The 228,699-nt window shown below is 70.4% G+C and carries 207 protein-coding genes (1 of these 207 only partly in view); 115 read left to right on the top strand and 92 right to left on the bottom strand.

The window, feature by feature from the left end; translation table 11 throughout:
• Positions 1-262: the 3' portion of a TrmH family RNA methyltransferase gene (locus tag LSF15_RS13595; protein ID WP_232499079.1), read on the top strand. It extends 377 nt beyond the left edge of the window; the window shows 262 of its 639 coding nt (coding positions 378-639); the start codon falls outside the window, past its left edge; the stop codon is at positions 260-262.
• A gap of 6 nt (positions 263-268) precedes the next feature.
• On the opposite strand, the gene LSF15_RS13590 is transcribed toward LSF15_RS13595, so the two are convergent.
• A complete protein-coding gene (locus LSF15_RS13590; protein ID WP_232499078.1) occupies positions 269-1,597 on the bottom strand; it encodes an MFS transporter in 1,329 nt (442 codons plus the stop codon).
• An 85-nt stretch (positions 1,598-1,682) separates the two neighbouring features.
• On the opposite strand from LSF15_RS13590, the gene LSF15_RS13585 reads away from it, so the two are divergent.
• From LSF15_RS13585 to LSF15_RS13575, 3 genes are all read left to right on the top strand, one after another.
• Complete coding sequence (locus LSF15_RS13585; RefSeq protein WP_232499077.1) at positions 1,683-2,336, top strand: TetR/AcrR family transcriptional regulator; 654 nt, start codon at positions 1,683-1,685, stop codon at positions 2,334-2,336.
• Between the two features lie 81 nt (positions 2,337-2,417).
• Entirely contained in the window at positions 2,418-3,434 is a 1,017-nt protein-coding gene (locus tag LSF15_RS13580) for a magnesium and cobalt transport protein CorA (protein ID WP_232499076.1), read from the top strand.
• A gap of 77 nt (positions 3,435-3,511) precedes the next feature.
• Entirely contained in the window at positions 3,512-3,880 is a 369-nt protein-coding gene (locus LSF15_RS13575; protein ID WP_232499075.1) for a nuclear transport factor 2 family protein, read from the top strand.
• 75 nt (positions 3,881-3,955) lie between these two features.
• Here the strand turns inward: LSF15_RS13575 and LSF15_RS13570 are convergent, their stop codons facing one another.
• The 3 genes from LSF15_RS13570 to argG all read right to left on the bottom strand — a co-directional run bounded on the left by LSF15_RS13570 (position 3,956) and on the right by argG (position 7,703).
• A complete protein-coding gene (locus LSF15_RS13570) occupies positions 3,956-4,624 on the bottom strand; it encodes a GAP family protein (protein ID WP_232499074.1) in 669 nt (222 codons plus the stop codon).
• A gap of 16 nt (positions 4,625-4,640) precedes the next feature.
• Positions 4,641-6,113, bottom strand: coding sequence for a cardiolipin synthase (gene cls, locus LSF15_RS13565; protein ID WP_232499073.1), 1,473 nt, complete (start codon positions 6,111-6,113; stop codon positions 4,641-4,643).
• A 162-nt stretch (positions 6,114-6,275) separates the two neighbouring features.
• Positions 6,276-7,703: an argininosuccinate synthase gene (gene argG, locus LSF15_RS13560; protein WP_232499072.1), complete on the bottom strand. Its 1,428-nt coding sequence runs from the start codon at positions 7,701-7,703 to the stop codon at positions 6,276-6,278.
• 232 nt (positions 7,704-7,935) lie between these two features.
• Here argG and LSF15_RS13555 point away from each other — a divergent pair, with 232 nt between their 5' ends.
• The 3 genes from LSF15_RS13555 (at position 7,936) to LSF15_RS13545 (ending at position 11,315) form a co-directional block, all read left to right on the top strand.
• The gene (locus tag LSF15_RS13555; protein WP_232499071.1) at positions 7,936-9,381 is read left to right on the top strand and encodes a S8 family peptidase; all 1,446 of its coding nucleotides are present in this window, start codon (positions 7,936-7,938) and stop codon (positions 9,379-9,381) included.
• Positions 9,382-9,481: 100 nt separating this feature from the next.
• The gene (locus LSF15_RS13550; protein WP_232499070.1) at positions 9,482-10,027 is read left to right on the top strand and encodes a DUF3151 family protein; all 546 of its coding nucleotides are present in this window, start codon (positions 9,482-9,484) and stop codon (positions 10,025-10,027) included.
• A 1-nt stretch (position 10,028) separates the two neighbouring features.
• Positions 10,029-11,315 (top strand): adenylosuccinate synthase, encoded by a 1,287-nt coding sequence (locus LSF15_RS13545; protein ID WP_232499069.1) that lies wholly within the window; start codon positions 10,029-10,031, stop codon positions 11,313-11,315.
• A gap of 61 nt (positions 11,316-11,376) precedes the next feature.
• Here the strand turns inward: LSF15_RS13545 and LSF15_RS13540 are convergent, their stop codons facing one another.
• On the bottom strand, positions 11,377-11,598 hold the full coding sequence (locus LSF15_RS13540; RefSeq protein ID WP_232499068.1) for an Rv0909 family putative TA system antitoxin: 222 nt from the start codon (positions 11,596-11,598) through the stop codon (positions 11,377-11,379).
• A 126-nt stretch (positions 11,599-11,724) separates the two neighbouring features.
• Between LSF15_RS13540 and LSF15_RS13535 the strand changes: the two genes are divergently transcribed.
• On the top strand, positions 11,725-12,369 hold the full coding sequence (locus tag LSF15_RS13535) for a GNAT family N-acetyltransferase (protein WP_232499067.1): 645 nt from the start codon (positions 11,725-11,727) through the stop codon (positions 12,367-12,369).
• 48 nt (positions 12,370-12,417) lie between these two features.
• Here LSF15_RS13535 and LSF15_RS13530 read toward each other — a convergent pair whose 3' ends face one another.
• From LSF15_RS13530 to LSF15_RS13515, 4 genes are read right to left on the bottom strand one after another with little or no spacing between them, the layout of a single operon-like run.
• Positions 12,418-13,881, bottom strand: coding sequence for a sodium/solute symporter (locus LSF15_RS13530; protein WP_232499066.1), 1,464 nt, complete (start codon positions 13,879-13,881; stop codon positions 12,418-12,420).
• The gene (locus LSF15_RS13525) at positions 13,878-14,261 is read right to left on the bottom strand and encodes a DUF485 domain-containing protein (protein WP_232499065.1); all 384 of its coding nucleotides are present in this window, start codon (positions 14,259-14,261) and stop codon (positions 13,878-13,880) included. Before LSF15_RS13525 ends, LSF15_RS13530 begins: the two co-directional genes overlap by 4 nt.
• Positions 14,258-15,001 (bottom strand): LytR/AlgR family response regulator transcription factor, encoded by a 744-nt coding sequence (locus LSF15_RS13520; RefSeq protein WP_232499064.1) that lies wholly within the window; start codon positions 14,999-15,001, stop codon positions 14,258-14,260. The genes LSF15_RS13525 and LSF15_RS13520 overlap by 4 nt, the downstream gene beginning before the upstream one ends.
• Complete coding sequence (locus LSF15_RS13515; RefSeq protein WP_232499063.1) at positions 14,998-16,188, bottom strand: sensor histidine kinase; 1,191 nt, start codon at positions 16,186-16,188, stop codon at positions 14,998-15,000. The genes LSF15_RS13520 and LSF15_RS13515 overlap by 4 nt, the downstream gene beginning before the upstream one ends.
• Positions 16,189-16,383: 195 nt before the next feature.
• On the opposite strand from LSF15_RS13515, the gene LSF15_RS13510 reads away from it, so the two are divergent.
• Positions 16,384-16,758, top strand: coding sequence for a DUF485 domain-containing protein (locus LSF15_RS13510; RefSeq protein ID WP_232499062.1), 375 nt, complete (start codon positions 16,384-16,386; stop codon positions 16,756-16,758).
• Positions 16,758-18,371, top strand: coding sequence for a monocarboxylic acid transporter (locus tag LSF15_RS13505; RefSeq protein ID WP_232499061.1), 1,614 nt, complete (start codon positions 16,758-16,760; stop codon positions 18,369-18,371). Before LSF15_RS13510 ends, LSF15_RS13505 begins: the two co-directional genes overlap by 1 nt.
• 249 nt (positions 18,372-18,620) lie before the next feature.
• Here LSF15_RS13505 and lpdA read toward each other — a convergent pair whose 3' ends face one another.
• A complete protein-coding gene (lpdA, locus tag LSF15_RS13500) occupies positions 18,621-20,021 on the bottom strand; it encodes a dihydrolipoyl dehydrogenase (RefSeq protein ID WP_232499060.1) in 1,401 nt (466 codons plus the stop codon).
• Between the two features lie 144 nt (positions 20,022-20,165).
• Here lpdA and LSF15_RS13495 point away from each other — a divergent pair, with 144 nt between their 5' ends.
• The 11 genes from LSF15_RS13495 (at position 20,166) to LSF15_RS13445 (ending at position 27,892) form a co-directional block, all read left to right on the top strand.
• Positions 20,166-21,191, top strand: coding sequence for a DMT family transporter (locus LSF15_RS13495; RefSeq protein WP_308188477.1), 1,026 nt, complete (start codon positions 20,166-20,168; stop codon positions 21,189-21,191).
• A 128-nt stretch (positions 21,192-21,319) separates the two neighbouring features.
• On the top strand, positions 21,320-21,679 hold the full coding sequence (locus tag LSF15_RS13490; RefSeq protein WP_232499059.1) for a GntR family transcriptional regulator: 360 nt from the start codon (positions 21,320-21,322) through the stop codon (positions 21,677-21,679).
• Positions 21,676-22,584, top strand: a complete 909-nt coding sequence (locus LSF15_RS13485; protein WP_232499058.1) for an ABC transporter ATP-binding protein — start codon at positions 21,676-21,678, stop codon at positions 22,582-22,584. The genes LSF15_RS13490 and LSF15_RS13485 overlap by 4 nt, the downstream gene beginning before the upstream one ends.
• Positions 22,581-23,351 (top strand): hypothetical protein, encoded by a 771-nt coding sequence (locus LSF15_RS13480; RefSeq protein WP_232499057.1) that lies wholly within the window; start codon positions 22,581-22,583, stop codon positions 23,349-23,351. The genes LSF15_RS13485 and LSF15_RS13480 overlap by 4 nt, the downstream gene beginning before the upstream one ends.
• Before the next feature lie 76 nt (positions 23,352-23,427).
• Positions 23,428-23,760, top strand: a complete 333-nt coding sequence (locus LSF15_RS13475; RefSeq protein ID WP_232499056.1) for a chorismate mutase — start codon at positions 23,428-23,430, stop codon at positions 23,758-23,760.
• Positions 23,757-24,677, top strand: coding sequence for an SDR family NAD(P)-dependent oxidoreductase (locus tag LSF15_RS13470; RefSeq protein ID WP_232499055.1), 921 nt, complete (start codon positions 23,757-23,759; stop codon positions 24,675-24,677). The genes LSF15_RS13475 and LSF15_RS13470 overlap by 4 nt, the downstream gene beginning before the upstream one ends.
• Entirely contained in the window at positions 24,674-24,868 is a 195-nt protein-coding gene (locus tag LSF15_RS13465) for a DUF4337 domain-containing protein (protein ID WP_232499054.1), read from the top strand. The genes LSF15_RS13470 and LSF15_RS13465 overlap by 4 nt, the downstream gene beginning before the upstream one ends.
• Positions 24,869-25,045: 177 nt before the next feature.
• Positions 25,046-25,711 carry an HAD family hydrolase gene (locus LSF15_RS13460; protein ID WP_232499053.1) on the top strand — a complete coding sequence of 222 codons (666 nt, stop codon included), beginning with the start codon at positions 25,046-25,048 and terminating at the stop codon, positions 25,709-25,711.
• A 5-nt stretch (positions 25,712-25,716) separates the two neighbouring features.
• Positions 25,717-26,877, top strand: coding sequence for an alcohol dehydrogenase catalytic domain-containing protein (locus tag LSF15_RS13455; RefSeq protein ID WP_232499052.1), 1,161 nt, complete (start codon positions 25,717-25,719; stop codon positions 26,875-26,877).
• A gap of 53 nt (positions 26,878-26,930) precedes the next feature.
• Entirely contained in the window at positions 26,931-27,350 is a 420-nt protein-coding gene (locus LSF15_RS13450; protein WP_232499051.1) for a pilus assembly protein CpaE, read from the top strand.
• Complete coding sequence (locus LSF15_RS13445; protein ID WP_232499050.1) at positions 27,347-27,892, top strand: hypothetical protein; 546 nt, start codon at positions 27,347-27,349, stop codon at positions 27,890-27,892. Before LSF15_RS13450 ends, LSF15_RS13445 begins: the two co-directional genes overlap by 4 nt.
• Before the next feature lie 21 nt (positions 27,893-27,913).
• On the opposite strand, the gene LSF15_RS13440 is transcribed toward LSF15_RS13445, so the two are convergent.
• The 5 genes from LSF15_RS13440 to LSF15_RS13420 all read right to left on the bottom strand — a co-directional run bounded on the left by LSF15_RS13440 (position 27,914) and on the right by LSF15_RS13420 (position 33,906).
• Positions 27,914-28,273 (bottom strand): hypothetical protein, encoded by a 360-nt coding sequence (locus tag LSF15_RS13440; RefSeq protein ID WP_232499049.1) that lies wholly within the window; start codon positions 28,271-28,273, stop codon positions 27,914-27,916.
• Between the two features lies 1 nt (position 28,274).
• A complete protein-coding gene (locus LSF15_RS13435) occupies positions 28,275-28,784 on the bottom strand; it encodes an NUDIX hydrolase (protein WP_232499048.1) in 510 nt (169 codons plus the stop codon).
• A gap of 35 nt (positions 28,785-28,819) precedes the next feature.
• Positions 28,820-31,153 carry a phosphoribosylformylglycinamidine synthase subunit PurL gene (gene purL, locus LSF15_RS13430; RefSeq protein WP_232499047.1) on the bottom strand — a complete coding sequence of 778 codons (2,334 nt, stop codon included), beginning with the start codon at positions 31,151-31,153 and terminating at the stop codon, positions 28,820-28,822.
• A gap of 200 nt (positions 31,154-31,353) precedes the next feature.
• On the bottom strand, positions 31,354-32,859 hold the full coding sequence (locus LSF15_RS13425; RefSeq protein WP_232499046.1) for an HNH endonuclease signature motif containing protein: 1,506 nt from the start codon (positions 32,857-32,859) through the stop codon (positions 31,354-31,356).
• A 210-nt stretch (positions 32,860-33,069) separates the two neighbouring features.
• The gene (locus tag LSF15_RS13420; RefSeq protein ID WP_232499045.1) at positions 33,070-33,906 is read right to left on the bottom strand and encodes a shikimate 5-dehydrogenase; all 837 of its coding nucleotides are present in this window, start codon (positions 33,904-33,906) and stop codon (positions 33,070-33,072) included.
• Positions 33,907-34,093: 187 nt separating this feature from the next.
• Here LSF15_RS13420 and LSF15_RS13415 point away from each other — a divergent pair, with 187 nt between their 5' ends.
• The 3 genes from LSF15_RS13415 to LSF15_RS13405 all read left to right on the top strand — a co-directional run bounded on the left by LSF15_RS13415 (position 34,094) and on the right by LSF15_RS13405 (position 46,505).
• Positions 34,094-43,324 carry a toxin TcdB middle/N-terminal domain-containing protein gene (locus LSF15_RS13415; RefSeq protein WP_232499044.1) on the top strand — a complete coding sequence of 3,077 codons (9,231 nt, stop codon included), beginning with the start codon at positions 34,094-34,096 and terminating at the stop codon, positions 43,322-43,324.
• A gap of 168 nt (positions 43,325-43,492) precedes the next feature.
• Complete coding sequence (locus LSF15_RS13410) at positions 43,493-45,157, top strand: AAA family ATPase (protein ID WP_232499043.1); 1,665 nt, start codon at positions 43,493-43,495, stop codon at positions 45,155-45,157.
• 127 nt (positions 45,158-45,284) lie between these two features.
• Positions 45,285-46,505 (top strand): MFS transporter, encoded by a 1,221-nt coding sequence (locus LSF15_RS13405; RefSeq protein WP_232499042.1) that lies wholly within the window; start codon positions 45,285-45,287, stop codon positions 46,503-46,505.
• Positions 46,506-46,668: 163 nt separating this feature from the next.
• Here the strand turns inward: LSF15_RS13405 and LSF15_RS13400 are convergent, their stop codons facing one another.
• A complete protein-coding gene (locus LSF15_RS13400; protein ID WP_232499041.1) occupies positions 46,669-47,154 on the bottom strand; it encodes a DUF3817 domain-containing protein in 486 nt (161 codons plus the stop codon).
• A 112-nt stretch (positions 47,155-47,266) separates the two neighbouring features.
• On the opposite strand from LSF15_RS13400, the gene LSF15_RS13395 reads away from it, so the two are divergent.
• The 3 genes from LSF15_RS13395 to LSF15_RS13385 all read left to right on the top strand — a co-directional run bounded on the left by LSF15_RS13395 (position 47,267) and on the right by LSF15_RS13385 (position 50,091).
• Positions 47,267-47,986: a flavodoxin family protein gene (locus LSF15_RS13395; RefSeq protein WP_232499040.1), complete on the top strand. Its 720-nt coding sequence runs from the start codon at positions 47,267-47,269 to the stop codon at positions 47,984-47,986.
• Between the two features lie 127 nt (positions 47,987-48,113).
• Positions 48,114-48,554: a Fur family transcriptional regulator gene (locus LSF15_RS13390; RefSeq protein ID WP_269756441.1), complete on the top strand. Its 441-nt coding sequence runs from the start codon at positions 48,114-48,116 to the stop codon at positions 48,552-48,554.
• Positions 48,555-48,630: 76 nt separating this feature from the next.
• On the top strand, positions 48,631-50,091 hold the full coding sequence (locus LSF15_RS13385; protein WP_232499039.1) for a catalase: 1,461 nt from the start codon (positions 48,631-48,633) through the stop codon (positions 50,089-50,091).
• Between the two features lie 81 nt (positions 50,092-50,172).
• On the opposite strand, the gene LSF15_RS13380 is transcribed toward LSF15_RS13385, so the two are convergent.
• The 6 genes from LSF15_RS13380 to purS all read right to left on the bottom strand — a co-directional run bounded on the left by LSF15_RS13380 (position 50,173) and on the right by purS (position 55,612).
• On the bottom strand, positions 50,173-50,484 hold the full coding sequence (locus LSF15_RS13380; protein WP_232499038.1) for a hypothetical protein: 312 nt from the start codon (positions 50,482-50,484) through the stop codon (positions 50,173-50,175).
• Between the two features lie 48 nt (positions 50,485-50,532).
• The gene (locus LSF15_RS19080; RefSeq protein ID WP_232499037.1) at positions 50,533-51,438 is read right to left on the bottom strand and encodes an ATP-grasp domain-containing protein; all 906 of its coding nucleotides are present in this window, start codon (positions 51,436-51,438) and stop codon (positions 50,533-50,535) included.
• Between the two features lie 5 nt (positions 51,439-51,443).
• On the bottom strand, positions 51,444-52,346 hold the full coding sequence (locus tag LSF15_RS13370) for a hypothetical protein (protein WP_232499036.1): 903 nt from the start codon (positions 52,344-52,346) through the stop codon (positions 51,444-51,446).
• 12 nt (positions 52,347-52,358) lie between these two features.
• Entirely contained in the window at positions 52,359-54,278 is a 1,920-nt protein-coding gene (locus tag LSF15_RS13365; RefSeq protein ID WP_232499035.1) for a M6 family metalloprotease domain-containing protein, read from the bottom strand.
• Positions 54,279-54,563: 285 nt separating this feature from the next.
• The gene (purQ, locus tag LSF15_RS13360) at positions 54,564-55,262 is read right to left on the bottom strand and encodes a phosphoribosylformylglycinamidine synthase subunit PurQ (RefSeq protein ID WP_232499034.1); all 699 of its coding nucleotides are present in this window, start codon (positions 55,260-55,262) and stop codon (positions 54,564-54,566) included.
• 17 nt (positions 55,263-55,279) lie between these two features.
• Positions 55,280-55,612 (bottom strand): phosphoribosylformylglycinamidine synthase subunit PurS, encoded by a 333-nt coding sequence (gene purS, locus LSF15_RS13355; protein ID WP_232499033.1) that lies wholly within the window; start codon positions 55,610-55,612, stop codon positions 55,280-55,282.
• A 97-nt stretch (positions 55,613-55,709) separates the two neighbouring features.
• Here purS and LSF15_RS13350 point away from each other — a divergent pair, with 97 nt between their 5' ends.
• Positions 55,710-57,014: a wax ester/triacylglycerol synthase domain-containing protein gene (locus tag LSF15_RS13350; protein ID WP_232499032.1), complete on the top strand. Its 1,305-nt coding sequence runs from the start codon at positions 55,710-55,712 to the stop codon at positions 57,012-57,014.
• 28 nt (positions 57,015-57,042) lie between these two features.
• Here LSF15_RS13350 and LSF15_RS13345 read toward each other — a convergent pair whose 3' ends face one another.
• From LSF15_RS13345 to kynA, 3 genes are read right to left on the bottom strand one after another with little or no spacing between them, the layout of a single operon-like run.
• Positions 57,043-58,266 carry a kynureninase gene (locus LSF15_RS13345; protein ID WP_232499119.1) on the bottom strand — a complete coding sequence of 408 codons (1,224 nt, stop codon included), beginning with the start codon at positions 58,264-58,266 and terminating at the stop codon, positions 57,043-57,045.
• Between the two features lie 32 nt (positions 58,267-58,298).
• Complete coding sequence (locus tag LSF15_RS13340; protein ID WP_232499031.1) at positions 58,299-59,288, bottom strand: amidohydrolase family protein; 990 nt, start codon at positions 59,286-59,288, stop codon at positions 58,299-58,301.
• Between the two features lie 4 nt (positions 59,289-59,292).
• The gene (gene kynA, locus LSF15_RS13335) at positions 59,293-60,171 is read right to left on the bottom strand and encodes a tryptophan 2,3-dioxygenase (protein ID WP_372460004.1); all 879 of its coding nucleotides are present in this window, start codon (positions 60,169-60,171) and stop codon (positions 59,293-59,295) included.
• Between the two features lie 138 nt (positions 60,172-60,309).
• Between kynA and LSF15_RS13330 the strand changes: the two genes are divergently transcribed.
• Complete coding sequence (locus LSF15_RS13330) at positions 60,310-61,275, top strand: acetylxylan esterase (RefSeq protein ID WP_232499030.1); 966 nt, start codon at positions 60,310-60,312, stop codon at positions 61,273-61,275.
• 42 nt (positions 61,276-61,317) lie between these two features.
• On the opposite strand, the gene LSF15_RS13325 is transcribed toward LSF15_RS13330, so the two are convergent.
• Entirely contained in the window at positions 61,318-62,115 is a 798-nt protein-coding gene (locus LSF15_RS13325; RefSeq protein WP_232499029.1) for a FadR/GntR family transcriptional regulator, read from the bottom strand.
• 77 nt (positions 62,116-62,192) lie between these two features.
• Between LSF15_RS13325 and LSF15_RS13320 the strand changes: the two genes are divergently transcribed.
• The 8 genes from LSF15_RS13320 (at position 62,193) to LSF15_RS13285 (ending at position 71,104) form a co-directional block, all read left to right on the top strand.
• Complete coding sequence (locus LSF15_RS13320) at positions 62,193-63,782, top strand: ABC transporter substrate-binding protein (protein ID WP_232499028.1); 1,590 nt, start codon at positions 62,193-62,195, stop codon at positions 63,780-63,782.
• A gap of 88 nt (positions 63,783-63,870) precedes the next feature.
• The gene (locus LSF15_RS13315; RefSeq protein WP_232499027.1) at positions 63,871-64,827 is read left to right on the top strand and encodes an ABC transporter permease; all 957 of its coding nucleotides are present in this window, start codon (positions 63,871-63,873) and stop codon (positions 64,825-64,827) included.
• Position 64,828: 1 nt separating this feature from the next.
• Entirely contained in the window at positions 64,829-66,928 is a 2,100-nt protein-coding gene (locus LSF15_RS13310) for a dipeptide/oligopeptide/nickel ABC transporter permease/ATP-binding protein (protein WP_232499026.1), read from the top strand.
• On the top strand, positions 66,925-67,731 hold the full coding sequence (locus LSF15_RS13305; RefSeq protein WP_232499025.1) for an ABC transporter ATP-binding protein: 807 nt from the start codon (positions 66,925-66,927) through the stop codon (positions 67,729-67,731). Before LSF15_RS13310 ends, LSF15_RS13305 begins: the two co-directional genes overlap by 4 nt.
• A gap of 48 nt (positions 67,732-67,779) precedes the next feature.
• The gene (locus tag LSF15_RS13300; RefSeq protein ID WP_232499024.1) at positions 67,780-68,736 is read left to right on the top strand and encodes a dihydrodipicolinate synthase family protein; all 957 of its coding nucleotides are present in this window, start codon (positions 67,780-67,782) and stop codon (positions 68,734-68,736) included.
• Positions 68,736-69,692 (top strand): ROK family protein, encoded by a 957-nt coding sequence (locus LSF15_RS13295; protein WP_232499023.1) that lies wholly within the window; start codon positions 68,736-68,738, stop codon positions 69,690-69,692. Before LSF15_RS13300 ends, LSF15_RS13295 begins: the two co-directional genes overlap by 1 nt.
• Entirely contained in the window at positions 69,689-70,402 is a 714-nt protein-coding gene (locus LSF15_RS13290) for an N-acetylmannosamine-6-phosphate 2-epimerase (protein ID WP_232499022.1), read from the top strand. Before LSF15_RS13295 ends, LSF15_RS13290 begins: the two co-directional genes overlap by 4 nt.
• A 57-nt stretch (positions 70,403-70,459) precedes the next feature.
• Positions 70,460-71,104, top strand: coding sequence for a TetR/AcrR family transcriptional regulator (locus tag LSF15_RS13285; protein WP_232499021.1), 645 nt, complete (start codon positions 70,460-70,462; stop codon positions 71,102-71,104).
• Positions 71,105-71,134: 30 nt separating this feature from the next.
• Here the strand turns inward: LSF15_RS13285 and LSF15_RS13280 are convergent, their stop codons facing one another.
• The 3 genes from LSF15_RS13280 to purD form a co-directional block, all read right to left on the bottom strand.
• Positions 71,135-71,977 (bottom strand): VOC family protein, encoded by an 843-nt coding sequence (locus LSF15_RS13280; RefSeq protein WP_232499117.1) that lies wholly within the window; start codon positions 71,975-71,977, stop codon positions 71,135-71,137.
• A gap of 95 nt (positions 71,978-72,072) precedes the next feature.
• Positions 72,073-73,020: a phosphoribosylaminoimidazolesuccinocarboxamide synthase gene (locus LSF15_RS13275; protein WP_232499020.1), complete on the bottom strand. Its 948-nt coding sequence runs from the start codon at positions 73,018-73,020 to the stop codon at positions 72,073-72,075.
• Positions 73,021-73,117: 97 nt separating this feature from the next.
• Complete coding sequence (gene purD, locus LSF15_RS13270) at positions 73,118-74,452, bottom strand: phosphoribosylamine--glycine ligase (RefSeq protein ID WP_232499019.1); 1,335 nt, start codon at positions 74,450-74,452, stop codon at positions 73,118-73,120.
• Positions 74,453-74,494: 42 nt separating this feature from the next.
• Here purD and LSF15_RS13265 point away from each other — a divergent pair, with 42 nt between their 5' ends.
• The 3 genes from LSF15_RS13265 (at position 74,495) to LSF15_RS13255 (ending at position 75,886) form a co-directional block, all read left to right on the top strand.
• Entirely contained in the window at positions 74,495-74,899 is a 405-nt protein-coding gene (locus LSF15_RS13265; RefSeq protein ID WP_232499018.1) for a sterol carrier family protein, read from the top strand.
• A 123-nt stretch (positions 74,900-75,022) separates the two neighbouring features.
• Positions 75,023-75,409 carry a hypothetical protein gene (locus LSF15_RS13260; RefSeq protein ID WP_232499017.1) on the top strand — a complete coding sequence of 129 codons (387 nt, stop codon included), beginning with the start codon at positions 75,023-75,025 and terminating at the stop codon, positions 75,407-75,409.
• A 90-nt stretch (positions 75,410-75,499) separates the two neighbouring features.
• Complete coding sequence (locus LSF15_RS13255) at positions 75,500-75,886, top strand: potassium transporter Trk (protein ID WP_232499016.1); 387 nt, start codon at positions 75,500-75,502, stop codon at positions 75,884-75,886.
• Between the two features lie 120 nt (positions 75,887-76,006).
• On the opposite strand, the gene purF is transcribed toward LSF15_RS13255, so the two are convergent.
• The 3 genes from purF to LSF15_RS13240 all read right to left on the bottom strand — a co-directional run bounded on the left by purF (position 76,007) and on the right by LSF15_RS13240 (position 78,771).
• Positions 76,007-77,464, bottom strand: a complete 1,458-nt coding sequence (gene purF / locus LSF15_RS13250; RefSeq protein ID WP_232499015.1) for an amidophosphoribosyltransferase — start codon at positions 77,462-77,464, stop codon at positions 76,007-76,009.
• A gap of 122 nt (positions 77,465-77,586) precedes the next feature.
• The gene (locus tag LSF15_RS13245) at positions 77,587-78,318 is read right to left on the bottom strand and encodes a glutamine amidotransferase (protein ID WP_232499014.1); all 732 of its coding nucleotides are present in this window, start codon (positions 78,316-78,318) and stop codon (positions 77,587-77,589) included.
• An 18-nt stretch (positions 78,319-78,336) separates the two neighbouring features.
• Positions 78,337-78,771, bottom strand: coding sequence for a hotdog fold thioesterase (locus LSF15_RS13240; protein WP_232499013.1), 435 nt, complete (start codon positions 78,769-78,771; stop codon positions 78,337-78,339).
• Positions 78,772-78,834: 63 nt separating this feature from the next.
• Between LSF15_RS13240 and LSF15_RS13235 the strand changes: the two genes are divergently transcribed.
• The gene (locus tag LSF15_RS13235; RefSeq protein ID WP_232499012.1) at positions 78,835-80,124 is read left to right on the top strand and encodes an acyltransferase family protein; all 1,290 of its coding nucleotides are present in this window, start codon (positions 78,835-78,837) and stop codon (positions 80,122-80,124) included.
• Here LSF15_RS13235 and LSF15_RS13230 read toward each other — a convergent pair.
• On the bottom strand, positions 80,105-80,713 hold the full coding sequence (locus LSF15_RS13230) for a zinc-binding alcohol dehydrogenase (RefSeq protein ID WP_232499011.1): 609 nt from the start codon (positions 80,711-80,713) through the stop codon (positions 80,105-80,107). The two genes, LSF15_RS13235 and LSF15_RS13230, sit on opposite strands and share 20 nt — an antisense overlap.
• A gap of 71 nt (positions 80,714-80,784) precedes the next feature.
• On the opposite strand from LSF15_RS13230, the gene purM reads away from it, so the two are divergent.
• Both purM and LSF15_RS19075 read left to right on the top strand, forming a co-directional pair.
• Entirely contained in the window at positions 80,785-81,912 is a 1,128-nt protein-coding gene (gene purM, locus LSF15_RS13225) for a phosphoribosylformylglycinamidine cyclo-ligase (protein WP_232499010.1), read from the top strand.
• A gap of 12 nt (positions 81,913-81,924) precedes the next feature.
• Positions 81,925-82,698, top strand: a complete 774-nt coding sequence (locus tag LSF15_RS19075; protein WP_232499009.1) for an LLM class flavin-dependent oxidoreductase — start codon at positions 81,925-81,927, stop codon at positions 82,696-82,698.
• Between the two features lie 150 nt (positions 82,699-82,848).
• On the opposite strand, the gene LSF15_RS13215 is transcribed toward LSF15_RS19075, so the two are convergent.
• Complete coding sequence (locus LSF15_RS13215; RefSeq protein ID WP_232499008.1) at positions 82,849-83,061, bottom strand: DUF3073 domain-containing protein; 213 nt, start codon at positions 83,059-83,061, stop codon at positions 82,849-82,851.
• A gap of 185 nt (positions 83,062-83,246) precedes the next feature.
• Here LSF15_RS13215 and LSF15_RS13210 point away from each other — a divergent pair, with 185 nt between their 5' ends.
• Complete coding sequence (locus tag LSF15_RS13210; RefSeq protein WP_232499007.1) at positions 83,247-84,422, top strand: FAD-dependent oxidoreductase; 1,176 nt, start codon at positions 83,247-83,249, stop codon at positions 84,420-84,422.
• Positions 84,423-84,569: 147 nt separating this feature from the next.
• Positions 84,570-85,244 carry a copper resistance CopC family protein gene (locus LSF15_RS13205; protein WP_232499006.1) on the top strand — a complete coding sequence of 225 codons (675 nt, stop codon included), beginning with the start codon at positions 84,570-84,572 and terminating at the stop codon, positions 85,242-85,244.
• Here the strand turns inward: LSF15_RS13205 and crcB are convergent.
• From crcB to LSF15_RS13180, 5 genes are all read right to left on the bottom strand, one after another.
• Entirely contained in the window at positions 85,230-85,610 is a 381-nt protein-coding gene (gene crcB, locus LSF15_RS13200) for a fluoride efflux transporter CrcB (protein WP_232499005.1), read from the bottom strand. The genes LSF15_RS13205 and crcB overlap by 15 nt on opposite strands.
• Positions 85,607-86,026, bottom strand: coding sequence for a fluoride efflux transporter FluC (locus tag LSF15_RS13195; protein WP_232499004.1), 420 nt, complete (start codon positions 86,024-86,026; stop codon positions 85,607-85,609). Before LSF15_RS13195 ends, crcB begins: the two co-directional genes overlap by 4 nt.
• Before the next feature lie 26 nt (positions 86,027-86,052).
• Positions 86,053-86,571 (bottom strand): GNAT family N-acetyltransferase, encoded by a 519-nt coding sequence (locus LSF15_RS13190; RefSeq protein ID WP_232499003.1) that lies wholly within the window; start codon positions 86,569-86,571, stop codon positions 86,053-86,055.
• 149 nt (positions 86,572-86,720) lie between these two features.
• Positions 86,721-87,371, bottom strand: a complete 651-nt coding sequence (locus tag LSF15_RS13185) for a PadR family transcriptional regulator (RefSeq protein WP_232499002.1) — start codon at positions 87,369-87,371, stop codon at positions 86,721-86,723.
• Positions 87,368-88,261, bottom strand: a complete 894-nt coding sequence (locus LSF15_RS13180) for a DUF4097 family beta strand repeat-containing protein (RefSeq protein WP_232499001.1) — start codon at positions 88,259-88,261, stop codon at positions 87,368-87,370. The genes LSF15_RS13185 and LSF15_RS13180 overlap by 4 nt, the downstream gene beginning before the upstream one ends.
• 288 nt (positions 88,262-88,549) lie before the next feature.
• Between LSF15_RS13180 and LSF15_RS13175 the strand changes: the two genes are divergently transcribed.
• Complete coding sequence (locus LSF15_RS13175) at positions 88,550-89,308, top strand: MerR family transcriptional regulator (RefSeq protein ID WP_232499000.1); 759 nt, start codon at positions 88,550-88,552, stop codon at positions 89,306-89,308.
• 84 nt (positions 89,309-89,392) lie between these two features.
• On the opposite strand, the gene yczE is transcribed toward LSF15_RS13175, so the two are convergent.
• Positions 89,393-90,103 (bottom strand): membrane protein YczE, encoded by a 711-nt coding sequence (gene yczE / locus LSF15_RS13170; RefSeq protein WP_232498999.1) that lies wholly within the window; start codon positions 90,101-90,103, stop codon positions 89,393-89,395.
• Positions 90,104-90,165: 62 nt separating this feature from the next.
• Between yczE and yczR the strand changes: the two genes are divergently transcribed.
• A complete protein-coding gene (yczR, locus tag LSF15_RS13165; protein ID WP_232498998.1) occupies positions 90,166-91,650 on the top strand; it encodes a MocR-like transcription factor YczR in 1,485 nt (494 codons plus the stop codon).
• A gap of 115 nt (positions 91,651-91,765) precedes the next feature.
• On the opposite strand, the gene LSF15_RS13160 is transcribed toward yczR, so the two are convergent.
• Positions 91,766-93,187 (bottom strand): aldo/keto reductase, encoded by a 1,422-nt coding sequence (locus LSF15_RS13160; protein WP_232498997.1) that lies wholly within the window; start codon positions 93,185-93,187, stop codon positions 91,766-91,768.
• Between the two features lie 115 nt (positions 93,188-93,302).
• Between LSF15_RS13160 and LSF15_RS13155 the strand changes: the two genes are divergently transcribed.
• Positions 93,303-95,627, top strand: coding sequence for an esterase-like activity of phytase family protein (locus LSF15_RS13155; RefSeq protein WP_232498996.1), 2,325 nt, complete (start codon positions 93,303-93,305; stop codon positions 95,625-95,627).
• 146 nt (positions 95,628-95,773) lie between these two features.
• Positions 95,774-99,178 (top strand): efflux RND transporter permease subunit, encoded by a 3,405-nt coding sequence (locus LSF15_RS13150; protein ID WP_232498995.1) that lies wholly within the window; start codon positions 95,774-95,776, stop codon positions 99,176-99,178.
• Positions 99,179-99,263: 85 nt separating this feature from the next.
• On the opposite strand, the gene LSF15_RS13145 is transcribed toward LSF15_RS13150, so the two are convergent.
• Positions 99,264-100,688 (bottom strand): RNA polymerase sigma factor, encoded by a 1,425-nt coding sequence (locus LSF15_RS13145; protein ID WP_232498994.1) that lies wholly within the window; start codon positions 100,686-100,688, stop codon positions 99,264-99,266.
• A 4-nt stretch (positions 100,689-100,692) separates the two neighbouring features.
• Entirely contained in the window at positions 100,693-101,127 is a 435-nt protein-coding gene (locus tag LSF15_RS13140) for a YciI family protein (RefSeq protein WP_232498993.1), read from the bottom strand.
• Positions 101,128-101,395: 268 nt separating this feature from the next.
• Between LSF15_RS13140 and LSF15_RS13135 the strand changes: the two genes are divergently transcribed.
• Positions 101,396-101,827, top strand: coding sequence for a DUF1801 domain-containing protein (locus LSF15_RS13135; RefSeq protein ID WP_232498992.1), 432 nt, complete (start codon positions 101,396-101,398; stop codon positions 101,825-101,827).
• Between the two features lie 180 nt (positions 101,828-102,007).
• On the opposite strand, the gene LSF15_RS13130 is transcribed toward LSF15_RS13135, so the two are convergent.
• Entirely contained in the window at positions 102,008-104,227 is a 2,220-nt protein-coding gene (locus LSF15_RS13130) for a heavy metal translocating P-type ATPase (protein WP_372460002.1), read from the bottom strand.
• A gap of 98 nt (positions 104,228-104,325) precedes the next feature.
• On the opposite strand from LSF15_RS13130, the gene LSF15_RS13125 reads away from it, so the two are divergent.
• The 4 genes from LSF15_RS13125 (at position 104,326) to LSF15_RS13110 (ending at position 108,847) form a co-directional block, all read left to right on the top strand.
• Positions 104,326-105,414 (top strand): HAD-IC family P-type ATPase, encoded by a 1,089-nt coding sequence (locus LSF15_RS13125; protein ID WP_232498991.1) that lies wholly within the window; start codon positions 104,326-104,328, stop codon positions 105,412-105,414.
• Entirely contained in the window at positions 105,411-107,195 is a 1,785-nt protein-coding gene (locus LSF15_RS13120; RefSeq protein ID WP_232498990.1) for a cation-translocating P-type ATPase, read from the top strand. The genes LSF15_RS13125 and LSF15_RS13120 overlap by 4 nt, the downstream gene beginning before the upstream one ends.
• 161 nt (positions 107,196-107,356) lie before the next feature.
• Positions 107,357-108,313 carry an arginase family protein gene (locus LSF15_RS13115; protein ID WP_232498989.1) on the top strand — a complete coding sequence of 319 codons (957 nt, stop codon included), beginning with the start codon at positions 107,357-107,359 and terminating at the stop codon, positions 108,311-108,313.
• Positions 108,314-108,361: 48 nt separating this feature from the next.
• Positions 108,362-108,847, top strand: coding sequence for a SixA phosphatase family protein (locus tag LSF15_RS13110; protein ID WP_232498988.1), 486 nt, complete (start codon positions 108,362-108,364; stop codon positions 108,845-108,847).
• A 10-nt stretch (positions 108,848-108,857) separates the two neighbouring features.
• Here the strand turns inward: LSF15_RS13110 and LSF15_RS13105 are convergent, their stop codons facing one another.
• The 5 genes from LSF15_RS13105 to LSF15_RS13085 form a co-directional block, all read right to left on the bottom strand.
• Entirely contained in the window at positions 108,858-110,015 is a 1,158-nt protein-coding gene (locus tag LSF15_RS13105; RefSeq protein WP_232498987.1) for an epoxide hydrolase family protein, read from the bottom strand.
• 127 nt (positions 110,016-110,142) lie between these two features.
• Positions 110,143-111,732, bottom strand: coding sequence for an FAD-dependent monooxygenase (locus LSF15_RS13100; RefSeq protein ID WP_232498986.1), 1,590 nt, complete (start codon positions 111,730-111,732; stop codon positions 110,143-110,145).
• Positions 111,729-112,232, bottom strand: a complete 504-nt coding sequence (locus tag LSF15_RS13095; protein WP_232499115.1) for a hypothetical protein — start codon at positions 112,230-112,232, stop codon at positions 111,729-111,731. The genes LSF15_RS13100 and LSF15_RS13095 overlap by 4 nt, the downstream gene beginning before the upstream one ends.
• Before the next feature lie 200 nt (positions 112,233-112,432).
• Positions 112,433-112,864: an Hsp20/alpha crystallin family protein gene (locus tag LSF15_RS13090; RefSeq protein WP_232498985.1), complete on the bottom strand. Its 432-nt coding sequence runs from the start codon at positions 112,862-112,864 to the stop codon at positions 112,433-112,435.
• 101 nt (positions 112,865-112,965) lie between these two features.
• Positions 112,966-114,378: an MBL fold metallo-hydrolase RNA specificity domain-containing protein gene (locus LSF15_RS13085; protein WP_232498984.1), complete on the bottom strand. Its 1,413-nt coding sequence runs from the start codon at positions 114,376-114,378 to the stop codon at positions 112,966-112,968.
• A gap of 254 nt (positions 114,379-114,632) precedes the next feature.
• Between LSF15_RS13085 and LSF15_RS13080 the strand changes: the two genes are divergently transcribed.
• The 5 genes from LSF15_RS13080 to LSF15_RS19070 all read left to right on the top strand — a co-directional run bounded on the left by LSF15_RS13080 (position 114,633) and on the right by LSF15_RS19070 (position 120,269).
• Positions 114,633-115,589 carry an ABC transporter ATP-binding protein gene (locus LSF15_RS13080; protein ID WP_232498983.1) on the top strand — a complete coding sequence of 319 codons (957 nt, stop codon included), beginning with the start codon at positions 114,633-114,635 and terminating at the stop codon, positions 115,587-115,589.
• On the top strand, positions 115,586-117,328 hold the full coding sequence (locus tag LSF15_RS13075) for an ABC transporter permease (protein ID WP_232498982.1): 1,743 nt from the start codon (positions 115,586-115,588) through the stop codon (positions 117,326-117,328). The genes LSF15_RS13080 and LSF15_RS13075 overlap by 4 nt, the downstream gene beginning before the upstream one ends.
• 277 nt (positions 117,329-117,605) lie before the next feature.
• The gene (locus tag LSF15_RS13070; RefSeq protein ID WP_232498981.1) at positions 117,606-118,334 is read left to right on the top strand and encodes a hypothetical protein; all 729 of its coding nucleotides are present in this window, start codon (positions 117,606-117,608) and stop codon (positions 118,332-118,334) included.
• 51 nt (positions 118,335-118,385) lie between these two features.
• Positions 118,386-119,396, top strand: coding sequence for a zinc-binding alcohol dehydrogenase family protein (locus tag LSF15_RS13065; protein ID WP_232498980.1), 1,011 nt, complete (start codon positions 118,386-118,388; stop codon positions 119,394-119,396).
• A 177-nt stretch (positions 119,397-119,573) separates the two neighbouring features.
• Positions 119,574-120,269 (top strand): DUF305 domain-containing protein, encoded by a 696-nt coding sequence (locus LSF15_RS19070; protein WP_232498979.1) that lies wholly within the window; start codon positions 119,574-119,576, stop codon positions 120,267-120,269.
• Between the two features lie 14 nt (positions 120,270-120,283).
• Here the strand turns inward: LSF15_RS19070 and LSF15_RS13055 are convergent, their stop codons facing one another.
• Entirely contained in the window at positions 120,284-120,439 is a 156-nt protein-coding gene (locus tag LSF15_RS13055) for a hypothetical protein (protein ID WP_232498978.1), read from the bottom strand.
• Positions 120,440-120,513: 74 nt separating this feature from the next.
• Between LSF15_RS13055 and LSF15_RS13050 the strand changes: the two genes are divergently transcribed.
• The 4 genes from LSF15_RS13050 to LSF15_RS13035 are packed head-to-tail and all read left to right on the top strand — an operon-like array spanning position 120,514 to position 122,450.
• Positions 120,514-121,104: a sulfite oxidase-like oxidoreductase gene (locus LSF15_RS13050; protein ID WP_232498977.1), complete on the top strand. Its 591-nt coding sequence runs from the start codon at positions 120,514-120,516 to the stop codon at positions 121,102-121,104.
• Positions 121,101-121,871 carry a ferredoxin reductase gene (locus LSF15_RS13045; RefSeq protein ID WP_232498976.1) on the top strand — a complete coding sequence of 257 codons (771 nt, stop codon included), beginning with the start codon at positions 121,101-121,103 and terminating at the stop codon, positions 121,869-121,871. The genes LSF15_RS13050 and LSF15_RS13045 overlap by 4 nt, the downstream gene beginning before the upstream one ends.
• Positions 121,871-122,140, top strand: a complete 270-nt coding sequence (locus tag LSF15_RS13040; protein WP_232498975.1) for a DUF6510 family protein — start codon at positions 121,871-121,873, stop codon at positions 122,138-122,140. Before LSF15_RS13045 ends, LSF15_RS13040 begins: the two co-directional genes overlap by 1 nt.
• 13 nt (positions 122,141-122,153) lie before the next feature.
• Positions 122,154-122,450 carry a DUF503 domain-containing protein gene (locus tag LSF15_RS13035; protein WP_232498974.1) on the top strand — a complete coding sequence of 99 codons (297 nt, stop codon included), beginning with the start codon at positions 122,154-122,156 and terminating at the stop codon, positions 122,448-122,450.
• Positions 122,451-122,472: 22 nt separating this feature from the next.
• Here LSF15_RS13035 and hutI read toward each other — a convergent pair whose 3' ends face one another.
• From hutI to LSF15_RS13020, 3 genes are all read right to left on the bottom strand, one after another.
• Positions 122,473-123,765 carry an imidazolonepropionase gene (gene hutI, locus LSF15_RS13030; protein ID WP_232498973.1) on the bottom strand — a complete coding sequence of 431 codons (1,293 nt, stop codon included), beginning with the start codon at positions 123,763-123,765 and terminating at the stop codon, positions 122,473-122,475.
• Positions 123,762-125,432, bottom strand: a complete 1,671-nt coding sequence (hutU, locus tag LSF15_RS13025) for a urocanate hydratase (RefSeq protein WP_232498972.1) — start codon at positions 125,430-125,432, stop codon at positions 123,762-123,764. The genes hutI and hutU overlap by 4 nt, the downstream gene beginning before the upstream one ends.
• An 84-nt stretch (positions 125,433-125,516) precedes the next feature.
• The gene (locus LSF15_RS13020; RefSeq protein ID WP_232498971.1) at positions 125,517-127,091 is read right to left on the bottom strand and encodes a M23 family metallopeptidase; all 1,575 of its coding nucleotides are present in this window, start codon (positions 127,089-127,091) and stop codon (positions 125,517-125,519) included.
• Positions 127,092-127,364: 273 nt separating this feature from the next.
• Here LSF15_RS13020 and LSF15_RS13015 point away from each other — a divergent pair, with 273 nt between their 5' ends.
• From LSF15_RS13015 to LSF15_RS12960, 12 genes are all read left to right on the top strand, one after another.
• Positions 127,365-127,961, top strand: a complete 597-nt coding sequence (locus LSF15_RS13015) for a hypothetical protein (protein ID WP_232498970.1) — start codon at positions 127,365-127,367, stop codon at positions 127,959-127,961.
• A 45-nt stretch (positions 127,962-128,006) separates the two neighbouring features.
• Positions 128,007-129,767, top strand: coding sequence for a protein kinase domain-containing protein (locus tag LSF15_RS13010; protein WP_232498969.1), 1,761 nt, complete (start codon positions 128,007-128,009; stop codon positions 129,765-129,767).
• A 166-nt stretch (positions 129,768-129,933) separates the two neighbouring features.
• Complete coding sequence (pstC, locus tag LSF15_RS13005; RefSeq protein ID WP_232498968.1) at positions 129,934-130,983, top strand: phosphate ABC transporter permease subunit PstC; 1,050 nt, start codon at positions 129,934-129,936, stop codon at positions 130,981-130,983.
• The gene (gene pstA, locus LSF15_RS13000; protein WP_232498967.1) at positions 130,983-132,239 is read left to right on the top strand and encodes a phosphate ABC transporter permease PstA; all 1,257 of its coding nucleotides are present in this window, start codon (positions 130,983-130,985) and stop codon (positions 132,237-132,239) included. Before pstC ends, pstA begins: the two co-directional genes overlap by 1 nt.
• Positions 132,236-133,846, top strand: coding sequence for a phosphate ABC transporter substrate-binding protein PstS (pstS, locus tag LSF15_RS12995; protein WP_232498966.1), 1,611 nt, complete (start codon positions 132,236-132,238; stop codon positions 133,844-133,846). Before pstA ends, pstS begins: the two co-directional genes overlap by 4 nt.
• The gene (locus LSF15_RS12990; protein WP_232498965.1) at positions 133,843-136,470 is read left to right on the top strand and encodes a hypothetical protein; all 2,628 of its coding nucleotides are present in this window, start codon (positions 133,843-133,845) and stop codon (positions 136,468-136,470) included. Before pstS ends, LSF15_RS12990 begins: the two co-directional genes overlap by 4 nt.
• A 206-nt stretch (positions 136,471-136,676) precedes the next feature.
• Entirely contained in the window at positions 136,677-137,783 is a 1,107-nt protein-coding gene (locus LSF15_RS12985) for a hypothetical protein (RefSeq protein WP_232498964.1), read from the top strand.
• Positions 137,784-137,888: 105 nt separating this feature from the next.
• Positions 137,889-139,280 (top strand): hypothetical protein, encoded by a 1,392-nt coding sequence (locus LSF15_RS12980; RefSeq protein WP_232498963.1) that lies wholly within the window; start codon positions 137,889-137,891, stop codon positions 139,278-139,280.
• A 129-nt stretch (positions 139,281-139,409) separates the two neighbouring features.
• Complete coding sequence (locus tag LSF15_RS12975; protein WP_232498962.1) at positions 139,410-140,546, top strand: COG1361 family protein; 1,137 nt, start codon at positions 139,410-139,412, stop codon at positions 140,544-140,546.
• Positions 140,543-141,286: a hypothetical protein gene (locus LSF15_RS12970; RefSeq protein WP_232498961.1), complete on the top strand. Its 744-nt coding sequence runs from the start codon at positions 140,543-140,545 to the stop codon at positions 141,284-141,286. The genes LSF15_RS12975 and LSF15_RS12970 overlap by 4 nt, the downstream gene beginning before the upstream one ends.
• Entirely contained in the window at positions 141,283-142,269 is a 987-nt protein-coding gene (locus LSF15_RS12965) for a sortase (RefSeq protein ID WP_232498960.1), read from the top strand. The genes LSF15_RS12970 and LSF15_RS12965 overlap by 4 nt, the downstream gene beginning before the upstream one ends.
• Positions 142,270-142,345: 76 nt before the next feature.
• Complete coding sequence (locus LSF15_RS12960; protein ID WP_232498959.1) at positions 142,346-143,263, top strand: phosphate ABC transporter ATP-binding protein; 918 nt, start codon at positions 142,346-142,348, stop codon at positions 143,261-143,263.
• Between the two features lie 64 nt (positions 143,264-143,327).
• Here LSF15_RS12960 and hutH read toward each other — a convergent pair whose 3' ends face one another.
• Positions 143,328-144,929 carry a histidine ammonia-lyase gene (hutH, locus tag LSF15_RS12955; RefSeq protein WP_232498958.1) on the bottom strand — a complete coding sequence of 534 codons (1,602 nt, stop codon included), beginning with the start codon at positions 144,927-144,929 and terminating at the stop codon, positions 143,328-143,330.
• A gap of 90 nt (positions 144,930-145,019) precedes the next feature.
• Here hutH and LSF15_RS12950 point away from each other — a divergent pair, with 90 nt between their 5' ends.
• On the top strand, positions 145,020-145,802 hold the full coding sequence (locus LSF15_RS12950; RefSeq protein WP_232498957.1) for an IclR family transcriptional regulator: 783 nt from the start codon (positions 145,020-145,022) through the stop codon (positions 145,800-145,802).
• A gap of 7 nt (positions 145,803-145,809) precedes the next feature.
• Here the strand turns inward: LSF15_RS12950 and LSF15_RS12945 are convergent, their stop codons facing one another.
• On the bottom strand, positions 145,810-146,403 hold the full coding sequence (locus LSF15_RS12945) for an antibiotic biosynthesis monooxygenase (protein ID WP_232498956.1): 594 nt from the start codon (positions 146,401-146,403) through the stop codon (positions 145,810-145,812).
• A gap of 92 nt (positions 146,404-146,495) precedes the next feature.
• On the bottom strand, positions 146,496-146,744 hold the full coding sequence (locus LSF15_RS12940) for a hypothetical protein (RefSeq protein ID WP_232498955.1): 249 nt from the start codon (positions 146,742-146,744) through the stop codon (positions 146,496-146,498).
• Between the two features lie 163 nt (positions 146,745-146,907).
• On the opposite strand from LSF15_RS12940, the gene LSF15_RS12935 reads away from it, so the two are divergent.
• From LSF15_RS12935 to LSF15_RS12925, 3 genes are read left to right on the top strand one after another with little or no spacing between them, the layout of a single operon-like run.
• Positions 146,908-147,318, top strand: coding sequence for a DUF4383 domain-containing protein (locus tag LSF15_RS12935; RefSeq protein WP_232498954.1), 411 nt, complete (start codon positions 146,908-146,910; stop codon positions 147,316-147,318).
• 9 nt (positions 147,319-147,327) lie between these two features.
• The gene (locus LSF15_RS12930) at positions 147,328-147,879 is read left to right on the top strand and encodes a hypothetical protein (protein WP_232498953.1); all 552 of its coding nucleotides are present in this window, start codon (positions 147,328-147,330) and stop codon (positions 147,877-147,879) included.
• A gap of 55 nt (positions 147,880-147,934) precedes the next feature.
• On the top strand, positions 147,935-148,684 hold the full coding sequence (locus LSF15_RS12925) for a DedA family protein (protein WP_232498952.1): 750 nt from the start codon (positions 147,935-147,937) through the stop codon (positions 148,682-148,684).
• Positions 148,685-148,714: 30 nt separating this feature from the next.
• On the opposite strand, the gene LSF15_RS12920 is transcribed toward LSF15_RS12925, so the two are convergent.
• The 3 genes from LSF15_RS12920 to LSF15_RS12910 all read right to left on the bottom strand — a co-directional run bounded on the left by LSF15_RS12920 (position 148,715) and on the right by LSF15_RS12910 (position 152,110).
• Entirely contained in the window at positions 148,715-150,052 is a 1,338-nt protein-coding gene (locus LSF15_RS12920; protein ID WP_232498951.1) for an acyltransferase family protein, read from the bottom strand.
• Positions 150,053-150,146: 94 nt separating this feature from the next.
• Entirely contained in the window at positions 150,147-150,818 is a 672-nt protein-coding gene (locus LSF15_RS12915) for a response regulator (protein ID WP_232498950.1), read from the bottom strand.
• Positions 150,815-152,110, bottom strand: a complete 1,296-nt coding sequence (locus tag LSF15_RS12910; protein WP_232498949.1) for a sensor histidine kinase — start codon at positions 152,108-152,110, stop codon at positions 150,815-150,817. The genes LSF15_RS12915 and LSF15_RS12910 overlap by 4 nt, the downstream gene beginning before the upstream one ends.
• A gap of 175 nt (positions 152,111-152,285) precedes the next feature.
• Here LSF15_RS12910 and LSF15_RS12905 point away from each other — a divergent pair, with 175 nt between their 5' ends.
• Both LSF15_RS12905 and LSF15_RS12900 read left to right on the top strand, forming a co-directional pair.
• Positions 152,286-153,881 carry a sodium-dependent transporter gene (locus tag LSF15_RS12905; RefSeq protein WP_232498948.1) on the top strand — a complete coding sequence of 532 codons (1,596 nt, stop codon included), beginning with the start codon at positions 152,286-152,288 and terminating at the stop codon, positions 153,879-153,881.
• A complete protein-coding gene (locus LSF15_RS12900) occupies positions 153,878-154,045 on the top strand; it encodes a methionine/alanine import family NSS transporter small subunit (protein ID WP_232498947.1) in 168 nt (55 codons plus the stop codon). The genes LSF15_RS12905 and LSF15_RS12900 overlap by 4 nt, the downstream gene beginning before the upstream one ends.
• Before the next feature lie 42 nt (positions 154,046-154,087).
• Here the strand turns inward: LSF15_RS12900 and LSF15_RS12895 are convergent, their stop codons facing one another.
• The 4 genes from LSF15_RS12895 to LSF15_RS12880 all read right to left on the bottom strand — a co-directional run bounded on the left by LSF15_RS12895 (position 154,088) and on the right by LSF15_RS12880 (position 158,038).
• On the bottom strand, positions 154,088-155,122 hold the full coding sequence (locus tag LSF15_RS12895; RefSeq protein ID WP_232498946.1) for a YihY/virulence factor BrkB family protein: 1,035 nt from the start codon (positions 155,120-155,122) through the stop codon (positions 154,088-154,090).
• 46 nt (positions 155,123-155,168) lie between these two features.
• Positions 155,169-156,209 carry an alpha/beta hydrolase gene (locus LSF15_RS12890; protein ID WP_232498945.1) on the bottom strand — a complete coding sequence of 347 codons (1,041 nt, stop codon included), beginning with the start codon at positions 156,207-156,209 and terminating at the stop codon, positions 155,169-155,171.
• A gap of 113 nt (positions 156,210-156,322) precedes the next feature.
• Positions 156,323-157,519 carry a hypothetical protein gene (locus LSF15_RS12885; protein WP_232498944.1) on the bottom strand — a complete coding sequence of 399 codons (1,197 nt, stop codon included), beginning with the start codon at positions 157,517-157,519 and terminating at the stop codon, positions 156,323-156,325.
• Between the two features lie 12 nt (positions 157,520-157,531).
• Positions 157,532-158,038 (bottom strand): GNAT family N-acetyltransferase, encoded by a 507-nt coding sequence (locus LSF15_RS12880; protein ID WP_232498943.1) that lies wholly within the window; start codon positions 158,036-158,038, stop codon positions 157,532-157,534.
• 305 nt (positions 158,039-158,343) lie between these two features.
• On the opposite strand from LSF15_RS12880, the gene LSF15_RS12875 reads away from it, so the two are divergent.
• The 11 genes from LSF15_RS12875 to LSF15_RS12825 all read left to right on the top strand — a co-directional run bounded on the left by LSF15_RS12875 (position 158,344) and on the right by LSF15_RS12825 (position 174,046).
• Positions 158,344-160,704, top strand: coding sequence for a DEAD/DEAH box helicase (locus LSF15_RS12875; protein WP_232498942.1), 2,361 nt, complete (start codon positions 158,344-158,346; stop codon positions 160,702-160,704).
• 196 nt (positions 160,705-160,900) lie between these two features.
• Entirely contained in the window at positions 160,901-162,442 is a 1,542-nt protein-coding gene (locus LSF15_RS12870) for an HNH endonuclease signature motif containing protein (RefSeq protein WP_232498941.1), read from the top strand.
• Positions 162,443-162,700: 258 nt separating this feature from the next.
• Complete coding sequence (locus tag LSF15_RS12865) at positions 162,701-163,528, top strand: FHA domain-containing protein (protein WP_232498940.1); 828 nt, start codon at positions 162,701-162,703, stop codon at positions 163,526-163,528.
• Positions 163,529-163,532: 4 nt separating this feature from the next.
• The gene (locus tag LSF15_RS12860; protein WP_232498939.1) at positions 163,533-163,964 is read left to right on the top strand and encodes a hypothetical protein; all 432 of its coding nucleotides are present in this window, start codon (positions 163,533-163,535) and stop codon (positions 163,962-163,964) included.
• 265 nt (positions 163,965-164,229) lie between these two features.
• Complete coding sequence (locus LSF15_RS12855) at positions 164,230-164,934, top strand: hypothetical protein (RefSeq protein WP_232498938.1); 705 nt, start codon at positions 164,230-164,232, stop codon at positions 164,932-164,934.
• A 104-nt stretch (positions 164,935-165,038) separates the two neighbouring features.
• Complete coding sequence (locus LSF15_RS19065) at positions 165,039-166,718, top strand: LuxR C-terminal-related transcriptional regulator (protein WP_308188476.1); 1,680 nt, start codon at positions 165,039-165,041, stop codon at positions 166,716-166,718.
• A 151-nt stretch (positions 166,719-166,869) separates the two neighbouring features.
• Positions 166,870-168,066 carry an acetyl-CoA C-acyltransferase gene (locus LSF15_RS12845; RefSeq protein ID WP_232498937.1) on the top strand — a complete coding sequence of 399 codons (1,197 nt, stop codon included), beginning with the start codon at positions 166,870-166,872 and terminating at the stop codon, positions 168,064-168,066.
• Positions 168,067-168,142: 76 nt separating this feature from the next.
• A complete protein-coding gene (locus LSF15_RS12840) occupies positions 168,143-168,925 on the top strand; it encodes an enoyl-CoA hydratase/isomerase family protein (RefSeq protein ID WP_232498936.1) in 783 nt (260 codons plus the stop codon).
• The gene (locus LSF15_RS12835; protein WP_308188475.1) at positions 168,922-169,794 is read left to right on the top strand and encodes a 3-hydroxyacyl-CoA dehydrogenase family protein; all 873 of its coding nucleotides are present in this window, start codon (positions 168,922-168,924) and stop codon (positions 169,792-169,794) included. The genes LSF15_RS12840 and LSF15_RS12835 overlap by 4 nt, the downstream gene beginning before the upstream one ends.
• A 124-nt stretch (positions 169,795-169,918) precedes the next feature.
• Positions 169,919-171,994: a phenylacetic acid degradation bifunctional protein PaaZ gene (gene paaZ, locus LSF15_RS12830; RefSeq protein ID WP_232498935.1), complete on the top strand. Its 2,076-nt coding sequence runs from the start codon at positions 169,919-169,921 to the stop codon at positions 171,992-171,994.
• 114 nt (positions 171,995-172,108) lie between these two features.
• On the top strand, positions 172,109-174,046 hold the full coding sequence (locus LSF15_RS12825) for a cell wall-binding repeat-containing protein (protein WP_232498934.1): 1,938 nt from the start codon (positions 172,109-172,111) through the stop codon (positions 174,044-174,046).
• A gap of 448 nt (positions 174,047-174,494) precedes the next feature.
• On the opposite strand, the gene LSF15_RS12815 is transcribed toward LSF15_RS12825, so the two are convergent.
• The 3 genes from LSF15_RS12815 to LSF15_RS12805 all read right to left on the bottom strand — a co-directional run bounded on the left by LSF15_RS12815 (position 174,495) and on the right by LSF15_RS12805 (position 178,488).
• Entirely contained in the window at positions 174,495-174,911 is a 417-nt protein-coding gene (locus LSF15_RS12815) for a hypothetical protein (RefSeq protein ID WP_232498933.1), read from the bottom strand.
• A 212-nt stretch (positions 174,912-175,123) separates the two neighbouring features.
• The gene (locus LSF15_RS12810; RefSeq protein WP_232498932.1) at positions 175,124-177,262 is read right to left on the bottom strand and encodes a RecQ family ATP-dependent DNA helicase; all 2,139 of its coding nucleotides are present in this window, start codon (positions 177,260-177,262) and stop codon (positions 175,124-175,126) included.
• A gap of 155 nt (positions 177,263-177,417) precedes the next feature.
• Positions 177,418-178,488 carry an LLM class flavin-dependent oxidoreductase gene (locus LSF15_RS12805; protein WP_232498931.1) on the bottom strand — a complete coding sequence of 357 codons (1,071 nt, stop codon included), beginning with the start codon at positions 178,486-178,488 and terminating at the stop codon, positions 177,418-177,420.
• A gap of 82 nt (positions 178,489-178,570) precedes the next feature.
• On the opposite strand from LSF15_RS12805, the gene LSF15_RS12800 reads away from it, so the two are divergent.
• Both LSF15_RS12800 and LSF15_RS12795 read left to right on the top strand, forming a co-directional pair.
• Positions 178,571-179,023 (top strand): DUF2871 domain-containing protein, encoded by a 453-nt coding sequence (locus LSF15_RS12800; RefSeq protein WP_232498930.1) that lies wholly within the window; start codon positions 178,571-178,573, stop codon positions 179,021-179,023.
• A 110-nt stretch (positions 179,024-179,133) separates the two neighbouring features.
• Complete coding sequence (locus tag LSF15_RS12795; RefSeq protein WP_232498929.1) at positions 179,134-179,337, top strand: hypothetical protein; 204 nt, start codon at positions 179,134-179,136, stop codon at positions 179,335-179,337.
• A gap of 93 nt (positions 179,338-179,430) precedes the next feature.
• Here the strand turns inward: LSF15_RS12795 and LSF15_RS12790 are convergent, their stop codons facing one another.
• The 3 genes from LSF15_RS12790 to paaI all read right to left on the bottom strand — a co-directional run bounded on the left by LSF15_RS12790 (position 179,431) and on the right by paaI (position 181,869).
• Positions 179,431-180,060 carry a TetR/AcrR family transcriptional regulator gene (locus tag LSF15_RS12790; protein ID WP_232498928.1) on the bottom strand — a complete coding sequence of 210 codons (630 nt, stop codon included), beginning with the start codon at positions 180,058-180,060 and terminating at the stop codon, positions 179,431-179,433.
• 72 nt (positions 180,061-180,132) lie between these two features.
• On the bottom strand, positions 180,133-181,485 hold the full coding sequence (paaK, locus tag LSF15_RS12785) for a phenylacetate--CoA ligase PaaK (protein ID WP_372460012.1): 1,353 nt from the start codon (positions 181,483-181,485) through the stop codon (positions 180,133-180,135).
• 6 nt (positions 181,486-181,491) lie between these two features.
• Positions 181,492-181,869, bottom strand: a complete 378-nt coding sequence (gene paaI / locus LSF15_RS12780; protein ID WP_372460010.1) for a hydroxyphenylacetyl-CoA thioesterase PaaI — start codon at positions 181,867-181,869, stop codon at positions 181,492-181,494.
• Positions 181,870-182,071: 202 nt separating this feature from the next.
• Between paaI and paaA the strand changes: the two genes are divergently transcribed.
• From paaA to LSF15_RS12750, 6 genes are all read left to right on the top strand, one after another.
• On the top strand, positions 182,072-183,046 hold the full coding sequence (gene paaA, locus LSF15_RS12775) for a 1,2-phenylacetyl-CoA epoxidase subunit PaaA (RefSeq protein WP_232498926.1): 975 nt from the start codon (positions 182,072-182,074) through the stop codon (positions 183,044-183,046).
• On the top strand, positions 183,046-183,351 hold the full coding sequence (gene paaB, locus LSF15_RS12770) for a 1,2-phenylacetyl-CoA epoxidase subunit PaaB (RefSeq protein WP_232499112.1): 306 nt from the start codon (positions 183,046-183,048) through the stop codon (positions 183,349-183,351). Before paaA ends, paaB begins: the two co-directional genes overlap by 1 nt.
• Positions 183,348-184,205, top strand: coding sequence for a 1,2-phenylacetyl-CoA epoxidase subunit PaaC (gene paaC, locus LSF15_RS12765; protein WP_232498925.1), 858 nt, complete (start codon positions 183,348-183,350; stop codon positions 184,203-184,205). Before paaB ends, paaC begins: the two co-directional genes overlap by 4 nt.
• A gap of 8 nt (positions 184,206-184,213) precedes the next feature.
• A complete protein-coding gene (gene paaD, locus LSF15_RS12760; RefSeq protein ID WP_232499111.1) occupies positions 184,214-184,741 on the top strand; it encodes a 1,2-phenylacetyl-CoA epoxidase subunit PaaD in 528 nt (175 codons plus the stop codon).
• A complete protein-coding gene (gene paaE, locus LSF15_RS12755; protein WP_232498924.1) occupies positions 184,741-185,958 on the top strand; it encodes a 1,2-phenylacetyl-CoA epoxidase subunit PaaE in 1,218 nt (405 codons plus the stop codon). The genes paaD and paaE overlap by 1 nt, the downstream gene beginning before the upstream one ends.
• Before the next feature lie 99 nt (positions 185,959-186,057).
• Positions 186,058-186,843: an enoyl-CoA hydratase/isomerase family protein gene (locus LSF15_RS12750; protein WP_232498923.1), complete on the top strand. Its 786-nt coding sequence runs from the start codon at positions 186,058-186,060 to the stop codon at positions 186,841-186,843.
• 84 nt (positions 186,844-186,927) lie between these two features.
• Here the strand turns inward: LSF15_RS12750 and mnhG are convergent, their stop codons facing one another.
• Genes mnhG through LSF15_RS12720 form a run of 6 tightly spaced genes read right to left on the bottom strand, consistent with a single transcriptional unit; the run spans position 186,928 to position 193,264 of the window.
• On the bottom strand, positions 186,928-187,299 hold the full coding sequence (gene mnhG, locus LSF15_RS12745; RefSeq protein WP_232498922.1) for a monovalent cation/H(+) antiporter subunit G: 372 nt from the start codon (positions 187,297-187,299) through the stop codon (positions 186,928-186,930).
• Entirely contained in the window at positions 187,296-187,568 is a 273-nt protein-coding gene (locus LSF15_RS12740) for an MrpF/PhaF family protein (RefSeq protein WP_232498921.1), read from the bottom strand. The genes mnhG and LSF15_RS12740 overlap by 4 nt, the downstream gene beginning before the upstream one ends.
• On the bottom strand, positions 187,565-188,233 hold the full coding sequence (locus LSF15_RS12735; RefSeq protein WP_232498920.1) for a Na+/H+ antiporter subunit E: 669 nt from the start codon (positions 188,231-188,233) through the stop codon (positions 187,565-187,567). Before LSF15_RS12735 ends, LSF15_RS12740 begins: the two co-directional genes overlap by 4 nt.
• Positions 188,230-189,816, bottom strand: coding sequence for a Na+/H+ antiporter subunit D (locus LSF15_RS12730; RefSeq protein ID WP_232498919.1), 1,587 nt, complete (start codon positions 189,814-189,816; stop codon positions 188,230-188,232). Before LSF15_RS12730 ends, LSF15_RS12735 begins: the two co-directional genes overlap by 4 nt.
• A complete protein-coding gene (locus tag LSF15_RS12725; protein ID WP_232498918.1) occupies positions 189,813-190,325 on the bottom strand; it encodes an NADH-quinone oxidoreductase subunit K in 513 nt (170 codons plus the stop codon). The genes LSF15_RS12730 and LSF15_RS12725 overlap by 4 nt, the downstream gene beginning before the upstream one ends.
• On the bottom strand, positions 190,322-193,264 hold the full coding sequence (locus tag LSF15_RS12720) for a Na+/H+ antiporter subunit A (RefSeq protein ID WP_232498917.1): 2,943 nt from the start codon (positions 193,262-193,264) through the stop codon (positions 190,322-190,324). The genes LSF15_RS12725 and LSF15_RS12720 overlap by 4 nt, the downstream gene beginning before the upstream one ends.
• A gap of 117 nt (positions 193,265-193,381) precedes the next feature.
• Here LSF15_RS12720 and LSF15_RS12715 point away from each other — a divergent pair, with 117 nt between their 5' ends.
• Positions 193,382-194,626 (top strand): ATP-binding protein, encoded by a 1,245-nt coding sequence (locus LSF15_RS12715; RefSeq protein ID WP_232498916.1) that lies wholly within the window; start codon positions 193,382-193,384, stop codon positions 194,624-194,626.
• A 48-nt stretch (positions 194,627-194,674) separates the two neighbouring features.
• On the top strand, positions 194,675-195,514 hold the full coding sequence (locus LSF15_RS12710; protein WP_232498915.1) for a sulfurtransferase: 840 nt from the start codon (positions 194,675-194,677) through the stop codon (positions 195,512-195,514).
• Between the two features lie 114 nt (positions 195,515-195,628).
• On the opposite strand, the gene LSF15_RS12705 is transcribed toward LSF15_RS12710, so the two are convergent.
• Positions 195,629-196,474: a class I SAM-dependent methyltransferase gene (locus LSF15_RS12705; RefSeq protein WP_232498914.1), complete on the bottom strand. Its 846-nt coding sequence runs from the start codon at positions 196,472-196,474 to the stop codon at positions 195,629-195,631.
• A gap of 122 nt (positions 196,475-196,596) precedes the next feature.
• Here LSF15_RS12705 and LSF15_RS12700 point away from each other — a divergent pair, with 122 nt between their 5' ends.
• The gene (locus LSF15_RS12700) at positions 196,597-197,562 is read left to right on the top strand and encodes an FKBP-type peptidyl-prolyl cis-trans isomerase (protein ID WP_232498913.1); all 966 of its coding nucleotides are present in this window, start codon (positions 196,597-196,599) and stop codon (positions 197,560-197,562) included.
• Between the two features lie 60 nt (positions 197,563-197,622).
• Here LSF15_RS12700 and LSF15_RS12695 read toward each other — a convergent pair whose 3' ends face one another.
• Together LSF15_RS12695 and LSF15_RS12690 are read right to left on the bottom strand one after the other, a co-directional pair.
• Positions 197,623-198,519, bottom strand: a complete 897-nt coding sequence (locus LSF15_RS12695; RefSeq protein ID WP_232498912.1) for an energy-coupling factor transporter transmembrane component T — start codon at positions 198,517-198,519, stop codon at positions 197,623-197,625.
• Positions 198,516-200,219, bottom strand: a complete 1,704-nt coding sequence (locus LSF15_RS12690; RefSeq protein ID WP_232498911.1) for an ABC transporter ATP-binding protein — start codon at positions 200,217-200,219, stop codon at positions 198,516-198,518. Before LSF15_RS12690 ends, LSF15_RS12695 begins: the two co-directional genes overlap by 4 nt.
• 264 nt (positions 200,220-200,483) lie before the next feature.
• Here LSF15_RS12690 and LSF15_RS12685 point away from each other — a divergent pair, with 264 nt between their 5' ends.
• A complete protein-coding gene (locus LSF15_RS12685; RefSeq protein ID WP_232498910.1) occupies positions 200,484-200,900 on the top strand; it encodes a transferase in 417 nt (138 codons plus the stop codon).
• Positions 200,901-201,010: 110 nt separating this feature from the next.
• Here LSF15_RS12685 and LSF15_RS12680 read toward each other — a convergent pair whose 3' ends face one another.
• The 4 genes from LSF15_RS12680 to LSF15_RS12665 all read right to left on the bottom strand — a co-directional run bounded on the left by LSF15_RS12680 (position 201,011) and on the right by LSF15_RS12665 (position 204,710).
• On the bottom strand, positions 201,011-201,403 hold the full coding sequence (locus tag LSF15_RS12680) for a PepSY domain-containing protein (RefSeq protein WP_232498909.1): 393 nt from the start codon (positions 201,401-201,403) through the stop codon (positions 201,011-201,013).
• A 119-nt stretch (positions 201,404-201,522) separates the two neighbouring features.
• A complete protein-coding gene (locus LSF15_RS12675; protein ID WP_232498908.1) occupies positions 201,523-202,896 on the bottom strand; it encodes an ATP-binding protein in 1,374 nt (457 codons plus the stop codon).
• Complete coding sequence (locus LSF15_RS12670) at positions 202,889-203,566, bottom strand: response regulator transcription factor (RefSeq protein ID WP_232499110.1); 678 nt, start codon at positions 203,564-203,566, stop codon at positions 202,889-202,891. Before LSF15_RS12670 ends, LSF15_RS12675 begins: the two co-directional genes overlap by 8 nt.
• A gap of 88 nt (positions 203,567-203,654) precedes the next feature.
• Positions 203,655-204,710 carry an LLM class flavin-dependent oxidoreductase gene (locus LSF15_RS12665; RefSeq protein WP_232498907.1) on the bottom strand — a complete coding sequence of 352 codons (1,056 nt, stop codon included), beginning with the start codon at positions 204,708-204,710 and terminating at the stop codon, positions 203,655-203,657.
• Between the two features lie 247 nt (positions 204,711-204,957).
• Here LSF15_RS12665 and LSF15_RS12660 point away from each other — a divergent pair, with 247 nt between their 5' ends.
• Together LSF15_RS12660 and LSF15_RS12655 are read left to right on the top strand one after the other, a co-directional pair.
• Positions 204,958-206,466: an FAD-binding oxidoreductase gene (locus tag LSF15_RS12660; RefSeq protein WP_232498906.1), complete on the top strand. Its 1,509-nt coding sequence runs from the start codon at positions 204,958-204,960 to the stop codon at positions 206,464-206,466.
• A 75-nt stretch (positions 206,467-206,541) separates the two neighbouring features.
• Entirely contained in the window at positions 206,542-207,726 is a 1,185-nt protein-coding gene (locus LSF15_RS12655; protein WP_232498905.1) for a baeRF3 domain-containing protein, read from the top strand.
• 39 nt (positions 207,727-207,765) lie between these two features.
• Here LSF15_RS12655 and LSF15_RS12650 read toward each other — a convergent pair whose 3' ends face one another.
• On the bottom strand, positions 207,766-208,200 hold the full coding sequence (locus LSF15_RS12650; protein ID WP_232498904.1) for a hypothetical protein: 435 nt from the start codon (positions 208,198-208,200) through the stop codon (positions 207,766-207,768).
• A 12-nt stretch (positions 208,201-208,212) separates the two neighbouring features.
• Here LSF15_RS12650 and LSF15_RS12645 point away from each other — a divergent pair, with 12 nt between their 5' ends.
• The gene (locus LSF15_RS12645) at positions 208,213-209,217 is read left to right on the top strand and encodes an LLM class F420-dependent oxidoreductase (protein WP_232498903.1); all 1,005 of its coding nucleotides are present in this window, start codon (positions 208,213-208,215) and stop codon (positions 209,215-209,217) included.
• Positions 209,218-209,409: 192 nt separating this feature from the next.
• Complete coding sequence (locus tag LSF15_RS12640) at positions 209,410-209,553, top strand: hypothetical protein (RefSeq protein WP_232498902.1); 144 nt, start codon at positions 209,410-209,412, stop codon at positions 209,551-209,553.
• Here LSF15_RS12640 and LSF15_RS12635 read toward each other — a convergent pair.
• Together LSF15_RS12635 and LSF15_RS12630 are read right to left on the bottom strand one after the other, a co-directional pair.
• Positions 209,524-210,087 carry a hypothetical protein gene (locus tag LSF15_RS12635; RefSeq protein WP_232498901.1) on the bottom strand — a complete coding sequence of 188 codons (564 nt, stop codon included), beginning with the start codon at positions 210,085-210,087 and terminating at the stop codon, positions 209,524-209,526. The genes LSF15_RS12640 and LSF15_RS12635 overlap by 30 nt on opposite strands.
• Before the next feature lie 151 nt (positions 210,088-210,238).
• Positions 210,239-210,520: a glutaredoxin family protein gene (locus tag LSF15_RS12630; protein ID WP_232498900.1), complete on the bottom strand. Its 282-nt coding sequence runs from the start codon at positions 210,518-210,520 to the stop codon at positions 210,239-210,241.
• Positions 210,521-210,589: 69 nt separating this feature from the next.
• Between LSF15_RS12630 and LSF15_RS12625 the strand changes: the two genes are divergently transcribed.
• Positions 210,590-211,024, top strand: coding sequence for a YdeI/OmpD-associated family protein (locus tag LSF15_RS12625; RefSeq protein WP_232498899.1), 435 nt, complete (start codon positions 210,590-210,592; stop codon positions 211,022-211,024).
• 9 nt (positions 211,025-211,033) lie between these two features.
• On the opposite strand, the gene LSF15_RS12620 is transcribed toward LSF15_RS12625, so the two are convergent.
• Both LSF15_RS12620 and LSF15_RS12615 read right to left on the bottom strand, forming a co-directional pair.
• Positions 211,034-214,582 carry a TM0106 family RecB-like putative nuclease gene (locus LSF15_RS12620; protein ID WP_232498898.1) on the bottom strand — a complete coding sequence of 1,183 codons (3,549 nt, stop codon included), beginning with the start codon at positions 214,580-214,582 and terminating at the stop codon, positions 211,034-211,036.
• A gap of 91 nt (positions 214,583-214,673) precedes the next feature.
• Complete coding sequence (locus tag LSF15_RS12615; protein WP_232498897.1) at positions 214,674-215,309, bottom strand: TetR/AcrR family transcriptional regulator; 636 nt, start codon at positions 215,307-215,309, stop codon at positions 214,674-214,676.
• Between the two features lie 94 nt (positions 215,310-215,403).
• On the opposite strand from LSF15_RS12615, the gene LSF15_RS12610 reads away from it, so the two are divergent.
• The 4 genes from LSF15_RS12610 to LSF15_RS12595 are packed head-to-tail and all read left to right on the top strand — an operon-like array spanning position 215,404 to position 220,320.
• Positions 215,404-216,990 carry a purine-cytosine permease family protein gene (locus LSF15_RS12610; protein ID WP_232498896.1) on the top strand — a complete coding sequence of 529 codons (1,587 nt, stop codon included), beginning with the start codon at positions 215,404-215,406 and terminating at the stop codon, positions 216,988-216,990.
• The gene (locus LSF15_RS12605; RefSeq protein ID WP_232498895.1) at positions 216,987-218,021 is read left to right on the top strand and encodes an agmatine deiminase family protein; all 1,035 of its coding nucleotides are present in this window, start codon (positions 216,987-216,989) and stop codon (positions 218,019-218,021) included. The genes LSF15_RS12610 and LSF15_RS12605 overlap by 4 nt, the downstream gene beginning before the upstream one ends.
• Complete coding sequence (locus tag LSF15_RS12600; RefSeq protein WP_232498894.1) at positions 218,018-219,910, top strand: amidase; 1,893 nt, start codon at positions 218,018-218,020, stop codon at positions 219,908-219,910. The genes LSF15_RS12605 and LSF15_RS12600 overlap by 4 nt, the downstream gene beginning before the upstream one ends.
• Positions 219,911-219,948: 38 nt before the next feature.
• Complete coding sequence (locus LSF15_RS12595) at positions 219,949-220,320, top strand: HNH endonuclease (RefSeq protein WP_232498893.1); 372 nt, start codon at positions 219,949-219,951, stop codon at positions 220,318-220,320.
• Positions 220,321-220,365: 45 nt separating this feature from the next.
• Here the strand turns inward: LSF15_RS12595 and LSF15_RS12590 are convergent, their stop codons facing one another.
• Positions 220,366-221,124 (bottom strand): hypothetical protein, encoded by a 759-nt coding sequence (locus LSF15_RS12590; RefSeq protein WP_232498892.1) that lies wholly within the window; start codon positions 221,122-221,124, stop codon positions 220,366-220,368.
• A gap of 462 nt (positions 221,125-221,586) precedes the next feature.
• Positions 221,587-223,320 (bottom strand): molybdopterin-dependent oxidoreductase, encoded by a 1,734-nt coding sequence (locus LSF15_RS12585; RefSeq protein WP_232498891.1) that lies wholly within the window; start codon positions 223,318-223,320, stop codon positions 221,587-221,589.
• Positions 223,321-223,415: 95 nt separating this feature from the next.
• On the opposite strand from LSF15_RS12585, the gene LSF15_RS12580 reads away from it, so the two are divergent.
• Positions 223,416-224,360, top strand: coding sequence for a quinone oxidoreductase family protein (locus tag LSF15_RS12580; RefSeq protein ID WP_232498890.1), 945 nt, complete (start codon positions 223,416-223,418; stop codon positions 224,358-224,360).
• Between the two features lie 81 nt (positions 224,361-224,441).
• On the opposite strand, the gene LSF15_RS12575 is transcribed toward LSF15_RS12580, so the two are convergent.
• Together LSF15_RS12575 and LSF15_RS12570 are read right to left on the bottom strand one after the other, a co-directional pair.
• Complete coding sequence (locus tag LSF15_RS12575) at positions 224,442-225,134, bottom strand: alpha/beta hydrolase family protein (protein WP_232498889.1); 693 nt, start codon at positions 225,132-225,134, stop codon at positions 224,442-224,444.
• 82 nt (positions 225,135-225,216) lie between these two features.
• Positions 225,217-226,365, bottom strand: coding sequence for a DUF2207 domain-containing protein (locus LSF15_RS12570; protein WP_232498888.1), 1,149 nt, complete (start codon positions 226,363-226,365; stop codon positions 225,217-225,219).
• A gap of 109 nt (positions 226,366-226,474) precedes the next feature.
• Here LSF15_RS12570 and LSF15_RS12565 point away from each other — a divergent pair, with 109 nt between their 5' ends.
• Entirely contained in the window at positions 226,475-226,696 is a 222-nt protein-coding gene (locus tag LSF15_RS12565) for a hypothetical protein (protein ID WP_232498887.1), read from the top strand.
• Positions 226,697-226,748: 52 nt separating this feature from the next.
• On the opposite strand, the gene LSF15_RS12560 is transcribed toward LSF15_RS12565, so the two are convergent.
• Positions 226,749-228,494, bottom strand: coding sequence for an aminotransferase class III-fold pyridoxal phosphate-dependent enzyme (locus tag LSF15_RS12560; RefSeq protein WP_232498886.1), 1,746 nt, complete (start codon positions 228,492-228,494; stop codon positions 226,749-226,751).
• Positions 228,495-228,699: the final 205 nt, after the last annotated feature.

Below are 228,699 nucleotides of genomic sequence, written 5' to 3'. Positions count from 1 at the left end.
CGTCGTCTGGGCGCGCACCGAGGGGCTGCCCGTGGTCGCGGTCGACAACGTCGAGGGCTCGCGCCCGGTCGACGAGGCAGGCCTTCCCGAGCGATGCGTGCTGCTGTTCGGCCAAGAGGGCCCGGGCCTCAGCGCCGAGGCGCTCGCCGCCGCCGACCTCGTGGTCGAGATCACGCAGTACGGGTCGACCCGCTCGATCAACGCCAGTGCCGCCGCGGCGGTCGTCATGTACGAGTGGGTTCGCCGCTACGCGCCTCGCTGACGCGCCTCACGAGCGCGAGGTCGTGCAGAGGGCGTCGTCGACGACCTCGCTGGCGAGGCCATCGTGCGCCGCAGATCCGGCGGATGCCGCGTGCTCGGGTTCGCCCGCCGGACGGCGCGGGCGCGCTGCGCGCACCACGAGGAGCCCGCCCGCCGCCATGAGCACGACCGCGATCGCGGTGCCGCCGAAGAGCGCAAGCGGTCCGCCCGCGTCGTACGCGATGCCCGAGAGCGCGGCCGCGATCGTCGCGGTGAGCAACCCGAACGCCCGCATGAGGCCCTGCGATGCACCGGCCCGCGCTGCGGGCACCGCCTGTGCCATCGCGGCGGCCGCACCGATGAACGCGAGCGCCTGGCCGCTCGACTCGAGCAATCCGACCCCCGTGGCCACCCACGGATTGCCGATGACGCCGTAGATGGCCACGATCGGCACGAGCACGACGGCGCCGCGCACGAACGCCGAAACGCCGCCGTGCCGGTCGGCGAGGCGACCCGCCCAGCCCGCGACGAGTGCGAACGGCACGGCGAAGAGGGCGTAGCTGAGCGCGGTGAGCCATTCGCTCGCGCCGATGTCGGTCATGAATCGCGGCCAGATGCCGTCGTAGGCGCCGGTCGGCACCATGATCGCTCCGTACAGCAGCAGCACGCCGACGACCATCGGCGAGCGCAGCAGGTCGAAGCTCACGCGCGGCGGCCGGGTCGTGATGCCCCCGGATGCCGCAGCCCCCGGCCCCGCCGGCGCCGCTGCCGTGCGCTCCCGGAACGTCAGCACAACCGGCACGATGCCGAGCGCGACCGCCAGTCCCGACCAGGCGAGGATCGCCCCCGGTGAGGCGAACGCGATCGTGAGTCCCGACGCGAGCGGGCCCAGCGCGATGCCCGCGAGCTCTGCGGCACCGAGGCGGCCGAGCGACTCACCGGCGCGTGCGGGATCGACGCGCACGAGGAGCGCGCTCGCAGCGGCCATGAACACGCCGAAGCCGAATCCGCCGACCGCGCGGGCGGAGACGAGGTGCCAGGTCTCGGTGGCGAGCGCGGAGCCGATGAGGGCGACGGCCATGAGCAGCACGCCGGCAACGCCCATCGTGCGGGCACGGCCGCGGTCGGCGTAGGGCGCGACGACGAGCTCGGCGATGAGGGAGGCGGCGAATCCTGCCGCGGCGACGAATCCGATGCCGGCGGTCGAGATGCCGAGCTCGGTCTGCAGGGTCGGAAGCAGGGGGAAGATGACCAGTGAGCCCGACGACATGAGCACGGTCGCCGTCACGACGCCGGTGGTCAATCGGCGGCGATCGGTGTCGAGGGCGTCGGCGGACGCCGTCCTTGTTGTCCGCATGGACAGTACGGTAACACCCGTTGTCCATGCGGACAAGAGGCTCTACGCCAATTGTCCATCCGGACAAGAGCGGTACGATGGTGGCATGGCAGCCCGGTTGGATCCCGCGGTGCGACGGGAGCAGATCCTCGACGCGACGCTGCGGCTCGTGGCCCGCGACGGCTTCGCGCGGGTGACCCTCCGCGACGTCGCCGCCGAGGTGGGCGTGGTGCACGGCCTCATCCGGCACTACTTCCCGACCCGAGAGGGGCTCGTCGCCGAGGCGTTCGACGCCGCGGTGCTCGCCGAGCTCGAGGGCGACGAAGAGGTCGCCGAACGCGTCGAGCCCGTCGAGGCGCTCGCAGACTGGCTCACCACGACGCCGCGCGACCACTACTTCGTGTGGATGGACGCCTGGAGCGAGGCGCAGCGCAATCCCGAGTTGCTCGCCTCGCTCAGCCGTCACCATCGCGACTGCGAACGGCGCCTCGCGCGCATCATCGAACGACTCGCCGAATCGGGTCGCGGCGCCAGCGACGACCCCGCGGCCGACGCCAAGATGCTCACCGCACTCGTCGACGGCATCGCCGTGCAGCACCATGCGATCGGGCTCATCGACCAATCCCGGGCCGATCGGATCGTGTACACGGCCGCCGAAGACCGACTCGGCATCGAACACGGCACGCTCGCACGCTCCCGCCCGAAGGCGGCCCGCGGGCAGTGGGTCGCAGGCGCGACCGCGGGCAGCACGGCCGGCTGAGGCATCGGCACGCGAATGCCGCGAATCGGCCTGCCGCGTGTCGGCAGACCGCGCACCGCACGGCACGCGAGACTTGGGCCGATGCCGGTCATCGACAACGCGATCTACCGTGGCGGCGCGCGCGTCGCCACGCCGTCGACCCTCGAAGAGACCTTCGAGGCACGTGAGGCGCACCGCGGGTTCGCGTGGATCGGCCTCTACCGCCCGACCGATGCCGAGCTCGACGCCGTCGCGACCGAGTTCGGCCTGCACCCGCTCGCCGTCGAAGACGCGCGCAAGGGGCACCAGCGGGCGAAGCTCGAACGCTACGGCGACACGCTCTTCGTCGTGCTGCGGCCGGCCAGGTACCTCGACGACGTCGAGCAGGTCGAGTTCGGCGAGCTGCACGTGTTCGTCGGACCCGGCTTCGCCATCACGATCCGCCACGCGGAGTCGCCCGACCTCGGCAAGGTGCGCCACCGACTCGAGGCGACGCCCGAGCTGCTCGCGAAGGGCCCCGAGGCGGTGCTCTATGCGGTACTCGACGAGGTCGTCGACGAGTACTCGCCCGTCGATCAGGGGCTCGAGAACGACATCGACGAGATCGAGGAGCAGCTCTTCTCGGGCGACCCCGAGGTCACCAGGCGCATCTACGACCTCGCGAGCGAGGTCATGGAGTTCCAGCGCGCGACCCGGCCGCTCGTCGACATGTTCGGCGCACTCGAGCGCGGGTTCGAGAAGTACGACGTCGACCTCGAGCTGCAGCGCTACCTTCGCGACGTGAAAGACCACGTCATCCGCATCGTCGAGCGCGGGGAGTCGTTCCGCCAATTGCTGCAGAACGCACTGCAGGTGCACGCGACCCTCGTCGGTCAACGCCAGAACGAGGAGATGAAGCGGCTCACCGAGACGAGTCTCGCGCAGAGCGAGCAGACGAAGAAGATCTCGAGCTGGGCGGCCATCATCTTCGCGCCGACCCTGATCGCTTCGGTCTACGGCATGAACTTCACGTACATGCCCGAACTCGACTGGGGCATCGGCTACCCGGGCGCCCTGGCGCTCATGGGCGGCTTCGCGCTCACGCTGTACCTGATCTTCAAGCGCCGCAACTGGCTGTGAGCAAGCGGATGTCGCAACACGGCGGGGATTCGCCATCCGCCCTTCCCGCGGCATCCGATCGCGGTTAGCGTTGGCACATGACCGAGATCACCGACGATCTGCCCGCCCGCCTGCTGCACGAGGAGCACGCCGGATGGCGTGCGATCGTCGAGGGCCGCGGCGGTGAGCACTACCAGCGGTCGATGACCCGCGACGCCCTCATGGTCGTCGACGGGGCGATGCTCGGGCGCGACGAGGTCATGGCCGCGTTCCGCAGTGTGCCGCCCTGGGAGTCGTACGAACTGCACGAGCCCGCGGTCATCCGCCTCGGCGACCGCGCCGGCATCGTCGTCTATCGCGCCGTGGCGCGGCGCGGCGACGACTCCGTGAACCTGCGCATGTCGACGACGTACCTCTACGACGACGGCGCGTGGCACGTGGCCGCGCACCAGCAGACGCCGGCCTGACGCCGATTCGACCTGTCGACGTGGTGTCGCGGGTTCGAGTCCCGCCCTCGCAACCGGCGGAACCGGTTCGAGGTGTCAGAGGTTCGCCAGACCCGCCCCGATGATGACCACGCCGATGAGCAGCAGGATGAGTGCGGTCACCGTGGCGCTGTTGTGCGCGAGCCATTCCTTCAGTTCGACGAGCCTCGGTTGCATCCCCTTGCGATCGACCAGCGACAGGATGACCGGCACGGCGACGGTCAGCGCGCCGATGATCGTGTAGATCGCGATCACGATCGCCGACTCGCCCGCCGAGAGCGTGGCGGCCCGGATCGCGATGCCCGCCGCGATGGCGAGCAGGAGGCCCTTCGGCCGGATGTTGAGGGCGAAGGCGATCCCGAAGGCACTCCACGGCCCGAGCCTGTCGACGGTGGCCAGCCACTTCGGGAGGGCGTCCGAGGGGTGGCGACGGGCACGGCGCCACTCCACGATCGCGACCACCACGATCGCGATACCGACGAGGATCTCGGCGACGGCGATCGCCGTCGCCTCGCGCCGATCCGATCGGGGCGCCGGGATCGCCTGGGCGCCGATGGTGCAGAGGGTCACGATCACGGCCATGCCGAGGACCCAACCGATCAGGAAGGGGAGACCGGTGCGTGCGCCCTTCGGGGAGAGCAGGATGACGATCGTCGCCATGATCGGCACCGAGCTGATCGCCACGGCGAGCGCGATCGGGAGGATGTGGCCGATCGCCTGGAGCATCCCTCGTTCCTTCCTGCTACTGCAGCGCCGACGTCAGCCGCGCGATGCCGTCGAGGAACGTGGCCGAGGACGGCTCCTGCTCCCACTCCTCGAGTGTCAGCTGCCGGCCGATGTCGCGGTATCCCTGCTCGACCGCTCGCATGTCGGCGACGAATGACGTGCCGCGCACGAGCATGCACACCTCGAAGTTGAGGTTGAACGAGCGGATGTCCATGTTGCTCGACCCGATCACCGCCACATCGTCGTCGATCGAGAGGTGCTTCGCGTGCAGGATGTACGGGCCCGGGTACAGCCAGATCTGCACGCCCGCCCGCAGCAGCGCCCCGTAGTACGAGCGCTGGGCGTGCCACACCGACCCCTGATCGCCGATCTCCGAGACGAACAGCTGCACGTCGAGTCCACGCAGCCGCGCTGAGGTGATCGCGTACATCATCGCCTCGTCGGGCACGAAGTACGGGCTCGTGATGATCACCCGTTGCTGCGCCGAGTTCACGAGCGAGAGGAAGAGCCGCAGGTTGTTCTCGCCGTCGAACGCCGGACCGCTCGGCACGATCTGGCAATCGAGCGCATCGGGCGACGTGTCGAAGGGGACGACCGTCGCGCGCACGTTCTCGTCGTCGGTGAGGAGTTCGTCGGTCTCGGCGTACCAGTCCGAGAGGAACACGGAGTTCAGTGCCGTCACGGTCGGACCGGTGATGCGGGCGACGAGCTCCTGCCACTGCAGCCCCCGCTTGAGGTTCTTCTTCGCGTTGTAGCTGCGGTCGATCAGGTTCTGCGAACCCGTGTACCCGACCCGGCCGTCGACGACGACGATCTTGCGATGGTTGCGCAGATCGGGGCGCTGGTACTTGCCCTTGAACGGCTGCACCGGAAGCATGAAGCTCCACTTCGCGCCGATGCGGTCGAGCTCGGCGTACGTGGCCTTGTGGGTCGCCGAGCGCCCGGTCGAGATGTGGTCGAGCAGCACGCGCACGACGACGCCGCGCTGCACGGCACGTTCCATGGCCGCGAAGAACCCGCGTGTCGTGTCGTCGAGCGACACGATGAAGAACTCGACGTGCACGAAGCGCTCGGCCGTGTCGACGTCGGCGGTCATCGCGTCGATCGACGCCTGATAGTCGCCGATGAGCGTGGCCCGGTTGCCCCCGACGGCGGGCAGGGCGCCGAGGCGCCGGTTCTGCTCGACGACGGTCGCGAACCACGTCGGCCAGGTCGACCGGTCGGGGGCGAGGTCGAGGCCGTCGCTGCGCTCGGTGATGAGTCGATTGACCTCGGCCTGGCGCACCCGCCACTTCTTCGGCAGCTTGATGTTGCCGATGAGCAGGAACAGCACGATGCCGACGAACGGGATCAGGAAGATCGCGAGCAGCCAGGCCATCGCGGCGGTCGGCTTGCGGTCGCGCGGGATGACGATGAGCGCGATGACGCGGATGACCCAGTCGAACAGCACGAGCACGAGGCCGAGGATCGCCGCGGTCTCGGTGCTCACGACGAGACATCCGTTCGTGCCATCGCGTCGCCGGCCATCGTGACCTCCCGAGGGATGCTGCCCGCCGTCCCGAGCGCCGACCGGCCAGTCGTCTGAGTATGGCACCGCCCCCGGCTCCGGGAAAGGAGCGGGGGCGGAGCGTCGATCGTGCCGCGGCGTCGGTCAGTCGGTGCCGAGGTCGAACGCCGCGGCCTCGTTCGCGGCATCCGTCGCGGCATCGAGGTCGGTCTCGGTCTCACCCGCCGAGATCTCGGCGAACCCGCCCGACGTGAGATCGCCGACGAGCTCGGCGGTCGCACCGCCGACGATGCCCTGCATCGCATACTGCTCGAGGCGGGCGCGCGAGTCGGCGATGTCGAGGTTGCGCATCGTGAGCTGGCCGATGCGGTCCTCGGGGCCGAAGGCAGCGTCGCCGACGCGCTCCATCGAGAGCTTGTCGGGGTGGTAGCTGAGCGCGGGGCCCTCGGTGTTCAGGATGGTGTAGTCGTCGCCGCGGCGCAGGCGCAGCGTGACCTCGCCCGTGATGGCCGAGCCGACCCAGCGCTGGATCGACTCGCGCAGCATGAGCGACTGCGGGTCGAGCCAGCGGCCCTCGTACATGAGGCGACCGAGGCGGCGGCCCTCGGCATGGTAGTTCGCGATCGTGTCTTCGTTGTGGATCGCGTTGAGCAGGCGCTCGTAGGCGATGTGCAGCAACGCCATGCCCGGCGCCTCGTAGATGCCGCGGCTCTTCGCCTCGATGATGCGGTTCTCGATCTGGTCGGATGCCCCGAGTCCGTGCCGCCCGCCGATCGCGTTCGCTTCGTAGACGAGCGCGACGGCATCGGCGTACTCGGTGCCGTTGATCGCGACGGGCCGACCCGCCTCGAACCGGATCGACACCTCCTCGGTGGCGATCTCGACCTCGTCGCGCCAGGCCGCGACGCCCATGATCGGCTCGACGATGTCGAGGCCGGTGTCGAGGTGCTCGAGCTTCTTCGCCTCGTGAGTGGCGCCCCAGATGTTCGCGTCGGTCGAGTACGCCTTCTCGGTGGAGTCGCGGTATGGGAAGCCGCGCGCGACGAGCCACTCGCTCATCTCTTTGCGGCCGCCGAGTTCGGTGACGAACGCGGCGTCGAGCCACGGCTTGTAGATGCGCAGGCGCGGGTTGGCCATCAGGCCGTAGCGGTAGAACCGCTCGATGTCGTTGCCCTTGTAGGTCGAGCCGTCGCCCCAGATGTCGACGCCGTCCTCTTTCATGGCGCGCACGAGCAGGGTGCCGGTGACGGCGCGGCCCAGCGGTGTGGTGTTGAAGTACGTCTTGCCGCCCGAGCGGATGTGGAACGCGCCGCACTGCAGGGCGACGAGGCCCTCTTCGACGAGGGGGGCCTTCGCATCGACGGCGCGGGCGATCTCGGCGCCGTACTCCTTGGCGCGGCCGGGCACCGCGGCGATGTCGGGTTCGTCGTACTGGCCGATGTCGGCGGTGTAGGTGCAGGGAACCGCGCCCTTCTCGCGCATCCACGCGACGGCGACGGAGGTGTCGAGACCACCGGAGAAGGCGATGCCGACGCGTTCGCCGACGGGCAGGCTGGAGAGGACTTTCGACATGCCCACCAGCCTACTTGTGGCTCGTCGGCCGAGTCGCCGCGCGGTGGGGTATCGAGACCGTGCACGACGACGTCGCGGCTGTCAACCCGCGCGCCCCCCGGAAGGGGGGCAATAGACTCGCGCCACCGGTCGTGCGGCACCATCGACGCCGCCGCTCGTCGCACCCACTGGACTGGCCGGGCCGCCGACCGACCCGGTCGGCGGAGCTCCACTCATTTCGATCGGAGACAGGATGAAATTCCACAAGGTGATCGGCGCGGCATCCGCCGCTGCCCTCGCCGTCGGGCTCATGGGGGCGGCCGTCGCACCGGCCGCCGCTGCAGGGCCCGACTCCACGTACCTCGTGCTCGCGCCGCAGGGCAAGAGCACGAAGGCGGCCGAGGCGCGAGTCGCGGCTGCGGGCGGCACCGTCGTCGCCGCGTACGACCAGATCGGCGTGCTCGTCGCACGGTCGACGAACACCGCATTCGAACGAGCCGTCGCCGGCGCCGGCGTCGAGTCGGTCGCCTCGACCGATGGACTCGGCACGACCCTCATCGACGACGAGGTCGTCGAGGCCGTCGACTCGGCTGCAGTCTCGGCCGTCGGCGACCCGACCGCCGAGCCGCTCTGGGGCGCGCAGTGGGACATGGCGCAGATCGACGTGGCCGAGGCTCACGCGGTCACGACGGGTGACCCGTCGATCGTGGTCGGCGTGCTCGACTCGGGCATCGACGCCGGCCACCCCGACCTCGCGACGCAGGTCGCGAAGGACCAGAGCGCGTCGTGCCTCGGCGGTGTCGCCGACACGAGCGAAGCCGCATGGAGCCCGACGACCTCCGACCACGGCACCCATGTCGCCGGCACGATCGCCGCGGCGCTCAACGGCGTGGGCATCGTCGGCGTCGCACCGGGCGTCAAGGTCGCCTCGGTGAAGGTCGTGAACGATGACGGCTACATCTACCCCGAGGCGGCGGTCTGCGCGTACCTCTGGGCGGCCGACCACGGCATGCCGATCACGAACAACAGCTACTTCATCGATCCGTGGGAGTTCAACTGCGTGAACGACCCGAGCCAGCGTCCGGTCTGGCAGGCGGTGCAGCGCGCGCTGCGGTACTCGAACGCGCAGGGCACGCTCACGATCGCGTCGGCGGGCAACAGCAACGTCGACCTGCAGCACAAGTTCGTGGACTCGACGAGCCCCAACGACGGCAGCGCCCCGGTCGAGGACCGCACGATCACCGGCGCCTGTCGTGACCTTCCGGCGGAGGCGCCGGGCGTCGTCACGGTCTCGGCCGTCGGCCCGACCGAGCAGAAGAGCTACTACTCGTCGTACGGGCAGGGCGTCGTCGATGTGACGGCTCCTGGCGGCGACACCCGCTTCCGCACCGGCGGGGCCGCGTCCACCATCACCGACGCCGTGCTCTCGACCGTCTATCCCGGTGGCGGTTGGGGCTACAAGCAGGGCACGTCGATGGCGGGCCCGCACGCGGCCGGCGTCGCGGCGCTCGCGCTCTCTGCGCACCCGGGCATGAACCCCGGCCAGCTCGCCTCGTTCCTCGAGCGCTCGGCGACTCCGCTGGCATGCCCGGTCGGCGTCTACGAGCCGCGTCCCGGCTACCCGGCCACGTGCACCGGTGGCCAGCGCAACGGGTTCTACGGGGCCGGAAACGTCAACGCGCTCAACGCCGTGCAGTAGTGGCCTGAGCTGACGTTCGCGCGAGGGGTCGGGCCCGACGGCTCCGGCCCCTCGTGTGTTGGTTCACGGGCGCGGGAAGGGCCCCGCGATAGGGTGAAGTGTGACTCCTGAAGAATCAGCACCCGCGTCCGGCGCCCTGCTCGCCGACGAACCGCAGGTGCGACAGGCGCTCGCCGATGCCGATCGCTCATCCGTCGTCGGGGTCGTTGCGAGTCATCCGACCTCGCCGCTCGCCTGGACCGAGCTCGCCGACCTCGCCGACTCCGAGGGGCGGCCCATCGAGGCGTTCGCGTACGCCGCCGTCGCCGTCGAGCTCGCGAGCGAGCAACTCACCCTCGGCGGATGGCAGCCGGGCACCGCGGTGCCGTGGTCTGCCGAGCCGAACCGCGCCTACCTCAGGGCCCTCGACACGCAGCGCCGCGCCGCCGAGCAGCTCGGGCTCGACGAGCGCGCGCAGCGTCTCGCCGACGAACTGGCGAGTGCCGACGCCGAGGCGCCCGCTCGCATCGCGAGCGAGTTCACCCCCACCCAGCTCATCACGATCGTGTCGTCAGACGACGCGTTCGCGCCCTCGTCGTCGACCTCGGCGCACGATGGCGAACCGCTCGCAGAACCCGCCGTGGCCGACGCGGCAGGAGAGGACTGACATGCCCGCCGCCGTACTCATCGGAGCACAGTGGGGAGACGAGGGCAAGGGCAAGGCAACCGACCTGCTCGGCTCGCGCCTCGACTACGTCGTGAAGTTCAACGGCGGCAACAACGCCGGCCACACCGTGGTCATCGGCGAAGAGAAGTACGCGTTGCACCTGCTCCCGTCCGGAATCCTCACGCCGGGCGTGACCCCCGTCATCGCGAACGGCGTCGTGGTCGACATCGAGGTGCTGTTCGAAGAACTCGAGGGGCTCGAGAGCCGTGGGGTCGACGTCTCGAAGCTGCGCATCTCGGCGAACGCGCACCTCATCACCCAGTACCACCGCACCCTCGACAAGGTCACCGAGCGCTTCCTCGGCAAGCGCCAGATCGGCACGACCGGCCGCGGCATCGGCCCGGCCTACGCCGACAAGATCAACCGCGTCGGCATCCGCATGCAAGACCTGTTCGACGAGAACATCCTGCGACAGAAGGTCGAGGGGGCGCTCGACCAGAAGAACCACCTGCTGCTGAAGGTCTACAACCGCCGGGCCATCGGCGTCGACGAGGTCGTCGACGACCTGCTCAGCTACGTCGATCGGCTGCGACCCATGGTCACCGACACATCGCTGCTGCTGCACCAGGCGCTCGAGCGCGGCGAGACCGTGCTCTTCGAGGGCGGGCAGGCGACGATGCTCGACGTCGACCACGGCACCTACCCGTTCGTCACGTCGTCGAACGCCACGAGCGGCGGAGCGGTCACCGGGTCGGGCATCGCGCCCAACCGCATCGACCGCGTCATCGCGGTCGTGAAGGCCTACACGACGCGTGTCGGCGCGGGGCCGTTCCCCACCGAGCTCTTCGACGAGTGGGGCGACTTCCTCACCGAGCAGGGGCACGAGTTCGGCACCACCACGGGCCGCAAGCGCCGCACGGGCTGGTACGACGCACCGATCGCCCGCTACGCGGCGCGCATCAACGGCGTCACCGATTTCGTGCTCACGAAGCTCGATGTGCTCACCGGCATCGAGCGCATCCCGGTCGCCGTCGCGTACGAGGTCGACGGCGAGCGCTTCGACGAGATCCCCGTCTCGCAGAGCGACTTCCACCACGCGAAGCCGATCTACGAGGAGTTCCCCGGCTGGAGCGAAGACATCTCGGGCGCCCGCGAGTTCGACGACCTGCCGCCGAACGCGAAGAGCTATGTGCGCGAGCTCGAGGCGATGAGCGGCTCGCGCATCTCGGCGATCGGCGTCGGCCCGGGCCGCGACGAGATCGTCACACTGCACGACCTGCTCGTCTGAGTTCGCGCGAACGGGGCGGCAGGGGTCATCGACCCCCGCCGCCCCGTTCGCGTCGCTGCGACTACTTCTCGGTGCCGATGGCCCCGTCGACGTTGCCGCGCACGTCGTCGATCTTCTCGTGGTGCTCCTCGGGAACGACCTTCTTGGCCGCGTCGGCGACGCCGTCGAGGATCTTGTCGCTGATGTCTTCGGCCTGCTCGCTGTTGAGCGCCTCGTTGATCTTGTCCTTGTTCTCCTCGACGAAGTCCTGTGCCTTCTTCGTGATGTCGTCAAGAGCGCCCATCGGCCCCACCTTTCGTTCGGATCTGCACTAGCTCTCGTCACGTTAGCGGGCGGATGTCGCGTCCGGAACCCTTTTCGCGATCCTCGGCCGCGCACCGCGCTCCACGCCTCGTGGCAGACTCGACGGGTGACCGCGACCCGTCCTGCCGACGCCGAACTCGTCGGCCGCCTCGTACGCCTGACACCTTTCACGCCCGACGACATCCCCGCGCTCGAGTCGGCGATCCGCACACCCGAGGTGTTCGCCGGCGGGTACGGCGGGGGCCCCGCGGGGCTGCCCGCGGACGCGGCGGCGTTCGACGTGTTCGCACGCGGCTACTACTCGGGCGGCCCGTCGGCGATGCCGTGGACCGTGCGGCTGCGCGGCGGCGCCGATGACGGCCGCATCGTCGGCGCCACGAAACTCGGCGACCTCGACTTCGACAGCGAGTCGGCGCACATCGGGTGGACCGCCTACGACCCGCGGGTGTGGGGCACCGGCGTCAACGTCGAGACCAAGCTGCTGCTGCTCGGCCTCGCGTTCGACCACGGCTTCGGCCGGGTCAAGCTGCAGGCCGACGCACGCAACGCCCGCTCGCGCGGGGCGATCCTGCGCCTCGGCGCCGCCTTCGAGGGCGTGCTGCGCCGGCACAAGCCGCGCGCCGACGGCACATGGCGCGACTCCGCCGTCTACTCGATCATCGTCGACGAGTGGCCCGCGGTGCGGGCGGGTCTCGAAGCACGGCTCGCCGCCCGCGGCGACGAGCCCGTGCGGGTCACATCGGCGAACTGACGCCGGTCGCGGCATCCGCCCGCCGCCCGACCGCAGGCGGCGCCGCGCTCACCGCTCGGGAACGTGCAGCCGGGTGAGGAACGCATCGGTGCCCGCCGGCGTTCCGCGGCGGTCGAGTCGCGAGACCGTGACGATCACGATCACGGCGAGCGGCACCGTCCACGCGGCCGGCTGCTCGAGGTACGGTGCGATGAGCGGCACGGATGTCGCGACGAACGGCCCTCCGAGGATCGCCGCACCCGACAGCACGGCGCCCGTGAGCATCCCGGCGATCGCGCCGCGCGACGTGAGCCCCCGCCACCAGATGCCGAGGATCAGCACGGGGCACAGGGTCGAGGCCGTGAACGCGAACACGAGGCCGACGCTGCCCGCGAGGCCCGACGACTCGGTGGCGAGGGCGACGAGCAGCGGTACGACCGTCGAGACGATCGCGGCGATGCGGAACCCGCGCACGCTGCCGCCGAGCAGGTCCTGGCTGATGACGCCCGCGAGCGAGATGACGAGGCCGGAGGAGGTCGAGAGGAACGCCGCGAACGCACCGGCGATGACGAGCGCCGTGAGCACGTCGCCGATTGGGCCCGGCACGAGCCGTTCGGGCAGCAGCAGGATGAGGGCATCGGCCTCGCCCGACGCGGCCAGGTCGGGAGCGAACGCCCGCCCGAGGAATCCGAAGATCGTGGGGAAGAGGTAGAACACCGAGAGCAGCACGAGCACGATGACCGTCGTGCGGCGGGCCGCGACGCCGTCGGGGTTCGTGTAGAACCGCACGAGCACGTGCGGCAGGCCGAGGGTGCCGAGCAGCAGGGCGACCATGAGCGACACCGTGCGGTACACGTCGAGGTCACCGGGCCCGGCCGACGGCGGGAACGCCTCGGCAGGGGTGAGCTGCGCGGGCGGCTCGCCGCCGCCGACGACGAGCAGCAGTGCGATGACGGGCACGGCGAGCGCGGTCAGCTTCAGCCAGAACTGGAACGCCTGCACGAACGTGATCGAGCGCATGCCGCCCGCCGCGACGACGACCGCGACGATCACGGCGACCGCGACGGAGCCGACCCACGACGGCAGCCCGGTGGTGATGCGCACCGTGAGTGCGGCGCCCTGCAGCTGCGGCACGATGTAGAACCATCCGATCACGATGACCAGCAGGCTCGTGACCCGCCGCGCCCACGGCGACTCGAGGCGCGCCTCGGTGAAGTCGGGGATCGTGTACGCACCCGAGCGGCGCAGCGGCGCCGCGACGAACAGCAGCAGCATGAGGTAGCCGGCGGTGTAGCCGATCGGGAACCACAGGGCGGCCGAGCCGGTCAGCAGGATGAGGCCCGCGACGCCGAGGAACGACGCGGCCGAGAGGTACTCGCCGCCGATCGCCGATGCGTTCCACCACGGGCGAACCGTGCGGCTCGCCACGTAGAAGTCGCTCGTGGTGCGCGAGACGCGCAGTCCGTAGAACCCGATGAGGGCCGAGACGAGCGCCACCCCGACGATCGCGGTGTACCCGATGGCGGGGTTCACTCGTCCTCCGCGAGCGACCGGTAGCGCGCCTCGTTGCGCGCGGCGGCTCGCAGGTAGAGGCCGCCCACCGTGATCACGAGCGGGTAGATGCCCGCCCCGAGCAGCACCCACGACACCGGCACGCCGGCCAGGTACGCGTCGTCGAGCCCCGGCACCAGCGCGATCGCGAGCACGAAGAGCACGGTCGCGACGGCGAATCCGACCGCGACCGTGACGGCGAGCCGCAATTGCGACCGGATGAGCGATCGCACGTACACGGCCGCGATGTCGCCGGCAGGGTCATCCGCACCGCTCGATCGAACGGGCCGGGCGGATGTCCCGCCGGCGGTGCGCGGGGCCGTCACGCGCACCCGGGGTGGCGGAGTCGGTGCGTCGCTCACGGCCGTGCCCGCAGGATCGCCCGCTCGAGCCGGTCGCGCAGCGCCGGCAGGAGGCGGCGACTCACCGGCAGTTCGGCACCGCCGACCGTGACGCTCGGGTGGTCGGTACCGAGCCGCACGCGGCTCACATGCCCGAGCGCCACGAGGTACGAGCGGTGCACGCGCACGAATCCCGCATCGGCCCATTGCCGCTCGAGGTCGGCCATCGGCACCCGCACGAGATAGCTCGCCTCTTCGGTGTGCAGCCGCGCGTAGTCGCCCTGGGCCTGCACGTAGCGCACCTCGTCGCGGCGGATCATGCGGGTGGTGCCGCCGAGGGTCACGGCAATCACCTCGGGCTCGGCGGCTTCGGACGCCGCCGTGCTCGTCGACCCGGCCTTCAGTGCTTCGACGATGCGTGCGACCGAGCGGCGCAGTCGCTCGGCGCGAACCGGCTTGAGCAGGTAGTCGACGGCGGCCAGGTCGAACGCCTCGAGGGCGCCCTCCTCATCGGCCGTGACGAACACGAGCACGGGCCGGTGCTCGAAGCGCGCCAGGGCGCGGGCGAGGTCGAAGCCGGTGAGTCCCGGCATGTGGATGTCGAGGAAGGCGGCGTCGACGGGCTCGCGCGTGAGCAGCCGGATCGCCTCGGCACCCGACGAGGCCTGGTGGATGACGCCGATGCGCGGATCCTGCCCGAGCAGGAACGCCAGTTCGTCGATCGCGGGCTGCTCGTCGTCGGCGATGAGCACGGAGATCATGGGGTGGTCCTGCCGTCACGTTTCGGGCCCGCCTTCGGAACCCGCATGCGAACGAGGGTACCCGCACCGACGTTCGTCTCGACCACGAGGCCGTGCTCGTCGCCGTAGACCTGCCGGAGGCGTGCGTCGACGTTGCGCAGGCCCACGTGCTCGCCGGTCGACGGGTCGCCCGCGAGCGCGCGGGCGAGCGTCTCGGGGTCGATGCCCACCCCGTCGTCTTCGACGGTGAGTTCGGCGAACGCGCCCGAGTCGGCCGCGGTGATGGCGATGCGTCCGCCGCCCTCCTTCGACTCGAGGCCGTGCCGCACCGCGTTCTCGACGAGCGGCTGGATCGAGAGGAACGGCACCACGGTGGAGAGCACCTCGGGCGCGATCTGCAGTGTGACGGTGAGCCGGTCGCCGAAGCGGGCGCGCTCGAGCCGAAGGTAGCTGTCGATCGACCGCAGCTCTTCGGCCACGGTCGTGAAGTCGCCGTGGCGGCGGAACGAGTAGCGCGTGAAGTCGGCGAACTCGAGCACGAGCTCGCGGGCCTTCGCGGGATCGGTGTTGATGAACGACGCGATCGCGTTGAGCGAGTTGTAGATGAAGTGCGGGCTGATCTGCGCCCGGAGCGCACGCACCTCGGCCTCGGCGAGCGCCGTGCGCGAGGCATCCAGCTCGCCCAGCTCGACCTGCGCCGCGACCCAGTCGGCGACCTCGCCGGTCGCTCGCACGAGGCCAGCACGCACCGGCGTCGAGAACGCGACGATCGCCCCGAACGGGCCCGCGCTGCCGAGCACCGGCGCGACGATGGCATCGGTCTCGCTCGCACCGATCGAGAGGTGACGCTGCACCTGCGGCTTGCCGCTCGCGATCGCCGCGGCGGCGAGGTCGGCCGCCACCGCACGCACCGCGTCGTCGCCGTCGACCGTGACCCGCCCGGTGCGATCGACGATCGCGAGGCTCTCGCAGCCGAGCAGCGCTCGCAGGTGCCGGCCGGCCCGCAGCACCTCGGCTTCACCGCCGCCGCCGCGCAGGTGCTTCGCCGCGCGCGACGCGAGGTGCAGCGTCTGGTAGGTGGCCCGCTCGGCATCGGTGCCGAGCTCCTTCGACGCGAGCACGATGCGCCGCAGGAACACCACCAGGCCGACGGCGAGTGCGCCGCCCACGACGCCGAGCGCGGCGGCGAGCAGCGTCGACTCGGGCATGAACGCCAGCGTAGCTGTTCGATCCAGCGCTGCGCCGTCGCTCGTCGTCGTACGGGAACCGTTCGTCGCACGGTTCGCGCCGTTGGGCGACGACGAGCGGCGGCCGCCCCCGGCCGCCACCCCATCGCGCCAGAGTGGGCGAACGCAATGAGCGGCGCGGGTCACGGCCGCCACATCCCCCACGAAGGAGACGCAATGGGCAACGAAGCCCTGAGCGCGCAGGACGAGACGGCCCCACCCGTCCCCTACCGCGCGGTGCAAGAATCCCCCGAGTTCCAGCGACTGCGTTCCAAGCACCGGAGGTTCGTCTTCCCCGTGCTCGCCGCGTGCCTCGTCTGGTATCTCGCCTACGTGCTGCTCGCCGGCTACGCGCACGACTTCATGTCGACGCCCGTGTTCGGCAGCATCAACGTCGCCATCCTGCTCGGCCTCGCACAGGTGGTCACCACGTTCGCCGTGACGACCTGGTACGTGAGCTACGCCAACCGGCAGCTCGACCCGATCGCCGAGGAGATCCGCGACGAGATCGAGACGGGCGCCGCCTTCACCGCTGAGGAGGTGACCCGCTGATGTTCCGATTCGAAGCCGCGAGCACCTCGCCGGGCGAGCCCTGGCTCAACATCGCCATCTTCGGCGCCTTCGTCGCGATCACGATGATCATCGTGTTCCGCGCGAGCCGCAACAACAAGACCGCGGCCGACTACTACGCCGCCGGGCGCTCGTTCACCGGGGGCCAGAACGGCTCGGCGATCGCCGGCGACTACCTGTCGGCGGCGTCGTTCCTCGGCATCGTCGGGGCGATCGCGATCACGGGGTACGACGGGTTCCTCTACTCGATCGGATTCCTCGTGGCGTGGCTCGTCGCGCTGCTGCTCGTCGCCGAACTGCTGCGCAACACGGGCAAGTTCACGATGGCCGACGTGCTCTCGTTCCGCCTCAAGCAGAAGCCGGTGCGCATCGCGGCCGCGACCACGACGCTCGTCGTGTGCTTCTTCTACCTGCTGGCGCAGATGGCCGGTGCGGGCGGCCTCGTCTCACTGCTGCTCGGGGTGGGCGACCAGGTCGGCCAGGCGCTCGTCATCACCGTCGTCGGCGCGCTCATGATCCTCTACGTGCTCATCGGCGGCATGAAGGGCACGACCTGGGTGCAGATCATCAAGGCCGTCCTGCTCATCGCCGGTGCCGGCGTCATGACGGTCTGGGTGCTCGCGCTCAACGGCTTCAGCTTCTCGACCCTGCTCGACAACGCGGTGGCGGTGGCGGGCAACCCCGAGATCCTGAACCCGGGCATCAAGTACGGGGTCTCCGAGGTCGCGAAGGTCGACTTCCTCTCGCTCGGACTCGCGCTCGTGCTCGGCACGGCCGCACTGCCCCACGTGCTCATGCGCTTCTACACCGTGCCCACGGCCAAGGAGGCCCGCAAGTCGGTCGTCTGGGCGATCTGGCTCATCGGCATCTTCTACGTCTTCACGCTCGTGCTCGGTTACGGCGCGGCCGCCCTCGTGGGCGCCGATGTCATCGCCGCAGCACCCGGCGGCCCGAACTCGGCGGCTCCGCTGCTCGCGTTCGAGCTCGGCGGCCCGCTGCTGCTGGGGCTGATCTCGGCGATCGCATTCGCGACGATCCTCGCGGTCGTCGCGGGGCTCACGATCACGGCCGCGGCGTCGTTCGCGCACGACATCTACGCAAGCGTCGTGAAGAAGGGCAAGCCCGAGGCCGGCGCCGAAGTCAAGGTCGCCCGTCGCACCGTGGTGATCATCGGCGTCGTCGCGATCATCGGCGGCATCGGAGCGAACGGCCAGAACGTCGCGTTCCTAGTGGCGCTCGCGTTCGCGGTGGCGGCGTCGGCGAACCTGCCGACGATCGTCTACTCGCTGTTCTGGAAGCGGTTCACGACGAAGGGCGCGCTCTGGAGCATGTACGGCGGCCTCGCGTCGGCGATCATCCTCATCATCTTCTCGCCGGTCGTCTCGGGCTCCGTGACGTCGATGCTGAAGACCGAGGACATCGACTTCGCGATCTTCCCGCTGTCGAACCCGGGCATCGTCTCGATCCCGCTGGCCTTCTTCCTCGGCTGGCTCGGCACGGTGCTCGACAAGCGCAGGGAAGACCCGGCCAAGCAGTCCGAGATGGAGGTGCGCTCACTGACCGGCGTCGGCGCCGAGAAGGCGACCGAGCACTAAAGGTTCCGGCGGCGGTGCTCGGGAAGACCCCGCCGCCGGATCGTCTTCGACGCGGCGGGAATGCCTGCCCGTGCCGCGTCGAATGAACAGACGGGGGCGGATGCCGCGGCCACGTGCCGGGACATCCGCCCCCGTTGCTGTGCCGTCTGCGGGTTGAGGAGCGACCGACGAAGGAGGCCGCGTCTCGAAACCCGGAAGAACGCGGGCGGTTTCGAGACGGCGCTGGAGCGCCTCCTCAACCTGCAGAGGTCACATGTTGATCATGTGGCCGGCGAGCCCGTGGAACGCCTCCTGCAGCGCCTCGGAGAGCGTGGGGTGCGTGTGCACGTTGCGGGCGAGCTCGAGGGCGCCGAGGTCCCACTTCTGGGCGAGCGTGAGTTCGGGCAGGAGCTCCGCGACATCGGGGCCGATGAGGTGGCCGCCGAGCAGTTCGAGGTACTTCGCGTCGGCGATGAGCTTCACGAACCCGGTCGGCTCGCCCAGGCCGTGCGCCTTGGCGTTCGCCGTGAAGGGGAACGTCGCGACCGTGACGTCGTAGCCCTCGTCACGCGCCTGCTGCTCGGTGAGCCCGAAACTCGCCACCTGCGGCGAGCAGAAGGTCGCGCGCGGCATCATGCGGTAGTCGCCGAGCGACATGGTCGAGGCGCCGCCGATCGTCTCGGCCGCGACGACGCCCATCGCCTCGGCGACGTGCGCGAGCATGAGCTTCGCGGTGACGTCGCCGATGGCGTAGATGTGCGGCACGTTGGTGCGCATGAACTCGTCGATACCGATGGCGCCGCGATCGGTGAGCGCCACCCCGGTGGCCTCGAGCCCGAAGCCGTCGATGTTCGGCGCGAAACCGACGGCCATGAGCACCCGGTCGACCTCGAGCGAGCCCGGCTGTCCGTCGGCACCGGTGTAGGCCACGGTGACGGACGCGCCGTTGTCGGTCACCGTCTGCACCTTGGTCGACGTGAGGATCGGCACCCCGAGCTTGCGGTACTGCTTCGTGATCTCCTTCGACACGTCGACGTCTTCGTTCGGCAGCGCGCGGTCGAGGAACTCGATGATCGTCACCTCGACGCCGTAGTTGCGCACGATGTAGGCGAACTCCATGCCGATCGCGCCTGCGCCGATCACGGCGATCGAGCGCGGCAGCTCGCGGTCCATGATCTGCGTGTCGTACGTGACGACGTTCGGCGAGAGCTCGACGCCGGGCAGCACCTTGACGCGCGAGCCGGTCGCGATGATCGCGTGGCCGAAGGTCAGGGTCTCGGTCGACCCGTCGGCCTTCGCCACGTCGATGGTGTTCGCATCGCGGAACGTGCCTCGACCGTCGACCTCGGTGATGTGGTTCTTCTTCATCAGGTAGTGCACACCTTTGACGCGCCCGTCGGCAACCTGACGACTGCGCTCGTAGGCGACGCCGTAGTCGAACGTCACCTCGCCGGAGATGCCGAACGTCGAGGCCTGTGCGTTGAAGATATGCGCGACCTCGGCATTGCGCAGCAAGGCCTTCGAGGGGATGCACCCGATATTCAGGCATACCCCGCCCCAGTACTTCTCCTCGATCACGGCGGTCGTGAGCCCGAGCTGGGCGGCGCGCACCGCGGCGACGTAGCCGCCGGGACCGGCACCGAGGACGACGACATCGAAATGGCTGGTCATGTCGCCCAGCTTCGCGTGACCGGGGAGCGACGGCAAGGGCGGATGTCCCGGCCGCCGTTTCGCGACTGCCGACCTCCGGCGGATTCCGGACAAGCACCCCCGCCGACCGGTGCCGCCGTGCACGGGCGGGTTTACGCTCGACCGGTGAGCACCAGGACCGCGCAGCAGGCCGTCGTCGAGGCATCCCTTCGACAGGCTCAGGACGGCGCCGAACCGATGCGCTCGGGGCGGCTGTCGACGTGGGTGCAGTTCCTCGCCATGGGTCTGGTGTGGGGCGCGAGCTTCCTGTTCATGAAGGTCGCGCTCGACGGGGTCTCGTTCGGGCAGATCGCATGGTCGCGCACCGTGCTCGGGGCGCTCGCGCTCGGCGTCATCGTGCTCGTCACCCGACCGCGGGTGACGGCCGCCGACGGCACGCCGGGCCCGGTGCTGCCGCGCGACCGGGCCGTGTGGCTGCACTTCCTCGTCGTGTCGCTCACGACGTGCGTGATCCCCTACCTCTGCTTCGCGTGGGCCGAGCAGTACGTCTCGTCGAGCCTCGCGTCGATCTACAACGCGACGACGCCGATCATGACGGCGCTCATAGTGACGGCCGTGTTCCGGGTCGAGCGGCTCGGGCTGAGCCGCTGGGCTGGAGTCGGCGTCGGCATCGTCGGCGTGCTCGTCATCATCGGCCCGTGGCAGTACCAGGCACTCACCGGCAGCCTCGCCGGCCAGCTCGCGTGCCTCGTGGCAACCCTCTGTTACGGCTTCACGTTCGGCTACCAGCGGCGGTTCCTCAGCCAGCGGCCGATCGCCCCCGCGACATTCGCGTTCCTCTCGATCGGCGTCTCGGCGGTGGTCATGCTCGCCCTCACGCCGTGGCTCGCGCTGACCCCCGTCGACCTCGACTGGGCGATCGTCGGCTCGCTGCTGGCGCTGGGCGTGCTCGGCACCGGCCTCGCCTACATCTGGCTCATCAACGTGCTGAGGGCGTGGGGCCCGACCGGCTCGTCGACCGTCACGTACGTGACGCCGGTCGTCGGTGTCGCACTCGGGGTCGTGCTGCTCGGCGAGACCTTCTCGTGGCATGAGCCGATCGGTGCGGTGCTCGTGCTGCTCGGCATCCTGCTCACGCAGGGCCGCCTGCGCCTGTCGCGCCGCCGCCGTGCCGAGGCATCCGTCGCCTGACCTTCCTCGGCTCGGGCCGAGCGGTGAACGGGCAGACGAACAGGGGTTGACAGCGGGACCCGAGCATGGTTGGTTAGTTACACAAGTAATGAACCAACTAAGGTTCATGACGACCCAGATAGGCCCGAATGGACGAATCGCGACCGATCTTCATCCAGATCGCAGAACAGGTCGAGAACGACATCATCGAGGGTTCGCTGCCCGAGGGCAGCCAGATCCCGTCGACGAACGAGTTCGCCGCGTTCCTCCGGGTCAACCCGGCCACCGCACTGAAGGGGGTGAATCGCCTTGTCGACGACGGAATCGTGGAGAAGCGACGGGGGATCGGCATGTTCGTGACCCAGGGCGCGAGGGCACGGCTCATCGAGCGTCGCAGGGCCGACTTCGCCACCGAATACATCAGACCGCTCATCATCGAGGCCGAGAAGCTCGGCATCGACATCGACGAACTCGCAGGGCTCCTGCGCGCCGAAAGGATCAACTCATGACCCGCACCGTGGTCCGCGCCGGCGGACTCACCAAGCGATACGGCACCTTCACTGCCGTCGACGCCGTCGACTTCACGCTCGAGGAGAACCGAATCTACGGCCTGCTCGGTCGCAACGGTGCCGGCAAGACGACCGTGATGCAGATGCTCACCGGGCAGATCTTCCCCGACGGAGGAACGCTCGACGTGTTCGGTCGCGAACCCGCCGAGCATGCCGACGTCCTGCGCCGCATCTGCTTCATCGCCGAGTCGCAGCGCTACCCCGACAGCTTCAAGCCTTCGCACGTGTTCACGGCGGCCCCGTGGTTCTTCGAGCACTGGGACGCCGAGTTCGCCGAGCGACTCGTCCACGACTTCCGGCTTCCGTTGAACCGCTACGTCAAGAAGCTCTCACGCGGTCAACTCTCGGCGGTCGGGGTCATCGTCGGCCTCGCCTCGCGCGCCCCGCTGACCTTCTTCGACGAGCCGTACCTGGGTCTCGACGCCGTCGCCCGGCACATCTTCTACGATCGCCTGCTCGAGGACTACGCCGAGCACCCCCGCACGATCGTGCTCTCGACGCACCTGATCGACGAGGTGGCGAACCTCCTCGAGCACCTGCTCGTCATCGATCAGGGGCGAATCCTGCTCGACCGCGACGCCGACGAGGTGCGCGGCTCGGCCACCACGGTGGCTGGGGGCCGGGCGGCCGTCGAGTCGTTCGTCGCCGACCGCGCGGTGATCGGTCGTGAGAGCCTCGGCGGCCTCGCATCGGTCACCATCGACGAACGCCTCGGCCAGGCCGATCGCATCCGCGCCGCCGAGCTCGGCCTCGAGCTCGCCCCGGTCTCGCTCCAGCAGCTCATCGTCCACATGACCGGCACCGACCTTCGGGCCGATCCGACCGAACAGGAGGTCGCAGCATGACCGCCGTGATCGAGCAGCAGACCATGAACCGCACCGAGCCCCGCACGCGTTTCAACGAGGTCTGGCGCGTCGTGCGCCTGCATGCCGTGACGCCGTCGGTGTTCTTCGGGATCCCCTGGATCATCCTGGGCGGCGCCTGGGCGGTGTCGATGATCGTCGGGATCATCATCACGGGCGCGAGCGCAGACGTCGCAGAAATGGGCGAGGGCATGCGGTACAGCTGGGCGGTGCTGTCGCCCCAGTGGTACCTCGTCGCCGTCGGCGTGCAGGCGATCGGCATGACCCTGTCGTTCGCCCTGGGCTTCGGTGCCACGCGACGGGACTTCTGGCTCGGCACGAGCCTGATGTTCGGGATCGTCTCCCTGCTGAACGCCGTCGCCATCGCCACACTCGTACAGCTCGAGAAGGCGACCGGCGGTTGGTGGATCGGCATCTCCATGTTCGATGCCCTCTGGTACGGGCAGAACGGCTGGCTGGTCGACTTCTACACGACGCTCGCGCTGCAGCTGCTCGTGCTCTTCATCGGGGCGAGCATCACCACCGTGTACCTGCGGTGGCGCATGCGCGGCATGATGATCCTCATCTTCGGGGCCATCGCCCTCATGCTCGCCGCCGTTGCGCTCGCGACGTTCACCGAGAGCTGGCCGACGATCGTCGAGTGGCTCGGCGGCATCGGCATCGTGGGCATGTTCACCGTCGTGCTCGGGCTCGCCGCGTTCTTCGCGATCGGCGGCTACTTCGTGATCCGGCGGGCGACACCCCGCTGATCGCGAACGCAGACCGCGGCGCGGCATCCGAGGGGACGGATGCCGCGCCGCACTGTTTGCCAAGTACGCTCGAAGCATGACTGATGGGGCCTTCGACGACCGCGATGCCGCGATGAGCGCGCTGCTCGGCATCCGCTCGAGCATCGACAACATCGACGCCGCCCTCATCCACCTGCTCGCCGAGCGGTTCAAGTTCACCCAGCAGGTCGGCCGCCTGAAGGCCGTGCACGGGCTGCCCCCGAGCGACCCCGACCGCGAGAAGCGTCAGATCGCCCGGCTGCGGGCGCTCGCCGTCGATGCGCATCTCGACCCGGCGTTCGCCGAGAAGTGGTTCAATTTCGTGGTCGCCGAGGTGATCCAGCACCACGAGGAGCTGGCCGGCGGCGGCGCCGCCTCAGGCGAACTGTGAGCTGGTACCCGACCGCACTGCCGTCGCAGTCGGGCCGCCGAGTGCTGGTGACCGGCGCCAACAAGGGACTCGGGTTCTTCACGGCCGCGCGGCTCGCCGCAGCCGGCGCCCACGTGGTGCTCAGCGGGCGCAGCCACGACCGGCTCGAGGCGGCGGCAGCCGCGATCCGCGAGGCGCGGCCCGCGACATCCGTCGAGATCCTCGTCATCGACACGTCTTCGCTCGACTCGGTGCGGGCGGCGGTCGATGCCCTCGCCGCCGCCCCCGCGTTCGACGGCGTCGTCGCGAACGCCGGAATGGTGCACGCCCCGCATGAGCGACGCGAGTCGGTCGACGGCAACGAGCTCGTGCTCGCCACGAACATGCTCGGGCACTTCGCCCTGCTCGGCCGGATGCTGCCGCACCTCGCGCCCGGCGCGCGCATCGTGACGCTCGGGTCGCTGTCGACGATGCTCTCGACGTTCCGCACCGACGACCTGCAGCTCGCTCGTGACTACGACTCCTGGCGTGCCTACGCGCAGTCCAAGATCGCGTCGCAGGTGGTCGCGTTCGAGCTCGATCGCCGGTTGCGAGCGGCGGATGTCCCGGTGTCGAGCATCGTCGCCCACCCCGGCTACTCCATCGGCGGGCGAACGCCGCGAGTGCCGGGCGTGCACGCGCCGAGCACGGGCAAGCGCCTCGCCGACTCGTTGCAGGCGCTCTGGGCACAGGGCAAGCACCGCGGCGCGGAGCCGATCCTGCACGCGCTCACCGCGCCCGGTGTCGAAGGAGGCCAGTTCTGGGGGCCGAGGTTCGTGACGAAGGGCTCGCCGGTCGTGCACCGGCCGACCCGCACGACGACCGATCCCATGATCGCTGGCCGGGTGTGGAGCTTCGCCGAGCGCGCGACCGGCACTGAATTCACGGTCACCCGATGAGCGCCCCCGCCCCGGAGCCGGGATTCTTCTCACGCCGCAGGGTGCGGCTCGTGATCGCCCGCGTGCTCGTCGTGATCGGCATCGTGCTCGCCGTGATCGCCATCCTCACCGGCCGATGGGGCCTGCTCGCGGCCGCGATCATCACGGTCGGCATCGGCGCGGCGTTCGGGCCGGCGCGCATCCGTCGCTGAGCCGTCCCCACCGGCGACACGTGTCCGGTGACAGGGCGTCTCGCGCGGTTCACCTGCTCGTAACCATCCCGCCGTCGGTCGTTGACGGCCGCTGAATACGGTGAAGCATCGGAACCGCGGACGCTGCCGGAGCACCCGCGATGAGGCCCATCCGGTGAGCCCGCAGAAAGGCGCGTCATGACCACGAACTCGACGAATCCCGCATTCGCGGAGGAGCTGCTCGACACCATCGCCCCGCTGGGCGACGATGAGCTGGCCGAACTCGACGAGCTCGCGGAACTCGGAGACGACGATGCAGACGACGCCGATGAGCTCGAAGACCAGGTCGAAGACGAGGACGTCGACGAGTACGACGAAGACGACGATGACGAAGACGGCGACATCGAGCTGATCGTGCTCGACATGGCCGGCACGACCGTCACCGACGACGGCTCCGAGATCCCCGGAGCGGTCGCGGTGATCGAGGAGCTGCGCGAGGCCGGGGCATCCGTCGTCCTCATCTCCGACCTGCCGCCCGTCGAACGCGACGCCGAGCTCGACGCCCTCGGCTGGCACGGGCTCGCCGACCTCGTGCTCTCTCCTGCCGACGCGGGTCGCGCTCGCCCCTACCCCGACCTGCCGCTCACCGCGCTGCTGCGCACCGGCGCGAGCGCGGTCGATGCGATGGTCGTCGTCGGTGACACCGTCACCGACATCGAGACGGGCGTGAACTCGGGCGCGGGGTTCGTCGTGGGCGTGCTGAGCGGCGAGCACGATCGCGACGCGCTCGAGGCCGCGGGCGCCGACGCCGTGATCGAGAGCATCGCCGACCTGCCCGCACTGCTCGGCCTGCGCGGCGAGTAGTGGTGATGCACACCGTCGTGCGTGTCGCCGGACCCGACCTCATTCTGCGACCTTCCCCCGTCGCGATGGTCTGGAACGAGCCGGGCCGCCCACATGACGCCCTCGCCGCGCCGGGAGTGCGTCTCTCGCCGGGTGAAGCCCTCGTCGAGGTCGAACTCGCGACGATCTGCGGATCCGACGTGAACACCGTGCGCGGCACGCAGCCGGCGGCGACACCGCTCGTGCTCGGACACGAGCAGGTGGGCCGCGTCGTCGCGGTGGGCGAGCGAGCGGTGCGCTCCGACGGGTCGCCGCTCGAGCTCGGCGACCGTGTCGTCTGGTCGGTCACCGTGAGCTGCGGCGAGTGCGACCGATGCCGTCGCGGCCTCACCCAGAAGTGCCGGTCGCTCGCGAAGTACGGCCATGAACGCGTGCACCGCGGCTGGGAGCTGTCGGGCAGCTTCGCCACGCACGTGCAGGTGCGCTCGGGCACCGCGATCGTGCGCGTCTCCGAGCAACTGCCGGCGCTCGTCGCGGCGCCCGCGTCATGCGCCACGGCGACGGCGGTGGCTGCCCTCGACGCGGCATCGACCAGGGTCGGGCTGGACGGTGCGGGCGTGCTCGTGACCGGTGCCGGCATGATCGGGCTGAGTGCGACCGCGCTCGCGATCGAGGCCGGGGCCACGGTGATCGTGTCGGAGCCCGATCCCGCGCGACGGGCGTTCGCCGCGCGGCTCGGGGCGATCGCCGTCGACCCGGGTGCGCGCGGCAGCTCGCCCGAACGGCTCGACACGGCGATCGACGCGTTGGCGGCCCGCGGCATCCCCGAAGTGCTCATCTCGATCGAGGCATCGGGTGCGGCGTCGGCGGCGCAGACCGCCGTGCGCACGCTCGGCGTCGGCGGCATCGCCGTGCTGCTCGGCAGCGTGACGCCCGGCCCTGAGGTGCCGGTCGACCCCGAGACGATCGTGCGCCGTCTCATCACGGTCACCGGCGTGCACAACTACACCGCCGACCAACTCGTGCGCGCCGTGGCGTTCCTCGAGCGGTCGTGGCGCGGTCTTCCACTCGACGAGCTCATCGGCGCCACCCACGCCCTCGCCGATCTCGATGCGGCGCTCGCCGAGGCCGCCACGGGCCGGCACGTGCGCGTCGGGGTCGCTCCGGGCCGGCGACCGCACCCCTGAGCCGACGGTCGTCGGCGGCCTCGCGTCGTGTAGCGTGACGCGGGGGTGCATCGATGATCACACGCGAGCTCGCGCTCGCCCTACGCGACTCGGGGCTCGTCTGGCACCCCGAGTCGGGCGACCGGTTCCAGCTCGACCTGCCGTCGAACGTCGAGACCGAGGCTGAGGCCGACGTGTTCACGGTGAGCGACATGACCATCGACACGCTGTCGACGCCGACCGGCGCGATCCTCGCCTTCAACGGGACCACCGAGTGGGCGCTCGACTCCGTCGCGATCGCGGATGCCGTGTGGCTGCCGCGCGAGGATCAGTTGCGCGAGCTGCTGCGCGGCGCGTTCCGGTCGCTCGGGCGCCTCGACGACGCCTTCGAGGTCGTGATCGACGTCGGCGGCGAGAAACAGCAGTTCGAGCATCCCGATGCCGCCGAGGCATACGGACTCGCACTGCTGGCACTCATCGGGAGGTCGCGATGACGGATGCCGCGGCACCGCCCGATGGCGCAGCGGCGGCGGTCGATCGCGCCCGAGAACACCTGACCCGCGCGGCGACCGCGCTCGCCGAGGCGGGAGCCCGCAGCGAGGTGCTCGCGGAGCTCGTGCCCGAGCGGCGGGTGCTCGGCGTTCCGCGGGCCGCACGCATGACGCCCGTCGGGGCGGTGTGGCGACTCGGCGTGATCCTGCTCGACGGCGCGGGCTCGGCCTGGACGACCGGACGGGTCGTGCGCGCCGAGCGAGCCGCACGCAGGAGCGTCACCGCCGAGGCCGTCGCCGAGCAGCGCGCGCTGCGTGCCGCCGCGGTGAAGGGCGGCATCGCCGAGGGCGGGACCGTGAACTTCGATGCGAGCCCGATCGACCTCTCCGAGCTTGCGCGAGTCGGGACATCCGGCCCGCTCGTGGTTCGCGACGACCAGGTGTTCGTACGCTGGAGCGCGACGCAGGCCGATGCGCTCACGCCGCTCGAACGGTACCTCGCCGATCGCGTCGACCTGCTCGCGCACCCGCCGGCGGGTGCCTGAGGCGACCCGGCACCGCGCCGTTCAGCGTGCGCTGCCGCCCGGCTCGTCGTTGCCGGCATCGGGGGAGTTCCCCTCGCCGGCCCCGCGCTTCTCGTCGTTGCCGGCCCCGCCGGTCTCGGCGCCGCCGCCGGTCTCGCGCTTGGTGCCCTTCGTCTCGTGCTCCTGGATCGACTCGATCACCGAATCGTGCAGGCCCTTCTGGCCGGTGTTCAGCTCCTGGTGCTTCTCGCCGGCGCCCATGAGCGGGCCGAACGCGTGACGCAGCCGTGAGCCGCTCGGCGCCTTGACGAAGCGCATGACGATGCCGATCACGATGATGAGCGCGAACAGCGCCAGTGCCCCGACTGCGAGCATTCCGTAGAACGCGAGATCGCCGCCCATCTCAGAATCCGAACGGGGTGATCGGGGCGAGGCGACGCTCGCGGAGCGCCTCGATGACGGCGAGCTCGTGCGGCACGACGGGGTCGGGCAGCGCGTCGAGCGGGAACCAGCCGAGGTCGGCGGCCTTGTCTTCGACGAGGTGAGGGTCGCCCTGCCACCGCGTCACCTGGAAGAAGACGTCGATGCGCTCGTCGATGGCCGCCCCGGTCGCGCCGGTGCGGTGCATGACGGTGAGCACCTCGAGGTCGGACTCGTCGACCTCGACACCCAGTTCTTCGCTGGCCTCGCGGGCGGCGCCGGTGAGCAGCGTCTCGCCGCGCTCGACGTGTCCGGCGGCCCCGCATGCCCAGTGGCCGTCGTAGTAGCCCGTGCCCCGCCGCAGCTGCAGCAGCACCTCGTCGCCGCGGCGAAGCAGCACGTAGGCGGCGGGGATCACCGCGTAGCGCCCGTGATCGGCGGCGTAGGCCTCGGTGTACTCGGTCTGCTCGGTCTTCGCGGTGTTCTCGGTCATGACGGTCTCGATACGCTTCGCTGCTCGACCGGCGCTCAGTGCCCGAGCACGGGGCCGAACGCGTCGGCGAGCGGCGCGCGGTTCACCGAGCGCAGTTCGTCGATCGTCACGGTGAACACGTCCTGCACCTCGAGGGCGCCGGATGCCGCGTCGGTGACGCCGATGCGCCGCACCGGGTAGCCACGGCCCTCGCAGAGTCCCCTGAACTTCACGTCGTCTTCGCGCGGCACCGAGACGATGACGCGGCCGGTCGACTCGGAGAACAGCGCGGTCGCGAGATCGATGCCGGCGTCGCCGGTGACTTCGCCGAGGAACACCCGCGCTCCCACGCCGAAGCGGCCGACCGCCTCGGCCAGGGCGATCGCGAGGCCGCCGTCACTGAGGTCGTGCGCCGAGTCGATGAGCCCCTCGATCGCGGCGGCGGCCAGCAGTTCGGCGAGCGTCTTCTCACCGGCGAGGTCGACGGCCGGCGGGCGTCCGCCGAGGTGGTCGTGCACGACGCCGGCCCACGCCGAGCCGTCGAGCTCGGCCTTGGTGTCGCCGAGCAGGTAGATGTTGTGGCCGTCGTCCTGCCAGCCCGAGGGGATGCGGCGGGCGACGTCGTCGATCACGCCGAGCACGGCGATGACCGGGGTCGGGTGGATCGGCACGTCGCCGGTCTGGTTGTAGAAGCTCACGTTGCCGCCGGTGACGGGGATGCCGAGTTCGAGGCATCCGTCACTGAGGCCCTCGACCGTCTCGGAGAACTGCCACATGACCTCGGGGTTCTCGGGCGACCCGAAGTTGAGGCAATCGCTGACGCCCATGGGCTTCGCGCCGGTGACGGCGACGTTGCGGTAGGCCTCGGCGAGGGCGAGCTTCGCACCCTGGCGCGGGTCGAGCTGCGAGTATCGGCCGTTGGCGTCGGTCGCGACCGAGACGCCGAGACCAGACTGCTCGTCGACGCGCACCATACCCGCGTCGTCGGGGTAGCTGAGGGCGGTGTTGCCGAGCACATAGTTGTCATACTGGTTGGTCACCCAGGCGGCGTCGGCCTGGTTGGCCGAGCCGACGAGCTGCAGGAACTGCGCGCGCAGCGCCTTGGACTTCGTGGGGCGCTTCAGCGATGCGGCCGTGTCGGCCTGCAGCGCGTCGATCCACGACGGGTAGGCGACCGGGCGCTCGTAGACCGGGCCGTCGACGGCGACGGTGCGCGGGTCGACGTTCACGATCTCCTCGCCGTGCCACATGATGCTGAGCCGGCCGGTGCCGGTGACCTCGCCGAGCACGCTCGTCTCGACGTCCCACTTCTTCACGACCTCGAGGAAGCCGTCGAGCTTCTCGGGGCGCACGATGGCCATCATGCGCTCTTGGCTCTCGCTCATGAGGATCTCTTCGGGCGTGAGCGTGGGGTCGCGCAGCAGCACGTCGTCGAGCACGATCGACATGCCGCCGTCGCCGTTGCTCGCGAGCTCGGAGGTGGCGCACGAGATACCGGCGGCACCGAGGTCTTGGATGCCCTCGACGAGGTCGCCCGCGAACAGCTCGAGGCAGCACTCGATGAGCACCTTCTCGGCGAACGGGTCGCCGACCTGCACGGCGGGGCGCTTGGTGGGGCCGCCCTCGGCGAACGTGTCGGACGCGAGGATCGACGCGCCGCCGATGCCGTCGCCGCCCGTGCGGGCTCCGAACAGCACGACCTTGTTGCCGGCGCCCTTGGCGTTGGCGAGGTGCAGGTCTTCGTGGCGCATGACGCCCACCGCGAGGGCGTTCACGAGCGGGTTCGCCTGGTACACCGGGTCGAACCAGGTCTCGCCGCCGATGTTCGGCAGGCCGAGGCAGTTGCCGTAGAAGCTGATGCCGCTCACCACGCCGTGCACGACGCGCGCGGTGTCGGGGTGGTCGATGGCGCCGAAGCGCAGGGCGTCCATGACGGCGACCGGTCGGGCGCCCATCGAGATGATGTCGCGCACGATGCCGCCGACGCCGGTCGCGGCGCCCTGGAACGGCTCGATGTAGCTCGGGTGGTTGTGCGACTCGATCTTGAAGGTGACGGCCCAACCCTCGCCGATGTCGAGCACGCCGGCGTTCTCGCCCATGCCGACCATGAGGTGCTTCTTCATGTCGGGCGTGACCTTCTTGCCGAACTGGCGCAGGTAGATCTTCGACGACTTGTACGAGCAGTGCTCGCTCCACATGACCGAGTACATCGCGAGCTCGGCGCTCGTGGGGCGGCGGCCCAGGATGTTGCGGATGCGCTCGTACTCGTCGGGCTTCAGGCCCAGCGCCGCGTAGGGCTGCTCCTTCTCGGGCGTGGCCTGCGCGACCTCGACGGTGTCGAGCACCGGCGTCGTCGGTGCAGCGATGTTGGCGGGGGTTTCGATGGTCACGAGTGGCGAGCTCCAGAAGACGGCGGCGAGGCGGATGCCGCGGGGCGAATGCCTGACGGTGCCAGTCTACTTGTCGCGGGCTCGGCACCGACCGGCGTGGTCGGCGCCACAATGGTGCGGCCTGCCATCACGCCCACCCCACGTACCCAACTCCTTGCAACTCTGCGTGCCCAACACCCCATGACGGCCCACTGCCGCGATCAGGCGGAAATCCGCGTTGCGGAATCCACTCGTTCAGGGACGCGATCGCCGAGATGCAGCGCGACGAGATGCCGTGGCGCGACATTGCCCGGTCTTGGCCGCTGATGCGGGTCGAGATGCGGTGGCGGGATGAACCAGCTGCGTCGCTCGCGGATCACGATGCCCCACCCGTCGTCGTGGACGCGATGGTGATGATGACTGCAGAGCATGATGCCGTTGTCGAGGTTGCTCTCACCGCGGTCTCGCTTCCACCACGCGATGTGGTGAGCCTGGGTGTGCGACGGCGGGCGTCTGCACCCGGGCCACGCGCAGCCACCGTCGCGCTCGACGAGTGCGATCTTCTGGGCCCGGCTGAACAGCCGTGCGGCCCGGCCGAGGTCGAGCACCTCGCCGCAGCTCTGCATGAGCATGGGCGCGATGCCCGACGATGCGGCAATCTCGTACGCAGTGCCGACCGAGACCGGCTGATCGATGCCGTCGATCGTCGCGTGGCCACGGCCCGACCCGAACGCCTCGGCGTCGATTCGCGTGACCACGACCGCCGAGCGCAGGGCGGCGGGCGCCTCGGCGCTCGACAGCGAGAGTCGCGCGATGTCGGCGAGGGCGTCGGCGTTCATCTGGGTGATCGTTCGCTCTTCACCGAACAGCGGATCATGCACGGCGGAACCGGAACCGGAACCGGAACCGGCGCCGTCGTCGCATTCGTCGACGGGCGCGCCGAACGGTCGCTTCGCATCGCGGGCGCGGCGGAGCTCGGCGCCCACGAGCGTCTCGATGGCGAGCTTGAGTGGAGCGCCGTTCGCAGGATCGAGTGCGCCGCGCAGGTTGATCATGCCTGCCGAGTCTTCCCAGATCGCAAGTGCGCGCTTCGCACGCAGTTCGTCTTCGCGCGGCTTGACGCCGTCGGGGTCGAGGTGCGCCGCGAGCTGCTTGACGAGCGGAGGGAGCCCATCGACGCCGACGACCGGGGCGCGATCGACCAACAGCTGTTCAGCCGCCTCGAGCTCGTCGCGTGCGGCGCGTGGTGCCACGCCGTCGAGGAACCGACGGATGAGGTCGGCTGCCGCGACGCAGAGGATGCCGGACTGGAGCGCAGCCGCGATATGCGGATGCCGGGCGGGCAGCGACTCGCCGGAGAACGAGGCTCGCCGGCTCGTCGCCTCACCGACCGCCACCAGCCGCGCCGCGTCGGAGTATCGCCCACCGGTCGCCTGCGCGATGAGGCGTTCGGGAGACGAGAACCCCTGGCGCCGTGCCAGGTCGTCGCTCGGATCAGTTCGACGCGATCGTTCTGCCACCCCGACCGCGCAGCGCGCCTGCAGTGCCTCGACCCGCCGGCCCAAGCGCGCGAGCGCCTCGGTCACGCGCACGAGCCCGTCGTCGCTCATCGCCGAGACATCGCCCTCTGCGTCGGTCGACGCACGAAGCAGAGCACCCGCCCATGACTCAAAGGCCTCGACGCACGCGCCCTGCAGCTCATGGAGCGCGGCGGGTGCGGAGGACATGCCTCGATTCTAGCGAGAATCAGACACGAAGTGAAGAGAGTTTCGAGTGAAGATCTGAGATTCAGGCCAAGACTCGAAGAAAAGTACGAGAATTCGCCCAAGCGCCGCGAGTGCGCTCCCCGCAGATCCACGATGTACCAGACCCCTGACATTCGAAGGGCCGAGGTCTGGAACGCCGGCGCACGCTCGCAGCCCGGCCGGGCGCCCGCGTCATTCCGCCCGCGAGAACGCCGACGCCCGCGCCACCTGTTCTCGCGTCAGCGCCACCCCGGTGTACCGCTCGAACTGCCGCGCCGCCTGCAGCGCGATCACCTCGGCGCCCGAGATCACCCGCTTGCCGGCGGCGCGGCCGGCGACGACGAGCGGGGTCTCCGCGGGGAATGCGACGACGTCGAACACCACCGAGGCCCGCTCCACTGACGACGGCGAGAACGAGAGCACCTCGGCGTCGGTCCCGTTCATGCCGAGTGGGGTGACGTTCACGATGATGTCGAATCCGAGGGCCGGGTCATCCGTTGCTGCGGCGCCCTCGGCCGCCACCCACGCGTACCCGTACTTCGCCGCGAGCGCCGGCCCGGCGACCGCATTGCGGGCGAGCACCGTGAGGTCGTCGAATCCCGCTCCGCGGAACGCGGCGACGACGGCCTTCGCCATGCCGCCCGATCCGCGCACCAGCACCCGCGACGCCGGGTCGAGCGAATGCTCGGCGATGAGCTGCGCGATCGCTTCGTAGTCGGTGTTCGACGCCGTGAGCACGCCGTCGTCGTTGACGATCGTGTTCACCGACTCGATCGCCGCTGCCGACTCCTCCATCACGTCGACGAGCGGGATCACCGCCTCCTTGAACGGCATCGAGACGGAGCATCCGCGGATTCCGAGCGCACGGATGCCCCGCACCGCGCCCTCGACGTCGTCGGTCGTGAACGCCTTGTAGATGAAGTTCAGGCCGAGCTCGTCGTAGAGGAAGTTGTGGAAGCGCGTGCCGAGGTTCGACGGACGGCCGGCGAGCGAGATGCAGACCGACATGTCCTTGTTGAGGATGGGCATGGGTCCATGGTGCCGGATGCCGCAGGAAGGGCGGTCCGCGACGCGGTGGGTGCGACGTCTCGGCGGATTGAAGCATCTCGGCGGATTGAAGAATTCTGTAAGGACTTCGGTTCGGTCGCCCCGATATCGTCGGCGACATCGGTGTTCGCGGGCGCCCGTGACCGCCGACCGATGGGAGCGTGCGGTCATGGCTGAGCAGCGTTCGACGCGGATCATGAAGGGCGTGGCGATCGCCTCGGCCCTCGCCCTGGTGGTGGGCGCTGGAGCAGTCGCCGCCCAGCTGGCGACACCGGCGGTCGATCCCGGCGAGCCGCTCGCGCGCGAGTCGCTGCTGACTCCCGACGACCTCGGCGACGGCGGCTTCGACGGGCTCCAGTACGCCGATCCGACCGAGGGCCTCGCGCTCATCGACGCGCCCGAGGCATCCAGCGACGGCAGCGCCCAGCTGTCGTACCCGCTCATCGTGCCGCAGGGGCGGGGGATGACGCCCGAGCTGTCGCTCGACTACGTGTCGGCCACCGAGTCGAGCTGGACGGGTCTCGGCTGGGATCTCGGCGTCGGCGCCGTCGAGGTCGACACGAGCTACGGCGTGCCCTACTTCGACACCGCCAAGGAGTCGGAGTCGTACTCGCTCGACGGCGCCATGCTCGTGCCGAACGCGCTCGGCGACACGTGGGAGGACCGCATCGCCGACCGGCAGGACTTCACCCGGCAGGTCGAGACCGAGTACGAGCAGATCATCCGCCACGGTGACAGCCCGAAGAACTACTGGTGGGAGGTGCGCGACAAGATGGGCGGCATCCGCTGGTATGGCGCCGTGCCCGACGCGGGCGGCCCGATGGGCGGGCCGCAGGGTGCCGCGGAGCCAGGCCCGAACGTCGGTGCGCTCGACCCCGAGTCGATCGTGAAGGACGACGACGGCAACATCGTGAAGTGGCTGCTCTCGGCGCAGCGCGACGTGGGCGTCAACATGTTCCGGTACGACTACGACACCCTGCGATACCGATACGACGCCTCGGTCGACGGCGGGTGGGTCGCGGATGCCTCGTGCGAGGACGACGGCGACACGCTGTGCGCCCGCCACACCTACCTGCGGAGCATCTTCTACACCGAGGCCGCCGAAGTCTCCGATGAGAACCACCCCGACGACGATGCGTACCACGAGCAGCCGCCGTACGAGATCCGCTTCATTCGGCAGGCCGAGCGCACCGACCCCTCGACGGGCGTGCTGTACCGGCTGCGTTCGGACTCGACGCTCGACGGCACCGGCCGCTATCTCGACCTGCTCGCCGAGCGGCTCGCAAGTGTCGAGGTCTGGTTCGGCGAACTCCAGGCCGACGGCGGTCGCGACTACGACCAGCTCGCCACGCGCTACGACCTCGGCTACGCGATCGGGCCGTTCGGCAAGACGCTGCTGTCGACCGTGACGCAGGGCGCAGGCACGCCCGCCGCCGTCACCCACACGTTCGAGTACTTCAACGACGTCGGGTACTCGCAGGCCGGCTACACCGGGTTCGCGACCGACCCGACGTGGAGCACGGGCGAGACCGGTGCGAACGACGACCTCGGCGACCGCGCCTTCCTCGACGAGAACGTCACGGCGGGCGCCCTCGGCGGCTCCGAGTCGAACTCCGGCGAGGGCCACGTCTACATCGGCTTCAACCCGGCGATCCCGCAGAAGGTCGGCTCCTTCGGGGCGTCGATCCAGGTCGGCGGCGGCCAGACCGACGGCATCGAGGAGTTCATCGATCTCAACGGCGACGGGCTGCCCGACAAGGTGTTCAAGTCTGCTGTCAAGAAGGATGAGAACGGCGACACGCACGAGGTCTGGTACCGGTTGAATCTGGGAGGGCCCGACGGCGCGCCGGACTTCAGTGATCCGGTGCCGCTCACGACCCTCACCGACAAGGGACTCTCGCGAGACCACGAGTTCCAGCTCCAGGTTGCGGTCGAGGCGCACATCGTGGTGACGGCCTCGTTCGGGGTCGGCGGTGCGGTCGCATGGGGCGACGTGTACTTCACCGATGTCAACGCCGACGGACTGCCCGACCTCGTGCACGAGGGGTCGGTCTACTTCAACCGGCTGTCGAACGGGGTGCCGAGCTTCGAGGCCGGCAGCACGGGCACACCCGTGCCGCTGGCGACCGGCGGCCAGACGCCGCAGGTGGACAGCACCGAGCTCGATGCGCTGCAGCAGCGGCTGCAGGCGGCCTCGCCGCCCGTCGACACGGTCAGGCGCTGGATCGCGCCGTTCGACGGCACCGTCTCGATCGAGGGCGCGGCCGAGCTCGACTCCCCCGAAGCGGCGGCGAGCGACGACGGCGTACGCGTGGCGATCCAGCTCAACGAGACGACCGAGGTCCCCGACACCCTCGTCGCCGACGATCCGGCCACGCCTGACGATGAGTCGGTCGCGTTCGGCACGCCGACCGAGCTCGAGGTGCTCGCAGGCGACCGCGTGTACTTCCGCGTCGGATCGATCGACGATGGCGCGCACGACGAGGTCGCATGGGCGCCGACCGTCACGTACACCGCGATCGGGGGCGACGCCGTCGTCGACGAGGGCTCGGTCGACCCGGTGCCCGACGACACCACCGAGGTGCCGCTCGACGTCAACGGCCTCTCGCAGACGATCTACTCGATCGCCGACGACTTCACGCTCGCCGGCCGCCCGAACACGCGCGTCGTGATGCCCTACGACGGCACCGTGCGCTTCACCGCGACCGTCGTGAAGTCGAAGGCGACGAGCGACGACCTGCGGCTCGTGGTCGATCGCACCGACGCCGACCCCGAGAACGTGCTGTCCGTGGCGATCCCCGACGCGATCGGTACTCCCGACGACGGCTCGGCCGACGTCACGATCAGCGACGGCGTGATCCCCGCCGATTTCGTCGGCACCATCGCGTTCGCCGCAGAGACCGCGGTGTCTGGCCCGGTCGCGGCCGACCCTGACGTCGCCGACGACCAGCCAGAGACCGACACGCTGCACGCGCACCTCGCCGTCGACTCGTCGATCGACCTCACCGCGGTCTCGTGGAACCCGGCGATCCACTACACCGCGGCGACCGACGAGAACGGCGACCCGATCGAGGTGCAGCAGGAGATCGACGGCGTTCTCACCGACACCAAGCGCGTCGACCTCGCACCCGAGATCGAGCAGTACCCGAACCGCTCGACTGCCGAGGTGCTCGCGCCGTGGACGGCCGACGAGACGAAGGACTACGGCGCGCTGAGGATCGAGCACGCTCTGCTCTCGCCGATCGCCGACGAGTTGCCGAACCGCGACGTCGTGCTCAGCATCAAGAGCCGCGACGGCCTCGTCTGGAAGCGGCAGGTGACGCTCCTGGCCTCGGCCGACCAGACCACGGTCGATCTCATCGACCCGTTCGCGACCCCACCCGACGATTCGTTCGGCCTCGTCGACGGCGAGGAGTACTGGTTCGAGCTCAGCGTGCGCGAGCCGGCGCTCGCCGACGCCCTCTCGGCCGACGGCTTCTCGGTGACCCTCCGCACCGACGAGACCGTGCCCGAGGAGGTGACTCCCCCAGTCGTGCGCACGTGGACGGGCCGGCAGGGCATCTTCCCGCTCGCGTACCGCGGCTGGGGCGTCGCCGGCTACACGGCGAGCGGCGACACGGCGACCGCGCCCATCGACGAGGACGCGTTCGTGATCGACGAGGCGGCCGCGCAGGCCGCCGAACCTGCAGACGGCTTCGATGACTTGTGCACCGGCCCGGTCACCGAATGCGAGGCCGAGCCCGACATCGATCCGGCGTACGCGTATCTGCCGCTGCTCGACCCCGACGCGCTGGGCGCCGAGGCGAACCCGATCGACGCCCCGCAATGGCGCGGCACGCGCGACAACCTCGCCGCGTCGGCCGAGCGGATGCGCTCGTCGCGCCTGTCGAGCGACACGGTGTCGCTCGGTGTCGACGACGGCGCCGCGAAGAGCGGCGTGACCCGCATCTCGGTCACCGGCCCCAGCCTCTCCCTCGCGTTCGGCTTCGGCCCGCTCGGTGGCTCGGTCGGCGTCGGCCCGAGCTGGAGCCTCGTCGACTACGAGGACCTCAACGGCGACGGCTATCCCGACGTCATCACCCCAGGCAACGTGCAGTACACGAGCCAGCGTGGCATCTTCCACAAGACCGTCGAGGATGCGGAGCCGAGGAAGGGGCTGGTCAACCAGGACTTCACGGTGAGCGCATCGGGCGGCCTCGACGCCGGTCTCGTCGACATCGCGGCGAACAACAAGGGTAAGACGAACACGACGCAGGGCAACGCGGCCTCGAAAGGCAGCAAGGCCTCCGACAGCGACCCGGGCCTCGGCGCGGGCTTCGGCGTGAGCGTCGGCGGCGGGTTCGACGTGTCGTTCACGAACCCGAACGAGTCCGGTCCCTCCGGAGGCCCGCTCTCGGCCGACTACGGCCCGCCCGACGATCTCTCCGAGATCCCGACGAGCGGCGGCGACACGGCGCAGATGTCGCAGGAGCTCGCCGACGTCAACGGCGACGGCCTGCCCGACGTCGTGTACACGAACCCGAGCGGCGTCTTCGTGCGCTACAATCTCGGCTATTCGTTCGCCGACGCGGTGCTGCCGCTCGCGACCGGCGGCTTCAACGCGCAGGAGTCGATCGGCGCCCACGCGTCGGCCGGTTTCGCCACCCCGTGGGGCGAGTTCTCAGGCGGCCTCTCGTTCAACTGGAACTACGACATGGCCAGGTTCGCATGGGTCGACGTGAACGGCGACGGCATCCCCGACCGCCTGCACAAGCCGTCGGCCGGCGAGCAGCCCACCGTCGAATTCGGCACCGGTTCGGGCCTCGCGCCCGCCGTCGACTTCGGCGACTTCGCCCGTGCCGCCGGCGTCGGCGTCGCCGACCTCGGCGCCGCGCCGCAGGTCTCGTACGACCGGTCGCAGGGCATGGGCGGCGGCGTCGACTTCACCGTGTACGCCGGCCCGCTGTGCCTCGTCGCGTGCTATCTCGTCATCAACCCGGGCGCCTCCTACCAGAACTCGGTGAGCTTCTCCGAGGTCACGCTCGAGGACATCGACGGTGACGGCTTCGTCGACTCGCTCGCCTCGACCGACGACCACGAGGTGCGGGTGCAGCGCAACACGACGGGGCGCACCAACCTGCTCGCTTCGGTCGAGAACCCGCTCGGCGGCACCGTGAGCCTCGACTACGAGCGGTATGGCAACACGGTCGCGCATCCCGGCTCGACGTGGGCCCTCAGCCACGTCGCCGTCGACGACGGCCGACCGGGCGACGGTGCGGATGTCTCGACCTCGACGTTCTCGTACGACGACCTGCGGTTCGACCGGTTGTTCCGCCAGTCATTGGGATTCGGCAAGGTCACCGAGCAGGAGCTCGACGAGCAGGGCATCGCGAAGCGCACGACCGAGGCCGAGTACCTCAACGACGACGTGTTCGTCGCCGGACTGCAGACCTCGATGGTCGTGAGCGATGCGCTGACCGGCAAGAAGCTGCGGGCGGCGACGCTCGACTGGGGCATCCGCGACGTGCAGGGAGTGGCCGACGGCTTCGACCCGCTCGCCGAGGCCGACCTCGTCGACGTCGACACGGCGATCCCCGCCTTGACCGGCACCGAGTCGCTCACTTGGTCGTACGCGCCGCTCGTCGTCGACAGCGAGGAGCGCTACTTCGCGGCCGACGGCACGACGGTCGGCAACGAGACGAGCGTGAGTTTCACCTACGACGGCCTCGGCAACGTGCTCGAGCAGCTCGATGGGGGCGAGCTCGAGACTGCGGCCGACGACGTGCTCACGGTCACCGACTACTCCGACTGCCGTATCTCGGCGTCGGAGGTCGAGCTTGACGGCAACGGCGACTACGACACCGGTGTGGGGTGCTTCGGCGACACCCCGTACTACCCGATGCCGACCGACGAGCAGGCCTCGCCGATCTTCTCGCCGGAGGTCTGCCCGACGTGGGTGAGCGTGCCGGCCGTCATCACCGTGTACGACGCCGACGGCGATGTGCTGCGGCACCGCGACGGCCGCGATGCGGTCTGCGACAACCAGTCGGTGACCCACCTCGAAGAACGCATCAGCGATGCCGAGGTCGCCGTGACCGAGTTGCAGTACGACGCGTGGGGCAGCTACAACCGCATCGTGTACCCCGAGGGCGAGGGCGGCGTGCGTTACGCGGTCGAGTACGTCTACGACCTGGACGTCGGCCACGCGAACATCGCGAAGGTGACGGAGTACGACTTCGACAGCCAGGACGAGGTCGACGTCTTCCTCGACTACGAGGCCGACACCGACCCGGTGCCGCTGCGCACCGGCCTGACCTCGACGGCGACGTTCGACTGGGCCTCTGGCGAGGTCGCGAGCCGCACCGATGCGAACGACAACACGACGTCGTACACCTACGACGACCTCGGAAGGCTCGCGTCGATCAACAACCCGTTGCAGGCCGATGCCGTGACGTTCGAGTACCACCCGAGCGACCCGGCGTACGGCTACGCGATCGCCCGGCACGCCGACCGCTTCAACGCCGACCCGATCGAGACGGTGCAGTTCGCCGACGGCATCGCGCGCGTAACCCAGCAGAAGCGCGACGCGCGGGTCGTGAACGCCGAGGGCGTGCCGGCCGACGGCCGGGTGGTCAGCGGCGCGGTGGTCTACGACGTGTTCGGCCATGAGATCGAGACCTACCGGCCGACGTTCGACACGGTCGCGCAGACCGCCTACGAGACCGCGACCTCGGATGCCTCGACGAAGACGGTCCGCGAGTACACCCTGCTCGACCAGGAGACCCGACAGACCGAACCCGGCGCGCGCACCACGACGACCACGTACGGGTTCGGCGCGGCCGAGGTCGCCGGCCACGCGGCATCCGTCATGAAAGCCGTCAGCACCGACCCGCGTGGGCGCGTGACGACGACGTTCACCGACATCCGCGGCAACGAGGTGCGGATGGACGACCAGCCGCTGAACCCGGCGACGCCCGACCCCGCCGACCTCCTCGCCGCCAAGACGGCGGTGTACCGGTACGACCCGCTCGGCCAGCTGCTGCGGGTCGTCGACGTCGCCGGCAACGAGACCACCCACACGTACGACGGGGTCGGCAACAAGTTGAGCACCGACACCCCCGACGGCGGCCTCGTCGAGACGTGGTACGACGCCGAGGGCAAGGTGATCAGGGAGGTCTCGGGCACGCTGCGCGAGGAGGGCGTCGAGACCACCTACCACTACGAGCTGCAGAATCTCGTGAAGATCGTCTACCCCGAGGACACCCCCGACGTGACCTACACGTACGGCTCCGCGGGCGCGCCTGACAACGGCGCCGGCCGCATCGTGCAGATCGACGACGCTGCGCGCGTGGTCACGCTGGGGTACGACGCGCTCGGCAACACGACGAGCCAGCTCAGCGAGATCAAGCTGCACAACTGGAAGCCGGGCGACCCGAGGTTCCAGTGGACCACCGAGTGGATCTACGACGGGCTCAGCCGGGTCGAGACCATGACCTATCCCGACGGCGAGGTGCTCACCTACGACTACGACGCGGGCGGCCTCACGAAGTCGGTGGTGGGCGACGAGGCAGGGCTCGTGAAAGTGCCGGTGCTCGATGCCGACGGCAACCCCGTGCTCGATGCCGACGGCAACCCGACCTTCACCGACGAGCCGACGACCTGGCACTACGACTACGTGAACGATCGCCGCTACGACGAGTTCCTCGTGCCCGCGGCGATCGACTACGGCAACGGCGCGACGACGACCTGGAGTTACGACGAGCTCACCCGGTGGATGGAGAACGTGCGAACCGTCTCGGCGAACCGAGCGCTCAAGGGCAACCCGGCCCAATACGGCGAGGTGCAGGACCAGGCGTACACCTACGACAAGGTCGGCAACCCGAAGACGTACTCGAACAACGTGCCGTCGACCGTGCCGAACCTGTTCGGCAGCCCCGTCTCGATGACCTACGACTACGACCCCTACGACCGGCTCGCGCACGCCGCCGGCACGGCGCAGGTCTGGAAGGACACCCGCACCTTCGCATTCGACCTCGGCTTCGACGACGCCGGGAACGTCGCGAGCAAGGCGCAGGTCGACAAGCTCGGCAAGAAGGTGCAGTCCGCCACCTCGTACTCGTTCGACCGCACGTACCAGGCCGACGGCCCGCACCAGGTGAGCACCCAGGGGCAGGACACGTTCCACTACGACGCCGACGGCGAGCTGACGCAGATCGTCAGCGGCACCGGCAAGAAGGCGAAGATCGCGCGCGAGATCACCTGGGACTGGGCGGGTCACATGGTGCTCGTCGACGAGTACGGCGAGACGACCGAGTACGCCTACGACGACGAGGGCCGCAGGGTCATCGAACGTGGCCCGAACGGCGAGACGGCGTTCATCAACCCGTGGGTCACGGTGCGCAACGGCAACGAACTCACGAAGCAGATCTGGGTCGACGACGAGCTGATCGCCCAGCAGCGCGATCCGGGCGACGACCCCTACACTGCGGAAGGGCAGCGGTACTTCCTGCACAAGGACCTGCAGGGCAGCACCAACGTGGTCACCGACGCGACGGGCCAGACGTTCCAACACCAGGAGTACTTCCCGACCGGGGAGGTGTGGATCGACGAGCACTCGACGGTGTACCGCACGGCGTACCAGTACGCCGGTGCCTACACCGACGAGCGGCGCAGTCTGATGGACTTCGGCGAGCGCTGGTACGACGCGCGGCGCGAGCTGTTCCTGACCGTCGATCCGGCGCTGAGCGATCCGTTCAGCCTTCTCGGATCGCCCGAGTTGCAGGCTTCGTACGCCTACGCCGGATCGAACGCGATCAGGTACACCGACCCGAGCGGCGCTCTGTTCACGATCGCGAAGGCGAACGACATCGTGCGCGCGGCCTGGGACAGGAGCGACGCGGCGAAGCAGATGTCGGGCTTCGCGGCGCTCGGGGCGATGGGGCAGGCGATGGATGCAGGCAAGGCCAACCACCTGCCGCGGGCGTTCGTGAAACTCGGCGTGGGCATGGACCGGGCTGCCGCGAAGAAGTGGCAGGACACCGCCGAGATGTTCGATCCCAACCCCCTCATCGACATCGACTTGGGTGAGGGCACCGTGAAGCTCGGTGCGCCGTACGGCAAACGCGCCAAGTTCGGCGGCACAACAGCGGCGAGCACGCAGACCGGCACCGGCACCGGCACCGGCGCCGGCACCGGCAACGCGACGTCGGGCGGAACGCCGGCGGTGAACAGCAGTCAGAGTTCGAGCGCGGCAAGCAGCTCAGGCGGTGTCGGAGGAACCGCGCAGTCGTCGACCTCGCCCAAGCCGCTGCCGCCGACGCCGACCAAGGCGCAGTCGAGCGGCCAGGCCAAGAAGCCTCTGCCGACGCCCCCGTCGAAGAACGGCACCCAGTCGGCGGGAACGAATACGACCGGAAGCTGAGCCGCGGCGACCGCAAGCATCGCACCCACCACACGACGAACATTCGAGGCGAGCCGACCCCACAACTGGTGTCGTGTCTCGACGATGTCTTTCAACTAGCCTTCGAACGGACGACCTCGCGGATGCGTGGCTTTGCGAGGCTGACGCAAGCCGGCGAACGGATGGCGCATGGTCGGGCACTCGATCGAGGTCGCGCCATTCATGGCGTCGCCGGCGTACTCGTTCGGCGAGTTCCGATTCGAGCCGGCGAGTGGGGCGCTGATCCGCGACGGCGTCGAGGTGCACCTTCGGCCGAAGACCGCGGGCGTGCTCGCAGTGCTGGTCGCGCACGCCGGCGAGGTCGTGGCGAAGACCGACCTCCTCGACCGGGTATGGGGTGGGATGGCGGGCGATGAGTCCCTCACGGTGTGCGTCGCGGAACTGCGTCGGGCGCTGCACGAGCAGCCGAAGATCGCGCACTTCATCGCAACGGTGTACCGCCGCGGCTACCGCTTCATCGCGCCGGTGGCGACGATGCGCGAGTCCGCGCCCGGCGATGCACGGTCGCCGGTCGTACGACAGTCCGAGTTGGCGGAGCTCGATGGGTGGTGGCATTCGGCGAGTTCGGGCGTCCGCACGGTCGGGTTCATCGCGGGTGAGGTCGGAGCGGGCAAGACGACGCTCGTGCAGGCCTTCCTGGCACGATTCCGCGGCACCGGACTCGCCGTGCTCGGCGAAGCGCGTTGCGTCGACCTCCACAGCACGGAGCCGTACCTGCCGCTCCTCGATGCGATGGGTGCTCTGTGCCGAGGACCGAACGGAGCACGGTTCCGCGGGATCCTGTCGGAGGTCGCGCCCGATTGGCTGGCGCAGCTGCCCGGAGTCGTCGACCCGGCAGCCGTCGATCGGGTGCGTCGCCAGGCGATCGGCCGATCGGCCGGACGTCTGCAGCGTGAGGCCGCCGACGCCCTCGACGCGATGTCGGCCGTTGCTCCCGTGGTGCTGGTGCTCGAAGACCTCGATGCCGGTGATCGTTCGACCATCGAGATGATCTCCTACCTCGCCCAACGATCGACCTCAGCACGCGTGCTGGTGCTCGCAACGTACCGGCCCGATGCCGCCGGGCGCCGCCGGCATCCGCTCGGCGAGGTCCTCAGGAGTGTGTTGGCGCGGCGCGCCTGCCGACATCTCGAACTGGCGCCCCTCGGCGAGACCGGAGTCGCCGCGGTGCTGGCATCCCGCCTCGCACCGGCGGTCGCATCAGCCGGACTCGCGGCGCAGGTGTTCACGAGAACCGAGGGCAACCCGTTGTTCGCGACGACGCTCATCGAATGGCTCATCGCCGAAGATGCGTTGTACGACGACGGCGGCGGCGGCGGGCTTCGCGCTCGCGGCCCGATTGCGCGACTCGGCATACCGCCAGGTGTGCGCCGCGTGGTCTCGTACAGCATCGACCGGTTCGCCCCTGAGGACCGCGAGCTCTTGCGGGTCGCCGCGGTGGCGGGCCTCGAGTTCACAGTGACGGAGGTGCACGCAGGACTCTCGGCATCCGTGTCGGGTGAAGCGAGATGGTCCTCAGACCGGCTCGAGCGCCGCCTCCTGCGCATCGCACGGCACTCCGGCGTCATCCTCGAAGTCGAGCCGGTATGGGCCGATGGCACCATCAACGGGTGCTTCCGGTTTGCGCACTCGCTCGTGCGCGACGTACTCTCCGAACAGCTCGGCGGCGCACGTCGCGCTCGCGCAGCGAGCGACATACGGCAGGCGATCGATCAGCATATCGACGCAGCGACGCGCGTCGGACGGTCGTACCTCTTGGCCGCCCCCGGGCGCGAAGCAGGGGTCGCCCGGTAGACTTGCCCGTGGTCGCCGGTTCGCGGTGACCCTGGGCGCGCACATCGGCGCGCAGTCGACCCGCCGTCGTGCGCCACGCGAAGCCCGCGCCGCGCCCGCGGGAGACGCCTTTCCGCTCAGGTATCGCATGACGTCGTCAACTCCCGTCACCCCCATTCCCCCGCAGGGCACCACCCAGGCTCCGCCGTTCCCCTGGCTCGGCCTGGTCGTGCTCGCCGCGGCCGTGTTCCTCTCGGTCACGATCGAGATGATCCCCACCGGCCTGCTGCCCGACATGAGCCGCGAGCTCGGCGTCGGCGAGCCGCTCATCGGCCTGCTCGTGACTGTGTTCGCGGCCACGGTCGTCGTGGTGACCGTGCCCTTGTCGGCACTCACGAAGCGCGTGCCGCGCCGCACCCTCATCGTGATCACCCTGGCGGTGCTCGCCGTCAGCTGCGTGCTCACCGCGATCGCACCGAACTACCCCACGGTGGTCGCGACCCGCATCCTGGGCGGTGCCGCGCACGGGCTCTTCTGGTCGGTCGTCGGCGCCTACGCGGGCCACCTCGTGCCCAAAGAGCAGCTCGCCCGGGCCGTCTCGATCAGCGTCGCGGGAGGCTCGCTCGCGTTCGTGCTCGGCGTGCCGCTCGGCACCGCACTCGGCCAGGCCTTCGGCTGGCGCCTCGCCTTCGTCGGCATCGGCGTGCTCACGCTGCTGGGTGCGGTGCTGGTGCAGCGGTTCCTGCCGCCGGTGCGGCATCACGCCGGTGAAGCGGATGCCCCGCCGCTGCGCCTGCGCTCCGACCCGACCTTCGTCTCGGTCATCGTCGTGTGCCTCATCACGTCGGTCACGATGGTGGGCGCGTACACCTTCTACACGTACGTGGCCCCGTTCATCACCGATGTCATGGCGATGCCGGCGAGCGCGATCAGCCCCATGCTGCTGGCCTACGGCATCGCGGGCGCCCTCGGCCTCGTGCTCGCCGGCACCGTACTCGGACGCCGCCCGACGATCGGCCTGGCGGTCGCACTCGTCTCGACGGGGCTCGGCGTCGCGCTGCTCGCGCTGTTCCCGCAGGTGCCGCTCGTCGGGGTCGCGGCCTTCCTGCTCTGGGGCACCGCGTTCGGCGCGTTGCCGCCGCTGCTCAACACCCGGCTGCTGCACTCGGCGTCGGCGCGCATCCGCGATGCCGCGGCGTCGTTCTACACGACGGCGTTCAACGTCGGCATCGGCGGCGGGGCGCTGCTCGGCGCCGTGCTCTACGGCGTCATCGGACTCGGCGGGCTGCCGTGGGTGTTCGTTTCACTGCTCGCGTGCTCGACGATCGCGCTGGTATGGACGGCGCTCGTCAACCGCGTGCACCGTTGAAGCCTCGTGGGTTGAGGAGGGAGCGAAGCGACCGTCTCGAAACCCGGTGCGAGGTTTCGAGACGCTTCGCTCCTCAACCCACCTCGGGGAGACGCTTCGCTCCTCAACCCACCTCGGGGAGACGCTTCGCTCCTCAACCCACCTCGGGGAGACGCTTCGCTCGTCAACCCACCTTGGGCGGTCCGATGACGAGCAGCGCCGAGAACACGGTGGCGATGCCGACGACCGCGACCACGGTCAACAGGATCGGACGAGCGAGGAACCAACGGAGCATCCGATTCACCCAGCTGTCGTCGTCGGGGTGATCGCCGGACTCGAGGCGCCACTCGCCGTCGAGGTGCCCCTGCTTCACGAGCCACGCCTCGAACGGCACGGTCGCGTAGGGCACGATCGCCGTGAGCACCGCGAACGCGATGCGGCCGAGGTTCCAGCGCTGGTTGACGCCCACGAGTACCGCCGAGAACCCGTAGGCGAGGAACACGAACCCGTGGATCGAACCACCCACGAGCACCGCCCACTCGACGCCCGCGGCGTACTTCAGGATCATCGCGGTGATGAGGATGGTCCACGTCACGGCCTCGGCGAAGGCGAGGCCGCGATAGAGGCGCTTGGGGGTCACGGGGGTGGCGACAGGGGTCACGACGGTCACGGGTGCTCCAGAGTTCGGGATGCTTCCATGCTCTCAGGCCGCGCTGGGCGCCGGCATCGAACGAACGATGGATCGCTCGATGTCGAGGAACGTCACGAGTAGCATCGGCGTCATGGCAACGACGCCGGAGTTCGACGACCTGAGTGCCCTGTTCATCAACTGCACGCTCAAGCGAAGTCCCGAGCCCAGCAACACCCAGGGCCTCATGGACGCGAGCATCGCCCTCATGCGGGCCAACGGGGTGAGCGTCGACTCGATCAGATTCGTCGACCACGATGTCGCCACCGGGGTCTATCCCGACATGCGAGCGCACGGATGGCCCGCCGACGCGTGGCCCGATGAGATCTGGCCGCTCGTCGAGGCAGCCGACATCCTCGTCATCGGCGGGCCGATCTGGCTGGGCGACAACGGCTCGATCACCCGAAAGCTCATCGAACGGTTGTATGCCATGAGCGGCATGCTCAACGAGCAGGGCCAGTACGTGTACTACGGAAAGACCGGCGGCGCGCTCATCACCGGAAACGAAGACGGCGTGAAGCACTGCGCGATGTCGATCCTCTACAGCCTGCAGCACATCGGGTACACGATCCCGCCTGGCGCCGACGCCGGATGGATCGGCGAGGTCGGGCCGGGGCCGAGCTACCTCGACCCCGGATCGGGCGGACCCGAGAACGAGTTCACCAACCGCAACACGACGTTCATGACCTACAACCTGCTGAACGTCGCACGGCTGCTGAAGGACGCCGGCGGGTTCCCTGCGATCGGCAACTCGCGGGCCGCGTGGAACGACGGCGAGCGCTACGGGTTCGTGTCGAACCCCGAGCACCGCTGAGTACGAGCCGACGCGCTCCAGCGCCTCATCCGACAGTGGATCGCGCTCCGCGACGGAACGGATCGACCGTGCCCGAGGCATCCTCGGTGTTTTGATTTATTCAAAACAACCCGGCTAGGGTGGAGTCATGACCTCCTCGATCCCGACCGTTCGCGACGAGGCATCCGCCCGCCTGCGCGCCGCCGGGCTCAAGGTCACCGAGCCGCGGCTCGCGGTGCTCGACGCGTTCGCGCCCGGTGAGCACCTCGGCGCCGATGACGTCTTCCGGCGCGTGTCGCGCTCGCTGCCGACCACATCGCCTCAGGCGATCTACGGCGTGCTCGGTGCCCTCAGCGGCGCCGAGCTGCTGCGTCGCATCGAGCCGGCGGGCTCGCCGGCGCTCTACGAGATCCGCGTCGGCGACAACCACCACCACCTGGTGTGCTCGTCATGCGGCAAGGTGACCGATGTCGACTGCGTCGTCGGCGAGCCGCCGTGCCTGGCGCCGTCTGCCACCAACGGCTACGTGCTGCACACCGCCGAGGTCACGTTCTGGGGCCAGTGCCCCGAGTGCCAGGCAGCCGGGTAACCGGCCCGATGTACGACCGCCCGTCAGGGGCGGTGTTCGGCGTGTCCGCGCCGATTCCCACCACGAGAGGAAATCGATGACCGAGTTCACGACCACCCAGACCGGAGCACCCGTCGCAAGCGACGCGCACTCGCTGACGGCGGGCCCCGACGGCGCGACCGTGCTGCACGACCGCTACCTCGTCGAGAAGCTCGCGCAGTTCAACCGCGAGCGCATCCCCGAGCGCATCGTGCACGCCAAGGGCGGCGGCGCGTTCGGCGAGTTCGTCGTCACCGACGATGTCTCGCAGTACACGAAGGCCGCGGTGTTCCAGCCGGGCGCGAAGAGCGAGATGCTGCTGCGCTTCTCGTCGGTCGCCGGCGAGCAGGGCTCGCCCGACACGTGGCGCGACGTGCGCGGCTACTCGCTGAAGTTCTACACGACCGAGGGCAACTACGACATCGTCGGCAACAACACCCCGGTGTTCTTCATCCGCGACGCGATCAAGTTCCCCGACTTCATCCACTCGCAGAAGCGCCTGCCCGGATCGGGCCTGCGCGACGCCGACATGCAGTGGGACTTCTGGACGCTCTCGCCCGAGTCGGCGCACCAGGTGACCTACCTCATGGGCGACCGCGGTCTGCCGAAGTCGTGGCGCACGATGAACGGCTACGGCTCGCACACCTACCAGTGGATCAACGCCGCGGGCGAGCGGTTCTGGGTGCAGTACCACTTCGTCTCGCGCCAGGGCGACCTCTACCTGAGCAACGACGAGGCCGAGGCGATCGCCGGAGCCGACGCCGACTACTATCGCCGCGACCTGCATGAGGCGATCGAACGTGGCGAGTTCCCCACGTGGGACGTGTACGTGCAGGTCATGCCCTACGAGGAGGCGAAGACCTACCGCTTCAACCCGTTCGACCTCACGAAGACCTGGTCGAAGCAGGACTACCCGCGCATCAAGGTCGGCCACTACACGCTGAACCGCAACCCGCAGAACTTCTTCGCCGAGATCGAGCAGGCGGCGTTCTCACCGGCGAACACCGTGCCGGGCGTCGACATCAGCCCCGACAAGATGCTCATGGCACGGGTGTTCTCGTACCCTGACGCACAGCGCTATCGCGTCGGCACGAACTACAACCAGCTTCCGGTGAACGCCCCCCACGCCGCGCCCGTGCACAACTACTCGCAGGACGGCGCGCAGCGCCACACGTTCAACCACCCCGACGTGCCGGTCTATGCGCCGAACTCGTTCGGCGGCCCGGTGGCCGACCCCGCGCGCGCGGGCGAGGGCGGCTGGGAGTCCGACGGCGCCCTGACCCGTGCCGCCGCGACGCTGCACGCCGAGGACGACGACTTCGGCCAAGCCGGCACCCTCTACCGTGAGGTGTTCGACGACGCGGCCCGGGCGCGCTTCCTGGAGACCCTCACCGGCCAGGGCGACGCGATCACGGTCGACGCCATCCGCGAGCGCTTCTTCCAGTACTGGACGAACGTCGACAAGCAGCTCGGCGCCCGGCTTCGCGCCGAGGTCGGCGTCGAGGCATCCGCCGCGTAGCAGGCCGACGGATGTCGCGTGCGCCCGGTCTCCGCGTGAGACCGGGCGCTCGCAAGCCTCGAGTGCGCAGGCTCGCCGTGCTCATTCCTCGTCGGCAGGACCGTCTTCGAGGTCGGAGGCGAGGCCCGTGATCGCAATGCGGTGAGGGCCCACGAGTTCAGCCTCGACGTGCCAGACCGACTCGGCGGCGAGCGCCGGCGCGAGGTGCGGCGGCACGATGGCCGTGTACTCACGGCCGACCGCCTCGGCGAGGAGGTTCGCCCACCCCGACAGCTCGGTGACACGTTCGACCCGCACGGTCTGGGTCGACCAGTCAGGGGCCGGACCCGGCGCCGGGGGACCGATCGGGCGGCACTCGAGGCCTGCCCTGTTCTCGATGGGCTGAACCATCATGCCCCCTCCCTCGCACCGTCACGCCGCATCGCGTCACGCCGCATCGCGTCACGCGGCATCGCGACCAGCCAACCACGTGGCGAGCGACCGGGCAATCGGCAGGCCGGTCGGCTCCTCGAAGCAGTTGTAGGCCGGCGACGGGTTCACCTCGAAGCACCACCACAGGTCATCCTCGTCACGCAGCAGGTCGATGCCCGCGAGCGGAAGGTCGAGGTGGTGCGCGAGCATGATGCAGCGCTCGCGAACCGCGTCGGGCAGATCGGCCGGCACCATCTCGGCGCCCCGCTCGCCCTCGGAGTAGCGGTAGTCGATCGTGCGGGAGTCCACCTCGCAGGCATGCACGTCCCGCCCGACCACATGGACGCGAACGTTCACGCCGGTGAGCAGCCGCTGGAACTGGGTCGGCAGCGCGCGAACGCGCTCGAGGTCATCGGTCCTCGGCCCGGTGAGCTCGTGCACGATCGAGCGGATGCCGCTGATCGACTTGTAGACGATCCGCCCGTGTCGGCGGCGAAAGGCCAGCACCTCCGACGGGTCGCTCGTCACAATCGTCTCGGGCACGTTGAACCCGGCGGCTCGGATCACGGCGGCCTGGTAGGGCTTGGATCCGTTGCTGCTCATCGGCGTCGGCCGGTTGGCGACCCTGAGCGGCGCGATGTCGGCCCAGGAGGCGAGCAGGCCGACCGCCGAGACGTGACGGGCATCGCGGAGCGGATCCGTCGGGGCGCCGACGACCTCGGGCGACGTGAGGCGCAGGTAGAGGCCGGTGGCGGCAGACAGGTCCATCGGCCGGCCCTCGTGCATGACGTGCGCCCGGATGACCCCGTCGGCCGACTCCACCTCGAGTTGCCAGTCCGCTGCGCGCTCCTCCTCGAGCACGAGCATGTCGAGATCGAGCTCGGCCGCCGCGTTCACGAGGAGTTCGACGGGCCCCTCAGTCGGACTTCCGGCCACGACGATCATGCGACTGCCCGTTCCCGGTGCGCTGACGCCCGAAGCTCGAGATCGGTCGCCACGACGCGCAGCTGCGCGGCGCCCTGCAGTGCGGGGACCGGACTGATTCCGACGACGACCATGCCGCCCGGCCGCCCCGCCGACCGGGCGAGCCGGATCTCGGCGAGCGGGAGCCCGATCGACGTGGCCAACTGGCGAAGACGGCCGGCGAGGGCCGGCGGCGCGTCGACGAGGCGGTCACGGCAGACCAGCACCGGGAGCCGTTCGGGGAGGAGTTCCTCGATCCAGAGCGCGGGTGCCGCGAGCGGAGGCCCGCCATCGACGGGCGCCGCATCGTAGTCACCCGGTACGACCCCGACCCACGGCCGACGGGTCGGACCGGTGAGCCGCGCACGGTCGACGCGTGCAGCGTCCGTCGCGAGCAGCACCGCCGGCGTCGCCAGGCCGACCGCGGCGCATGCGCGCGCGACACCCAGCAGGTCGGGTGCGGCGCCGCTGAGGCAGGCGGGCGTGGGTGGATTGACGACGATGTCGCGCCGACTCCAGAGCCAGCTCAGCCCGAACGCGTGCATCTCGGCGGCGGCGTACTCGTCATCGGTCCGCTGCCTGAACCTCCTCGAGCGGAACGTCGTCGCCCGGCAGAGGATGACGTCGTACGGCCGCTCCGGATCCACTCCCGATCGGCGACGCGCGGAACCTTCCGGCGAGGGATGCGCAGCGGCCAGTCCGCCCGAAGCATCCTCGCCTGCGCGCCCCGACTCGGGGGCGTGGAACACCGCATCGCGGGAGAATGCGAACTCGTCGGCGAGCGTGACCTCGCAGACGGCGCGCTGACGCAGGAGCGAGGCGATGGCCCTCGCCCCCACGTCATCGCGCTGGGCCAGCACGAGCACCGAAGGGCGTGTCATCAGATCGATCCGCTACTGGGGCGGCAGCGCGTCGAACGCGCGCTTCGCCTCGGCGGCGCCGGCCTCCATCCCCTCGCGAAGCGCACTCACGTCGGCGCCTCCGACCTGGTGGCCGAGGTGCGGCCGTTCCTCGCTGCCGATGAACGGCTCAGACGGAGCTGCCTCCGACTCGGGGTCTCCCCACGGCTGCCCCTGCTGTTCGGCGCCGAACGCCGCGAGCAGCGCGTGGACCGCGGCCTCGAGCGATGCGAGCCGGGCTGCGATGTCGTCGGAGGCACCGCCGTACTCCGAGAAGGACGGCCCGGCGTACCCGGCGGGGGCGTGCATCGGCGGGGCGTTGTCGAAGGGCTTCCCGTCGATGAGCTTGTTCTCGCCGAATTCCTTGAACTCCTTGAACTCCTTGCGTTCCTTGAACTCCTTGCGGGCCTCCTTGCGGTCCTTGAAGTCCTTGAACTCCTTCGGCCGCTCCTTGAAGATCTCCTTGCGGATCTCCTTGGTGATGTCCTTCAGGTCCTTGGCCTCCTTCGGAGCCTTGGTGAGGCATCGCACCCCGAGATTGACGGACATCGTCGTCGACGACGGCGGGATGTTCGTCACCGAGACGCACGTGTTGGAACCCGCGTACGACTTGCTGTTCGGTGTGGTCGACGACGAGAACGCCGTGTTGGCTGCACTGCCCGGGTACGGGTCGCCCCCGTCGCCGCGGTTGGCGTTGTTCTCGAGGTGACGTTGTGCGTCGGCCTGCACGAGGGCGACCTTGTAGTGCGTCTCGTCCTTGTTGTTGCCGATGGCCTCGTCGATGTGCCAGATGAGCAGCCCTTCGCCGGGAAGCGAGGCGTCGTAGCCGTCCTGCTGGCGGTTCTCGACGAGGAAGTACTCGTTGCCACCCGTGCCGTCCTTCCAGAGCCGGTATGCCGTGCGGCTGGTCTTGACGTCGGTGACGGCGACCGTCGCATTCGTGGTCTGGCTCACGACACTGATCCAGCCCTGGTTCGCCTTGCACCAGGCAGACGGATGCGTCGGACGATCTCCGCCGAGTCCCCACGATCCGCCGGCCATGAGGCACCAGTTGCCGATGCCCTCGGACGTGCCATCCGTGTCGTAGAGGTCGGGCCAGCCGAAGACGAGGTGACCGATCTCGTGGGCGGAGACGCCGATCTTCGCGTCCTCCGGAATCGTCAGGTAGGCGAAGATCTTCACTCCGTCGACGTTGCGCTCGGCGGGCGTCACCCACTTGTGCGACCAGATGTCGGCCGAGCTGCCCGACTCCTCGGCGCCGCGGCCGGCATGCACGACGATGAAGGCATCGACGTACCCGTTGCCGTCGTTGTCGTAGGGCGCGAAGTCGACGTCGGCGTCAGCGGCCGAGATCGCATCGTTCGCGAGTGTGCGGGCGTTGGGCTGCGTCATCTGCAGGCCGTTGTCGGCGCCGGCGTAGGTCGCGAGCGTCTGCGGCATACGGTACGGGCCGACGACCTCCCCGGCGAGCGAGATGAGGCCGCCGGACACATCGGTGAAATACTCCTTGACGCTGCCATGCGTCAACTGACCCGAGGAGAAGAAGAGCTCCTCGAATCGAGCCTCGGCCCCCGAAGCCATCACCTTGTCGGAGAAGTCGACGAGCACGACGACGACACGAACGGTGCCGCGCAGCGGCGCGCGGTCGAGGGCCGCCCGCTGCGCGACGGCCGCGGTCGTCCCGGTCGGAAAGTACGTCCCCGGATAGATGAGGCCGTCGTTCAGTCCGACGTGCTCCGGCGGCCCGCCGCGCATCAGCTGGTGTGAGAGCAGCTGGGGTGCGCGATTGCGCAGCCGCTCGAACTGCTCCTTGAGCTGGTCGTTGAGTTCCGGTGCCGGCGCGACGACGCACAGGTCGTCGACGTGGTGCACCGGAACGGTCAACGGGCGTGCGAAATCCCTGCGAACGTCCATGATGAATCCCCCCGATTCATGCTCGGCAATCGTCGCATCGAGGCGGTGACCCCCCGATCACGGCGCTCCGTACGCTACTCCTGAGCAATCCTCGCGTCGAGAGGGTTATCCCTGATGCGCCGTCGGCCGGGAAGCAGCGACTGCGGCCTGGGCGATCGCGCAGCACGCGGGCGCCGATCGAGAACGAGACGACGGTCGACGATCGGCGCGCCCAGGCGGAGCTGCCGCCGATCGCGGAGTCCTACGCGGAACGCGAGAAGCTCTGTGCGGAGGCGATCGGAGTCGCTACGCCTCCACCAGCGATCGGCGAACCACGCTCGTGAAGAACCCGAGGCCGTCGACACCCGACCGCATCGCGGCGGCGGTGTCGGGGCCGAAGCCGGGCTCGACCGCGTGCTCGGGGTGCGGCATGAGCCCCACCACGTTGCCGCGTTCGTTCGAGATGCCGGCGATGTCGCGCAGGGATCCGTTGGGGTTCACGTCGACGTAGCGGAACACGACGCGCCCCTCTCCCTCGAGGCGATCGAGCGTCTCGTCGGAGGCGATGAAGCCGCCTTCGCCGTTCTTCAGCGGGATCGTGACCTGCTGCCCGGCCTCGAACTCGGCAGTCCACGAGGTCGACGTGTTCTCGACGGTCAGCACCTGATCGCGGCAGATGAACGAGCCGTGGTCGTTGCGGATGAGCCCGCCCTCGAGCAGCCCCGCCTCGGTCAGCATCTGGAAGCCGTTGCAGATGCCGAGCACGGGCATGCCTGCGTTCGCGGCCGAGACGACCTCGGTCATGATGGGGCTGAGCGAGGCGATCGCGCCGCAGCGCAGGTAGTCGCCGTAGCTGAAGCCACCGGGCAGGATGAGGGCGTCGACGCCCTCGAGGTCGTGCGAGCCGTGCCAGAGCGCGACGGGCTCACCGCCCGCGAGCCGCACCGCACGCTGCGCGTCGCGGTCGTCGAGCGAGCCGGGGAACGTGATGACGCCGATGCGCATGTGGTCAGCCCGCCCGCTCAGTGGGTCTCGCCCGCGGGGGCTCCGAAGCCCGCGTCGGTGACGGATGCCGCTTCGACGGCCTCTTCGGCGAGCTCGACGTTGCTCACCTCGTAGTGGATGCCCACGACGTCTTCGATGACCTGATTCGAGAGGATCTCTTCGGCGATCTGCTTCACGCTCGCGCGGAGCGCGTCGTCGACCGGCCCGTCGACCGTGAGTTCGAACCGCTTGCCGAGGCGCACGCCGGTGAACCCGGAGTGCCCGGTGCGGGCGAGGGCGCCGGCGACGGCCTTGCCCTGGGGATCGAGCAGTTCGGCCTTGGGCATCACTTCGACGACGATGGTGGGCACCGCGGTTCTCCGTCCGGTGAGGGGGTGGATTCCTCGATTCTATCGGGCGCGTGGCGGCGTGGGGGTGCGGCCCGCGAGTGCGACATAGGATGCTCCCGTGACCAGCGCAGCGGGCGTCCGGTTCGAACGGCTCTCGACCGCGGATGCGGCGAACATCGCGATCGATGCGCCCGACCAGGTCAACGCGTTCCTGATGGCCGGCGTGCTCGCGCCGGGCGGCGCGGTGGCTGCCGACGGTTCCGTCGACCTCGACGCGCTGCGGTCGGCGATCGCCGAACGGCTTCCCCGCCTGACACGGTTGCGTGAGCGGGTGCGTCATGACGGCCGGCTGCTCGTCTGGGAGCCGGTGTCGCCCGACCTCGCGCATCATGTGCGCGTTGCAGAACCGGTCGCCGGGATCGCCGGGCTCGAGTCGCTCTGTGCCCGCCTCATCGTGACGCCGCTTCCGCCGGACCGCCCGCTCTGGGAGCTGATCGTCGTCCCCGGCGTCGCGCCGGCACGTGCGGGAATCGTGCTTCGCATCCACCACGCCATCGCCGACGGGTACGGGGCAGTCCGCCTCGCCGAGGTGCTCTTCGATGCCGCGGATGCATCGAACGCGAGTGCCGTGTCGGCAGCATCCGTGAACCGGAGTACGAACACACGCGAGCAGAGCTCGTCGCGACGGTCGCCGTTCACCGCCCAGGTGCGCATGCTCGCATCAGGGCTGCGACGCACCGCGACGATGCTCGTGCGGCGTGCGCCGCGCACCATCCTGCTCGGGCGCATCTCTCCCCGACGTGGCATCGGGTTCGCCGAGGTCGACCTCGGCGCCCTCGCCGCCGGGGCCCGCACCGTCGGCGCGACGGTGAACGACGCCCTCCTCGTCGCGGTCGCGACGGCCGTGACGGCGGCGCTCGGCGCCCGCGGCGAGCCCGTTCCCGCGGCCCTCTCCACGAGCGTCCCCGTCGCACTCGCGCATCGCGACGACTCGGGCAACGCCGTGGGCGTGATGCTCGTGGATCTGCCCACGCGCGAGACGGACGTCGGCCGGCGGCTCCGGCACGTCGCCGGCCTCACGAGCGTGGCCAAGCAGGACGCACGGTCGCGCGGCACGTTCGAGCTCACGCGAACGCGGTTCGGTGCGCGGCTGTTCATGCGGCTCGCCCGTCACCAGCGCCTGATCGTCATGTTCGTCTCGAACGTGCCCGGCCCGAGGCATCCGCTCGCGCTCGCGGGTGCCCGTCTCGAGCGACTGTGGCCGGTGACCGCGATTCAGGGCAACGTGCGGCTCGGCGTGACCGCGATCTCGTACGACGGCGTTCTGCGGTGCGCCGTGCACTGCGACGCCGACGCGCTCGACGCCGCAGCGCTCGCCGCAGACCTGCACCACGAACTGGCCGGAATCGCTGCGCTCGTCTGACGCGGCCAGGGGTCAGGCAGGCCAGGGCTCACGCCAGCCCGGCGCGCTCCAGCAGCACCGTCTTCAGCACGTCGCGCGTGGCCGCGAGCCCGCGGTGCACCTCTTCGAAGCTCGTCGACAGCGGCGAGAGGCCGATGCGAAGCCCGCCGGGGTCGCGGTAGTCGGGGATGACGTCGCGCTGCCAGAGCCGTGCCGTGACCTCGCGCATCGCGGGGTGGTGCAGAGTGACGTGCCCGCCACGCTCCTCGGACTCGGCGGGGGAGGCGAGCGTGACCCCGAGGGGGCCGAGCCAGTCGTCGGCGAGCGTGATCGCGAACGACGTCAGCGCAACCGACTTGGCGCGCAGTGCCGGCATGCCGGCCTCCTCGATCATCGCGAGCGTCTCCTCCATCGGCAGCATGCCGACGATCGGCGACGTGCCCGAGAGGAACCGGCGGATGCTCGGCTCGGGCTCGTAGTCGGGCCCCATCGCGAACATGTCGCGCGTGCCGAACCATCCCTGGATGGGTTGGGTGATCACCGCCTGCAGGTCGTCGCGCACGTAGGCGAAGGCGGGCGAACCCGGTCCGCCGTTCAGGTACTTGTAGGTGCATCCGACGGCGAGGTCGAAGCCCCAGGCGTCGGCCCGCACGGGTACCGAACCCGCTGAGTGGCAGAGATCCCACAGGATGAGCGCACCCGCGTCGTGCGCGATGCGGGTGAGCTCGGGCGCGTCGGCGAGGTACGCCGAACGGTAGGCGACGTGCGACACGACGACGAGGGCGGTCTCGGGACCGACGGCCTCGGCGAGCTGCTCGGGTGAGACGCCCGTCGAGATGTCGACGTCGATCCAACGCAGCTTCATGCCGCGCTCGTTCGCGATGCCGTCGAGCACGTACCGGTCGGTGGGGAAGTTGTCGGTGTCGACGACGATCTCACGTCGTCGCGGGTCGCGTGCGACCTGCGCGTCGACCGCAGCCCGGGCGAGCTTGTAGAGCAGCACGGTCGTGGAGTCGCCGATGACCGTCTGGCCGGCCTTGGCCTCGATCACCGCGCGCCCGATGCGATCGCCGATCTCGACGGGCAGTTGCAGCCACGCCTCGTCCCACCCGCGGATGAGCCTCTCGCCCCACCCGTCGCGCATGAAATCGCCCATGCGCTCGATCGCCGACAGCGGCGGTCGGCCGAGCGAGTTGCCGTCGAAGTAGACGAGGTCGGTCTCGGCGCCAGCGAAGCGCTTGCGGTAGTGCGCGAGGCCGTCGGCGCGGTCCATGCGACGGGCGAATGCGAGGTGCGGGTCGAGGCTCACAGGGTCTCCAGGTCTTCGGCGGGCACGACGCACGCCGTCGCCAGCCAGTCGGGCAGGTCGTCGATGGCGGCCGGCGGCGGGCCGGGCACGAAGGTGGCGATGCCCTCGGCGCGCGATCGGCGCGGCCAGGGATCGGTGAGGGCCGCGATGAGATCGGATGCCCCGAGCCCCGCCTCGACGAGCAGTGCGAGTTCGGCGGGGTTGACGCCGAGCGGCTGATCGCCGTTGCCGAGGTCGGTGCCGTAGAGCACTCGGCCGCCCGCCTCGCGGAAACGGCGCAGGTTGTCGAGGGCGCGTTCGCGCTCGGGCGTCGTCGCTCCGTACCCCGCCACGAACAGCGTCGAGATCCACCGCTGCCCTGCAGCGACGGCGCGCGCGATGAGGGCGTCGTCGACCTGCTCGGTGAACGGGGTGTGTGCGAGGGCGTCGACCCCCGCCTCGACCGCGAGCGCGGTCATGCCCTCACCCTCGACATGTGCGACGACCGGCAGGTCGAGTTCGCGCGCGGCGGTCACGACGGCCGCGAGCGTGGCACGGTCGAACACCGGCCCGGCATCGGCGTTGAGTGCGACCTTGATGACGGATGCCCCGAACGCCTGCTGTTCGCGCACCGCGGTCTCGGCGGCTCCGGGCAGGGCGGCGCGACGGTCGCCGCGCTCGGCGTCGAGTTCGCGCACACTGCTGGGCGGCGCCCAGGGCCGCCCCATGGGGTAGCCGCCGCGTGCCGTGAGGAAGTTGCCGGCGTAGTCGACGCGGGGGAACCCGTCGCGGCGTCGGCCTGCCGACACGAGGTCGAGCGGCGACCCGAGGTCGACGGCACCGGCCAGGTTGCCATGATCGAGGGCATCGATGCCGACGATCATGAGGTGCACGTGATGGTCGATGAGGGGCGGCAGCATCGTGCCGGTCTCGCCGGGGTGGTCGCCGTTCAGCGACCGGCGCACGGGAGTGGCGAGCGGTCCGAGGTCGAGGGCCGGCCGGGTCATCCGATCACCCCGGGATCTCGGTGCGCACGGCGTACAGCTCGGGGAAGAACGTGAGCTCGAGTGCGCGCTTGAGGAACGGCGCACCGCTCGACCCGCCGGTGCCGGGCTTCGAGCCGATGATGCGTTCGACGGTCTTCAGGTGGCGGAAGCGCCAGAGCTGGAAGTTGTCCTCGAGGTCGACGAGCTCCTCGCACGTCTCGTAGGCCGCCCAGTGCGCGTCGGTGTCGGAGTAGATCGACGCGAACACGGGCACGAGCTCGGCCTGGAAGGTCCACGCCTGCGTGACGTCGCGCTCGAGCACCGCCTGCGGGATCGGGTAGCCGGCCCGCGCGAGCAGCCGCAGGAACTCGTCGTAGAGGCTCGGCGTCTCGAGCTCGTGCGTGAGCAGGGCGTGCGCGGCCGGGTCGGACTCGAACACCGACAGCATGCGCGCGTGCTTGTTGCCGAGCACGAACTCGACCGCGCGGTACTGGTACGACTGGAAGCCGCTCGCGTTGCCGAGCACCCCGCGGAACTGCGCGTATTCCGAGGGCGTGAGCGTCGCGAGCACCGACCACTGCTCGGTCAGGGTCTTCTGGATGTGCTTGACGCGCGCGATGCACTTCAGCGCCCGGCCGAGCTGGTCGTCGCGCAACAGGTCGCGGGCGGTCTCGAGCTCGTGCAGCACGAGCTTCAACCACAGCTCGGTGGTCTGGTGCTGCACGATGAAGAGCAGCTCGTCGTGGTGCTCGGGCCGCGAGATCGGGCGCTGCGCGCTGAGCAGCGTCGGCAGGTCGAGGTACCCGCCGTAGCTCATGCGATCGCTGAAGTCGGTGACGACCGACGCCTCGATCGTGCGCGTGTTCGCCTCGATGCCGTCGCCCACGCCCTCGTGTTCTGTCACGGGTTCAGCCTACCGACGCGCGTCACGCCCGGGTGGTCGGGTACCCGGCGAAGCCGACGTCGTCGAGAGACGTCGCGATGCGTTCTGTGACCTGCCGTCTGCTTTGATGACGGTACCGAGACGAGAGGTCCCACCCCCATGTACGTCGATCTTCCCGAGGCCGAGCTGCGCGAGTATCACGGAAGCGGCCGCGAACCCGCCGACTTCGACGACTTCTGGTCGACGACCCTCGCCGGCGCCCGCAGCCACGACCTCGCCGTGACCGTCGAGCACGTCGAGACCCAGCTCACGACCCTCGACGTGTACGACGTGTCGTTCGCGGGATTCAACGGCCAGCGCGTGCGCGCGTGGCTGCGCGTGCCGGCCGGAACGTCGGCGCCGCTTCCCACCGTCGTGCAGTTCCACGGGTACGGCCGCGGCCGTGGCGACGAGGTCGAGAACCTGCTCTGGGCCTCGGCCGGGTACGCGCACCTCGAACTCGACACCCGAGGGCAGGCGTGGAGCGGCTCGCGCGGCGCCACGCCCGACGAGGTCGGCTCGGGTCCGCAGGTCCCCGGCTTCATGACGCGCGGCATCGAGAGCGCGGCCACGTACTACTTCCGTCGCCTGATCACCGATGCGGTGCGATTGACGGATGCCGCGCGCGAGCTGCCGCTCGTCGACGCGGGGCGCATCGCGATCTTCGGCATCAGCCAGGGCGGCGGGCTGACGCTCGCGGTGGCGGGGCTGGTGCCCGACCTCGCCGGCGCGATCGCGCGAGTGCCGTTCCTCTGCGACTTCCCGCGCGCGACCGTCATCACCGACGCGAAGCCCTACCGCGAGATCGGCGAGTACCTCGCCTGGTACCGCGACCGCGCCGATCAGGTGCTCGACACGCTCTCGTACTTCGACGGCGTCAACTTCGCGCGTCGCGCGCAGGCGCCGATCTGGATCACGGCCGCGCTCATGGACGCGATCTGCCCGCCATCGACCGTGTTCGCGGCCTACAACAACTACGCGGGGCCGAAGCAGGTCACCGTGTGGCCGTACAACGGGCACGAGGGCGGCGGCGTCGACGACGACCTGCTCACGCTCGGCGCGCTCCGCGAGGTGCTCGGCCGCTGACGGTGCGGTGCCCGACCTGCTGAGGGCTCGTCGGGCATCGGATCAGTCGGCGATCGCGCGCCGTGCACCGGCCTTCTCGAGTGCCCGCCGCAGGGGCAGGTAGTGCTCGACGACCGCCCGCCGATACCGCTCGGCGTCGCCCGCGACGGCGGCGTCGAGCATCGCGCCGTGGGCGCGGGCCGTGTCGGCGAGGTCGTCGGCCGGCGCCAGTCCGAGCATGGGGTAGACGACCGTGTTGACCTCCCAGAACGCGGCGACGAGTTGGCCGACGAGCGTGTTGTCGAGGTACCCGAGCAGGCGGGTGTGGAACGCAAGGTCTTCGACGGCGAACGGTTCGCCCAGGGCGCCCTTCTCGGCCATGGCGGCGACGAGCCCGCTGAGTTCGGGGTCGTCGACGCCCTCGAGGGCCGCGGCGATCTGGTCGGCCATCGCGAGGTCGAGTGCCTCGCGCACCTCGACGACCTCGCGCAGCGCCGCAACGCTGTCGTCCTGATCGACGACCCCGCGGAAGACGAGGCCCTCGACGAGCGGCGCGAGCGAGAGCTGTCCGACATACGTGCCGTGGCCATGTCGGACTTCGACGATGTCGAGGGCGGCGAGCATGCGCATCGCCTCGCGCACGCTGGAACGGCTTACTTCGAGGCGGGCGCAGATCTCGGCCTCGGTGGGCATGAGTTCGCCGGGCCGCAGGCCCTCGGCGAGGATCAGACCCTTGATCTGGTCGGTCAGCGACTCCCGCTTACGGGGGGTTGCGGAGAAGACCTGGGTCACAGTCTGGTCTCGTGTCGTCATTCCCGGCTTGACCTTCCACTCGTTGAGTACTAGCTTCAGTGTACTCACATACGATGTCTGATGTCCGATATCTCCCCCGATGTCCTCACCAGGCGTTTCCCCAATACCATTTGGATGGAGCAATCATGATCCGAATCCCCAAGCGCGGGCGGGCGAAGTGGGCCGCCGCGCTGGCCGGCACCGTCGCCGTCACCGTCGCGTTCTCCGCGTGCACGCCGGCGTCCCAGAACGACGACGCCGCGGCGCCCTCGAGCGAGGTCGACCCGTCGGCCACGATCGAGGCCGGCATCTCCTATTCACTCGGCGGCAGCTTCGACCCGATGCTCGCGTCGGGTGCGGTCACGCTCGCGGCGAACTGGCACATCTTCGAGGGGCTGGTCGATCTCGACCCCGTCACCCGTGAGCCGTACGCCGCCCTGGCAGCCGACATGCCGAGGGAGGTCGACGCGACCACCTACGAGATCGACATTCGCGAAGGCGCGACCTTCCAGAACGGCGACCCAGTCACCTCCGAAGACGTCGTCTTCAGCTACGAGCGGGTCATGAACCCCGACACCGGCGGCTTCTTCGCCAGCTTCGTCGACTTCGTCGACACGGTCGAGGCTGTCGACGAGGACACCGTGCAGATCACGACCGAGTACCCGTTCGCGCTCTTCAACGAGCGCCTCGGTGTCGTGAAGATCGTTCCGAAGGCACTCGTCGAGGCTGACGCTGAGGCCTTCGGCGCGCAGCCGGTCGGGAGCGGTCCGTACTCGCTGATCTCGGCCACCCCCAACGAGGCCATCGTGTTCGAACGCTACGACGACTACAACGGTCCCCGTCCGGCGCTGGCCGCCGGCATGAACTGGAACCTGCTGAGCGACCCTGCGGCGCGTGTCACCGCGATGTCCTCGGGCACGATCCAGGCCATGGAAGACGTTCCCTACATCGACGTCGACGCCCTCAAGGCGACCGCAGACGTCGAGACGGTGCAGTCGTTCGGCCTCCTGTTCATGATGTTCAACACGAAGCTCGAGCCGTTCGACGACCCGCGCGTGCGCCAGGCGTTCTTCTACGCGCTCGACATGGACAAGATCATCGAGACGGGCATGCTCGGCAACGCCGAGCCGGCGACGTCGTTCCTGCCCGAGTCGCACCCGAATTACAACGAGGCGTCGACGGTGTACACGTACGACCCCGAGAAGGCCAAGAGCCTGCTCGAGGAGGCCGGCGTCGGCGACATGTCGATCACGCTGCTGACCACCGACACCGGCTGGGTCCGTGAGGTGGCGCCCCTCGTCAAGGAGTCGCTCGACGCCATCGGCATCGACACGACCCTCGACATCGGCCAGACCCCCGCGCAGTACACGAAGGTCGACGCCGGTGACTACCAGGTCATGCTCGCCCCCGGCGACCCGTCGGTGTTCGGCAACGACCCCGACATCCTGATGCGCTGGTGGTACGGCGACAACGTGTGGCCGAACACCCGGTTCAACTGGGCCGACAGCCCCGAGTTCGCCGAGCTCACCGAGATCTTCGACACCGCGATCGCCGCATCCGGTGACGAGCAGCAGGAGTCCTGGAATCAGGCGTACGACCTCATCTCAGAGCAGGTGCCGATGTACCCGCTGTTCCACCGCAAGCTGCCCACCGCGTGGAGCGCGGACCAGCTGGTCGGCTTCGCCCCTGTCCCGACGACCGGACTGTCCTTCCTGGACGTCGGCGTCGCGCAGTGACGCACGACCGGGGCGGGACGACGTCCCGCCCCGGTCCTCCCCTCCGACCGCACCGTAGCGGTCCCGTTTCGAGCCGGAAGGACGGACCGTGCCGAACACGCTCCGACTGATCGGGCGCAGACTCATCCAGTTGCCCCTCATGATCCTGGGCATCACGTTCCTCGTCTTCTTCGTGATGTCCTTCTCCCAAGTCGACCCCGCCATCACCGCGCTCGGTGAGGGTGCGTCGGTCGAAGACCGCGAAAGGTACCGCGAGGAGCACGGGCTGAACGAGCCGTTGCTCGTGCGCTACGTCATCTTCATGGCGGGACTCGTGCGATTCGACTTCGGCACGTACACCGCCAGGCAGCTGCCTGTCGGCGACGCGGTAGCGAGCGCATTCCCGGTCACGCTGCAGCTGACGTTCCTGGGCCTGTTCATCGCCGTCATCGGAGCGACGATCCTCGGCGTGGCGGCGGCGCTCTACCGCGACCGGTGGCCCGACCAGGCCATCCGCGTCCTCTCGGTCGGTTCGCTGTCCATGCCGTCGTTCTGGCTCGCCGTGCTGCTCATCCAGCTGTTCACCCTCCAGCTCGGCCTGCTCCCCGCTTCGGGCCCACTCCCGCCGTTCAGCGAAGACCCGGCAGGGTGGCTCGCACGGATGACCCTTCCCGCGATCTCGCTCGCGGTCCCGGTGATCGGGCAACTCTCGCGCGTGGTTCGCACCGCGATGGTCGAGGAGCTCGACCGCGACTACGTGCGCACGGCCGTCGGCGCCGGCGTGCCCAGGCCCGTGGTGATCGCCCGCAACGTCTTCCGCAACGCGCTGATCACACCGGTCACGGTGCTCGGCCTGCGCGTCGGATACCTGCTCGGCGGCGCGGTGGTCATCGAGATCATCTTCGCCTTGCCCGGCATGGGCACGCTGATCCTCCAGGGGATCACCAACAACGAACCCAATCTCGTGCAAGGGGTGACGCTCACGGTCGCGCTCGCGTTCGTCGTGATCAACATCATCGTCGACCTCCTGTACGTCCTCATCAACCCGCGCATCAGGTCGGTGTGACATGCGACGCAAACTGACAGAGAAACTCTCCACCCCCGGACTGCGACTGGCGGGCCTGTCGCTCAGTGCGAAGGTCGCCCTCGGCTTCCTGGTGCTCGTGACGCTGGTCGCGATCTTCGCCCCCATCGTCGCACCGTACGATCCGCTGGCCTCCGGAGCGCCCGTGCAACCGCCGAGCCCGGAACACTGGTTCGGCACCGACCGACAGGGCCGCGACATCCTCTCGCGCCTCATGTACGGCGCACGCTACTCGCTCACGATCGGTCTCGGCGCCACGTTCGTCGCCCTCCTGGCCGCGGCCGTCTTCGGCACCATCGCCGCCACCGCGCCCAAGTGGCTCTCCGAAACCGTGATGCGCGTGATGGACGTCATCATGTCGTTCCCCGGCATCGCGCTCGCGGCGGTCTTCGTCACCGTGTTCGGACAGTCGCTGCCGGTGCTCGTGATGACGATCGCCTTCCTCTACACCCCGCAGCTGACCCGCGTCGTGCGTGCCAACGTGCTCGACCAGTACGGCGAGGACTACGTGTCGGCGGTGCGCGTCATGGGCGCTTCCACCACCCGGATCATCACCAAGCACGTGGTTCGCAACTGTCTCGCGCCGGTGCTGGTCTTCGCCACGGTGCTCGTCGCCGACGCGATCGTGCTCGAGGCGTCCCTATCGTTCCTCCAGGCCGGCGTGCCCGCACCTGAGCCGTCGTGGGGCAACGTGATCGCCGACGGCCGGAACCTCGTGATGAGCGGCTACTGGTGGGCGACCTTCTTCCCCGGTCTCCTGATCCTCCTGACGGTGCTCTGCCTGAACATCCTCTCCGAGGGCATGACCGACGCGATGATCTCGCCCCGTGCGCGCAAGCTCACGGCCGACGCCGCCTCGACGGAGGAGTCCACCCACGACCTCGAGGCTGCGCAGGCGCCGCTGCACGACGGCGCGACGCCCGAGCAGGTCGCCGCGGGGATCGACGAACTCGAAGTGCTCGAGGCGTCGGTCGTCGACGAGTCGGCACTCTCAGAGGAGCGGGCGGATCAGGCATCCGCGCTGCACGTCACGACGAGCATCGTGCCGCTGAGCGTGCGGCTGGACCAGTTGAGGCACCGCGAGCAGGAGCGACACGACCGACTCGTGTATTCGTCGGACGCACCGCCCCTCCTCGAGGTGCAGGACCTCTGCATCTCGTTCCCCCGCCACGGCGACGTCGACGTCGTCGACCACGTGAACTTCACCGTTCGCCCCGGCGAGACGATGGCGCTGGTCGGCGAGTCGGGATGCGGCAAGTCGATCACGTCGCTCGCGATCATGGGCCTCCTCGACCCGCGCGCGAACATCCGCGGCCGCGTCATGTTCGACGGCAGGGACCTGCTCGCGATGATGCCGTCGGAGCGCAACGCGCTGCGCGGCAACGACATCGCGATGATCTACCAGGACGCCCTCAGCTCGCTCAACCCGGCGATGCTCATCCGCTCGCAGCTGAAGCAGCTCACCTCGCGCGGCGGCACCCGCAGCGCCGAGGAGCTGCTCGAACTCGTCGGCCTCGACCCGAAGCGCACGCTGGCGTCGTACCCGCACGAGCTCTCGGGCGGCCAGCGACAGCGCGTGCTGATCGCGATGGCGCTGACGCGCGACCCGCGCCTGGTGATCGCCGACGAGCCGACGACGGCGCTCGACGTGACCGTGCAGGCACAGGTGATCGAACTGCTGAACCGGCTCCGCGAGGAGCTGGGCTTCGCGATGGTCTTCGTGTCGCACGACCTCGCGCTCGTCGCCGAGCTGGCGCACCGCATCACCGTGATGTACGCGGGCCAGGTCGTCGAGCAGGCCACGACGACCGAACTGCTGACGCAGCCGGTGCACGAGTACACCCGAGGTCTGCTCGGCGCGGTGCTTTCGATCGAATCGGGTTCAGCTCGACTCCACCAGGTACCCGGCGTCGTCCCCTCGCCGCGGGACTTCCCTGCGGGCGATCGCTTCGCACCGCGCTCATCCGACCCCGCTCGCAACACCGGCGTCGTTCCGGTGCGGCGCCGGATCGAGGGAACTGACCACTACTACGCCGGGCATCCCGACGATGCTCCGGTCGAACCGATCGGGGCACGACGATGAGCGAATCCGTCATCGAGCTGAAGGACGTGCACGTGCGCTACAAGGCGCGCAACTCGACCTTCCGGAACCGCCAGTACGTCGACGCGCTGGACGGCGTCTCGCTCGTCGTGCGCCGTGGGCAGACCCTCGGAATCGTCGGCGAGTCGGGATCGGGCAAGTCGACCTCCGCGAAGGTGCTCGTCGGGCTCGAGCGCCCGACTTCGGGTCAGGTGCGGTTCGGCGGCGAGCCGGTGCGGTCGTTCACGACCTCGGTGCGCCGCCGGCTCGGCCGCATCCTCTCGGTCGTGTTCCAGGACCCCGCGACCGCCCTGAACGCACGGATGACGATTCGCGACGCGCTGCTCGATCCGATGCAGGTCCACCGCATCGGCACCCGGGCGCAGCGCGAGGCGAAGGTACGCGACCTGATCGGACTGGTCGGGCTTCCGTCATCCACGCTCGACGCACTTCCCGGCCAGCTCTCGGGCGGGCAGCGGCAGCGCGTCGCCATCGCGCGCGCCCTCGTGCTCGACCCGCAGGTGATCGTCGCCGACGAGCCGACATCGGCGCTCGACGTGTCGGTGCGCGCGCAGATCCTGAACCTGCTCACCGACCTGAAGAACGAGCTCGGCCTCGGGATGGTGTTCATCTCGCACGACATCCAGACGGTGCGCTACCTGTCCGACGAGATCGCCGTGATGAACAAGGGGCGCGTGGTGGAACTCGGCACCGCGCAGCAGGTGTTCGACGACCCGACCGACGAGTACACGCGCTCCCTCCTGGGCGCCGCGCCCTCGCTGCTCGAACCGCACCTCACCACCTGATCCCGAAGCGCATCACCACCTGACCCACGACCACACGGAGTACCACCAATGAGCACGTCCCCGACCACCAACGCCCCCGCACAGTTCGCCGGCGTCGTCCCGCCCGTCGCGACACCGTTCCTGCCCGACGGTTCGCTCGACGTCACATCGCTCGAGCGCCTCGTCGACCGCCTCGTCACCGACGGCGTGAACGGCCTGTTCGCGCTGGGCTCCACGGGCGAGACCGCCTATCTCACCGAGCAGCAGCGTGTCGAGGTCGTGCAGGCCATCGTGCGCGCGAACGCCGGACGGGTGCCGATCATCGCCGGGGCGATCGAGCTGACGGCGGCGCGGGTGATCGAGTCCGCGCGGCGTCTCACCGCCGAAGGCGTCGACGCGATCGTGGTCACGGCACCGCTCTACGCACTGAACTCGCGTGACGAGACGGCCGAGCACTTCCGCACCATCGCACGCGGCATCGACGTGCCGTTGTGGGCCTATGACGTTCCCGTGCGCGTGCACTCGAAGCTGCCCGCCGACCTGCTCATCGAGTTGGCGCTCGAGGGCGTCATCGCGGGTATCAAGGACTCCTCCGGCGACGACGTCGGGTTCCGCAGGCTGATCGCAGCCAACGCCGAAGCCGGGCGGCCGCTGCGCCTCTTCACCGGCCACGAGGTGGTCGTCGACGCGATGGCGCTCGCCGGCGCCGACGGGGTCGTGCCGGGCTTGGCGAACGTCGACGCCGCCGGTTACGTCCGGTTGTGGGATGCCGCGGGCCGAGGTGACTGGGATGCCGCCCGCGCCGAGCAGGAGCGTCTGAACCGCCTCTTCGAGATCGTCTTCCAGACGACGGGCCGCTCGCCCGATGCCGCCGGGGTCGGCGCCTTCAAGACGGCGATGCAGGCTCGCGGGATCATCGACCACGCGACGATGGCGCACCCGATCGAGGCGCTCGATGAGCAGGCCGTCGCCCGGATCCGCGGCATCCTCGACTCGCTCGAACTCGTCGGCGCGCCGACCCCCTGATGGTCGACGTCGTCGTCGCCGTCGACGTCGGCGGCACCAAGACGGCCGCGGCACTCGTCGACGCCGAGCACACGATCCTCGACACCGCCACGGCACCGACGCCCGCCGCGGACGGCCCCGGGGCGGTCATCGCGACGATCGTCGACCTGGCATCGACCCTGCTCAGCCGTACCGAGCCGGCGCGGGTTCGTGCGGCGGGCATCGGCACCGCTGGCGTCGTCGACGTGCCACGCGGAGCGATCATCTCCGCGACCGACACGTTCGCCGGCTGGCCGGGCACGCCGGTGGCCGCACGCGTAGCTGACGAACTCGTGCGCATCGGGGTCGGAGCCGTTCCCGTCCACGTGCAGAACGACGTCGACGCATGCGCGCTCGGCGAGGCGCGGTACGGCGCCGCCCGAGGCGCGTCGGATGCCGTCGTCGTCGCTGTGGGAACCGGAGTCGGCGCCGGCGTCATCGTCGGCGGTCGCGTGATTCGGGGTGCGCGGCACGTCGCCGGCGAGATCGGCCACCTGCCGATCGCCGGGGCCGACCATCTGCGCTGCCCGTGCGGGCGACCGGGGCACCTCGAGGCGCTCGGTTCGGGCATCGGCATGCATCGGCATTACCTCGCACTCGGCGGCGACCCCGCCGTCGCGGATGCCCGGCGTATCGTGGCACGCGCCGACAGCGGCGATGCCATCGCGCGACGCGCGCTCGAGGAGTCCGCCGCGGCAGTCGGGCGTGCGCTCGCCGGGGTCGCGACGCTCCTGGACCCGGAATGCATCGTCGTCACCGGCGGTGTCACGGGGATCGGCGAGGAGTGGTGGCTGCCGATGGAGCGCGCGTTCCGCGATGAGCTGATCGATGTTCTCACCGACCTGCCGCTGCGACGCGGTGAGCTCGGCGGGGCGGCGCAACTGTACGGTGCGGCAGCGGCCGCATGGGACCGAGTGGACGGGAAATCAGCATCATGAGTATCGACGCGGCCACGTTCACCGCCCGCATCAGCGGCGGGCTGATCGTCTCCTGCCAGGCATACCCGGGCGAGGCCATGCGCGACCCGAACACGATGGCACAGGTCGCTCGGGCTGCGGTGACCGGCGGTGCCGTCGCCATCCGGCTGCAGGGCACGGCCGACATCCGCGCTGCCGTCGATCTCGACGTGCCGGTGATCGGGCTGTGGAAGGACGGCGACGACGGCGTCTTCATCACCCCCACGCTCGAACACGCGCGGGCCGTCGCCGATGCCGGGGCCGATGTCGTCGCCCTCGACGGAACACGCCGCCCGCGCCCCGACGGCTTGACGCTCGCCGGGACCATCGCGGCACTGCGCGAAACGCACGACGTGCTCGTCATGGCCGACTGCGGATCACTCGACGACGCGATCGCCGCAGAGGAGGCCGGCGCCGATCTGCTCGGCACCACCCTCGCCGGCTATACGGGGGAGCGGCGGAAGACCCCCGGACCCGACCTCGAACTCGTCGCACAGGTCGCCGCACGTTGCACGCGCCCGATCATCGCTGAGGGCCGCATCCACACGCCCGACGCCGCCGCAGCTGCCATCGAGGCCGGTGCGACGGCCGTCTGCGTCGGCACCGCGATCACGCACCCATCGACGATCACGTCATGGTTCGTCGCCGCGCTCGATGCGCGTCCCGCCTCGGGGCACGAAGGCTCAGCGTAACGAGGTGACCGTCGACCCCCTCGACCCGGGGTCGCATCTCGCGCGTACAGTGAAAGCGTGAGTTCGCCCACCTCGCCCCGTCGCGACGCACGACGTAATCATGCACGCCTGCTCAGCGAAGCGCGACGCCTCTTCGCCGAACGCGGCATCGACGCACCGCTCGACGAACTCGCCGCGCGCGCCGGCGTCGGCGCCGGCACAGTGTATCGCCACTTCGCGAGCCGCGACGCCCTCGTGCGGGAGCTCTACGACACGGCCGTCGCCGACCTGCACGAGTTCGCGCCCGAGATTCTCGGCGCCGAGACCGCATGGCGTTCCGTCGAGCTCTACCTCGAGCGCCTCGGCGCCTGGGTCGCGGACTCGCCGTTCCTTCCGGCCGTGATGCGTCGGGTCGCCGAGGTCGACCCCTCGCACCGACCCGGCGCCGAGTTCGAAGCGGCGATCGACGGGCTCGTCGCACGCGCACAGGCCGAGGGGTCGCTGCGTGCCGACGTCACCGCGGTCGATCTCAGCGTGCTGGTCGACATGCTGGGGTCACTCGGCCAGTACGGCCGACAGTATCTGCCGTTCTGGCGTCGGCAGCTCACGATCGTGCTCGACGGCCTCAGGGCGCGTCCCGGCACGACGCCGATGCCCGTGGCCGGGCAGGAATTCGCAGCCTTTCACGACATGTCTCACGCGAAGGGCCCCGCCCCCCGGTGATGGCGGGCGCGCCCCCGCCGCGGGATCGCGTCAGCCGGCAGCGCGCACCTCGACGAGGTTCGACCACGGGTCGTCGAAGGTCAGGGTGCGGCCGTCGTCGCGAGCCGGAACGCTGTGGTGCGACATCCGCTCGCCCAGTTGGCCGAGGTCGTCGGCGGTCGGCACGACGATCTCGACCTTGCCGAGCCCGAGTGCGAGCTGACGGCGGCCGGCGCCGCGGCTGTTCCACGTGTTCATGGCCATGTGGTGGTGGTATCCGCCCGCCGAGACGAAGAGCGCCTGGCTTCCGTACGTCGTGGTGAGCTCGAAGCCGAGGCGATCCACGTAGAACTCGCGCGCGCTGTCGACGTCGCCCACCGAGAGGTGCACGTGGCCGATGATCGCGTCGCCGAGTCCGGTGCCGGTGGCCGCGGCGGACGCGCCGGTCTCGGTGAGGTGCTCGCGAAGGTACTGGTTGGGGTCGAGGAAGATGGTCGACATCTCGACCTGTCCGTGCACCCAGCTCCACTTCGAGCGGTCGCGGTCGACGTAGAGCTCGACGCCGTTGCCTTCGGGGTCGTTGAAGTAGAACGCCTCGCTCACGAGGTGGTCGGAACTGCCCGTGAACAGGCCCGGGTACTTCGCCGCCACCGAGTACACGGCGGTCGCGAGCGCCTCGGCCGAGTCGAACAGCACGGCGGTGTGGAACAGGCCGGCGCTGCTCGGCGAAGCGTGCTTCAACTCGGGGGCGTGCTCGAGGATGACCAGTGGGGTCGTCCCTCGGCCGAGCACGGCCACGGGGCCGTCGTGGCTCAGCAGTTCGAGCGTCACGCCGTCGCGGTAGTAGCGGATCATGCCGTCGAGGTCGCCGACGCGCAGCGTCACTGCGCCCATGCCGGTGTCGGCGGCGAGGAGTCCGCTCTTCGGGGTCTCGTTGGTTGTAATCACAACTAATGATAACTCAGGTCTGCGCGAACCTATTCCCTGCGCTACGCCGCGGTCAGGCGCTCGAGCAGCGCGCGGTAGCGCGCGGCGGTCTGCTCGACGATCTCGTGCGGCAGCGTCGGCGGCGTCTCGGACGCGTCCTGGTCCCAGTTCTTGGCGAGCCAGTCGCGCACGATCTGCTTGTCGAAGCTCGCCATGCGCAGCTCGGGGGTCGCGGCGGTCGCGTACGCCGCGGCATCCCAGTACCGCGAGGAGTCGGAGGTGAGCACCTCGTCGGCGAGGGTGATCATGCCGGTGGCGCGGTCGGCGCCGAACTCGAACTTCGTGTCGGCGAGGACCAGGCCGCGCCCCTCGGCGATCGCCGCCGCGCGCTCGAAGATCTCGATCGACAGCGCGCGCAACTGCGACGCCACGACCTCGCCCACGAGTTCTACCGTGCGCTCGTACGACACGTTCTCGTCGTGCTCGCCCAGGGGCGCCTTCCACGCGGGCGTGTACAGCGGCTCGGGGAGCTGGTCGCCGTTCGCCAGCCCCTCGGGAAGCGCGATGCCGCCGATGGCGCCCGTCTCCTGGTACTCCTTCCAGCCGCCGCCGGTGAGGTAGCCGCGCACGACGCACTCGATCGGGAACATGTCGAGCGTGCGGCACAGCGTCGCGCGGTCGCTGACCGCCTCGGGCACGTCGGGCAGCGCGAGCTCTTCGAGCCGGTCGTTCAGCGGGTACGCCAGGTGGTTGGCCACGTCGGGCAACTGGTCGAACCACCAGTGGGTGAGACGCGTGAGCATCGCGCCCTTGCCGGGGATCTCGGGCTCGAGCATCCGGTCGTAGGCACTGACGCGATCGGTCGCCACCACGAGCACCACGGGCGAGAGGTGCAGCGGATCGCCCGTCCACGAGTCGTCGTCGTCGAGCAGCTTCGTGGGCACGTACAGGTCGCGCACTTTGCCCGAGTACACGTGGGTCCAACCGGGCATCTCGCCGTTGTCGCTCATGCGGTTCAGTCTACGAGCGGGCGCCCGCGGCCGGCCGCTACCGCCGCCGCGTCGGTGCGCCCGGCGCAGAGCCGGCGATGGCGCGGGCCCGACGACCCTATTCGGTGACGCGCGCGGCGATGTCGGTGCGGTACTGGCCGCCGTCGAGCCGCACGTGACCGAGCGCCTCGTAGGCCCGCCGCCGCGCCTCGGCGAAGTCCTTGCCGACGGCGACGACGTTGAGCACCCGCCCGCCCGTCGCGAGCAGCGGCGGGTGGGGGTGCGGCTCGGTCATCGCGCCGATCGCGGTCGACGCGTGGGCGACGTGCACACCGGGCACGGATGCTGCAGCCTCGAGCCCCTCGATGGCGCGCCCCGTCTCGGGGGCCTCGGGATACCCTTCGCTCGCGAGCACGACCGTCACCGCGGCATCCGGTCGGAAACTCGGCCGCGGCAGCCCGCCCAGCCGGCCCGTCGCGGCCGCGAAGAGCAGGCCCGACAGCGGCGTCTCGAGGCGCGGCAGCACGACCTGCGTCTCGGGGTCGCCGAAGCGCGCGTTGAACTCGATGACGCGGATGCCGCGCGACGTGAGGATCAGGCCCGCATAGAGCAGTCCGATGAACGGAGTCTGCTCGTGCGCGAGTCGGCGCACCGTGGGCAGCGCGATGGTCTCGATGACCTCGTCGACGAACGCGTCTTCGCTGCCGAACCGGCCGCCGCGACCGTCGACCGCGTCGCCGAGCCACGGCAGCGGCGAGTAGGCGCCCATGCCGCCGGTGTTCGGCCCCTGATCGCCGTCGCGCAGGCGCTTGTAGTCCTGCGCGGGCGAGAGCGGCAGCACGTGGGTGCCGTCGGAGAGCAGGAAGAGCGAGACCTCTTGACCATCGAGGAACTCCTCGACGAGCACCGGGCCCTGCTGCAGGTAATGGGCGGCGTGCGCGAGGGCGGCGTCGCGGTCTTCGGTGACGAGCACGCCCTTGCCCGCGGCCAGGCCGTCGGCCTTCACGACGTAGGGAGCGCCGAACTCGTCGAGCGTGCGGCCGACCTCGTCGATGGTGTCGGCCAGCGTCGCACGACCGGTGGGCACGCCCGCCACCTCCATGATGCGTTTCGCGAAGGTCTTCGATCCCTCGAGTGCCGCCGCGGCCTTGCCGGGGCCGAACACGGCGATGCCGCGGGGGCGCAGGGCGTCGGCCACACCCGCGACGAGGGGCGCCTCGGGCCCGATGACGACGAGCTCGATGTCGTTGTCGAGCGCGTAGTCGGCGACGATGACCGGGTCGGTCGGGTCGAGCGCGATGGTGATCACGCTGCCGCGTGCCGACGAGGTGTGGGAAGCCGCGATGCCGGCATTGCCCGGTGCCGCGATGATCTCGTGGCCGGCCTCTTCATCGAGGAGCGCGAGGATGATGGCGTGCTCGCGCGCGCCCGAGCCGAGGACGAGGATTCTCACCGACTCAGGCTACCGTCTTTCGGATTCCGGGATGATGGAGTCATGGCACGCGCGAGGATCAACGACGAGGTCGGACGGGCGGCGCTCGGGGTGGTGCGAGCCGTCGCCGAAGGGAGCGCCGATGTCGCGGCATCCCTTCGAGAGCCTCAGGACATCGCCGTCGATCGCACGACGCTCGCGCTCGCCGTGCGGTACTCGCTGCAGGTGCTCGCCGAGCTGGCGCCCGGCGGCACCGTCGAGGTGCGGGTGCCGCCGTATGCCGCCGTGCAGTGCGTCGAGGGTCCGAAGCACACGCGCGGCACGCCGCCGAACGTGATCGAGACCGATGCCTCGACCTGGCTGGCGCTCGCCACCGGCGCGCTCTCCTGGGGCGACGCGCGCGCCGCCGGCCGGGTGCAGGCTTCGGGCCAGCGTGCCGACCTCAGCGGGCTGCTGCCGATCGTCTGAGAGCGGCCGAGCCGAACAGAGAAGGTTCTGGCTGCCTGGCGGAGTGTCACCGCTCGACACGCCGTCGCACCGCCGAGGCTTCGTGCACTTCCGCGACGTCGCGGCGGACGATACGCTCGCACGGTGCCGCTCACGTCGATCGCCGCCATTCTCATCTGCGTCCTCCTCGGCGCGCTCGCAGTGTTCCAGCTCGCGCTGGTGTGCGGCGCTCCACTCGGTCACTTCGCTTGGGGTGGCGCGGATCGGGTGCTGCCGGCGCGCAAGCGGGTCGGGAGCGTCGTCGCGATCGCGCTGTACGCCGTGTTCGCCTGGGTATTCCTGATGAAGGCCGGGCTCGTGCAGATGGTGCTGCCCGAGATCGTGGTCGACGTGGCCGCATGGGTGATCGCCGCCTACTTCGCCCTCGGCATCGCACTCAACGCCATCTCGCGCAGCAAGCCCGAGCGGTACACGGCGACGCCCGTCGCGATCGTGCTCACCGTGCTCTCGGTGATCATCGCGATCGGATGAACGTCAGCCGCGCCTGACGGCAAGACGCGGCTGCATGCCGGATGACCCGTAAGCGTGCGCCCCGCCCCGCGGATGCGGGACAATGGAGGGGTGAGCGATCCGCAGAACCCCGCCCGGCCGTCCGAGCCTACCGACGACGACATCCTCGTCGTCCGCGAAGACGAGGTCGAGACCGATGTCGTCAACGACACGGTCACCGTGCGGCGGGCACCCCGCTTCGGGCGCTTCATCGCGCTCGGTGTCGTCGTCGGCGCGATCGTCGCGCTCATCCTCACCTTCTCGTTCTCAGGAGAACCCGCGCCCGAGCTCGGGCTCGACTTCGACCGGGGTCAGGTGTTCGGCTTCCTGCTGCTGCTGTGCGGCGTCATCGGCGCGGCGCTCGGCGCCGTCGTGGCACTGCTCATCGACCGGGCGACCGCCCGTCGGGCGAAATCGGTCGTCGCCGAGCACTCGTCGACGCATCACATCGACGAATAGGCGTGACGCCGCGCAAGCGGCTCAGCACTCGCGTTCGCGCGCCCGAACCCGTTCGAGCCAACGAATTCGGTGCCTCCAACGTGACGCCGACCGCGGATGCCCCGACGCCGCGGCGGCGGCTCAGCTGAGCTGGGTCTTCTCGACCCACTCGAGGTACTCCTCGGTGACCGTGCCGGTGACGTAGTCGCCGGTGAAGCACGACATGTCGAGCTGCTCGATCGAGGTGCCCTGGGTGATCGCGGCCTGCAGGTCGGCGACCTCTTGGTAGATCATGTGGTCGGCACCGAGCTCGCGGGCGATCTCGGGGATCTTGCGCCCGTGGGCGATGAGTTCCTGCCGGCTCGGCATGTTGATGCCGTAGACGTGCGGGAACCGCACCGGGGGAGCCGCCGACGTGAACGTCACCTTGTTGGCGCCGGCCGCGCGGGCCATCTCGACGATCTGCTGCGACGTCGTGCCCCGCACGATCGAGTCGTCGACGATGAGGATGTTCTTGCCCTTGAACTCGGTGCCCATGGCGTTGAGCTTCTGGCGCACCGACCGCTTGCGCTCGGACTGGCCGGGCATGATGAACGTTCGGCCGACGTACCGGTTCTTGTAGAAGCCCTCGCGGTACTCGATGCCGAGCTTCTGCGCGACCTGCATCGCGGACGGGCGGGACGAGTCGGGGATGGGCATGACGACGTCGATGTCGCCCTTGCTCATGTGGGTCGCGATGGTCGTCGCCAGCCGGTCGCCCATGCGCAGGCGCGCCTCGTAGACCGAGATGCCGTTCATGACCGAGTCGGGGCGCGCGAGGTAGACGTACTCGAACGAGCACGGCACCAGCCGCGGGTTCGTCGCGCACTGGCGCGAGATCATCTCGCCGTCGAGCGTGATGAAGATCGCCTCGCCGGGATCGACGTCGCGCACGATCTCGTAGTCGCCGTTCTCGAGCACGAGCGACTCGGAGGCCACGATCCACTCGGGCTTGCCGGCTTTCGTCATGCGACGACCGAGGATCAGCGGGCGGATGCCGAACGGGTCGCGGAACGCGAGCAGACCGTAGCCCGCGATCATCGCGATGACCGCGTACGAGCCCTCGACCCGCTCGTGCACCTGGGAGACGGCCTCGAACACCTGGTCGGGGTCGAGCTCGAGTCCCTTGATCTGCCCCTGCAGTTCGGTGGCGAGCACGTTGAGCAGCATCTCGGTGTCGCTCGTGGAGTTCACATGACGGCGGTCGATCGAGAACAGGTCGCCGGAGAGCTCGCGCGTGTTCGTCAGGTTGCCGTTGTGCACGAGGATGATGCCGTACGGCGCGTTCACGTAGAACGGCTGCGCCTCTTCTTCACGCTCGGCCGCGCCCTTGGTCGTGTAGCGAACGTGACCGAGTCCCATGTCGCCGATGAGCGAGCGCATGTCACGGGTGCGGAACGCCTCGCGCACCTGGCCCCGGGCCTTCGCCATGTGGAAGACGGGGCCGTCGGCCGTGGCGATGCCCGTCGAGTCCTGACCGCGGTGCTGCAGCAGCAGCAGGCTGTCGTAGATCTGCTGGTTGACGGGTTCGGTGGAGACGATGCCGACGATGCCGCACATTCGAGCGATGGCTCCTCGTGGGGGGTGTGGTGATGCGCCCGAGTTGGACGATCCATCCTCCCACACGCGCGCGTGTGAGCCGCCTGAGCGGGACCTCGTGCTCAGCTGAGCGGATGCCCCCGCTACCGGGCGTGGCGCTCGACGAAGTTCCGGAGCATTCGGCTCGGGTACGACACCGGCGCTCGCCGCACCGCGGCCAGGGTCGCCTCGAGCTCGTCGGCGGCGAAGTAGCCGTGGTCGGCGTAGGCGTGGATGCGCACGGTGATGCCGTCGACATCGAGCTCGGGGTGGAACTGCGTCGCGTACACGTTCGCACCCACGCGGAACATCTGCACCGGGCAGGTCGGCGACGACGCGAGCAGGGTGGCCGTGCCGGGCAGTGCGGTGATGGCCTCCTTGTGTCCGACGAAGGCGTTGAACGTCGGGGGCAACGCCGCGAGGATCGGGTCGGATGCCCCGGCGTCGGTCAGCGTGACCGGAACGACGCTGATCGGCTCGGAGTAGGTGCGGTCGATCACGGCACCCTGGTGGACGCCGACGGTACCGACGCCGTAGCACGCACCGAGGAACGGGAAGTCCCGGGCCACGACCTCGTCGAGGAGCGCGCCGAACTCCGCCTCGACCCGGTGCTGCACCGGTGTCTTCTGCTCGGGCGGGTCGGAGGCGTTGAACGGGCCACCGCCGACGAAGATGCCCGAAAGGGCGTCGAGGTCGAGCCGCGGCATGGGCGCCGCCTCGAGCCGTACCCGGATGAGATCGCGCTCGTCGAGTCGGGAGTTGCGCAGGAAGAGCGCGTACTCCTCGTCGGCAGGCTGGTCCTCGGCACGCGTGGCGAGAAGGACGAATGGCTTCACGGCGTCGGCTTCACGGCGTCAGTATTCCGACGGCCTCGCGAGCACCGCCATCGTGCAGCGCGAGATGCACACGAGCTTGCCCGCTTCATCGGTGACCTTGATCTCCCACACCTGCGTCGTGCGCCCGCGCGTGAGCGGCTTGGCCTCGCCGTACACCCAGCCCTCGGCCACGGGGCGCGTGTGGTTCGCGTTGATCTCCATGCCGACGCAGTAGTTGGCTGCGGGGTCGACCGTGAACGTCGCGCCCCAGCTCGCGAGCGTCTCCGCGAGGGCGACGGATGCTCCGCCATGCAGCACCCCGCCAGGCTGGCGTGTGCGCCCGTCGACCGGCATGCGACCCTTCAGCGAGTCGTCGGTCAGCTCGGTGATCTCGATGCCGAGTTCGTTGAGGAGGGTGCCGTCGCGACGCGAGTTCGCCCAGTCGATCGAGGGCTCGCCGAACCAGATGCTCATGCCCTCGAGTCTGGCACGGCGCGGGTATTCCCTCAGCGGTCGCCGACCGACAGGATGTCCTCTATGCCTGACGCCCGCGCCGCCCTCCTCGCCCGCCGCGACCTCGTCGTCGACCTCGCGCGCGTGGCCTGTGTGCTCCTCGTCGTCGTGATCCACCTCATGATGATCGGCGTCGGCCTCGATGCATCCGGTGCGATCGTGGTCTCGCGTCCGCTCGAGGCGCAGCCGTGGTTCGACGCGGCCACATGGGTGGGGCAGATCATGCCGCTCTTCTTCGCCCTCGGCGGCTTCACGGCGGTGACGAGCTGGCGCAGCCTCCAGCGGCGAGGCGGCACTGCCGCCGACTTCATCCGCGCCCGAACGATGCGGCTCGCGATGCCCGCGCTCGCGCTGTTCGCGTTCTTCGCCGCCGTGCTCGGCGCTGCGACGCTTGCCCGGGTCGACCCGGTGCTGGTCGAGACGGTCGCGGCGGGTGCCGGTACCCCGCTCTGGTTCCTCGCCGCGTTCCTCCTGGTGCAATGCCTCGTCCCCGTGCTGGCCGGACTGCATCGACGGGCGCCGCGCCTGACGCTGACCTCGCTCGCCGCCGCAGCCGTGCTCGTGGACGCCGTCCGCGTCTCGAGCGGTGTCGTCGACGTGGGCCTGCTCAACCTCGTGTTCGTCTGGGGGTTCGCGCAGCAGTTGGGCTTCTGGTACGCCGACTGCTGGTTCCGCCGGCGTACGCCGCCACAGCTCGTCGGGCTCGCCGCCGCCGCCTATCTGCTCATGTGGCCGGGCGTCGAGGCGGGCTGGTACTCGTCAGACATGCTGACGAACCTGAACCCGCCGACCGCGCCGCTCATGCTGCTCGGCGTCGCCCAGATCTGCCTGCTCAGCGTGCTGCACACCCCACTCTCGGCCCTCATGTCGTCTCGCGTCGCCCAGGCGGCGGTGTTCTTCATCGGGAGCCGCGCCATGACGGTGTACCTCTGGCACCTTCCGGTGATCATCGTCGTCGCGGGGCTGACGCTCCTCGTACCGGGCGCGGCTCCCGAGCCGGCGAGCGCGGCCTGGTGGGCCAGCCGCCCCGTGGTGCTCGTCGTCGTGCTCGGCGTCGTGTGGCTGGTCTCGGTGCCGCTCGCGCGCTTCGAGGCGGTTTCGGCGACCGTCCCCGACGGATTCCGCCGCCCCCGGACGGCGGCCGTCGTGGTGGCTGCGGCGCTCGCGTTCATCCCGCCGTTCTCGGTCATGCAGTTCTTCCTCGACCTGCGACTCGCCCTCGTCGGCACCGTGCTGCTCGCGGCATCCATGCTGCTCGATCGACCGCGTCGGCTCCAGATGAGCGCGCCGGCGACTACGCGAGTTCGGCGATGATCGGGTGGATGGCATCGTCGAACGCCGAGGCATCCGATCGCAGTGAATCGGTGACCGCGACGCTCATCGCACCGATCCACCACACCCCGACCGCCGCGAACGGCACGACCTCGACGTTGAGCTCGAACGAGTGGGCACGGCGGCCGACCTCGCGTTCATGCTCGGCGATCGTGCCGGCGTAGGCGCGGTAGGAGTCGCCGCGTCGTGCGGCCGACGCGTTGCGGTAGCCCTCGTGCGCCCACTCGGCCCACGCCCGTGCGGCCTCGGCGTGCGGCACGATCGCAGCGGCGAGCACCTCGGCGTCGGACACCGGCAGCGCCACCTCGGTGTCGTACGCCTCGATGAGTTCGAGCGGTACCGGTGACGGATGCGCCTCGGGCTCGACGGTCATCGCCCACCACGCGCGCCACTGCCGCTCGAGCAGGTCGTGCTGGTCGATCTCGAGTTTGGCGCCGACCGCGCCGACGTCGCGCAGCCTCGGCAACTCGACCGGCGAGGCGATGCCGAGCGCCTCGCGCAGGTACAGGGCGAGCAGCACCGGGCGACTCGCGTTCTCACGGATCACCCACGACGGTGTGCCCCCGGACATACCGGAATTCTACTCGCCTCCATCGGGGAGCGGGCGGATGTCGCCGCGCGACGCGCGGGTACGCTTGGGGCGTGACCTCGAACTCGTCGTATGCTGCCGCCGGAGTCGACACCCACGCGGGTGATCTGGCCGTCGAACTCATGAAAGAGGCTGTCGCCGCCACGCACGGCCCGAACGTGCTCGGCGGGGTCGGCGGGTTCGCGGGCCTGTTCGACGTCTCGTTCGCGAAGGACTACGCGAAGCCCCTGCTCGCGACCTCGACCGACGGCGTCGGCACCAAGATCGCGATCGCGCAGGCGCTCGACAAGCACGACACCATCGGCCAAGACCTCGTGGGCATGGTCGTCGACGACATCGTCGTGGTCGGCGCGAAGCCGCTGTTCATGACCGACTACATCGCGTGCGGCAAGGTCGTTCCCGAGCGCATCGCCACGATCGTCACCGGCATCGCGCGCGCCTGCGCCGACACCGGCACCGCCCTCGTCGGCGGCGAGACCGCCGAGCACCCGGGCCTCATGGGCGCCGACGACTACGACGTCGCGGGCGCCGCGGTCGGCGTCGTCGAGGCCGACCGCCTGCTCGGTGCCGAGCGCGTGGCCGACGGCGACGCGGTGATCGCCATCGAGTCGAGCGGCCTGCACTCCAACGGCTACTCGCTCGTCAGGCACATCCTGAATACCAAGGCCATCGGGTACACGGATGCCGCAGCTGACCTCTCGACGACGTGGGGCGAGGCGCTGCTCGAGCCGACACGGCTCTACACCGGCCCCCTCGTGCAGCTGCTCGCCGGCCCCCATGCCGATGCCGTGCACTCCCTCTCGCACGTCACCGGAGGCGGCATCGCCGCGAACCTCGCGCGCGTGCTCCCCCGCGGTTCGTGGGTCGAACTCGACCGTTCGACGTGGTCGCCTGCCCCGGTGTTCCGCGTGCTCAACGACCTCGCCGGCACGACGCTCGAGTCGGCGGAGGGCACCTGGAACCTCGGCATCGGGTTCTTCGCCGTCGTCGCGGCCGAGGCAGCGGCATCCGTGATCGCGGAACTCGGCGGCCTCGGGCTGCCGGCCTGGCAGGCAGGAACCGTGACGATCGGCGATCGCGATGCTTCGACAGGCTCAGCACGGCGCCTCGACGGGTGGGAGCAGGGAGCCAAGGGCGTCGACGGCGGTGCCGTGCGCCTCGTCGGCGGCTACGCGAGCTGACCGGGCCGACCCGTGAGCTCAGCCGTCTCGATCGGCATCATCGGCACGACTCCGCCCGAGGTCGTTCGCGCGCTCGCCCCGCGCATCGAACGCCTCGGATTCGCGACCCTGTGGATCAACGACGTGCCGGGCGGCGACTCGCTCGCCGGGCTCCGCGTCGCGGCCGGAGCGACATCGACGCTCGGCCTGGCCACCGGGGTGATCCCGATCGACCGCCGGCCGGTCGACTCACTCGATCTCAGCGGGCTGCCCGCCGAACGGCTGGCGCTCGGCATCGGCGCGGGCAGGGTGACGACCCGACCCGTCGAGTACGTCGGCGCGGGTCTCGCGGCCCTGCGGGGAATCACCGACGCGCAGATCATCGTCGGTGCGCTCGGCCCTCGTATGCGTCGCCTCGCGGCAGAGCAGGCCGACGGGGTGCTCCTGAACTGGCTCACGCCCGCGGCCGGTCGCGTCACCGCGGGGGAGCTGCGTCGCGACGCGGCCGGTCGGGACGATCAGCACTCCGTGCGGTCGACGCTGTACGTGCGCACGATCGTCGACGAGTCGGCGCGGTCGGTGCTCGATCGCGAGATCGGGCGGTACGAGTCGGTGCCGGCCTACGCCGCGAACTTCGAGCGCCTCGGCTTCCGCGCCGCCGACGCGACCATCACCGACGCGGCGAGGCTCGCCGAATACGTCGATGGCGACCTCGATGAGATCGTGCTGCGCGCGATGACGCCCTCGAACTCGCTCGTCGAACTCGAGGCGTTCGTCGAAGACGCCGCCGCCTGGCGGGGTCGCTGAAGGCGTGCCGGGGTCGCTGAAGGCGTGCCCGACGCGTGCTGCACCGTGTGCGTGCCCGCGGCGCACCGACCCGGACGGGGTCATCAGCCGATCGAGACGATCAGGTGCGTGCGGCGAACGCGCAGGGAAGGTCGGCGACGATCAGCGAGGCTATGCGCGCTGTTCGCGCTGTTCGTCGCCGGTGACGTAGGTGTCGTCGTCTTCGGCGGCATACTCCGCCCACTTCGACGCCTCTTCGCTGTAATCGTCATGCGGCGAACTCGTGAGTTCGCGCTCAAGCGCGTTGTAGTCGGTGTTCGGGCTGAAGTACTTCAGCTCGCGAGCGACCTTGGTGTGCTTGGCTTTCTGACGGCCGCGCCCCATGCGTGACCCCCTTACGACATCTGGCCGGGTGGGATGGTCTTCACCCGGCGCTCATCTGATAGTTGAATTTCGTCCGGATGCCAGTTTAGCACCGCGCCGAGCCACCTTCGGTGGTATCCACACCCCCGAAATCGCGTGCAGCGATCGTGCTGCGGGCACACAGCAAGCCATGTTGAGATGGTCAGGTGATACCCGCCCCTGCACGCGCGAAGGTCGTGGTGATCGGCGCAGGACAGGCGGGGCTGTCGGTGGCGTACTACCTGCGTCGCTTCGAGCTCGTCGCCGACGAGGACTTCGTCGTGCTCGACCGTGCACCCGGTGCCGGCGGCGCATGGCAGCACCGTTGGTCGTCGTTGCGACTCGGCACGGCGCACCGCGTCAACGACCTGCCCGGCATGGCCGAGCTCGGACTGAGCTTCGACACCGCCGACCGCGACCTCCCCGCGAAAGAGGTCGTCGCCGACTACTACGGCAGGTTCGAGCAGCACTACGACCTTCGCGTGCACCGGCCGGTCGACGTGCGCTCCGTCGGGAACGAGGGCGCCGACCTTGTCGTGCGGTACGAAGACCTCTCGCCGAAGCCGGTCGAGGAGCTGAAGGCTCGCGGGCTGTTCGGTCGCCGTCGCAAGAGCTTCGAGGCCCCGGCGAACCAGCGCGCGCCGCAGCACGAGATCGTCACGAGCTTCCTCGTGAACGCCACCGGCACGTGGGGCTCTCCGTTCGTTCCCTTCTACCCGGGCATGGGTGAGTTCGCCGGCAGGCACCTGCATACCTCCGACTACATCGAAGCCGAGGACTTCCGCGACCAGCACATCGTCGTCGTCGGTGGCGGCACATCGGCCATCGGGTTCATGCTCGAGCTCGAGAACGTCGCGGCCGGGCTCACCTGGGTGTCGCGCCGCCCGGTCGACTGGATCGACCGGCAGGAGCTCGACCTCGAAGGCGCGTCGGCCGCCGTGGCCATGCAAGACGAGGCCGCGCGTTCGGGCCGCGCCCTGCCCTCGATCGTGAGCGGCACCGGCGTGCCGAAGAGTCGCCGCATCGCCGCCGGCATCGAGCGCGGCCTGCTCGTCGCACGCCCCATGTTCGACCGCATCGAAGCCGACCGCGTCGTGTGGGACGGCGACGAATCGGGCATGGCCCGTGCCGACGCGATCATCTGGGCCACGGGGTTCCGGCCCGAGCTGCGGCACCTGGCACCGCTCAGGCTGCGCGAGAAGGCCGGCGGGGTCACCGTCGGGCAGGGCGCGGCGTGGAGCGACCCCCGGGTCTTCCTCGCCGGCTACGGCCCGCAGGCGTCGACGATCGGCGCCAACCGCGCCGGTCGCATGATCGCGCGCCAGATTATGGCGATGCTGTAGCTTCCACTCAGGCCGGGTGGAGTGGGGGTGCGCGTCGCCGAGTTCGGCGGCAACTCAGGCGCGATTGCTATGTTGGCACCGAACTCGTCGCCCGTGGCTCCACCACGGAACATCCGTTCGACATCCCGCCTCAGGAGGCTTCTCGTCATGCCCACGTCACCCACCGCCGTCGCCCGCGCCGCGACCCGCACCAGCCCCGCAGCCCGCATGCGCGCGGTGGCGCTCGCTGCCGCGGCGCTCGCCGTCGCACTCGGCATCACCCTCGCGGGCGGCGCGCCCGCGTTCGCGCATGACGAGCTCATCGGGTCGAGCCCCGAGCCCGGTGAGGTGTTCGACGCCGCTCCGGCCGAAGTGTCGCTCACGTTCTCGGGCGCCGTCATCGAAGCGGGCACGGCGGTCGTCGTCGTCGACCACCACGGTGAAGAGATCGAGGTCGGCGCCCCGGTGATCGCCGGGTCCGACGTGACGGCGGCGCTGCCCGCTGACCTCGCGGGCGACTACCAGGTGCGCTGGCGCGTCGTCTCGTCCGACGGCCACCCGATCGAGGGCGCCATCGACTTCGGCGTCGGCGCCGATGCGACCGGCACCTGGACCGAAGAGGCGCCGCACGACGACGCCCCGGTCGACAGCGCAGCCACGAGCGAGTCCGAGCAGGCGGAGGACACCGCCGCGACCGGGCCCGATGGCTGGACCATCGCCGGATTCGTCATCGGCGCGCTCGGCATCCTCGCCCTCGCCGCAGCCCTCATCGTCGCCGCTCGCCGCAGGAGCGCCGGCCCCGGCGCAGGCCCGGGTGGTTCAGATGGGTCAGCTGACCAGTAGGTAGCCGCCGGCCGCGGCCGCGATTCCGAGCACGAGCGTCATGACGACGTTCAGGGCCGCGGCGCGCCAGCGCCCGCCGTCGACGAGCTCGATGGTCTCGACGCTCCACGTGCTGAACGTCGTGAGCCCGCCGCAGAACCCCGTGACGAGCACGAGCCGCAGGTCGCCGTCGAGCGCCGCGCGCTCGGCGAGTCCGATGAGTGCGCCCGCGACCGCCGAGCCGACGACGTTCACGATGAGGATGCCGCCGGGCAGGTGCCCCGGTCGCACCGGCAAAGCACGCGAGAGCGCGTAGCGCAGCACCGCGCCGACCGCCCCGGCGACGAGCACGGCGGCGACCACGAGGGGCGAGAGCGCGCCGGTCACAGGGTCTCACCCGCGTCGGTGACCTCGGTGGGCATGGGGCGATGCGCGATGAGCGACCCGATGCGCAGCCCGGCTGCCGCGGCGGCGAGCCCGCCGAGAACCGACACGAGCAGGTACGCGACCGCCGTCAGCCACTCGCCCTCGCGACCCAGCACCACGAGCGCCGCCGTGACGGCCGAGAGCGTCGTGAAGGACCCGAGCAGCCCCGGGCCGATGCCCGCCTTCAGCCACATCGGCGTCGACGGCCGGGTCCAGAGGCCGCCGACCAGCCACCCGAGCGCGAGGGCGCCGGCGAGGTTCACGACGAGGGTCTCGACCGGGAACGCGTCGTCGGCGTGCGGGAACGCGAGGTCGCAGGCGAGGCGGAGGCCGGTGCCGACGAGGCCGCCCAGGGCGACGGCGAGATACGAGCGCACCCCCAGAGGCTACGCCCGCTCGGCTGCTACGACGGCGACGGCTCGGCGAGGTCGTACACCCAGTTGTTCGAGGTCTGCCAATTGCCCGGCGGGTACTCGAACTCTTCTTGCCCCTCGAGCCGGAAGCCCGCCTTGCCGCAGATCGCGTTCGACCCGACATTGTCGACGCGGGGATAGGCCCAGAGGCGCCCGGTCTCACCGCGGGCGCGCGCGTCGGCGATGAGGACGAGCAGTGCCCGGGTCGCGATGCCGCGCCCCTGATAGGCCGACTCGACCGAGAACCCGCATTCGAGCGCGTTCGACTCGCCCGGGATCTCTCGCCGCCAGTAGCCGATGGAGCCGACGCCCTCGGGATGACCCTCGATGACGATGCGGAACATGCGTGCCGAACCCTCGCGCCAGAACCGCAGATAGCGCTCGTGGCGCGCAGCGAGCGCCTCATCGGTCTCGGGCCCGCCGAGGTTCGCCATCATCTCGGGCGTGTTGCCGCGCTGCAGGGTGGCGAGATCGTCGTCGGACCAGGGCACCAGTCGCACGTCTGCCATGCCCCCATCGAAGCACTCACCGCCGACACGCGAACAGGCTGCGGGTTGAGGAGCGCCGCCGGCGCGTCGGGAACCCGGATGCTCGCACGTCGCGTTTCGAGACGCGCACTCCTTCGTCGGGCGCTCCTCAACCCGCAGTTCGGCCGACCTCAGCGGTCGACGAGCGTCGCGAGCACGTCGGCGCGCACCTGCGCGAGCCGCGCCTTCAGCAGGGTCACCGACTCGGGAGACACCCGCCCCCGGTGCGCCTGCGTACGCAGATCGGTGCGAAGCTGCTGGCGGAACTCGTTCAGCACGAGGTCGGCCTCGTGCACGGCACGATTCGACTCTGCCTGCAGGTTGAACGCCGCGCCGCCGCTGCCGGCGCCCGTCGTGTCGGCGGAGCTCGCCGAAGCGGTCCTGGCCTGGCGCTTCGCCTCGCGCGCGGCGCTCGCGAGCTCTGCCCGCAACGACCGCATCGCGTCATTCACCTCGGCGCGCACGCCGTCGGCGAGCCGCCGCACCGAATCGGTGACCTCGTCTTCGATCGCGTCGAGCTCGTGCCGGCGGGCGTCGAGCTCGGCCCGGCCGGTGTCGGTGATCTCGTAGACCGTCTTGCGCCCGTCGGTCGTCTTCGAGACGAGCCCCTCCTCTTCGAGTTTCGACAGGCGCGGGTAGATCGTTCCCGCGCTCGGGCTGTACGTGCCGCCGAACCGGTCGCTGAGCGCCTGGATGAGCTCGTAGCCGTGGCGCGGCTGTTCGTCGAGCAGCGCCAGCAGGTAGAGGCGCAGGCTTCCGTGGGCGAAGACCGGCGGGGTCATGCCGACGCCTCGGGGTCGGCCGCCCCCGTGGAAGCCGAGCTGTTGTCGTGTGCGTGGCCCGCGGCATCCGCTCGCTCGTTCGCGGGGATCTCGCGACGCATGACCGAGATCGAGCCCGACACGCTGTTCGCGCCGAGGTCGAGCCACTGGCCGGCGAGCTCACCGGTGACGCGCTCGAAGCCCTTGCCGAGCATGCCCTTGATGGTCGTGTCGTCGAGCAGCACCGTGCCGCTCACCGTGTTGATGCGGTAGCGAGCCCCGCTGCCCGCGTCGAAGCGAACCGTGAGGTCGCCCGAGACGGTGTTCGTGTCGACCTTGTCGGGTGTGCCGAACGAATCGAGCACGATGTCGCCCGAGACGGTGTCGGCGCTGAACGAGCGCACGTCTCCGGTGGCGACGATGTCGCCCGAGACCGAGTGCGCGGTGATGCGGCCGATGTGGTTGCCGGCCGACATCTCGCCCGAGACGCTCGAGAGCTCGACATCGCCCTCGTGAGTGTCGAGCACGAGGTCGCCCGAGACGGTGCTGAGCTTCGCATCGGTGGCGAAGCCCGAGACGAGCGTGTCGCCCGAGACCATGCCGAGCTTCATGACGACGTGGCGCGGCGCGAGGATCGACACCTGCGCCTTGGCACTGCCGGCCCAGCCCTTGAAGACCTCGATGAAGTTGTCCCACCGCAATTGCGGGTGGTCGATGTCGAGCACGTCTCCGTCGATCTCGACCTTCAGGTCTTTCCCGGTGACGCCCGTGATCTCGATGCGCGCGCCGGGCTCGTCGTGCGCGATGACATCGACCTTGCCGCCGATGAGGCTGACCTTGAGCTTGCGCACGAGCTCGAGGTCGATGACCCGGGACTCGCCCGGGGCGATGACCCACTTCTCGATGGACATGTCGTGTTCTCTCCTTCATTCGCGATATATCGCGTTGGGCTTCTGGTAACACGATATATCGCGTTGCCCGGCCGCGCAAGTGTGATGTCGTGTGTTGCTCGTTCAGGGGATTTGGGTGACACGCCGTGCGACGAGGCGCCCCAGACGGCGAGTCGCCAAAATCCCCTGAACGAGCAGAAGGGCGGGCGGATGTCGCGGCGCTTGACATTGACGTGGCGTCAAGCTTTACCGTGGCAGGTGTCGGGTCGAGAACGGTCCGAAGGCCGCGAGAGCGAAAAGGAGGACGTCGTGGACTGGTCGATCCAGGAGATCGCGAAGCTCGCCGGTACGACGAGCCGCACACTGCGTCACTACGACGACATCGGGCTGCTCACGCCCGCGCGCATCGGGTCGAACGGCTACCGCTACTACGACGAGCCGGCGCTCGTACGCCTGCAGCGCATCATGCTGCTGCGCGAACTCGGGCTCGGACTCCCCGCGATCGGCGACGTGCTCGACCGTGAGGAGAGCGCCCCGCACGCCCTGCGCAGCCACCTCGAGTGGCTCAGGCAGGAGCAGCAGCGACTGGCGCGGCAGATCGCGTCGGTCGTGAACACCATCGGAGCACTGGAAGGAGGTGAACGACTCATGGCAGAGAACATGTTCGACGGCTTCGACCACACTCAGTACAAGGAGGAGGTCGAGCAGCGTTGGGGCAAGGACGCGTACGCGAAGAGCGATGCGTGGTGGCGCTCGATGAGCGCCGAGGAGAAGACGGACTGGCAGCAGCGGGTGTCGCAGCTCAACCGCGACTGGATCGCGGCGTCCGAACGGGGCATCGACCCGACTGGCGACGAGGCGCAGGCGCTCGCGCAGCGGCACTTCGAGTGGCTGCGCGGTATTCCGGGCACGCCCGGCAGTGACGGGCAGGGCCCGACGAAGGAGTACTTCGTCGGTCTCGCCGAGATGTACGTGGCCGATGAGCGCTTCGGCGCGAACTACGGCGGCCAGGCCGGCGCTGGGTTCGTGCGCGACGCGATGACGGCCTACGCCGACCGCAACCTGTAGAAAGCGCGCGATGGCCCCCGAGGTGTCCCGGCCTCGGGGGCCATTGCCGTGCGCGTCAGGGCGAGCGGATGTCCCGGAGCGCGGTTACTCGACGACCGCGGTCGCGCGGGGCGTGGGAACCGCGCGCGATGCCCGGGCCGGGACATCCGCTCGCACGCTGCGCTCGGTGCGCGAGCCGCGCTTGATCGCGAACAGGGGGATCGCGTACCCGCAGATCGGGCCGATGAGCAACGCGAACGCGACCGTGCCGATGCCGACGTTGCCGCCGAGCAGCCAGCCGGCGGTGAGCACGATGAGCTCGATGCCGGTGCGTACGATCCAGATCTTCCAGCCGGTGACGCGGTGCAGCCCGGTCATGAGCCCGTCGCGCGGGCCCGGGCCGAAATGAGCGCCGATGTAGAGGCCGGTGGCGGCGCCGAGCACGAGGATGCCCGCGGCGAGCAGGCCGATGCGCGGCCAGAGGTCGAGGCCCGAGGGGATCAGCCAGAGGCCGACGTCGGCGGCGGGGCCGACGAGCAGTGCGTTCATGACGGTGCCGAAGCCGAGGCGCTGGCGCAGGGGGATCCAGAGCAGCAGCACGACGCCGCTCGTGAGCACGGTGATGAGGCCGAAGCCGAGGCCGGTCTGCTTGGCGATGCCCTGGGTGAGCACGTCCCACGGGGCGACCCCGAGCTCGCCGCGCACGATGAGGGCGATGCCGATGCCGTAGAGGAAGAGCCCGGCGAAGAGCTGCACGAAGCGGCGCACGAGCACGGGTGCGGAATCGGTGGACCGGGGAAGGGTGAAGCGTGGCATGATGCAATCCAATTCCACGATTGGCCTTATGGCAAGAAGCCAATTGCGATAAAGTGGCTCGCATGGCGGAGTCCACCCTCAGTGCCCGTGCCCTCGATACCCTCCTCGGCGAGTGGCGCGGCGCCGGCAGCGCCTATCAGGCGCTCGCCGAGCGCGTGCGCCTGCTCATCCTCGATGGGCGCATCCCCGTCGACACCCGGCTGCCCGCCGAGCGCGACCTCGCCGAGCGGCTCGGGCTCAGCCGAACGACCGTGACGGCGGCCTACCGCGAGCTGCGCGAGCACGGGCTCGTGCTGAGCGTGCGGGGTTCGGGCAGCGTCGCACGGCTGCCGGGCATCCCCGCGACCCTGCCCGCGCCGCCCGACGCCGAGTACATCGACTTCTCGAAGGCCGCCCCGCCCGCGTTGCCGTGGCTGCCCGACGTCGCGCGTGCCGCGCTCGACGACCTGCCGGGCCAGCTCGCCGACTCGGGGTTCGACCCCATCGGCACCCCGGCACTGCGCGCGGCGATCGCCGACCGCTACACCGCGCGCGGCCTGCCGACCACGCCCGAGCAGATCATGGTGACCATCGGCGCGCAGCACGCGATCGCCCTGCTGTCACGGGCGCTCGTCGGGCGAGGCGACCGCGCCCTCATCGAGGCACCGACCTACCCGCACGCGTACGAGGCCCTGCGCGCGGCAGGCGCGCGGCTCGTCCAGGTCTCGGTCACGCCCGCCGACGCCGATCCCCACGACACCGATCCGTTCGATACCGACCGCCTCGACACCGACCCCGACGACCTCGACGACGAGGTCGAGGCCATGACCCGGGCCATCCGCCATTCGAACCCGGTCGCCGCGTACCTCATGCCCGACTTCCAGAACCCCACCGGGCGCTCGATGAGCGTCGGCACGCGCGAGCGAGTGCTCGACGCCGCCGCTCGCCAGGGCACCGTCGTCATCGCCGACGAGACCATCGCCGAGCTCGACATCGATCGCGCGACATCGTATCTGCCGCTCGCCGCGTACGGCGACGCGGTCATGGTCGGCTCCGTCGGCAAGACGGTCTGGGGCGGCATGCGGGTGGGGTGGATCCGTGCCGACCGGCCGCTCATCCGGCGCCTGCTCTCGGTGCGCTCGCCGGGCGATCTCGGCACGCCCATCATCGAGCAGCTCATCGTGACGCGCCTGCTCGAGCGCATGGACGACATCCTCGACCTTCGCCGCGAGCAGCTGCGCACCGGCCGCGCTCGGCTCGAGGGGCTGCTCGCCGACGCGTTCCCCGACTGGCGTGTACCGCATGTCGATGGCGGCATCGTGACCTGGGTCGGCCTCGGCGCGCCCGTGAGCTCGCAGCTGGCGCTCGCCGCTCGCGCGCAGGGCCTCATCATCGCGGCAGGGCCGCGATTCGGCATCGACGGTGCGTTCGAGCGGTTCCTGCGGTTGCCGTTCTGCTATCCGGCCGAGACGACGGATGCCGCGGTGCAGGCACTCGCGCGAGCGTGGCGTTCGCTCTCGCGGACGCCGGTGCCCGAAGACCAGGGCCTGCTGACGTCGGTGGTCTGACGCGATCCCCGCTCGTGCGCGTGTTCGGTAGGCGGAGATTCTCCGGCGCCCGCGTCACCGAGGTCTACGCGTCAGCTTCGCGGACGACTCGGCTCGTGGTGATCCGGACCCGGCATCAGGTCCAGTCGCGCGCGCCGCGCGCAGCCCAGTAGACCGCCGGATCCACGGCGAGCGCGGCGAGGGCTGCGACATCCGTCGACGGGGCTCGCGACGCGAGGTTCGAGTCGAGCTGGCGGCGCGTGACCGCACCCGAGAGCACGAGGTCGCACCACGACTGCGACCGGGCGGCGCCGATCGCGAACGCATCGATCGACTGCCCATCGGATGCCGCGAAGTCGGCAGCGGCTGGCTCGCCGGCCGCGCCCGCGGGGCTCAGCCGGCCGTTCGCGACCGCCTCCTTGACCACCACGAACCATCCGGCGTCATGCGCGCGTGCGAGTGCCGGGCCGGCCGACGGCTCGAGCAGGTTCCACGTCGCCTGCACCGCGCTGAACGGTGAGTTCTCGAGCTCGCGGGCGGCGTCGAGCGCATCGCCCTGGCGCGGCCCGCTCGTCGAGATGCCGACGCGCACCCCGGTCGTGGCGAGCGCGCGCAGGCGATCGAGCAGGGCCGCGTCACCGAGGGCCGGGCTGCCGGGCGTGAGCGAGTGGATCAGGTACAGCCCGGGCGCGGCGCCGAGCGCGGCGAGCGTCTCGGGCCACTGCCGCTCGAACATCGGGAGTGAGTGCTCCTTGCGCTCGTGCACCTCCGCGTCCATCTGCCATCCGCCGACGTATTCGTAGCCCCACTTCGACTCGATCGTGAGCTCGGCGCGGCGCTCGGGGTGCTCGGCGAGCCACGAGCCGAGGAACTCCTCGGCGAGACCGTACGAGCGGGCCGCATCGATGAATCGGATGCCACGTGCCCATGCCGCGTCGAGCATGTCGTGTGCGTGCTTCCGCATCACGGCGACGGTGCGGTCGCCGCCGAGGTCGAGCCGACGGCCGGTGGTGATGTACGCGGGGCGCCCGAGCGCGGCCAGGCCGAGCCCGATCGGGGCGAGGCCGCTGCGCACCATCCGGATCACGCGCACGCCCTCCTCCACGCTCGCCATGCCATCGGCGACGAACCCGTGCTTGCGGTAGAAGGCCTGCGCCCGCGGGTTCGGGTCCGCGACCCAGAGCACGGCCGATTCCCTCCGGCCGAGAACCGCATCCAGCAGGGCGGCGCCCGCACCCGAGCCGTGCTCGACCTCGACGACGTACAGCACGTAGAGCTGCGCGTCCCACGGCCCCTCGGCGTCCTGCGGAGGGGCCGTCATCGCGATGCCGATGACCTCGTCGCCGCGCTCGGCCACAGCGACGCGGTTCGCGCGGTAGCGCTCGTCGGTGAGGACGGTGGTCCAGAACCGTTCGCGAAGCCGCGGCAGCTCAGGATCATCGAGGACCTCGTCGCGCATCAGCCCGCGATACGCCTCGCGCCACGATCGCACGTTCACGCGCGCCATCTCGGCCGCGTCCGCGGCTCGCGCGGCCCGAATCCTCAGCGGGGAGACCATGGCCGAACCCTACTCGTCGGACTCGCGACATCCGTTCACCTCGCGGCAACCGCGCTGTCGCCGGGCGGGAGCACGCTGACCGGGTACATCTCTCACCCGACAGGAGCATCTCCGCATGAAGCGAGCAACACTCGCCCGGTGCACGGCCGCGGCCGCCGCATCCGTCGTCGCACTCGGCACCCTCGGCGCCGTGCCGGCCCTGGCAGCCGACCCAGCACCCGGGTTCGCGCGCACCGCGACCTACCCCGTCTACCTGAACGTGCCCGCCGGCGTCGACCCGGCCGACGAGACGGTCGCCGAGATCTCGGCGGCGTCGCCCGATGGCAAGACGGTCGTGTACACCGACGCGCTCGGCAAGCGCATCGGCTTCCTCGACGTCACCGACCCGGGCTCGCCGGTCGGGCTCGGCACCGTCTCGCTCGCCGAACTCGGCCACGAGGACGACCAGCCCACCTCGGTCTCGATCGTCGGCGGGCACGTGCTCGTCGTCATCGACGAGACGGGTGGCGCGTTCACCGCTCCGAAGGGCCGGCTCGACGTGCTGCGGCTCTCCGATCGCGAGCGGGTGGCGAGCATCGACCTCGGCGGCCAGCCCGACTCGATCGCCATCTCACCCGACGGCACGTACGCCGCGATCGCCATCGAGAACCAGCGCGACGAGGACATCGAGGTCGACGGCGTCGAGGGCGGCATGCCCCAGGCTCCGGGCGGGTTCGTGCAGGTCGTCAAGCTCACGCCCTCGAAGCCCTCGAACTGGAAGGCGCGGCCCGTCGCATTCGACACCCGCGCCGCGCAGGCGATCCTCGCCGACGCCGGACTCTACGGCGCCACCGACCCCGAGCCCGAGTACGTCGCGTTCTCGAGCGAGGGCGAACTGGCGGTGACGCTGCAGGAGAACAACGGCATCGCGCTCATCGACGTGCGCACGGGCAGGCTCACGGGCGCCTTCTCGACGGGCACCGTGACCGCCGACGGCTTCGACACCGACGACGACAAGGTCATCAGCGCGACCGACTCGCTCGTCGACGTGCCCCGCGAGCCCGACTCGCTCGGCTGGGTGGGTGCGAACCTCGTCGCCACGGCGAACGAGGGCGACCTCTTCGGCGGCACGCGCGGCTGGTCGATCTTCGACGTGCGCACCGGCGAGGTCGTCTGGGACGCAGGCAGCTCCTTCGAGCAGCTCGCGGTCGCGCACGGCGTCTACAACGACGGCCGGGCCGACAACAAGGGCCCCGAGCCCGAGGGCCTCGCGATCGCCGAATTCGGTGGCACGACGTACGCGTTCGTCGCGAGCGAGCGCAGCAACATCGTGGTCGTCTACGACCTCACCGACCCGACGAGCCCCGAGTTCGTGCAGACCCTCTTCGCGACGAACGGCCCCGAGGGCATCCTGCCGATCCCGTCGCGCGACCTGCTCGTCGTCTCGAGCGAAGAGGACGAGGCGTCGGCCGGCGTGCGTGCGGCGGTGAACGTCTATGCCTTCGGTTCGGATGTCGCGAGCCGGACGAGCATCGTGAGCGACTCGGTCGACGGCGAGGCGATCGGCTGGCTCGCGCTCAGCGCCCTCTCGGCGAACCCGGCCGACCCGGGCACGATCTTCGCGGCCAGCGACAACGCGCTGAAGCCGTCGACGATCTTCACGGTCGACGTCACGGGCGCCCAAGCCCGAATCACCGATTCGCTCGTCGTGACGCACGGGGGCAGCCCCGCGAACCTCGACGTCGAGGGCCTCTTCGCCCGCCCGCAGGGCGGCTACTGGCTTGCGAGCGAGGGCGCCGCCGGCGCCGCGAACTCGCTCGTGCGCACCGATGCCGCGGGAGCGGTGGTCGAGACCGTCGCGCTGCCCGCCGAGATCACCGCGCACATCGGCAAGTGGGGCCTCGAGGGCGTCACGGCGACCACAGACGCTTCCGGCGCCGAGGTCGTGTACGTGGCCGTGCAGCGCCCGCTGTGGAGCGACCCCGCCGGGGCGGCCGAACCCATCGACGGCGACGGTGTGACCCGCATCGGCCGTTACGACGTGGCGAGCGGCGCCTGGACGTGGTTCGGCTACCAACTCGAGGCGACCTCCGCGGCCGGTGACTGGCTCGGCCTGTCCGAGATCACCGCCGTCGACGCCGACACTCTCGCGGTGATCGAGCGCGACAAGCTCAACGGGCCGCGCGCGGCGATCAAGCGCGTCTCGACCGTCGAGGTCGGCGGTGTGACGGGCGTGACGGGCCTCGGGGCTCCGGGCGGACTCCCCGTGCTCGAGAAGACGGTCGCGATCGACGTGCTGCCCGAACTGCAGTCGATCGACGGCTGGACGCAGGAGAAGCTCGAGGGCCTCACCATCGGCGGCGACGGACAGGTGTACGCGGTGACCGACAACGACGGTCTGAACGACGCGACCGGAGAGACGGTGTTCCTGCGCCTCGGATCGGCGGCAGAGCGCTTCTGAGCCGAGCGCGCTCGGCATGCAATCCGGGTGGCGGACGACGAGCGTCGTCCGCCACCCGTTCGTCGATTTCGCTCTCAGCGGGGGAGAACCCCCGAAATTCGCCGGCCGGTGACATTCGCGGGGGTCGCGGCTGCGAGAATCGACCAATGCATCTGCTCGCCGCGCTCAGCATGAAGAACCGCGCGCTCATCGCGCTGGTCACGGTCGTCGTCGCGATCTTCGGCGGCATCTCGCTGACGAGCCTCAAGCAGGAGCTCGCGCCGTCGATCGCCTTCCCGCAACTCTCGATCGTGACGAGCTACCCGGGGGCGTCGCCCGACATCGTGAACACCGACGTCTCGACGCCGATCGAGACCGCGATCCAGGGCATCACCGGGCTCGAATCGACCTCGACCACGAGCTCGACGGGCCTCTCACGGGTCACCGCGAGCTTCACCTACGGCACGGACCTCGCCTTCGCGGAGCAGAAGCTGCTCTCATCGGTGAACCGCATCGCCGGCCAGCTTCCCGAAGACCTCGACCCCCAGGTCATCGCGCTCAGCCTCGACGACTTCCCCGTGCTGCAGATCGCCGTCACCGGGGTCGACGACATCAGCTCCCTCTCCGACGAGATCGAACGCACGACCCTCGCCGAGATCACCGACGTCGACGGCGTGCGCGACGCGACGCTCATCGGCGAGATCGGCCAACGCGTCACGATCACGCCCGACCCCGTTCAGCTCGCCGCGTTCGGCATCACCCAGCAGGCCATCCGCGACGCGCTCGCGCAGAACGGCCTGCTCGTACCGGCCGGCTCGATCACCGAGGGCGACTCGACCTTCGCGGTGCAGACGGGCGCGCGGCTCGGCAGCGTCGATGAGATCGCCGAGTTGCCGGTGGTCGGCGCGACCCAGCAGCAGCCGGCGCCCGACGCCGGCGGCGGTGCCGAGGGAGTCGAAGGGCTTCCCGACACCGGTGCCGGGGTTCCGGGCGTCGACGCTGCCGTCGGCGCGGCGACGACGGTCGCGGTTCCCGTGGCCGCGACGATCGCCGACGTGGCGACCGTCGAACTCGCCGACAACCCGGTGACGAGCATCTCGCGCGTCGACGGCGAGCCCGCCCTCACGATCTCGGTCACCAAGCTGCCCGCCGCGAACACCGTCGAGGTGTCGAACGCCGTCACGGCGCTGCTGCCCGACCTCGAGGCGTCGCTCGACACCACGAATCCCGGCGCGTCGTTCACGGTCGTGTTCGATCAGGCGCCCTACATCGAGCAATCGATCGAGTCACTCGCGACCGAGGGCCTGCTCGGCCTGGTGTTCGCAGTGATCGTCATCCTGGTGTTCCTGCTCTCGATCCGGGCGACGCTCGTCACGGCGATCTCGATCCCGACGTCGGTACTCGTCACGTTCATCGGTCTGCAGGCGGCCGACTACACCCTCAACATCCTGACGCTCGGCGCGCTCACCATCGCCATCGGCCGAGTCGTCGACGACTCCATCGTCGTCATCGAGAACATCAAACGCCACCTCGTCGACGGCGTCGACAAGGCCGCCACCATCGTGCACGCGGTACGCGAAGTCGCCGGAGCCATCACCGCGTCGACGATCACCACGGTCGCCGTGTTCGTGCCGCTCGCGTTGGTCGAGGGCGTCACGGGCGAGCTGTTCCGCCCGTTCGCCTTCACCGTGACGATCGCGCTCGTCGCGTCGCTGTTCGTGTCGCTCACGATCGTGCCCGTGCTCGCATACTGGTTCCTGAAGCCCGCGAAGCTGCACAAGCACGAAGACGAGGCCGAGCTCGCGGCGGCCGCGTTCGTCGACGACGTGTGGCTCGCGCCCGAACTTCGCGGACCCGACGGTGAGGCCGGCCTCGGTCGTTCCGCGGGCGACGCGGATGCGACATCCGCTCGCCCCGCGCCCGCCGCTGCGACCGCGACGTCTGACGCGCCGGCCGCCGTCGGGGCATCCGATCGGCCCGCCCGCGCCGGCACCGTCGACGAACTCGAACACCCGTCGCGCCTGCAGCGTGGCTACCTTCCGATCATCGAGTGGACGCTCAAGCACGGCGTCGTGACCATCATCGTCGCGGTGCTCATCCTCGCCGGCACGGTCGCGCTCACGCCGCTCATGAAGACGAACTTCCTCGGATCGTCAGGGCAGAACACGTTCCAGGTCTCGCAGGAGCTGCCCGTGGGTACGAGCCTCGACGCCATGGATGCGGCATCCGAGCCCGTCGAAGACGCGATCCGCGGCACCGAGGGCGTCGAGATCGTGCAGACCTCGATCGGCACCGGCTCGAGCCCGCTCGCGGCGGCATTCGGCGGGGGCGGCGCGACGATCACCTACTCGGTCACCACCGATGAAGACGCCGATCAAGAGGCGCTGCAGGCCTCGGTGCGCGAGTCGGTCGACGAGCTCGACGACGTCGGCGAGGTCACTCTCACCGCGGCGAGCGGGTTCGGCGCGTCGAACGACATCGAAGTCGACATCACCGCGTCGAACGCCGTCGACCTGCAGACGGCAACTGACGCCGTCGTCGACGAACTCGGCGGCGTCGACTCGATCACCCAGGTGTCGTCGAACCTGTCGGAGTCGCGCCCGTACATCGCCGTCGAGGTGAACCGAGCGGATGCCGCGGCCGCAGGCTACTCCGAGGTCGCGCTCGGTGGCTTCGTGTCGGCCGCGATGGCGCCGCAGACCGCTGGTTCGGTCGTGATCGACGAGAAGACGCTGACGATCTACCTGGCCACCGAGAATCCGCCGACCACGATCGCAACGCTCTCAGCGCTCGAGGTGCCGACGCCCACTGGGCTCGTGCGGCTCGACACGCTCGCGACCGTGGCCGAGGTCGACGGGCCCGCCTCGGTCACCACCGTGCAGGGGCTGCGCAGCGCGACCGTGTCGGCGACCCCGTCGGGCGACGACCTCGGCACCGCGAGCACCGCCGTCTCGTCGGCCGTCGCCACGGTCGACCTTCCCGCGGGAACGACCGCGTCGCTCGGCGGCGTCACCGCCGACCAGACCGAGTCGTTCTCGCAACTCGGCATCGCGCTGCTCGCGGCGATCCTCATCGTGTACATCGTCATGGTGGCGACGTTCCGTTCGCTGCTGCAGCCGCTGCTGCTGCTCGTGTCGGTGCCGTTCGCGGCAACCGGTGCGATCGCGCTGCAGGTCATCACCGGGATCCCGCTCGGCGTCGCATCGCTCGTCGGCGTGCTCATGCTCGTCGGCATCGTCGTCACGAACGCGATCGTGCTGGTCGACCTCGTGAACCAGTACCGCGACCGGGGCATGAACGTGCGCGACGCGCTCGTGCACGGGTCATCCCGACGCCTGCGGCCGATCCTCATGACCGCGCTCGCGACGATCTTCGCGCTGCTGCCACTCGCGCTCGGCATCACCGGCACCGGCGGCTTCATCTCGCAGCCGCTCGCGCTCGTGGTGATCGGCGGCCTCGTGTCGTCGACCGCGCTCACCCTCGTGGTGCTGCCCTCGCTGTACGACCTCGTCGAGGGCGGGCGCGAGCGTCGGCGCGCGAAGCGCGAGGCCCGGGTCATCTCGGCGGGTTGAGGAGGGAGCGAAGCGACCGTCTCGAAACCAGTGAGTGCGGGGCGGGCTTCGAGACGGCGCTGACGCGCCTGCTCAACCCACGGGGTCAGGCGCGGGCGTCGAGCGCCGCGGCCTTGGCGAGCAGGGCGTCGCGCTCGCGCTCGTTGCCCGTGAGGCGCGCCGCGAGCTCGAGCTCGGTGCGCGCCTCGGCGGTGCGGCCGAGCCGTGCAAGCAGTTCGCCGCGAACCGCCGGCAGGGGCGCGTAGCCGGCGAGCCTGCCTCCGCCCGCGAGGTCGTCGACGATGCGCAACGCCGAGGCCGGCCCCGTCGACATCGCCACCGCGACGGCCCGGTTCAGCTCGACCACCGGTGACGGTGCGAGGCGCCCCAGCGCCTCGTAGAGCAGCGCGATGCGGGCCCAGTCGGTCTCATCGGCCGTGGGCGCGATCGCATGGCACTCGGCGATCGCCGCCTGCAGCCCGTACGACGCCCGACCCCGCCCGATGCGGTCGGCGCGAGCGAGGGCGGCAGAGCCCCTGGCGATCTGCGCACGGTCCCACCGGGAGCGGTCCTGCTGGTCGAGCGGGATCGGCGTTCCGTCACGCGCCGTGCGCGCCGCGAAGCGCGACGCGGTGAACTCCATGAGCGCCACGAGCGACTGCGCCTCGGGCTCCTTCGGCATCAGCCCCGCGACGACGCGCGCGAGCCGCAGGGCCTCGGCCGAGACATCCGGTCGCACCCACTGCTCGCCCGAGGCGGGAAGGTATCCCTCGTTGAAGATCAGGTAGAGCACGCTCAGCACCGATCCGAGACGCTCGGCGTACTCGTTCGGCTCGGGCACCTCGAACGGCACCTTCGCCGCGCCGAGGGTCTTCTTCGCGCGCACGATGCGCTGCTGGATCGTCGCGGTCGGCACCAGGAACGCCCGCGCGATCTCGTCGCTCGAGAGGCCGCCCACGATGCGCAGCGTCAACGCGATCTGCGCCTCGCGTGAGAGCACCGGGTGACACGAGACGAAGATCAGTCGCAGGATGTCGTCGTCGATCGTGTCGGGGTCCCAGAAGGTGTCGGATGCCTCGCCGCCCTGCTGCTCGAGGTCGCGGGCCATCGCCGCGTAGCGCTCGTCGAGCCGCTCGCGCCGGCGCCAACCGTCGATCGCGCGGCGCTTCGCGACCGCGGTGAGCCAGGCTCCGGGGTTGCGCGGGACGCCCTCGTCGGGCCACTGCTTGAGCGCCTCGACGAGGGCCTCCTGCGCGAGATCCTCGGCCTGGCCGACGTCGCCCACGAAGCGCGTGAGGGTCGCGACGATTCGCGCCGACTCGATGCGCCACACCGCGGCGATGGTGCGTCGGGCACGGTCGGCGGCGTCGGCGTCCGCCGCATCGACCGCGCCCGGGACATCCGTCGCATCGATTCCTTCCGGGGGTGCTTCTGCGCCATCCACACCGCGTGTCGCGGGCGGATCTGGCGGGAATGCACCCCCGGAACGATTGGGGGAAACGGATGCCCCGCCAGCCGGGTCGGTCGTCATGGGATCAGCCGTTCGTGCCGGCGGCCTTGCCCTCGAGCTCCTCGCGCCAGCCGGCCTCCTTCTGGATCCACTCGTTGTCCTGCGGGAAGTCCTCGAGTTCGTTGACGCGACGCACCTCGAGGCGCGTACCGGGGCCGAGCGGGCAGCGCTTGGCCCACTCCGCGGCCTCCTCCTTGCTCGAGACCTGGATGATCCAGAAGCCGTTGAACAGTTCCTTCGCCTCGGCGTAGGGGCCGTCGGTGACCACGGGCGGGGTCGAGTCGAAGTCGACGACGAAGCCCTCCTTGGCGTCGGCGAGCCCCTCGCCGGCGAGCAGCACGCCCGCCTTCATGAGCGACTCGTTGTACGCGCCCATCGCGGCGATGATCTCGGTGAAGTCGAGCTCGTCGTATGCCGCGTAGCCCTCGTCGTTGGCCCGCATGATCAGCATGTACTTCATGGTCGTCTCTCCTTGTTCGGGAGCGAGCGTGAGTGCCCGCCTCACTTCGACGTCGAACAGGGATGGGCCGGATCGACATCGATCGAGAAATTCTTTCGACCCATGCTGGCATGACGCTCGCTGGGCGTCACGGGCCGCGCCCGAGTGCGTCCACGGCGCAGGATGAGCGGGGTGGCGCCCTCGCATAGGCGTGGTGGCGGGGCTGTGGTCCTGCATTGCGAATGAATGCCCGAGCACGGGACATCCGTCGCAGGGGCAGAATGGTCGCATGGAACGCACCGACACCGACGTCGACACCTTCCTCAGGGGCGTCGAGGGCAGGCAGGGCGACGATATGCGTGCGCTCGACGAGTTGATCGCCGCCGAGCTCGCGGGGCTCGAGCGGGTGATGTGGGAGGGTCCGATGTGGGGCGGCACCGACCAGCTCATCGTGGGGTACGGCGGAATCAGCCAGCCGCGGCCGCGCGGCGCTTCGGTCGAGTGGTTCCTCGTGGGCCTCGCCGCGCAGCAGCGGCACCTGAGCATCTACGTGAATGCCGCCGAGGACGGCGCCTACCTGGTGAAGGCGGCGGCCGATCGGCTCGGCAAGGTCAAGGTCGGCTCGGCGGCGATCACGTTCGCGACCGCTGCTGACGTCGACCTCGACGCGTTGCGCTCACTGCTGTGCCGGGCGCGCGAACTCACGCCCGACGCGCGTTGACGTCGGCGCCTCCAATCTTCACGCCGGAGTGACGCTGTTCCGCTGGAGTATGCGAATTCGATCACTCCAGCGGAACACCGGACTCTGGTGCGTGCCCGGCGGCGACGGTCGCGTGGCGGGAGGGAGCCCCCGCGACCGGCCCGAGCAGCGGATGTCCCGGGCGGTGGCCGTCGCCGCGGCTCAGCGCGCCCGGGCGAGCACCGCGCGCGTCGACGCCTCGGGCCGCAGGTCGAGCCGGCGCAGCAGCTGCGCGTTCGCGGCGACGATGATCGTCGAGAGCGACATCAGGATCGCACCGACCGACATCGGCAGCACGAACCCGACTGGCGCGAGCACGCCCGCGGCGAGCGGCACTGAGATGAGGTTGTAGCCCGCGGCCCACCACAGGTTCTGCTTCATCTTGCGATAGCTCGCGCGGGACAGCTCGATCACCGAGAGCACCGAACGCGGGTCGGATGACGCGAGGATGACGCCGGCCGACGCGATCGCGACATCCGTGCCTGCGCCGATCGCGATGCCGACATCGGCCTGCGCGAGTGCCGGAGCGTCGTTCACGCCGTCGCCGACCATGGCGACCGACAGCCCCTCGTGCTGCAACTCCTGCACCTTTGCGGCCTTGTCTTCGGGGCGCACCCCGGCGAAGACCCGGTCGATGCCGAGCTGCGCGGCGACCGTGCGAGCGACGGGTTCGGCGTCGCCCGTGATCATGACGACCTGCACGCCCAGCGAGCGCAGCGCGTCGACGGCCTGCTTCGATTCGGGGCGCACCTCGTCGGCGAGCGCGATGGCGCCGGCGACCTCGCCGTCGATGAGCACGTGCAGCACCGTCGCCCCGGCCTGCGCCCACGCGACGGATGCCTCGAGCGGGGGCCGACCCACGAGCTCGAGCATGCCCGGCCCGCCGACCTGCACGATTCGCCCGTCGACGCGCGCCCTCACGCCGATCGCGGCGGACGCCTCGAAGTCGTGCGCTGGTCGGCCGGCGACGCCGCGTCGGGCGCCCTCGGTGACGATCGCCTTGGCGAGCGGGTGCTCGGAATCGCCCTCGGCGCCCGCCGCGAGGGCGAACAGCTCGTCGATGCTGAGCGCGTGGCCAGGGGCGACCGCGGCGTTCGTGACGGCGGGTTCGCCCTTCGTGAGCGTTCCGGTCTTGTCGAACAGCACGGCCTGCACGGTGCGCATCGTCTCGAGGGCGAGGCGGTCGGTGATGAGCACGCCGCCGCGGGCCGCCCGCTCGGTCGCGATCGACACGACGAGCGGGATCGCCAACCCGAGTGCGTGGGGGCAGGCGATGACGAGCACGGTGATCGTGCGGATGACGGCATCGTCGGGGCTGCCCGCGAGCGTCCACGCGATCGCGGTGACGGCGGCGGCGCCGAGCGCGAACCAGAACAGCCACCCTGCGGCACGGTCGGCGAGGCGCTGTGCGCGCGAAGTCGACGCCTGAGCCTGCGCGACGAGTCGCTGGATGCCCGCGAGCGCGGTGTCGTCGCCGACCGCCGCGACGCGCACCCGCAGGGCGGTGTCGGTCGCCACGGTGCCCGCGACGACCCGGTCGCCGGGGCCGCGGCTCACCGCGACGGACTCGCCCGTGATCATCGACTCGTCGACCGCCGCGGTTCCGTCGACGACCTCGCCGTCGGCTGGAACGCGTCCGCCGGGACGCACGATCACGAGATCGCCGACCTGCAGCGCCGAGGGGGCGACCGTTTCGATGACGGATGTCCCGTCGCCCTCGTCGGTCGAGCCCGCCGAGACCACCCGTTCCGCCTCATCGGGGAGCAGCGCCGCGAGCGCGTCGAGCGCCGATGAGGTCGCCGCGATCGAGCGCATCTCGATCCAGTGGCCGAGGAGCATGATCACGATCAGGAGCGCGAGCTCCCACCAGAAGTCGAGGCGGTGGTCGAGCAGGCCGAGCGTCGCACCGAGCGACGCGAAGTAGGCGACGGTGATGGCGAGGCCGATGAGCAGCATCATGCCGGGCTTGCGGGCCTTGAGCTCCGACCAGGCGCCGGTGAGGAACGGGCGGCCGCCCCAGAAGTACAGCACCGTGCCGAGCACGGGGGAGATCCACGGGATCAGCGGGTTGTCGGGCAGGGAGTAGCCGATGATGTCGGCGAACATCGGGCTGAACAAGATCGTGGGCACCGCGATGACGAGCATGATCCAGAACAGGCGGCGGAACTGGCCGACGTGGTCGCCGTGGCCGCCGCCGTGCCCGGCGTGCATGTCGTGTCCGGCGTGCATGTCGTGTCCGGCGTGCATGTCGTGTCCGGCGTGCGCGTCGTGCCCGACGTGCGCGTCGTGCCCGTTCGGCACGGTGTCGGTCGCGTGCATTTCGTGAGCGTGGTGGCCGTCGCCGTCGTCACCATGGTGCTCGTGCATGTCGTCGCGGGTCATGTTCATAGTGTCCTCCGTCGTCACTCCGCACAACCATATACCCCCATGGGGTATTCCGTTCGGTTGTGGGAATCGTCGCGGCAACTGAGGATGAAGACATGGCGAACCTTCCGGAAGCGGCCATCGACCTGTCAGACCTCCCCGACCCGGTCCGTACCGATGCCGCATCCGTCGCGAGTGCGCTCGGCGTCGATCCCGATCGTGGCCTCTCGAGCGACGCGGCCGCGCGACGGCTCGCCGCGATCGGGTCGAACGAGCTGCGCAGCACCGAACGCAACCCGCTGTGGCGGCGCATCCTCGCCCAGTTCACCGACCCCCTGATCGTGCTGCTGCTCGCTGCGGTCGCCATCTCACTCGTCGCGTGGATCATCGAGGGCGCCGAGGGCCTGCCGATCGACGCGATCGTGATCTTCGCGATCATCCTGCTGAACGCCGCGCTGGGCCTCATCCAGGAGGCCCGAGCCGAGAAGGCGGTCGCGGCGCTCGCCGTGATGACCCGTGCCCAGTCGACGGTGCTGCGCGACGGCGAACTCGTCACCGTGCCGAGCGCCGAACTCGTGCCCGGCGACATCCTCGTGCTCGCCGAGGGCGACCAGGTCGGCGCCGACGGCCGGCTGTTCCGCGCGAACGCGCTGCGCATCGCCGAGGCTTCCCTCACCGGCGAGAGCTCCGCCGTCGAGAAGCATCCGACGACCATCGAGCGTTCCGAGTCGATTCCGCTCGGCGACCGCACCGACATGGTCTACAAGGGAACGGCGGTGAACCGCGGCACGGGGCGCGCGATCGTCACATCGACCGGCATGTCCACCGAGATGGGCGCGATCGCGACGATGCTCGACGAGACGGCGGAGGAGCCGACCCCGCTGCAGAACGAGGTGAACCACCTCGGCAGGATGCTGGCCCGCATCGTCATCGTCATCGCGATCGTCGTGATGGTCACGATCGCGCTCATCGAGGGCATCAGCACGCCCGCCGAATTCGTGCAGGTGCTGCTGCTCGGCGTCTCGCTCGCGGTCGCAGCCGTGCCCGAGGGCCTGCCCGCCGTGCTGTCGGTCGTGCTCGCGCTCGGCGTGCAGCGCATGGCGAAGCGGAACGCCGTGGTGAAGAACCTCTCGAGCGTCGAGACGCTGGGGTCGGCATCCGTCATCTGCACCGACAGACCGGCACGCTCACGACGAACCAGATGACCATCGAGCGGGTCGTCACGGCATCGGGCACGGTCGACCTCAGCGGCGTGGGCTATGCGCCCGTCGGTCGCGCGACGAGTCGCGGCGGCGAGCTCGGCGAGGACGACGGACTGCACGGGGAGGCGCAGTTCGTGCTCGGCGCCGGCTCGCTCGCCAATGACGCCCAACTCGCCGAGCACGACGGTGAGTGGGAGATCCAGGGCGACCCCACCGAGGCGGCGTTCCTCGTGGCGGTGCGCAAGCTCGAGGGCACCGCGGAGCGGGCATCTCACTACGGCCGCGTCGGCGAGGTGCCGTTCAGCTCCGAACGCAAGATGATGTCGACGGCACATCGGCACGAGAACGGCGCGGTACTGCTCTTCAGCAAGGGAGCGCCCGACGTGCTGCTCGAGCACTGCTCCCGCCTCCAGGTCGGCGATGCAACGGTGCCGCTCGACGCCGAACGCCGGGCACGGGCCCTCGCCGACGTCGATGAATTGTCGGATGCCGCGTTCCGCACGCTCGGCGTCGCCTACCGTCCGGCACCCGAGCTCCAGAACATCTCGGGCGGCGAGGACCGTCCGCTGATCGACGAGTCGCATGAGCACGACCTCGTGTATGCCGGTGTCGTCGGCATCATCGACCCTCCGCGCCCAGAGGCCAGACCGGCGATCGCCGAGGCGCACGCCGCCGGAATCAGGATCATCATGATCACGGGCGACCATCCCGCGACGGCCGCGCGCATCGCCCGCGACCTCGGCATCATCGCCGACGACGGCATCGCCCTTCCGGGAGCCCGCCTCGACGACATGGACGAGCAGGAGCTCCGCGACACCGTTCGCTCCGTGTCGGTGTTCGCGCGGGTCGCTCCCGAGCACAAGCTGCGCATCGTCGACGCGCTCCAGGCCGACGGGCAGGTCGTCGCGATGACCGGCGACGGCGTGAACGATGCCCCGGCGCTGAAATCCGCCGACATCGGCGTCGCGATGGGCATCACGGGCACCGAGGTCACGAAGGAGGCGGCGAAGATGGTGCTCGCCGACGACGACTTCGCGACGATCGTTCACGCCGTGCGCGAGGGCCGGGTGATCTTCGACAACATCCGCAAGTTCCTGCGCTACCTGCTCTACTCGAATATGGGCGAGGTGCTGACCGTGTTCTTCGGCATCGTGTTCGCCGGGGTGCTCGGGCTGACTGCGGCGGCCGATGGCGGACTCGTGCTGCCGCTGCTGGCGACGCAGATCCTCTGGATCAACCTCGTCACCGACTCGGGACCGGCGCTCGCGATGGGCGTCGACCCCGAGATCGACGACGTCATGGCGCGGCCTCCGCGTGGGATCCACGATCGTGCGATCGACACCGGCATGTGGATCGGCATCGCCGTGACCGGCCTCGTCATCTCGGTCGTCACACTGCTCACGATGGACATCTTCCTGCCCGGCGGGCTGATCCCCGGCGGCACCGACACCCTCGAGGTGGCCCGAACCGCCGGCTTCACGACGCTCGTGTTCGCGGCGCTCATCACCGCGTTCAACGCACGGTCGGCCACGTCGAGTGCGTTCCGGGGGCTGTTCTCGAACGCATGGCTGTGGGGCGCCGTCATGCTCGGCGTGGTGCTTCAGGTGGCGGTCGTCTCGCTGCCGCCCCTGCAGGTGGCATTCGGCACGGCCGCGCTCGACGGCACGCACTGGCTGGCGTGCGCGGCGATGGCATCACTCGTGTTGTGGGTCGAGGAGGTCAGGAAGTTCGGCATTCGCGTCGTCGAACGGCCGCGAGGGCGAGCCGATGCCGCGGTGCTGTGAGGGGAGTGCGCCGCGGGCAGCTGATGGGCCGCATCGAGTTCTTCCCGCCGGTCGGCTGCTGGGACGCATCGCCGCGCCGGCACCCGTCGAGTCCGGGATCGCAGACGCGTTCGATGCGGGATGCCTCGGCACGAGGCATCCCGCATTGCTAGCTTCGAGGCATGTCGACGCTCTCGCACGATCCGCTCTGGCCACGCGCGGGTGACTGGCCCTCGCTCGACGAGCTGCCCCCCGGGGCATCCGTCGATCTCGCACTGCTCGGCGTGCCGGCGTCGCGCACCTCGCTCTCGCCGACGAACGCGCACGAGACGCCCGCGGCGATCCGGGATGCGCTGCGGCGGTACAGCCCGGCGCTGATGCCCGACCGGCGCCCGGCCGTCGACCGCGGCATCGCCGCCGAGGCATCCGACCCCGTCGACCTGGCAGCCCTGCGCTTCGCCGACGCCGGCGACATCGTCGACCCCGACTCGGCCGAGGGCGAGGCCCGCACGATCGCCGCGGTTTCGGCGGCCCTCGAACGGGCCTCGGCGCTCATCGCGCTCGGCGGTGACAACTCGGTGACCGTCGCGACGGCGCTCGGCGCGTGGGGCGACGACCTCGCGACCGCCGGACTCGTCACGATCGACGCGCACTACGACCTGCGCGACGGCGTCAGCAACGGATCGCCCGTGCGCCGGCTCGTCGAGGCCGGGCTCGACCCGCACCGCATCGTGCAGATCGGCATCGCCGACTTCGCGAACTCGGCGGCCTACGCGCAGCGGGCCGCCGACCTCGGCATCACGGTGATCCACCGCGATGAACTACACGGGCGCGACCTCACCGAGGTCATGGCGGGGGCGCTCGAGATCGCCGGCGCCGCCGGCGGACCGGTGCACCTCGACGTCGACGTCGACGCGTGCGACCGGTCGGTCGCGCCCGGATGCCCGGCCTCGGTGCCGGGCGGGCTGGCTGCGTGGGAGTTGCGGGCGCTCGTGCGCGCCGTGGCATCCGACGCGCGGGTGCGCAGCGCCGACCTCGTCGAGATCGATGCGACCGCCGACGCCGCCGACGGGCGCACCGTCCGGCTCGCGGCGCTGTGCGTGCTCGAGTTCGGCGCCGGACTGTTCGCGCGAATCTGACGCGGCGACCCCTCGCGCGACGGCGCGCGCGGTGGCAGACTCGGCACCATGAAGACGCTCGTACTCGTGCGTCACGCGAAGTCGAGCTGGGACGAGCCCGGCCTCGACGATCATGAGCGTCCGCTCAACGAACGCGGACTGCGCAACGCCCCGGTGATGGGCCACCGTCTCGCCGAGCGGGGCACCGTTCCCGACGTGATCCGGTCGAGCACCGCCGTGCGGGCGCGCAGCACCGCCCAGCTCATGGCGCGTGCGATGGGCCTCATGCATGAGCACGTCGAGCTCGACGAGCGCCTCTACGGAGCGTCGCCCGAGACGATCCTCGAGATCGCGGGAGAGATCGACGACTCCATCGGCACCGTGATGCTCGTCGCCCACGACCCCGGGCTCTCGGACCTCGCGTTCTCGCTGTCGGACAGCACGATCGAGCACATGCCGACCTGCGCGATCGCCGAGTTCCGCTTCGACATCGAGAGTTGGCGCGACGCCGTCGACGCCGACCCCGTCGACGTCTGGTTCGACACGCCCCGTTGATGTGCGCGGGTCAATGTGCGCGGAGCACCCTGACCGCCGAACGGATGTCCTGGACCATCAGGTCGGGCTGCTCCCATCCGGCGAAGTGGCCGCCCTTCGCCAGCTCCTCCCAGCGGACCAGGTTGTTCGCACCCTCGACGGTGCGGGGCACCGCGGAGCCGAGATCGTGCGGCATGGCGACGATCGCAAGCGGGGCCTCGGACCTCTCGGGTTCGACGCCCCAGCCCGACGCCCCCTCCTTGTAATACCGCATCGACGACCAGATGGTGGCGAAGTGCCAGTAGATGCTGACGGTGGTGAGCATGTCGTCCTTGGAGAAGACCTCCTCCGGCGAGTCCTCGGCGGCCGACCAGTCCCTGAACCGCTCGACGAGCCAGGTCAGCAGGCCGACCGGTGAGTCGGTCAGCGCCAGGCCGAGGGACTGCGGCCGGGTTGCCTGAACGATCGCATAGCCGCCGAGCTCGTACTGGTAGCTCATCGCGCGCTCGACGGCACGCGCCTCTCGCGGGTCGCTGAACTCCGCCGTCTCGGGTGTGAGCTCCTCGCCGCCGAGCACGTCGGTCAGGTGCAGGCCGACCAGGTGCTCCCGGTCGATCAGGCCGATCGAGCGTCCGATGAGTGCACCGGTGTCGTACCCGTGCACGGCATACCGCTGGTAGCCCAGCCGCGCCATCAGCGTGACCATGGCCGCGGCGGCCCGGTCGGTGTTCCAGCCGACCGCGGGACCGGATACACCGAAGCCGGGAATGGTCGCGATGACCACGTCGAACGAATCCTCGGATTCGCCGCCGTGCGAGTCCGGGTCGACCAGAGGGTCGATCATCGGGAGGAACTCGGTGGGCGCCCCGGACCACCCGTGGAGCAGGAGCAGCGGCGTGGCCCCGTGGTTCGCGGAGCGAACGTGGAAGAAGTGCACGTCGTGCCCGTCGATCGGGGTGGTGAACTGCGGGACGGCGTTGATGCGCCGCTCCTGCGCTCGCCAGTCGAACTCGCTCGCCCAGTACGTCACGAGCTCCTTGGCGTAGTCGACCGGGACACCGTGGTCCCAGCCGGTGCGGGCGTCTTCCACCGGCCAGCGGGTCTGCTGCAGCCGGGTGGTCAGCGCGGCCAGGGACTCGTCGGGCACGTGAAGCGTGAAGGGGCTGATGGTGGTGTTCTGTTCGTTCATGGCCCTCACGCTACGGGGCGATCCGGTCAGGTTCTGTCCGCTTCGGGCGGCCCCGAGGAAGACCCTCCACACACCGCCCCCGGGTGTCTGCCCGAGGTCGGCGGCGAGCTGCGCGACCGTGTCGTGGTCATCGCGCAAGCGGCTTGCCAAGACGTTCAGGCGCACCCACGAGACGTAACCAGTCGCCGAGCTGTCCGTCGGCTTCGCCACAGCGGAAGCCGACATGGCCGTCTGGGCGCACGGCCACCACCCCGCGTCCGGGATGGCTGACGATTCGGTGAATGTGCACGAGCGCTCGCGGCTGTCGAGTGCCGAGCAGGTCCGGGTCCCATCGCGCATCGCGTTCGAGGAGAACATGGATACCGGGCGCCGCCGTCAACTCGTGCAGGCGACCGACTCGACCGTCGGTGGTGACGGCGGCGTCGGCAAGCCGGTGCCCGGGGCGGGGCCACCGGTGGTTGCGAGGGGCGCCGTCGCGCGAGATGCCGCTCTGCCCGTAGTGGACATAGGGCTGTGCGAGCAGTCGGACCGCGATGGCGGTGAGTCGCTTCCGACGGAGCAGCGCCGGCATCACGGGCGCAGCGAACGGCAGTAGCCCGCCGCGGAGCAGCCGAGCGGCCGGATTGGGTGAGGCTTCGGCGAAGAAGATCGCGTGCGTCAGGGCGAGGACACGGCGGGCGGCTCGGCGCCGCTCCTGGTCGTAGGAGTCCAACAACCGCCCGTGCCCGCTCCCGACCGAGGCGAGCCCGAGCTTCCAGCCCAGGTTGGCGGCGTCGAGGATCCCGTTGTTCATTCCCTGCCCGCCTGCGGGCGAATGCGCATGAGCCGCATCGCCGGCGAGGAACAGTGCGCCTCGACGGAACGGCTTCGCCACTCGTCGCTGGAGTGGAATCCGCGCCGACCAGCGGACGTCACTGATCGTCGCCGCCAGGCTCGACTCCTCGAGGAGCCGTCGCACGTCGTCCGCGGGTGCGGGGAGGTCGAGCTGACCGAAGGCTGCGCTGGGATCGGGCTCAGCGGGGCGGGTGGCCAGCATGCGCCACGTGGACCCCTCGCCGAGCGCGAACAGGAACGCGAGCCCCGACGCGTTCACGGCGACATGGAGCATCCCCGGCTCCGGGGCATCCTGGAGCTCGAGGTCGGCGAGCAGGGCCTCGACACGGTACGGCGCACCGCTCCAGGTTGCGCCCATCACACTCCGCACGGTGCTGGACTGGCCGTCGCACCCGGCGATGAACCGACACGGATGGAGTTCGAGCCTGTCGTCAGTGGTGCGGAGGCTCGCGGAGACGAGCCGACCACCGGACGAGAACGACGAAACGCCCAGGAACTCGACTCCCCACTCCACTCGGACGCCGTGCTCCTCGAGGGCCGACCAGAGCACCTCCTCGACATCGGCCTGACGCACGAGCGTCAGATGTGGGAAGGCCGTGTCCGGCAGATCGACATGGCCGAGTTGCACTGGCACGACACGCCGGCCGAAGTGGATCCGAGCCTCTGGCGCGGTATCCGCCCGGTCGAGGAGGGCTTCGCTGACGCCGAGCGGACGGAGGCACTCGAGGGCTCGGGCGTGGAGCATCATCGCGCGGGAAGGCCGGACGCGCTCACGGCGCCGATCGATGATCCGGACGCGTGCGCCGTGAGCGTGCGCCTGCAGCGCCAGAGTCAGGCCTGTGGGGCCCGCGCCGACGACCAGGACGTCGGTCTCGGTGGTCATGTCACTGCGACCAATCGCCACCACGCGTCATCCGATGCTGCTGCCGATGCTGCTGCCGTCGATGTCAGATCCGGGTCAGCCAGGACGTCGTCGCGGTGCAGCCCGGGAAGGACCCGGTACCGTATCGAGCCCGGGACGCTGCCCAACTCGAGTACCCGCCAGAGTGCCGCGGCGTAGTCGCGAGCCTGCTGCGGGCCGTCCCACTCGTAGACCCCTCGGTACACGCCCGACGCATCATGCGCGCACCAGAGCTTGGACACGTAACCCGGGAATCCTACGAAGAGCGGGGTGTTCAGGAGGCTCTCGGCCTCGAAGAGGCGGTGCAGCGCCCGGCCCCGGAGGAGGCGGAGCTTGAACGCGACGACGAGCACACAAGGATCGGCAGGCAGGCCGCGGTCGACGACCGTCTCACGGTAGACCCGCGCGGTGCTTCCATCCGCGAAGCGCAATACGCGGCCGACGTTCCCGCGGGGGAGATGCACGCGCCCGCGGGCGAGCATCACGACGCTCGTCCGCACGCAGCGGCCCACCGCTCGCCATGCTCCGCCCCTCGGCGCCGGTCCCCACTCGGTCGACATCATGCACCCCGTTCCATGGTCGGCACTCCATCAGGTTCCACCTCGGGTACCGCGACCAGGCGCTCAGCGTGACCGTCTCGCAGGACGAGCTGCGCATCACGTCGGCCGAGGGGAGGCGGCGCTCAGGAGCCGGGCGTGATCTCGACCTTGCGTGGCGACGGCACCGATTTGTACGGCACGGTGACACGGAGTACACCCTGGTCGAACGTCGCAGTCACGGAGCCCTCATCGGCCTGCTCGGGCAGGATGATGCGGCGGTAGTAACTGGAGCTGCTCTCGCGCACGACGTACTTCTTCTTCTTGTCCCCTTCGGTCTCCCGCTCCTCCCGCTGTGCACGGATGACGAGCGCGCCACCGTCGATGTCGACGTCGACGTCCTTCTCGGCGAAGCCGGGGAGGTGCGCTTCGACGGTGAGCTTCGAGTCGTCCTCCGTGTAGATGTCGGTCGTCGGTGCCGCGTGGCGGCCGGTGCTCGAGGACATCTCGGAGAACAGCCGGTCCCGCAATCCGACGAGGTCCGAGAATGGGTCGAAGCGTGCGAGTGACGTGGCCATGATGGCCCCCTTCCTGAGCGTTCGATCTCACACTAGGGACTTCGAGTGCGCTGTCCCGGGTCGAAGGTCCCTCGTCGCGTGGTCGAGCTCGTCCACGGTGATCAACGACGCGGCGGTGGTGCGCTGACCGTAGCCTGGTGCGCCCCCAGCCCCACGCGCTGCAGGTGCTCGGGCACGTGGACAGGCCAGTGGAGCTCCCGCTTGATGCGGGCGCGAAGCGTGTCGGCCGCGGCCGGCTCGCCGTGCGTCACGTAGACCGCCTCGGGCGGCCGGTCGACGGCGCCCATCCAGGCGAGCAGCTCGTCGGCATCGGCGTGCGCCGAGAGGCTGTCCATCGCGACGACCTCGGCACGGATCGGCACGTCCCGGCCGAAGATCCGCAACGATCGCGCGCCGCCGAGCAGCGCCGATCCTCGCGTGCCGCCGGCCTGGTAGCCGGTGAGCACGATCGCATTGTGCCGATCGGAACCGTACGCGACGAGATGGTGCAGGATCCGCCCTCCCGCGAGCATCCCGCTCGCCGAGATGATGATCATCGGGCCGCCCCGCAGGTTCAGCAGCTTCGAGTCGTCAACCGTGTGCACACTCGTCGCGAGATCGTACATGCGCTCGATCTCCCGGGCGTCGAGCCGGTGCTCCTCGGGGTAGCGCTCGTAGATGGCGGCAACGTTGATCGCCATCGGGCTGTTCAGGTAGATGGGGATGTCGGGCAACTCGCCGCGGTCCCGCAGCCGCGAGAGGTGCAGCAGGATCGTCTCGGTACGGCCGACCGCGAACGCCGGGATCAGCACCACGCCGTTCTTCTTCGCGACCCGGCGCACGACCTCGCCGAACACCGCCTCGGGATCCTCGTCGGCGTGGAGGCGATCGCCATAGGTCGATTCGGTCACGAGCACGGTGGCGGGTTCGAGTGGGCGCGGGGGTCGCATCAGCGGGTCCGAGGCACGCCCCAGATCGCCCGAGAAGTGCACGACGCGCCCTCCGACGCTCACCCGCACGCCCGCGGCGCCGAGGATGTGACCGGCGGGCACGAACGTGAACTCGAGCCCCCGAGCGATCTCGTGGGTCGTGTCGAAGCCGATCGGCCGGAAGCGATCGAGCGACCGCGTGGCATCCGCCGCCGTATACAGCGGCGTCGGATTCCGATGCGACGACCAGCGACCGGATGACGCGTGCCGCGCCTCCTCTTCGAGGAGGTAGCCACTGTCGGGCAGCACCACGCCGCAGAGTTCGGCGGTGCCGGGTGTCGTGTAGACGGGGCCGCGGAAGCCGTCGCGAACGAGAGCGGGCACGTATCCCGAGTGATCGAGGTGCGCGTGCGTCAGCACCACCGCGTCGATCGACTCGGGATCCACGGGAAACGGGGTGCGATTGCGCTCGCGCAGCACCTTGTAGCCCTGGAAGAGTCCGCAGTCGACGAGAATTCGCGTCGAGTCGAGTTCGATGAGGGTCTTCGAACCCGTCACGCTGTCTGCTGCGCCGAGGAACTGGAGTCGAGCGTTCGTCTGGGGCATGACAGCATGCTCGTCGTCGACATTCCTGGAGTACGGGTCGAAGGTCACATGCAGCTGTCGAACTCGCTATGTCCCGGCGACCGGCGCGTTCTCCAGGCCTGGCCCGGCCGGCCAGGCGACCGACTGAGACTCAGCGGATGCCGCGGCGCGGCGCCCCGGGCGAGCAGGCGGAGCACGATCCGCAGGAGGGACCTTCGGCCCGGATGAGGGCATCGGCCACCTCTATCGTTTGAGGACTATCCGGGGGGTACGGTATGCGTCCGATCGAAGTGCGCGATCTGCACAAGGCCTACGGCGACGTGCAGGCGGTCGACGGCGTCTCGTTCGAGATCGAGCGCGGCGAGGTGTTCGCGCTGCTCGGACCGAACGGCGCCGGCAAGACGACCGTCGTGGAGATCATCGAGGGTCACCGCACGGCGGACTCGGGCGAGGTGCGCGTGCTCGGGCACGACCCCGGCCGCCGTGAGCGGGAGCTGCGCGAGCGCATCGGCATCGTGCTGCAGGAGGCGGGGTTCGATGAAGACGCGACCGTCGCCGAGCTCGTGCGCCTGCACCGCAACCTCTACCCGAGGCGGCTCGACGTCGACGCGGTGATCGAGCTCGTCGGGCTGACCGCGAAGCGCGCGGCGCGCGTGCGGACGCTCTCGGGCGGGCAGAAGCGCCGGCTCGACCTGGCCCTCGGTCTTGTCGGCGACCCCGAGGTGCTGTTCCTCGACGAGCCCACCGTCGGTTTCGACCCCGAGGCGCGGCGGCAGGCCTGGTCGATCGTGCGCGACCTGCGTGCGAACGGCACGACGGTCCTGCTCACCACGCACTACCTCGACGAGGCGCAGCACCTCGCCGACCGCGTGGCCATCGTCGTCGCGGGCCGGCTGGTCGCCCTCGATTCACCGAGCGAGCTGGCCGCGCACGGCCGTGAGACCGTGATCGCGTTTCGCACGACGGAGCCGACGGATGCCGCCGCCCTCACGTCCCGCGGACTGTTGGAGTTGCTCGGCGACGGCGCGGCGCTCGAGTCCGACGGCGCCGGATGGCGTCTGATCACGGATGACGCGACGCGCACCCTGCACGCGGTGACGACCTGGTCGCTCGAACGCGGCGTCCCCCTCGATGCGATCGAGGTGCGGCGCCCGACCCTCGAGGACGCGTACCTCGAACTCGTCGGCGAGCACCCGGTGCACGCGGGAACGGACGAGGCGGTGCGGGCATGACCACGGTGCCCGAGGCATCCGTCGCCGGCGGACCGCCGCCCGCAGTCGACACCGGACGTCCGGGGCCGTTCGGCCTGACCGCGAGCCGCAGCGCCCACGTCTTGCGATCGCTCTGGCGCGCCCGCATCGCGTTCGTCTTCACGTTCGGGATGCCGCTCGCGTGGCTCATCCTCGTCGGCATCGTCGCTGGCAATGAGGTGATCGATCCCGTGACCGACCTTCGGGTCATGCAGTTCGCGACGCCGACCGCGCTCGCGATGGGCTGCCTGTTCGCCACCCTGCCGTCGATCGCGATCGGCGTGGCCCTCGATCGCGAGTCGCTCGTGCTGAAGCGATTGCGCGGCACGCCGCTCCCGTCGTGGGTGTACGTCGCGGCGCAGGTCGTCGCGGTCGCGCTGCTCGCGGCCGCATCAGTGGCGGTCGTGCTCGCAGTGGCGATCCTCGCCTACGGGGTCACGGTGCCCGGTGATGCCGTGCTCCCCCTCGTCGTGACGATCGTCGTGGCGCTCCTCTCGTTCAGCGCGATCGGCATCGCGGTCGCGTCGTTGGCGTCGTCCGCCCGCTCCACCGAGGCGATCACGATCGGTGCCGTCGTGGTGCTGTCGTTCATCTCGGGCGTCTTCATCATCGGGGGCGAACTGCCGGAATGGCTGGAGCAAGTCGCGTGGGCGTTGCCGCTCAAGCCCTTCGTCGTCTCGTTGCAGGAACTCTTCAACCCCTACGACGACCTGCCCTGGAATCTCGGCCATCTCGCCCTGATCGCCGCGTGGGGCGTGGGGGGCGCCATCGTCGCCGCCCTGGCCTTCCGCTGGGAGCCGCGCGCGGGACGGCGGGCGGCGGCCCGCGCGGCGGCGGGCGAGGGGCGCGCGGCGGCGGGCGCGGCGGCAGGGCGGTCGGGTGGCACGTCGGCCGCGGCCATCCTCGACCGCGTCGAGTCCGGGCAGCCCACGGCCCTCACGAGGACGCTCGGTCAGGTCGGCGCTGCCGTGCGGTCCACCCTGCGACGGCCCGGCGACCTGTTCTTCGCGGTCGCGGTTCCGCTCGGGCTCGTCTGGCTGCTCGTGACGCTGCAGGGCGGCGGCGAGCGCGACGGCATCCCGCTCATCACGTCGACCGCCGCGGCGATGTGCGCGTGGGGCGTCGCCGTCGTGGCGTTCATGAACACGGCCGAGTGGTTGGCCCGCTCAGCCGAGCAGGGCATCCTCAAGCGATGGCGCGGCACACCCCTGTCGACCGGCGAGATCGGCGTGGGTCGAGCCGTTGCGGCCGTCGTGGTGGCGTGGGTGATCGCCGCGGCGATGCTCCTGCTCGGTGCGGCGGCCTTCGAGTTGCGTACGACGGCGACGGGCATCCTGCTGAGCGCGGGCGTCGTGGTGCTGGGCGTGGCGGCGCTGGCCGCCTGCGGCGTCCTGCTCGCGACCGCGGTGCCAGATGCCCGAGCCTCGGGTGCGGTCGCACTGCTGCTGCTCTTCGTGATCGCCTTCTTCTCCGACGTCTTCGTCGTGGGCGGCCCCGACTGGATGCGGACCGTCGGCGCGTTCTTCCCGCTGACTCACCTGCGGCAAGGACTGCTCGAGGCATGGCGCCCCGACGGGCCCTTCATCGCATGGGCAGCAATCGGGATCCTCGTTGCGTGGGCGGCGGGCGCAATGATCGCCACCTGGATCCTCGAGCGTTCCCGTGGGGCGAGCTGGACGGCGGCCGGTCGCCGGCCGAAGACCCCGCGCGACGCGGCGTGACGGGGCATCCGTCAGGCGCCCTCGCCACATCACGTACCAGATGGGCGTGAGCGAGGGACGACCCTTCGCTGACATGGTCGCAAGGCGCATGCCGCGGAAAGGGGCGAAAGTCCCCTGCGACAAGCGCCGGGACCACTACGTCGGATATCTCGCCGACCCCGACGGGCACGTCCTCGCGTTCGCCCACGAATCGGGCTCGTGACGGCGTCGTTCGCTGAGCACATCCCGCGGGACCTTCGGCCTGCAGACCGATCCGGCCCCGGCATATCCTGCGCGCATGGGATCGACGGACGTCCGTCAGCGCGGCGTCCAGGAGCGGGCGCTATGGGGTCGATGGGTGCTCGCGAACGCCACCGGCGAGGGAATCGGACTCGGCGGGTCGCTCCTCGTGGGCGTCGGGATCGTGTCGCTGCTGGGGGCGCAACTCGATCCATGGGTCGACATCGGTGTCGCACTCGTCGCCGTGGCGCTCGGAACGTTCTTCGAGGGCGTCGTCGTGGGCTACGCGCAGTGGCGCGTGCTGCGTGATCCGCTTCCGGCGATGTCGTGGGGGTCGTGGGTCTGGGCGACCGCGATCGGGGCGGGCATCGCTTGGCTGCTCGGGATGCTGGCGAGCACCGTCATCTCGCTCGTCACCGGTCCCGCCGACACCGCCGAGGCCGGTGCGGCCGCCCCGGCGGAGCCCGCACCGGTCGTGTTCTACCTGGCCGCCGCGGCGCTCGGGCTCGTGCTCGGACCCATCCTCGCGAGCGCCCAGGTCGTGGTGCTCAGGAGGTACGTGGCGCATTCCTGGTGGTGGATCCCCGCCAACGCCGTCGCCTGGGCGCTCGCCCTCCCATTGACCTACCTCGGCCCGAGCATCATGGCCGACCTGGGCGTGAGCGTGCTCGGCGTCGGCATCCTGCTCGCGAGCGTCGTCGCGGCTGGGGCAATCGTCGGCGCCGTGCACGGGTCGGTACTCATACGGCTTCTGCGCGAGCCGATCGCGACGGCCGGCCACGGCTGACTCGGCGATCGAGGGATGCCGCGTCGACGCGGTGATCGGAAGGGAAAGGCCATGGCGACGATGCGCGCGTGGCGGACGGGCACATCCGCCGGAGAACTCCAGCTCGTCGAGGCGCCCGTCCCGGTGCCGGCCCGCGGCGAGGTGATCGTTCAGGTCATCACCTGCGGAATCTGCCGCACCGACCTGCATGTGATCGACCACGAGATCCCCGTGCATCGGCCCGGCGTGATACCCGGCCATCAGGCGGTCGGCCGAGTGGCCCGACTCGGCTCCGGGGTGGACGACGTCGCGGTCGGAGACCTTGTCGGCGTCGCGTGGTTGCGCCACACCTGCGGCACCTGCGAATGGTGCCGATCGGGCTCGGAGAACCTGTGCCCGCGCTCCGAATACACCGGCTGGGACGCGGACGGCGGTTTCGCCGATATTCTCGCCGCTCCGGCCGCGTTCGTCTATCGCCTGCCGGCTGACGCCGACCCGGTCACGACCGCGCCGTTGCTGTGCGCCGGCATCATCGGATTCCGTGCGCTCAGCCGGGCGAACCTCCCACCCGGTGGCCGGCTCGGGCTCTACGGCTTCGGATCCAGCGCTCACCTCGTCGCGCAGATCGCGATCGCCGCGGGCGCCGGCGTTTCCGTGATGACGCGCGGCGAGCAGAACCGCGCACTCGCCCTCGAGCTCGGTGCCGGGTTCGTCGGCGAGGAGGCGGCCCCGCCGCCGGAACCGCTCGACTCCGCCATCGTGTTCGCCCCGGCAGGCGGTCTCGTTCCCGTCGCGCTCGCAGCGACCCGCAGCGGCGGGACGGTGGTTCTGGCGGGCATCGAGATGTCGGACATCCCGTCGATGTCGTACGAGGCGTCCCTGTTCCGGGAGCGCGACCTGCGCACGGTGACCGCCAATACCCGGGATGACGGCGGTCGGCTCCTCGGCCTCGCCGCGAACCTCGGGTTGCGCCCGAAGGTGACAACGGTTCCGTTCGATTCGCTGGGCTCGGCGATCGACGACATGCGGCACGGCCGTGCACGCGGGTCGCTCGTACTGACGGTCGAAGGTCCGGTTGGGTGACCTTCGGCCCGGTCACCGGCGGCCTGAGGCCGCATCCTCAGGGCCCCGTTCTCATCGGCCTCGCGCTCGCTCTTCGTCCCTGGCTCCTGATCGACCGAATGCCCGGCGCCGCGCGCATCCTGTGAACTCGGGACCTTGGGCCCGCGCGACTGGGCGGCCCGGGCATATCCTGCACGCGTGGAATCGACCGGTCGTGTCGTCCATTCGGACCGGAGTCCACGGCCGATCGCAAACGTAAGGAGCATCGTGCTCACGCCGGGATTCTGGGTGGCCGGAGTCGCCGCATTCGTCTTCGCGGCCGGCACGCTGTCGGGTTGCACGATCAACTTCATGGACGCCGACGACGACCGTGGATCACGGATGATGGGCGACCCTGGGCCGGGTGGCGGAATGACGGGTGACTCCGACTCCGACGCCGGCGGCTTCAGCCCTGGCGACATCATGTTCGCGCGGATGATGATCCCGCATCACCAGCAAGCCATCGACATGTCCGAGCTCGCGCTCGAGAAGTCGGCGGACCCGGATGTACAGGCCCTGGCGGAGCAGATCCGCGAGGCCCAGGCATCCGAGATCGTGATCATGGAGGGATGGCTCGATGAGGCAGGGCGACCTCGCATGCCGATGGGAGACGGCATGGGGATGGGGATGGGCGGGATGCTCAGTGACGCCGAGATGACCGAGCTGGAGAATGCGACGGGCGCGGAGTTCGACCGGCTCTACCTCGAGGGCATGATCACCCATCATGAAGGCGCCATCGTGATGACGCGGATGATCCTGGACTCGCGGAACCCCGAAGTGAGAGGGCTCGGCGAGGCCATCGTCGAAAGCCAGACCACCGAGATCGAGCTGATGGAGCAGATGCTCGGTCGTTAGGTCGGGCGTCGGGTTCACGGAACCTTCCTGCTTCGGGCTGTGAGCAGGAATGCCAGGACCAGGCCAGGTCCGGCGAGCGCGAGGATCACCGTCGACTCCGCGAGCGTCGGCCACTCGATGTACGGGTTGCCGGCGCCGGCGTCGAACAGCACGACGGGCGGCGCTGGCACCGGCTGATTGGCATCCGACCGGTGACAGGCGGGGACGAGGTCACTAGTCTCGATCCATCGGGCAAGGAGACGCCATGTCATTCATCACCAGGGGGTTCGGCGGTCGCAGTCGCGAACGCGACGATCGGCTCCCACCCGGTCAGACCCTCGTGCACGACTTCCCGGTGCTGTCGGCCGGTCCGACGCCCGAGGTCGACACCGCCGAGTGGGAGTTCACGATCCGCACAGAGTCGGGTTCGCAATCGTGGAACTGGGACGAGTTCATGGCGCTCGACATCGACGAGGTGAGCACCGACATCCATTGCGTCACGCACTGGTCGAAGCTCGGCACGAGCTGGCGTGGGGTGTCGCTCGACACCCTCTTCGAGCACGTCGAGACCGAGTACGACTACGTCATGGCGCACAGCTACGGCGGCTACACGACGAACGTGCCGCTCGACGAACTGCTCGACGGCAAGGCCTGGGTCGCCTTCGAGTTCGATGGCGAGCCGCTCGATCCCGAGCACGGAGGCCCTGCCCGATTGCTCGTGCCGCACCTGTACTTCTGGAAGAGCGCGAAGTGGGTGCGCGGACTCGAGATGATGCCGAGCGACGAGCCCGGCTTCTGGGAGCAGAACGGCTACCACATCCACGGCGACCCCTGGAAGGAAGAGCGCTACTGGTGAGCGACACGATCGACACCACGGCCGGTATTCGCGCGGTTCCCCGCGCCGGTTGGCACGTCGGCACCGTCGTCGCCGTGCACCGCGAGACGCCGAATGCGACGCGCCTCGAGCTCGAGGTCGACGGATGGCCCGGCAACGCGCCGGGGCAGCACCTCGACGTGCGGCTCACCGCGCCCGACGGGTACACCGCCAGCCGCTCGTATTCGATCGCGTCGTCGGGCGACTCGTCTCGCGTCGTGCTCGCGGTCGACAAGCTGCCCGACGGTGAGGTGTCGCCGTTCCTCGTCGACGAGGTACGTGCGGGCGACAAGCTCGAACTGCACGGGCCGCTCGGTGCGTTCTTCGTCTGGCGTCCGGGCGGCGACCATCGCCCCGTGCAGCTCATCGCGGGCGGCTCGGGTGTCGTGCCGCTCTACGCGATCGCGAGCGCACGCGCCGAGGCCGGCGACGAGACGCCGTTCCGGTTGCTCTACTCGGTGCGCACCCCCGACGACGTGTACTTCGCTCGCGAGCTCAAGGCGCTGGCCGGGACATCCGCCCCGCTTCGGCTCGATCTCGTCTACACGCGTCGCGCGCCCGACGGCTGGCCGACGCCACCCGGACGCATCACGCGCGAGGCGCTCGAGGCCGCGGTGGTGCCGGCGGCGCAGCATCCGCTCGTGTACGTCTGCGGTTCGACGGGATTCGTCGAACGCGTCGCCGACTGGCTGGTCGGGTTCGGACACGACGCGCGGTCGATCCGCACCGAGCGATACGGAGGCATGTGATGACCCACCTCGACGGCAACTCGCTCGCCGGACCGCTCTCGGAGTTCTTCGCCTTCGACGTGACCGTGGCGGTCGCGAAGTGCGAGGGCTGCGGCTCGATCGCCGAACTCGCGCGGGCGATGGTCTACTCGAGTGACGCCGGCTCCGTGGTGCGCTGCGACTCGTGCGGCCAGGTGCTCATGACGCTCGTCGAGTCCGAGGATCGAGCGTGGATCCGGTTCACGGGGATGGGCGCCATCGAGGTCGCGCGCACGCCGACCGCGGGCTGAGGGCGCCGTCTCGATGTGGATCGGGTGGATCGAGTTCGACCTGCTGCTCGGCGACGTGCACTCGCTGAAGGAGAAGCGGGCGGTGCTGCGACCGCTGCTGGCCGACCTTCGCCGCTCGACCGAGGCGAGCGTCGCCGAGGTGAGCGATCAGGACCTGCACCGGCGTTCACGTATCGGCGTGGGTGTCGTCGCGGCGCACGCCGAGCGGGTGACCGATGCGCTCGACCGGGCCGAGCGACTCGTTGCCGACCGGCCCGAGTTCACCCTGCTGTCGGCTCGGCGACGCATGCGGCGAAGCGACGACGACTGAGGTGCCTCGGTGCAGCGCGGCGTCAGGCGACGGCGGCGCCGTCCTTCCACACGCGTGACACGAGCGGCACACCTGGCCGATAGGCGAGGTGCACGTGGCTCGGTGCGTCGAGCAGCACGAGATCGGCGCGTGCCCCGGGCCTGATCGTGCCGACGTCCGTTCGCCGCAGTGCCGCCGCGCCACCTGCGGTCGAGGCCCACACCGCCTCGGCCGGGGTCATCCCCATGTCGCGTACGGCGACCGCGATGCAGAACGGCATCGAGCTCGTGAAGCTCGACCCCGGGTTGCAGTCGCTCGCGAGCGCGACCGTGACTCCCGCGTCGATGAGCCGGCGCGCATCGGGGTACGGCTGGCGGGTCGAGAACTCGACGCCCGGCAACAGGGTGGCCACGGTGTTCGATGCCGCGAGGGTCGCGACATCCGCATCGCTCAAGAAGGTGCAGTGGTCGACGGATGCCGCGTCGAGGTCGACCGCGAGTCGCACGCCCTCACCGGGGCCGAGTTGGTTGCCGTGCACGCGCACGCCGAGTCCGGCGGCGTGACCGGCCTCGAGCACCCGCCGGGACTGCTCGGGCGTGAAGGCGCCGCGCTCGCAGAAGGCATCGACCCAACGCGCGTGCGGCGCACACGCCGTGAGCATCTCACCGATGACGAGGTCGACGTAGGCGTCGGCCGCCTCGGCGGCGTCGCCGTCGAACGCCGGGTCTTCACGGTACTCGAACGGCACCACATGCGCGCCGAGGAATGTGACCTCGTCGGTGACCTCGCGGGCGAGGCGCACGAGGCGCTGCTCGTCGGCGACGCTCAATCCGTAGCCGCTTTTGATCTCGAACGTCGTGGTGCCCTGGGCGTGCAGCTCGGTGACGAATCCGGCGAGGCGGGCACGGAGCTCGTCGTCGGTGGCGGCCCGCGTTGCGGCGACGGTCGAGCGGATGCCGCCCGCGGCATATCGTTGACCCGCCATGCGCGCCGCGAATTCATCGGCCCGGTCTCCGCCGAACACGAGGTGGGTGTGCGAGTCGACGAACCCGGGGATGACGGCCCGCCCGCCGACGTCGACGAGTTCGACATCGGCGTCCCAGATCGCGCGATGCTCGTCGCCCTCGCGTCGGTCCTCGCGCTCGCCGTCGCGCGAGAGGTGCTCGCCCGCGTGGGCGGCGGTGCCGACCCACGTGATGCGTCCGTCCTCCACGAGCACCGCGGCGTCACGCACGATGCCGAGCGCCCCGCCGTCACGGTCGGGTGCAGGGTTGTTCGTCACCAGTTCGGCGATGCCGGTGAGCAGCATCCGTCGTGTGGCCGCGCCGTCGCTCATGCGTCGAGCATAGGCACGCGCAGCCCGCGCTCGCGAGCGACCTCGACCGCGCGGTCGTAGCCCGCGTCGACGTGGCGCATGACGCCGGTGCCGGGGTCGTTCACGAGCACGCGCGCGATCTTCTCGGCCGCCAGCTCGGTGCCGTCGGCCACGATGACCTGGCCGGCGTGGATCGAGCGGCCGATGCCGACGCCGCCGCCGTGGTGAATTGACACCCAGGTCGCGCCCGACGCCGTGTTGAGCAGGGCGTTCAAGAGCGGCCAGTCGGCGATCGCGTCGGAGCCGTCGGCCATGGCCTCGGTCTCGCGGTAGGGGCTCGCGACGCTGCCCGAGTCGAGGTGGTCGCGGCCGATGACGACCGGCGCGCTCAGTTCGCCCGAGGCGACCATCTCGTTGAACTTGAGGCCTGCGAGGTGGCGCTCCTGGTAGCCGAGCCAGCAGATGCGTGCGGGCAGGCCCTCGAAGTGCACCTTCTCGCCCGCCTGCGTGATCCAGCGGCGCAGGTGCTCGTCCTCTGGGAACAGCTCGAGGATCGCGCGGTCGGTCGCCGCGATGTCGGCCGGGTCGCCCGAGAGCGCCGCCCACCGGAACGGCCCCTTCCCCTCGGCGAAGAGCGGGCGGATGTACGCCGGCACGAAGCCCGGGAAGGCGAACGCGCGGTCGTACCCGCCGAGTTCGGCCTCGCGTCGGATCGAATTGCCGTAGTCGAAGACCTCGGCGCCCGCGTCCTGGAACTCGACCATCGCCTGCACCTGCTTGGCCATCGACGCACGGGCGCGCTCGGTGAACCCCTCGGGGTCGGATGCCGCGAGCTCGTGCCACTCGTCGACGCTCACGCCCTCGGGCAGGTAGCTCAGGGGGTCGTGTGCGCTCGTCTGGTCGGTGACGATGTCGATCGCGACACCACGGGCGAGCAGTTCGGGGAAGACCGTCGCCGCGTTGCCGACGAGGCCGACACTGAGCGGCGTGCGCGACGCCTTCGCCGCGAGCACGCGCGCGATCGCGTCGTCGACATCGTCGGTCAGCTCGTCGAGGTACCCGTGGTCGACGCGGCGCTGGAGGCGGGTCTCGTCGACGTCGACGATGAGCACGACGCCCTCGTTCATGGTGACGGCGAGCGGCTGCGCGCCACCCATGCCGCCGCAGCCGCCCGTGAGCGTGAGCGTGCCGGCCAGCGTGCCGTCGAACCGGGCGCGGGCGATCGCGCCGAAGGTCTCGTAGGTGCCCTGCAGTATGCCCTGCGTGCCGATGTAGATCCACGAGCCGGCGGTCATCTGCCCGTACATGGTGAGGCCGAGCTGCTCGAGCCGGCGGAACTCGGGCCACGTCGCCCAGTCGCCGACCAGGTTCGAGTTGGCGATGAGCACGCGGGGCGCCCACTCGTGGGTGCGGAACACGCCGACGGGCTTTCCCGACTGCACGAGCAGCGTCTCATCGGCCTCGAGGTCTTCGAGCGTGCGTACGATCGCGTCGAACGCCTCCCAGTTGCGGGCTGCCTTGCCCGTGCCGCCGTAGACGATGAGGTCTTCGGGCCGCTCGGCGACTTCGGGATCGAGGTTGTTCATGAGCATGCGCAGCGGCGCCTCGGTCTGCCAGCTCTTGGCGGTGAGCTCGGAGCCGCGCGCGGCGCGGACGGTGCGTGCGGGGGCGGTGGGTGCGTCGGTCATGCTCCGATCACACACCACGTGATGGCACCGGGCAACGGATGTCGCGTGGCTCGCGTCTGGGATACCGGACGGACCCGGGTGGACTCAGCCGAGGGCGACGCCGCGAGCGGCCATGAACGGGATCGCGTTGACGGCGGTGCCGTCGATGCGCACCTCGAAGTGCAGATGGCAGCCGGTCGAGGCGCCGGTCGAACCCACGGCCGAGATGAGCTGCCCGGCGGTCACGGTCTGACCGGTCTCGACGACCGTGCCGCCGTCGATCAGGTGTGCGTAGCCCGTGGAGATTCCAGACCCGTGGTCGATGAGCACCCAGTTGCCGTACGTGCCGTTCGGTCCGGTCTGCACGACGGTGCCCGAGGTCGCGGCGAACACGGGCTCGCGACATCCGGCCGAGATATCGGTGCCGCGGTGGAACTCGTTCACACCGGGAAGTGGCTTGTTGGGGCGGGGGCCGAAGCCATCGGTGAGGTCGCCGGTCACGGGCACCGACCAGCCCTGGTCGCTGAGGAGCCCGGAGTCTCGCGGGAGGGTCTGCACGAATGCGACACTCGCCGATGCGACGCGGGTCTGCAGGCCCGAGAGCGCCTTGCGGGCCGAGGTGACGGCGCGCTCGGCGCGGTCGACCTTCTTCTCGAGCGCCTCAATGTCGATCTCGTCGACCGCGGCCCATGCCTCGGCCGCGCGCGCTTCAGCGGCGACGGCCTCGGCGTCGCGCTCGGCGGTGATCTCGAGCAGCTTCTCGGCATCGCCGGCGATCTCGGTGACGCGGGCGACGCCGCTGAGACCGGCGAGCAGGTCGCGCCCCTGCCCGAACGCGGCGGCCATCGAGTTCAGCGAGGCGTCGCCGCCCTTCGAAGCCGCGAGGTAGGCGCGGGCCGCGGCGTCGGCGTCGAGCCGTGCGTCGTCGGCGATGGCTTGGATGTTCTCGGCGATGGCGCGGGTGACCTCGCGCGTCGACCGAGCGGCGTCGAGTTCGGCCTCGGCGTCGCGGAGTGCGGCGACTGCGCGATCGAGCGCAGCACGCGCCGTGATCAGCGAGGTGACGTTCGAGGCCGTGCCCGTGGTCGAGGTGCGGGTCACGATGCGAGCGACCGGTCCGTCTCCGACGAGGACGACCGGTGCGCTCGGCGTTCCGGCCGGTGCTGTGCCCGGCGTGGGGGTCGGGGTCGGGGTCGGGGTGGGGGTCGGGGTCGGTGTCGGCGTCGGCGTCGGCGTGGGGGTCGGCGTCGGTGTCGGCGTGGGTGTCGGCGTCGGGGTGGGGGTCGGCGTTGGCGTTGGCGTGGGGGTCGGCGTCGGCGTCGGCGTGGGATCGGGAGTCGGCGTCGGCGTCGGCGTGGGATCGGGAGTCGGCGTCGGCGTCGGTTCGGGAACGGGAGTCGGGTCGGGAACCGGCGTCGGGTCGGGCACGGGTGCGGGGTCGGGCGCCGGAGCCGGCTCGGGAGCCGGAGGGGGGTCGGCCGGAATCGGTTCAGCGGTGACCGTCGTGGTGTCGGTCGTGCCGGTCTCGGTTGCGACGACCTCTTCGGCGGATGCCGGAGTGGCGACAGCGACCCCGAGGACGATCACGGCGGCGACCGCCGTGACCATGACACCACGCGGCCGGGCGCGGCGCGCTCGGAACCAGTCGTGGCCCTCAGGGGCCTCTGGGTTCCACTTCATAAGCTTCCGTTCGGGTCGTCGGTCGCACTCGACGGGTCGGGTCTCCGCTCGACTCAGAACAGTCTGTCACCGCCCACGCAGGGTCACAACACCCAAGTGGGGGGTGCCGAGGCGATGTTCCGTGGGAATCGGCGACGCGGGTCGGGTTTCGACACCTGCTGCTCACATTCCGGACATCCGTAGATCGTCTGCGGACGGACTCTTCGTAACCCACGGCGCTGAGTCTGCTTCCGAGCGGCAGAGGTGCATGCCGGCATCGGAGTAGAGGGCATCGTGACCGGTAATCATGTCGCGCTCGGCGGCACAGCGGGTGCGCCCGCGCGGGTGAGGTTCGCGGTCTTCGATTCGGACACCGATCCGATGCTGCAGGCCTGGGCCCGGTTCCGCGAGCCGTTCGTCGGCCGGCCGCAAGGCACCCGGCCGACGCGCGCGCCGGTGGCGCCGCTGGGGAACGCCGGATCCATCGTCGCCGTGGCGCGCTCGACGGCACGCTCGGGCGCGCAGCGATGGCCCGGAATCTGGCGGCTGCTCGCCTCGAACAACCGCGAGCTCGGACGCAGTTCGTTGTTCTACGACAGCTTCGACGCCGCGTGCGCACACGTGCGACGACTGCAGGCGCAGTGTGCGGAGCTGGAGATCACGGTCGTCGCCGGTCCGCACAACGCGTCGCGCGGATGGGTCGTCTGGCACGAAGGCGTCACGGTGATGACGTGCGGTCGGTGGTACAACTCGACCTCGACGGGCGCTGCGTCGGCACTCGGCGCACTCGCAGCGTTGCCGCATGCGATCATCGCGGATGACGCAGACCGAAGCGCCTCATCGGGCCGATTCGGTCGACGTCACACGGTGCCCGAGCATGCCCTCGGCTGACCGACGGGCCGACTCCAGCGGCGACCGTGGGGAGCGCACCGGAGGATGACCGACTCGTCGGGCCTCGTGTCGCGCCGGTTCCGGCTCGGCGAGCTCCTCGGAACCGGCGGGTCTGCATCGGTGTTCGCGGCGGTCGACACGAGCACTGGGGCATCCGTCGCCCTCAAACTGCTGCACCCGCACCTCTCGGGGCGGCCCGCGACACGCGAGGCGTTCTTCGCCGAGGCGCGGCGGGCGCGGGAGCTGCGACATCCGAACATCGCTGGCGTGCTCGACGTGGGCGTCGACACGCACGGCGTCGACCCGGTCGCGTGGATCGCGCTCGAGCGGGCCGGCGGCTCGAGCCTCGCCGAGCACGTCGAGCGGCGCGGGCCACTGGGCGTCCCCGAGGCGCTCGCCGTGCTCGACGGCATGCTGCGCGCGCTCGAGGCGGCGCATGCTGTCGGCCTCGTGCACCGTGACGTGTCGCCCGCCAATGTCATGGTCGCGGTCTCCGATGCGGGTTCGATCGCAACGGCCGGCGTTCGGCTGCTCGATTTCGGTCTGGCGGATGCCGCGGGGCGGGCCGCCCTCGGAAGCGACGTGCTGCGCAGCGAGCCCGATTCCGACCGTGCCGGGGTGATCGGCAACGTGAACTACATGTCGCCCGAGCAGGTGCGAGGGGCGGCCGTCGACGAACGCGGCGACGTCTACCAGGCGGGCGCCGTCCTGTACTTCGCGCTCACCGGCCGCCCGCCATTCGGCCGCGCGACCGTGAACGAGACGATGCGCGCCCACCTCGACCTACCGCCGCCGGTGCCGTCGGTGATGGATTCGCGCATTCCGCGCGACGTCGACCGGCTCGTCGTGCGGGCGTTGCTGAAGGCGCCCTCGGACCGGTTCGCGTCGGCAGGGGAGATGCGGGCGGCCCTCGACGTCGCTGGTCGAGGAGCGGCGCAGCCGCGCGTAGAGACCCGGGCACGAGGTCTCGATACGCCAGCTTCGCCGGCTACTCGACCGGCGGGCGCGCCGGCGACGGGGGTGACGCGCGTGCTGGGCAGCACGAGTGTGCCCGACCGATCGCCCGCGGCGGAACGCACCGCCGTGCAGCGGGCGGGCAAGGGTCGGCGGCCGCTCTCGCGGCACCGGCACCGGCGCCGCATGGTGAGTGCGTGGATGACGGGTGCCGGTGTGGCCGCGGTCGTCGCGACGCTCGCCGGATTCGCCGCCGCCGGGTCGCCGGTCCTCCCGGTTCCGACTGCCTCGTCGCCACCCTCGCAGGTTGCGCCGCTCCCATCGCCGGCCGACGACGCGGCGCCGTCGAGCGCGCCCGTTCAGCCTGACCCGGTCGTGGAGGCCGTCGAGGTCGTCGTGCCGCTCGTCGCGTTCTCGAGCCTCGCCGAGGCGATGCGGGCGCTCGCCGACGCCGGACTCGAGGCCGGCGAGCTCACGGTCGTCGATTCGGCGCATGCGGCTGACACCGTGCTCGACTCGTCGCCGGCGGCAGGGACGCCGGTCGCAGTGGGTGCGTCCGTCTCGCTCACAGTCGCTTCAGGGTTCAATCGCGTGCCCCGGGTGGCCGGACTGACACGTACGGAGGCACTCGGCGCGTTGCAGGGCGCCGGCTTCACGGTCGCGCTCGCTACGATCTCGACCGATGTCCTGCCCGGCACGATCGTGGGCAGCGACCCGGCCGAAGGGACCGCGCTGGCGTTGGGAACGACGGTGACAGTGCTCGAATCGGATGGCCCTGCTCCAGCCTCCCTGCCGCCCGCCGCGACCGCAACACCGTCACCGGCCCCTCCTTCGGGGGGCAATGGCGGGTGAAGCGCCCGGATGCCATTCCGAATCCAGACCTCCTTCGCATTCGCGATGTCGATCGTTCACTTTGCGGGGCGAACGTGATCCGCGAATCGGCGCCCGGCGCCGTCACTCCCCAACGCTTCAGCCCGAGGTTGCCCATGCCCACGTCGCCATGCCGATCGGCGCGGTCGTGACCGACGATCGTACCCTCGGTGACACCACGACGACGGTGATCCTCGCCGACGAGGCTCCCGAGTCGCGTCCGCCGCAGGAACCGCGGTCGCTCGTCCCTCGCCCGTCACGGTCCGACGTGGTCTTCCGCTCCGTCGCGTTCTCCGCCGGCGGCGTGACCGTCGCGATCATGCTCGCCGTCGGCCTGTTCCTCTCGATCCGCGCGGGCTCCGCGATTCAGGTGGCGGGGCTCGACTTCCTCTTCGAGCAGAAGTGGTCGCCCGAGACCGGTGAGTTCGGCATCGCTGCCGTGCTGTTCGGCACGATCATGATCGCGGTCATCGCGATCTGCATCTCGGTTCCCCTGGCGCTCGGCACGTCGCTGCTGATCTCAGAGGTCATGTCGGGCCGCCTCAAACAGTGGTCGATCACCTTGGTCGACCTGATGGCCGCGGTGCCCAGCGTCGTGTTCGGCCTGTGGGGGGTGTTCTTCCTTCAGGAGGGCATCATCCCCGTCTCGCGGTGGATCTCGACGTACTTCGGGTGGATCCCGTTCTTCGCGGTCACCGACCAAGAGGGCACCGCGCTGACCGACGCGAGCGCGTTCACGTCGTCGGCGTTCATCGCGGGCATCGTCGTGGGACTCATGGTCGTGCCCACCCAGACCTCGATCATGCGCGAGGCGTTCATGCAGGCACCCGCCGGCGAGCGCGAGGCGGCATACGCGCTCGGGTCCACGCGCTGGGGCATGATCGGGGCGGTCGTGCTGCCGTTCGGCCGCGGCGGCATCATCGGCGGCACGATGCTCGGGCTCGGCCGCGCGCTCGGGGAGACGATCGCGGTGTACATGATCATCTCGCCGATCTTCGCGATCAACTGGCAGGTGCTGAAGACCGGCGGCAACTCGGTGTCGGCGCTCATCGCCCTGCGCTACGGCGAGGCGAGCGAGTTCGCCCTGTCGGCGCTCATGGCCGCGGGGCTCGTGCTGTTCCTGATCACCCTCGTCATCAACTTCGCCGCGTCGTCGATCGTCGCCCGCTCGCGCTCCGGCGCCGAGAGTGAGGCGTGATGTCGCTCACGACGTACGAGCCGGACCTCGCCGACGAAGAGCTCGAGGCCGCGACCGAGATCCGCACGAGCATCCCGGTGCGCGAGGGAATCGAGATCGGCCCGCGTCGCCGCATCCGTTCCGCCCGCCTCGACGACCGCTTCGCCCTGCTCGGCGCAGCAGCCGGTGCGATGGCCATCGCCATCCTGCTGTTCGGGTGGATCGCACCCCTGAGCGGGGTCGTCGGATTCGTGGTCGTCGCCTTCCTCGCCTTCGTCGCGATCTACGCCCTGCTGGTGAACACGACCTCCGACGGGCGCGAGATGGTCGACCGCGTCATGACGCTCGTGCTCGCGAGCGCCGGAGTCGTGCTGTTCAGCGCCCTGTTGTTCGTCGTGACCTTCACGCTCCTGCGCGGGCTGCCCGCGCTGATGAACCTGAACTTCTTCTTCCAGGACATGGAGTTCGCCGGGCCGCTCGACGGGCTCGACGTCGGCGGTGTCGCGCACGCGATCGTCGGCACCCTCATCCAGATCGGCATCGCCCTCGCGATCTCGATTCCGCTGGGCATCGTCACGGCACTGTTCCTGAACGAGATCGGCGGGCGGTTCGCCCGGTTCGTGCGCACGATCGTCGACGCCATGACCGCGCTTCCCTCGATCGTGGCGGGCCTGTTCGTCTACTCGGCCGTCATCCTGGGCATCGGGGCCGAACGGTCGGGCTTCGCGGCGGCACTTGCGATCACCGTGATGATGCTCCCCATCATCGTGCGAGCGTCCGACGTCGTGCTGCGCCTCGTGGCCGGAAACCTTCGTGAAGCCTCATACGCGCTCGGGGCGTCGCGCTGGCGCACGGTGTGGCACGTGGTGCTGCCGACGGCCCGCTCGGGCCTGGTCACCGCGATCATCCTCGGCACCGCCCGCGGCATAGGCGAGACCTCGCCCGTGCTGCTCACCTCGGGCATCACCTCGGTCATGAACACCAACCCGTTCCACGGGCCGATGACCTCGCTGCCGCTGCAGGTGTTCGACTTCGTTCGCTCGCCCGAGCCGAACTTCATCGCCCGCGGCTTCGGAACGGCGGCCGTGCTGATGCTGCTCGTGCTCGCGCTGTTCGCGGTCGCCCGCGTCATCGGCGGCCGGGGCCCCGGCGACCTGTCACCACGGCAGCGCCGAGCCGCCCAGGCGCGATCCAAGGGCGACCTCGAGCGATACGAGGAGCGCGCCGCCGTCCGACGCCTCGAGGCGACAGTTGAACCTCAGGAGGAGCCGAAATGACCCCCTTCACGCGCCGCGTGCGCCTCATCGCCGCCGTGGGAGCACTGCTGATGGCCGTCGGCATCGCGATGCCCGCGCACGCCGCCACCTACGAGGTGATCAGCGGGGCGGGTTCGACGTGGTCGCAGAACGCGCTCGATCAGTGGCGCAGGAATGTCGCATCGAACTACGGCATGACCGTGAACTACGACGGTCAGGGCTCGTCGGCCGGTCGTCGCACCTATATCGAGGGAAAGATCGACTTCGCGGTCAGCGAGATCCCGTTCCAGACGCGGCCCGAAGACAACTCGGCGCCCGAGGTGCCGCCGCGCGGGTATGCGTACATGCCGATCGTCGCGGGCGGTACGGCGTTCATGTACCACCTCAACATCGGCGGCAAGCGGGTCTCGAACCTTCGGTTGTCGGGCGTCACGATCACGAAGATCTTCACCGGGGCGATCACGAAGTGGAACGATCCGGCGATCACGGCCGACAATCCGGGCCTGGCGATGCCCGACAAGGCGATCGTGCCGGTGGTGCGGTCCGATGGCTCGGGCTCGTCGGCGCAGTTCTCGCTGTGGATGTCGAAGCAGCACCCCGACCTGTGGACGGCCGGCATGAGGTCGCAGTTCCCGACGCCCGCCAACGGCAAGGCGCAGAGTGGTTCGTCGGGCGTCGCGGGCTATGTGAGCCAGGGCTACGGCGAAGGTGCGATCACGTACGTCGAGTACTCCTACGCGCTCGAGTCGGGCTTCCCGGTCGCGAAGGTGCTGAACAAGGCCGACTACTACGTCGAGCCCACGGCTGACTCGGTGGCCGTGGCGCTCTTGCGAGCGCAGATCAACACGAACTCGGGCTCGGCCGACTACCTGACGCAGATCCTCGATGGCGTCTACAACAGCGCCGACCCGCGAACCTACCCGCTCTCGAGCTACTCGTACATGATCGTGCCGACCCAGGTCGGTGGCGTGTTCACCGAGAAGAAGGGCGCCACCCTCGGTGCCTTCGCCAGCTACATGCTGTGCGAGGGCCAGCAGCAGGCCGAAGACCTCGGATACTCGCCGCTGCCGATGAACCTCGTGCTGGCGGGCTTCGACCAGATCAAGCGCATCCCAGGCGCAGGCGCCGCGGGCGTCGATCCCAACACGTGCAACAACCCGACATTCAAGCCCGGTGACTCCCCGAGCAACAACCAGCTCGCGCTGACGGCGGCCCAGCCGGCCGCCTGCGACAAGCGCGGACCGAACCAGTGCACGACCGGCACCGCCGGCGCCCCGCAGGAGACGCCCGTATCGGGATCGGGGACGGGCGGCGCGGCGACGAACGGCACCGGTGGCACCGGAGGCGCGGGTGCGGGTGCCGAGACTGCAGCTCCCGGCGCCGGTGCCGGCGCCGCAGTGTACGACGAGAACGGCAACCTCATCTCGGACGGCGGTTCGGCGGTCGCCGGCTCCGCCGTGGCGTCGCCGTTCACGCTCGACGACGACAGCTGGGGCTGGCAGCAGTCGGCGATGCTCGGTGCCGTGCTGCTGCTGCTCGCCGCGGTCGTGCTGCCGCCGTTCCTCTCGCCGCGGCTGCGGCGCGCCAACGCGCCCGGTGGGCAGTCCACGAACGGGGCGCCGCGATGAGCATGCAGGCAACGGATGCCGCGGGCGGGGCGGTCTGGGTGCGCGCAGGCTTCTCAGGGCTCGTCGTCGGCCTTCTCGTCGCGGGGATCGTCGGGTTCGGTGGGGCCGTGGTCCCGGCTGACCGAGCGGATGCCGCTGACGAGACGACCACGTCGAGCGAGGTCACCCTGACGAACGCCGAGGATGCTCTGAATCCCGAGGGTGCGCCGTTCCCCGACCTGTCGGTGACTGTGTCGCAGACGAGCGACCTCGTGTCGCAGGGCATCCGCGTGAGCTGGACCGGGGGCAAACAGTCCGAGCGTCCCGGTGGTACGACGGGCGGCACGAACTTCCTGCAGATCGCGCAGTGCTGGGGCGAAGACCCGGCGAACCCCGGCCACCCCGACCGGCGCACGTGCCAATACGGCGGCACCGTGGGGGCCGGCGCCGCCCGGGACGGCAGCACCGGCGATGAGGACGTCGCCGATGAGGACCTCATGTACACCGATCCGAGCGAGAGCTTCTTCGTGCCCACCTACACGGGGATTCCGTTCGTCGCTGCGAACCCCGACGGGATCGTCGACGAGAAGCTCGCCCCAGCCGAATACGTGCTCGACAACCTGAAGACCGACGACGCGGGCAAGGTCGTGCAGAAGTCGGGCGACGAGTTCGTCGACCTGAACACCAACCAGTTCTTCACTGCCTTTACCACGAACGAGGTGAAGTGGGCGGGCGGCGGCGCCGACGGCTCGGGCTCGGTGCCGTTCGAGGTGCAGACGGCCATGCAGTCGACCGCTCTCGGCTGTGGGGCGCCGATCACGCAGACCGACGACACGGTCGTGGGTCAGTCGTGCTGGCTTGTGGTGATTCCGCGCGGCACCGGCGACTCGGGTTCGGTCGAGATCAACCGGTCGGGCCTGTGGTGGGACGCGTGGGAGCATCACGTGGCCGTGAAGCTCGACTTCAAGCCGCTCGGCGTGCGGTGCGAGCTCGGCGCCGCCGAGCGCCAGCTCGCCGGCAGCGAACTCGTGGCAGGAGCGATCGCCTCGTGGCAGCCGCAGCTCTGCCTCGGTGAGGACGGCGCTCCGTTCGTGCTGAGTCAAGGCAGCGAAGCTGACGCCTTGGTGCGGGCGGCGGGCACCGAGCCCAGCCCGCTCGCGTTCACCTCGCGCCCGCTCGACCTGAGCCGCGTGAGCGACGCCACCGATCCGGTCGCCTACGCCCCCGTGGCGCTGTCGGGTGTGGCCATCTCGTTCTCGATCGACCGGCAGCCGCATCCGATCAACGCCCCCGCGGAATACAAGGCGCGTGCCGGACTTCCGATGACCGACCTGAAGCTCACCCCGAGGCTCGTGGCCAAATTGCTGACGGCGTCATACACCGACTCATTGCCGTCGGGCGCCGACAAGTCGCACATCGGCTACAAGAGCTTCGACGACCCCGGCAAGAACGCCCGCACGATCATTCAGGATCCCGAGTTCACGAAGATCAACGACGCGGAATGGGCATCGCAGATCGTCGTCTCGGCGTCGGTCGCCGACACGCTCACCCCGTCGGGCCGGTCCGACCTCGCAGTTCGGCTGTGGGAGTACGTGCTTGCCGACCCCGACGCCCGGGCCTGGCTCGACGGCAAGCCCGACGAGTCGGGCATGATCGTGAACCCCTGGTACTCCACCAATCCGAAGGTGAATCCCGGCGGGCAGGGCTTCGCGCTTCCGACCGACAGCTTTCCCAAAGCCGACCCGGTCGAGAAGCCGAACACCACTGAGAGCGATCCCTCCGACGGCAGCGGGCCGATCAACCTGGTCACGTGGCGGCCCTACACCCACAGCTTCGCCGACGGTGCCTACCACGTGCTGCGCGGTGACGGCATGCTGCTCGGAGCCTGGGACAAGTTCGCGACGCCACCGAAGTTCGGCAAGACGGTGCGCGAGCTCTTCGGCAGCCAGAAGGTGATCGGGGTGACGACGTCGCCCGCTGCCGAGCTCTACCAGACGGTGACGGCGGCATTGCGCAATCCTGCGGGCAGGTACGTCACACCGACGCAGGACGGTATTGCGGCGGCAGCTGCCGCGATGACGCCCTCCGATGCGCACGACAAGGTCATGGTGTACGCACTATCGGGGGCGGCGGCGAAGTCCGCACCCACGGCGTACCCGCTGACGATGCCGGTCTATGCGGCGCTGAACCCGAAGCAGACCGATGCCGACCTTCGGGCGGTCTACGCGAACCTGATCCGCTTCGCGGCGCGCGACGGGCAGTCGCCGGGCACCGACGCGGGCGAGTTGCCGCCCGGGTATGCGCCGCTGCCGCAGTCCTGGGTCGCCCAGGCGCTCGCCGCAGCCGACGCGATCGAAGCCGGCTCGTTCCCGAGCCCCCCGCCCCCGGGTGGCAGCACGGCACCGCCCGGTGGCGGCATCCGATCGGTCACGCCGCCCGCGTCGCAGCAGCAGCCCGCACCGACCCCTTCAGCTCCACCGACCGTCGCTGCGACCGGCGACCCAGCGGGTGAGCTGGTCGGCGCCGCGACGCCCGATGACCCCGAACTGGGCGTCTCGGCGGCGGCCGTGCCCGCAGGGCTCGTCGCCGGCTTGGGAACCGCGCTCACGGTGCCCGTGATGACCCGCATTCGGAGGCGAACATGATGGCCGTTGCGAAGCGGGTGTTCGGCCGTCGCCCGTACAGCCTTCCTTCGCAGGAACAGCGCCCCCTGTTCACTCTGCAGGCCCAACCTCAGAGCGGGGCGAGGGTGCCCCACAGACTTGACGGCCCTCCGGTGGAGAGCCGCCAAGACGCCCGCTGGTAAGAGCGAGCGTTTGTTGTACCACAGCCCTAGAGAAAAGGAAGAGTTGTGAATAAGAAGAAGATCATAGCAGCGGCCGCCGCCTTCGGCGTGGCGGCGTCGCTGTTCGCGGTCGCCTCCCCGGCGAACGCGGAGCCGGTGTCGAACGGCCCTGTCGTCGTGGGTTCCGACACGCTGCAGGATGTCATGAACGCCCTCGCCAATGGCACGACGACAACCGGTTCGGCCGTCCGCTCCTCGGCCGGCTCGGCGTTCGCCGCATCGTTCGACGCGACCGGCTCGGTCACCGTCCAGACGAAGTCGGGCGGTCCGCGTTTCGGCCGTCCCAACGGCTCGGGTGATGGGGTTCGTGCGCTCAGCCGCTCGATCGACGGCCAGCCGTACACCTCGGCGACTCCTGGCTCCCCGACCAACGTCACCATCACGGGCCAGGTCGACATCGCGCGTTCGTCGTCGGGTGCCACGGTGGTGGCGAACGGTCCGCTGCTCTACATCCCCTTCGGGCGCGACGCGCTCTCGTACGCGCATTCGGGCGGCGCCAACGCGGCGTTCGACAACATCGACCAGGCGACGCTCAAGGGCATCTTCGAGTGCACGATCACTCAGGTCGGCGGCGTCACGGTCGTGCCCGTGATCCCGCAGAGCGGCTCGGGCACGCGCGCCGACTTCATCTCGAAGGCCGGCATCGGCACCCTTGGTGCCTGCGTCAGGGTCGGCCAAGAGCACGACACGGAGTTCCTCGCCGACGGCACCACGCCGTTCCCTGCCAACGCCATCACGCCGATGTCGGCCGCCCAGTGGGTGGCGCAGAACACCGGCGCGGGCATCGACCGCCGTGGTGCGGGAGTCAAGATCGGCTCGCCGATCGCCGGCACGCCGGCGGTCACGGGAACTGGCGCTTCGATGGTTCCGAACGCAGCGTTCTACGCCAACAGCACTTGGGGCCGTGACACCTACATCGTGGTCGAGAACGCCCGCGTGACGTCGGGGGACCCGAAGTATGACGCCAACCTCGCGAGGCTCGTGAGCAACGCAGCCAACCAGTTCGCCAACACGGCGAGTGTCCTGCCGACGCAGGCGGGCTCGGTGAAAAAGAAGTTCGGTTTCCTCGCTCCGTCGACGACGACGCCCTTCCGAGCCGCACTTCGCGCATAGGTCGGCCGGTCGAGGAGGCGGCGCGGCCGCCATGTCGAGACCAGCGTCGTTCATCACCACAGGAACACACCTCATTAACGCATCACCTCTGAGACAAGGAATGCAATGAACATCAACAAGAAGTGGAGCGCGGCTGCGGCCGGCCTCCTCGCCCTCGCCCTCGTGGGCGGCGGCACGGTCTCGGCGAACGCTGCCGAGGGCGACATCAAGAACCCGCAGAGCAACGGTTCGCCGGGCTCGTTCTTCCTTTTCGACGCCAACACCGGCGATTATGTCGAGCAGCCTGGCAGGGTGTTCGACCGTGCCGAGCAGATCGCTGCCTCGGCGAGCGCCACTGACGTCCTGGCGGAGATCATGCCAGCTGACTACGTTCCCGCGGGGGCGACTTTCACGCAGGTCTACAAGTTCGTGGCGAAGGTGAGCGAGCTGTCTGGTGGCACGAACACCTGGCGCGCGTTCTCGACCGACGCCGCGGCTGGCCCTAACGGCGGTGTGCTCACCCCCAACTTGACGCTCGAGCAGAAGGGCTCCGGAAACGGTGCCGGCATCGAGTCGGTGTTCTCAGAGGGCGGCGAATGGCTCACCGGCCTGGCCTTCACCACCAACAACGGTGTGACGGTGCTGGGTTCGGTCTACCGCACCATCGACGTCGAGCCGGGTACGGGCAAGTACACGATCCGCCCCGTCGAGCTCGAGGGCCCCGCTCCCGCTGACTTGATCGTCGAGGGCGACCTCGTTGCAACCCAGAAGGTCGACACTCTCGTCACTGAGACGGTCGACAGCAAGCAGCTGTCGATCAATGCGGGTGCGGCGAACGCGAACAAGACGCTCGACGTGGGCGTCTTCTCGGCGGCGGGCGCGCGCAGCGGGCTCGGCACGGTCGTGCTCGACGCCAACGGTGCGGGCACGGTCGACGCTTCCGCGATTGCGGTCAACGCGGCAACCAAGCTGTTCCTCTACGAGAACAACGGTGCCGACGAGGTCCTCGCGGCGTGGGACACCTTCACGCTCACGTCGACGGCGCCCGTCTACGACACGACCTCCGAGACCGACCTCACGGTCGACGTCACCAACTCGGGCCGCTTCGAACTCGTGGCTCCGGCTGCGACGCTGATCGACCTCGGCGATGTGCGACGTAATCAGACGACCGACGCGGTCGCGCTGGGCCAGTTCACGGTGTTCGACGACCGCGACGTGCTGAGCGGCTGGAACCTCAACGTCACCGCTGCGGACTTCGCAGGCCCGGGTTCCACCACGGTCGCCAAGTCCGCGCTGGGTTACGCTCCAGTCGGCGTCGCGCTCACTGAGGGTGTGACCGTCGGTGCGAGCAAGCTCGCCGGCGAGGGTGCCTTCGGTGTGCTGGCCGAGGGTGCCGTCGGCTCCTCGACCGCTGAGGTCGGTGCGGTGCTCGATACCAACCTGACGTTCAAGGCCCCGATCAACGCGGCCAAGGGTGCGCACACCTCGACCCTGACGCTCGACCTCGTCTCGAAGTAGTCCTCGAGAGGTCGTCAGGTATGTGACACCCGTGTGGGAGAGGCGCCGAGCGTGTCTCTCCCACACGGTGTGTTCCCGCCCACGATTCACCCCGTCTCACCTGAGACGCCTGAACGAAATGCACAGCCAGTGACTGCAGCCATCACCCCCGCATCGTCCGCCCGACCCGCCGCCCGCGGCATCCGTCGGGCCTTCGTCGTCGCCCTGCTCGCCGGTCTGGCGATCACCGCCGCGATCGTCGGCGACCCCGCCACAGCCCGGGCCGACGACACGATCGGCATCTCTGGGCAGCCCGCCGGTGACGACGGCAAGCCCGACAACCGCACGCGCTTCAGCTACAGCGTCGATCCCGGCCAACAGGTCGCCGACAAGTACCTCGTGCGCAATACCGGCACCCTCACCCAGACGTTCACCGTGCTGGCGACCGACGCCTTCAACGACGAAGACGGCAGCTTCGGCCTGCTCGAGACCGGCGCCGAGGCGAAGGACGCCGGCACCTGGGTGCACTTCGAGAACGGCACCAACCGGCTCGCGTTCGACCTGAAGCCCGGCGAGTCGCGACTCGTGCCGTTCACCGTAGACATCCCCGCCCAGGCAGGCCCCGGCGACCACGCGGGCGGCATCCTCGCGTCGGTCGTCACGCCCGGCGACCAGGTGAACGTCGATCGGCGGCTCGGTACTCGCCTCTATGTGCGAGTGTCGGGCGACATCCAGCCGGCGCTCACGATCTCGAGCGTCGACAGCCAGTTCGTCGGCGACTGGTGGAACCCGTTCAGCGGGGGCGTGCGGGTGCTCTACACGATCCAGAACACGGGCAACGTGGCGCTCGCCTCGAACGTGTCGCTCGGTGTTCGCACGTGGTTCAGCGCCCCTGCTTCGGCGAAGCAGGGTGACGGAATCCCCGAGCTGCTACCCGGGTTCACCCGCACGTTCGAGACCGAGATCCCCGGTGTCGCGAGCTGGGGATACCTCAACCCGTGGGTGACCCTCAACCCGTTCGTCGAGGGTGATGACGCCGACAAGAAGCTGCCCGTCTCGGCGATCTCGCGCGACACCGTGCTCATCGCCCCGCCGTGGCCGCTCGTCATCGCCATTGCGCTGGTCGTCGGATTCATCGTGCTGCGCAGGTGGCGCAACACGGTCGACGCGAAGAATGCCGCGGCGTGGATCGAGTACACCGAGCAGGAGGCACGGCGAAAGATCGAGGCCGAGCGCGAGAAGGACGTCGTGGGGGCCGGGGCAGGCTCGGGCGGGAGTGAACCATGATCAGCGCTCGACGCGCCGGTTCGTTGCCGACCGTGATCTGCGGCGTCGTGTTGCTCGCCGTGCTCATGGTCGCTACAGGCGGGCTGACCGCCGACCGAGCCGCTCGCGCCGAGGAGGGCAACCCCGGCAACCTCTCGGTCGACGTCAGCGATGGCATCGATCCCCCCGCCGCCGCGCCAGGCCGACCGCCGATCACGCCGCCCGGCCGCAGCATCACGCACATCCAGGGCCCGGGGGCCGCGGGCCCACCCGCAGCGCCGGCCGCCCCGGCACTCGGTGAGACCGACCTGGGCGGCGTGCTGTTCGTCGGCGGCCTCGCCGGCGGGTACTCGACCTCGCTGAACCCGCTCGCCGGCGAACTGCAGGTCTGGTTCACGGTGCGCAACGTGTCGAAGTCGACGATCGACGCGACGGCCGACTTCTGGCTGGAGGGCCCGTTCGGCCACCGCATCAGCCAGGTCGACGACGTCGAGGTCGTCGCGGTGAAGCCGGGCGAGAAGCGCACGATCAGCGCCGTGCTGCCCGGAGTGGGTCAGTGGACGTTCGTCACCGCGCACACGACGTTCACGCCGCCTGAGAAGGTCGACAACGCCGAACTCTCATCCTTCACGCGTGATGTGAACGTGTTCGCGCCGCCGTGGTTCATCGCGGCCGTGTTCGTCGTGGTGCTCGGCATCGCCGTCGTGCGCACGTTCCTGCGCCGCATCGAGGTGCCGGTGCGGCTGGGTGAGGTCGCGTGACGCTGCTCGAGGACTACGATCACACCGACGTCGTGGGCGATGCCACCGCGGTGCGGGCGAAGCGACCCCCGAAACCACCGAAACCCCCCAAGCCGCCCCGGCGGATGCCGAAGCCCGAACGCCCGCCGGTCCTGCTCACGCCGCGCGAACAGTTCATCCGCGGGGCGCTCATCGTGTGCTCGGCGCTGCTGCTCGCGCTCGTACTGAACGTCATGGTCATCGGGCAGGTGCGTCACCTCGTCACGCAGCAGCAACTCACCGACACGTTCCGCGAGCAGCTCGAGGAGGGCGTCGCCCCGGTGACCGAGGGCGACGTGCACGACGTGCTGTTGCCCGATGGCGCGCCGGTGGCGCTGCTCGAGATCCCGAACCTCGGCATCAGGGAGGTCATCGTCGAGGGCACCGACTCGGCGACGACGCAGCTCGGTCCCGGCCACCGTCGTGACACCGCACTGCCCGGTCAGGCCGGGGTCAGCGTCATCCTCGGCCGCGCCGCGGCGTACGGCGGGCCGTTCGCCCGCATCCAAGAGCTCGCCCCCGGCGATGAGTTCAGCGTCATCACCGGCCAGGGCGAGCACGAGTTCGAGGTGATCGGCCTGCGCTACGCCGGCGATCCGGCACCGCCGCGCCTGAAGCCGGGCGAGAGCCGCGTCATCCTCACCACTGCGCGCGGCGCGCCGTTCTCGCCGTCGGGCATCGCTCGCGTCGATGCCCGCCTCACGAGCGAGGCCCAGCCTACGGGCACGCGTCTGACGAACTTCGCCACCCTCCCCGAGTCCGACCGCGAGCTGCGCGGCGACACGTCGATGGTGTGGGCGCTCGTGTTCGCGCTGCAGTTCCTCGTGCTCGTCGAGGTCGGCGCGGTGTGGGCGTACCGCAACGTGGGCGCCCGCCGCACCTGGATCGTCTTCGTGCCCCTCACCCTGCTCGCCGCCCTCTGGGTCTCGGGCGAGATCGTCAGGCTGCTGCCGAACCTGCTCTGAGACGAATCGCCCACGGCTCGACCCACCCACCACCACCGACCACGACACCACGACACCACGACCTGAAAGCCGATCCATGACTGAAGACATCACGACCGTCGTCGAGGTCGTTCCCGAGCGCCGTGACTGGGGCCGGGGCATCCGTTTGCCGCAATTCGGTCGCCGGCCCGACGCGAACCGCAACCTGACCGGCAATGCCGCGCTCGCCGAACCCGCGCAGCTCGCCACGCTCGAGGGCCGCAACATCACGGCCTGGTTCGGCGACCACCAGGTGCTCGACCGGGTGTCGCTGACCATGGAGGCGGGCGTCATCACGTCGCTCATCGGCCCGTCGGGGTGCGGCAAGTCGACGTTCCTGCGCATCCTGAACCGCATGCACGAGCTCGTGCCGTCGGCGTCGCTCGCCGGTGAGGTGCTGCTCGACGGCGAGGACATCTACGACCCTGCACGCAAGCTCGTCGAGGCGCGCAAGCACATCGGCATGGTGTTCCAGAAGCCCAACCCGTTCCCGGCGCAGTCGATCTACGACAACGTCATCGCCGGCCTCAAGCTGACGGGCACCCGCGCGTCGCGTGACGAAAAGGACGACCTCGTCGAGTCGTGCCTCACGAAGGCGGGGCTGTGGAAGGAGGTCAAGGACCGTCTGCGCGCCCCGGGTTCCGGCCTGTCGGGCGGCCAGCAGCAGCGCCTCTGCATCGCCCGCTCGCTCGCGGTGAAACCCCGCGTGCTGCTCATGGACGAGCCGTGTTCGGCGCTCGACCCCACGTCGACGCGGGTCATCGAAGAGACGATGCTCGAGCTCGCGCACGAGGTCACGATCGTCATCGTGACGCACAACATGCAGCAGGCGCAGCGGGTATCGCAGCACTGCGCGTTCTTCCTGGCATCGCACGGCACGCCCGGTGCGATCGTCGAGCACGGCGACACCGAGGCGATGTTCGCCGACCCGATCGATCCGCGCACGTTCGACTACGTGAACGGGCGGTTCGGGTAGCCGGGTAGCGGGCTGCGGGCACGTCGCCGTCAGGCGAGCGGATGCCGCGTCGCGGCGAAAACCGTCAGTCGAGCGACCCCGTCACGGCTGCCGCCCGCGCGGCGACCTCACCCGACACGACGGCCTCGGCGAGCGCCTCGATCTCGGGCGAGAGGAACCGGTCGGGCCCCGGCACGGCGCCGACCTCTGCCGCGAGCGCCACGACGGCGCCCGTCGCCGCGCCCGGCTCGAGCGGTGCGCGCAGGGCGAGTCCGCGGGCCGCGGTCATGACCTCGATCGCCAGCACACGCGAGAGGCCGTCGATCGAGCGGCGCAGCTTGCGTGCGGCCGCCCACCCCATCGACACGTGGTCCTCCTGCATCGCCGATGAGGGGATCGAGTCGACCGACGCCGGCACTGCGAGGCGCTTCAGCTCCGAGACGATGCCTGCCGCCGTGTACTGGGCGATCATGAGGCCGGAGTCGACGCCGACCTCGTGCGCGAGGAACGGCGGAAGGCCCTGGTTGCGCGCCCGGTCGAGGAAGCGGTCGGTGCGACGCTCGCTCATCGATGCGACATCCGCAACCGCGATCGCGAGGAAATCGAGCACGTAGGCGACCGGCGCACCATGGAAGTTGCCGTTCGACTCGACCCGCCCGTCGAGGGTGAGCACCGGGTTGTCGACGGCGCTTGCGAACTCGGCCCCGGCGACGGAGGCCGCGTGCGCGAGCGTGTCGCGGGCGGCGCCGTGCACCTGCGGGGCGCAGCGCAGCGAGTACGCGTCCTGCACGCGGGTGCACTCGGGGCCCTTGTGGCTCGCCACGATCGGCGAGTCGGCGAGCAGGCGCCGCAGGTTCGAGGCCGAGATGGCCTGGCCGCGCTGCGGGCGCAGGGCGTGCAGGTCTTCGGCGAACACGGCGTCGGTGCCCATGAGCCCCTCGACGCTCATCGCCGCGGCGATGTCGGCGGTGGTGAGCAGCAGGCGCAGGTCGTCGATCGCGAGGGCGAGCATGCCGAGCATGCCGTCGGTGCCGTTGATGAGGGCGAGGCCCTCCTTCTCGCCGAGGCGAAGGGGTGTGATGCCGGCGGCGGCGAGCGCCTCATTCGCCGGTTGCGGAGCGCCCGACGCCGGAGGACGCGTCTCCTCAACCAGCGGAGTGACGCGCACCTCGCCTTCGCCCATCGCCACGAGCGCGCAGTGCGCGAGCGGCGCGAGGTCGCCCGAGCAGCCGAGCGATCCGTACTCGCGCACGACGGGCGTGATGCCCGCGTTGAGAATGGCCGCGTAGGTCTCGGCGGTCTCGCGGCGCACGCCGGTGCGACCGGTCATGAGCGTCGAGAGGCGCAGCAGCATGAGCGCCCGCACGACCTCGGTCTCGACCTCGGCGCCAGAGCCGGCGGCGTGCGAGCGCACGAGGCTGGCCTGCAGCTGCGCCCGGCGGTCGTCGGCGATGAACGTCGTCGCGAGCGCGCCGAACCCGGTCGAGATGCCGTAGTGCGGCTCGGGATCTGCGGCGAGCGCCTCGATGATCGCGCGGCTCGCGGCGACGCCGTCGAGGGCCGCCGGGTCGAGCACCACGGATGCCCCGTGCCTCGCCACCGCGACGACGTCGGCGATCGAGACGGGGCCGGTGCCCACGATGACGGAGGTCGCAACGGGGCTGGGTGCAGGCGCGATGGTGCTCATGCCTCCGATTCCACACTGCGGTCGCGCGCGCGGGAACGCCGTGGCCGGGACATCCGTCTGTGATCCCAGACTCGGCGTACGCTGGATCGCATGACCGTGCCGTCGAAGGTGCCCGCCGCCGACCAGACGCTCGCGATCCTCGCGCATCTCGCGACGCAGCGCGGGCCGGTGCCGGCCGCGACGATCGCCGTCGCGCTCGACCTGCCCCGCTCGACGGTCTACCACCTGCTCGCGGTCATGCAGGAGCGCGGATTCGTCGTGCACCTGCCCGAGGAGCGCCGCTACGGCCTCGGCATCGCCGCGTTCGAGCTGTCGAGCGGGTTCAGCCGGCAGCAGCCGCTCGCGCGGCTCGGGCGCCCGCTCGTCGCGGGGCTCGTCGACCGGCTCGGCGAGTCGGGGCACCTCGCCGTGCTGCACGGGCGCGACGTGCTCTACCTCGTCGAGGAGCGCGCCCCGCGTCGCCCGTCGCTCGTCACCGACGTCGGCGTGCGCCTGCCCGCACACCTCACGGCGACCGGCCGGGCGATGCTCGCCGAGCTGCCGCCGGCGCAGTTGCGCGCGCTGTATCCCGATCGCGCCGCCTTCGAATCACGGCAGCCGCAGGGCGAGTCGGATGCCCCGGGCTGGAGTTACAGCCGCCTGAAACGGGTGCTCACCGAGGTGCGCACCCGCGGCTGGGCCGACGAAGAGGGTGAGGTCACGCAGGGACTCGCCTCGGCCGGGGCGCCCGTGGTCGACCACCTCGGCTGGCCGGCCGCGGCGATCGCCGTGACGTTCCCCGACGACGCGTCGCCTGAGCTGCGCGAGCTGGCCGTGGCCGGCGTGCGCGAGGCCGCGGCGACGCTCTCGCGCCGCATCCGCGGCTCGCGCTGACCCCCGCTCACGCGGGACGCGGGGCGAGCCAACGCCGCAGCCAGTGCGTGACCCACGGCAGCACCCAGAAGACCATCACGGGCGTGAGCACGAGCGTCGTCACGAGCACGCGCGTCCAGATCGGCAGGTCGCCCCAGCCGGGGATGGGCGACGTCAGGGAGGTGAAGAGCAGGTTCACGGGGAAGAAGCCGAGCCAGATCGTGACGGCCTGCTTCCACCGTGGCGGTGCAGGCGCGGGCGCGTCGGAGATCGCCGCGCCCGAGGCATCCGTCACCGGAATCGAGCCCGTCGCCGGGTCGTCGAACCACCCCTCGATGCCGGTGCGCCGCTTCACGCGCTCGGAGCGCACGAAGCCCTCGCCCATCGAGAGCCACCAGGCGCGTTCGGACGAGCGCTCCCAGGCCTCGAGCGCCTCGTCGCTCGCGAAGCGGTAGAGCATGTGCCACACGTGCGAGGTCTCGCCCGCGCGCACCCACCCCGAGCCGAGGAACCCGGGGTACTTGTTCGCGAGGTTCACGCCGGTCTGCACCCACGCGGTCGCCTCGGCGATGTGCGCGGGGTCGACCTCGCGCCGGATCGAGACGGTGATCGGTTCGGACATGCCACCATCTCACCGCATCGGCGGTTCAGGCCGGTAACCGCGCCGTCCTGAGCCTGTCGAAGGGATGGCCCGACGCGGGGTCGCGCGTGCGACTACTGGTCGTGCCGAATGTACTTGCCGTGCCGCTCGCTCGTCGGATGCGTAGGCCCCTTGCCGTCGGCGTCGGTGTAGCTGCCCTCGTCGTCGTCTTCGGGCGCACCGTCGTCGCCGCGCGTGTACTGGCCATGCACGGTTCGCTCGTGAACGGCCTCACCGTTGGTCTCGGTGTACTCGCCCTCGAGGTTGTCGGTCGGGCTCTCGTTCTCGTCCTGCTCCCATGAGCCGGGCTCGTGTGCATTCATCGGTTGCTCCTCACGTCGGTACGACAGTCGAGCTCTCGTCTCCACCATACGTCCGGATCACGATGAATGGCCTGTGAGAACCCGCAACCAATCCGCCGGGCGGCGTGCTCCGTATCCCTCATCAGCCCGGCGACCGCCGCGCTCTGAACAGGGAGGTACCCCCATGCGAAACTCTCCGAACCGCATCGTCGCGACCGTCTTCGGTGCCGTGTACGTGCTCGTCGGCCTGCTCGGCTTCGCCGTCACCAGCGGCGTCGGCTTCATCGCCACCGAGGGCGGGCTGCTGCTCGGCATCTTCCAGGTCAACCCGCTGCACAACATCGCCCACCTCCTCATCGGCGGCGCCCTGCTCGTCGCGGGCCTCATGTCCGCGTCCGCGGCGAAGGCCGTCAACGCGACCGTCGGCGCGGTCTACCTGCTGCTCGGCATCGTCGGGTTCTTCCTCGCCGGCACCGCGGCGAACATCCTCGCGCTGAACACGGCCGACCATTTCCTGCACCTCGCGAGCGCGATCGTGCTGCTCGGAGTCGGTCTCGGGTTCGAGCGCTCCACGCGCCGCGTGGCGACGGCGTAGGGGCCGGCCATGCGCGCACTGGCGGCGGCCACCCGCAGTTGGCCGATGCTCGCCGCCGTCGGCGCCGGGCTCGTGCTGCTGGCCGTCGCCGCCGGTGCCGGGGGGATCGTCCAGCCCGCGGCAGCCGTGTTCGGCGTGGCCGCCCTGGTGTGGAGCATCCTCGCGCTCCGCGCCGGGCGGCTCGTCGCGCCGGCTGCGGCGCTGGTCGCGTGCAGCGTATTCCTCGTGGGGGCGGGAGCGCTGGTGGCGACCGGCTGGGTCGGGCGAGCGGATGTCGCGGCGGGACCCCTCGTCGCGGCATCCGCCTTCATCGTGGTCGTCGCAGCATCCTGCGCGCTCGCGCTTCGGCGCGCCCGCGTGACGGCGACCGCGCCCGCGCGGGCGGCCCGACCCGATGGGCCGCCCGCTGCGGGATTCGATCGGCGATCCCTCGTCGGGCTCGTCGCGGGCGCCGCGCTCGTGGCGGCCCTGGCGACCCCCGCGCTCGCCGCCACACCCGCGGGCGGGCAGGCGGTGCCGCACGGCGAGCACCTCGAGGAGCCGGGCGGCCACGCGCACTGACCAGCGCCCGAACCCCTCAGGTTTCGTTCATCTGGGGCCCCTAGCGTGGCCCGGGATGTCTTCGCTCACCACGGCCCCCGACCACGGATTCACCGGCCTCACCGGGTTCGCCGCCGACCTGCTGAACGCCCTCGGCGAGTTCGGCGTCGGCGTACTCGTGTTCATCGAGGTGCTCGTGCCGCCGATTCCGAGCGAGGTGATCCTGCCGTTCGCGGGCTACCTCAGCCAGGCCGGCGAGCTGCAGCTCGGGTGGCTCATCGTCTGGAGCACGGCCGCGTCGCTCGCGGGCGCGCTGCTGCTCTACTGGCTCGGTGCCGCCGTCGGCATGACGAGGGCCATCGACCTCATCGCGCGCACCCGGCTCGTGAGCCGCACCGACCTCGAGCGCGGCGCCGAGTGGTTCACGCGCCACGGGTCCTGGTCGGTGCTCGTCGGCCGCATCATCCCCGGCGTTCGCGGCCTCATCTCGATTCCGGCCGGCGCGGCCCGCATGGGCCTGCTGCGGTTCTGCGTCTACACCGTGATCGGCAGCGGCATCTGGAACACGTTCCTCATCGGCGCCGGCGCGGCGCTCGGAACCCAGCACGAGGTGCTCGACCGGTACCTCGGGTACGTCGACTACGTGGTGTACGCGGCGATCGCGATCGCGCTCGTCACGCTCGTCGTGCGACGAATCCGTGAGCACCGTCGCGACCGCGCGACCGAGGTCGAGACGGCGTTCGCCGAGCCGCACGCCGTCGAGCCGGACACCGTCGAGACGCAGGCCGTCGTCGAGCCGCAGCCCGCCGAGGTCGACGCCCGCTGAGGTCACGGGCCTCGACCGGCGCCGACGGGCTCACGGCGCGAGTCGCTGCACCGCGGCGAGCCTGGCCGTCGCCGCGAGGCGCGCACTGCCGTGCAGCGCCACGAACAGCAACACGATCGCGACGAGCGCCGGCACCGGCCCGAAGCCGGCGACGAGCAGCACGGCGACCCCCGCCACTCCACTGACGGTGTCGACGGCGGTCCAGCCCGCGGATGCCGCGACCGTTGCTCGCCCGGAATCCCCGCGCCGACGCGCCCGCTCGAACCGCGCGAACAGCAGCACGACCGGCACGACGGCGGCGGCCGCGACGACGAGCCACAGCGGGCGCGTCGCCCACCAATCGAACGTCGAGGGTTCGGGCAGCGGCATCCCGAAGCTCGCATTGGCGGCGAGGCTGAGGCCCGCGAGCGCGACCAGTACGGGCATGTGCCACAGGTACACCGTCATGGCACGTTCGCCGACGAACGAGATGCGGTGCGAGGCATCCGCTCGCTCGACCCAGGCGCGGATGCGCGGGCGTGCCAGCTGGAACAGGGCGAGCTGGGCCACGCCGAGCACGAACAGGGTGACGTTCGGCGGGTTCAGGTTCTCGAACATGTCGGGTGAGTACGGCCCGACGACGGTGATCGTCACCAGCACGGCGAGTGCACCGCCGGCGATGCCCCAGAGGATGCCGCGGCCGAGCCGGTCGAGCGCGCCGTCGGCGAGGTGGAATCCGAGCTGCTGCACGAGCAGCCAGACGAGCAGGAGGTTCAGGAACCCGATCGCGTCGATGCCGGTCGTCAGACGCGTGAGGTCGACCGCGATGACCGCGGCCAGCAGCGTGATCGGGGTCAGTATCCGCGCACGCTCGTGGGCGCGCAGCATGACCGGCACGAGTGCCGAGATCGCGATGTAGACGCCCAGGAACCAGAGCGGCTGGCCGATGCGGAAGCCCGCGGTGGCGACCAGCTCGGCCGGCAGGCCGGCGAGCGCGAGCGCGGCGAGGCCTGCGGCGACGACCACCACGAGTGCGAGCGCCGGGCGCACGAGCCGTTCGAGGCGCGCCCGCACGTAGTCCGACGCCGACGCCCCGCGTGCGCGCATCGATCGCCAGTGGTGGAAGCTCGAGAACCCGCCCGCGATGAAGAACAGGGGCATGATCTGCACGACCCAGCTGACAGGGCCGAACCAGGCCCGTCCCTCGAGGGCGTTCTCGAGCACCGGTCCGGCGGCGCCGACGCTGACCCCGCACATCATGGCGTGCAGCGCGAACACGATCACGAGCAGCGCGATGCGGATCGCGTCGACACTCGAATCGCGTGCGACTCGAGTGCGCTGTCCAGCGGATGCCTCGGCCCCGCGTCCTGGCGTGTGTGTGATAACCATGCCCGCAGGCTAGGAACGCGGCACCCGGCGCGGCATCACTCCGCGGTGCCGAACTGCACCCCTACGCCGGTACCAGGGACTCGGTACCGAGGTGCTAGGCGCCCGGCTGCACGAGGCCGGTGTCGTAGGCGAGCACGACGGCGTGCACGCGGTCGCGCAGCGCGAGCTTCTGCAGGATCTTCGACACGTGCGTCTTCACCGTCTGCTCGGCGATGAACAGCGCCGCCGCGATCTCGGAGTTCGAGAGCCCGCGGCCCACGAGGGTGAGCACCTCGAGCTCGCGTTCGGTGAGGCCGGCCAGCCGGGTGCCCGACGGCCGCGGCGGCGGCCCCGACCGCGCGAAGTCCTCGATGAGCCGGCGGGTCACGCTGGGCGCGAGCAACGCGTCGCCGCCCGCGACGATGCGCACGGCCGCGACGAGCTCTTCGGGGGTCGCGTCCTTCAGCAGGAACCCGCTCGCGCCCGCCCGCAGCGCGTCGTACACGTACTCGTCGATGTCGAACGTCGTGAGCATGAGCACCTTGGGCACGTAGTCCGAGCCGCGCGGCGGCGTCTGCAGCGCGCGAGTCGCCTCGATGCCGTTCTTCCCGGGCATGCGCACGTCCATGACGACGACATCGGGACGGAGCTCGTGCGCGAGCGCCACGGCTTCGAGGCCGTCGGCCGCCTGGCCCACGACCTCGATCCCCTCGTGCGCCGCGAGCACGGCGGCGAACCCGGCGCGCACCATCGCCTGGTCGTCGGCGATGAGCACCGAGATCGTCATGCCACCCGTCCTCCATGGCTGAGACGCCCGTCGCCGGGGTCGCGCCCGTCGTCGCCACCGAGCGGCAGCGTCGCGAGAACACGGTAACCCCCGCCCGGTCGCTCGCCGTGCTCGGCGCGCCCGCCGAGCAGCGCGGCCCGCTCGTCGATGCCCACGAGACCGTGGCCGCCGCCCTTCGCGTCGGGCCCCGGGGCATCCGTCGCCGCATCGTTCTCGACGCTGATGACGAGGTCGTCGGCGAGCACCTCGACCGAGACGTGCGTCGTCGCGCCGGGCGCGTGACGCACGACGTTCGAGAGCGCCTCCTGCACGATGCGGTATGCCGCGGTCGACAGGAGGTTGTCGGCCGGCAGGCGGTCGGCGAGTTCGAGGGTCACCGGCACGCCGGCGCGTTCGACGGATGCCGCGAGCGCGCCCAGTTCGTCGATCCCCGGTTGCGGCGTGGTCTCGGCGGCGGAGTCCGAGCTGCGCAGCACCCCGAGCAGCTGGCGCATCTCGGTCATCGCGGTGCGCGAGGTCGCGGCGATCTCGGCGAACTCGTGGCGCGCCTCGTCGCTGAGGTCGGCGACGCGGTAGGGCGCACTCGTCGCCTGCACGTTGATCACCGACAGCCCGTGCGCGACCACGTCGTGCAGCTCGCGGGCGACGCGGGTGCGTTCTTCGACGAGCACGCGTCGCTGCTGCTCCGACGCCGAATTGGCGCGCTCGCGGAAGAGCTCGGCGCCGATCTGCCGGCGCTGCGCGATGAGCAGGGCGATCGCGAGCGCGAGCGCGGTGACTGAGGCGGCCGTGATCCAGTTGGCGAGCGCGCCGCCGTCGACCAACCCGAACGGCATCGTGACGGCCCCGGGGACGAACCATGCCGCGAGCACGCCGATCCAGTTGAGCCGCAGCAGCCCGAGCACGACGAGCAGCGCGCCCTGGCCGATGATCGTCGTGACCGGCCACGGCCACGGCGCGCCCTGCGACGACGCCGAGAGCATCGGGAAGACGAGGATGCCGACCGTCATGAGTCCCGCCCCCACCCATGGCCACCGCACCGCGAGCGGCAGCGCACCCGCGAGCGCGAGGCTCGTGGCGAAGGCGGCGAGCAGGTGCACGCCGTAGATGGTCGCCGCGAGCGGCACCGAGACCGCGAAGAGCGCGACGGCGAGCAGCGACGTCGTCACCCACAGCCACGCCCGGAACTCGCGCTCGTCGATCGTGCGCACGAGGCGCGGGGTCGGCGGAGCCGGCGCCTTCGGCGGTTCGGCCGATGCGGAAGAGATCTGGGGCTGTCCGAGGTCGTTCATGATGCCAGTCACTCTGGCACGACCGTCGCCCGGCGACATCCCTCCGGCGAGCCATTCGAGTCTCGTACCGTCGTAGGGGCGATGGGGACTCGCGGTGCCGGTGCGAGCGCTGCTACGGTGCCCCTGACGGACGAGGTTCGTGCAGTGTGGCGCGGACCGCTCGAAAGGGGTCACCGTGTCGAACGCACAGGTCGACGCCGCCGCACCGCGGCCGCGTGAGCAGTGGACGGGTCAGGTCGGGTTCATCCTGTCGGCGATCGGATCGGCAGTCGGTCTCGGCAACATCTGGCGGTTCCCGGGCGTCGCCTATGAGAACGGCGGCGGCGCATTCATCATCCCCTACCTCATCGCGCTCATCACCGCCGGCATTCCGATCCTCTTCCTCGACTACGCGATCGGCCATCGCTTCCGCGGATCCGCGCCGATGGCGTTCCGCCGGCTCGGCGGCAAGTGGCTCGAGAACCTGGGCTGGTTCCAGGTGATGATCTGCTTCGTCATCGGCCTCTACTACACCGTCGTCATCGCCTGGGCGCTCAGCTTCTTCGTGTTCTCGTTCGACCTGCGCTGGGGCGACGACCCGGCGGCGTTCCTCACGGGCGACTACCTGCAGGTCGCCGACCCGGGCATCAGCTTCGAGTTCGTGCCCGGCGTGCTCATCCCGCTCGCGATCGTCTGGATCGCGACGATCGCGGTGCTCGCGGCCGGTGTCGCGAAGGGGTTGCAGCGGGTGAACGTGATCTTCCTGCCGCTGCTCGTCGTCGCCTTCCTGATCCTGGTCGTGCGGGCGCTGTTCCTCGACGGCGCCGCCGAGGGGCTGAATGCGCTCTTCACCCCCAACTGGCAGGCACTCGGCGACCCCGACGTGTGGATCGCGGCCTACAGCCAGATCTTCTTCTCGCTCTCCATCGCGTTCGGCATCATGATCACGTACGCGTCGTACCGCAACCGCAAGGCGAACCTCACCACGCCGGGACTCGTGGTCGCGTTCGCGAACTCGTCGTTCGAGATCCTCGCCGGCATCGGCGTGTTCGCCACGCTCGGATTCTTCGCGTTCCAGCAGGGTGTGGCCATCGAGGAGCTCGAGGGGCTCACCGGCGTGGGGCTCTCGTTCGTCACCTTCCCGGCGATCGTGTCGCAGATGCCGGGCGGTCCGATCTTCGGTGCGCTGTTCTTCGGGTCGCTGACGATGGCCGGGTTCACGTCGCTGATCTCAGTCATGCAGGTGGTCTCCGCCGGCTTCCAGGAGAAGTTCGGACTCACCGTGCGCCAGGCCGCCATCCGGGTCGGCGGCGTCGCCGCGATCATCTCGATCGTGCTGTTCTCGACCACCACCGGGCTGCTCGCCCTCGACGTGGCAGACCAGTGGGCGAACAACATCGGCATCGTCGCATCCGCAGTGCTCACCTCGGTGCTCGTGCTCTGGGTGCTGCGACGCGGACCCGAGCTGCGCACGCACCTGAACGCCCTGTCGACGTTCAAGGTCGGGCGCATCTGGCTCGTGCTCACGAGCGTGCTCGCACCGATCGTGCTCGGCTACATGCTCATCTCACGCATCGTCACGCTCTCGGTCGAGGGGTATGGGGGCCTGCCCGGCTGGTACCTCGTCGCGATCGGGTGGGGTGCGATCATCGCGATCCTCCTCGGCACGTTCGTGCTCAGCGCGCTGCGGTGGCGTCAGGATCCCGAGCGGTTCGCACCGTGGCCCTCGTACCCACCGGGTGGCACCGCCGCCACGACCGGTCGCAACGCATCTGACGGAGGTGCATCATGACTCCCATCGCGATCGTCTTTCTCGTGCTCGCGATCGTGCTCGTGTGGGGCGGGCTCATCGCGAGCGTCCTCTTCCTGCGCAGCCGTCCCGAGCTCGAGCAGTACCCGGCGGGCGGCGACGACGACCATCGCGAAGACGACGCGCCGATCATTCGCGACACCTGAGCGAGCAGATGCTCGGGCGCGCCTGATCGTGTACGCGCGGCGTCACCCGTGCGGGCGGCGGCCGGCCGGTGGCGTGACCCCGTCGAGCACGGCGTCGGCCCGCATGCGCTCCGACGCCTGCACGTCTCGGGCGCGCCGCGTGCGGTTCGCGATGATGCGCCGGTCGTCGCGCAGCGGAAGCTGCACCTGCTCGGCGGCATCGACGCCGGCGTGCAACTGGCGGGCGCGCTCGACCTCGGTGTCGAGCACCGCGCCGAAGAGCATCGCGAGGTTCGACAGCCAGATCCACAGCAGCAGCGCGATGAGGCCGCCCAGCACGCCATAGGTGCGCTCGTACGTTCCGAACCCGAGCACGTACGCGCCGAACAGGGCTGTCGTCACCAGCCAGGCGACGAGCGCCACGACGGCGCCGACGCTGAACCAACGCAGGTGCCGGCGCTTCACGTTGGGCGCCGCCCAATAGAGCAGCGCCAGCACGGCGATGCCGATCGCGGCGAGCACGGGCAGCTTCGCGAGATCCCACCAGAATGCGACGCCCTCGTCGAACCCCGCGGCCCGTGCGACCGCCTCGGCGACCGGCCCCGTCACGACGATGGCGACCCCGGCGATCGCCACCAGCACCACGACCGCGGCCGAGACCGCGAGCATCGCGGGTCGCATCGCCCAGAACGGGCGCCCCTCCTTCACCCCGTAGACGCGGTTCATGCCCCGACCGAATGCGCCGACGAACCCCGACGCCGCCCAGAGCGTGGCGACCAGCCCGATGCCGAAGGCGAGCCCCGCGTTCGAGGCGTTCACGAGCTGGTCGAGCGGCTCGCGCAGGGCTTCGGCGACGGATGCGTCGCCGAGATCCTCGATGACGATCAGCACGTTCTCAGCCGCGGTCTCGGCACGGCCGAAGATGCCGATCGCCGCGAACGTCGCGAGCAGCGCGGGCAGCACCGCGAGCAGGACGTAGAAGGTGAGCGCGGCGGCGATGTCCTGCACCTGGTGGATGCGGTACTCGTGCAGGGTTCGGCTGAAGACGACCCGCCAATCGGCACGAGACAGCTGAACGGGTGAATCTGACTCGGGCATCATGCCTCCGGGGTGGGGCTGGATGATGCGAGCCTACGGCCAAACCCTAAGGACCGAGGTGCGCGCGCAGGAACTGCGCGACGCGGGCGCGCATGCCCTCGTCGAGAATGCCGACCGAGTGCTCGCCGCCCGGCACGATCGCGAGTTCCACCGGTACTCCCGCGGCCGCGAGGCTCGTCGCGAATCGCTGCGACTGGCCGACCGGCACGACCTCGCTCTCGGCATGTCCGACGAAGAAGGGCGGGTCGCTCGGGTCGGCGTACGTCGCGGGCGAGGCATTCGCCGCCTGCGGGCAGTTCGCATCGCTCGCGCCCGGTTCGCAGCCGAGGTACGCGCCGATGATGCCGCGAAGCCAGACGGATGCATCATCGGCGGCCAGTTCGGCGGCGCCGAGTCCGACGGGGCCCGAGAGCTCGGCGACGGCCGCCACCCGCGATCCCTCATCGAGCGGGCCGTCGCCGCGCGTGCCCAGCAGCGCGGCGAGGTTGCCGCCCGCCGATCCGCCGAAGGCGCCGATGCGCGTGGGGTCGATGTCGAACCGCTCGACCTGCTCGGGCGCGCGCATCCATTCGACGGCGAGCGCGACGTCGTCGATCGCCGACGGGAAGATCACGTTGGGAACGAGGCGGTAGTTGACGGATGCCGCGACGATGCCCTCGCTCGCGAGCCACATGCACACGTTGCGCCAGTCGGTGTTGGCCTTGTCGCCTCGCGCCCAGCTGCCGCCGTGGATCGAGATGACCGCAGGGAGGCCTTCGTCGGAGCCGAGCGCAGTCGGGGAGGCGGTCGATGGGGCGGGGCGGCACACGTCGAGCGTCAGCAGGGTGCCGTCTTCACGTGTGCCGTACTCGAGGTCGGCTTCGACGCGGATCCCCGCCGGGGGCGTGAACGTGCGGATGCCGACGACCTCGTCGGTGACGACCTCGCTCACGGCATTGGAGCCGGGCGGGTCGATCTCGCGCAACTGCAGGTGGAAGCCCGTGAGCGCGCCGATGCCCGCGATGGCGGCGACGATGGCCGTTGCGGCAACTGCGACCCGTCGTCGTCGCCGGGTGCCGCGGCCGCCTGCGATTCGGGTCGAGTTCACACCGGGCTCCGGGTTCAGGGGTGCAGCGATGCTAACTCACGTGCCCGCGATGTGGAAACGCTTCCTTCGCCTTGCCTCCCGGCGTCCGTTGGGTGATCCGATGGCGGCGCGCTTCACGACAGCACGCGCCCGGTCCGCGGATCGATCGTGACGCTCGCGTCGGCGTAGTCGGCGTAGTCGGCATCGAGCAGCACGAGTACCCGCACGGGCCGCTCGCCAGTGGCGTCCGCCACCGGCAGGCGCTCGACGAGCACGATGACCGAACTGGGATCGGCGATGCCGGCGTGCTCCTCGGCGGTGGCGATGTGCTCGCGGAAACGCGTGAAGTCGACGTCGTCGACGTCGAAGAGCGCGGCCGCCGGGTCTGAGGGCTGGATGAGCTCGGGACCCTGGTGCTCGGTGCGGTCGTACCGGTACTGGTACGAGTCGATCGTGAGTGCGCCGGGTTCGGACGGCGCCGCAGCGAGCGCATATCCGTCGTAGAAGCCGATGCGCACGAACTTCGTGTCGCCGGTCTCGGCAACGAGCGCCTCGACGATCTCATCATGGCGGTCGCCCTCGACGACGCCCGCGGCGGCCGGGTCGCCCGCCGCGATCGCCCGCACGGTGCGCCCGATCGAGTCGTAGGCGGGGATCAGCACGAGCGCCGCCGCGATGAGGAATGCGCCGGCGAGCAGCACCCGACGCCACGGACGTGTCGGCGCACGCGAACCGCCGACGGGCGACTGCGGTGCCGGCGGCCATTCGGGCACGTCGGATGCGAGCGGCACCGTGCGGTCCGTTCCGGTGCGGAGGCGCTCGGCGTCGCGCCGGCCGGCCCAGTCCTCGGGCGGGTCCAGTACGAGCTCGACGTTCGCCTTCGCATCGTCGGGACGTCGCACGACGATGACCGTGCCGGGCTGCACCTGCGGGACCGCGACGATGTCGACGACCTCGCGGTGCACGGTGTTGTACGGCGAGCGGAACCTGGGGGCGACGGTGAGCAGGAGGTCGACCTGCGGCTGGCCGTTCACCGAGAGGCCCGTGCGGGAGATGCGCTCGACGCGGGCGAGGGCGAGTTCACCGGTCGGCGGCGCCTCGGATGCGGCGCCCCGGCGCCGTGCGACGAAGGATCCGCCGAAGAGTCCGAAGGTTCCCGCGAGCAGCGCCACCGGCAGCGCGAAGCTCCACGTCATCGAGTAGCGCGGATCTCCCGTGGCGACGGCGCCCACGATGCCGCCGGCGGTGACGCCGAACGCGATGGCCGAGACGAAGACGAGCACGAGCACGAGCACGATCCGAGCATGCCGCATCGCGATGCACTCGCGCATCAGGAGATCGGGCTAGGCGATCTCCTTCGCGAAGCACACCGAGTGCGCCTCGCCGACGTACTGACCGAACTGGGGGATCTCGCGGTAGCCGCGCCGGGTATAGAGGGACTGCGCGGCGTCGTGCAGGTCACCGGTCTCGAGCACGATCTCGCTGATGCCCCGAGCGACGGCGTCGGCCTCGATACGGGCGAGAAGCGCCGCGGCGACGCCCCGGCCGCGTGCGGAAGGGTCCACGAACATGCGCTTCAGTTCCCCGCGAGCCGGAGCCGGGGCATCCGCTCGCTCGTCGGAATCGGCCGCGGCAGCCTCGATCACGAGGGCCGCGATGCCGACCGCGCGCTCGCCATCGCGTGCGACGTAGAAGGCGACCTCGGGGCGTTCGAGCGTTGCGATGTCGAGCAGGAAGTTGCTCTCGGGCGGATAGAGGCTCTGCGCGTAGGCGGTGCTGCCGTCGAGCAGACGCTCGACCTCTGGCTGGCGGGGCGGTTCGATGGCGACGGTGACGGATGCTGCGGGCACCGGTCGAGCGTACGCCCGGCATGTTGCGCGGGGGTTTCGAGACGCCCGCTGCGCGAGCTCCTCAACCCGCAGAGGCGTGCACGGGGCATTCCCAGCCGCTTTCCGGTATCGTGGCCGAGTCGGTTCTGGACACCGCACATGTCGTGTGGATGGGTTTGTGAGTCCAAAGGGCCGGTTTCGGGGCATTCGCCCTCGAATAGTCACCGTATGTGAACGGCCCCGGTCGACGATGTTCCGGGTTCTCAGTGTGCTGCGCCCGCAGTGGCGCTGCCATGTACTCAAGTACAACCCAGGAAGTCATCACCATGCCCAAGAACAAGAAGCCCCAAGGCGGTAGACCCGCGCGCAACTTCGATCCGTCGTACGCGAAGGCCGGCTCGAAGAAGCCCGGTTCGCGCAGCGCCGGCCACCGCGGCTACCGGCCCGAAGAGACCGATTCCCCGGCCAAGACCCGTTGGTCGCGTGATGAGCGCGTCGCTGCCGGGCGCGCGCCCCACCGTGGCGAGCGTGAGGGCCGCGAGCCGCACGACGACCGCGCTCCCCGGGCCGGTGGCGAGCGCGGAGGTCGTTCATACGACCGCAACGATCGCGCGCCCCGCTCGTTCGACCGCAACGACCGAAGTGACCGCGCGCCCCGATCGTCCGACCGTGACGACCGTGGCCCCCGCCGCGAATACGGCGACCGCCCCGCGCGCCCGCACTACCGCGAGGACCGCCCGGCGCGTTCATTCGACCGTGACGACCGTGCCCCGCGCCGGTTCGACCGCGATGAGCGCCCCGCACGATCCAACGACCGTGATGATCGCGCACCCCGTCGGGACCGTGACGACCGTCCGGCTCGTTCGTATGACCGCAGCGACCGCCCGGCGCGCTCGTTCGACCGTGACGACCGTGCACCCCGTCGCGAGTACGGCGACCGTCCGGCTCGCTCGAACGACCGCAGCGACCGTCCGGCGCGCTCGTACGACCGCAGCGACCGTCCGGCGCGCTCGTACGACCGCAGCGACCGTCCGGCGCGCTCGTTCGACCGCAACGATCGCAACGATCGCAGCGATCGCCCGGCTCGTTCGTTCGACCGCGACGACCGCGCCCCTCGTCGTGACCGCGATGATCGTCCGGCTCGTTCGTTCGACCGCAACGACCGCCCCGCGCGCTCGTTCGATCGCAACGACCGTCCGGCTCGTTCGTTCGACCGTGACGACCGTGCGCCCCGCCGTGACTTCGAACGACCTGGCTTCCGCGACTCCGAGCGCCGCCCGTCGAGCTTCTACCCCGCCAAGAACACCGAGGCGCACTTCACCCCGGCCGACGACGTCGTGCTCGAGCGCCTCGAGGCCGACGCGATCCAGGCCGACGCCGTCGATGGCGTGAGCTTCGCCGACCTCGGGCTCGGCGGCAACGTCGTGCGTGTGCTCAAGGAACTCGGCGCCGAGTCGCCGTTCCCGATCCAGGCCGCGACCATCCCGGTCGTGCTCGAGGGTCGCGACGTGCTCGGCCGCGGCAAGACCGGCTCGGGCAAGACCATCGCGTTCGGCGCTCCCACGGTCGAGCGCCTCATGACGCTCTGGGCCGAGTCGGGCAAGTCGGGCGGCAAGCGCCAGATGGGCCGAAAGCCCCGCGCGCTCATCCTCGCCCCGACGCGCGAGCTCGCCCTGCAGATCGACCGCACCGTGCAGCCCATCGCGCAGAGCGTCGGCCTCTTCACCACGCAGATCTACGGCGGCGTGCCGCAGGGCCGCCAGGTCGGCGCCCTGCAGCGCGGTGTCGACATCGTCATCGGCACCCCCGGCCGCATGGAGGACCTCATCGAACAGCGCCGTCTCGACCTCTCCGAGGTCGTCATCACGGTGATCGACGAGGCCGACCACATGTGCGACCTCGGATTCCTCGAGCCCGTGCAGCGGATCATCCGCCACACCGCCGAGGGCGGCCAGAAGCTCCTCTTCTCGGCCACGCTCGACCAGGGCGTGGCGACGCTCGTCGACGAATTCCTCGTCGAGCCGGCCGTGCACGAGGTCGCCGGTGAAGACCAGGCCTCGTCGACGATCGACCACCGCGTCTTCGTCATCGAGAACCGCGACAAGCGCGACATCGTCGCCGAGCTCGCGAACCGCGACGGCAAGACCCTCGTGTTCAGCCGTACGCGCGCCTTCGCCGAAGACCTCACCAACCACCTCGAGGACTACGGCATCCGTGCCGTCGCCCTCCACGGCGACCTCAACCAGTCGCGCCGCACGCGCAACCTGCAGCAACTGACGTCGGGTCGCGTGAACGTGCTGGTGGCCACGGATGTCGCAGCCCGCGGCATCCACGTCGACGACATCGATCTCGTGATCCAGGCCGACGCGCCCGACGAGTACAAGACCTACCTGCACCGCTCGGGCCGCACGGGCCGTGCCGGCAAGCAGGGCCGGGTCGTCACGCTCATTCCGCGCAACCGCCAGCGTCGCATGAACGAGCTGCTGGACCGTGCCGAGATCGACATCGACTTCGTCGACGTGCGTCTGGGCGACGACCTGCTCGGTGAGCTCGAGGGCGGCCTCGCGGCTGTCGCGGCCGAGGTCACCGAGGTCGAGGCTGAGACCGTCGAGGTTGAGGCGACCGAAGTCGAGGTCGTCGAGGTCGACGCCGACAACGCTGAGTCCGACGAGGTACTCGCCAGCTGAGGCATCCCGCGAATTCGGTGGCCCGCGTCCTCACGGACGCGGGCCTTCGTCGTTCGACTCGCCTTGGAAGGCGCCAGGCATGGACCGACTCGTCCTCCACAGGTGGCACATCGTCGAAGTTGTCCACAGGGTTTTGGCTGTTCACGGGTGATTTCCGTCTGCAGCGAATGTCAGTGGGTCGGTGCAGGATGGAGTCATGGAAGAACGGCCGCCGCACCCGCTGCAACCGCTCGAGCGCGATCTCGACGCGCTGCGTGCAGCGTGGGGCGACGCGATGCCGGCCTTCGGGGCTCAGCCTGGCGGCGCGCAGGCCGAGCTCGGCCAGATGAGCGATTCGGGCCTCGTCGCGGTGACCGACCTGATCGCCCGCGTACGTCGCGACGCCGATGCGCTGCTGGTGAGGGTGGGCGATGAGGTCGCCCGGCGGTCGGGGCCCGAGTTCGGCGATACCGGCCTCGCCAAGAAGCAGGGGTTCCACAACGCCGCCCGCCTCCTCGCCGCATCGACCGGTGGGTCGCGCGGTGAGGCGTCCCGGCTCATCGCGGTGGGCGCTGCCACCGCCGAGCGCCAGTCGTTCACCGGCGAACATCGTCCATCCGCGCATCCGCACGTCGCCGCCGCGCTCGGAGCTGCCACGATCAGCACCGAGGCCGCGGCCGTGATCACCGCGATGCTCGACCGCGTCGCGGCTCGCGCCGACCCCGCCCTCGCCGACATCACCGAGACCGCGCTCGTCGAACTGGCGGTCGTCGCGCCGCTCGAGCTCGTCGTCCGAGGCGTGCGTGAGGCAGAGGCCCGGCTCGACCAAGACGGTGTCGAACCGCGAGGAGACGTGCTCAGGGGTCAACGGTCCCTGACGATGTTCGAGTCCGGCGGCATGCTGCACCTGCGCGCTCGTCTCGACCCCGAGACCGGCGCCCCGATCAAGGCGGCGATCGAGGCCCTTGTGAGCGACGTGCTCCGCCGCCGCGAACGGGTACCGGCTGCCGAAGACGAGCACCCAGGCGAGCGCGGCCGCGCCGAGGCGTCCGACCTGCAGTGCCACATCGACGGCGACGATCGTGGCATCGGCGGTGACCGCGGCGACGGCGATGCTGCCTCCGACGCATTCGTGCGCGATGGGGCGCTGGGCGCCGGGCCGGTCATCGACGACGACCGCACCATCCCCCAGCTCCAGGCCGACGTGCTCGCCGCGTTGGCACGGCACGCGCTCGGCTGTACGCAGACGGGCACTCCCCTCGCGAAGACCACCGTCATCGTGCGCCTGAATCTCGAGACGCTCGTCGAGGGCGTCGGGCACGCCTCGATCGACGGTTTCGACCAGCCCATCTCGGCGACGACCGCGAGAAGGCTGGCCGCCGACGCCGAGGTCATCCCCGCCGTGCTCGGCGGCGAACGCGTGCCGCTCGACCTCGGTCGGGCAGCACGGTTCTTCACCAAGGCGCAGCGTCTCGCGCTCGGTGAACGCGACGGCGGGTGCGCCTCGTGCGGGCAGAACATCGGGTACGTCGAGGCGCACCACATCCGCTGGTGGGAGCGCGATGCCGGCCCAACCGACCTGGCCAACGGGGTGATGCTCTGCTCGTTCTGCCATCACCGCATGCACCGCGAGAACTGGGGCATTCGCGCCACCCGCGATTCGGTCTGGTTCATCCCCCCGCCGCACATCGATCCCGCCCGCGCGCCCCGCCTCGGCGGAAGAGCGAGGTTCGACCTGGCTGGCGCGAGTGCCGCCTGAGCGTTCAGTGCGTGGGCCTTGCCATGCGCGTGGCGAGTGCGCGACTCGCGCAAGAACGTGAGGAAAGGATTGTGCACCCCGCAGTCGGGCGGAGCGGGGCTGGGCCTTGGCCCCAGTTCGGGGGGTGTGAGCCTCGGCATCTAGCCCCAGCAGTATACGAGCAATGCTCAGTTCCGCTATGCTGTCGCCGCGAGTTGAAGGCAGATCGCGTGATCGGGGGACGATCATGGGCGTGGCACAGCGGGGGCGGTGGGCACGATGAGCCCCGTCCCGTCCAGCATCCGTCGAGGCTTCATCGTCGAAGCCGGCGGAGAAGTGAACAGCATCATCCCGATCCCGTCGGCTGTGTCGACCGTCGGGCGGGATCCGGGCGCAGACCTCTGTCTTCCTTACGACGGCGTGAGCCGGCAACACTTCCGTATCGACGGGACGGGTCCGGCGGTCTTCGTCGCTGACGCCCAGTCCACGAACGGCACCTGGGTCAATGATCGGCGCGAGGCTGGGTGGACTCAACTGCGCGATGGAGACCGAGTGAAGCTCGGCAGCGTCCAGTTGCGCTACTTCGACGTCGCTTCCGCAATGCCGCCGGGAATGCCTCCGACCGATGGGTACCAAGTGACGCAGCCCCACCCCGGAGCGACAGGGGATGACAGCGACGCGATGGGGATCAGGATCGGCAAGAACAATCGTGTGAGCGGGAACGGGAGACAGAACTTCGTCGATGGCGACCAGGTCGGGCGGGACAAGATCGGAGGGGACAGGATCGGGCGGGACCAGTACAACTCGGCCGTGAACCAGACCTGGAAGCAGAAAGTGAAGATATCCGCGGATTACGAACCCACTGACGAACTCTTCAACGGTGAGGGCCCCGGGCGGGTGATCGCCATTCTCGGGGGGCTCATCGCCCTCGGCGGATTCGCGTGGTTCGCGTCTCACATATTCGGCGCAATGACCGCGACCAATACCGGAGGGTTCGGCCCCCCGCCGACGATCGGATATGCCTTCGCTATGTTCGGAATCGGCGCGGTCCTCTTCGCAATCGGCACCGGGATGTCGAAGGCCAGACGCAAGCGGAACGGAAGGTGACCCGGTGAAAATCACGATCGGCAAGAACAACACCGTGAGCGGGAAGGGGAAGCAGAATTTCTCCGAGGGTGACCAGATCGGCCGAGACCAGGTCGGTCGAGACCGGATCGGTCGAGACCAGATCAACGTCGGCGCCATGCCCGCCGAGGTCGAGCGCTCACTGCGGTTGCTGCTCGAGGAAGCGCGACGGCTGCTGCCCGCGGGTCGCGTCGAGAGCGTGGCGGCGGAGGTGGACGGGATCCAGCGGGACATGAGTGCTGCCGAACCCGACCGCAAGACGGCCGCGTCCCGTCTGGGATCCGCGGTGGAGATGTTGAAGCAGGGCGGGGCTGTCCTCGAGGCCGGATCCTCGCTGGGCCAGAGCATCGTGAAGATCGCCCAGTGGATCGGTCCGATCGCCGGGGCAATCCTGGCCGGTGTCGGCCTCGTACTCTGAAAATGCAGGTCTGAATTCGAGCCTGACCACGTCGAGACGTCTGCCGCCGACCGTGCGCGGCGCCCGCAGCACGCGCTCGAACATCCGGTCGAACGCGTTCACCCGTTAGAACATGCACGCATGCGTTCGGCTGCGTCCTGCGAGTTGATGGGCCGATGGTGTTCGACACCTGTCCTCGGAGGGGTGGCGTCGATACGATGAGCGCGACGCGCGGGGCCGTCGGGTGGTGGCCCGATAGATGGGGCGCGAGACGTGGAGGCTCGGCATGAGCAATGACGGCAACCCCCAGAACTCGGCGCCCGCGCCCGCGCCCGCAGCCTCGCAGCCCGCGCCCGTGAGCCGGACGATGCTCATCTGGTTCGGCATCGGGATCGTCGTGCTGTCGTTCGTCGCGGCGTTCCTCGGCTCGACGGTTGCGCGATCGACTGATCCGACGGCATCCGTCGCGACGCCGGCCCCGGTGCCGACGATCGACGAGGACGACCGAGCCGCCTACGAGGAGGCGATCGAGGCGATCCTTCCGGCCGGCGCCGCGGTGCGTGCCGGAACCGGGGTTCCCGAATCGGGCAAGGGGTTCGACGGCGAGGTGTACATCGACATCTCGACCTCAGACGTCTACCTGTTCCAGGACGGTGAGTGGACGCTCGCCGGCAACATCCGCGCCGAGGCCGCCGAGAACCTCACCGGTGCGACCGGTGCAGCGGGCGCACCCGGCGCGACCGGTGCCACGGGTGAGACCGGTGCGACGGGTGCGCCCGGTGCGCAGGGGGAGGCCGGCGCCCCAGGCGCCCCCGGCACGCAGCTGAATCTCGGCGTCGGAGCCCCGCAGAACGACACCTGCACGGCCGACGGCGATGTCTACATCGACACCGCGACCGTGGCGTTCTACCAGTGCAGCGCCGGTGCGTGGGTGCTGGTCGGACCCTATGGTGTTCCGCCGATGCCGACTGTGGAGCCCGGCGAGGGCTGATCCGGGCCTCGATACGCGCTGCGCGCGCCTCGATACGCGCTGCGCGCTAGGCGACGGGCGGCCCGACCCGCGCGCCGCGTGAGCGAACGTGGAACCATGGTGGTGTGACGGTCGAACCCCGATCGGGGTCGCAGCAGGGCGGGATCGAGTCCGCACGCCGCGCGTACCAACGCCGTGACTGGCGTGCCGCGGTCGACGGGCTCGAGCAGGCGCGCGCGGGCGGCGACCTGTCGGCTGACGACCTGTACGCGCTCGCGAACGCCGCCTGGTGGCTCGGCGAGGTCGACCGCTCGATCGACGCCGGCGAAGCCGCATATCGACGGTTCCTCGAGGCCGATCGCACGCCGATGGCGGCGATGGCGGCCATGTGGGTGGCGATGAACCTGCTGCTCCGCGGTGACGACACCATCGGGTCGGGCTGGATGCGACGCGCCGTGCGCCTCGTCGAGACGCACCCCGACACGGTGGAACACCACTACCTGCGATACGTCGCCGCCGTCGAGAACCGCATCGACACGGCGGGCGGGCTCGCCGACGCCGAGTTCGAGGACCTGCTCGCCGCGGCTCACGACCTGCATGTGCAGGGGCGTCGGTTCGATGATGTCAGCCTCGTGGCCGCAGGTACGGTGGCCGAGGGGCGCATCCTCCTGAAACGCGGCCGCGTGGACGATGCGATGGGGTTGCTCGACGAGGCGATGCTGAGCGTGCTCGACGACGACATGATGCCCGAATGGGCCGGCAACGTGTACTGCCACCTCATGACGGCATGGCACGAGATCGGTGAACTCGACCGCGCGAAAGGCTGGACCGAGGCGACGGAGTCGTGGCTCGAGACGATCCCGGCGGCCGCACTGTTCCGCGGAATCTGCCGGGTGCACCGCTCGCAGGTGCTGCAGGCGCTCGGCTCGTGGGATCAGGCAGCGGCCGCGGCGCAGCAGGTCTGCGCCGAGCTCGGCACCATCGCGCCCGAGACGGCGGCCGAGGGGCACTACCAACTCGGCGATCTCGCGCGCCTGCGCGGCGACCACCGGTCGGCGAGGTCGGCGTACCTCGAAGCGCACGAGGCCGGGAAGGATCCGCAGCCGGGCCTGGCGCTCCTACGTCTGGCCGAAGGTCGCGGCGACCTCGCACTGACGGGCATCCGCGCCGCGCTCGTCGCCGCAGCCGAAGACCCGCTCGCCTGCGTGCCGCTGCAGGCGGCGCACGTGCGGATCGCGCTTGCCGCCGATGAACCCGCCGAGGCCGACGAGGCGTGCGCGTTCCTCGAGACGATGGCCGCGGCCTACGGAACGCCGGGGTTCGTGAACGAGGCGCGAACGGCACGGGGCCGAGTCGAACTGGGCCGCGACCGCTTCGAGGCGGCGCTGCCGTCGCTGCGCGAGGCGTGCAACGGGTGGCGCACCGTCGGCGCCGTCTACGACGCCGCCGCAGCGCGCATGCTGCTCGCCGAGGCCTACCGGGGACTCGATGACGACGATGCGGCGTCGATCGAGCTCGCGGCCGCCGCGGCGGAGTTCGACCGGCTCGGCATCCCGGCCGCAGCCCGCCCGGGGTGGCGGCCCCCCGGGCCCCCGCCCGGCGGACTCACCGCCCGCGAAGTCGAGGTGCTCGCACTCGTGGCCACGGGCAGGTCGAATCGCGAAGTGGCGCGTGCGCTCACGCTGAGCGAGAAGACCGTCGCACGTCATCTGTCGAACATCTACGCCAAGATCGGTGCGGACTCCCGCACCGAGGCGGCGGCCTACGCGTTCCGGCACCGTATCGCTGCGGCATCCGATCGCTGACCTCGCGAGCCTCGGGTGGCGGCCGCGTCATCCGTTTGCCATAATTACTACCTGAACGGTCGGTCAGGAATTTCGATCGTGCGGATGCCGCGAACTCCTGCCTACGCTGGGAGCAGCGTTCCACAGACAGTGCGGTCAAGGAGTGAGAACCATGGCAGAGGCCTACCTCGTCAGCGGAGTGCGCACTCCGGTCGGTCGCTACGGCGGCGTGCTCGCAGGCGTGCGCCCAGACGACCTCGCGGCCCTCGTGGTCGGCGAGCTCGTGCGGCGCACGGGGCTCGACCAGGCAGGCGAGCTCGGCGCGATCGACGAGGTCATCCTGGGCGGTGCCAACCAGGCCGGTGAAGACAACCGCAACGTGGCGCGCATGTCGGTGCTGCTCGCCGGTCTGCCCGACGAGGTGCCCGGCATCACCGTGAACCGGCTCTGCGCGTCGGGAATGTCGGCGATCACCATGGCCTCCCAGGCGATCCGGTCCGGCGACGCCGACCTCATCATCGCCGGCGGCGTCGAGTCGATGACGCGGGCGCCCTGGGTGCAGGCGAAGCCCGACCGGGCGTGGGCGAAGCCGGGGGCGGCGCACGACACGTCGATCGGCTGGCGGTTCCCGAACCCGAAGCTCGTCGCCCGCGACAAGGCCACGTTCTCGATGCCCGAGACCGCCGAAGAGGTCGCCCGCGTCGACGGCATCACCCGCGACGAGGCCGACGCGTTCGCGCTGCGCTCGCAGCAGAAGGCCGTCGCGGCGATCGCCGGCGGCCGATTCGAGGCGGAGATCGTCGGCGTGCCGACCCACCGCGGCGAGGTGCTCGTCGACGAAGGACCGCGACCCGAGACCACCCTCGACGTGCTCGCCGGGCTGCGGCCGGTCGTGCACGGCGGATCGGTCGTCACCGCCGGCAACTCGAGCGCCCTGAACGACGGCGCCTCGGCCATCCTCGTCGCGAGCGCCGCCGCCGTCGAGCGCTACGGGCTCACGCCGCGCGCCCGCGTCGTGGTGGGCTCGTCGGCCGGGCTCGCCCCCGAGATCATGGGGCTCGGCCCCGTGCCCGCGACTGAGAAGGCGCTCGAACGCGCCGGCATCGACCTCGACGACATCGGCTCGGTCGAACTCAACGAGGCGTTCGCGACCCAATCGATCGCGTCGATGCGGCGACTCGGGCTCGACCCCGAACGGGTGAATGCCGACGGGGGAGCGATCGCGCTGGGACATCCGCTCGGCTCATCGGGATCGCGACTCGTCGTGACCCTGCTCGGACGCATGGAGCGCGAGCAGTCGCGCTACGGCCTCGCCACCATGTGCGTCGGCGTCGGTCAGGGCACGGCGCTCATCGTGGAGCGCGTGTGATGCGCGGCCAGCGACAATGTGCGTCGGCGTCGGGCCGCGCTCAACACGGCACGGCGCTCATCGTGGAGCGCGTGTGATGGGCGAGGGTCGCGAGACGTCGCTTCGCTCCTCCTCGACCGGCGATGGGCCACTGCTCATCGAGCGGCGCGACGACCGGGTCGTCGCAACCCTCAACCGGCCCGACGTGCGCAATGCGATCGACCAGGCCACGATCGACGCGCTGCACCTGCTCTGCGCCGAGCTCGAGGCGATCCCGCGCACGCTCATCCTCGCCGGTGCGGGCGGGGTGTTCGCGTCGGGCGCCGACATCGCACAACTGCGTGAACGGCGAGCCGATGACGCGCGCCGAGGCATCAACGCGAAGGCGTTCATCCGCGTGGCCGGGCTGCCGATGCCCGTCATCGCGGCGCTCGACGGGTACGCACTCGGGGGTGGTGCCGAGCTCGCGTACGCGGCCGACATCCGCATCGCGACGCCCGCGCTGAAGATCGGCAACCCCGAGACCGGACTCGGCATCATCGCCGCGGCCGGAGCGAGCTGGCGCCTGCGAGAGATCGTGGGCGAGGCCCGCGCGGCCGAGCTGCTGCTCACCGGACGCACGATCGGCGCCGCCGAAGCGCTCGAGATCGGGCTCGTGAGCGAGCTGCACCCCGCCGACGAGCTGCTGCCCGCAGCGCATGCGATCGCCGACCGCATCGTCCGCAACGACCGGGCCGCGACCATCGCGACCAAGCGCGTGATGCGGGCACCGCGCGACGCGCATCCCACCGTCGATCTCGACGAGCAGGCGGTGCTCTTCGAGAGTCCCGAGAAGATGCGGCGCATGACCGAGTTCCTCGAGCGGAAGCAGAAGAAGTGATCGAGAGCACGGATCGCGGGGCACCCACCGATGTCGGCGTGCTCGGCGGGGGGCGCATGGGCGCGGGGATCGCGCACGCGTTCCTGCTCGCCGGCTCGCGGGTCACCGTCGTCGAGCGCGACGCCTCCGCCGCCGCGGCGGCCGCGACACGGGTGCGAGAGTCGGTCGAGGCGTCGATCGCCCGCGGCACCGCAGACGACGATGCCGCGACGCTCGCCTCGCGCTTCGCGACGAGCACCACGGTCGGCGACTTCGCCCGCTGCGACCTCGTGGTCGAGGCCGTGCCCGAAGTCCTCGAGCTGAAGATCGATGCCCTCACGCGCGTCGAGTCCGTGCTCGCGCCGGGTGCCGCGCTGGCCTCGAACACCTCGTCGATCTCGATCGACCAGCTCGCCGCCCTGCTCGACCGCCCCGACCGGTTCGTCGGCATGCACTTCTTCAACCCCGTGCCCGCCTCGACGCTCGTCGAGATCGTGCGGGGCGGGGCATCTGCCGCTTCGCTCGTCGACGACGCGCGCGAGTGGGTGCGCGCGATCGGCAAGACGCCCATCGTCGTCGCCGACGCTCCCGGGTTCGCATCGTCGCGTCTGGGGGTCGCGCTCGGGCTCGAGGCCATTCGCATGCTCGAAGACGGCGTCGCCTCGGCCGAAGACATCGACGCGGCGATGACGCTCGGCTACAAGCACCCGGTCGGGCCGCTCAAGCTGACCGACATCGTCGGGCTCGACGTGCGCCTCGGCATCGCCGAGTACCTCGCCTCGACCCTCGGTGAGCGCTTCGCCCCGCCCGCGCTGCTGCGCCGAATGGTCGCCGAGGGAAGGCTCGGCCGCAAGGCGGGCCAAGGCTTCTACACCTGGGACGCGCAATGACCTCAACTCGTGGGTTCAGGAGGCGCGAAGCGCCGTCTCGAAACCCGCTGCACGTGGGGGCGGCTTTCGAGACGCTCGCTTCGCTCGCTCCTCAACCTGCGCACCGAACCAAGGAGAATCACCGATGACCGAGATGCTGCCGAGCTATGTGAACGGGCAGTGGTGGACGCCGGAAGCGGCCGCCACAGCGACGGCGACCGAGGTGCGCGACGCATCGACGGGCGAGGTGGTCGCCCGAGTGTCGACCGAGGGCCTCGACCTCGGCGCCGCGCTCGAATATGCGCGCACGGTCGGTCAGGCGAGCCTCGGCCGATTGACGTTCCACCAGCGGGCGGTGCTGCTCAAGCAGATGGCGCTCGCACTCACCGAGCGCAAGGCCGAGCTCTACGACCTGTCGAGCCGCACCGGAGCGACCAAGCAGGATTCGTGGGTCGACATCGACGGCGGCATCGGCGTGCTCTTCACGTACTCGGGCAAGGGCCGGCGTGAGATGCCGAACGGCAAGGTCTACGTCGACGGCGCCGTCGAGAACCTCTCGAAGGACGGCTCATTCCTCGGACGGCATATCTACACCCGACTGCCCGGCGTGGCCGTGCAGATCAACGCCTTCAACTTTCCGGTGTGGGGCTCGCTCGAGAAGTTCGCGCCCGCCTTCCTCGCCGGCGTGCCGACGGTCGTGAAGCCGGCGACGCCGACCGGCTACCTGGCCGAGGCGATGGTGCGCATCCTGGTCGAGTCGGGGCTGCTGCCCGAAGGCACGCTGCAGCTCGTCTCGGGCAGCGTGCCCGATCTGTTCGACCACCTGCGCCTCGGCGACCTCGTCGCGTTCACCGGGTCGGCGTCGACCGCCGAGAAGTTGCGCGCGAACGACTCGGTGCAGACCGGCGGCGTGCGGTTCACGAGCGAGACCGACTCGATCAACGCGAGCGTGCTCGGCACCGACGCGGTCGCCGGCACCCCCGAGTTCGACGCCTACGTGAAGCAGCTCGTCGTCGAGATGACCACGAAGACGGGGCAGAAGTGCACCGCGATCCGCCGGGCGATCGTGCCCGAGGCATCCGTCGACGCCGTCATCGACGCAGTGCGCGCGCGCATCGCCGAACGCGTCGTCGTCGGCGACCCGCGTGCCGAGGGCGTGACGATGGGCCCGCTCGCCTCGACCGCCCAGCGCGACGAGGTGCTGCGCCAGGTCGGGCGACTCCAGCAGGCGGGTGGTGAGCTCGTGATCGGATCGACGGATGTCCCGGCCGTGACCCTCGCCGACGGATCGACCGGCGCGGCCACCGACGGGGCGTTCGTCGAGCCGATGCTGCTGCACTTCGCCGACGCCTCGAGCCCCGCACTGCACGACGTCGAGGCCTTCGGGCCGGTGGCGTCGATCGTCGGCTACGACTCGCTCGCCGACGCTTCGGCGCTCGTCGCGCGTGGCGGGGGATCGCTCGTGACGAGCGTCGCGACGCACGACCCCGAGGTCGCGGTGGCGCTCGCGTCGGGCATCGCCGCGTACAACGGTCGCGTGCTGTTCCTCGACCGCGACGACGCCCGATCGTCTACCGGCCACGGTTCGCCGCTGCCGAACCTCGTGCACGGCGGACCCGGTCGCGCCGGCGGCGGCGAAGAGCTCGGCGGCATTCGCGCGGTGCTGCACCACATGCAGCGCACGGCCGTGCAGGGTTCGCCCGCGATGCTCACCGCGCTCACGGGCGTGTGGCACGCCGGCGCGGCGTCGCAGCCGGGCGGTGAGCACCCGTTCAGGAAGTCGCTCGCCGAGCTGCGCCTCGGCGACCAGGTGGTGTCGGCATCGCGCACCGTCACCCTCGAGGACATCGAGACCTTCGCCGAGTTCACGGGCGACACGTTCTACGCGCACATGGACGAGGAGGCCGCCGCGGCGAACCCGTTCTTCCCCGGTCGGGTCGCGCACGGGTACCTGCTCGTCTCGTGGGCCGCAGGTCTCTTCGTCGACGCCGCGCCCGGGCCGGTGCTCGCGAACTACGGCCTCGAGCACCTGCGCTTCGTGACGCCTGTGTCGCCCGGCGACTCGATCCGCGTCGAGCTGACGGCCAAGCAGATCACGCCCCGCGAGACCGACGAGTACGGCGAGGTGCGGTGGGATGCGGTACTGCGCAACCAGAACGACGAGCTCGTGGCGTCGTACGACGTGCTCACGCTCGTGGCGAAGGAGCAGGCGCCGGCCTGATACTGAGCGTCGATCTCTGTTCGCGATGACTTGACCCGTGTGATTGGATCACTCCAGCCGCTCCGCGGCCGCGTACTGGGGCGAGCAGCCCCTGACCCCGTGAGGAGCGACTCCATGTCCCAACGCCGTCGGCAGTTCATCGTCCTTCGTGCGACCGTCGGGCTCATGATCGTCGGACTGGTCGGCGTCCTCCTCGGTGCAGTCGACGCGGATTCGGCCGAGGCTGCCGGCACGGGCGTGATCTCGGGCGCCGTGACCGGTCCTGGTGGGCGGCCGCTGCCCGAAGTCGCGGTGTGGATCGAGGGCATCCATGGCGAGGAAGTGCCCGAGTCGTATGTGATGACCAACGAGCAGGGGCTCTACGCGCTCACGGGGCTTCCCGCTGGAGGGTACAAGCTGGAATTCGTACCGCAGGGCCATGAACTGAGTTGGAACTATGTCCGCGAGTGGTGGCAGAACAAGCCGGACGCCGAATCGGCGACCGTCATCACGCTGGCCCCGGGTGCGAGCAAGAGCGGCGTGAACGCCGAGCTCACCCCAGGAGCCTCGTTCTCAGGCAAGATCACCGACCTCGCCGGCAATCCGATCGACAATGCGGTGATCTGGGCACGCGGCGAAGGCGGTGCCCAGTACAGCGCGAAGAGCTGGCCGGACGGTTCGTACAAGGTCGGGGGCATGCCCGCCGGTGACTATGCACTGAAGTTCGAGTCGCCTTGGCTGGGGGAGCAGGCGAAGTACATCGATGAGTGGTGGAACGACGTCGCGGACTACGCGTCGGCTACGCGGATGAAGGTCGCAACTGGACAGGCGAGGAGCGGATTCGACGCGCGACTGTCGACGGGATCGACCATCTCGGGGCGCGTGGTCGGGCTCGACGGCAAGCCGCTGGACGGCGCGCTCGTCGAGGCGATCGCGACCGAAGGAGTGGAGCGGTACCAGCACAACGATTACACGGACCCCGAGGGCGTGTATTCCATCGCGGGACTCCCCGCAGGATCATTCGAAGTGCAATTCTCGGTCGCCGTCGGCGCGCGCTGGTCGTATGAGACCTGGCGCGACGCCCCGTGGGCCCCGGGCACGACGATCGTGGTCAACGGCAGCGATGAGATCCGCTTGGGAGATGCCCGGATCGGAGCAATTGTGGGACAGACGGCGGGCGCCGATCGCTACGACACGGCGGTGCGGGTCGCGCAGTCCGCCTTCCAGCCCGGCGTGCCGGTCGTCTACCTCGCGAGCGGCCGGGACTTCCCCGATGCGCTGGCGGCGGCGCCGATGGCGGGGATGGAGGGTGGGCCTGTGCTGCTCTCACCGAGCGGGTCGTTGCCCAAATCGGTCGCGACTGAGATCACTCGCCTCAAGCCGGCCCGCATCGTCATCGTCGGCGGCGCGTCGGTGGTCAGCGAAGCGGTCGTGGCCCAAGTCGACGCACTCACCGCGGGCACCGTGAAGCGGATCGCAGGAGCGGACCGATACGCAACGGCCGTCGCGATCTCGAAGTCTCGGTTCGCCTCGACGGCGCCGGTCGTCTACCTTGCGAGCGGCGAGACGTTCCCCGACGCCCTGGCGGGCGCCCCTTCCGCGGGCGCAGCAAAGGGTCCAGTGCTCCTCACGCAGCACGGCCGCCTCCCCAGTGTCGTCGAGCGAGAGATCCAGCGGTTGCGGCCGGCGAAGATCGTCGTGCTCGGCGGCGCGGGCGCAGTCGGCGCGGCGGTCGTAGCACGGCTCAGCGACCTCACATCGGCTCCCGTGACGCGGCTCGCCGGAGCCGACCGGTATTCGACCGCCGTGGCGATCTCCAAGGCCCGCTTCACACCGAACGTGCCGATGCTATACCTAGCGATCGGGGAGAATTTCCCAGATGCGCTCGCCGCCGGCCCGGCGGCGATGGTCGACGGAGCGCCTGTGCTCCTCACTCCGGGTGGATCGCTTCCGCGCGCTGTCGCGGACGAGATCGCGCGGCTCCGGCCACGGCTCATCCTCGTGCTGGGCGGGCCATCGGTCGTGTCGAGTGATGTCAGGAGCGACCTCGCTCGGCTGGCGGCGCGATTCTAGGCTGATCACCGGAACGCGCGGTTGAAACCTTCGGAAACCCCAGGGCCAGTCCGCCTCATCGATGAATCACGGATGACGCGGGACTGGCACTACGGGAAACGCGCTGCGCGCAACTGGCGCGCCGCGACCGCGAGGGTCCAGCGGCTGTCGGCGGGGTCGTCGCCGAGCCAGCACCGGGCCGTCGGGCAGGTCGATCCCGCGGCTCGACCGGAACTCCTACCCGGTCGAGCGCTCTCGAGGGCTGCGACGGCTGCCTCGCCCGCGATATCCGTCGGGTACCAGGCACCCGCGCAGTTGTCGCATAGGCCGCAGGGAGCGGCCGTCGCGTCATCGAGCGAACGCTACAGGAACTCCATGCGGCACCCGGCGGTGCGCTGCTAGACCCACGGTGCGAAGGAGCTTGCAGCGCCGACGCACGTCGGCGTTGACGTACGTCGGCGCAGACCGGTCAGCCAGTCGCCAACTTCGGGCAGGCCTTGAAGGCCGGGAAGTTGGGGTCGGGCTCGATCAGTTCGAGGTAGATCGGGACGGAGGGGTCGATGATGACGAATACACCGGTTCCGACGACCTTCGAGTTCGGATTGTCGTAGTTGAACTCGATGAGCAACCCGGGCCCTGCATCCCCGGTGAACGGGACGAGGTCCTCTGAGATGAACCCGGAGGCGAAGAGCGGCTTCGCGAAATTGTCCGCCTTGCTTCCGCCGGTGATCCCGGGTGGAGCGAGCTCATCCTGACCGGAGCACCACTGGCCCACGATCTCGTGCACGGTGGCCGATGCCGGTGCAGCCTGAACGAACACGATGCCGAGCGTCGCGGCTGCGACAATCAGGGCACGTGCAACGAAGTGTTTCGTGTGGTGGGGCATCTTCGCCTCCAGGTTCGCAGTTTCGTCCGGTCGGGTGGCCGGACGGCCTCTGCGGAGCGACGAGGCGGAATCGGGTTTCCATCATCGGCGCATCCAGCGACGTCGGTAAGGCCGTCGCAGGACGTGCGTCGCGCCGTAGGGGTCTCTCACGCCACTCCGCACGTTACACCCGGGAGCTCGGCGCCAGGAACAATTATCGAGGAAACCTCAAGTCAGCCGCGCAGCGCGAGCACGAACGGCAGCACGTCGGTGGCGCCGGCTCGGCGCAGCTCGCGCGCGGCGACGGTGAGGGTCCAGCGGCTGTCGGCGAGGTCGTCGACGAGCAGCACCGGGCCGTCGGGCAGTTCGAGCCCGTCGGCCGTGAACCGACCCCACACCTGGGCGAGGCGGTAGGCGCTGTTGCCGCCGGGCTCCCCGCGCGGCCCGTCGCCGTCGATCGCCATCGCCCCGAGGTAGGGCAGCCGCCCGACGTCGGCGAGGCCGCGCGCGAGCGAATCGACGAGCACGGGCCGCGAGCGCGACGGCATCGCCACAATCGCGACGGGTCGCTCTTCCCACCGCCACTCGGCCAGCACCCGCACACACGCGGCGAGCACCGGCGGCGACACGGGGGCGTCGGCCGCCCCCGGCGCGAAGATCTCACGCAGGGCATTGCCCCAGCCGAGGTCGGTGAGGCGCGCGAGCGCACGGCCCTCGGCGGGTCGCTCGTCGGCGGCGATGCGCCCCTTGACGCCCACGCCGAGCCGGTCGACGCCGGTCGGCCATTGCGCCCGCGGCTCGATCGGCACGCCGACCCGGTCGAGTGCGCCCGAGGCTGCGACGGCTGCCTCGCCCGCGACATCGGTCGGGTACCAGGCGCCCGCGCAGTTGTCGCAGCGCCCGCAGGCAGTCGCCGTCGCGTCATCGAGCGAGCGCTGCAGGAACTCCATGCGGCACCCGCCGGTGCGCTCGTAGTCGATCATGTGCTGCTGTTCGGCGACGCGCGCTGCCGCGATGCGCCCGTAGCGCTCGGCGTCGTAGACCCACGGCTCGCCGGTGGCGACCCAGCCGCCCTGCACTCGCCGAACGGCTCCGTCGACATCGAGCACCTTGAGCAGCAGCTCGAGCGGAGTACGTCGGATGTCGACGAGGGCCTCGAGCGCGGGCGTCGACGTCGGGCGCTCGAGCTCGAGCGCGTCGATGACGCGCTCGGCGCGATCACGGTCGGGCATCGACGCGGTCGCGAAGTACCGCCAGATATCGGGATCTTCGGTGCCGGGCAGGAGCAGCACGTCGGCGTTCTCGGTCGCACGCCCCGCGCGCCCCACCTGCTGGTAGTAGGCGACGGGTGACGACGGCGCGCCGAGGTGCAACACGAAGCCGAGGTCGGGCTTGTCGAATCCCATGCCGAGCGCGCTCGTCGCCACGAGCGCCTTGACCTCGTTGCGTTTGAGCAGTCCCTCGGACTCCTCGCGCTCTTCAGTCGGTGTCTGGCCCGTGTAGGCGCGCACCTCGTGCCCCGCCTCACGGAGCAGCCGGGCGGTGTTCTCGGCCGCCGACACGGTCAGCGTGTAGATGATGCCCGATCCCGGCAGGTCGTCGAGGTGGCTGAGCAGCCAGCCGAGGCGGGTCTTCGAGTCGGCAAGGCGCAGCACGCCGAGCCGCAACGAGGTGCGCGCGAGCGGCCCGTGAATCGTGAGGACGTCGGCGTCGCCGCCGGAGCGATCGGATGTCTCGGCACCGAGTTGCTCGGCGACGTCGGCCACCACCCTGCTGTTCGCCGTCGCGGTCGTCGCGAGCACCGGCACCCCGGGCGGCATCCGCGTGATGAGCTCGCGCAGGCGCCGATAGTCGGGCCGGAAGTCGTGGCCCCAGTCGCTGATGCAGTGCGCCTCGTCGACGACGAGCATGCCGATGCGGCGCACCAGCGCGGGCAACTGCTGTTCGCGGAACGACGGGTTGTTGAGGCGCTCGGGCGAGACGAGCAGCACGTCGACTTCGTCGCGGTCGAGTCGAGCCAGCACGTCGGCCCATTCGTGCGGGTTCGTCGAGTTGATCGCCACGGCCCGCACCCCTGCGCGTTCGGCAGCCGCGATCTGATCGCGCATGAGGGCGAGCAGGGGCGACACGAGCACCGTCGGGCCCGCGCCCTGCCGGCGCAGCAGCAGCGTCGCCACGAAGTACACCGCCGACTTGCCCCAGCCGGTGCGCTGCACGACGAGCGCACGGCGGCGCCCGTCGACGAGCGCTGCGATCGCCTCGTACTGGCCGTCGTGGAACACGGCGTCGTCGCGCCCGACGAGATCGCGCAGCGCGGCGAGCGCCGCCTCGCGAGTGTCGGCGCGGGTATCGGTCGGCGCGTCGGGTGTCATGCCCCCACTCTGGCGCACGCCGCTGACAGCGGGCCGACCGGCGGCGAGTTGCCCGAATAGGCGCAGATTCGGGCAACTCGGAGCTGAGGCGCCGGTGCGACCGCGCTGAGCAGCGGGGTCTCGATGCGCTCGCCTCGCTCGATCCTCGACCGGCGTCAGAGGTTCGGCTCCCACCCGATCGCCGGGCCGACGTGCTCGGCGATCGAGGCGAGCAGGTGGGCGTTGTAGTCGACGCCGAGCTGGTTCGGCACGGTGACGATGAGGGTGTCGGATGCCGCGACGGCGGCATCTTGCGCGAGCTCGGCCGCGATCGCATCGGGCTCGCCGATGTAGCTCTTGCCGAAGCGTGCGAGGCCGCCGTCGAGGAACCCGACCTGGTCTCTGGTGTCGTCGGCCATGCGCGGGCCGAAGATCTCGCGGTCGCGGTCGGTGACGAGTGGGATGACGCTGCGGGACACCGAGATGCGGGGCGTGCGCTCCCAGCCCGCCGCTGCCCACGCGTCGCGGTAGAGCTCGATCTGCTCGGCCTGCAGCTCGTCGAACGGCACGCCGGTGTCTTCGGTGAGCAGCGTCGAGCTCATGAGGTTCATGCCCTGCTCGGCCGTCCACTGCGCGGTCGCGCGGGTGCCGCTGCCCCACCAGATGCGGTCGGCGAGCCCGGGTGACTGCGGCTGGATCGGCAGGGCACCCGTCGACCCGGTCATCTTGGGATCGGCGGGCGCGACGCCCGCCCCGGCGATCGCGGCGCGGAACAGCTCGGTCTTCGCGCGCGCGAGGTCGGCGTCGGTCTGCCCCTCGGGCGGTACGAAGCCGAACGTGTGCGCACCGTTCAGCGCCGGCTCGGGTGAGCCCCGGCTCACGCCGAGCTGCAGCCGTCCCTCGCCGCCCGAGTGCGTGCTGATGAGATCGGCCGCTGCGGCCTCTTCGGCCATGTACAGCGGATTCTCGTAGCGCATGTCGATGACGCCGGTGCCGATCTCGATGCGGCTCGTGCGCGCACCGATCGCGGCGAGCAACGGGAACGGCGAGGCGAGCTGGCGGGCGAAGTGGTGCACGCGATAGAACGCGCCGTCGATGCCGAGCTCTTCGGCCGCGACGGCGAGTTCGATCGACTGCACGAGCGCGTCCGCGCCCGTGCGCGTCGCCGACTCGGGCGACGGATGCCAGTGGCCGAAGGAGAGGAACCCGATGCGCTTCTTCACACGAGGTACAGCAGCTTGGGACATCCGCTCATTCCCATCTCGAACGTTCGGTTGATGTGGCCGAAGGGCCCGCGCGAGAGACTCGACGCGACGAAAGGATCTTGTCATGAATCGTCTGTTCGCCGCGGCATCGGCGTACCTCGTGCTGGGGCTCGGCGCCGGACTCTACTACCGCGAGTTCACGAAGGCCAACGACTTCGCTGCGGGGGAGTCCACCCAGCTCGCGGTCGCGCACACGCACCTGCTGGCCCTCGGCTTCCTCGTGCTGCTCATCGTGCTCGCACTCGAGAAGGTCTTCACGCTGTCGGCGAGCCCGTTGTTCGGGTGGTTCTTCTGGGTCTACAACGTGGGGGTGCTGCTGACCTCGGCGATGATGGTCTGGCACGGTTCGCTGACGGTGCTCGGCGAGCAGGCGGGCGGCATGATCGCCGGCATCGCCGGCCTCGGGCACATCATCATCACCGCAGGATTCGTGCTGCTCATGCTGACGCTCCGCAGTCGTATCACGGTCGCGACCAGCGCGCCGCAGGCCGAGCCGGTGGCGGTGACCGAGGGCTGAGCCGCGCCGCCTGAGCTGCGCCGCCTGAGCGGAATACGGCATCTTCCCGATGCCGGACGGTCGCCTTAGGGAGGAGTCTCGAGTGCAGGACGAGACGAACCGGAGCAGCCATGTTGATCTCAGAACTCACCTTCCCGCACCTGCGAGCGGCTGAGGACGCGCGCCTGGACCAGCAGCTCGAACGGCGTCGCGTCGCCCTCGAACGGCGTGCGGAGGTCGGTTCGCGGAGCGCTCGCACCGCTGACGATTCGATCGAGCGGATGTCGCGACGCCCGCACGAGACGAAGCGCTCGGCGGTCGCCCGCCCGGCCTGACGGCGCCCGCCACGCGCCCGTCCCGGCCCTTGACGCCGCGAGGCGCGTGACGAGCGGTCGCGCGACGCGCGCGCCTGGATGCCGCGCCGGGCTTCAGCCGAGCAGCTCCTGCACCCGATTCGACGTGGGCATGCGCAGCCCGTCGAGCGCGACGGCGGTCACGTCGCCCGCCAGGTTGTCGGCGTCTTCACGGCCGCCCGGCCGGTACCACTCGACGATCGAGTTGATCATGCCGAACGCGAGGCGCGACACGACGCTCGCATCGATGTCGCTGCGCAGCGACCCCTCGGCCTGCGCCTCGGAGACGAGCGACGTGACCTCCTTGTCGAAGGCGCGACGGCGGGCGAGCGCGCGTCGTTCGACCTCGGTGTTGCCGCGCACGCGCAGCAGCAGGGTCACGTACGGCAGCTTGTCGACGAGCACGTGCACCGCGCCCCGGAGCACGAGGTCGAGGCGGTCGGCGGCCCGCCCGGTCGCGGTGTCCGCCTCGGCCAGCACCCCTTCGAGCGCGCCGAGCGCCGTGTCGAGTGCGCGGTCGAGGATCTCGTCCTTCGAGGCGAAGTGGTGGTAGATCGCCGACTTCGAGAGCCCGAGGCGGTCGGCGAGCACGCCCATCGAGGTCGCGTCGTAGCCGAACTCGTTGAAGGCGGCGACGGCGACGTCGAGGATTCCCTGCTGGTCGTAGCCGGGGCGGCCTCGGCGCATCGTTCCGTTGTCAGACATCGCGCCCAGTCTCCCACCCGTCACGTGCGTCATGGCGCAGACCGCGCGAAGACGCGTCGCTGAGGCATCCGATCACTGCTTTCGCAGGTCGTAGACCCGCTTGTACTTGCCCTCGCTGCGCGGGAGCGTGCCCGGCTCCTCGAGCTTCACGGCGACGGATGACCCGACGAACTGCTTGATGCGCTCGGCGAGCACGTCGGTCGCGGCCTCGCACGTCGCGACCGACAGGTCGGGGTGGCGTTCGATGCGCACGGTCATCTCGTCCATCGTGCCGGTCTTCGTGAGCTCGAGGATGAAGTGCGGCGTGAGGTGCTCGATGCCGAGTACGAGCTCCTCGATCTGCGTCGGGAAGAGGTTGACGCCGCGCAGGATGATCATGTCGTCGTTGCGGCCGGTGATCTTCTCGATGCGGCGCATGGCGGGGCGGGCGGTACCGGGCAGCAGGCGGGTGAGGTCGCGGGTGCGGTAGCGGATGACCGGGAACGCCTCTTTCGTGAGCGACGTGAACACCAGCTCGCCCATGGTGCCGTCGGGCAGTCGCTCGAGCGTGTCGCCGTCGACGACCTCGGGAAGGAAGTGGTCCTCCCAGATGTGCGGGCCGTCTTTGGTCTCGATGCACTCGTTGCCGACGCCCGGGCCCATGACCTCGCTGAGCCCGTAGATGTCGAGCGCGTCGATGCCGAGGCGTTGCTGGAGTTCACGGCGCAGCTCATTCGTCCACGGCTCTGCTCCGAGTACGCCGACCTTGAGGCTCGTCGAGTGCGGGTCGATGCCGGCATCCGCCATCGCATCGGCGATCGTGAGCAGGTAGCTGGGCGTGCAGAGGATCGCGTCGGGCTCGAAGTCGCGGATCAGCTGCACCTGGCGCGCGGTCTGCCCGCCCGACATCGGGATGACGGTGGCGCCGAGCTTCTCGATGCCGCCGTGTGCGCCGAGGCCGCCGGTGAACAGGCCGTAGCCGTAGGCGCTGTGCACCTTCATGCCCGGTCGGATGCCGCTGGCCCGCAGTGAGCGAGCGATGAGCGTCGCCCAGTGCTCGAGGTCGCCCTTCGTGTAGCCGACCACCGTCGGCCGGCCGGTCGTTCCCGACGACGCGTGTATGCGCGCGACCCGTTCCATCGGCACGGCGAACATGCCGAACGGGTAGGTCTGCCGCAGGTCTTCCTTCGTCGTGAACGGCAGCTTCGCGATGTCGTCGAGCGAACGGATGTCGCTCGGGTGCACTCCCGCTTCGTCGAACTTGGCCGTGTACAGCGGCACGTGCTCATATGCGTGCCGCACCGTCTGCTGCAGGCGCTCGAGCTGCAGGGCCTCGAGCTCGGCGCGGGACATCCGCTCTTCGGGGTCGAGTTCTTCGCGGGCGGGCGGGCGGAGGCCCGAGACGGTGCTGGCTGCGGTCGTCGTCGACACGGTGTGCTCCTCGATGCCAGGTCAGAAGGTGCGGTTGGTGGAGATGGATCGGCCGCGGAACTCGGCGATCGTGTCGCCGTGGTCGTCGACGACCGTCACGTCGTAGAGGCCCGTGCGACCGCTCTTCGCACGGCGCATCGCGGTCGCTGTGAGGGTCTGCCCCGCGACGGTGGACTTCAGGAAGGTGATGTCGGCGCCGGCGGCTACGGTGACGTTGTCGTCCTCGTTGCAGGCGATGGCGAAGGCGGTGTCGGCCAGCGCGAACACGAGGCCCCCGTGCGTGATGTGGAAACCGTTCGTCATGTCGTCGCGAACCTGCATCGAGACCACGGCGTGACCCGGGTCGTCGTGCTCGACGACCATGCCGAGCGCGGCCGAGGCGAGGTCGCGGTCCATCATGGCGCGGTTCACGCGCTGGGTCGCGGCCTCGGCGGTCGGGGCATCCGCTGCGGCATCGGTTGCGGCATCCGTCATCTGAAGCTCCTCATCGAGTTCATGCGTCGTTGCTGCGACGCCCAACTTGAGCATATACTAACTGAACGATCGGTTAGTAATGCCGGATGCCCCGCGCGCCCGGACGCCGCGAATCAAGGAGTCGACGATGACCTCTCCCGCAGACCTCAGCGTGGTCGAGAACGAGGCCGGCCAGGCGCTGTTCGACGATCTCATCGCCAAGGACTCGCGCATCGAGCCCCGCGACTGGATGCCCGAGGCCTACCGCAAGACGCTCATCCGCCAGATCAGCCAGCACGCGCACTCCGAGATCATCGGCATGCAGCCCGAGTCGAACTGGATCACCCGCGCGCCGAGCCTCAAGCGCAAGGCCATCCTCATGGCCAAGGTGCAAGACGAGGCAGGCCACGGCCTCTACCTGTACTCGGCGGCGCAGACGCTCGGCATCACGCGCGAAGAGATGATGGACCAGCTCATCGAGGGCCGTGCGCGCTACTCGTCGATCTTCAACTACACGACACCCACGTGGGCCGACATGGGTGCGATCGGATGGCTCGTCGACGGTGCCGCGATCTGCAACCAGGTGCCGCTGTGCCGCGCCTCGTACGGGCCCTACGGCCGAGCGATGGTGCGCATCTGCAAAGAGGAGTCGTTCCACCAGCGGCAGGGATTCGAGATCCTGCTCGAACTCATGCAGGGCACCGAGGCGCAGCGCGAGATGGCGCAGGATGCCGTGAATCGCTGGTACTGGCCGAGCCTCATGATGTTCGGCCCGCCCGACGACCAGTCGCCGAACTCGGCGCAGTCGATGGCGTGGAACATCAAGCGCTTCTCGAACGACGAGCTGCGCCAGCGCTTCGTCGGCATGCTCGTGCCGCAGGCCGAGGTGCTCGGCGTCACCCTTCCCGACCCCGCGCTTCGCTTCAACGAGGAGACCGGCGAGTACGACATGAGCGAGATCGACTGGACCGAGTTCAACGAGGTGCTCGCCGGCCGCGGCCCCGCCAACGCCGAGCGCCTGCGACGTCGCCGCGAGGCGCATGAGAACGGCGCCTGGGTGCGCGAGGCCGCCCACGAGTACGCCCGCAAGCAGGCCGCGCGCGCGGCGGCGGAGGTGGCATGATGAGCACCCCCGGCGAGACGGGAACCGAGTCCTGGCCCCTGTGGGAGGTCTTCGTGCGGGCCAACCGCGGCCTGAGCCACGTGCACGTCGGCTCGCTGCACGCGCCCGACTCCGACATGGCCGTGCGCAATGCCCGCGACCTGTACACGCGCCGCAACGAGGGCGTGTCGATCTGGGTGGTGCCGGCCGACGCCATCACGACGAGCGACCCCGACGCGAAGGGCGCGTACTTCGAGAGCCCCGCCGGCAAGAACTACCGCCACGCGGTCTACTACACGAAGAGCGAAGGGGTGAAGCACCTGTGAGCGACGCCGACATCGACCCGCACGGCGAGGTCACGGTCGACCGGCTGGCGCTCGCCGACGAGTTCGCCGGCGCGGGCGCGGCCGGCGAGGGCGCCGTGGCGTCGGCGGATGTCGCGGAGTACGCCCTGCGCCTCGGCGACGACGCCCTCGTGCTCGCGCAGCAGCTCGGCATGTGGATCGCACGGGCCCCCGAGCTCGAAGAGGACGTGGCGCTCGGCAACATCGCGCTCGACCTCCTCGGGCACGCCCGTTCGCTGCTGCACTACGCGGGCACCGAGTCCGGTCGTAGTGAAGACGACCTCGCCTACTGGCGCGACGAGCCCGACTGGCGCAACGCCTGGATCTTCGAGCAGCCCAACGGGGACTTCGCGCACACCATCGCCCGCCAGTTCTTCGTGGCCACCTACCTGTTCGAGCTGTACGGCGACCTCAGTTCGTCGACCGACCCCACGCTCGCGGCGATCGCCGCGAAGTCGATGAAAGAGGTCGACTACCACCGCGATCACGCGACGCAGTGGGTGTTGCGCCTCGCAGGCGGCACCGACGAGTCGCGCCGCCGCATGATCACCGCCGTCGCCGACACCTGGCCGTACGTCGATGAGCTCTTCCACGACGACGAGCTCGTCGAGCGGCTCGCGAGCGACGGGGTCGCCGTGCTGCCCTCGAGTCTGCGTGAGCGATTCGACGAGATCGTCGACCAGGTGCTCGCGGAGGCCGAGATCGAGCTTCCCACCGGTCGCACCGCGTTCATCGCGTCGGGCGGCGGTCGTCGTGGCCGCCACACCGAGCACCTCGGACCGCTGCTCGCCGAGATGCAGGTGCTCGCCCGTCAGCACCCGGGGGCATCGTGGTGACCGCGGCCGTGGCAGCGGCATCCATCGCTCGCCCGATTCCCGACGACCCGGCTGCGCTGCGCGCGTGGCAGGTCGCCGCGACGGTGACCGACCCCGAGGTTCCGGTGCTCACGATCGAAGACCTCGGAGTGCTGCGCTCGGTCGAGGTCGGCGACGACGGCGCCGTGCGGGTGCAGTTGACCCCCACGTACAGCGGATGTCCCGCGCTCGACGCGATGCGCGACGACGTGGTGCTGGCGCTCACGCACGCCGGCTACGCCGACGTCGAGGTGTCGCTCGTGCTGGCCCCCGCGTGGACGACCGACTGGATGAGCGACGCGGGCAAGGCCAAGCTTCGCCGGTACGGCATCCAGGCGCCCACGGGCAAGGCGGCCGTGCGCGGCTCGGGGCCGGTTCGGCTGCAGCTCGCAGTGAAGTGCCCGCGCTGCGACTCGCTGAACACGCGCGAGCTCGCCCGCTTCGGCTCGACATCGTGCAAGGCGCTCTACGAGTGCCGCGACTGCCTCGAGCCGTTCGACTACTTCAAGGTGCTCTGATGGCGGCGCGCAATCTGGGGTCGACGGCGTCCTCGGCATCGACGGCCCGGCTGGCAGACACGTCGGTGGCCGAGGCGTTCCTCGCGTCGACCGTCGGCGGCGAGTCGCTGTCCACGAGCGACGTCGCCAAGCGGCATCGTGCCCGCTTCCACCCGCTCGAGGTCGCCGAGGTGCGGCCGCTCACGGCCGACGCGGTCGAGGTGACCTTCGCGGTGCCCGACGCCCTCGCCGACGACTACACCTATCTGCCCGGTCAGTACGTCGCGCTGCGCGCAGAACTCGACGGCCACGAACGACGTCGCAGCTACTCGATCTGCCGGCCGCCGGAACGCGGCAGCCTCTCGGTCGCCATCAAGCGCGACCTCGGCGGCATCTTCTCCACGTGGGCCACCTCCGAGCTCAAGGCCGGGGACACGCTCGACGTGATGAGCCCGCAGGGCACGTTCACGTCGACGCTCGACGCACTCGACGGCAAGCACGTCGTCGGCATCGCCGCGGGATCCGGCATCACCCCGCTCATGGCGCTCGCGCATACGGTGCTCGCGCGGTCCGCGACATCCGAGTTCGAGCTCGTCTACACGAATCGATCGACGCTCGACGTGATGTTCCTCGAGGAGCTCGCCGACCTGAAGGACCGATACCCGTCGCGACTCGCGGTGCACCACGTGCTCTCGCGCGAGCAGCGCACGGCGCCGCTGCTGTCGGGGCGCATCGACGCGCCGAAACTCGAGACCATGCTCGACCTGCTCATCCGCCCCGAGACGGTCGACGAGTGGTTCCTGTGCGGACCGTTCGAGCTCGTGCAGCTCGCCCGCGACACCCTCGCGGCGAAGGGCGTCGACCCCGCGCACGTGCGCTACGAGCTGTTCACGACCGATGCCGACCGTGTCGAGCCGCGTCACGGACGCCACGTCGTGGTCGAGCGGGGAGAGCCGACGGTCGCGATCGAGTTCACGCTCGATGGGCAGTCGTCGACGGTCGAGAGCCCGGTGTCGGCGAACGAGTCGATCCTCAACGCGGCGCTGCGCATCCGCCCCGACGTGCCGTTCGCGTGCGCCGGAGGCGTGTGCGGCACGTGCCGGGCCCGGCTCCTCGAGGGCAACGTCGCGATGACCGAGAACTACGCGCTCGAGCCCGACGAGCTCGAGCGCGGCTACGTGCTCACGTGCCAGTCGCACCCCAAGTCCGACCGCGTCGTGGTCGACTACGACGTTTAGGTTCGTTCCGGGGGTGCTTTCGTGCCGAAGACCGCCCCGAACGGCGATGGTTCCGGCACGAAAGCACCCCCGGAACGGGGAGAAGAGAGGGTGGACAGGATGATCGAACTGAGTGTGGCCGACGGCGTCGCCGAGGTCGTGCTGAATGCGCCCGAGAAGCTCAATGCGCTCGATCCGGCGGCGCTCGCCGAGCTGAGCGACGCGTATGCCGAGGGCGAGCGGATGGCCCGTGCCGGCGACATCCGTTCGCTCGTGCTTCGCGGCGAGGGGCGCGCATTCTGCGCCGGCCGCGACATCTCGGGCGTCGACCCGCGTGACGACGACGTGCTCGGCTACCTCGGCGGGATCGTCGAGCCGCTGCTGCAGCGCATGGCCGCGTTCCCGGCGCCGACGTTCGCGGTCGCGCACGGTGCGTGCCTCGGCGTCGGACTCGGGCTGCTCATCGCGAGCGACATCGTCTACGTCGCCGACAACGCCAAGATCGGCTCGCCCTTCGCGAACCTCGGCGCGACCCTCGACTCGGGCGGGCACGCCCTGTTCGTCGAGCGCCTCGGGGCGCACCGCACCATGGACCTCATCGTGACAGGCCGGCTCATGTCGGGTACTGAGGCGGTCGCCGCAGGGCTCTTCTCGCAGGCGTTCCCCGCCGACGAGGTGTTGGACGCCACCCGCGCCGCAGCCCGCACCGCGGCGACCGGCGCGACCCAGGCGTTCGTGGCCTCGAAGCGCCTCGTCGCCGCCCTTCGCGACGAGCGCCTCGGGCTCTGGGCGTCGATGGCCGAGGAGAACCGCGCCCAGGCCGCGCTCTGCGACACGGCCGACTACCGCGAGGGATTCGCGGCGTTCCAGCAGAAGCGCAAGCCCGAGTTCAGCGGCCGCGGCTGAGCGAGCCAGAGCTGTCGATCGAGTCGCGAGCTCCGGCGAGCGCATCGAGATCCCGCGACGGGGTCTCGATGCGCTCCTTCGTCGCTACTCGACCGGCGTGGCGTTCCCGCTCGGTTCCTCGTGCGCGACGATGTCGTCGCCGAGGTCGTCTTCGATGAGCAGGTCGCGGCGCACGTGGTCGGTGCGGTAGGCCGAGCGCCCGAGCATGTGGGCGGTCATCGGCTGGGTGAGCAGCTGGAACGTCAGCACCAGCACCGCCGTCGACAGCACGCCCCAGGTCGGCACCTGCAGCACGATCGCGAGCAGCACGGTCGCGAGGCCGAGCACCTGCGGCTTCGTCGCGGCGTGCAGGCGGGTGAGTACGTCGGGGAACCGCACGATGCCGACGCCGGCCGCCATCGAGAGGAAGGCGCTCACGAGGATGAGCAGGCCGACAGCGATCTCGGCGGCGCTCATGAGGCATCCTGCTTCGCCATGAACCGGGCGATCGAGATCGAGCCGACGACCGCGAACATCGCGAGCACGAGCAGCACGACGAGCGTGTCGGTGTGCCTGTTGATCGCCATCTCGGCGCCGAGCGCGCACATCGCGATCGCGAGCAGCACGTCGGTGGCGAGTGCCCGGTCGAGGATCGACGGGCCGCGGATGAGGCGATAGACCGCGGCGATGGCCCCGATGCCGAACATGACGGCGGCGATGATGCCGACGACGGTGAGGAAGGTCACGATTCGCCTCCGTTCGATGGGCGGTCGGAGTTCGATGAGCGGTCGGATGACCCGGCGCCGGGGTCGTGGGTTCGCGAGACGTACTTCTCGCCGCTCAGCCGGCGAGCCCGCCGCTCGGCACGCACCACCTCGGCCTGCTCGTGCGTGCCGATGGCGAGCACGATGCGTTCCTCGGTGCCGATCACGTGGCCGTAGGTGCGGTCGATGTCGGCCTGCGTGCGGGTGCCGAGGGCGTGCAGGTAGAGCAGGCCGCGCTCGCGGTCGATGTCGACGACGACGGTGCCGGGCACCACCGAGATGGCCTCGGCCGTGAGGGTGGTCACGAGGTCGGAACGGGTGTGCAGCTGTACGGCGATGATCGCGTTCGTCGGCTTCCACCACGGCCAGAGCGAGAAGGCCGCGACCTGGAGTGACGCGAGCGTGACGTCGAACATCATGCGCAGGCCGAGCAGCAGGCCGCGCCACGGGTTGAAGCGGCCGCTGAGCAGTACGGGCGGCAGGTAGAGCGCGCGCGTGACGGCGATGGCGAGCACCACCCCGGTGACGACGGTGAGCACGTCGATGTGGTCCCAGAGCAGCAGCCACAGCACGAGCAGTCCGACGAGCAGGGGCAGCTGCCGCCACACCGACCGCCAGCGCGAGATCTCGCGCGTCGCCTCGCTCATCGCACACCCCCGGGGAAGACGACCGAGACGTAGATCGACGGGTCGCTGAGTCCCTCGGCTGCGCGGCCGGCGAGGTCGAACAGCGGGCCGGCGAAGACGGTGAGGCACACGGTGACGATCACGAGCGTGGCGGTCGCGACGATCATGAGCACGGGCGTGGTGCGGGTCGCCGTGACCGTGGCGCCCTCGGGTGCCTCGAGCACCGATCCGAGCAGCACCGACTCGTAGCCCTCGAGCTCGTCGCGCCGCCGCCAGAAGGCCATGTTCCAGAACCGGGTGAGGGCGTACAGGGTGATGAGCGAGGTCGCGGCGCCGGCCGCGATGACGACCCAGATGAGCCAATCCGGCCCCGACGGAGCATCGGCCGCGGTGCCCTGCGCCCCCGCGACGAACAGCCCCACCTTGCCGAGGAAGCCCGAGAACGGCGGAATGCCGCCGAGGTTCAGCGCGGGGATGAAGAAGAGCACCGCGAGGATCGGCGAGGCCTTGAGCAGCCCGGCGAGCCGGTTGATGGAGGTCGCCCCGCCGAACCGCTCGATGAGACCGGTCGTCAGGAATAGCGCCGTCTGCACCGTGATGTGGTGCACGACGTAGTAGATGGTCGCGGTGAGCCCGAGCAGGCTCGCGAGCCCGATGCCGAAGATCATGTACCCGATGTGGCTCACGAGCGTGAACGACAGCAGACGCTTGATGTCGGCCTGGGTCAGCGCACCGAGGATGCCGATGAGCATCGTGAGCCCGCCGATCACGAGCAGCAGGCCCGACAGGTCGCTGTCGCTGAAGATCGACGTCTCGGTGCGGATGATCGCGTATACGCCGACCTTCGTGAGCAACCCGGCGAACACGGCGGTGACCGGTGCGGGCGCCGTCGGGTACGAGTCGGGCAGCCAGAACGACAGCGGGAACATGGCCGCCTTGATGCCGAACGCCATGAGCAGCAGCAGGTGCAGGATGAGTTGCACATCGTCGGGCAGCTCGGCGAGCCGCACCGACAGCTGAGCGATGTTCGCCGTGCCCGTCGCCCCGTAGATGAGCGCGATGGCAGAGAGGAAGAACAACGACGAGACGAGGCTCGTGATGATGTACGTGACCCCGGCGCGGATGCGCTCGCCGGTGCCCCCGAGCGTGAGCAGCACGTAGCTCGCGGCGAGCAGGATCTCGAATCCCACGTAGAGGTTGAACAGGTCGCCGGCGATGAACGCGTTGAAGACTCCCGCCGACAGGATCAGGTACGAGGGGTGGAAGATCGACACCGGCGTCTCACGATGCTGGTCGGCGATGCCCTGGCCCACCGAGTACACGAGCACGACGACGAGCATGATCGCCGAGATCAGCAGCATGATCGCCGAGAGCCGGTCGACGACGAGGGTGATGCCCCACGGGGCATCCCACCCGCCGACGTAGACGACGGCCGGACCCGTCGTGTCGACCATGACGAGCAGCACGGCCGCGATCACCGTGACGGCGGCCAGCACACCGACGGCCACGGCGATCTGCGCGCGGCGGTACCGTCCGAGGATGAGGGTGGTCGCCGCGCCGAGCAGCGGCAGCAGCACGACGAGTGGGACGAGCGTGGCGGTCATCGGCGGGCCCCCTCGTCGTCGTGCTCATCATCGCGAGCGGATGCCTCGCGCTCGAGCTCTTCGTCGAATTCCTCGTCGCTCGCCTCGATGATCGACTGGATCGCGGCGTCGTCGGCCGCGGAGGAGCGGATGAGGTCGGCGGCCTCTTCGGCATCTTCGGCGAGTTCGGCCTCGTCGTCGACGAGGTCGCCCTTGGGCCCGAGGCGGGCCAGCCACCATGAGCGGTAGATGAGGGCGAGCATGAATGCGGTGATGCCGAGGTTGATGACGATCGCGGTGAGCACGAATGCCTGCGGGAGCGCATCGGAGATCTCGGCCTCGTCGACGCCGGGGGAGAGGATCGGTGCGAGGCCCGGGGCTCCGCTCATCAGGTAGATGAGGATGTTCACGGCGTTGCCGACGAGCAGGAACCCGATGAGCACGCGCGTGAGGCTGCGTTCGAGCATCACCGAGATGCCGGCGCCGAAGAGCACCGCCATGAGGACGACGAGGGTCAGCGATGCGGTCATGCGCGCACCTCCTCGGGCACGTCGGCGCCCTCTTCGGAGTCCTCTTGATGCCGGTCGACCTCGGCGCCGAGCGAGCGCAGGATGTCGAGCACGAGTCCGACGACGACGAGGTACACGCCGATGTCGAACAGCGTCGAGGTGCCGATCGACAGGTGACCGAGCAGCGGTACATCGGCCTCGAACCACGTCGACTCGAACACCGTGAGTCCGAACAACAGCGACGACGCGGCCGTGCCGGCGGCGAGCAGCAGTCCCGTGCCGAGCAGCCGGCCGGCGTCGATGGGGGCGGCCTCACCGAGCTCGTAGCGGCCGCCGGCGAGGTAGCGCGCGACGAGGGCGAGCCCGGCCAGGAGACCGCCGGCGAAGCCGCCGCCGGGCGCGTTGTGGCCGACGAACAGCAGGTACACCGACACGATGATCGCGGGGTGGAAGAGCAGCCGCACGAGCACCTCGATGAGGATCGACCGGTTGCGAGCCGAGAGGGTGCGCCCCGCGAGCAGCCAGGTCTGGCGGGTCTCGTGCGCCTCGGCGGCGGCGTCGGTCTCGTCGTCGACATCGGCGAGGCGGGGACGGGCCGCGCGCATGCTCGAGGCCAGCTCGGGGACGGGCTGCAGGCGATTGCGCCGGTCGGGCAGCGCGTCGAGACGCGGGGCTCCCCCGGTGCGGCCCGACACGAAGATGAGGCTGGCGACGCCCGTGGCGACGGCGACGAGCACCGAGATCTCGCCGAGCGTGTCCCATGCGCGGATGTCGACGAGCATGACGTTCACGATGTTCGTGCCGTGCGCCTCGATCGCGAGCGCGGGCAGGCCCTCGGCGATGGTCGGTTCGATGCGGGCGCCGAGCGCCACGAGGCCGATGACGGCCATGACGAGGCCGGCCAGCACGCCGATGACGGCGCGGGTCGCGCGCCCGAGCGCGGTGGGGTGCGCCGCGCTCTGCTTGGGCAGGCGGCGCAGCACGAGCACGAACACGACGAGGGTGATCGTCTCGACGAGGGCCTGGGTGAGCGCGAGGTCGGGCGCGCCGGACATACCGAACAGCAGCACGAGCCCGTACCCGGTGACGCTCACGAGCAGCACTGAGGTGACCCGTGCGCGAACGATGGCCGCGACCACCGCCGCGATGATCATGACGAGCGCGATGAACGGCTGCGCCGGGTAGTCCCAGAGCCGCACCTCGTCGGGCCAGGTCTGGTTCATGAGCGCCGCGCTGCCGAGACCGCCGATGAAGACCGCCATGATGATCGCCAGGTAGCCGGTGAGCCCGCGCACCTGGAATGCCGTCGTGACCCAGGCCGCGATGCGATCGACGACCGAGACGATGCCGAGGTAGCCGCGTGCCGCGTCGAGGGTCGGCGGCATCGCGGCCTGCATGCGGGCGACGCGCTCACGCCCCCAGATCAGCAACGCCGCGATCGCGAACACCGCGGCCGACAGGGCGAGGGCGGGTTCGAGCCCGTGCCAGAGGGCGAGGTGGTATTCGCGGGCACCGGGCAGGGTGTCGGCGTAGGCGGCGAGCAACGGCTCGATGTACGGCACGGTGAACGCGAACACGACGCTCGCCGCGGCGAGCAGCGCCGGCGCGGTCGCGATGAGCGCGCCCTCGCGGTGCAGGGGCGTGGCCGGGACATCCGCTCGCGTGAAGAACGCGCCCCACAGGAATCGCGCGCTGTAGGCGACGGTGAGCACCGAGCCGAGGAACGCGCCCGTGAGCGCGACCCAGCCCCAGCCGTCGCCCGCGACCGCAGCCTCGAGCTCGGCGGTGAACACGGCCTCTTTGGCGACGAAGCCGAGCAGTGGCGGCACGCCCGCCATCGAACCGGCGGCGACGAACGCGATCGTCGCGACGACGGGCATGCGACGGCCCAGTCCTGAGAGCTTTCTCCAGTCGCGTGTGCCCGCCGCGTGGTCGACGATGCCGACGACGAGGAACAGGGCCGCCTTGAAGAGCGCGTGCGCGAGCAGGAGCGCGACCCCTGCGAGCGCCGCGTCGCGCGTGCCGAATCCGGTGACCATCACGAGGAATCCGAGCTGGCTGACCGTGCCGTAGGCGAGGAGCAGCTTGAGGTCGTACTGCCGTAGGGCGCGCCATCCGCCGACGAGCATGGTGAACGTGCCGAGGCCGATGACGATCGGATGCCACACCTCGAGTTCGGCGTAGCCGGGGGCGAGTCGCGCGATGAGGTAGACGCCTGCCTTGACCATCGCCGCGGCGTGCAGGTAGGCACTCACCGGGGTGGGCGCGGCCATCGCGGCCGGAAGCCAGAAATGGAACGGCACGAGCGCGCTCTTCGACACCGCCCCGACGAGGATGAGCGCGATCGCCCATTCGCCGGCCGGGCCGGTGACGGGGTTCGCGATGAGTTCGGCGAGCGAGGTCGTTCCGCCCGCGACCGCAAGGATGACGAGGCCGACGAGCATCGCGAGCCCGCCGAACGTCGTCACGGTGAGCGCCTGCAGCGCGGCACCGCGGCTCTCTTTGCGGCCGGTGTAGTGGCCGATGAGCAGGTAGGAGAGCACGCTCGTGGCTTCCCAGAACGTGAACATGATGTAGACGTCGTCGGCGGTGACGAGGCCGAACATGACGCCCGCGAAGGCGAGGAGCAGCGCCGCGAAGCGCCCCAGCGCCGGTTCGTCGTCGCGGAAGTAGCGTGTGCAGTAGAGCAGCACGAGGGCGCCGATGCCGGTGACGATGAGCGAGAGCAGCAGCGCGAGCGCGTCGAGCCGGAAGCTCAGCGAGATGTCGAGGGCCGGGATCCACGTGACGGTCTCGACGATGGGCGTTCCGGCCAGCACGCCCGGCAACCACGTGAGCAGCAGCACGAACACCGCGGCAGGCAGCAGCGCGATGACGGCGAAGACCCGGCGGCCGAGCAGCCTCGTGGCGTAGGGGGTGACGAGCGCGAGAGCCGCGAACGCAGCGAGGCTGGCGATCATTCAGCCTCCCAGCGGTCGCACTCGTTCCGTCCAGCCAGTCTATCGGCGGGTGTTGTCGCTTTTAGTCAACTTTATGAAATCTCGATAAATTCCCCCAATACTCCTAAACTCGCGAACATGGACAGCATCAGCAACCCGTACACGCCGAACGCGGGTGCCGCTCCCGAGGTCGTCGTCGGCCGTGACGACCTGATCGAGGCCTTCACCGTGCTGCTGGGCCGTCTCGAACGACACCGAACCGAGCAGTCCATGATCATCACCGGCCTGCGCGGCGTCGGGAAGACCGTGCTGCTCGGCCGATTCGGCGAGATCGCGCGCGCGGCCGGGTGGGAGGTCGTCGAGATCGAGGCCAGCAAGCACGACGACGCCCGGTTCCGGCAGACGATGTTCTCGCAGCTGAAATCGGCTTTGCTGCGCCTGTCGCCTCGCGCGCGGTGGACCGAGCGCGGCCGCCGCGCCGCCGAGGTGCTCAGCGCCTTCGCGGTCTCGGTCGACCAGAAGGGCACCTTCAGCGTCTCGTGGGACGTGCCGCCTGCCGAGGGCGAGGGCGACCACGGAGACCTCTCGATGGACCTCACCGACGTCTTCGTGGCGCTCGGCGAGGCGGCCGACGAGCAGCACCGCGGCGTCGCGCTGCTCATCGACGAGGTGCAGTTCCTCGGCCGAACCCAGCTCGAGGCCCTCATCCAGGCCGTGCACAAGACGGTGCAGCGCAGACTGCCGATCGTCTTCGTCGGGTCGGGGCTGCCGCAGATCGCCGAGCTCGCGGGCGACGCCAAGTCGTACGCCGAGCGACTCTTCACGTTCCCCGTGATCGGCTCGCTGGCGGGCGACGACGCTCGCGCGGCGCTCACCGAGCCCGCGCGCGTCGAGGGCGTCGTCTTCGACGACGACGCGATCGACCTCGCCATGCAGATCACGCAGGGATACCCGTACTTCATCCAGGAGCTCGGCTACCAGGTCTGGGCCGTCGCCACCGCCGGCCGCGTGCACCGGAGCGACGTCGAGATCGCCCGGGAGGCTTATGAGGCGAAGCTCGACGGCTCGTTCTTCAGGGTGCGCCTCGATCGCGCGACCCCCCTGCAGACCGCATACCTGCGGGCCATGGCCGAGCTCGGCCCCGAGCCGCAGAAGGCCGCCGACGTCGCGCGCGTGCTGGGTCGTGAGTCGACGCAGGTCGGCCCGACCCGCGCCGAGCTCATCGACATGGGGCTGCTCTACACGCCCGAGCACGGCTACGCCGCGTTCACGGTGCCCGACTTCGACGAGTTCATGAAGCGCGCCGTGCCCGAGCTCACGATCCCCGAGCTGCGCAAGCGCGAGCGGCACGCCGACGGCGATCCGCACGGCAGGGATGCGTAGGGATGCGTAGGGATGCGTGACCCCGTCGCGGTGGCCGAGGATGGGGGAATGCCCATCCTCATCCAGCCCGATGACCTCGCCGCACGCATCGCGGCCGGCGAACGCACGGTCGTGCTCGACGTGCGCTGGTCGCTCGCCGCGCCCGACGGCACCGAGGCCTATCGCGCAGGGCACGTCCCCGGTGCCGTCTACGTCGATCTCGATCGTGAACTCGCCGATCATGACGCGGTGGGCGAGGGGCGGCATCCGCTTCCCGCCGAGGCGGACTTCACTGCGGCGATGCGTCGGTGGGGGCTGCGCGACGGCGACACCGTCGTCGTCATGGACGACCTCGGCAACCAGTCGGCGGCCCGGGCGTGGTGGCTGTTGCGCCACGCGGGCTTCGGCGATGTGCGGCTGCTCGACGGCGCCCTCGCCGGCTGGCGCACGGCGGGTCATGCGCTCGAGACCGGCGATGTCGTCCCCGAGCGCGGCGACACGACGGCGAGGTTCGGAGCGATGCCGGTCATCGGCATCGACGAGGTCGCCGAGGTCGCCGGCCGCGGTGTGCTGATCGACGCTCGAGCCGCAGAGCGATACCGCGGCGAGATCGAGCCGATCGACCCACGAGCCGGACACATCCCCCGAGCGATGTCGGCGCCGAGCGGCGACGATCTCGACGCAGCGGGCCGGTTCCGCTCGCCCGAGGCGCTTCGCGAACGATTCGCCGCCCTCGGAGTGCAGGTCGGCGATCCTGTCGCCGCCTATTGCGGTTCGGGCGTCACCGCGGCCCACGCGGTCGCGTCGCTCGCGATCGCCGGCATCGACGCCGCGCTGTATCCCGGCTCATGGAGCCAGTGGTCGAACGATCCGTCGCGTCCTGCGGCGACCGGGCCCGATTCCCGCTAGGCGCGCAGGAACAGGTGGTCGACGGCCTACTTCGTCGGGTCGCCACCGAGCCGGATCGCCAGTCCGATCCAGATGCGCGGGTGGACGTTCGACGTCGTCTGGGGGCAGTGGTGGTCACTTCCCGTGGGTCCGTTCTTCGGTCTCCTCGGGGCGCTGCCCGACGGCGATGAGGGTCGTGAGGTCGACCGAGGTCACCTCGCGGTGCGCGAGCTCTCGGAGGTACCGCTCGCGCACTTCTGCGACGGCCTCGTCGCCCTCGAGGCCTCCGAGCCCGGCACGCAGGTCGGTGCCCAGAACGAGCGTCCAGGCGAGCTCGTCGGTGAGGTCGACGTGCCGCTGCACGGCCTCGGCCCGCACGCCGGTGAGGCCGAGTCCGGTCAGCCAGTGGGCGAGCGTGCCCGCAGTGTGCAGTTCCTCGAGTTCAGGCGGGTGCACGGCATCGGTCTCGGCGTCTGCTCCGGCGTCGGGCAGGGCGGCGGCGAGGACCTCGGGCAGCGGCTCGAGGGCTCCATGCGCCCAGACCGTGATCGCCACACGTCCGCCCGGCCGAGCCCGCTCGATCAGGTGCTGCACCCCCGCGTCGAGGTCGGGGAACGTCGCCAACCCGAGCACGCACTGCACGAGGTCGTAGCCGGTCGTCTCCCAGGTGGTCGGATCGGCGACGTGCAACCGCAGTTGAGGCATCCGCTCGCCCGCCCGCTCGCGCGCGATCTCGATGAGCTCGGCAGACGGGTCGACCGCGTCGACGAGGCCACCGATGCCCACCAGTTCGGAGGTCGGGAGGGCGGATGCCCCGTCACGCGCGCACGCGTCGAGCACGAGCTCGTCGAACCGCGGGTGGGCTCGCGCCACAACGGCCGTCGAGATCGGATTCCAGATCAGTTCGTCGAGCTCGGCGAAGGATGTCGCGGCAGGCGCGAACCCCTCGGCGAAATCAGGTTCCCCCGTCGTATCCCCCATGCGCCCATTGTGACCCCGATGGCAACGATTTGGCCGGATTCAGGCAATCGAAAGCCGAACAGGGCAGACTTGGACGACCTGCTTTCAGCATTCTTGTTCCGATCGAATCGAGACTCACCCTCATGAATCGTGCACTGCGCCGTGCCGCGCCCATCGCGCTCGCCTCAGCCGCAGCCCTCCTCCTCGCCGGCTGTGCCGGCGGCGCCACCCCTCCCGAGGCATCCGATACCCCGGCGGCGGTCGAGTGCATGGACGTCGCCACAGGCGCGCTGAGCGAGGGCGTCAACGTCGAGGGCGAGTTCGCCGGATCGCCGACCGCGACCTTCACCACCCCGGTCGAGGCCACCGGGCTCGAGCGCACGATCGCCATCGAGGGCGACGGCGACGAGACCGTGGCGGGCGACCCCATCAACGTCGTCGTGACCGCGTTCTCGGGCACGTCGGGCGAGACCGTCTTCTCGCAGCCCACGACGATCACGGCCGGCGACGAGGCGATCTTCGAGGCGTTCCGCGCCGGCATCGACTGCGTGCCGCTCGGCTCGCGCACCGTCACCGTGGCTCCCGCCGAGACGCTGTACGGCGACACCGGCAACGAGTCGATCGGGGTCGCACCCGGCGAGACCCTCGTCATCGTCATGGACGTCGTCGAGGTTCAGGAGCCGCTGACGCCCTCCGAGTGGACCGAGAACGTGCCCGAGGTCGAGTTCGGTGCCGAGGGCGAGTCGCCCACGGTCACGATTCCCGACGCCGAGCCCTCGACCGAGCTGCAGATGCACGTGATCGAAGAGGGCGACGGCGACACCGTCCAGGCCGGCGACAGCGTCACCCTGCAGTACAAGGGAATCAGCTGGGACACGGGCGAGGTGTTCGACGAGAGCTATGCGCGCGGCGAGCCCGCGACATTCCCGACCGATGGCGTCATCCAGGGCTTCGGCGCCGCGCTCGTCGGCCAGAAGGTCGGCACGAAGCTCATCGTCACGATTCCGCCGGAGTACGCCTACGGCACCGACCCCGCGGCGCACGAGCTCGGCGGGCAGACGCTCGTGTTCCTCGTCGAGATCGAGGGCACCGAGCAGGCCACCGAGTAGTCGAGGCGAACCTCGAGGCGAAGGCCGGGCGGCGAGGGCCGTCCGGCCTTTCGCATGCGCTCACGACGTGACGCCGAGCTGCAGCGCCACCGCGTACACCCCGGCGCCGACCGCCCAGAAGGCCACGACGAACGCGGTGTCGCGTACCCGCCACGGGCTCAGGATGCGCTCGGTGCGGGTGGCGTGCGCGCCGAACGCGCGGGCGTCCATCGCCAGTGCCACGCGCTCGGCGTGGCGGATCGCGCTCGCGAGCAGCGGGATCGAGTAGCCGATGCCGCGGCGCACCGCGGCGATCGGTCCGCGGCGGGTGTCGGTGCCGCGAACCCGGTGGGCGGCGCGGATCACCTCGAGCTCGTGCCCGAACCGCGGCACGAAGCGCAGCGCCGCGAGCGCCGTGTAGCCGATGCGGTAGGGCACTCGAAGGTTCTGCACCATCGCGCGGACGAACTCCGGCCCCGTCGACGTGAGGCCCGCGATGAGCGAGAGCAGGAGCAGCGCCGCGAGGCGCAGCGACGTGGCGAGCCCCACGAGATAGGCGGCGAGGGTGAACTGCCACTCGCCGATCTCAACGACCACGACGGATGCCGCGGCACTCGCCTCGTCGATGCGCGACGGGTCGACCCAGACGCCGAAGGTCACGCCGAGCACGAGCACGGCGATCGGCGTGCCGAGCACGAGCGCGAGCGCCCCGCGCGACGTGAGCCGTGCGCCGACGAACAGCAGCGCCATCACGAGCACGATGAACGCGATCGGGATCGCGAACCCCCGGGTGAACACGAGCGCGATCATGAACGGCAGCGGCCCGGCGAGCTTCGCGAGCGGGTTGAGGGCGTGCAGGAACCGGATGCCCCGTGCCGGGCGCTGCTCGGCGAACGGGTCGGGCCGCGGGCGCGGGGGGCGTGCCGGTGTCGGAACAGGCCCGGTCGGTGCGGCCTCGCTCGCCGTCGGCGCCCTCATGCTGCGGCCTCGGCCGGGGGCGGGAGCTGGGACATCCGGCTCACGCCATGCCAATCGGGGTGGTTCGCAAGGCCGCGCGTCGCCCTCGCGAGCGGCGGGTGCCGCAGTCCGGCCTCGTCGATCAGCGGGCCGGCGAGCACCTCTGCGGTGGGGCCGGCGCCGAGGATGCGGCCGTCCTGCATGACGACGACGCGGGTCGCGTAGTCGGCGACGAGCTGCAGGTCGTGCGTGATGACCAGCACGGTCGTGCCCTCGTCGTTGAGTTCGCGGAGCATGTCGAGCAGTTCGGCGGCGTGCTCGCGGTCCTGGCCGAACGTCGGTTCATCGAGGGCGAGCACCGGCGCGCCCGCGATGAGCGCCGTGCCGACCGAGAGGCGGCGCTTCTGTCCGCCCGAGAGCAGGAACGGATGCTGCTCGCGCAGGTCTTCGAGCCCGAACCGGCGCAGCAAGCGCAGCGCGGCCTCGGACCGGTCGGCCTCGGGCACGCCATGAACGCGCAGGCCGAGCTCGAGCTCGCCGAACACACTGTGCGCGACGAACTGGTGCTCGGGATTCTGGAACACGAACCCGATGCGGCTCGAGAGCGTGCGCGCATCGGCGCGGGCGGGATCGAGGCCGAGCACGTCGACGGCTCCGACCGGCGGCGGGATGACGCCGGCGATCGCCTGCAGCAGCGAGGTCTTTCCCGCACCGTTGGTGCCGACGATCGCCACGAACTCGCCCCTCACGACATCGAGGTCGACGTCGTGCACGACGACCGGGCCCCGCCGCCCGCCCCGCCGCACCGAGAGCCCGCGCACCCGAATCGCCGGCTCGCCCGCCTGGGTTGCCCCCGCTCCCGACAGCGGGGCCGGGAGCGTCGGTTGGGCGTCGAGTGCCGCCGCGAGTTCGGCGGGGGTGATCGGCAGCGGGTCGAGCGTCACGCCGGCGTCACGCAACCGCATCGCGGCGAGCGTCGAGACCGGCAGCCAGACGCCGAGTGCGAGCAGGTCTTCGGCGCGGTCGCGCAGCACCTGCTGCGCCGGCCCGTCGATCGTGACGTGGCCATCGGCGTCGAGCACGACGACCCGGTCGACGATGCCGACGGCCGCGTCGAGGTTGTGCTCGATGAGCACGATGGCGTGGTCGCGCTCGCTCGCGAGCTCGCGCAGCACGGCGTAGACCTCGTCGATGCCGGCGGGGTCGAGGTTGGCGGTGGGCTCGTCGAGCACGAGCACCGGCGCGGCCATCGCGAGCGCGCACGCGATGGTGAGGCGCTGCCGCCCGCCGCCCGACAGCCGATCGGGGTTCTCGTCGCGCCGCTCCCACAGGCCGACGAGCTTCAGCGCCCGCTCGGCGCGTGCGAGCACCTCGTCGACGGGCACCAGCTGGTTCTCGGGGCCGAAGGCGACCTCGTCGAGCAGGGTGCCGGTGACCACCTGCGCGTCGGGATCCTGGAACACCATCGCCACGTGCTCGCTCAGCACGCCGACCCCGTGATCGCGGGTGTCGAGCCCCGCGACGCGCACCGTGCCCTCGAGTTCGGCGGGCACGGCATGCGGTACGAGTCCGTCGAGCGCGAGCGCGAGTGTCGACTTGCCGCACCCCGAAGGGCCGAGCAGCAGCACGACCTCGCCCGCCGAGATCGACAGCGTCACCCCGTCGGGCGTCGCCCGCGTCGCACCCTCATGGCGGATGCGCACGCGGTGGAGGTCGAGCAATGGGGAATCGGGCAAGGCTGGCCTGGGTCGGGGTTGGCGGACGGCCCGCGACGCGGCATCCGTTCTTAGGAGAGCCTAACTCGCATGCCCGACTGGATGCTGATGCACCCCGTCACGGCTGGCGCATTGCGGCCTCGGCGAGCTCCTGCCCGGACGGCATCGATCGGGCGAAGCTCGCGCGCTCGATGTCCGGGAATTCCCCGGTCAGCTTCGATGTTGTACATATGTCCGGGCGTGGAGCCACCGCGCCGGAAGGAGGAGCACGTGGGCATCAGCTATGTCGAGTTCGAAGACGAAGCCGGGATCACGCGTCGCTACCGCAAGCACGTGAACGGGCGCGGCCTCGTGGCCACGACCGCGAAGGTCGACCCGACCGCGTTCGTCGACCCGAAAGCCTACGTCGACCCGGGCGCCGAGGTGCAGCGCGCGGCGCAGATCGGTCCGGGCGCCTGGATCGAGGGCGACGCCATCGTCGCCGAACGCGCCGTCATCGGCGTGAACGCGCACATCGGTCGCCGCGCCGTCATCGGCCGCAACGCCGTGATCGGCCCGTATGCGACGGTCGGCGAGAACGCGCGCGTGCAGAACGGCGCGCGCGTGCCGCGCGAGACGACGATCGCCGCGGGCGACGAGTACCACGCGTCGACGCAGGATCTGCGTCGCCTTGGCCTCGCGGCCTGAGGTCGAGCAGCGGCCCGACGCCGAGTACCGACGAACGGATGCCCCGGGCGCGGCCCCGGGGCATCCGTAGTGTGCGGCGAGATGAACGGGATGCGCCGCCGCAGTGCGCGTCAGTCCTCGCCCGCGGCGTCGTCGCTGTCGTCGTCGACGTCGCCGGCTCCGTCATCCGAGCCGCCGCCCTCGTCGTCGAAGCGGACGAACGTGAAGTCGGCGTCGAGCTCGACCTCCTTGACCGTGCCGTCGTCGAGGAGCACCTCGACCTCGTAGGCGCTGTCGCCATCGCTGTCGGCCTCGGAGTCGACGACCGTTCCGCCGCCAGTCTCGGCGAGGGCGGCTTCGCTCGCCCGGTCGAGGTCGGATCCGACGAGCACCTGGTCGTCGGCGTCGGTTCCGTCGTTGCCTGACGGCGACGGGGTCGGGGTCGCGAAGGCGATGGCCGCGCCGCCGAGTACGAGCGCCGCGGCGCCGGCTGCAGAGCCGATCCAGATCGTGCGCTTGTTCATGGAGTCCTCCTTGGTCGGACTGGTCGAAGTCGAGTTGCCGAAGCCTTGCCATGAGCATGCCCCGGCATCGCTGAACCCAGCCTGAAACCGTTGGGAGGGTCGATCGAGCCGGCGCGGCGTCAGCCGACTGCCGCCGGGAGCGTCACGACCATGCGCGTGCCGGGTTCGCCGGCGCCGGAGTCGACGTGCACCGAGCCGCCGTGCGCCGCGACGATCTCACGCACGATCGCGAGGCCGAGCCCGCTGCCGCCGGTGTCGCGTGCGCGGGCGTCGTCGAGCCGCACGAACCGCTCGAACACGCGCTCGCGTTCGTCGACCGGAATGCCGTCGCCGTCGTCGCCGACCGTGAGCACCACGGATGTCGCGTCGGGGACGGGTGCGACCGTGAGGGTGATTCCGGTCGCGGCGTGCCGGGCGGCGTTGTCGACGAGGTTGCGCACGAGCTGGCGCAGCAGGCGGGGGTCGCCCTGCACGCGCGCGGCCGAGATGCCGCTCGTGTCGACCGTGAGCCCGGCCCCGTTGCGCATGCGCTTGGCCTCGTCGAGCAGCAGGTCGTCGAGATCGACGTCGCTGCGTTCGAGCTGCAGGGCCCCCTCGTCGGCGTTGGCGAGCACGAGCATGCCCTGCACGAGGCGCTCGAGCCGGGCGCCCTCGTCGAGCACCGCGTCGCCGAGTTCGTCGAGGCTGATGCGCTCGGGGTGGGCGCGCGCGACCTCGGCGTATTGGCGGAGCGCCGCCAGCGGCGACTTGAGCTCGTGGGAGGCATCGGAGATGAACCGCCGCTGGGTCGCCTGCGCCGCCTCGAGGCGATCGAGCATGCCGTTCAGGGTGTGCGCCAGCCGGCCGATCTCGTCGTCGACCGGTGGCTCGTCGATGCGCTTGGCGAGCGTGCTCGCGGTCACGCCGTCGACTTGGCGTCGCATGCGCTCGACGGGCGAGAGCGCCCGGCCGACGATGATCCACGACGTCAGCGCCACGAGCACGATGATGAGCGGCACCGCGATCCAGAGCAGGCGGGTGACGGTCGCAAGCGTCTCGTCGGCGGACTCGGTGTCGCGCCCGACGATCACGATGCCGTCGACCGCATCGGTGCTGAAGCTCTCGACGGCGGTGAGGAACGTCTCGCCGTCGACGCGTACCGGCGGGGCGTCGTCATCGTCGGCGACCGGTGCGGCAGGGGCGTCCTCACTGGCGAAGACGATGGTGCCGGCCTCGTCGACGACCTGCACGAGACGCTCATCGGGCTCCGAGACCGAGCCGAGCCCGTCGGATTCGATGCGCTCGGCGATCACCGCGGCATCTTGCTCGGCGGCGTTGCGAAGCCCGTCGTAGAGCGACGTTCGCAGCGTGAACCAGAACCCGACGGCGCCCAGCACGAGGGCGACGGCCACGACCGAGGTCGCGACGAGCGTGATCCGCGTGCGCACGCCGCCTCGCCGGCGCCGGGGGCGGCGGGGTGCTTCGGCGGTGGCGCCGGCTGTGGCGTCAGCCACCGTCGACCGCCAGTCGATAGCCGGCCCCGCGAAGCGTCTCGATGCTCGCGCGCCCGAACGGCCGGTCGACCTTGTTGCGCAGGTGCCGGATGTAGACCTCGACGATGTTCGGGTCGCCGTCGAAGTCGAAGTCCCACACGCCCTCGAGGATCTGGGCCTTCGACACGACCTCGCCCGCCCGGCGGATGAGGAACTCGAGCACGGTGAACTCGCGGGTCGTGAGGTCGATCGACACGTCGCCGCGCTGTACCGCGCGGGTGGCGGGGTCGAGCGTGAGGTCGCCCGCCTCGAGCACTGCAGGGCGCGGCGTCGAGCCGCGGCGGATGAGCGCGCGCACTCGCGCGACGAGCACGGCGAACGAGAACGGCTTGGTCAGGTAGTCGTCGGCGCCGGTGTCGAGCGCCTCGACCTGGTCCCACTCGCCGCTCTTCGCGGTCAGCATGAGCACGGGGGTCCAGTCGCCCTCGTCGCGCAGCGTGCGGCACACGGTGTAGCCGCTCATGCCGGGCAGCATGATGTCGAGCAGCACGACGGCGTACCGGTTCTCACGCGCGAACCAGAGCCCGTCGGTGCCGTTGGCGGCGACGTCGACGGCGAACCCCTCGGCCTCGAGACCGCGCTTCAGCCCCTCGGCGAGGCGAACCTCGTCTTCGACGACCAACAGGCGCACCGCGGACTCCCTTCCGGTGAACCCATCTTGGCCGATGCCGCCCATCTTGGCGGGGTTGCGCTGAAGCGAGCCTGAAGCGGGTTCGCCGCTACTCGACCGGCGGAAGCTCAGCGGCGAGCAGCTCGAGGGTCTGCTCCCGGCCCGGTGTCGCGTCGGTGGGTTCGCCGTCGTACGACCCGCCGATGGGCGACACCATGATCTCGCCGATGCCGTGGCGCACCGCGAGTCGGCGCAGCTCGGTCGCGGCCCCCGCCGCGTCCGCGATGATCCAGCGCTTCTCCATCGTCGCGATGACCTCGTCGCCGATCGAGTCGGTGGGCGCCGACTGCGCCTCCTCGACGGTCTCGAGCGGCCGCATCGGCCGGTTGGTGCGCAGCCGTGCCATCGACCGGAGCTGCGGGAGCGCTCGCGCCCGCGCCTCCTCGACGGTCGGCGCGACCGACGCGTTCACGGTGAGGAACGTCTCGGGCGCAGGGTGCGCCTCGCTCGCGCGGTACTCGGTGCGGTACAGCTCGAGCGCGCGCTCGAGGCCGTCACCCGAGAAGTGGTTCGCGAACACGTACGGCAGGCCCAGCGACGCGGCCAGGCGGGCCGAGTAGTCGCTCGATCCGAGCAGCCACAGCGTCGGGACATCCGTCGCCGCCGGCGTCGCCGTGATCGGGTACTCACGCCCGCTCGTGAGCCGCAGCGTCGCGCCGTCGGGCGAGAGCAGCGACAGGATGTCGGTGATGTGGTCGGGGAAGCGATCGACCTCGGCGGTCGGTCCCGAGATGCGCAGGAGCTGTGTGATCACGGGGTCGCTGCCCGGCGCACGCCCGATGCCGAGGTCGATGCGGCCGGGTGCGAGCGCTTCGAGCGCCGCGAACTGCTCGGCCACGACGAGCGGCGCGTGGTTCGGCAGCATCACGCCGCCCGATCCGACCCGGATGCGCTCGGTCTGCGCCGCGATCGATGCGATCAGCACGGGCGGGGTCGTCGAGGCGACGGCCGGCATGTTGTGGTGCTCGGCGAACCAGTACCGCTCGTACCCGAGCCGGTCGGCGAGCTTCGCGAGGCGAACGGATGCCGCGACCGCCTGCCTGCTCGTCTGGCCCGAGCGTACGGGAACGAGGTCGAGTACCGAGAGTCGCAGCTGAGTGTCCATCGCAGTGGGCAACCGCCGCGGGGAATCCGGTATTCCGCCGCGCCGCCCCTCCCTGGCGCAGGCTGCGGCGGCCGCGCGGGCGCTGCGGGCTATCCCTGACGCGATCGGAGGGGACTCACTGACGCGGCGCATCGGCGCCGGGCATTGGATGGGATCTCGTTGCGAGCGCCGTGCGATTCCGCCCGGCCGTCGAGTACCGGCCATCGGCCGCCCGGCCCGCGATCGAATCCCCGAAAGGAACCTGACTGTGAACACCCCTGTGTCCGCTGCCGCGCACCGCGCCGCGCAGCGCTCCGTCGACGCCGTCGTCACCGACATCCTCGAGGCGCCTCGGTATCACGAGGACGACACCGACCTCTCGCTGCGCGAGACGCTCGCCAACCTCGCTGCCACCGTCGCCGGCCGCGTGCTGACCCCCGCCGATCCCGGCTGGGACGAGGCCCGCACGGCATGGAACCTCGCCGTCGACCAGCGGCCCGCCGCGGTCGTCGTCGCCGCGAGCGTCGCCGACATCGCCCACACCGTGCGTGTCGCGAAGCGCCTCGGCCTCGCCGTGGCGCCGCAGGGCACCGGCCACAATGCCGGACCGCTCGCTGCGGGCAACGGCCTCGCGGATGCGATCCTGCTGCGCACGCACGAACTGCGCGGCGTCGAGGTCGACGTCGAACGGCGCCTCGCCCGGGTCGAGCCCGGCGCCCAGTGGGGCGACGTGGTCGCCGCGGTTGCTCCGCACGGACTGACCGCGCTCGCCGGGTCGTCGCACGATGTCGGCGTCGTCGGATACACCCTCGGCGGCGGCATCAGCTGGCTCGCCCGCACCTACGGCGTCGCCGCGAACCACGTCGTCGCGATCGAGCTCGTCACGGCCGACGGCGTGCGCCGCCGGGTCGACGACGATCACGAGCCCGAGCTGTTCTGGGCGCTGCGGGGCGGCGGGGGCGACTTCGGCGTCGTCACGGCGCTCGAGTTCCGGCTCTTCGAGATCCCCGAGGTCATCGCCGGCACGATGTTCTGGCCCATCGAGCGCGCCGAGGAGGTGCTGCAGGCCTGGGCCGCCTGGACCGCCGACGTGCCCGACTCCGTGACCTCGGTCGGCCGGGTGCTTCGGCTCCCGCCGCTGCCCGACCTTCCCCCGTTCCTCTCGGGTCGCTCGTTCGTGGTCGTCGAGGCCGCGATCCTCGAGTCGCCCGAGCGCGTCGACGAGCTGCTCGCGCCGCTGCGCGCGCTCGGCCCCGAGATCGACACCGTGCACCCGCAGCCGACGGCGGAGCTGCTGCAGTTGCACATGGACCCGCCCGGGCCGACGCCCGGATACGGCGACGGCATGCTGCTCACCGCGTTGCCGCCGGCTGCGGTGCGTGCGTTCCTGGCCGCCGTGGGTCCGGATGCCTCGACCACGCTCCTGTCGGCCGAGATCCGCCACATCGGGGCGGGCCTCCGGCCCGAGGTCGCCGAGACCCGCGCCGAGGAGACCGGCTCGGCCACGCCCGGCGTGACCGCCGGCTTCGACGCCGACTATCTCGTCTTCGCGGTCGGGATCGCGATGCCGGGCGCCGAAGCCGGGCTCGCGGCATCCCTCGGCCGTCTGTTCTCGCGCATCGAACCGTGGCGTGCACCGCTCGACTACCTGAACTTCGCCGAGCACGAGCTCGCCGCCGAGCGCCTCTTCGGTGAACGGCTCGAGCGGCTCCGCGCAGTGAAGCACGCGGTCGACCCGACCGGGGTGATGCGGTCGAACCACCCGGTCGCACGATAGGGGTGTCGCTGGCCTCCATGCCTTCGTAGGCTGGAGGCCAGCGACATCGTCGTCGCGCGATCGGGGAGGGAACGTATGACCGTCCACTACCAATTGCCCACCGCGGCCGACTTCGCAACGCTTGCCGGAACGCACCACCCGTCGATCACGATCTACGCGTCGACCTCGCCCGTCGTCAGTGAGCGCGAGCGCTCTGCGGTGGCCGTGAAGAGCGCGTTCGATGATGCGATCGAACAGGTGAAGGCGTCTGGGGCATCGAACGCCGAACTCGAGGCGCTGCGGTCCGAGCGCAACTCGATCGTCGGCGATCCGTACCTGTGGGAGGCGCTCTCACGCTCACTCGCGATCTTCGTGGGCCCCGACTGCAGTGAGGTGTTCGTGCTTCCCAATCGGCTCGACGACGCGGTGCACGTCGGGTCGCACTTCACGCTCGGGCAGCTGCTGCGTGCGCCGAGCCAAGACCAAGAGGCGTACGCCGTCGCCGTCTCGGCGAACGAATGGTCGCTCTGGCATGCGACACCCACCGACCGCGTCACGCAGATGCCGGTCGATCCTTCGCTGCCGAAGAACGCCGACGAGGCCGCGAACCGCGAGCCGGGCGGCGCCGGCACCCGACGCGTCGGCGGTCACGGCGACCGCGGCATGAGCGAAGATGATCGACGGTCGGCCGCGCTCGACATCTACGCGAAGCGCGTCGCCGATGCCGTGCGGCAGGAGTTGCAGGTGCGCGACCCCGAGGAGCGCGTGCCGCTCTTCGTCTTCGCGGCCGAGCCCATGCTCAGTCAGTTCATCGAGCGCGCCCACAACCATCGCCGTATCGTTCCGGTGCCGGGTGCACCCGACCGGCTCGGCGCCGCCGAGATCGACGAGGCACTGCGACAGGAACTCGCAAGACTCAACATCAGCGAGGCCGCGAGTGCGCTGCACGGGCTCACCGAGGGCAGTGCCGGACGCGTCGAGCGCGACCTCGCGGCGATCGGTCGGCTGGCAGCCGACGGCGCCGTCGACACGCTCTGGTTCGACTTCACGACGTCGGTGAACGGCACACTCGACCAAGCGTCCGGCGCGGTCGAGTTCGCCACCGACAACGGCGCCGGCGAGAGCCTGCACGACGGTACGCACGCCGGCGACCTGTTGCCCCAGCTCGCACTCCTCGTGATCTCGAAGGGCGGCAAGGTCGTCACCGTGCGCAGCGACGACCTCGACGGCGACGTGTGGTCGGGCCCGGCGATGGCCGAGCTCAGGTTCGCGCTGACGTAGCGTCAAGGAGCCGGCGATCCCGCTGGGGTCGCCGGCGCTTCAGGCGAACGAGCGCACCCGACCCCGCAGGGGAAGCGTGATGCCTTCGCGCCACGCGAAGCGGACGACGACTTCGCGAGCGCGCGGACCCTCGATCATCGCCTCGAACGAGACGCGCGAGCGCGTCGCCGACCGTGATTCCCTCGGCGGCGTCTCGCGAAGTTCGAGCACGATGGTCTCCGGTCGGTGGTCGACGCCCCCGGCGGCCGCGACGAGTTCGACACGCCAACCGGGGGTCGGGCAGACACCCCGGCCCATGACGCGCACGATCCGCGCATCCGAGGTCTCGACGACCGTGGCATCGAAATCGGCGGGACTGACTTCGCAATGGATCTCGGTCATCCCCGCACCGTACGGCGCCGCGTCGAGGTCGTCATCAGTGGTAGCGCTGAGCCGCAGGAACGCGAGCCCCCGCTCGAGTCGTTCCGTCGTCATAGGCTGGCGACCATGCGCTTCGGAATGTTCGTCCCCCAAGGCTGGCGTCACGACCTCGTCGGCATCGAATCCAGCGACCATTGGAACGTGATGCACGGGCTCGCCGCCTACGCCGACGCACCCGGGTCGGGGTGGGACACGATCTGGGTGTACGACCACTTCCACACGGTGCCGACGCCGTCGCACACCGAGGCGACGCACGAGGCGTGGTCGCTGATGGCTGCGTACGCCGCATCGACCAGCCGAGTGCGCATCGGCCAGATGTGCACGTGCATGAGCTACCGCAACCCGGCCTACCTCGCGAAGGTCGCCGCGACGGTCGACATCGTCTCGGGCGGCCGTCTCGAGATGGGCATCGGTGGCGGCTGGTACGAGCACGAGTGGCGGGCCTACGGCTACGGCTTCCCCCCGATCCCCGAGCGCCTCGGACGCCTGCGCGAGGGCGTCGAGATCATGCACCAGGCGTGGACGACCGGGCAGGCGACCCTCGACGGCACCTACTACCAGGTCGACGGCGCGATCATGCAGCCGCAGCCCCTGCAGCACGGCGGCATTCCGATCTGGGTCGCCGGCGGGGGCGAGAAGGTGACGCTGAAGATCGCCGCGAAGTACGCCTCGTACACGAACTTCGGCGGCACGTCCGAGGAGTTCGCCCACAAGAGCGACGTGCTGCGCGGGCATTGCGACGCCCTCGGCCGCGACTTCTCGTCGATCACGCGATCGACCGAGTTCCGTACCGTGATCGGCACCGATGCGGCGGATGTCGCGGCCCGACTCGATCGCATCGAGGCGCGGGTCGCGCCCTACCTCGGTTCAGAGGCGACGGCGCGCTACATGGGCGAGTACCGCAACCGCAGCCCGCACACGCTCGTCGGCACACCCGCCGAGATCGTCGCGCTGCTCGACGAGCGCCGTGAACTCGGGCTCGGCTACACCGTGATCTACAACCCCGAAGCGGCCTACGACCGCTCGGGCCTCGAGCTGTTCGCCGCCGAGGTCATGCCCGCGCTGCGCTGATGCCGGCCTGCTGATGATTGCCTGCTGATGACTGCCTACTGATGCACTGGGAGCCGGATGTCTCGCGCGGAGCCTGGCTCGCCGAGCGCGTCGCCGCGCACGCGGGCGACATGCACGTCGCCGTGCCGATCGGCTTCGAGGCGTACGCGCGGGTGTTCCACCCGGTCGCGGCCGACCGGCTGATGGGTGATCGTGAGCGAGATCGACTGGGACTCGACGATCGTCGCCGGCTCGCGCGCTGCGATCGATGCCGTGCTCGAGGCATCCGGCATCGAAGCGCTCGAGATCACGGAGCGCGCCGACCTCTCATCGACCGGCGACGTCGTCAACGGGTGACGGCGTCGCGGCGTTCGCAAGCCAGCCGCTCAGCGGGCGGGCGACCCCCGCGTCGTCGGTGAGGGCGGCATAGGGGAGCGCGATCAGGTCGCCGCTCGCGATGTCGGCCGGCAGGTCGGCCGTCGCCGTCGTGGGGAGACCAGGCGCCGGACCGAGGTGCGTGCGGATCGCGCGGGCGACCGATGCTCGGCCGATGAGGCGCGCCTCGGACCACACCGGGTCGAGTGCGCCGAGGTCGGTGTCGAGCGTGAGCATGCGCACGCCGCCGGCGAAATGCTCGGATGCCTCGACCACGCGCACGACGACGACCCCCGCCTGCATCGTCGGCGACGCGACGGTGCCGTTCGAGCCGGGCACCGATGCGGGCGCGATGTGCACGGCCGGCGTGCCGCAGAGGTCGGCGAGACGCAGGAGCGAGACGCCGCCGACCTCGAGGTCGCCGACGGTCGCGCGCGTGGCCCTCGGCCACCGATCGAGGGCGATGGGGTCGGGGATCGAACGCCGAAGCGTCGGAAGGATGCGGGTGAGCGTCATGCGCGACCTCTGCGGTGTGAGCCGGCGCAGGCTGCGCAGGATTCTTCGGGCCCGATGATCGACGGCATGGTTCAGTTGTACGCCGCGCGCACCCTCACGGTGCGTTTGTTACGAGATCCGAACGGGTCGAGCCCGAACGCTCATGCAGCGCTTACGCCGCGAGCTCCTCACCGAGCTTCGCGGAGAGCTCGGCGTCGGTGGGCTCGGTGAAGTGCGTGCCGTCGGGGAACACGACGACGGGGATCTGGGTGCGGCCGCTGATGGCCTTCGCCCGGTCGGCGCCGTCGATGACGACCTCGAGGTCGACGTAGTCGTAGTCGACGCCCTCGCGGTCGAGCAGCGCCTTCGAGCGGCGGCAGTCGACGCACCATTCAGCGCCGTACATGGTGATTCGGGCAGGGTTCAGGTCGGAGACCGCAGGGGAGGAAGTCATGTCAATAACCTACGTGGGTACCCTGTGCAGTATTCCCAGCATCGAGTCCACGGTGGCAGACTCGGGCGCATGCGGTTCGAGACGATGATGACCCTGTCGGGCAACAACACCGGAATCGAGGTGCCGCCCGAGGTGATCGAGGCGCTCGGCGCCGGACGCAAGCCGCCGGTCCACGTGACCGTCAACGGGTTCTCCTACCGAAGCACCGTCGCGGTGATGGGCGGCAGGTACATGATCTCCTTCAGTTCCGACAAGCGGGCGGCGACGGGCATCGAGGGCGGAGACCCGATCACGGTCGACGTCGAGGTCGACACGGCGCCGCGCACGGTCGAGCTGCCAGACGATCTCTCGGCGGCGCTTGACGCCGCACCCGGCGCGCGTGGCGCATTCGACGCGCTCTCGCCGAGTGCGCGCAAGGCGCACGTGACGAATGTCGAGTCGGCGAAGGCCGCCGAGACGCGCGAGCGCCGTATCACCGCGATCGTGACGAAGCTCGTCGGCTGAGCTGCACGGTCAGGCGCCGACGCGGGCGGGCAGTTCAGCTCCCACGAGACGGATGAACGAGCTCAGCTGGGCGACGCCCTCGGCCCGGCGGGGCAACCCGTCGAGCAGGGCGGGCGAGTAGACGAGGTAGGCCGCCCACTTCGCGCGCGAGATCGCCACGTTGAGCCGGTTCTTCAACAGCAGGAACTCGAGGCCGCGCGGCACGTCGTCGGCCGACGACGCAGCGAGCGACACGATCGAGACGACCGCCTCTTGGCCCTGGAACTTGTCGACCGTGCCGACCGGCACATCGATGTAACCCGCGACGTCGAGCGCCGAGCGCACCGTCGCGAGTTGCGCGTTGTAGGGAGTGACGACGATGAGGTCGGTCTGGGTGAGCGGTCGCGCGGAAGCGGGCATGGGCCCGGCGGCCGTCTCGACCGCCTCTGACCATGGGCGCCCGAGCAGTGAGCGCACGATCTCGACGACGACCTCGGCCTCTTCGGGCGACGCCGTGCTGTTGCCGACATGCGCGATCGGCACGGCGGTGAGCCCGGCGGCGACGCCTTCGAGCCGACGAGCCGAGGCGATCGGATGCGAGTGCAGCGCGCTCTCGTACGAGAGCCGCGACACGGGTGCGGCGACGTCGGGGTGCATGCGACGGCTCTCGGCGAGGAAGTAGCCGAACTCTGGCGGCAGCACCTCGTGCCCGTCGGCCACCCAGCCGAGCGCCGAGGTGTCGACGGGCTCGGGGTGCAGCGCCTGGCTCACCTGCGGCAGCTGCTGGGGATCGCCGAGCAGCAGCAGGTTGCGGGCCGACACCGAGACGGCGATCGTCGACGCGAGCGAGAACTGGCCCGCCTCGTCGATGACGAGCAGGTCGAGTTCGCCGCGCGCGACGCGTTTGGTGTTGCAGAAGTCCCAGGCGGTGCCGCCGATGACATAGCCGTGGCTGGCGTGGTCGTCGGCGAACTGGCGCAGATGGTCTTTCTTGGCGAGCGCGGTGAACGTGAACCGCTCGACGTCGGATGCGTCTTTGACGGCCTTGCCGACCCGCTCGCGGCCGAGGCCTGCGCCGATGACCGCGTCGAGCACGTTCTCGACGACGGCGTGCGACTGGGCCACGACGCCGATGCGCCACCCGTGGTCGGCGACGAGGCGCGCGATGACGTGCGAGGCCATGTACGTCTTGCCCGTGCCTGGAGGGCCCTGCACGGCAAGGTAGGAGTGTTCGAGCCGGCGCACCGATGCGACGACCGCGTCGACGTACTCGACGCCGGGCTCGTGCGGCACGAGACCGCCCGCGGCGCGCGGCGCCAGCCGGCGCAGGACGTCCATGGCGGGGTTGAGGGGAAGTCGCGGCTGGGCGCCTGGGATCGGATCGGCCCACGAGGCGATCGCGTCGCGCAGCGCGTCGGTGTTCGGCGGCCGGCCGGGGGTGATCGCCATGGGCAGGGCCGACCACGTCGCGCCGGCGACGCCCCGCTCCTCGACCAGCACGCCGGCTTCGGTCACTTCGAGGATGACCGCGTCGGTGGAGTCGCGCTGGCCCGGCCGCAGGGATCGCGCCGGGAACGGTGCCGGCCACTCGTAGAGCAGGAAGACGTCGCTGCCGGGTGAGAACCGCGAGCCGGGTGCGATGTCGCCCGTGAGCAGCACCTCACGGCGGGAATTGTTCCACCGAGGCTCGCTGTGCCACGCCTGGGTCTCGCGTGAGGCGAGCGGATCGACCACGAGCACGTCGCGGTGGTCGTGCCACGCCTCGACTGGCTGGTCGGTGCGCAGGAAATGGCTCCACCAGAAGCTCTTCGCCTCGCGAGCGTGGTAGTCGATGGATGCCGCGGACAGCGCCAGTGCGGTGCGATCGGCATCGCGGGAGGGATCGGCCGGGCCGGCGAGTTCGCGCAGGAGGGCGGCGAGCGGCGACGGCTCGTAGACCTTGCCGTCGGCCTGCTCGATGAGCGCCTGCATCGGCACCGAGGGCACACCCTCACGGCGGGCGACGTCGAGCAGCCAGTCGCGCAGGCGCAGGGTCGAGAGGCAGTCGTACTCGTTGTAGTCGGCGAGGTCGTCGAGGATCGCCTGCGCCTCGGTCGCGGCCTCGGCACGGCCCGAGTCGGCGAGCTCGCGCGCCCGCACGTACTCGGTGATCGAGTCGCCACCCGACTTCACGTCGGCCTCGCGCTGCTCGGCCTCGCCCATGTAGAGCGGCTCGAGCTTCTTGATCGAATACGACCGGCTGCCCACCCGCACCGCACGCTTGACGATCGGGTAGAGATCGACGAGCACGCCGTCGGCGAGCAGTTGGTCGACGTCGGCCTCGCAGACTCCATGCCGCGCGGCGATGGAGGTGAGGTGGGTGCGCTCGTAGCTCGCGTAGTGGTAGATGTGCAGGTCGGGGTGCACGGCCCGGCGCAGCTTGACGAACTCCATGAACCTGACGAGCGCGTCGCGCTCTTCGGCGAACGAGTGCGCCCAGAACGAGGTGTAGTGCTCGGCGGTGTCGACCATGCCCCACAGGTAGTCGAGGTTCCACCGGGTGCCATCGCCCTCGGTGTAGAGCGGGTCGCCCTCGAAGTCGAAGAACAGGTCTCCGGGGCTCGGCTCGGGGATCGCGGCGAGGGCCCGCGCCTCACGCACCGAGACCGGCGGCGGCAGCGGCGGATCGTCGGGCGAGCGGGTGCCGGCGGCCTCGGCGGCGAGCTGGGCGGACTCGGCCCGCAGTTGCAGCCGCGCCTGCTCGCGGAGCCCGTCGAGGGTCGCGTCGAGGACGTGCGGCACCGGGTCGACGGATGACGCGAGCTCGTCGATCGTCGTGATGCCGGCGGCCGCAAGGTGCTCGCGCTGGGTGACCCGCAGGCCGCCGACCATGAGCACGTCTCGGTGCGCCTGCACCTCGAGCTCGCAGGTCGGGCATCGACCGTCGTGATGGTAGCGCGGATCGCCCCAGGCGACCGGGCCGGTGTCGGCCACGCGGTCGTCGATGAGCTCGCGCAGGCGCGCGACGCGGTTGAGGTAGACGGGGGTGATGTCGTCGCGGCGATGCGTGCTCGTGGTGCCGTCGCCGAGCAGCAGCTCGACCTGGTCGTCGCAGGCGATGCCGAGCCGGTCGAGCTGCTCGGCGTAGGCGGCGAGCTGCAGCAGGGCGGTGACGCGGGCATGGCGGGCGAGCTTGGAGTCTTGCACCCGGTAACGCCCGTCGGGCTGTCGCACGATGAAGTCGGCGAAGCCGATGAATCCGTCTTCGGCGAACGTCGCCTGGTAGACGACCGGGGCGCCGGCTTCGAGCGCCGTGACGGTGGCGGCAACGGCCGCCGCGACGGCGTCGGCGTCGCGCACGCTCGGCTGCTCGATCTCGACGACGGCGCTGCCGAACACGCCGCGATAGCGCTCGAGCACGCGGCGCTCGTGCTCGTTGCCGAGCTGCCCGGCGCGAGCCATCATCGCGTCGCCCGCAGCCTCGAAGAGCGTGTCACGGCCGAGCTTCACGTCGAGCTCGCGCAGGAAGGCGAACTCGCACTCGGACGCCTTCTTGAGGTCGCTCGCGCTCGTGACGACGGAACCGTCGAGCAGGTACATGCCGTGCCCCCTTCCGTCGTGGATTCCCACCGTAACCGGAGCCGCCGACATCGCGGGGTTTCGAGACGCGGCCTCCTCCGTCGGGCGCTCCTCAACCCACCGTGGGCGAGGCGAGCGCACCGCGTTCGAGCCCGAGCATGCCCTCGACGGCATGCGAGATGAGCGAGCCGCGGTCGGCGGCGTCGCCCCAGCGCACGAGGGCCTGGGCGTTCAGTCCGTCGATCATGCCCAGCAGCTGCCACGCGGCTGCGGCCGGGTCATCCGTCTCGAATTCATGCGATGCGACGCCCGCCTCGACGACGCCGCGGATCATCGCCTGCCATGCATCCATCTCATCGCGCACGCTCGCGGCGAGCGCCTCGTTGCGCCGCCCCATCGCCCAGGCCTCGACCCAGACCACGGTGACGTCGTCGCGGCTTCCGTCGAGCAACGTCGCCAGCATCGCGGCGAGGCGTTCGCGCGGAGTCGGCAGCGCAGCGACGAGGGCGTCGACCTCGGCGAGCTCGGCCGCGACGATCGACGAGAACGTCGATGCGATGAGCGCCTGCATGTCGGGCTCGTAGTGGGCGACGAGTGCGGGGGCGACATCGACGCGCGCGGCGATGGATCGCAGCGTCACCGCCGAGAGTCCCTGCTCGAGGGCGAGCTCGTGGGCGGCGTCGGCGATCTCGGCAGCTCGTTCGGCGGGCGACTTGCGAGCGGCCTTCTTGCGCGTGGGGCTTGACATGGTGACCTCAGTGTAGGTAACGTCGCTGCATCTTATTGATCGTGTGATCAATAGTAGATCGAGTCCCCCGATCGTGTCGAGAGAGTCCTCAACGATGAGCAACTACACGCACACCCCCGAGTCCGCCCCGCCGCCCGCCGACCGCGCCGAGAACGACACCCGCGCCGAGAACGACACCCGCGCCGAGTACGCCGACCGGGTCGGCCATGTCGAACGCCACGGCATCGACGTCATCCCCGCCGCCGAGCGGCACGGCCACCCGCGCGAGCTGTTCTGGGTATGGATGTCGGCCAACGTCATCTACCTCTACTTCGTGCTCGGCGGAGTGCTCATCCTGCTCGGCCTCTCGATCTGGGAGGCGCTCGCGATCACGGTCGTCGGCAACCTCTGGTGGGCGGCGGTCGGATGGCTCGCGGTGAGCGGTCCCGCATCGGGAACGCCGAGCGTGGCGATCATGCGGGCCATGTTCGGGGTGCGCGGCAACCGCGTCTTCGGCGGCGGGCTCGGCGTGGCCATCGGCCTCTTCTACGAGATCATCAACATCGCCGTGGCCACGCTCGCGGCGAACGCCCTGCTCGGAATGCTCGGAGTGCCCCTGCCGGCCGGCGCCGAATGGGGAGTGCTCGTGGTCGTCGCCGCACTCAGCTTCGTGCTATCGGTGTACGGCCACGCGACGATCCTCAAGCTCGCACCGTTCTTCTCGGCGGCGCTCGCCGTGGCCTTCGTCGTGCTTGCGGTCTTCGTGCTCGGCGCCGCCGACTTCACGTACACCCCGGCGCCCATGCCCGTCGGTGAGCACTGGGCCATGGTGCTGCTCGGCTACGCGATCGTCGCGGCCGGCCCGCTCTCGTGGGGCACGGGCGCCGATTACGCCCGATACCTGCCGGCCGCGACCGCGAAGCGCGCGGTCATCTGGTGGACGGCACTCGGCGGCTTCATCCCCGCCGTGCTCATCGGCGGGCTCGGCGTCGTGGCCGGCACGGCGATCGACATGACCGACCCGCAGCTCACGATCGGCGAGATCGTGCCGGCCTGGTTCACGCCGATCTTCCTCGCGATCGTCGTGCTCGGCAGCATCACGAACAACGTGCTCGTCGCGTACTCGACCGGCCTCTACGCGCAGGGCCTCGGGTTCCGGGTCTCGCGCGCGGTCACGGTGGTCGTCACGGGAGCCATCGCGACGGCGGCCGCGGGCTGGTTCGTCTACATCGCACCGAGCTTCCTCGACACGCTCAACGCATCACTCGAGCTGAGCGTCACCGTGCTCGGCCCGCTGGTGGCCGTCTACGCGGTCGACATCGTGCTTCGCCGCAACCGCTACGACGGCGTCGCCCTCAGCGACGAGCGGCGCACCAGCCCGTTCTGGTACTCGGGCGGGTGGTTCTGGCCGGGCACGATCGCGATGGTCGTCGCCACGTCGGTGGCCGTGCTGATGGCGAACACGACCCTCTACGTCGGGCCGATCGCGACCGCCCTCGGCGGTGCCGACCTCTCGGCGTTCGCCGGGCCCATCCTCGGCGGGGCGATCTATGCCGCGCTCTGGCTGACGACCTCGCCCTACCGCGACCCCGCGCGGCGCCCCGAATCGGCTGCGAACGCTGCGGCTGCGGCATCCGAAGGCCAAGATGAGACGGCGGATGTCGCGACATCCGGTTCCCGCACGACGGAGGTGACCGCATGAACTGGCGCATGCCCGCAGAGACGGCGCCGCACGAGCGCACGTGGATGGCGTTCCCGCGCGAGGGGATCACCCTCGGCGAGGAGCCCGCCGAGCGCGAGGAGGGCTACGCGACCTGGACCGCCGTGGCCCACGCCGTCGCCGAGTTCGAGCCGCTCACGATGGTCGTCGACCCGACCGAGCTGACCCGCGCCAGGCGCATGCTCTCGAGCGAGATCGAGATTCTCGAGGCGCCGCTCGACGAGTTCTGGATGCGCGACTTCGGCCCCACCTTCGTCGTCGACGACGAGCGGCCCGGCGTGCTCGGCGCCGTCGACTGGATCTTCAACGGCTGGGGCGCGCCCGAGTGGGCCGAATGGCGCAAATCGGCCGAGATCGCCCGCTTCGTCGCGGCGCAGGTCGGCGCCGAACTGGTCAGCTCGGTGCTCGTGAACGAGGGCGGCGGCATCCACGTCGACGGCGAGGGCACCGTGCTCGTCACCGACACCGTGCAGCTCGACCCGCGCCGCAACCCCTACGCCGACCGCGCGCGCGTCGAGGCCGAGCTCGCCCGCACGATCGGCACGAACCACACCGTGTGGTTACCGCGCGGACTCACCCGCGACTACGACGACTTCGGCACCAACGGGCACGTCGACATCGTCGCGACGATCCCGTCGCCCGGTCGCCTGCTGCTGCATCACCAGCCGAACCCCGAGCACCCCGACTTCGAGGTCACGCGCGAGCTGCGCGAGCTGCTCGCCGACACGACCGATGCCGCCGGACGCGCCTGGGACGTCATCGACCTGCCTGCGCCCGAAACCCTGCGCGATCACGAGGGGTTCGTCGACTGGAGCTACGTGAATCACCTGGTCGTCAACGACGGCGTGATCGCGTGCGGCTTCGGCGAAGAGCGAGCGGATGCCTCGGCGCGCGAGATCCTCGCTTCCGCGTACCCGGGGCGTCGTGTGGTGTCGGTCGATTCACGGCCGATCTTCGCCCGTGGCGGCGGCATCCACTGCATCACGCAGCAGCAGCCGGTGGTGGCGCGATGAGCGGGTTCGACGTGGTCGAAGCCTCGATCGCCGCGCTGCGCGCGGCGCTCGAGCGCGGGGACGTGACGGCGGTCGAGTTGCTCGACGCGTATCTCGCCCGCATCGAGGCCTACGACCGGCCGGGCACCGCGACCGCGCTCAACGCGCTCGTCGTGATGAACCCCGAGGCTCGGGCCGATGCTGCGGCATCCGATGCCCGCCGCGCCCGGGGAGAGACCCTCGGTCCGCTCGACGGAATCCCCTACACCGCCAAAGACAGTTACCTCGCTCGCGGGCTGACCGCGGCGGCCGGCAGCCCCGCCTTCGAGCATCTGGTCGCCCAGCGTGACGCGTTCACGATCGAGCGACTGCGGGCGGCCGGGGCCGTGCTCATCGGGCTCACGAACATGCCGCCGATGGCGAACGGCGGCATGCAGCGCGGCGTCTACGGCCGCGCCGAGAGTCCGTACAACGCCGAGTACCTCACGGCCGCATTCGGCTCGGGGTCCTCGAACGGTTCGGGCACCGCGACCGCGGCGTCGTTCGCCGCGTTCGGGCTCGGTGAGGAGACGTGGTCGTCGGGCCGCGCGCCCGCCTCGAACAATGCGCTCTGCGCGTACACCCCCTCGAGGGGTGTCATCTCGGTGCGCGGCAACTGGCCGCTCGTGCCCACCATGGATGTCGTCGTGCCGCACACCCGCAGCATGGCCGACCTGCTCGAGGTGCTCGACGTCATCGTCGCCGACGACGCCGAGACGCGAGGCGACTTCTGGCGCGTACAGCCGTGGGTCTCGATTCCGCAGGCCTCAGATGTGCGCCCGCCGTCGTACGTCGCGCTCCTCCCCGCTACCCCCACCCCCGGCTCCCCGACCCCCACCTCCGCCTCCCCGACCCCCACCCCCGCCTCCCCGCTCCCCACCCCTCCCACTCCGGGGGTGCTTTCGCGCCACATTGGGGCCGATTCGCCGGCGAAAGTGGCAGGAAAGCACCCCCTGAACGAATTGTCGGATGGCGCGGGCGGGCGCGCCGCGCTCGCGGGCAAGCGCATCGGAGTGCCGCGCATGTACATCAACCGCGATCGCGAGGCGGGCACCGCGTCGCCGGTCGGCACGGTCGGCATCGGCGGACCCACCGGGCAGCGCATCGAGACGCGCGACTCGGTGATCGACCTCTGGGAGGCCGCGCGCCGCGACCTCGTGGCGGCCGGGGCCGAGGTGGTCGAGGTCGACTTCCCCGTGGTGTCGAACTACGAGGGCGACCGGCCCGGAGCGCCGACGATTTCGACCCGCGGACTCGTAACCCCCGAGTACCTGCACCGCGAGATCATCGACCTCTCGGCGTGGGCGTGGGACGACTTCCTGCGCGCCAACAACGACCCGGCGCTCAACCGGCTCGCCCAGGTCGACGGCGCGACGATCTTCCCGCAACCCGAGGGTGCCCTGCCCGACCGTTACCTCAGCTTCGACGACGACATCGCCGAGTATCCGGGCTGGGTGCGCGAGCACCCGGGCACCACGCTCGTCGACATCCCCGAGCTCGAGGCTGGACTGCGCGGCCTCGAGGAGACCCGCCGGGTCGACCTCGAGCAATGGATGGACGACCTCGGCCTCGACGCCGTCGTCTTTCCCGCGGTCGCCGACGTCGGGCCCGCCGACATGGACGTGGACGAGGCATCCGCCGATCTCGGCTGGCGCAACGGCGTGTGGGTGGCGAACGGCAACCTGGTGCCACGGCACCTCGGCATCCCGACGGTCACGGTGCCGATGGGCACGATGACCGACATCGGCATGCCCGTCGGGCTCACCTTCGCCGGCCGTGCCTACGACGACACCGCCCTGCTCACGCTCGCCGCCGCGTTCGAGGCGACAGGCTCGCGCCGCACTTCGCCTCCGCGGACGCCGGCGTTGTGACCCGGCGCTGAGGTCGGCACGGGTTTACGCTGGGCGCCATGGCGGTCAGTCGAACCCGCGCTGCCGTGTACTCACGTCGGCGCAAGCGTCGCATGGCGCGTGTCACGCACGATCTCACCGACGAGCAGTGGGCCGCCCTCACCGCAGCATGGAATGGCTGCGCCTACTGCGGCGCCGCCGACCGGCCGCTGCAGCGGGACTGCGTGCTGCCGATCTCGCGCGGCGGCCGGTACACGCTCGAGAACGTGGTTCCCGCCTGCGGGTCGTGCAATGCGAGCAAGAGCAACGACGAGGTCACCTCGTGGGTTCGGCGCAAGAAGCTCGACGAGCGGGCCTTCCTGCTCCGGCACCGCGAGATCGCGCTCGAGCTCATCGCGCGGTTCGCAGAACCGGATGCCGCGACGCCGTGACGAGTGCGGCGCCGACCTGCTCGCTCGCGCCGAGGGAGCGTGGACCTACAACGGTTGGGAATCCGCGATCGCCTGCTCGAGGCGAGCGGGGCTGAACAACCGCAGCTTCGTCGCCGACTCGATCTGCACGGGGGCGCGGAGGATCTCGCGTGCGATCTCCTCGAGCCTCATCGCCTCCGCACCACCGCCCGCCACATCAGTCGTCACCAGCAACTCGAGCACGTCGTGATGGGCGAGACCGATGCCGCCGTCGAGGGCGTGCTCGTCGTCGATGGGGTTGCCGTCCCAATCGAGCAGCGGCCGGGGCTTCATCACCCGGATTTCGCCGGCCTCACGTCGCGCGAATGCCCGGATGATTTCGCTGCGACGAAGTTCGAGCCGCTCGCGAACCGGGAGATCCTCGAATTTCGGCCCGCGAGCGGCCCCGCCCATGACCTCGCCGGCGCCGCCCCCGCCGCTCCCGCCGCCGGCACCGCTCCCGCCGCTCCCGCCGCCGGCACCGCTCCCGCCGCCGGCACCGCCTTCGCCGCGCCCACCGCCGGCACCGCCTGCGCCGCGCCCACCGCCGGCATCGCTCCCACCGCCGGCACCGCCTGCGCCCCATCGCTCGGTCTCGTGGACACCTCCGCAATATCGACCTCGTGGCCGGTGTGTATCGGCGAAGTCAGCGACGGCGTCGCGAATGATCGCCTTCTTCGTCGTGTCGAGGTAGTAGGCCAAGTCATCCACGAGGCGACTCGTCGCCTCATCGACCTTGACGGTGCGCTGATACCCAGAGCGACGGCTCGGGATCGCGTGGTTCATCCCAGCCTCTCTTCCAGAGCCGCCGCCATCGTTCCCGCTCTCGTCCCGTTCTCTCGCCGCGTCTCAGCTCGACGCGTCGCAACGAGGTGGGCCTTTCACCAGGCGGTGCCCAAGTGCCCAAGTGCCCAAGTGCCCAGTGCCCAAGTGCCCAAGTGCCCAAGTGCCCAAGTGCCCAAGTGCCCAAGTGCCCAAGTGCCCGCGCCTCTGGAGAGATTCTCTCCGGTGTGCGCGAGGCTGAACCGGGTGCGGCGCGAACGTGCAATGGGTGGGCTTCCGACGCAGGTGTTGAGGACAAGTCCGCGCCGTGTCGGTCATCCATGCTCGGACGGCGTGATGCGAGGGATCTCGGATTCTCCGGCATTCCACCCGAAGCGCATCGGTCTCTCGTCGCTCGCTGGGCCAGGGCGATCAGACGGCGGCGAAGCAGAACCCGTAGGCCGGCCAGAACGGGCCGCGGGTCACTCAACTCACGTCGAAGGTGCGCTCGTGCAGGCCGGTCGCGCCGTCGGGCACGACGCCGACGCGCTCGGCGGTCTGCACCTCGCCGTCGGCGCTGATGGCGCGCACGCGAACGGTGTGGGTCCCCGACGTGGCATCCGCCCATTCGTAGTGCCACTGCACCCACGTGTCGTCGGAGATCGCCGTCGCCAGGGTCGCCTCCCGCCATTCGCCGGCGTCGAGCTGCACCTCGACGCCGGCGATGCCGACGTGCTGGTGCCACGCGACACCCGCGATCACCGCGTTGTCGGCGGCGACCGGCCGGCCCTGCCGAGGCACGTCGATGCGGGACTGCAGCTTGATCGGGCCGCGTTCGCTCCAGCCGCGATCGGTCCAGTAGGCGGATGCCGCGTCGAAACGGGTGACCTCGAGATCGACGACCCACTTCGTGGCCGACACGTACCCGTACAGTCCCGGCACGACCATGCGCACCGGGAAGCCGTGCTCGGCGGGGAGCGGCTCGCCGTTCATGCCGACGGCGAGGATCGCGTTGCGGTCGTCCTGCAAGACCGACAGCGGCGTCGACGCGGTGAAGCCGTCGACGCTGCGCGAGAGCACCATGTCGGCGTCGGCGGTCGGCGCGGCTCGCGCCAGCAGCTCGCGGATCGGGTAGCCCAGCCACACCGCGGTGCCGATGAGGTCGCCGCCGACCTCGTTCGACACGCACGCGAGGGTCGTGACGCTCTCATCGAGGGGGAGCGCGAGCAGTTCGTCCCAGGTGACGGTCAGGTCGCGCTCGACGAGGCCGTGGATGCGCAGGCTCCACGTCTCGGGGTCGACGGCCGGCACCGCGAGCGCGGTGTCGATGCGGTAGAACTCGGCGTTCGGCGTGACCACGGGCGTGAGGCCGTCGATGCCGAGCTCGGCAGAAGCGGGCACGGTCGCCCTCGTCGCCGCGCGGGGGAGGGTGATCGAGTCGCGGATCGCGGTGACGGCCCGGGTGCCCGCCTGCAGGGCGTAGCCGCCGAACGCGGCGAGGGCGCCGAGTGCCGCAGCGCCGCCGGCCCAGCCGAGAAAGCGCCGCCGGTCGACTTCCGCCGGTCGAGGAGTCCGCGCAGCGAGCGTGTCGAGATCAGTCGACGGAGCTTCGTGTCTCGAGACGCGTCCTCCTTCGTCGGGCGCTCCTCGACCGGCGGGGGAGTTGCCTTCTTGGCCGGGCGCTCCTCGACCGGCGGGGGAGATGCCTTCTTCGTCGGGCGCTCCTCGACCGGCGGGGGAGTTGCCTTCTTCGTCGGGCGCTCCTCGACCGGCGACGAGCAGGCGCCGCACGAGGAACTGCAACGCGAGCACGGCGCCGATCGCGGCGACGGCCGACGGCACGACAGCGAGCATCGTCGCATTCGCGCGGGTCGCGGCGGCCACCGCGCCGACCACGCCGATGAGTCCCACGAGCACCCGACCCCACGGTGGTCGCCGCGCCTCGAGCACCCCGGCGGCGCCGGCGACGGCCACGAGCACGAGCCCGATGCCGATGAGCAGTGCGGCCTTGTCGGCCGTGCCGAAGAGCGCGATCGCGGCATCCTTCGCCCACGACGGCGCGAGATCGATCAGCAGCGACCCGACGACCACGAACGGACTCGAGGCGGGCGCCACGATGGCGGCCGCGAGTTCGCCGAGCCCGGCTCCGAACGCGACCGATGCGACACCCGCGACGGCGGGCAGCAGCCAACCGCGTGAGGTGCCGCTCGTCTCGGGCATGCGCTCAGCGTACGACGACTGGCTGCGGGCGGGCTTCGAACTTCGCCGTGCGAAGCTGGGATGACGTGCCACTGACCCGACGAGAGAGGTTCGACATGCCCCACGCCATCGAGTACGACGCCTTCGGCGATCCCGAGGTCCTCGAATTCCGCGAGATCGAACGCGAGACCCCGGGCGCCGGCCAGGTGCTCGTCGAGGTGCGTGCCGTCGGTGTCAACCCGATCGACTGGAAGATCCGCTCGGGTCGCCGCGCATCGGGTGCGATCACCGCTCCGCGTCGCATCGGTTCGGATGCCGCGGGGGTCGTCATCGCCGTCGGCGACGGTGTCGGCGACTGGGTCATCGGCGACGAGGTCATCGTGTCCGGCGCCAAGGGCGCCTACGCGACCGAGGTGCTCGCCCCCGCCGCGAAGCTCGCCCGCAAGCCCGCAGCGCTCGGCTGGGAGACCGCGGCAGCGCTGCCCATCCCGGTCGCCACGGCGCACCAGGTGCTCACGTCGCTCGGGGTGAGCGAGGGCGACACGTTCCTGCTGCACGGCGGCTCGGGCGCCGTCGGCCAGGCGGCGATCCAACTCGCGCGCCGGCTCGGCGCGACGATCATCGCGACCGCGAGCGAGCCGAACCACGCCCGTGTGCGCGAGCTCGGCGCGATCCCGATCTCCTATGGTCCGGGCCTCGCCGACCGCGTACGTGCCGTTGCGCCGAACGGGGTCGACGTCGCACTCGACGGAGCCGGCACCGACGAGGCGATCGAGGTGTCGAAGCAGCTCGTCGCCGACCCCGATCGCATCGGCACGATCGTGCTCGGGGCGCGTGCCGCCGAGCTCGGCATCCGGGCATGGAGCGGCGGCAACCCGATCCCGCTCACGCCCGAGGAGCAGCAGTTGCGCATCGACGCCGTGCCGCTGGCCGCCGATCTGGCAGCGAACGGCGAGTTCGACGTCGAGATCGCCGCTCGCTACCCGCTCGCCGAGGCGGCCGATGCGCACCGGCAGAGCGAGGCCGGCGAATTGCGCGGCAAGATCATCCTCGTGCCCTGACGTTAGTCGAGTCGGTCGCGAAGCGACCGCATCGGGGCCCGTCGCGACCGGATCTCGATACGCGTCCTCCTCGGCCGGTCGCTACCCGACCGGCGAGTGCGCCCGCACGAACGCCGCCGTCGGCGCGGCGAGTGACGCGCCGATCTCTGCGGCCGACCGCTTCACGCCCTTGACCTCGAACGAGTGGCCGCCGCCCTCGAGCCACTGCACCACCGCGTTCGGACCGACGCGCCGCGCAACCTCGTCGAGCTGCTCGTTCGGGGTGGCGAAGGGGTCGTTGGTGCCCTGCAGGAACAGCATCGGCACCGCGATCGCGGGCAGGTGTTCGTCGCGCGGCTTGTCGGGCTTGCCGGGAGCATGCAGCGGGTACCCGAGGAACACCAGTCCCGCGGCCGGCATGCCCTCGGCGACGGCCATCGACGCCATGCGCCCGCCGAACGACTTGCCGGTCGCCCAGATCGGCTCGCCGGGGCTGCCGGCGTCGGCCGCGCGCGCGGTCGCGACATCCGTCACCGCTCGCCAGGCGGCGATCGCGGCCGGGGGGCGATCGGGGAATCGGCGCCCCGCCTCGCGATAGGCGAAGTTGAAGCGCAGCGTCGCGAATCCGTCGTCGTTCAGCGCGCGCGTGAAACCGGCGAGGAACGGATGCTCCATTCCCGCACCCGCCCCGTGTGCGACGACGATCGTGGTCGATGCGCCGACGGGCCGCGCGTAGACGCCCGAGACGGGGGAGCCGTCGACGTCGATCGTGATCGGTTCCTCGAGAGCACCCATGGGTCAATGCTGCCGCAACCGAGCGCGCGCCGTTCGCTGCGATCGACCGGACGACGCAACATGTCGGGAGGTCGGCGCGGTCCTACAGCCCGAATGCCTCGAAGAGGCCGCCGATGCCCTCGATGACCTCACCGGATCCGTCGACGAGATCACCGACCGAGGCGGTGAGCTCGAGTGCGCCGCCGGCCGCGTCGAGGGCGTCGGCAACACTCACCGTCACCGCGGCGAAGTCAGCATCATCTGTGCCGATGGCGGCGGCCTCGAGCCTCAGCTTCGTGATCCACTCGCGCTCGAGCCCGAAGAGCACCGCGTAGGGGAGCAGACGCTCGTGCAGGTGGAAGCGTGCGAGCGGCTCGGTGGGCGGGGGCCCCTCGGAGGGGTGGAGTGCGTCGGCCGAACCCGCCGCCGAGCCGGGGAGTGAGGAGCCCGTCGTCGCCGGCCCGCCATTGCCCTGACCGGCGGGGACGGCCGCGCCCGGGGCATCCGCTCGCAGTTCCGCGCCGCCCGGCGACTGCAGGGCCCGCAGCCGATCGGCCTCGGCGAGGGCGAGGTATCGGCGCAGTCCGGCGAGGTGCTCGCGCTTGGCCTGCGCGGGCGGCAGGTACTTGCGCCACCAGGGCGGCGTGACGAAGATGGTCGCGATCGTGCCGGCGAGCGCGATGAGGGTGATGATGAGCGCCGGCCACGCGTTGTTGAGCAGCGCGAACATGATCAGCAGCGCCTCGACGAGCATGCCGAGGTAGGCGAGCACCCGCAGTGCGCCGCCCGGCCAGCTGACGCGTCGTTCGCCGATCAGTCCGTCGCGGGCGAGCGCGTCTTCGGTGCCGAGCAGCAGGGTCTTCAGCCGGCCCGTGAGTGCGCGTCGATCGCTCGAGAATCGCCGCACCCGTGTGCTGGTGTGGTCGGCCCCGAAGAGCGCGTCGAGCAGCGACAGCTCTTCAGACGTGAACACGACGGCCGGTTCGACCTCGACGCCGATGGGGTCGCGCCGATCGCTGCCGGCGAGCAGTCGCACCTTGCGCTTCACCGCGAGATCGATGAGGGCAGCGGATGCCGCACGCCGGTCGGCCTCGACGAGCAGGGCATCGCGCAGCACGGTCGAGGTGCGCTCGGGCGCGTACTGCACCACTCGCGGAGTCACGTGCTGCGTCGCGACCCCGCGCGCGACGATGCCGAGCACGAGGATGAGGGCCGCGGGGGCGAGCCCGAAGACGATTGCTGCGGTGAGCACGCGCCCAGTCTAGGGATCGAGAGCCCGCCGGCGCCTCCCTGCCGGGCTTGCGTGAGACGCGCGGGACGCGCTGCCGAGGATGTCGGAGGCCGAGCGTACCGTGTGTGCCATGACGAAGCAGATGCAGCAGAACACGCCGGTTCCGGTGCTCGACGAGCCGTGCCCGCGGTGCGATTCCTCGTCCGTTCGCGCGATCGTCTTCGGCCCGCTCGACTTCGAGGTCGAGGCCACCGACCTCGAGGACGCGCTCACCCTCGATGAGGGCCCCATCTTCGACTGCCGCGAGTGCGGGTTCGAATGGGGCCTGGCCGTACGCGACCTGCTCGGCTGATCCCCCGGTGGTCGAGTAGCGAGCGCCGCCGACCGTATCGAGACCCCACTCTTCACCAGCCTTCGGTGAGCACCCGATCGAGCATCGCCACGAAGAAATCGGCACTGTCGCGCTCGATGACGAGCGGCGGTTTCGTCTTGAGCACGTTCTGGTGGTCGCCGGTTGGCTGCATGATGACGCCGAGTTCGAGCAGGCGGTCGCAGATCGCCCGGGTCTCGTCGGTGGCGGGCTCGAGGGTGTCGCGGTCGCGCACGAACTCCACGCCGAGGTAGAGCCCGAGACCGTGCACGGCCCCGATGAGCGCGTGCCGCGCGGCGAGCTCGTGCAGCCGTGACTTCAGGTATGCGCCGACCGCGGCGGCGTGCCGCTGCACGCCCTGGTCGCGGTACGCGTCGAGCACGGCGAGACCTGCGATGCTCGATGCCGGGCTTCCTCCGGTCGACGAGAAGAAGTACCCCTGCGTGCGGAATCGCGCGGCGATCTCGCGTGTCGTGATGACCGCGCCGAGCGGATACCCGTTGCCCATCGCCTTCGCGACCGCGACGATGTCGGGAACCACGCCCTGCTGCTCGAAGCCCCAGAACCACTCGCCGAGCCGGCCGTAGCCCGCCTGCACCTCGTCGGCGATGGCCAGGCCGCCCGTCTCGCGCACGGCGGCGTAGACCTCGGCGAGGTAGCCGGCGGGCAGCGGGATGCCCCCGGCGTTGCCGAAGAACGTCTCGGCGATGAACGCGGCCGGCGGCGAACCGGCGGCAGCCAGCTCGTGGATTCGATGCGCGGCCTCGGGCGCGTAGCGCGCGGCATCCGCCCCTCGATGCCGGCCGCGGAAGGCGTTCGGCGCGTCGACGACGTGCACCCAGTCGGGGCGGGACTCGAGGGCGCTCGGGTTGTCGGCGATCGAGGTGCTCACGGCATCGGAGCCGATGGTCCACCCGTGGTAGGCCTCGGCGACCGAGACGACGTCGCGCCGGCCGGTGGCCGCGAGCGCGACGCGAAGCGCGAGGTCGACCGCCTCGGAACCCGAGTTCACGAGGAACACGGTGTCGAGCGGGTCGGGCAGCAGCTCCGCCAGCCGTTCGGAGAACTCGACGACGGACCCGTAGTTGAAGCGGGAGTTCGTGTTGAGTCGACGCAGCTGCCGGGCGACGGCATCGGCGACGCCGAGGTGTCCGTGACCGAGCGGCGTGACGTTGTTGACCATGTCGAGGTACACGCGGCCCGACGTGTCGACGAGGTGTTCGCGCCAGCCGCGTTCGATCTGCGGCGGGGCGTCGTAGTAGTGCTCCTGCACCTCGGCGAACGTCGCATCGCGTCGCGCGATCAGGTCGGCGGCGTCGGCTGGTCGAGGAGCGCCCGGCGGCGCCGGACGCTTCTCGGGACCCGCGCCGGGACTCGCGCCGAGACCCAGCAGCTCCGCCGGATCCTCGGTCACCGCGAGCCATCCCGCCGCATACTCGGGGCGCACCAGGTGCGGTGCTTCGGCGTGGCCGAGCCGTACCCTGACTCGTGTGCGCGCCGGCATCACCCAGTCGCCGTCGGCGTCGCGCGTGGCGCCTTCCACGATGAGTCGCTCGGATGCTGGGCGCCGCTGCGCCTGCGAGTACCAGACGTCGATGCCGACGGGCACCGTCGCCGGCGACGACTGCGCGAGGGCACGGCTCGCGGTCAGCCGCGGAGTGCCACGTTCAATCCATGCGGCGCGCGCTCCCGCGTCGAGCGACTCGAGCGCGAGCCGCTCCTCGAGGACGTCGCCGTCGAGCCAGGCGCCTCCGTCGACCGCCTCGGCGAAGACCGACACGTCGAGCCGTACAGCGCCGGGCTGGGTTGAGGAGGGAGCGGAGCGACCGTCCAGGTCTCGAGACGCGTCGCCGCTTCGCGCCGGCGCTCCTCGACCCGCGGTTGGGTGGGTTGAGGAGGGAGCGGAGCGACCGTCCAGGTCTCGAGACGCGTCGCCGCTTCGCGCCGGCGCTCCTCGACCCGCGGTTGGGTGGGTTGAGGAGGGA

Origin of the sequence: Agromyces humatus, assembly GCF_021228295.1 — a bacterium.
In the GTDB taxonomy this organism is placed as follows: Bacteria; Actinomycetota; Actinomycetes; order Actinomycetales; family Microbacteriaceae; genus Agromyces; species Agromyces humatus.
This window is presented reverse-complemented; position numbering and strand designations above follow the sequence as displayed.

What these genes read in the sequence shown, in the direction of transcription:
- LSF15_RS13155 (WP_232498996.1), top strand. Translation starts at nt 93,303, where the DNA reads ATGAAGCGAGCAACACTCGCCCGGTGCACGGCCGCGGCCGCCGCATCC.
- LSF15_RS12805 (WP_232498931.1), bottom strand. Translation starts at nt 178,488, where the DNA reads ATGTCCCAAGCTGCTGTACCTCGTGTGAAGAAGCGCATCGGGTTCCTC.
- LSF15_RS13435 (WP_232499048.1), bottom strand. Translation starts at nt 28,784, where the DNA reads ATGACCGAGAACACCGCGAAGACCGAGCAGACCGAGTACACCGAGGCC.
- LSF15_RS13440 (WP_232499049.1), bottom strand. Translation starts at nt 28,273, where the DNA reads ATGGGCGGCGATCTCGCGTTCTACGGAATGCTCGCAGTCGGGGCACTG.
- LSF15_RS13580 (WP_232499076.1), top strand. Translation starts at nt 2,418, where the DNA reads ATGCCGGTCATCGACAACGCGATCTACCGTGGCGGCGCGCGCGTCGCC.
- LSF15_RS13370 (WP_232499036.1), bottom strand. Translation starts at nt 52,346, where the DNA reads ATGACACGCCCTTCGGTGCTCGTGCTGGCCCAGCGCGATGACGTGGGG.
- LSF15_RS12900 (WP_232498947.1), top strand. Translation starts at nt 153,878, where the DNA reads ATGACTCCCATCGCGATCGTCTTTCTCGTGCTCGCGATCGTGCTCGTG.
- LSF15_RS13235 (WP_232499012.1), top strand. Translation starts at nt 78,835, where the DNA reads ATGCCTGACGCCCGCGCCGCCCTCCTCGCCCGCCGCGACCTCGTCGTC.
- LSF15_RS12935 (WP_232498954.1), top strand. Translation starts at nt 146,908, where the DNA reads ATGCGAAACTCTCCGAACCGCATCGTCGCGACCGTCTTCGGTGCCGTG.
- LSF15_RS12625 (WP_232498899.1), top strand. Translation starts at nt 210,590, where the DNA reads ATGCGGTTCGAGACGATGATGACCCTGTCGGGCAACAACACCGGAATC.
- pstS (WP_232498966.1), top strand. Translation starts at nt 132,236, where the DNA reads ATGACCCCCTTCACGCGCCGCGTGCGCCTCATCGCCGCCGTGGGAGCA.
- LSF15_RS12610 (WP_232498896.1), top strand. Translation starts at nt 215,404, where the DNA reads ATGAGCAACTACACGCACACCCCCGAGTCCGCCCCGCCGCCCGCCGAC.
- LSF15_RS12645 (WP_232498903.1), top strand. Translation starts at nt 208,213, where the DNA reads ATGCGCTTCGGAATGTTCGTCCCCCAAGGCTGGCGTCACGACCTCGTC.
- LSF15_RS13520 (WP_232499064.1), bottom strand. Translation starts at nt 15,001, where the DNA reads ATGATCTCCGTGCTCATCGCCGACGACGAGCAGCCCGCGATCGACGAA.
- LSF15_RS13555 (WP_232499071.1), top strand. Translation starts at nt 7,936, where the DNA reads ATGAAATTCCACAAGGTGATCGGCGCGGCATCCGCCGCTGCCCTCGCC.
- LSF15_RS12990 (WP_232498965.1), top strand. Translation starts at nt 133,843, where the DNA reads ATGAGCATGCAGGCAACGGATGCCGCGGGCGGGGCGGTCTGGGTGCGC.
- LSF15_RS13295 (WP_232499023.1), top strand. Translation starts at nt 68,736, where the DNA reads ATGGTCGACGTCGTCGTCGCCGTCGACGTCGGCGGCACCAAGACGGCC.
- LSF15_RS13465 (WP_232499054.1), top strand. Translation starts at nt 24,674, where the DNA reads ATGAGCGCCCCCGCCCCGGAGCCGGGATTCTTCTCACGCCGCAGGGTG.
- LSF15_RS12865 (WP_232498940.1), top strand. Translation starts at nt 162,701, where the DNA reads ATGAGCCCCGTCCCGTCCAGCATCCGTCGAGGCTTCATCGTCGAAGCC.
- yczR (WP_232498998.1), top strand. Translation starts at nt 90,166, where the DNA reads ATGGCGGAGTCCACCCTCAGTGCCCGTGCCCTCGATACCCTCCTCGGC.
- LSF15_RS13570 (WP_232499074.1), bottom strand. Translation starts at nt 4,624, where the DNA reads ATGCTCCAGGCGATCGGCCACATCCTCCCGATCGCGCTCGCCGTGGCG.
- LSF15_RS13190 (WP_232499003.1), bottom strand. Translation starts at nt 86,571, where the DNA reads ATGGCAGACGTGCGACTGGTGCCCTGGTCCGACGACGATCTCGCCACC.
- LSF15_RS13490 (WP_232499059.1), top strand. Translation starts at nt 21,320, where the DNA reads ATGGACGAATCGCGACCGATCTTCATCCAGATCGCAGAACAGGTCGAG.
- LSF15_RS13160 (WP_232498997.1), bottom strand. Translation starts at nt 93,187, where the DNA reads ATGGTCTCCCCGCTGAGGATTCGGGCCGCGCGAGCCGCGGACGCGGCC.
- LSF15_RS12655 (WP_232498905.1), top strand. Translation starts at nt 206,542, where the DNA reads ATGACCGTCCACTACCAATTGCCCACCGCGGCCGACTTCGCAACGCTT.
- LSF15_RS12750 (WP_232498923.1), top strand. Translation starts at nt 186,058, where the DNA reads ATGATCGAACTGAGTGTGGCCGACGGCGTCGCCGAGGTCGTGCTGAAT.
- hutU (WP_232498972.1), bottom strand. Translation starts at nt 125,432, where the DNA reads ATGACCGACGCACCCACCGCCCCCGCACGCACCGTCCGCGCCGCGCGC.
- LSF15_RS13340 (WP_232499031.1), bottom strand. Translation starts at nt 59,288, where the DNA reads ATGACCCGGCCGGCCCTCGACCTCGGACCGCTCGCCACTCCCGTGCGC.
- yczE (WP_232498999.1), bottom strand. Translation starts at nt 90,103, where the DNA reads ATGCCACGCTTCACCCTTCCCCGGTCCACCGATTCCGCACCCGTGCTC.
- LSF15_RS12700 (WP_232498913.1), top strand. Translation starts at nt 196,597, where the DNA reads ATGAATCGTGCACTGCGCCGTGCCGCGCCCATCGCGCTCGCCTCAGCC.
- LSF15_RS12910 (WP_232498949.1), bottom strand. Translation starts at nt 152,110, where the DNA reads ATGAACGACCTCGGACAGCCCCAGATCTCTTCCGCATCGGCCGAACCG.
- LSF15_RS12915 (WP_232498950.1), bottom strand. Translation starts at nt 150,818, where the DNA reads ATGACGATCTCGGTGCTCATCGCCGACGACCAGGCGATGGTGCGCGCC.
- LSF15_RS12590 (WP_232498892.1), bottom strand. Translation starts at nt 221,124, where the DNA reads ATGAACCACGCGATCCCGAGCCGTCGCTCTGGGTATCAGCGCACCGTC.
- LSF15_RS12970 (WP_232498961.1), top strand. Translation starts at nt 140,543, where the DNA reads ATGATCAGCGCTCGACGCGCCGGTTCGTTGCCGACCGTGATCTGCGGC.
- LSF15_RS13020 (WP_232498971.1), bottom strand. Translation starts at nt 127,091, where the DNA reads ATGAAGTGGAACCCAGAGGCCCCTGAGGGCCACGACTGGTTCCGAGCG.
- LSF15_RS12815 (WP_232498933.1), bottom strand. Translation starts at nt 174,911, where the DNA reads ATGCCCCACCACACGAAACACTTCGTTGCACGTGCCCTGATTGTCGCA.
- LSF15_RS13140 (WP_232498993.1), bottom strand. Translation starts at nt 101,127, where the DNA reads ATGAAGTACATGCTGATCATGCGGGCCAACGACGAGGGCTACGCGGCA.
- LSF15_RS12680 (WP_232498909.1), bottom strand. Translation starts at nt 201,403, where the DNA reads ATGAACAAGCGCACGATCTGGATCGGCTCTGCAGCCGGCGCCGCGGCG.
- LSF15_RS13110 (WP_232498988.1), top strand. Translation starts at nt 108,362, where the DNA reads ATGAAGACGCTCGTACTCGTGCGTCACGCGAAGTCGAGCTGGGACGAG.
- LSF15_RS12615 (WP_232498897.1), bottom strand. Translation starts at nt 215,309, where the DNA reads ATGTCAAGCCCCACGCGCAAGAAGGCCGCTCGCAAGTCGCCCGCCGAA.
- LSF15_RS12960 (WP_232498959.1), top strand. Translation starts at nt 142,346, where the DNA reads ATGACTGAAGACATCACGACCGTCGTCGAGGTCGTTCCCGAGCGCCGT.
- LSF15_RS13040 (WP_232498975.1), top strand. Translation starts at nt 121,871, where the DNA reads ATGACCCACCTCGACGGCAACTCGCTCGCCGGACCGCTCTCGGAGTTC.
- LSF15_RS13405 (WP_232499042.1), top strand. Translation starts at nt 45,285, where the DNA reads ATGACGTCGTCAACTCCCGTCACCCCCATTCCCCCGCAGGGCACCACC.
- LSF15_RS13145 (WP_232498994.1), bottom strand. Translation starts at nt 100,688, where the DNA reads ATGACGACCGACCCGGCTGGCGGGGCATCCGTTTCCCCCAATCGTTCC.
- LSF15_RS13100 (WP_232498986.1), bottom strand. Translation starts at nt 111,732, where the DNA reads ATGACCACCGAGACCGACGTCCTGGTCGTCGGCGCGGGCCCCACAGGC.
- paaB (WP_232499112.1), top strand. Translation starts at nt 183,046, where the DNA reads ATGAGCACCCCCGGCGAGACGGGAACCGAGTCCTGGCCCCTGTGGGAG.
- LSF15_RS13080 (WP_232498983.1), top strand. Translation starts at nt 114,633, where the DNA reads ATGCGTCCGATCGAAGTGCGCGATCTGCACAAGGCCTACGGCGACGTG.
- LSF15_RS13320 (WP_232499028.1), top strand. Translation starts at nt 62,193, where the DNA reads ATGATCCGAATCCCCAAGCGCGGGCGGGCGAAGTGGGCCGCCGCGCTG.
- LSF15_RS12595 (WP_232498893.1), top strand. Translation starts at nt 219,949, where the DNA reads ATGGCGGTCAGTCGAACCCGCGCTGCCGTGTACTCACGTCGGCGCAAG.
- LSF15_RS12945 (WP_232498956.1), bottom strand. Translation starts at nt 146,403, where the DNA reads ATGTCCGAACCGATCACCGTCTCGATCCGGCGCGAGGTCGACCCCGCG.
- LSF15_RS13230 (WP_232499011.1), bottom strand. Translation starts at nt 80,713, where the DNA reads ATGTCCGGGGGCACACCGTCGTGGGTGATCCGTGAGAACGCGAGTCGC.
- LSF15_RS12635 (WP_232498901.1), bottom strand. Translation starts at nt 210,087, where the DNA reads ATGACGCTCACCCGCATCCTTCCGACGCTTCGGCGTTCGATCCCCGAC.
- LSF15_RS13095 (WP_232499115.1), bottom strand. Translation starts at nt 112,232, where the DNA reads ATGCTCGCCCGCGGGCGCGTGCATCTCCCCCGCGGGAACGTCGGCCGC.
- LSF15_RS13090 (WP_232498985.1), bottom strand. Translation starts at nt 112,864, where the DNA reads ATGGCCACGTCACTCGCACGCTTCGACCCATTCTCGGACCTCGTCGGA.
- LSF15_RS13075 (WP_232498982.1), top strand. Translation starts at nt 115,586, where the DNA reads ATGACCACGGTGCCCGAGGCATCCGTCGCCGGCGGACCGCCGCCCGCA.
- LSF15_RS12810 (WP_232498932.1), bottom strand. Translation starts at nt 177,262, where the DNA reads ATGACACCCGACGCGCCGACCGATACCCGCGCCGACACTCGCGAGGCG.
- LSF15_RS12620 (WP_232498898.1), bottom strand. Translation starts at nt 214,582, where the DNA reads ATGTACCTGCTCGACGGTTCCGTCGTCACGAGCGCGAGCGACCTCAAG.
- LSF15_RS13395 (WP_232499040.1), top strand. Translation starts at nt 47,267, where the DNA reads ATGGCAACGACGCCGGAGTTCGACGACCTGAGTGCCCTGTTCATCAAC.
- lpdA (WP_232499060.1), bottom strand. Translation starts at nt 20,021, where the DNA reads ATGACCAGCCATTTCGATGTCGTCGTCCTCGGTGCCGGTCCCGGCGGC.
- LSF15_RS12920 (WP_232498951.1), bottom strand. Translation starts at nt 150,052, where the DNA reads ATGGTTATCACACACACGCCAGGACGCGGGGCCGAGGCATCCGCTGGA.
- LSF15_RS12565 (WP_232498887.1), top strand. Translation starts at nt 226,475, where the DNA reads ATGACGAAGCAGATGCAGCAGAACACGCCGGTTCCGGTGCTCGACGAG.
- hutH (WP_232498958.1), bottom strand. Translation starts at nt 144,929, where the DNA reads ATGAGCACCATCGCGCCTGCACCCAGCCCCGTTGCGACCTCCGTCATC.
- LSF15_RS12800 (WP_232498930.1), top strand. Translation starts at nt 178,571, where the DNA reads ATGAATCGTCTGTTCGCCGCGGCATCGGCGTACCTCGTGCTGGGGCTC.
- LSF15_RS12710 (WP_232498915.1), top strand. Translation starts at nt 194,675, where the DNA reads ATGCCCATCCTCATCCAGCCCGATGACCTCGCCGCACGCATCGCGGCC.
- LSF15_RS13420 (WP_232499045.1), bottom strand. Translation starts at nt 33,906, where the DNA reads ATGCCCATCCTCAACAAGGACATGTCGGTCTGCATCTCGCTCGCCGGC.
- LSF15_RS12605 (WP_232498895.1), top strand. Translation starts at nt 216,987, where the DNA reads ATGAACTGGCGCATGCCCGCAGAGACGGCGCCGCACGAGCGCACGTGG.
- LSF15_RS12855 (WP_232498938.1), top strand. Translation starts at nt 164,230, where the DNA reads ATGAGCAATGACGGCAACCCCCAGAACTCGGCGCCCGCGCCCGCGCCC.
- LSF15_RS12940 (WP_232498955.1), bottom strand. Translation starts at nt 146,744, where the DNA reads ATGAATGCACACGAGCCCGGCTCATGGGAGCAGGACGAGAACGAGAGC.
- LSF15_RS13215 (WP_232499008.1), bottom strand. Translation starts at nt 83,061, where the DNA reads ATGGGGCGCGGCCGTCAGAAAGCCAAGCACACCAAGGTCGCTCGCGAG.
- purF (WP_232499015.1), bottom strand. Translation starts at nt 77,464, where the DNA reads ATGTGCGGCATCGTCGGCATCGTCTCCACCGAACCCGTCAACCAGCAG.
- LSF15_RS13380 (WP_232499038.1), bottom strand. Translation starts at nt 50,484, where the DNA reads ATGATGGTTCAGCCCATCGAGAACAGGGCAGGCCTCGAGTGCCGCCCG.
- LSF15_RS13280 (WP_232499117.1), bottom strand. Translation starts at nt 71,977, where the DNA reads ATGGGCGCAGTGACGCTGCGCGTCGGCGACCTCGACGGCATGATCCGC.
- LSF15_RS13185 (WP_232499002.1), bottom strand. Translation starts at nt 87,371, where the DNA reads ATGACCCCGCCGGTCTTCGCCCACGGAAGCCTGCGCCTCTACCTGCTG.
- LSF15_RS13065 (WP_232498980.1), top strand. Translation starts at nt 118,386, where the DNA reads ATGGCGACGATGCGCGCGTGGCGGACGGGCACATCCGCCGGAGAACTC.
- LSF15_RS13505 (WP_232499061.1), top strand. Translation starts at nt 16,758, where the DNA reads ATGTTCCGATTCGAAGCCGCGAGCACCTCGCCGGGCGAGCCCTGGCTC.
- LSF15_RS13300 (WP_232499024.1), top strand. Translation starts at nt 67,780, where the DNA reads ATGAGCACGTCCCCGACCACCAACGCCCCCGCACAGTTCGCCGGCGTC.
- purQ (WP_232499034.1), bottom strand. Translation starts at nt 55,262, where the DNA reads ATGCGCATCGGCGTCATCACGTTCCCCGGCTCGCTCGACGACCGCGAC.
- LSF15_RS13290 (WP_232499022.1), top strand. Translation starts at nt 69,689, where the DNA reads ATGAGTATCGACGCGGCCACGTTCACCGCCCGCATCAGCGGCGGGCTG.
- paaZ (WP_232498935.1), top strand. Translation starts at nt 169,919, where the DNA reads ATGACCGAGATGCTGCCGAGCTATGTGAACGGGCAGTGGTGGACGCCG.
- LSF15_RS13120 (WP_232498990.1), top strand. Translation starts at nt 105,411, where the DNA reads ATGACCATCGAGCGGGTCGTCACGGCATCGGGCACGGTCGACCTCAGC.
- paaE (WP_232498924.1), top strand. Translation starts at nt 184,741, where the DNA reads ATGGCGGCGCGCAATCTGGGGTCGACGGCGTCCTCGGCATCGACGGCC.
- LSF15_RS12790 (WP_232498928.1), bottom strand. Translation starts at nt 180,060, where the DNA reads ATGTCTGACAACGGAACGATGCGCCGAGGCCGCCCCGGCTACGACCAG.
- LSF15_RS13515 (WP_232499063.1), bottom strand. Translation starts at nt 16,188, where the DNA reads ATGCCCGAGTCGACGCTGCTCGCCGCCGCGCTCGGCGTCGTGGGCGGC.
- LSF15_RS13135 (WP_232498992.1), top strand. Translation starts at nt 101,396, where the DNA reads ATGGAACGCACCGACACCGACGTCGACACCTTCCTCAGGGGCGTCGAG.
- LSF15_RS13475 (WP_232499056.1), top strand. Translation starts at nt 23,428, where the DNA reads ATGACTGATGGGGCCTTCGACGACCGCGATGCCGCGATGAGCGCGCTG.
- LSF15_RS12825 (WP_232498934.1), top strand. Translation starts at nt 172,109, where the DNA reads ATGTCCCAACGCCGTCGGCAGTTCATCGTCCTTCGTGCGACCGTCGGG.
- LSF15_RS12695 (WP_232498912.1), bottom strand. Translation starts at nt 198,519, where the DNA reads ATGAGGGCGCCGACGGCGAGCGAGGCCGCACCGACCGGGCCTGTTCCG.
- LSF15_RS12795 (WP_232498929.1), top strand. Translation starts at nt 179,134, where the DNA reads ATGTTGATCTCAGAACTCACCTTCCCGCACCTGCGAGCGGCTGAGGAC.
- LSF15_RS13450 (WP_232499051.1), top strand. Translation starts at nt 26,931, where the DNA reads ATGATCACACGCGAGCTCGCGCTCGCCCTACGCGACTCGGGGCTCGTC.
- LSF15_RS13415 (WP_232499044.1), top strand. Translation starts at nt 34,094, where the DNA reads ATGGCTGAGCAGCGTTCGACGCGGATCATGAAGGGCGTGGCGATCGCC.
- LSF15_RS12725 (WP_232498918.1), bottom strand. Translation starts at nt 190,325, where the DNA reads ATGACCGCATCGCTGACCCTCGTCGTCCTCATGGCGGTGCTCTTCGGC.
- LSF15_RS12575 (WP_232498889.1), bottom strand. Translation starts at nt 225,134, where the DNA reads ATGGGTGCTCTCGAGGAACCGATCACGATCGACGTCGACGGCTCCCCC.
- LSF15_RS13010 (WP_232498969.1), top strand. Translation starts at nt 128,007, where the DNA reads ATGACCGACTCGTCGGGCCTCGTGTCGCGCCGGTTCCGGCTCGGCGAG.
- LSF15_RS13590 (WP_232499078.1), bottom strand. Translation starts at nt 1,597, where the DNA reads ATGCGGACAACAAGGACGGCGTCCGCCGACGCCCTCGACACCGATCGC.
- LSF15_RS13265 (WP_232499018.1), top strand. Translation starts at nt 74,495, where the DNA reads ATGGCACGCGCGAGGATCAACGACGAGGTCGGACGGGCGGCGCTCGGG.
- LSF15_RS13070 (WP_232498981.1), top strand. Translation starts at nt 117,606, where the DNA reads ATGGGATCGACGGACGTCCGTCAGCGCGGCGTCCAGGAGCGGGCGCTA.
- LSF15_RS13460 (WP_232499053.1), top strand. Translation starts at nt 25,046, where the DNA reads ATGACCACGAACTCGACGAATCCCGCATTCGCGGAGGAGCTGCTCGAC.
- LSF15_RS12845 (WP_232498937.1), top strand. Translation starts at nt 166,870, where the DNA reads ATGGCAGAGGCCTACCTCGTCAGCGGAGTGCGCACTCCGGTCGGTCGC.
- LSF15_RS12720 (WP_232498917.1), bottom strand. Translation starts at nt 193,264, where the DNA reads ATGATCGCCAGCCTCGCTGCGTTCGCGGCTCTCGCGCTCGTCACCCCC.
- LSF15_RS13480 (WP_232499057.1), top strand. Translation starts at nt 22,581, where the DNA reads ATGACCGCCGTGATCGAGCAGCAGACCATGAACCGCACCGAGCCCCGC.
- LSF15_RS13150 (WP_232498995.1), top strand. Translation starts at nt 95,774, where the DNA reads ATGCATCTGCTCGCCGCGCTCAGCATGAAGAACCGCGCGCTCATCGCG.
- LSF15_RS13385 (WP_232499039.1), top strand. Translation starts at nt 48,631, where the DNA reads ATGACCGAGTTCACGACCACCCAGACCGGAGCACCCGTCGCAAGCGAC.
- LSF15_RS13365 (WP_232499035.1), bottom strand. Translation starts at nt 54,278, where the DNA reads ATGGACGTTCGCAGGGATTTCGCACGCCCGTTGACCGTTCCGGTGCAC.
- LSF15_RS12840 (WP_232498936.1), top strand. Translation starts at nt 168,143, where the DNA reads ATGGGCGAGGGTCGCGAGACGTCGCTTCGCTCCTCCTCGACCGGCGAT.
- LSF15_RS12650 (WP_232498904.1), bottom strand. Translation starts at nt 208,200, where the DNA reads ATGACGACGGAACGACTCGAGCGGGGGCTCGCGTTCCTGCGGCTCAGC.
- LSF15_RS12665 (WP_232498907.1), bottom strand. Translation starts at nt 204,710, where the DNA reads ATGGACACTCAGCTGCGACTCTCGGTACTCGACCTCGTTCCCGTACGC.
- paaI (WP_372460010.1), bottom strand. Translation starts at nt 181,869, where the DNA reads ATGATGGACCGCGACCTCGCCTCGGCCGCGCTCGGCATGGTCGTCGAG.
- LSF15_RS13545 (WP_232499069.1), top strand. Translation starts at nt 10,029, where the DNA reads ATGCCCGCCGCCGTACTCATCGGAGCACAGTGGGGAGACGAGGGCAAG.
- LSF15_RS13205 (WP_232499006.1), top strand. Translation starts at nt 84,570, where the DNA reads ATGCCCACGTCACCCACCGCCGTCGCCCGCGCCGCGACCCGCACCAGC.
- LSF15_RS12950 (WP_232498957.1), top strand. Translation starts at nt 145,020, where the DNA reads ATGACCGTGCCGTCGAAGGTGCCCGCCGCCGACCAGACGCTCGCGATC.
- LSF15_RS13310 (WP_232499026.1), top strand. Translation starts at nt 64,829, where the DNA reads ATGCGACGCAAACTGACAGAGAAACTCTCCACCCCCGGACTGCGACTG.
- LSF15_RS13345 (WP_232499119.1), bottom strand. Translation starts at nt 58,266, where the DNA reads ATGGACCGCGCCGACGGCCTCGCGCACTACCGCAAGCGCTTCGCTGGC.
- LSF15_RS13050 (WP_232498977.1), top strand. Translation starts at nt 120,514, where the DNA reads ATGTCATTCATCACCAGGGGGTTCGGCGGTCGCAGTCGCGAACGCGAC.
- LSF15_RS12630 (WP_232498900.1), bottom strand. Translation starts at nt 210,520, where the DNA reads ATGACTTCCTCCCCTGCGGTCTCCGACCTGAACCCTGCCCGAATCACC.
- LSF15_RS13035 (WP_232498974.1), top strand. Translation starts at nt 122,154, where the DNA reads ATGTGGATCGGGTGGATCGAGTTCGACCTGCTGCTCGGCGACGTGCAC.
- LSF15_RS12715 (WP_232498916.1), top strand. Translation starts at nt 193,382, where the DNA reads ATGGACAGCATCAGCAACCCGTACACGCCGAACGCGGGTGCCGCTCCC.
- LSF15_RS13240 (WP_232499013.1), bottom strand. Translation starts at nt 78,771, where the DNA reads ATGAGCATCTGGTTCGGCGAGCCCTCGATCGACTGGGCGAACTCGCGT.
- LSF15_RS12705 (WP_232498914.1), bottom strand. Translation starts at nt 196,474, where the DNA reads ATGGGGGATACGACGGGGGAACCTGATTTCGCCGAGGGGTTCGCGCCT.
- LSF15_RS12930 (WP_232498953.1), top strand. Translation starts at nt 147,328, where the DNA reads ATGCGCGCACTGGCGGCGGCCACCCGCAGTTGGCCGATGCTCGCCGCC.
- LSF15_RS13125 (WP_232498991.1), top strand. Translation starts at nt 104,326, where the DNA reads ATGGCGAACCTTCCGGAAGCGGCCATCGACCTGTCAGACCTCCCCGAC.
- LSF15_RS13085 (WP_232498984.1), bottom strand. Translation starts at nt 114,378, where the DNA reads ATGCCCCAGACGAACGCTCGACTCCAGTTCCTCGGCGCAGCAGACAGC.
- LSF15_RS13130 (WP_372460002.1), bottom strand. Translation starts at nt 104,227, where the DNA reads ATGACCCGCGACGACATGCACGAGCACCATGGTGACGACGGCGACGGC.
- argG (WP_232499072.1), bottom strand. Translation starts at nt 7,703, where the DNA reads ATGTCGAAAGTCCTCTCCAGCCTGCCCGTCGGCGAACGCGTCGGCATC.
- LSF15_RS13410 (WP_232499043.1), top strand. Translation starts at nt 43,493, where the DNA reads ATGGTCGGGCACTCGATCGAGGTCGCGCCATTCATGGCGTCGCCGGCG.
- LSF15_RS12870 (WP_232498941.1), top strand. Translation starts at nt 160,901, where the DNA reads ATGGAAGAACGGCCGCCGCACCCGCTGCAACCGCTCGAGCGCGATCTC.
- LSF15_RS12730 (WP_232498919.1), bottom strand. Translation starts at nt 189,816, where the DNA reads ATGACCGCCACGCTCGTCCCACTCGTCGTGCTGCTGCCGCTGCTCGGC.
- LSF15_RS12925 (WP_232498952.1), top strand. Translation starts at nt 147,935, where the DNA reads ATGTCTTCGCTCACCACGGCCCCCGACCACGGATTCACCGGCCTCACC.
- LSF15_RS12585 (WP_232498891.1), bottom strand. Translation starts at nt 223,320, where the DNA reads ATGCCCGAGACGAGCGGCACCTCACGCGGTTGGCTGCTGCCCGCCGTC.
- LSF15_RS13180 (WP_232499001.1), bottom strand. Translation starts at nt 88,261, where the DNA reads ATGTCCATCGAGAAGTGGGTCATCGCCCCGGGCGAGTCCCGGGTCATC.
- LSF15_RS13510 (WP_232499062.1), top strand. Translation starts at nt 16,384, where the DNA reads ATGGGCAACGAAGCCCTGAGCGCGCAGGACGAGACGGCCCCACCCGTC.
- LSF15_RS13115 (WP_232498989.1), top strand. Translation starts at nt 107,357, where the DNA reads ATGTCGACGCTCTCGCACGATCCGCTCTGGCCACGCGCGGGTGACTGG.
- LSF15_RS12895 (WP_232498946.1), bottom strand. Translation starts at nt 155,122, where the DNA reads ATGCCCGAGTCAGATTCACCCGTTCAGCTGTCTCGTGCCGATTGGCGG.
- LSF15_RS13330 (WP_232499030.1), top strand. Translation starts at nt 60,310, where the DNA reads ATGTACGTCGATCTTCCCGAGGCCGAGCTGCGCGAGTATCACGGAAGC.
- LSF15_RS13275 (WP_232499020.1), bottom strand. Translation starts at nt 73,020, where the DNA reads ATGAGCGACAACGGCGAGATGCCCGGTTGGACCCACGTGTACTCGGGC.
- LSF15_RS13455 (WP_232499052.1), top strand. Translation starts at nt 25,717, where the DNA reads ATGCACACCGTCGTGCGTGTCGCCGGACCCGACCTCATTCTGCGACCT.
- LSF15_RS12885 (WP_232498944.1), bottom strand. Translation starts at nt 157,519, where the DNA reads ATGCGCGAGTGCATCGCGATGCGGCATGCTCGGATCGTGCTCGTGCTC.
- LSF15_RS12875 (WP_232498942.1), top strand. Translation starts at nt 158,344, where the DNA reads ATGCCCAAGAACAAGAAGCCCCAAGGCGGTAGACCCGCGCGCAACTTC.
- LSF15_RS12600 (WP_232498894.1), top strand. Translation starts at nt 218,018, where the DNA reads ATGAGCGGGTTCGACGTGGTCGAAGCCTCGATCGCCGCGCTGCGCGCG.
- pstA (WP_232498967.1), top strand. Translation starts at nt 130,983, where the DNA reads ATGTCGCTCACGACGTACGAGCCGGACCTCGCCGACGAAGAGCTCGAG.
- LSF15_RS12735 (WP_232498920.1), bottom strand. Translation starts at nt 188,233, where the DNA reads ATGAGCGAGGCGACGCGCGAGATCTCGCGCTGGCGGTCGGTGTGGCGG.
- hutI (WP_232498973.1), bottom strand. Translation starts at nt 123,765, where the DNA reads ATGAGCGACGGCGCGGCCACACGACGGATGCTGCTCACCGGCATCGCC.
- LSF15_RS13425 (WP_232499046.1), bottom strand. Translation starts at nt 32,859, where the DNA reads ATGTCCTCCGCACCCGCCGCGCTCCATGAGCTGCAGGGCGCGTGCGTC.
- LSF15_RS12580 (WP_232498890.1), top strand. Translation starts at nt 223,416, where the DNA reads ATGCCCCACGCCATCGAGTACGACGCCTTCGGCGATCCCGAGGTCCTC.
- LSF15_RS13105 (WP_232498987.1), bottom strand. Translation starts at nt 110,015, where the DNA reads ATGAACGAACAGAACACCACCATCAGCCCCTTCACGCTTCACGTGCCC.
- LSF15_RS13540 (WP_232499068.1), bottom strand. Translation starts at nt 11,598, where the DNA reads ATGGGCGCTCTTGACGACATCACGAAGAAGGCACAGGACTTCGTCGAG.
- LSF15_RS13390 (WP_269756441.1), top strand. Translation starts at nt 48,114, where the DNA reads ATGACCTCCTCGATCCCGACCGTTCGCGACGAGGCATCCGCCCGCCTG.
- LSF15_RS13575 (WP_232499075.1), top strand. Translation starts at nt 3,512, where the DNA reads ATGACCGAGATCACCGACGATCTGCCCGCCCGCCTGCTGCACGAGGAG.
- paaA (WP_232498926.1), top strand. Translation starts at nt 182,072, where the DNA reads ATGACCTCTCCCGCAGACCTCAGCGTGGTCGAGAACGAGGCCGGCCAG.
- LSF15_RS13445 (WP_232499050.1), top strand. Translation starts at nt 27,347, where the DNA reads ATGACGGATGCCGCGGCACCGCCCGATGGCGCAGCGGCGGCGGTCGAT.
- LSF15_RS13485 (WP_232499058.1), top strand. Translation starts at nt 21,676, where the DNA reads ATGACCCGCACCGTGGTCCGCGCCGGCGGACTCACCAAGCGATACGGC.
- LSF15_RS13305 (WP_232499025.1), top strand. Translation starts at nt 66,925, where the DNA reads ATGAGCGAATCCGTCATCGAGCTGAAGGACGTGCACGTGCGCTACAAG.
- LSF15_RS12980 (WP_232498963.1), top strand. Translation starts at nt 137,889, where the DNA reads ATGAACATCAACAAGAAGTGGAGCGCGGCTGCGGCCGGCCTCCTCGCC.
- LSF15_RS13585 (WP_232499077.1), top strand. Translation starts at nt 1,683, where the DNA reads ATGGCAGCCCGGTTGGATCCCGCGGTGCGACGGGAGCAGATCCTCGAC.
- mnhG (WP_232498922.1), bottom strand. Translation starts at nt 187,299, where the DNA reads ATGAGCGCCGCCGAGATCGCTGTCGGCCTGCTCATCCTCGTGAGCGCC.